Origin of the sequence: Achromobacter veterisilvae, assembly GCF_037619525.1 — a bacterium.
Classification (GTDB): domain Bacteria; phylum Pseudomonadota; class Gammaproteobacteria; order Burkholderiales; family Burkholderiaceae_B; genus Achromobacter; species Achromobacter veterisilvae.
Map to the genome: position 1 here is coordinate 6,265,904 of NZ_CP148753.1, position 227,814 is coordinate 6,493,717.

The following is a 227,814-nucleotide window of genomic DNA, read 5'->3' on the forward strand; positions in this document are numbered from 1 at the left end:
CGTCGCGTTCTGCAACTGGTAGGCGGGCATGACCCCGCCCGCGCCGAGCTTGTTCTCGACGATGATGGGCTGCCCGAACACGGTCGAGGCGCTCTCGGCCAGGGCGCGCACGACGATGTCCGTCACGCCCCCGGCGGAGAATCCGACCAGCACGCGGATGGGTTTTTCGGGAAAGGCGCCCGCCGCGCGCACGCCGAACGGCAGCCCCATCGCGGCCACCGACGCGGCGCCGCCCAGTTTCATGAAAGAACGTCTATGCACAATCTGTCTCCAAGTGCCCTGCTCCACGCCCCGCGGATTGACATGCAACGTTGGGGTCCTTTAGTGTGTGGACAGTGTAAATAGAGGCATGCTTATTAATCTGTCGGAATTAGCCGATTGTCCTGTCATCGTTTTCTTACGCCGCGCCTCTCCATGCAAGAATTCCACTGGCCCCTGAGCCAGGAAGACGCCAACTACCGCCTGCTGTTCGAAGGCCTGATCGAACAGTCCGTGGCGGGCATTTACCTGCTCCAGCACGAACACCTGGTCTACGTGAACGAGGCCTTCGCCAAGCTTTGCGGCGTGCCTCGCGAAAAACTGATCGGCCGGCCGCTGGCCAAGGTCGCGCCGCCGCAGCAGCGCGACTCGCTGATGCGGCAATACGAGCGGCGCCTCGCGGGCGGCGACAAGGAATCCACCTTCACGGTGCACCTGCGCCTGCCCGACGGGCAGCAGCGGGCCATCGAGATCCACGGCAGGCTGATCGACTTCCGCGGCCAGCCCGCCGTGATCGGCGTGGGCATCGACGCCACGCTGCGGCTGCAGCGGCAAGAGGAACTGCAGCAATCGAAAGCGGCGCTGGCGGAGCTGGTCAGCCACATCGAATCCGTGCGCGAGGCCGAGCGCCAGCGCATCGCGATGGAACTGCACGACGCGGTCGGCGGCATGCTGTCCGCCTTGAAGTTCGACATTTCCCGCCTGGCGCGCAACATCGGCAAGACACTGGCGGGCGACGTCCATCGCGACCCGCGCGTCCAGTTGGAACGGCAGGTGGCCGAATGCCTGGGCCTGGTGCAGGACACCATCGCCACGGTCAGGCAGATTTCCGAGGACCTGCATCCCAGCGCCCTGCCGCACCTGGGCCTGCCGGCGGCCATCGCCAATCATCTGAAGCAGTTCGAAACGCGCTATGGCGTGGCCTGCCGCCATGAGCCCGAGGCGGGCGAACTGGGGCTGGACATGGACGCCACGGGGCATCTTTACCGCATCTTCCAGGAAAGCCTGACCAACGTGGCCAAGCACGCGCAAGCCAGCGAGGTCTGGGTGCGGCTGGGGCGCGACGGCGGCGAGATCGTGCTGTCGGTGCGCGACAACGGGCAGGGCATGGCCGGCGACGGCCAGCGCCCGGGCGCCTACGGATTGCTGGGCATGCGCGAGCGGGCCCGCCGCATGGGCGGCGCGCTGTCGGTGGAGCCCGCCCCAGGCGGCGGCACCCTGCTCACGGTCAGGATCCCCGCGCCCGGCCGCCAGGGCCCCGGCGCGGTTCCCGAAGAGAACCCGCTCTAGCGGCCCTGGAAGCGGGCTTCGCGACGCTCGACGAAGGACTGGATGCCTTCCTTGAAGTCCTCGGACGCGAAGACCTTTTCCCGGATCTGCGGAATGCAGGCGATGGCGGCCTGTTCGCCGGATTCGATGTACTTCAGCGCGGCCTCCTTGGTCGCGCGGATGCCCAGCGGCGCATTGCGGCAGATGCGCCGCGCCAGGTCCAGCGCCCGCTCGATGTGCTGCCCGTAGGGCACGACTTCCTGCACGAAACCCAGCTCCAGCGCGCGCTGCGCGCCGAATTCCTCGCACAGGAAGAGGTGGTACATGGCGTTGCCCCAGCCCGTGCGCGACAGGTAGCGGAAATGCGCTCCGCCCAGCGGCGCGATGCCGCGGCGCGATTCCAGTTGGCCGAAGCGCGCGGTGTCCGCGGCCACGACGATGTCGCAGGCCAGCATGATCTCGATGCCGATGGTGTAGGTAATCCCCTGCACCACGGCGATCACCGGCTTGGTGGCGCGCCGCTTCAGGCCGAAGGGATCCACCCAGGCGTCCGGGCGCGGCCGGGCGGTGGCCGTAGGCCCGAAGAACTTCGGCATGTCCAGGCCGGCCGTGGTGTGTTCGCCCTCGGCGCACAGCACCGCCACCCACAGGCTGTCGTCTTCTTCGAACCGCGTCAGGTGCTGGGCCAGTTGCTCCATCATCTCGGGCGAGAAGGCGTTCTTCTTCGCGACGTTGTCCACCTTGATGATGCAGACCGCGCCGTCGCGCTCCATGCGCACTTCGCCGGTTTTCTTCGCGTCTTCCATTTCTGTCTCCTTGTGCTCGCGGCGGGTTCAGGCCAGGCCCTTGGCCCGCTTGATGGTCGAATCCAGCCCGCGCTTCAGGTGCTCCTGGAACTCCTCGGTAACGTGGGAGAGCTGGTGCAGGTCGAAGTGGGCGCTGATGGCCGCGCGGAACCCCTGCGCGTCCCAGGTCCGGTTCAGCGACCGCTTCGTGAAGCGCAGCCCGTAAGGCGGCGCGGCGGCGACGGTGTTGGCCAGTTCCAGGGTGGCCTGCTCCAGTTCGGCCACGGGCACCACGCGGTTGACCATGCCGATCTGAAGCGCCTCGGCCGCCGGCAGGCGCGCGCCCGTGAAGATCAGCTCCTTGGCCTTGCGCATGCCCATCACCCAGGGATGGATCAGCACCTCCAGGCTGGCCGTGCCCATCGAGTGCGCGACCGGATCCGAGAAGAAGGCATTGTCGGCGCAGACGATCAGGTCGCACATATTGGCGACCATGTATCCGCCTGCGATGCAGGCGCCCTGCACCTGGGCGATGGTCGGCTTCTTCAGGTCGTGCAGCCGCAGGCAGTATTCGAGGAAGTGTTCCTCTTCATAGTTCCAGCGTTGTTCCACGGTCGGATTGGGGCGCTCCACGCGCGCCGACTTCAGGTCGTGCCCGGCCGAGAAATGGTCGCCCACGGCGCCCAGGACGACCACGCGGACGTCGTCGTCGGCCTCGGCCTCGCGCAAGGCGCCGTCCAGTTCGCGCAGCAGGCTGCGGTCCTGGGCGTTGCGCACCTCGGGGCGGTTCAGGTAAATGCGGCAGACCGGGCCGATGCGCTCGACGCGGATGAGTTCATAAGACATGACGATCTCCTACACAGAGGCCGGGTCGGCCGTTACGATCAGATAGGCGGTGGTGAAGCTGGCCAGCGCGTCGCGCACTTGCTGCGGGTCGGGGCCCGCGCCGCTCAGGCGGATGCGCACCTCGTGGCCGGACTCCAGCGCCAGTTCATAGCCGGATTCGATGCCCGCGGCGCGCAGGGCCTTGTCGAAGCCTCGCAGCGTGGCGTCCTCGCGCAGGCGGTTCTTCAGGATCTTGCCGACCGGCGACTTGGGCAGGCCGGCCATGATGTAGCAGTCCTTGGGCACGGCCGCGCGCTCGGAAATGCCGGGCCGCACCTCCGCCAGCAACTGCGCCGCGTCGATGCGCGCGCCTTCGACCAGTTGGACGTAGGCCACCGGGACTTCCCCCGCATAGCTGTCCGGCCGCGCCACCACCGCCGCTTCCAGCACCTGGGGATGGCGGTAGAACGCTTCCTCGACCGCCTTGGGGTCGATGTTGTGCCCGCTGCGGATGATGAGATCCTTCGTGCGGCCGGTGATCCAGATGTAGCCGTCCTCGTCTATCCGCGCCAGGTCGCCCGTGTCCAGCCAGCCGGGCTCCAGGAACCCGGCCTGTCCGCCCGACGCGTAGCTGCTGAACACCGTGGGGCCCGACAGGGCCAGCACCCCGGCCTCGCCAGGCGCGCAATCGCGCAGGCCTTCGCGGCGGTCCAGCGCGACCACGCGGGCCCGGTGGTACGGAAAGAGCAGGCCGACCGAGCCGGTCTTCACTTCGCCGTCCTTCGGATTCATCATGCAGACCGAGGTCGTCTCGGTCAGGCCGTAGCCTTCGCGCACCGCCAGGCCGGTCATCGCCAGGAACCGGCGCGCCACGTTTTCCGACAGCGGCGCCGAGCCGGACAGCACGCCCTTGACGCACGAAATGTCGTGCGCGCCGATGGGCATCTGCACCAGTTGGTTCATGATCGTGGGCACGATGGTCAGATAGTTCACCCGGCAGGCCTCGACGACCTGCCAGATCTGCGGCAGCAGCTTCGGATGCTTCCAGCCCACCGAGGTCGCCAGCACCAGCGTGCCGCCCCGCGCCAGCGTCGCCAGCGAGCCCGCGAACGCGCCGACCACGTGATAGAGCGGCGTCGCCGACAGCCGGCTTTCCCCTTCGACGATTCCCGCCACCGCCGCGCTCAGCCAAGCGCTGGCCACTTCGTTCCAATGGCTGTGCCGCACCAGCTTGGGCGCCCCCGTGGTGCCGCCGGTGGGAAACAGCGACGCCAGGTCGTCCGGAAGGATGGCGCGCTCGAAATCCAGCGCATCGCCCCGGTAGCCGTCGATGACGGCGTCATAGTCCAGGAAGCGCCGGCCGGCCGGCGCGGCGCCCGAGCGGTCGCCGCCCAGCCGCACGATGGTCCGCAGTTGCGGACAGAGTTCGGCCACGCGCAGGACCTTGTCCCAGATCTCGATCTCCGGGTCGCCGCCATAGGCCATGAGCATGCGGGCGCCCGCCGCGCGCACGATGGCGGCGATGGCCTCGGCCTCGAGCATCCAGTTGATGGGGTTGACGACGGCCGCCGCCTGCCCGCCCCACAGGGCGTATTGCGCCTGCGGCGTGTTGGGCAGCAGCAGACTGACCACGTCGCCCGCGCCCAGTCCTTCGCCGCGGACGAGGTTGGCGGTCTGGTGGATGCGTTCCAGCAAGCGGCCGAAGCTGATGTCTTCCGGCGCGCCGCAACTGGACGGTTCGCGCAGGTATCGGATGGCCGTCGCCTGCGGCGCCTGGCGGCAACTGCGCGCCAGGAACGCGTAGGTGCTGTCCGGCAGGCCGCGTTCCCGCAGCGGCGTCGCCTCGAATTCGCGGATGCGTTCGGCGGTGGACAGGTCGGCGCGGACCCAGTATTGAGGTGTCTCCATGTTTTCTTCTTGCGCGGTGCGCGCCAGCCTCAGGCGGCGAGCGCGCGGGGATTGGTGAAGCGCTCGGCGGGCACGAACAGCCGCCGCAGGCGCATTTCGGTTTCGGGAAACAGGTGTTCGAAGTAGAAGCGCGCCGTGGCCAGCTTTTCGGCACGCAGGGGATCCGCCGCCGGCAGCCGGGTCAAGGCGGCCAGCGCGGCGCGGCTCCAGAAGTAGCCGTATACCAGATGTCCCACGATACGCAGGAAATCGCTGGCCGACGCCCCGACCTGCGCCGGATCGGCGGCGGCCAGGGTTGCCAGGCGCGGCACCGCTTCCTCGATGCGGTCGGCCAATTCGCGCAGCGGCCGCCCGAACTCCGCCCCGCCCTCGGCCGCTTCCGCGGAATCGGCCTGCCCGCGCGCCAGCGCCAGTAGCTGCGCCAGCCTGCCGCCCTGGTCCGCCAGCACCTTGCGGGCCAGCAGGTCGTGCGCCTGGACGCCATTGGTGCCTTCGTAGATGGGCAGGATGCGCACGTCGCGCAGCGTCTGCTCGATGCCCGATTCGACGATGTAGCCGCTGCCTCCATGGACCTGCACCGCCAGGTTCACCGCTTCCACGGCGTTGTCGGACACGAAGGCCTTGGCCACCGGGGTCAGCAGGCTCAGCAGGCCGCCCGCCCGGTCGCGCTCGGCCGCAAGCCCGGCATGCTGTTCGGCGTCGATCTGCAGGGCCAGCCAGTACAGGAACATGCGCGCGCCCTGCGCCCACGCCTGCTGCGTCAGCAGCATGCGCCGCACGTCCGGCTGCAGGAGGATGGGATCGGCGCGCGTAACCGCTTTTTCCTGGCCCGGCGCGCGCGACTGCAGGCGTTCGGCGGCATAGGCCAGCGACTTCTGCAAGGCCGTCTCGGTCAGGCCCAGCGCCTGCGCGCCCGTGCCCAGCCGCGCGGAATTCATCATGACGAACATCGCGGCCAGGCCCTTGTTCGCCTCGCCCACCAGGTAGCCCTTGGCGTTCTCGAAGCGCAGGACGCAGGTCGCGTTGGCGTGCAGCCCCAGCTTGTGCTCGATGGCGTCGCAGTAGACCCCGTTGCGCTCGCCGGGCCGGCCGCCCGCGTCGGGCAGGAACTTGGGCACCAGGAACAGCGAGATGCCGCGCGTGCCGGCCGGCGCGTCGGGCAGGCGCGCCAGCACCATGTGCACGATGTTCGGCGCCAGGTCGTGCTCGCCCGAGGAAATGAAAACCTTGCCGCCGCTGATCCGGTAGGCGCCGTCCCCGTCGGGGACGGCCTTGGTGCGCAGCAGGCCCAGGTCGGTGCCGGCCTGCGCTTCCGTCAGGCACATGGTGCCCGTCCACTCGCCGCTGGCCAGCTTGGGGCCGTATACGGCCTGCAACTCGGCAGTGGCGTTGGCGCGTATGCAGCGATAGGCGCCTTCGGACAATCGCGGGTAGAGCGCGAACGAAATATTGGATCCGCCCAGCATCTCGCCCACGATGGCCGACGCCACGGTGGGCAGCGCCTGGCCGCCGTGCTCTTCGCTGGCGCACAGCCCCGGCCAGCCGCCCTCGGCATAGGCGCGGTAGGCCTGGCCGAATCCGGCGGGCGTGCGCACCTCGTGCCCTTCCAGGCGGCAGCCTTCGCGGTCGCCGCTGGCGTTCAGCGGCGCCAGCACGCCATGGCACAGGCGGTCCGCGCCTTCCAGGATCTGGTCCAGGGTCTCGCGGTCCATGGCGGCCCCGCCCGCGCGCCGGCCGAGTTCCCCTTCGACGTCGAGAACCTCGTAAAGCGCAAATTGCATGTCGCGCTGAGGCGCCGTGTATAGCCCGTCTTTCATGTCGTCCTGCCGCTCCTGACTAGATATGCGCCAGTGTGCAACGGACGTCCGGCCGGCGTAATGTCAGCGTTAGCCGATATACCTGTCAGCGAATTCCGATAGACGCGCTGACATCCCCTAGGCCGCGGAACCCGCGGACGCCGGCGCCACGGCGGCCTCGCCGGCGGACGGAGCGCGCGAGGCGAGCGATTCGAGCAGGTCGGCCGACGGCACGAAGAACAGGCCGCCCGTGATGGCGCGGCTGTAGTCCAGCAGGCGGTCGTAGTTGCCGGGAGGCCGCCCGACGAACATGTTCTCCAGCATCTGCTCGATGGGCGCGGGCGAACGCGCATAGCCGATGAAGTAGGTGCCGAATTCGCCCGCGCCGGGCCGGCCGAAGGGCATGTTGTCGCGCAGGATCTTCACTTCCTGCCCGTTTTCCTCGAGGGTGGTCAAGGCGCTGTGGGACGAGGACGGCTTGATGTCGTCGTCGAGTTCGACGTTGGACAATTTGTGGCGCCCGATGATGCCTTCCTGGCTTTCCACGGTAAGCGAATTCCAGGCCGTCATGTCGTGCAGGTACTTCTGCACCAGCACGTAGCTTCCGCCGGCGAACTCGGCGTCTTCGTCGCCGATCACCGTGAAGTCGACGGCTTCGCGCCCTTCGGGATTCTCGGTTCCGTCGACGAAGCCGATGATGGCGCGCCGGTCGAAGTAGCGAAAGCCCTGGACCTCGTCGACGACCGTCACGGCGTCGCCCAGCCGGTTGCGCAACAGCGTGGCAAGCTCGAAACAGAGATCCATCGAGTCCGCGCGGATGTGCAGCAGGAGGTCTCCCGGCGTGGCGGCGGCGGTGCGTTCGCCCGACCCGAATTCACGGAAGGGATGCAGCGCCGCCGGGCGCGGCGAGCCGAAGAGCGTATCCCAGGCGCGCGAGCCGAACGCACAGACACAGGAGAGGTTTTCCTGGGGAGAGCGCGTGCCCACCGTCCGCACGAGGGCGGCGACGTCCTCGCACCAGCCTCGCACCGTCTCGGCGGCGCCCGCGCCCGCGTTCAGGGTCGCGACGATGAAGATGGCGTGGCGGGTGGTGGGGTTGTGCACGGCTTGGGAGAGGGGCGCTGGAGTATCGGACATCGGATCGTGGACCTTGGAAACGGGCGCGGAGCGCGAAAGAAAAAAGCCAGTCCGATTCTAAGCGCGGATGTCGGCGGTGTGAACTCCGGCCAGGCGCGGCAAGGCCGCGTTTCAGCGCACCGCCTTCAGCCACTGGCCGGCCAGGTCCAGGACGATGCGGGTCTGTTCGCGGTGCGGAACGTGGCCGCAGTTCTCCAGCAGCACGGGACGTCCGCCGGTCAGCCGGGCGATGCGTTCGGGATGCAGGGACGAACCGTATTCGTCCGCTTCGCCGTGCAGGGCCAGCACCGGACAGCGCACCTGGCGCAGCGGCTCGTCGAGGTTCCAGTCGGCGAAGCCGGGCGACAGCCACGTGTCGACCCAGGCTCCCAGCACCCAGGCGGCCTTTTCGCCGTGGTACTTCTTCAGGCGATCCAGTTGGCCGGGCTCGTCGAAGTTCCGCTTCGCCACGCGGATGCCCTCCAGCGTGCGGTCTTCGACGAACGCCTGCGCCGATTCGGTGATCAGGGCCTGGCAATCGTCCCCGTAGGCCCCCGCGCAGCAGACGGCCATCCCGCCTCCCACGCTGTGGCCGAAGGCGACGAACGGCCCGATGCCGAGCGCTTCGCGCAACTGGCGGAACCCCGCAAGCGCCTCGTCCTCGACGAAGCCGGATCCGAAGGTGGCGCCGTTCGGATCGGAGCGGCCGAAGCCGAGCCGGTCGTAGGCGATCACGCCGCGACCGGTTTCGCGCGCCAGGAGTTCCGGAAAGTCGCGCCACAGTTCCACGCAGCCCAGGGAGTCGTGCAGCAGCACGATGGGCGCGCCGGCCGCCACCCCGCCCGCGGGGTCCCAACGCCGCGCATACAGGCGGCCCTGGCTGGTGGGTACGTAGACTTCCTGGCTGGTGATGGAATGCATGAAGGAATCCTGGAATATGAGGCCGCGCGCCATCGCGGCGCACCCGGATTATAGGAAACCCCCACGCCGCGCCCCCGCGGGACCGGCCGCCGCCGGCTCAGCGCAGGCCGGACAGCACGCCCGCCGCGATGATGAGCAGGACGAGCGCGGAAATTGCGGTGTAGGCGTAATCGCGTTCGCGCAGGAAGATGGCCAGCATCAGCGCCACCCGCGCGACCGGAAGCAGGATGAAAAGGGCCACTCCCGCCTGCACCAGCCGATAGCCGGCCAGGCCCGCCTGCGGCAGCAGGAAATCCACGGCCATCCCGAGGGCGATGCAGGCCGAGGCGGCCCAGGTGCCATACCAGAGCAGCGCCGCGATGCCGCGGTCGCGCCGGGCCTGCCCGTCCGCCGGACGGCCCGGCGAGCTCATTTCAGGCCTCCCGGCAAGGACACGCCCAGGGCGCTCAGGAGCATCTGCACGGCGAGCAGCGCCAGGACGATCACGAAGAAGACGCGCAGCTTGTCCGCGGGCAGCCCCAGCAGCAGGCGGGCGCCGAGCAGCGCGCCGGCGACGGAGCCCAGCGCGACCGGCCCCGCGATGCCGATGTCGATGTCGCCGCGCACGAAATAGGCGCCCGCGCTGGCCGCGGCGGTCACGCCTATCATGAAGTTCGACGTGGCCGAGGACACTTTGATGGGCAGCCGCAAGGCGGCGTCCATCGCGGGGATCTTGAGCACGCCCGAGCCGATGCCGAGCAGCGCCGAGATCAGGCCCGCGCCGTACATCAGGGACAGACCCAGCGGCACGCGGCCGACCTGGTAGTGCACTTCCCGGCCCAGGGCGCGGTCGGGAAAGCTTGAATGCAGGCGCAGCGCCGTAGCCCATGCGGTGGCCGGCGCGCCGGCATCGGGCGCCTCGCGGCGGCGCGCCAGCATCTGCTGCGCCGACAGGGCCAGGATGGCGGCGAACAGGCCGTAGAGGAATTCAGTGGAGACGATGCCGATGAGAAACACGCCGGTCAGCGCGCCCAGCGTGGTGGCCGTTTCCAGAACGATGGCCAGCCGCACGTTGGTCAGGCGCCCCTTGAGGAACGGCGCCGCGCTGCCGCAGGAACAGGCGATCACCGAAATGATGCTGGCGCCGATCGCCACGTGGATGTCCACGCCGAACAGCAGCGTCAGGATCGGCACGATGAAAATGCCGCTGGCCATCCCCAGCACGCCGCCCAGCGCGCTGGCCCCGAAGGCCGCCGCGAACAGCCAGAGGATCTCGGACGTGTCCATCATCCGATGCGCGGAAGCCGCGACAGGCGGGTGGAAAACCGGATCAGGTCGCCGCGGTAGTAGAGCTTTTCGTAGTCGACCGGCCGCTGCCCCGCGGTGTAGGACGTGCGCTCGATCAGGAAGATCGGGCTGCCGGGCTCGACGCCCAGGGCCCGGGCGACGCGCTCGTCCGCCGTGACGGCTTCGAGCTGGTACTGCGCCTCGACCAGCGGCAGGTCGTAGCGCAGTTCCAGCAGGTCGAAAATGGGCTCCGCTTCCAGGTCGTTGCTGGCGACCTTTTCGCCGATGTCGAGCGGCAGGTAGGTTTCGTCGAACGACATGGCCACGCCGTCCGCCAGCCGCACGCGCTCGATGCGGTACACCTGCGTGCCCTGCGGCACGCCGAGTTGGCGCGCGACGGTTTCCCCCGCCGGCACGGGCCGCTTGTCCAGCAGCCGGGCCGTGGGATGGCGGCCCAGCGCCACCATGTCTTCCACGAAGCCGCTCAGCCCGGTCAGCGCCTGGGTCAGCTTCGGCTCGGTGACGAACGTGCCCTTGCCCCGCCGGATCTCGACCAGGCCGCGGGCCACCAGGTGTTCGACCGCCTTGCGCACCGTCGTGCGGCTGACGGCGAAGCGCTCCACTAGGCGGTCTTCGGGCGGAAGCTGGCTGCCGGGCGGCAGGCTGCCGGCCGCGATCTCGGCGGCCAGCGCGGTCTCGACCCGGGCGTACAGGGGGGCATAGTCGGATTCGTTCAGCATACGCGGCAGCATAACATCACGACATCATGATGTCATGATGTTTATAGCTCCCCCAAAACGAGGGACGCGCTGATAAGCTAGGCGCCTGTTTCCGGCAAGCCGAAGCAGGAGACAAACGATGACGCTCTATGAAAAGCTGGCCGACGAAATCGAAGGCCTGATCCGCAAGAATGTGTACCGGGAGGGCGACAAGCTCCAATCCGTGCGGCAGGCCAGCCAGCAACGCGGCATCAGCATCACGACCGTCACCCGCGCCTACCTGCTGCTCGAAAGCCGCGGCCTGGTGGCCAGCAAGCCGCAATCGGGCTATTTCGTCAGCGCGCGGGCCGGCGGCGGCGCGCCGCGGGCCTCGGAACTCGGCCTGTCCCATCCGGCCGCCACGTCCTCGCCGGTCGACGTCAGCCGCCTGGTGCTGTCCACGCTGCGCTCGATCTGCGCCAACGACGCCGTTCCCCTGGGCTCGCCCTATCCGGATCCCGGCCTCTTCCCCTTCCAGAAGCTCAACCGCTACGCCTATGCCGCCGGGCGCGACGAAACGCTGCTGGGCCTGAAAGACGCCCTGCCTCCCGGCCATCCGAAGCTGCTGCGCCAGATCGCGCGGCGCTACCTGGAAAAAGGCATGCGGGTGGATCCGGACGAGATCATCATTACCGTGGGCGCGACGGAAGCCATGAACATCTGCCTCCAGGCCGTCGCCCGGCCGGGGGACGTGATCGCGGTCGAATCGCCCACGTTCTACGCCATGCTCCACGCCATCGAGCGCATGGGCATGAAGGCGATCGAGGTGCCGACCCATCCCGAACACGGCATCGACATCGCCGCGCTGGCGGCCATCATCGCGTCGCAGCCCGTCGCCGCCTGCATGGTCATGCCCAACTTCCAGAATCCGCTGGGATTCCTGATGCCCGACGAGCGCAAGCGGGCGCTGGTCGAGCTGGCGGCGAAGCACGGCATCCCCATCATCGAGAACGGCGTCTACAACGAACTGCACTTCGGAAACTCGCATCCGAGCACGCTGAAGTCCTTCGACCGCAAGGGACTGGTCCTGCACTGCTCGTCGTTCTCGAAGAGCCTGACCTCGGCCTACCGGATCGGCTGGGCGCTGCCCGGCCGCTATCGCGACGAAGTCGAGAAGCTCAAGTTCCTGAACACCTTGACCACGCCCTCGCTGCCGCAGTTGGCCATCGCCGAATTCCTCGAACGCGACGGCTACGACTACCATCTGCGCAAGATCCGCAAGACGTACGCCCAGCAGGCCAGGCTGATGAAGGCCATGGTCGAGCGCTTCTTCCCGCCAGGGACGAAGACTTCCACCCCGGCGGGCGGCTACCTGCTGTGGGTGGAGCTTCCGCCCCGCGTCGACGCGATGCGCCTGTACCGGCTGGCGCTGGAACGCGGCATCACCGTCGGCCCGGGGCAGATGTTCTCCGTGTCGGACGGCTACCGCAATTTCATCCGGCTCAACTACAGCACGCCGTGGTCCGGCGAGATCGAGCGGGCCGTGATCGCCGTGGGCAAGATCGCCGCGGCCTGCGCCCGGCGGCCCTAGGTCAACTGGTAGGGATAGCGCGGCGCCACCTCCTCCGGGAGGTCGCGGCCGCACAATTCCAGGATCGACCGTTCGATGCCGCGCGTCATGGAGTCCAGCGCCAGCGCATTGGGCGCGAGCCCGAAGGGTTCGGCGACTTCGTTGGCGATCGCCTCCAGCGCGATGAGCGTGTAGGAGATGAACACGCAAAGCAGCGGCGTAAAGATATCCGCGGAATCGACCAGCCCGAACGGCAGCATGATGCAGTAGGTGTAGATCGTGCGATGCAGCAGCACGCCGTACGCGAAGGGGATGGGCGTGGAGGCGATGCGCTCGCATCCCCCCACCACCTTGCCCAGTTCATTGAGCTGCGCATCCAGCATCCAGAGCGCCGTATCCGATATCTGGCCGCGTTCGCGCATTCCGGCGAAGCCGTTGCGGAGGTCGTCCAGCAGCGCCACCGGCCTGTAGCACTTGTCGCGCAAGGCCTGCGCCGGCCCCTCGCCCAAAAGGCGCCGGAAGTCCGGACAGGGGTCGCTGCCGCGCAACTGGTGCTTCAAGGCATAGACGCACGCGATCAGCGCATGGATGAAGCGCGTGCGGTCCGTTCCGCTGGGCAGGTAGCGCAAGGTCTGCGACATCAGCGCGCGGGACGCGATCAGCAGGTTGCCCCACAGATGCCGCGCTTCGTTGAAGCGTTCATAGCTGGCGTTGTTGCGGAACGCCAGGAAGATCGCGAGCGTCAGCCCGAACAGCGTCAGCAGCGTGGTGTTCAGCGGTATCTTCTCGCCGAGTATCCGGCCGTGCGTCACCACCGCCAGGCTGCTGACGGCGGCCATGAAAAGTAGTTGGGGAATGATGGATTGCAGTACCGATCCGTTCCAGATGAACAGCAGCCTGAACCAGCTTTGCCCGGGCCTGACGATCATGCCGCCTCCCGCTCCGGCCGGTCCGCGCGGGACCGCAGGACCCGCACGGGTATCGACTTGTACGACGGCGTGCCGCTGTCTTCGTCGATGTAGTCCAGGGGAACCAGCACATTGGCTTCGGGGTAATAGGCGGCCGCCGAACCGCGCGCGATGTCGTATTCGACGACGGTGATGCCCGGCAGGCGCAGCGCCCGGTCCGCCGAAATCGTCTCGATGTCGACCAGGTCGCCGTGTTCCAGGCCGCGCGCGGCAAGGTCCGCCGCGTTCATGAACAGAATGTCGCGCCGGCCGAACACGCCGCGGTAGCGGTCGTCCATCGCGTAGATCGTGGTGTTGTACTGGTCGTGGCTGCGGATGGTGACCAGGCGCAGGACATCGTCGTCCCAGGCGTCGTAGCTTTCCCGCAACCCGCGGAACACGGAAAAGACGGCCTTGCCCGAGGGCGTTTCCCACTTGCGTTCGGTGGGCGGCAGCGGCAGGCGGAAGCCGCCCGGCACCCGGATGCGCGCGTTGTAGCCGTCGAATCCGGGCACCGTGCGTTCGATCAGGCCGCGGATCCTGTCGTAGTCGGCCACCAGGTCCAGCCACGCCACCTTGCTGTCCGGCAGCGTCGCGCTCGCCATGCCCGCCACGATGGCGGGTTCCGAGCGCAAGTGCTCGGAGGCCGGCTTGAGCTTGCCGGCCGAGGCGTGCACCATGGACATCGAATCTTCCACCGTGACGGACTGCGCGCCGCTCTCCTGCATATCGAGTTCCGTCCGCCCCAGGCACGGAAGCAGGAACGTCTCCTTGGCCACCAGCAGGTGCGAGCGATTGAGCTTGGTGCCCACGTGCACGCTCAGATCCAGCATGCCCATGGCCGGAAAGCTGAGTTCAGGGTCGGGCAGCGCGACGGCGAAGTTTCCGCCCAGGCAGATCAGGGCCTTCGCCGAGCCGTCTATCATGGCCTGCATCGCCTTCACGGCGTCGTGGCCGTGCGCATGCGGCGGCGAAAAGCCGAATACGTCCTCGATGCGGGCCAGGAATTCCCCGGACGGCTTCTCGGTGATGCCCACCGTGCGGTTGCCCTGCACGTTGGAATGGCCGCGCAACGGACAGATGCCCGCGCCGGGCTTGCCGAAGTTCCCCCGCATCAGCAACAGGTCCGCGATCAGGCGCACGTTCGCCGTGCCCGTGTTGTGCTGCGTGATGCCCATGCCGTAGGTGACGATGGTGGCCTTCGACCTGGCGTAGGCATGCGCGACGCCTTCCAGGTCCGCGCGGGCCAGCCCGCTTTCCTTTTCGATGTCCGGCCATTGCGTCGCCAGCAGATCCGCCGCCAGCGCGTCGAACCCTTCGGTGTGCGCCGCGATGAAATCGCGGTCCAGCACGCCGCCCGTCTCCGCCTCCATGTCCAGGAGCGCCTTCATGATGCCCTTGAGCGCGGCCGCGTCGCCGCCCGCCCTGACCTGTAGGTAGGACGATGCGATCGGCGTGGAGCCGTAGGTGGCCATTTCGATGAGGTTCTGCGGATCGGCGAACCGTTCCAGCGCGCGCTCGCGCAGCGGGTTGAACACAATGATGGGGACTTTGCGCCGCGCGGCCTCGTGCAGCGTGCCCATCATCCGGGGATGATTCGTCCCGGGGTTGTGGCCGATGGAAATGATGAGTTCGGTCTCCTCGAAATCCGCCAGCGACACGGTGCCCTTGCCGATCCCGATGGAGCGCGGCAGGCCCACGCTGGTCGGCTCGTGGCACATGTTCGAGCAATCGGGGAAATTGTTCGTCCCGAATTCCCGGGCGTATAGCTGGAACAGGTAGGCGGCCTCGTTCGACGCGCGGCCCGAAGTATAGAACTCGACCTGGTCCGGCGAAGACAGCCCGCGCAGCACCGCGCCGATGCGTTCGAAGGCCTGGTCCCAGGAAACCGCGCGGAACGTGTCGGTGGCGCGGTCGTAGGCCATGGGATGGGTCAGCCGCCCCATGCCCTCCAGTTCGAAATCGGAAAGCCGCAGCAGCGACGACACGGTGTTCTTTTCGAAGAACTCCGGCGTCACGCGCTTGGTCGTCGCCTCCCAGGTGACGGCCTTGGCGCCGTTCTCGCAGAACTGGAAGGTGGAGCGGTGCTCCTTGTCCGGCCAGGCGCAGCCGGGACAGTCGAAACCCGTGGGCTGGTTGGTCCGCAGCAGGACGATGGGCGCCTCGATGCGGTCCATCTGCTGCCGGACGGCCTGCGCGGTCGCCTTGAGCGCTCCCCAGCCGCCAGCGGGCCCGCCGTAAGGCCTGATGCCCGGCACGTCGCGTCGCTTGCTCATGTGAATCTCCTTGGTCGATCCCGGAGGGCGGGAAAAAAGCGCCGGCCCTGGGGCCGGCGCGAGCCAGGAGTCCAATATAGAGAAGCCGCCGCCCTCGCGAAGAGTGCAGTTCGGACGGCGGCGAAAGAGTACAGTCGCGCGCCGCCGCGCTCGCTAGTCCGCGTAGCCGGGGTTGCGGCGGTCCAGCCGGCGCAGCAGTCCTGGCCAGGCCAGCGCGGCCTTGTGCGCGCGGTCGGCGGGCGATTCCACCGCCGCGCGCGCCAATACCTCGGGCGGGATGAAGGTCAGTTCCCCGCCCGCCTGGGCCCGCACCTGCACCATGCAGGCGGCCTCCAGCCGGTGCATGGCCTGGAACGCCTCGGCCATGCTCTGCCCCACGGTCAGCAGGCCGTGGTTGCGCAGGATGAGGTAGTTGTTGGCGCCCAGGTCGCGCACCAGGCGCGGCTGCTCCTCGGGATTGAGCGCCAGGCCTTCGTAATCGTGATAGCTGAGCGAACGCAGCACGATGAACGCGAACTGCGACAGGGGCAGCAGCCCTTCCTTCTGCGCCGATACCGCCACGCCATTGATCGAATGCGTATGCAGCACGCACATCGCGTCCTTGCGGGCCGCGTGGATACAGCTATGGATCGTGAAACCGGCCGGGTTGATGTCGTACTCGGACTCCATCACCTTGCGGCCGTCGAGGTCGATCTTGACCAGGCTGGACGCCGTGATTTCGTCGAACATCATTCCGTAGGGATTGATCAGGAAGTGTTCCGTGCCCGGCACCTTGGCCGTGATGTGCGTGAAGATCAGGTCATCCCAGCCGAACAGCGCCACCAGCCGGTACAGCGCCGCCAGGTCCTTGCGCACCTGCCATTCCGTCTCGCCCACGCGTTCGCGCACGCCGCCGCCCGTCTTGCCTGCCGTATCCATGCCGTCTCCTTGTATGTGGAATCCGCCCCGGGGCGACCGCGCCCCGGGCCTTGCCCAGCACTTTATTCGCTTTGGCCCGGAACCGGCGCGCCCGGCGTCCGCCGGCCGGCCACCCTGGCGGCCCGCCCTCCCCCGCCCGGGCACGCCGCGGCCTGACGGGGCGCGCGGATAATTCACATATGTGATGGAAATGGCCCATCATCATTCCTATGATTCGGCTCATCCGCAGTCCCGCACAGACACCTTGCCGCTCCTATGTCCGCCGATCTTCCCGATACCGATTTCCGTATCCACCAACTGGTCGCCCGGCACCTGCCGCACCAGGCCGACCATGTGGCCCTGGTTTCCGATGAAGGCGCCTGGACCTACGCGCAGCTCGATGCCGCCGTCCTCGCGCTGGCGGACGCGCTGACGGCCCGCGGGCTGCGCGCCGGCGACCGCCTGCTGGTGGTCGGCGAAAGCGGCTGCGCCCAACTGGCCGCCGTGCTGGCCTGCAGCCGGCTGGACGCCTGGGCGGTCGTCGTCAACGCCCGCATGACCGGCATCGAGGTCGATGCCATCAAGGCGCACTGCGAACCCCGGCTGCTGCTGGCCGCCAGCGGCCTGTCCGCCGACGCCCGTGCCCACGGCCTGCGCCACGGCGCAAGCGAATTCGAGGTGGCGGGGCTTGCCTACTCCTGCACCGCGGCCGATCCCGCCGCGCGCGCCGAACCCGTGCAGGCCGACGCGCGCGAACAGGTCGCCGTCATGATCTACACCAGCGGCACCACCGGCGCCCCCAAGGGCGTGATGCTCACGCACGCCAACCTGGGCCATTCCTCGGCGGTCGCGCGCCACGCCCGCGGGACCGGCCCGGACGACCGCGTGTATTCGGCGCTGCCCATCTCCCACGTTTACGGCCTGAGCACCGTGGCGCTTGCCGCGCTGGGCGCCGGGGCCACGCTGCAACTGGCCGGCCGCTTCGACATCGCGCACGCGGTTGCCGCCCTGGCCGAGGGCGTGACGATGCTGCACGGCGTGCCCGCCATGTACGTGCGCCTGTTGCAAGCCCACGAACAGGGAACCGCCATCGCCGCGCCGAAGATCCGCCTGCTGCATTGCGGCGGGGCGCCGCTGGACCCGTCCCTGAAGGCCCGGATCGAAGCCATCTTCGGCGAACCGATAAACAATGGCTACGGACTGACCGAAGCTTCGCCGACGATCAGCATGGTCCCCTACCGCCAGCGGCGCACGGACCTGAGCGTGGGCTACCTGATTCCCGGCATGCGGGCGCGCATCGTGGATGAGCAAGCGCGGGAGGTCGCGCCGGGCGAAGTCGGCGAACTGCAGGTGCGCGGGCCCAACGTCATGAAGGGTTATTACAAGGCGCCCGAACAGACGGCCCAGGCCCTCGGCCAGGACGGCTGGCTGCGCACCGGCGACCTGCTGCGCGAGGACCCGGACGGCGCGCTTTTCGTCATGGGCCGCATCAAGGATCTCATCATCCGTTCCGGCTTCAACGTCTATCCCAGCGAAGTCGAGGCGGCGCTGAACGCGTATGCCGGCGTGCGCCAGTCCTGTGTGGTCGGCGTCCCCAAGGATGGCGACGAGCAGATCGTCGCGTTCGTCGAAGCCGAGGAAGGCCGCTGCGTCCAGGCGGACGCCCTCCAGACATTCGCTCGCGAGCGGCTGGCGCCCTACAAACGGCCCCAGAAGATCGTCCTGCTGGCCCGCCTGCCGGCGGCGGACAACGGAAAAATCCTCCGCAAGGCCATGGTCGACATGGCGCGCGGAATCTGATTCGGCACACCCATAGAAAATACCCAACAACAGGAGACAAGCATGAAACTGGCAGCCAGAAGGCATTTCCTCGCGGCGGCGGCCGCGATCGTCGCGGCATGCAGCCTGCCCGCCCACGCGGCGGACGGCTGGCCCGCGCGGCCGATCCGCTTCATCGTGCCCAGCGCCGCCGGCGGCGGGGCCGACACCGTCGCCCGCCTGCTGGCCCAGCATATCGGCGGCGCCCTCAAGCAGCCCATCGTGGTCGAGAACCGCGCCGGCGGCTCGGGCGTCATCGCGGGCAACGCGGTGCTGGGCGCGCCGGCCGACGGCTACACCTTCATGCTGGGATTCACCACCATGTCGCAACTGCCGGCCACCTCCACGATCAAGCTGCCGTACCAGGTCGACCGCGATTTCATCCCGGTATCGCTGGTCGCCAGGTCGTCCAACGTGCTCGTGGTCAACCGCGGCGGCGTCGAGGCGGACTCGGTCAAGGCCCTTGTGGAAGCGCTGCGCGCCTCGCCCCAGAAATACAGCTACGGCTCGTACGGCAACGGTTCGACCGGCCATTTCCTGGGCGCGCAATTCCTGCAGGAAACGAAAACCAACGCCCAGCACGTGCCGTACAAGGGCGCCGCGCCCATGATGTCCGATCTGCTGGCCGGCGTGGTCTCGTTCGCCTTTCCCGACATCGGCTCGGCGTTGCCGCACCTGAACTCGGACAGGGTCCGAGTGCTGGCCGTGACCGGCGACAAGCGCATGGCGACGCTGCCGCAGATCCCCACCATGGCGGAACTCGGCTATCAGGGCTTCAACCTGGGCGCCTGGTTCGGGCTGTTCGCGGCCAAGGGCACGCCCGACGCCATCGTCCAGGACATGGCGGCGCAGATCGCCGACGCCGTCAAGGCGCCGGAAGTCCAGTCCAAGCTCGTCGGCATGAACCTGGATCCGGTCGGCAGCGACCCCAAGTCCTTCGCCGCCTTCTTCCAGACCGACCTGCAGCGCTGGGCCGACCTGGCGAACAAGGCCAACATCCGCACCGACTGACCGGCCACCCGCCATGTCCCGATCCTCCCGCCGGCTCGAACTCCCCGACGCTTCCGTCAAGGACAGCACGCGCGACCTGGGCCAGCGCTCGGTCAAATCGGCCCAGCGCGTGCTCGAACTGATCGAATTGCTCGAACAACTGGGGCGTCCGGTCAGCCTGGCGGAGATCGTGCGCGCCAGCGGCTATCCGCAGTCCAGCACCTGGATGCTGGTCCAGACGCTGATGCGCATGGGCTACCTGTGCCACAACCCGGACGACGGCACCTACATGCCCAGCCTGCGGCTCAACCTGCTGGGCGGCTGGGTGCACGACCTGGCCCTGCCCCGCAGCAATCTGCGCCTGGCCATGCGCGCGCTGGGCGAACGGCTGGGCCTGAGCATCATCCTCGGCCAGCGCAGCGGCCGCTACGTCCAGTACGCCCACGTGCTCTACGGCGCCAAGGACCGCAAGACTCAGGTTCCGATCGGCGTCGTGCGCCCGCTGATCGACACTGGCATGGGCTACGCGCTGCTGGCGCAACTGCCCGACGACGAGGTGTGCGCCATCGCCAGCGTCTGCCTGGCGCGCGCCGAACACAAATCGCCGGTCTCGTCCTTGCGGCAGGTGCTGGCCATCGTCGACAAGGCCCGCCAGGCCGGTTTCGTGTATTCGCACCGCCTGCAAAGCGCCAACCGCGCGTCCTTTTCCTTCGCGCTGGTCAGCGACCCCGGCGCCGGCGACCGCGCCGGCCTGCTGGCCCTGGCCATCGCCGGCACCCGGCAGGACGTCGCGGCGCGCCTGCGCGACATCCCGGGCACGGTCAATGACGTCGCCGCCGAGTTCCTGCCGGATGTGCCCATCCACATCAAGGCGCCCTCTTCCATCCCGCCGATCTGAAGGCACCCACAAAGCGATCACCACCATGGATATTGAAGTCACGCCCGAAGAGCGGGAATTCCGGCTGGAAGTCCGCCGCTTCGCGCAGGCCCACCTGCCCGAGAACGTCCGCCGCAAAGTCCTGTACGGCGAGAAACTGGAGAAGCAGGAATACGTGGACTGGCAGAAGCACTTGCACCGCCAGGGCTGGATCGCGCCGGCCTGGCCCACGCAATACGGCGGCACGGGCTGGAGCCTGAGCAAGCAGCGCGTGTTCCTCCACGAGCTGGCGCTGCAATGCGCGCCCGAGACCATCCCGTTCGGGATCTCCATGGTGGGGCCGGTGATCTACACCTTCGGTTCGGAAGAACAGAAGGCCCAATACCTGCCCGCCATCCTGAACTCCGACACGTGGTGGTGCCAGGGCTTCTCCGAGCCGAACGCCGGTTCCGACCTGGCCTCGCTGCGCACCCGCGCCGTCGACCGCGGCGACCACTACCTGCTCAACGGCCAGAAAGCCTGGACGACGCACGGGCGCTTCGCGGACATGATGTTCTGCCTGGCGCGCACGGCCGACACGGGCAAGCCGCAGCAGGGCATTTCCTTCCTGCTGCTCGACATGAAGACGCCCGGCGTCGAAGTCCGGCCGGTGCGCACCATCGACGAAGGCGCCAGTATCTGCGAAGTGTTCTTCAACGACGTCCGCGTCCCCAAGTCGGGGCTGGTGGGCAAGGAAGGCGAAGGCTGGACTTACGCCAAGTTCCTGCTCGGCCATGAACGCGCCATGATCGCCCGCGTGGGCCGCTCGCGCATGCAGTTGGCGCGCGCGCAGCGCCTGGCCTCGCATCCGCTGGCCGACGGCAGCCGCCCGATCGACAACCCGCTCTACCGCCAGCGCCTGTGCGAGATCGAGGCCCGCCTGCGCGCGCTCGAACTGACCGAGCTGCGCGCCCTCTCGGCCTACCGCCCGGGAGCGGGCTTCGACGTCGCGGATTCCTCCATGCTGAAGATCGAAGGCTCGGAAATCTGCCAGGCCCTGACCGAACTGCTGCTGGACCTCGCCGGCCGCTACGGCATGGTCTACACCGGCCGCTATACGCAGTCGCCGATCGGCGACGCCACGGCCCATGGCCTGCTGGGCGACCACCTCTTCAACCGCGTGGCCACCATCTATGGCGGCAGCTCCGAAATCCAGAAGACCGTGATCGCCAAGAGCCGGTTCCAGAAATAAGCAAGGACACGCCATGAACCTGAACCTCTCCGAAGAACAAGAGATGATCCGCGCAAGCGTGTTCGATTACTTTTCGACCGCCTACGGATTCGATCGCCATCTCGAACGGCTGGGCCGGCCCGCGGGCGCCCCTTCCGAGGCCTGGCAAGCCATGGGCGAACTGGGCTGGCTGGGACTGACGGTGCCGCAGGACGACGGCGGCCTGGGCCTGGGGCCGGAAGAAACCATGCTGCTGATGGAGGGCGCCGGCGCCGCGCTCTGCACCGAACCGCTCCTGGCCAGCGCCATCCTGGCGGCGCCGCTGCTGGCCGGCGCCGCCGCCGGCTCGGCGGCGGCGCGCGCCCTGCGGGCCGCGATTTCCGGCCGGGCCAGCCTGGCGCTCGCCTGGACCGAAAGCGACCGCGGCTTCGCGCCGCTCCCGGCCGACACACGCGCCGAGCGCCGGGGCGAGACCTGGCTGCTGTCCGGCCGCAAGGTGCTGGTCGACAACGGCGCGGAAGCCGACTGGCTCGTGGTCGCGGCGCGCGGCGAGGACGGCGTGGCGCTGCTCCTGGTGGACGGCGCCGCCGACGGCCTGACCCGCGGCGGCGCCCCGCTGGCCGACGGCACGCGCAGCGCCGACCTGGTCTTCCGGGACACGCCCGCCACGGCCTGCCTGGCCAGCGGCCCGGCGGCCGAAACCCTGCTGCTGCGGGCTGTCTACCGCGGCCTGGCGGCCACCTGCGCCCTCGCCCTGGGCGCCATGGAGCGTTCGCTGGAAATCTGCCGCGACTATCTGCACGAACGCAGTCAGTTCGGCAAGCCGCTGGCGGCGCTGCAAGTGCTGCAGCACCGCTACGTGGACATGCTGATCGCCGCCGAACGCGCCCGCTCCATGACCTTGCTGGCGGCCCTGCGCGCCGATGCCGCCGCCGCGGGCGACGCCGAGGCGCGCCGCGACCTCGGCCTGGCCAAGCTCACGGTGGGCCGAAGCGCGCGCCACGTCGGCGGCCAGGCCATCCAGTTGCATGGCGGCATGGGCATGGCCTACGAATATCCCATCGGGCACTACTACCGCAAGCTGCTGTGCTGCGACGCGGCCTTCGGTTCGCAGGACGACCATCTCGCCCTGCTGGCCGAGGGCCTTGCCGCGCCCGCCAGCGCCTGAAATCCGCTTTTTTCCCATTCCCGCATCGCCATGCCCATGCCTGAACAAACCCGCATCCACGCCACGCGCCAGGACGGCGTCCTGCTGCTCGGCCTGAACCATCCGCCCCTCAACACGCTGGACCACGCGCTGCGCCAACAGTTGCACGACGCCCTGCACGCCGCCGCCCTGGACGCCTCGGTGCAGGCCATCGTGCTGCACGGCGCCGGCGGCAACTTCAGCGCCGGCGCCGACATCCGGGAGTTCGACCAGCCCCGGCAGCCGCCCTGGGCCGGCGACGTCGCCCTGCTCATCTCGGCCAGCGCCAAGCCGGTGGTCGCCGCCCTGCAAGGCGTGGCGCTGGGCGGGGGCCTGGAACTGGCGCTGGCCGCGCACGCCCGCGTCGGCACCGCCGACGCCAGGCTGGGCCTGCCCGAGGTCAAGCTCGGACTGGTGCCCGGCGGCGGCGGCACGCAACGCCTGCCGCGCCTGATCGGCGCCGCGGCAGCCCTGCCGCTGATGCTGGAGGGCCGCAACGTCGACGGCAATGCCGCGCTGGCGCTGGGCCTGCTGGACGAAGTCTGCGACGGGCCCGTCCTGCTGGACGCGGCCGTGCGCAAGGCGCGGGCCCTGCGCGAAGGCGCGCTGGCGCGCCCGGACAGGATCGATGACGCGGCCAGGCAGGCGGGGCTGGCGGCCGTGGCGGCGCAACGCCAACGCCTGGCCGCGAAACCCCATGCGCTGCCCGCCCAGCGCCTGTTGCTGGACTGCGTAGCGGCCGCGCTGGAACAGCCCCTGGAAGCGGGCCTGCGGTTCGAGCGCGAGGCCTTTCTGCAATGCGTGGCCAGCCCCGAGCACCGCGGCCTGGCCCACGCGTTCTTCGCCGAGAGGCTGGCCGGGAAGTCGCCGGCCGGCGCCGCGCGGCCGCGCCCCGTCCAGAAGGTCGGCGTCGTGGGCGGCGGCACCATGGGCGCCGGCATCGCCGTGGCCATGCTCGACGCCGGCCTGGACGTGGTGCTGATCGAACGCGACGCGGCCTCGCTGCAGGCGGGCCAGGACCGGATCGGCGGCGTCTACCAGCGGCAGTTGGATGCCGGCAGGATAGATGCGGCGGCGCGCGCGCGGCGCCTGGCCCGGCTGAGCGCGGCGACCGACTACGCCGCGCTGGCCGAGGCCGACCTGGTCGTCGAGGCGGTGTTCGAGGAGATGGAAGTCAAGGCCCGGGTCTACGCCGAACTGGACCGGGTCTGCCGGCCCGGCGCCATCCTGGCCACCAATACCTCCTATCTGGACATCGACCAGCTCGCGCGGCGGATCTCGCGCCCGCAGGACGTCATCGGGCTGCATTTCTTCTCGCCCGCCAACGTCATGAAACTGCTGGAAATCGTGGTGCCCGGGCAGGTCGCCGACGACGTCGTGGCGACCGGCTTCGCGCTCGCGCGACGGCTGGGCAAGGTGCCGGTGCGCGCCGGAGTATGCGACGGCTTCATCGGCAACCGCATTCTCTACGTCTACCGCGAAGCGGCCAACTTCATGATGGAGGACGGCGCTTCGCCCTATCAGATCGACCAGGCGCTGGAGCGCTTCGGCTACGCCATGGGCCCCTTCCGCACGGCCGATCTCACCGGCGGCGACATCGGCTGGGCGACCCGCAAGCGCAAGGCCGCGACGCGCCCGCCCGAAGCCCGCTACGTGCGCGTGGCCGACCGGCTGTGCGAACGGGGCTGGTTCGGCCAGAAGACCGGACGGGGCTACTACCGCTATCCCGAACGCGGCCAGCGCGGCCAGCACGATCCCGAGGTGCTGGCCCTGATCGACGACGAACGCGCCGCGCGCGGCATCGCGGCCCGCCCGTTCAGCGACGAGGAAATCGTGCGGCGCTATATGGCCGCCTTCGTCAACGAGGCCGCCAAGGTCCTGGAAGACGGCATCGCGCTGCGGCCGGCGGACATCGACGCCGCCCTGGTCAATGGCTACGGCTTTCCGCGCTGGCGCGGCGGCCCCATGAAATACGCCGACGATGCCGGCCTGCCGGCCATCCTGGCCGATCTGGAATCCTATGCCAAGGAAGACCCCGGGTTCTGGGCCCCCTCGGAACTGCTGCGGCGCCTGGCCCGCGAAGGCTCGACCTTCGGCAAGCTGAATCGACAACCCTGAGGAATCGCCCCATCATGCGAGAAGCCGTCATCGTCTCCACCGCGCGCACCCCGCTCACCAAGGCCGGGCGCGGCGAATTCAACATCACCCAGGGCCCCACCCTGGCCGCCCACGCCGTCCGGGCCGCCGTCGAGCGCGCCGGCGTGGATCCGGACAGCATCGAGGACGTGGTCCTGGGCTGCGGTTATCCGGAAGGCACCACCGGCCGCAACGTGGCCCGCCAGGCGGCGCTGCGCGCCGGACTGCCCCAAAGCGTCGCGGGCGCCACCGTCAACCGCTTCTGCGCCTCCGGCCTGCAGGCCGTGGCCGACGCCGCCGCCCGCGTAGTCATGGGCCATTCGGGCCCCGTCATCGCCGGCGGCGTGGAAAGCTGCTCGCTGCTGCGCACGCGCGACGACGGCGTGAGCGGCATCGACGGCTGGCTCCAGGCGCAGTTGCCCGAACTCTACCTGCCCATGATCGCCACCGCCGACATCGTCGCGCAGCGCTACGGCATCAGCCGCGAAGACCAGGACGAGTTCGCCCTGCGCAGCCAGCAGTTGACGGCGGCGGCCCAGCGCGAAGGCCGCTTCGACGCCGAAATCATCGCCGTGCGCGCCGCCATGCAGATCACGGACAAGGCAACCGGCGCCACGCGCCAGGAAGAAGTCACCGTCAGCGCCGACAACTGCAACCGCCCCTCGACCACCGCCGACGGCCTGGCGGGCCTGGCGCCCATCATGGGTCCGGACAAGTTCGTCACCGCGGGCAACGCCTCGCAACTGGCCGACGGCGCCGCCGCCTGCGTGCTGATGGAAGCCCGCGACGCCGAGCGCGCCAATCTCGAACCGCTGGGCGCGTTCCGCGGCATGGCCGTGGCGGGCTGCGCCCCCGACGAAATGGGAATAGGCCCGGTCTACGCCGTGCCCCGCCTGCTGGAACGCCATGGCCTCAAGGTCGAGGACATCGACCTCTGGGAACTCAACGAGGCCTTCGCTTCCCAGGCCCTCTATTGCCAGCGCCGTCTTGGCATCCCGATGGACCGGCTCAACGTGAACGGCGGCTCGATTTCTGTGGGCCATCCCTTCGGCGTGACCGGCGCCCGCCTGACGGGGCACGTGCTCCTGGAAGGCAAGCGGCGCGGCGCCCGGTACGCCGTGGTCACCATGTGCGTGGGCGGCGGCATGGGCGCGGCGGGATTGTTCGAGATATTCTGAACGCCCAAGCAAAACGGAGCGGCCGGGGCCGCTCCGTTTTTTTTCCGCGTGCGGTTCTTTATTGCGGCTCGATCTTCGCGTCGATCGCGCGCTGCGTCCAGACCTTGCGCTGCGACTGCGCGAAAGCCTGGTGTTCGGCGACGGTGTTGGGCGACACCTGCATGCCCAGCGATTCGAAGCGCTGAAGAACGTCGGGTTCGCGCAGGATGGCGGCGACTTCCTGGTTCAACTTCTGCACGATCGCGTCGGGCGTCCTGGCCGGCGCGGCGACCCCGACCCAGACGACCAGGTCGAAGTTCTTGTAGCCCAGTTCGGCCAGCGTCGGAACGTCCGGGAACGCCTTGGCGCGTTCGTGGCCGGTGTAGGCCAGCCCGCGCAGCTTTCCGGCCTGCATGAACGACGTGACGACGGACAGGTCGGCGAACAGGTAATCGACGTGGCCGCCCAGCAGGTCGGTCACGGCGGGCGGCTGGCTCTTGTACGGCACGCCATTGGCGGCCGCGCCGGCCACGGTATTGAACGTGGCGCCGGCGATCTGGCTGGTGGGCGAGCCGTAGGCGTAGTTCAGGGGCTTGGCCTGCGTGGCCTTGACCAGTTCCTGCAGCGACTTGTACGGCGCGTCCTCGCGCACCACCAGCATCATCGGGATGGTGGCGATGCGGATGACGTGGATGAAGTCGCCGGTGGGGTCGAACGGCAGCTTGCGGAACAGCGCCGGGGTCGCCGAATGCGTCGAGCTGCTGGTCAGGATCAGCGTGTAGCCGTCGGGCAGGGCGCGCGCGGTGAACGACGAGCCGATGGTGCCGGACGCGCCGGGCTTGTTCTCGATCACGACCGGGACGTTCAGGCGCGGGCCGAGCTTTTCGGCGATGATGCGCGCGCTGGTGTCGGTGGCGCTGCCCGGCGAGAACGGCACGACGATGGTGATGGGCTTGTCCGGATAGGCCGGCTGGGCCTGCGCCGCGCCGGCGGGCAATGCGCCAGCGAGCGCGGTCAGGACGGTGAGGCTGCCGGCAGCCAGCAGGCGGCGGCGCGCGCCGAACGGTTGAGTCATGCTTGTCTCCTGTCAGGGGCCGCGGGTCGGCCTCTTCAATTCAACCCGTATGATGCTTGCGCCCCGCTTATCCCAACAAGGGACTAATTTTCATAGACTTATTCCAAACCGGGATCAATCGCCCTCAGCCTGGCGCAGGCGCAGGTAGTCCTCGGTGGCCTGCAGGAAAGCCGACGCCGCCAGCGACAGGCGCGCGTTGCGGCGCTGGATCAGCCACAGCTCGTGCCCGTGCCTGCGGGCGCCGTCGATGGGCAGGATGCGCAGGCCGAGCTGGCGCGCCAGATCGCAGGCGTAGCCGGGCACGACGGTAATGCCCAGGCCCGCGCCCACGAGTTTCAGCGCGGATATCAGCATGCCCGCCTCGATGCGGTAGCGGAATTCCAGGTTCAGGTCGGCCGCGACCCGGTCCAGGCTGCGGCGCACGCTGTACACGTTGCGCAGCATGATGTGGTCGTGGGCGGCGACGTCGGCCCACGACACCGAGCGCTTGCGCGTCAACGCGTGGCGCGGCGCGCACACGGCAAACATGGTGTCGCGGTAGATGACGCGCGTGGCCAGTTCGTCCGACGGCGTCTCGACCGAGACGATGCCGAAGTCGGCGCGCCCGTTGCGCACGTGTTCGAAGGTGTCGTCGGTCGACAATTCGAAGAGGTCCAGCTTCACGCTCGGATGCGCGCGGTGATAATCCGCCACCACGTCCCCCAGCAGGCCGACCATCATGAGGGGGGACGTGGCCACCCCCACCGTGCCTCGCTCCAGCGTCCGCAGGCCCGACATGCTGCGCTCGGCGGCGCGCACGGTGCCGAGGATTTCCTGCGCGTAGGCGTAGAAATCCGCCGCGCCGTCGCACGGCGTGACGCTGCGCGTGGAACGCTCGAACAGCGGCTGGCCGACCTCGGCCTCCAGTTCGGCGCAGAGCTTGCTGACGGCCGACTGGGTCACGAAGGCCGCCCGGGCGGCCGCCGTGAAACTGCGCAGTTCGTAGAGCGCGCAGAAAACGCGCAATTGCTTGAGAGTGATGTTCATGGTCGAAGTCGCCGCCTGGCGCTCTCCGGCCATGCCTGCCTCAGCGCCCAACCGGGAGCATATCGCGATCGGCGTCCTGGCGCGGCGCCGGACGGGCGATTTCCCCCGGCGTGCGCGAAAAGCGCACCGGGATGCCTGCGGCCATCAGAGGCCCCTCGGTCGGATGTTCCACTTGCTGGAAGAAGCCGGTCGCCTTCAGGTGGGGGTCGTCGAACAGGGCTTCCGGCGTATTCACCGGCGAATGCGGAATGTCCGCCTCCGCCAGCAGCGCCAGCCACTCCCGCGTGCCGCGCAGCGCGACGATGTCGGCCAGGTCCTGGTACAGCTCGTCGAAATGCCGGGCGCGCGCCGCGGCATCGACGTAGCGCGCGTCCGCCGCCAGGTCTGGACGCTCGGCCAGGGCGAAGAAACGCCGCCATTGCGCGTCGGTGTAGGGCAGCAGGGCCAGGTAGCCGTCGCGCGTGCGGTAGGGGCGCCGCTGCGGCGACAGCACGCGGCTGTAGCCCATGGGCCCCAGCGGCGGGATGAAGCTGTGGCCGCTCATGTGCTCGACCAGCGTGAACGAAACCAGCGTTTCGAACATGGGGACCTCGATGGCCTGCCCCTGCCCCGAGCGCTCGCGCTCGTACAGCGCCATGGGGATGGCGTAGGCCAGCGTCAGGCCCGCCACCTTGTCGGCGAGGATGGTGTTCACGTAGGCGGGCGCCCCGCTGTTGCGGCCTTGCAGATCGGCCAGCCCGCTCATCGCCTGGATGATGTCGTCGAATGCCGGGCGCGCCGCGTAGGGGCCGTCCTGGCCGAAGCCCACCGCCGAGCAGTAAATGAGGCGCGGGTTGCGCGCGCACAGCGAGGCCGCGTCCAGCCCCAGCCGCGCCAGGGCCGCCGGACGGACGTTCGAGACGAAAACGTCGGCGCCGTCGATCAGCGCCAACAGGCTTTCGCGGTCGGCCGGCGCCTTGGCGTCCAGCGTCACGCTGTACTTGTTGCGGTTGAGGTTGAGATAGGCCGGCCCCATGCCCGCATGCGCGGCCGGCGCCGACGTGCGGAACACATCGCCTTCGGGCGCCTCCACCTTGACGACCTCCGCCCCCATGTCGGCCAGGATCTGCGTGGCGTAGGGGCCCATGGCCACCGAGGTCATGTCGATGACGCGCACGCCCGCGAGCGGGCCGGCCATTACTTGGCCTCCTGGTGCTTTTTGCGGTTGACGAAGGGCGCCATGTAGCGGCGCGGCTCGTCGGTGGTGAACGCCTCGCCGAAGGCCGCCACGCTGCGGTCCAGCCCGGCCTCCACCGTGGACTCGCTCCAGTAGCGCAGCAGGGCCTTCTGCGAGCGCACGGCGAGCGGGCCGCTTTCCGCGATGGGCGCCACCGTGCGTTCGACCAGCGCGTCCAGTTCACCCGTGGCGCTCACGAACTCCAGGAATCCCCATTGCGAGGCCTGCGCCGCGTTCACGGTTTCGCCGGTCAGGAGCAGCCAGTTGGTCGGGCCGGGGCCGATGATCGCCGGAAGCAGCACGGCATGGATCACCGACGGAATGCCCACGCGCACCTCCGGCATGCCGAAGACCGCATCCGCCGATCCCAGGCGGATGTCGCAGGCCGCGGCCAGTTCCATGCCGGCGCCCAGGCAGAAGCCCGGAATGCGGGCGACGGTGGGAACCGGGATCGCGGCCACCGCGTCGCAGAGGTCGCGCAGGCGCGTGATGAACTCGCGCGCGCCCTGCGGGTCCAGCTCGGCCATTTCATAGATGTTGGCGCCGCCCACGAAGGCCCTGTCGCCGGTGCCGCGGATGACGACCGCGCGGGCGTCGTCCTGGGCCGCGATCCAGCGCGCGGCTTCGATCACGCTGAGCGTCACAGGCGAGGCCAGGATGTTCAGGCTCTTGGCGTCATGGATCTGCAGTGTGTAGACGCCCCGGTCGTCGCGGGTCACGAGGGCGTGGGCAAAGGAAGGAATAGGCGCGGTCATGGAAGCTCCAGCTAGGGTGATGCCACCGATGCTACGGGCGTCGTTTGATCACAACAAACGAGTAATTTTCATAGAATAAGTCCGTAACGGAATAAGTAATAAAACCGTGGACGACTTGGGTACGATAGCCGCCTCTTGCGGGAGTCGTACCATGGGCATCACGCTGCGCCAGCTCCGGGCCTTCTGCGCCGTCTGCGAACTGAAGAATTTCACCCGCGCCGCCGAGGCGCTGAACCTGACGCAGTCCACCGTCAGCAAACTGTGCTCCGAACTGGAAAGGGCCGTCGGGCTGGCGCTGTTCGAACGCTCCGCCCGCGGCGTGGAGCTATTGGAGGGCACCGCGGAACTGTACGCCTATGCGCAGGAAGCCTTCGGATCGCTGCGCGCGGCCGAACGCAGCCTGAGCAGCCTGGCGGGGCTGGAGCGCGGCGAGGTGTCCATCGCCGCCTCGCCCATCATGATGCATACGCTGGTGGCGCCGGTGGTGGCGCGGTTCCACGGAAGGCATCCCAACATCGTCTTCGACCTGCACGAGCTTACCGGCGACGAAGCCACCGAACACGTGCTGCACGGCAAGGCCGACCTGGGCCTGGTGGCGGTCGAAAGCCAGGACCCCCGGCTGGATTGCCGCGTCGCCTACCGCGGCCCCATGTACGCCGTGGTGCCGTCCGGCCACCCCCTGGCCGCCGCCGGGCAGGCGCGCTGGCGCGATCTGGCCCGCTATCCCCACATCCTGCTGCGCGGCACCTACGCCGTGCGCCGCAAGATGGACCAGATCCTGCTGGACCGGGGCCTGGCGGTGCGCAGCGTGGCGCAGACCGGCAGCCTGACCACCGCCTTCGCCATGATCCGCGGCGGCATGGGCATCACGGTCATGCCCGGCTATGTGCGCAGCGTCTGCGAGGAAATGGGCCTGCGCGCCCTGTGCATCGCCGACGAGCCCCAGGCCCTGCACGAACTGTCCATCCTGCGCCGCGCCGGCCACCTTCTGCCGCGCGCCGCCGCGGCATTCCTGGCCGAGTTCGAAGCGCATCTGGACGGACTGGGCCAGCCCGCGTCCGCCGGCGATTCATCGCTTTCATGAATGCCTTCATGACAATTAATCAATTGTTGGAATGATGAGCCGATTCCATCATTGACGCGTCGAGGCCCGCCAGGCAGGCGGCCCGCCACGCGCCCCAAGACGGTTCCTCGACACCATAACCAAGCCGGGCAGACATGCCCGCAGGACGAGGAGACCCCGCATGAAAATGAAGTCCCGCCTGAAGCAGCTATTGACGCTGCTCGCAGCCGTTCCCGCCATCGCCGCCGCCGAAGGCTATCCCGCCAAGCCCGTGACGCTGGTGGTGGCCTATGCCCCCGGCGGCATGACCGACATCCTGACCCGCCGCATCGCCGCCGACCTGCAAACCCGCCTGGGCAAGCCCTTCGTGGTGGAAAACAAGCCGGGGGCCACGGGCCAGATCGCCACCGAATACGTATCGCGGCAAAAGCCGGACGGCTACACCGTGCTGGTGGGCGCGACCAGCCATGTGATCAACCCCGTCATCAAGAAGCTGCCCTACGACGCGCGCAAGGACTTCGAGCCCATCGCCCTGCTGGCGGTCAGTCCCAACTTCCTGCTGGTCAACGCCAACCAGGGCATCAAGACCTTCGCCGACTTCAAGAGCTACGCGCAGAAGCAGCCCTCGGTGCCCTACGGCACGGCCGGCGCCGGCGGCGCGCCCCATATCGTCGGCGAACTGCTGCGCGCCCAGAGCGGCCTGCCGCTGATGCACGTGTCCTACCGAGGCGCGGGCCCGGCCATGACGGACCTGGTCTCCGGCCAGGTTCCCTTCGGCATGGCGGAGTCGGTGACGGCCAACGCCTATCTGCAATCGGGCAAGATCATCCCGCTGGCCATCGCGTCGGCCCAGCGTCAGTCCCGCTATCCCGACGTGCCCACGCTCAACGAACTGGGCTACAAGGGCTTCGACCTGAACACCTGGGTGGGCGTCTACGCCCCGGCCGGCACGCCCGCCGACATCGTCCAGGCCCTGAACACCGAAATCCGCAAGGCGGCGATGCAGCAGGCGACCCAGGACTACATCCGCTCGACCGGCTCCGAGCCCGGCGACATGGATCTGGCCCAATACCGGAAGTTCGTCAGCGACGAGATGGACAAGTGGCAAGCCGTCATTACGCAGGCCGGGGTCAAGGATGAGTGAAGCCCGCAACGGCTCCCCGTCGCCGGAAGCCTACTTCGCCGAAACGCTGCGCGCGGGGCGGCTGGAAGTCCAGGTCTGCCGCAGTTGCGGACGTGCCTTCTTTTTCCCGCGCACGCACTGCGCGCATTGCCGTTCCCAGGAATATGCCTGGCGCCCCATGCGCGCCGGCGCCACGCTCTATTCCTATTCGGAGATCCCCGCCACGCCGCAGGCGCCCGCGCGCAACGTCATCCTGGCCGACATGGACGAAGGATTTCGCATGATGTCCACGCTGCTCGGGCCCGAAGCGCCGCGCATCGGCATGCGGCTGACGGCCCGGCCCGACCCGCAGCGCGCCCGCGTCGTGTTCGAACCGGAGGCCTCATGACGGACTGGAACAAAAGCCTGCGCGGCGCGATCGCCATCACCGGCTGCGCCACGGCCGGCATCGGCGACGCCGGCGGCCTGAACGACCTGGAGATCTCCTCGCTGGCGGTACACGCGGCGGTGCGGGACGCGGGGCTGCGCATGGAGGATATCGACGGCCTGATGAGCGCCAGCCTGTCCTCTTCGATGTGGCTGAACAAGCTGGCCGAATACCTGGGCGTGTTTCCGCGCTTCATGGACAGCACCCAGATCGGCGGCGCTTCTTTCGTCGGCCACCTGTTGATGGCCGCGTCGGCCATCCAGGCCGGCCTGTGCCGCAATATCGTGATCGCCTACGGCGCCGCGCCGCGCGGCGGCAACGGCGTCTCGGCGACCTCCGGCGCCCGCGCGCGGCTGGATCCGTTTCCGTACGAAGAGCCGTTCCAGCCCTTCAATCCGCCGACCAGCTACGCGCTGGCGACGCGCCGCCACATGCATGAATACGGCACCACCCGCGAACAACTGGCCGAAGTGGCCGTGGCCGCGCGCGCCTGGGCGCGGCTGAATCCGGAAGCCTACAAGCGCGACCCGCTCTCCATCGACGAAGTGCTGTCGGCGCGCATGATTTCCTCGCCGCTGACCGCGCGCGACTGCTGCCTGGTGACCGATGGCGCGGGCGCCATCGTCGTGACCGCGGCCGAGCGCGCCGAGACGGCCCGCCCTGTCTACGTGCTGGGAACGGCCATGGCGCATTCGCACCGGCAGATCGCCTGCATGGCCGACCTGACGCGCACCGTCGCCGGAGAAAGCGCCGGCCAGGCGCGCGAGCGGGCCGGGGTGTCGCTGGCCGACATCGACCTGGTGCAGCTCTATGACGCCTTCACCATCAACCCCATCCTGTTCCTGGAAGACATGGGGTTCTGCCGCAAGGGCGAAGGCGGCGCCTTCGTGTCCGGCGGCCGCATCGCCCCCGGCGGCGAACTGCCGGTGAACACCAACGGCGGCGGGCTGTCCTGCGTGCACCCCGGCATGTACAGCATGTTCGGCCTGGTGGAAGCCGTGCGGCAACTGCGCGGCGAATGCGGCGAACGGCAGGTGAAGCGGGCCCGCACGGCGCTCGTGCACGGCAACGGCGGGGTGCTGAGCGCCCAGGCCACGACCGTGCTGACCAATTGGATGGACTGAAGGAGACTCGAAATGCTGGAAGGAAAAGTGGTCGTCGTCACCGGCGCGGCCAATGGCATCGGCCGCGCCGCCGCGCTGGCCCTGGCCGCGCAGGGCGCCCGCGTGGTCGTCAACGACCTGAACGTGTCGCTGGACGGCACGAGCGCGTCGCAGAGCACCGCTACGCAGGTGGTGGAGGAAATCCGCGCCGCCGGCGGCGAGGCCATCGCCAACGGCGATTCGGTGGCCGAGTACGCCAGCGCGCAGCGCATTATCGAGGCCGCGGCCGACACCTACGGCCGGGTCGACGCCGTGGTGAACAACGCCGGCATCGTGCGCGACAAGATGTTCCACCGCCTCACCCCCGAGGACTTCGACGCCGTGGTCAAGGTGCACTTGTACGGCTGCTTCAACCTCAGCCACGCGGCCGCCCGCCACTTCCGCGAACAGGGCGGCGGCAGCCTGATCAACATGACGTCCAATTCGGCCGTCATCGGCAACCGCGGCCAGGCCAACTACTGCGCCGCCAAGCTCGGCATCGTGGGCCTGTCCAAGGCCATGGCGCTGGACATGGCCGCGTTCGGCGTGCGTTCGAACTGCATCGCCCCGCTGGCCTGGAGCCGCATGACGGAGACCATTCCGGCCAAGACCGAAGAACAGGCGCGCCACGTCGAGAAGATCCGGCGGATGGGGCCGGAAACCATCGCGCCGCTCATCTGCTATCTGGCCTCCGACGCTTCGGCCGAGGTATCGGGGCAGGTATTCGCCATCCGCCTGAACGAGATCTTCCTCATGAGCCAGTCGCGTCCGGTGCGTTCGGTGCACCGCTCCGACGGCTGGACCGCCGAGAGCATCGCCGAGCACGGCATGGCGGCGCTGCGCGCCTCGTTCATGCCGCTGGACACCTCGGCCCAGGTGTTCGCCTGGGATCCCGTCTGAGGCGGCCATGGCGCTGGACTATCACCGCTTGAAGTCCCACGTCTTCGAGGCCGAACGCCAAGCCTATGGCGAGGATGACTGCATCCTCTATGCCCTGGGCGTGGGCGCGGGCCTGGCGGAAGACGGACCCGTGGGCGAGGAAACGCAGTTCATCTACGAGCAGGGCCTGCGCGCCCTGCCCGCCATGGCCGCCGTGCTGGCCTATCCCGGCTTCTGGATGCGCGATCCGCGCCATGGCCTGGACTGGCGCCGGGTCGTGCACGGCGAACAGCGCATGCGATTCGTCAGGCCTCTGCCCGCGCGCGGCGAGGCCGTCTGCCGGATGGAAGTCAGCCACGTCGCCGACAAGCGCCCCGGCGCCTTCGTCGTGACCCGGCGCACGCTGAGCGACGCCGCCACGGGCCAGGACCTCGCCGTCATCGAACAGTTGAACATCTGCCGCGGCGACGGCGGCTACTCGGACGGCGAGCCCGCCTTGAGCGACGCCCTGCCCGCGGCCATCCCCGCGCCGCCCGACGCGCCCGCCGACAGCGTCGTCGTCCTGCCCACCAGCCGCAACCAGGCCGCGCTGTACCGGCTGAACGCCGACCGCAATCCCTTGCACGTGGATCCGGCCAGCGCGCGCCAGGCCGGCTACCCGCGGCCCATCCTGCACGGCGCGGCCCTGCTGGGCATGGTGAACCGCGCGCTCGAACCGGGCTTGCGGCAACAGCCGGGGCTGCGGCTGGGCGAACTGGATCTGCGCTTCCTGGCGCCGGTCTATCCCGGCCGGCCCGTGGCGGTCTCGCTGTGGCGCCGCCCGCAAGCGCTGGCGCTGGCCTGCCACCAGGACGGCATCCTGTGCGCCCAGGGCCGCGCGGCGTGGGCGGCGGAGGACGGACAATGAAAGACAAGACCTGCATCGACGCGCAAGACGCCCTGCGCGACGTGGAATCCGGCGCCGCCATTTTCGTGGGCGGCTTCGGCGGTTCGGGCATTCCCGCGCGCCTGCTGGCCGGCCTGCTGGCCAAGCCGGGAGTGCGGAACCTGACCCTCATCAACAACAACGCGGGCGCCGGCGAAACTAGCTTCCTGGCGCTGGTCGCCGCCGGCCGGGTCAGCCGCATTATCTGTTCCTACCCGCGCATGCCGGGCAATGACGTGATCCGTGAACGGGCGCAGGCGGGCAGCCTGGCCGTGGAGGTGATGCCCCAGGGCACGCTGGTCGAGCGCATCCGCGCCGGCGGCGCGGGCATGGGCCCGTTCTTCTCGCCCACGGGCTACGGCACGCCGCTGGCCGAGGGCAAGGAAACCCGCATCGTCGGCGGCCGCGGCTATGTGCTGGAAGAACCGCTGCGCGCGGACTTCGCCTTCGTGCGCGCCCACCGCGCCGACCGGCTGGGCAACCTGGTGTACCGGCGCGCCCAGCGCAACTTCGGGCCGGTGATGTGCACGGCGGCAAGGACCACGATCGTGGAGGTCGACGAGATCCTGCCTTGCGGCGCCCTGGACCCGGACGCCATCGTCACGCCCAGCCTGTTCGTCCACCGGCTATTGGGGAACCCGCAATGAAACGACTGACACGCGGCCACCTGGCCGCCCTGGTGGCCGCCGACCTGCCGGCCGGCGCCGTGGTCAACCTGGGCATCGGCATGCCCACCCTGGTCACCGACCGCCTGGACCCGGCGCGCGGCGTCCAACTGCACAGCGAGAACGGCATCCTGGGCATGCGCCTGCTGCAAGCCCACGAGACCGCCGACGGCGACCTCATCAACGCCAGCAAGCAGTCCATCGCGCTCACCGAAGGCGCGGCCATTTTCGACCACGTGTATTCCTTTTCCATCATGCGCGGCGGCCACATCGACATCACCGTGCTGGGCGCCTTCGAGGTTTCCTGCCGCGGCGACCTGGCGAACTGGTCGCTGGGCGCGGACGACCCCATGCCCTCGGTGGGCGGCGCCATGGACCTGGCGGTGGGCGCGCGCAACGTCTGGGTCATGATGGAAGCGCTGACCCGCGAGGGCCGCCCGCGCCTGCGCGGCCGCTGCACGCTGCCGCTGACCGGCGCCGGCGTGGTCGGCCGCGTCTATGCCGACATCGGCATCTTCGAAGTGCGCGAATCGGCCTTCGTGCCGACCGCCCTGGTCGAGGGCCTGCCGCCGTCGGAACTGGGCCGCTGGATCGACGCGCCCCTGCGCTTCGAAGGCGAGCCCCGCGTCCTGCACGTTCCCACTCCCTGAGCCCGCCATCGCCATGATACGCACCGAACATTTTCTCGAAGACGCCGAAGCCTGGCTGCGGACCGCGCTCGCGCAACTGCGCGCCGAACACCCGGACACCGCGTCGCACACGCCGGAATGCCGCCAGGCCTGGAACCGCATGCTGTGCGAGGCCGGCCTCGTCGCCCTTACCTGGCCGCGCGAATACGGCGGGCGCGAACTGCCCACGGCCACGCTGATCGCCTTCCATGAACTCTGCGCCCGCCTGCGCGCGCCGCAGCCCATCAACAGCATCGCGCACGCGATCCTGGCGCCCACCCTGCTGCGCTTCGGCACCGCCGAACAGAAGGCGCTGTTCCTGCCCGGCATCCGGGACGGCAGCGAAATCTGGTGCCAGGGCTATTCCGAACCCCAGACCGGTTCCGACCTGTCTTCCGTGCGCACCCGGGCCCGGCCCGAGGCCGCCGGCTGGCGGGTCGACGGCCGCAAGATCTGGACCACCCAGGCCCATCTGGCCACATGGTGCTTCGCGCTGGTGCGCACCGATCCCGCCAGCCGCGCCCACCGCGGCCTGAGCTTCATGCTCATCGACATGCGCGCCGATGGCGTGCGCGTCGAACCGATACGCCAGATGACGGGCGAAGCGGACTACAACGAAGTGCTGTTCGAAGCGGTGGCGGTGCCCGAAGGCCGCATCCTCGGCGAACCCGGCGAAGGCTGGCGCATCGCGATGGCGGCTGCCGAATACGAGCGGGGCATCTACTTCATGCCCCGCGTCGTCCAACTGGAAGACGAACTCGACGAGCTTGAGGCGGCGCTCGCGCAGGCGCCGCTGGCGCCGGCCGAGCGCGCCGTGCACGCCCGGCGCGTCCAGGACCTGGCGGACGCCTGCCAGGTCATCCGCTGGCGCGTGGACCGCGTGCTGCGCCAGGTCGCCGCCGGAGACACGCCCGGCATCGACGGCGCCATGCTCAAGCTGATGTGGAGCGAAACCCGCCAGCAGGTCTGGGAACAGCGCGTGGAACTCCTGGGCGAAGCGGCCGTCCTGGGCCCCCAGGCCGGCGCCCCGTACGCCGGAGCCGCCAGCGTGCAGCGCGAATTCCTGTGGTCGCGGGCCGAGACCATCGTGGCCGGCACCTCGGAAATCCAACGCAATATCGTGGGCGAGCGGCTGCTCGGCCTGCCCAAGGACAGGGGACAACATGCATAGCGAAATCCGGACCTTGCTGTCCTCGACCTTCGGCCGTCTGCTGGAAGACCGGCATCCCGCCGCGCACGCGCGCCGCGCGCTTCCCGCGCACGACGACGCCCAGCGCGCCCTGTGGAAGGAACTGGCCGAAGGCGGCTGGCTGGAAGCGGGATCGGAAGCCTTCCAGGCCGAATACGGCCCCGGCACGCTGCCCATGGGCGAATGGGCCGGGCGCGCCCTGCTCACCCTGCCCTACGGCGCCTCGGCCTTCCTGGCCCGCGTGCTGCTGGAACAGGCCCCCGCCCTGTCCGAAGTCCTGCTCGACCTGGCCGCGCATCCGGCCAGCATCCGCTGCGACCGGGCCGAAGACGAAGCAGGATGGATCGACGATTACGGCCCGTCGGCCCAATACCTGCGCCTGAGCCGGCGGGACGGCGGCTGGGTCCTGGCCCGCCACGACCCGGCGATGCTCGACCCCGCGCAGGGCCTGGACCCGACCGTGGCGCTGGCCCGCCTGCGCGGACCGGCCCTGGCCCAGGCGGCGCTGCCCGGCGAACAGGTCCTGCCCGCGCTGCAAACCCACCTGGCCTTCCTGCTGGCGCAATTGGCCGGCGCGGCCGGGGCCTCCCTGGACCTGGCGATCGCCTATGCCAAGGAACGCGAACAGTTCGGACGGGCCATCGGCCAGTTCCAGGCGATCAAGCATCCGCTGGTCGACGCCTGGATCGGCCTGGACAACGGCCGCTACGCCGTGGAGGCGCTGCTGCGCTCGCGCGCCGCGCTCGATCCCGCGCTGGCGGCCCTGGCCACCCGCGTGACGGCGGCCGCGGCGCGGCGCGCCGTCAAACTGTCCATCCAGGTCCATGGGGGCATCGGCTTTTCCTGGGAGCACGACGCCCAGCTCTACCTGAAGCGCGCCTACCGGCTGGCCGTCGAGGCCGAGCGCACGGCGGCGTTGCTGCAACCGTAGCGGTACCATGTCGGTTTCCGCGGCCAGGCCACGGCCCCCTCTTCGAACCGCGCATGAACCGCAATCCCGAAGCGCCCCGCGCGACCGACCGCCTGACCGCCTACTACTGGAGCGGCGACGCCCTGCGCAGCCGCGGCGTGAGCGGCGCGGTGCTGACGGACACCCTGGACGTGCCCGCACCGCCGGCCCGCGTGCTCGCGGACTGGGAGCGGGAAATCTCGGCGCGCCTGTGCCTGGAACCGGGTGACGTCGAACAGATGCCCCTGGCCCGGACGCAGGCGCGCTGGCCCGGCTACGGCCAGTGCCTGCGGGCGATGCGCGACTGGACGCGCGCGCTCGGGCTGGACGACGCGGTGCTGGCCGGCGCCGACATCGCCCTCATGGCGTGCCGCGGCGCCCGCTACCACCACGACGCCGCGCAATATGGCGGCGCCGCGTTCTGCAACCTGTTCCTGAGCGAAGACAAAGGGCTGGACGTGCTCTTCCCCGGCACGGGCCGGAGGATACCGCTGACCCGAGGCACCGCCATGATCTTCGACACGGGCCAGCCCCACGGTGTCGTGCTCCGCGGCCGCGACCGCTTCCGCGAAGCCGACTTCGCGTCCGGCCAGGACCTCTCGCAGTTGTTCCTGACCTGGGAACTGCCGATCGAAGCGGCCAGCGTCGCACGCGTGCTGGGCATCGCTTTCGACGTCGATGACCCGGCCTCGCTGCGGCTGGACGAAGAGCAGGTCCGCTTGAACGGCGCCCGCGTTGCCATCGACCCGGAATCGGGGCGGTGGCTGGCGGCTGCCTGAAACGGATCCACTCAGCGCTGTGTCACGTACTTGAACTGCGTGAATTCGGACAAGCCCTCCACCCCGCCTTCCTTGCCCAGGCCGCTCTGCTTTACGCCGCCGAACGGCGTTTCTGGCAGCGAGTGCAGGCAGTGGTTCACGCATACCGTGCCGCTTTCGATAGCGTCGGTCGCATCGGTGATCGTGTCGGCATTATGGGAGAACACATAGGCCGCCAATCCGAACGGAAGGCGATTCGCCTCGGCGATCGCCTGGTCGAAAGTAGAGAATGTGCCGACGATCGCCAACGGCCCGAAAGGTTCCACATTCGCCGCGCGCCAGGTGTCGTCATAGGTCCGCATCACGGTCGGCTGGAAGAAATAGCCCTTGTCGCCGATTCGCTGTCCACCGGCCAGGACCTCACCGCCCCGGCCGCAGCCGTCCTCCACCATGGACTGGATGGCTTCGAGCCGGCGCACATTGGCCAGCGGTCCCATCTGTACGCCGTTCTCCAGACCCGGACCGACGCGCCACTGGCGCGCCTGTTCGGCCAGGCTTCGGGTGAAGGCCTCGGCAATGGATTCATGGACCAGCATGCGCGTGGGAGAGGTGCATATCTGACCGGCATTGCGCAGCTTGGCCTGGATCAGCGTAGTGGCGGCGGCTTCGGGATCCACGTCCCCGAACACCAGGACCGGCGCATGCCCCCCCAGTTCCAGCACGCTACGCTTGAGACCGGCGGCGGCCATCTGCGCCACCTTCGTGCCGATCGCGGTGGAGCCGGTGAAGGTTACGGCACGGATCAGCGGCGACTGGATCATCCGTTCCGACACCCGGCCCGGGTCGCCGAACACCATGTTGAGCACGCCGGCCGGCAAGCCGCTGTCCTGCAGCACGCGCGCGAGGAACAGCGCGGTTGCGGGTGTTTCCTCCGCGGGCTTGATCACCACGGTGCAGCCGGCTGCCAGCGCGCTGGCGATCTTGCGGGACGGCGTGATCGCCGGCGCATTCCACCCCGAGAACGCCGCCACCGGGCCGATCGGCTCGGGAATGACCATCTGGCGGGTGCGTGGTTCGCGAGCGGGAATGATGCGGCCATAGATGCGCCGGCTTTCCTCGGCCGACCACTCGAACAGTTCGGCGGCCTTGCTCACTTCGATGCGCGATTCCGCCAGGGGCTTGCCCAGTTCCCGCGTAATGATCCAACTGAGCGCGTCGGACCGCTCGCGCAGCAACTGCGCCGCATTGCGCAGAATCGCCGAACGCTGCAGCGGCGCGGTGCGCCGCCAGGCCGAAAACGCGGCATGGGCCGCCTGCAGGGCAGCGTCGACGTCGGCATCCGTGGCATGCGGCAGCAGGCCCAGGGGCTCGCCGGTGGCGGGGTCGAGAACCTCGCTCGCTTCGCGCCCCCCACCGTCCAGCCATGCGCCGCCGATATGCAGCGTCAGCCGCGGATACTCCATGGCGTCCATAGACATTCTTCTCATCTCCAATGATTGCATCCCGCCCGTCGAGGGGCGGGACCTTGCGGTGTTATTGCGTAATGTTGGCGCGCTTGATCACATCGGACCACAGCGTCGACTGGCTTTTCATGTAGTTTTCAAGGTCCTGGGGGCTGCCGCCCATGGGGTACAGGCCGACGCTGCGCAGGCTGGCCAGCGCCTCCTTGTCCTGAAGGGCGTTGTTCATCGCCTTGTTCAGCTTCTCCCGGATATCGGCCGGCACGCCCTTCGGGGTCAGGAAGGCGTTCCAGGGCTCCGCGACGAAATCGGGCACGCCCTGCGACATCACCGTGGGAACGCCAGGCAGTTCATCCAGAGGCTTGCTCGTCGCCACGCCCAGCAGGCGCAGGCGCTGGCCTTGCAACTGGGGCAGCGCGCTGACGATGCTGAAGAAAGACATGTCGACGCGACCGGCCGTCAGGTCCTGAATGGAGGGCGCATCGCCGCGATAGGGCACGTGGGTGATATCCACGCCGGCAATCAGCTTGAACCATTCGGTGGCGATGTGATTGAGGGAACCGATGCCCTGGGAAGCGTAGGTCAGCTTGCCCGGGTTGGCCTTCGCGTAGGCCAGCATGTCCTGCACGCTCTTGAACGGAGAGTTCGTGGGGACGGCCAGGACCGACGGCAGATTCACCACCAGTCCGATGGGCTCGAGCTGCGTCAGGGGGTCGTAACCCAAGTCCTTGATCAGGTAGGGCAATACCGACATGCTGCCCGAATTGCCCATCAGGATGGTATAGCCGTCCGGCTCGGCGCCGACGGCGCCACGCACCGCGATGGCGCCGCTGGCTCCCGTGCGGTTCTCGACCACGAAAGGCTGCCCCAGTTGCTCGCCCATGTGCTTGGCCAGGATGCGGGCGGCGACGTCCGTAGGGCCGCCGGCGGGAAAACCGATAATGACCTTCACGGGCCGGTTGGGGTAGCCGGCGGCCTGCGCCGCGCAGGCCAGCCCCAGCGCCATGGCTGCGGCTACAACGATACGACGAACAAACATTTGAGTCTCCGGATTGCTTCGTTATTGATAGATGGGTTGCGCCGGCCGTCAGCGCGTGGCGATCTGATTGATCAGCACCGGGTAATAGGCCTGGCCGTCGCCGTTGGCGACGGCGTCTTGCAGCAGCGCGCGCGTGTGCGCCAGGATCCTGGCATCCACGCCGGCGGTGTCCGCCAGCGCCGACGCAAGCGACACGTCCTTCAACGCATAGGCAGTGGAAAACCGGCCTTCCGGAAAATCGCGGGGCGCCAGCGCGCGGATGCCGGCGACGTTCAGCGCCTGGCTGGCCGCGGAACCGGTGGCAAGCACATCGAACAACTGCTTGCCGTCCATCCCCGCGCGCTCGCAGATGAGCAGCGCCTCGGATAGCACGGCCACGTTCATCATCAGCACCATGTTGTTTGCGATCTTGACGATCTGCCCGCAGCCGGAATCGCCGCACAGCACCACGTCGCTGCCCATGCAGGCCAGCAGCGGCCGCAGGGCGTCGAAGTCCTCCTGCGCGCCGCCCACCATGATCAGCAAGGTGCCGTCGCGGGCGGCCTCGGGCATGCGGGCGACAGGCGCATCCAGGAACCGCACTCCCTGCTCCGCCAGTCTCGCCGCCAAGGCGCGCGTGCGCGCCACATCGCTGGTGCCGGTATCGACGATCATGGCGGGCTTGCGTTCCCCGGACAGCAGCCCCTCCGCCCCCAGGCAGACCGCCTCCACGTGGTCGATGCTGGGCAGCGAAAGAAAGACCACGTCGGCATGCGCCGCCACGTCGCGGACGGAACCGCGCGCCTGCGCGCCATCGTCCTTCAAGCGCCGCAGGGCGTCGGGCCGCAGGTCATACGCATGGACGGGCTGGGGAGCCTTCCGGCACAGATTGCGGCACATGTGCTCGCCCATGACGCCCAAACCGATGAAACCGACCTGATGAAACGCTACGCTCACTTTGCCTCCCGCCCTTTCAGGCATTGTTATAAATAGTCCATTTAGTGGACTAAATTTTGAATCAATATTTTTCAAGAATGATAGCCAAGTGAACGCCCGATAGCCATGGTTATGGCTGCCGCAATAGTCCAGCATATGAAATCCTATTGGCGCCATTTCGTCGCGAACAAGGTGGATATTTCGACATTTCCATAGAAAACCCACGTTGCATCGCATCCGGCAGCCAAGCGGAATGTGAGATCGAGGCCTGGAGTGTGCTGGCCTGGCCAACCGCCGCTTCGCCGTGTAACTCGTGCACGGCGGGCCCGAGACTATCACTCTCGCCGGCAATGAATATCACTATATGGACTAATTTCATTCGGCGACATTGGAACCCCTCGGCGTTTGCTGCCTGCGGGGTGGCGCGCGCCATCCTGTTGTTCGGTGGCATGGGGCCGCCACTCGTCTTGCCGGACCCGGCTACGGAAAGGAGTGCGACCGCTTCGTCCCGGCATGATTTGCGGGACTTCTTCCAGGCGTTTCTGCAATGGATCGCGCACGCAGCGGGCGATACCGCCTTATTCGCGGACCGCCCGGCCTTGAGGGAGTTTGCATCCCGATGCTTGACGACGTCCTGCCCCGGGAACGATGTGCGCGCCGGCGCCATGCCGGCATGGTGGTCACGAACCCGGCAGGGCCGCTCCCATGGCGGCGAACAGGCCGCCGCACACCTTGTTGAAGCGCCGGCCGGCGCGTTCGAGCCAGGGGCGCACGCGGTGCGCCAGGCGCGCCAGGACGTATTCGACCAGGAATTCGACGGCCACGAACGTGGCGGCCATGATCGCGAATTGCGTCGTCAGGCTGCGGGCCGGATCGATGAACTGCGGCAGGAAGGCGCCGTAGAACAGCAGCGCCTTGGGATTGGAGATGGCCGACAGGAAGCCCTGGCTGAACATCCGCATGCCGCGCATTCGCGGCATGTCCGGCGCCGGGCGCAGTTGCACGCCGGGCGAACGCCACAACTGGATGCCGAGCCAGATCAGATAGGCGCCGCCCGCCCACTTGAGCACGGTCAGCGCGGGCCCCCAGGCTTTGAGCAGGGCACTGATGCCGAGCATCGACAGCGCAATCAACGCCACGAAGCCGACGGCCCCGCCGGCGATGGTGCACAGCGCCTTGCGATGGCCATGCAGCGCGCCATGCGTGAGCGCCAGCAGGGTATTGGGCCCGGGAGTCACCGACAGGCCGATGACCGCAACCAGATAGATGAGCCAGCTATGCAGCGCCATGGCGAAATGCCGGAGAAGAGAGGAAGCGCCAGTCTAGCGTCCGGCGCGGGAGCGGCGCAAATCCGCCGGCGGGGAACGCCGGAATGCGCAACAGAACGTTAATAGCGCGGGGAAGCCATTGCCGGGTCCGGGCATAGCCTCTATAACACCCTCAACAGGGCGGCTTCTCTCGCCCGCGCCCGCGGCAACCGGCACGTCATCGAAGCGGTGCAAGGAGCAGCCCATGCCTCCCACCCCGTCCTATCCCGGCGTCTACGTCCAGGAAGTTCCGAGCGGCGCGCGCCCCATCGCCGGCGCGCCCACGTCGATCGCGGCCTTCTTGGGGACCGCGCTCCAGGGCCCCATCGACAAGGCGGTGCGGATCTCCCGTTTTTCCGACTACGAACACGTGTTCGGCGGCCTGTCCGGGGATTCGGAACTCGGCTACGCCGTGCGCCAGTTCTTTCTGAACGGCGGCGCCGACGCCTGGGTGCTGCGGACGGAAGACGCGGCGCCGACCGCGCAGCGCAGGGGCCTGCGCGCGTTGCGGGATGCGGACTTCAACCTGCTGTGCCTGCCGGCCGTCGCGCAAGGCGGCGTGCTGGCCGACGCCGCGTCCTGCTGCGAAGAGCGGCGCGCCTTCCTGATCGTGGACGCGCCGGGCGCGGCCACGGATCCGGCCTCGATGGCGCAGGCGGCCGCGGGCGCGGCGCTGCCCGGATCCGACCATGCCGCGGTCTACTACCCATGGGTCCATGTCTCCGATCCGCTCAAGAACGGCGCGCCCCGCCTGGCGCCGCCCTGCGGCACGATCGCCGGCCTGTATGCCCGCACCGATGGCGCCCGCGGCGTCTGGGCCGCGCCCTCGGGCACCGAAGCACGCCTGGCCGGCGTCGTTTCCCTGGCCGCTTCCCTTACCGACAATGAGATCGGGAGCTTGAGTCCGCTAGGCGTGAATTGCCTGCGCACGCTTCCCGGGCATGGCCCGGTGTGCTGGGGCGCCCGGACGCTCCAGGGCGCATCGGAATACAAGTACGTGCCGGTGCGCCGCCTGGCGCTGTTCGTGGAGCAATCGCTGCGCGGCGGCACGCAGTGGGCGGCCTTCGAACCCAACGACGAACCGCTCTGGGCGCAGATACGCCTGAACGCCGGCGCCTTCATGCACGCGCTGTTCCGCCAGGGCGCCTTCCAGGGCGGAACGCCGCGCGACGCCTACTTCGTCAAATGCGACGGGGAAACCACCACCCAGAACGACGTCGATCAGGGCATGCTCAACATCGTGGCCGGATTCGCGCCGCTGAAGCCGGCCGAGTTCGTGGTCATCCGCATCGCGCAACCGGCCGGCCGGATACAGGCTTGAGCCCGGCCGGGCACCAGGAGGCCGCCATGGCGCAATCCACCGTCAATCCGCAGCGTTTGGACCCCTACAAGCACGACAGACTCCGCGCGAAATGGGATGGCCGCCGGGCGTCCCCGCCCAGACAGCGCGGCGGCGCCGACCGGGCCCAGGCTGCCGATGCCCCCGCGCTCAAGGCGGAACCGCGGCCGTACCGCATCGACCTGTCGGGCGTCTTCAGCAAGTACATCGACGAAACCGAGGCGAATCTGCGCCGCCTGCTCGAATCCGCCGAGCGCGGCGGCTCGCCCCTCTTGTTCGACGAAGCGGACGGACTCTTCGGCAAGCGCTCGGGAACCAAGGACGGCCGCAAGCCCTGAGCGTCCGGCGCGCGAAGGTAAGGTCCGATGAATGTCGACATTCCAGCATAAAATGCTGAGAATCCGCGCCCTGGCCTACAATGCGCGGGCGCATGAATTCCCGGATGCCCACTCCCCACAAGATGCCCCAGCCGCTGCAAAACCCCAATCTCCTCAAGACCCTGCCCCTGCAGATCGCCGACCTGCTCGCCGAACAGATAGCCGGCGGCCGATGGGCGCCGGGCGACCGGCTGCGGGAGACGGAACTCGCCTCGACCTACGGCGTCAGCCGCGCCACCGTGCGCGAGGCCCTGCGCCTGCTGGAGATCCGCGGCCTGGCCACCATCCGCCCGCAGCGCGGCGCCTGCGTCACGCTGCTGTCCGCGAAGGAAATCCTCGACCTGTACGCGGTGCGCGCCGCCATGGTGTCCACCGCGTCGCGGCTGGCCGCCGAACGCTGCACCCCCGCCGAGGCCGACATCCTGAAAGGCCGTCTGCGGCTGCTGGCGGACAATATCGGCGACCCCGCCGAATACACGCGGCACAGCCGCGAACTGGTCGAATACATCGCCAGCCTGGCCGACAACGCGATTCTGGCCAGTTACGCGGACGACATCGCCAAGCAGATCGGCCGCTACGTGCGCATCAGCCTGGCCACGCTGGAACGGCGGGAACGGTCGCTGCTCGCCTGGAAGGAAACGATCCAGGCGATCACCGCGCACGAGCCCGAACGCGCCGCCGCCTGCCACTACCGGCTGGCGGTGCAGAACCGCGACGCCGTGCTCGAAGAACTTTCCCGCACCGGCCAGGCCTGACCCCCTTGTCCCCGGCTCACTTATCCATTAAAGTAAAAATGTCGACATTTAGAATGATGACAATCAAGCAAAGGGGACAACCATGCTTTCATTCCATCGCCGCCTGACAACCGGCATCGCCGCCGCACTCTTCCTCGCAGGTTCATTCCAGGCCCAGGCCGCGCCGGCCCCGGTCAAGTTCGATGCGCCCCTGCGCATCATCGTGCCGTTCAGTCCCGGCGCGCTCATCGACATCATTGCCCGGATCTATGCCGAGAAACTCGGTCCGCTGCTCGGCCAGCCCGTCGTCGTCGAAAACAAGCCCGGCGCGGGCGGCCTGGTCGGCGCCCAGCGCACGCTGAACGAGCCGGTCGACAAGAACACCATGCTGTTCGTGTCCTCGTCGTACGTGGTCATCCCCGCGGTCAACGACAAGATGCCGTACGACACGCTCAAGGATTTCTCCGGCATCGCCGCGATCGCCTCGTCGCCCACGCTGGTGGTGCTCAACCGCAAGAGCCCCTACGACAAGCTTGGGGATTTCGTCGACGCGGCGCGGCGCCCGGATGCCCGGTTCACCTATGGCTCGGCCGGCGTGAATTCCGCGACCGACCTGGTCGGCCGCTACTTCAACCAGGAGGCGCGCGTCCATCTGGAACACATTCCCTACAAGGGCGTGCAGGAAGGCGTGGCGGAAGTGGCGGCGGGACGCGTCGACGTGTCCTTTCCGCCCATCGCGCTGGCCCTGCCGTTCATCCAGTCGGGCCAGTTGAAGGCGCTTGCCGTCACCAGCCCCAAGCGCTCCGCCCTCCTGCCCGACACGCCGACGGTCGCGGAAATCGGCCTGGGCGATTTCGACTACAGCATCTGGTACGGGGTGGTGATGAACGCCAAGACCGCTCCCGCCGTGAAACAGGCGCTGGCCGACGCCATCGCGCAGGTCAGCCGGGATCCCGCCGTCCAGGAACAACTGACGCGCCAGGGCCTGGTGCCGGATAACCGCCAGCTCCAGGCCTTCGACGAGTACATCGCGCGCGAGATGGACAAGTTCAACAAGATCCTGAAGGCCAACCAGTAACCGCATCGGAAAGGAGAATCACATGAAGAACATGACGGGCGGCCAGGCGGTCGTCGCGGCGCTCGGCGCCCAAGGCACCGACCACGTATTCGGCCTGATCGGCTCCGCCGGCATGGAGATATTCGACGCTTTGTACGATGCGCGGGACATCCGCTTCATCGGCGTGCGCGACGAACGCACCGGGGTGCACATGGCCGACGGCTACGCCCGCGCGTCGGGCCAGGCGGGCGTATTCCTCGCCGGGCAGAACGGACCGGGCGCGACCAACCTGGTGACCGGGCTGGCGCAGGCCCACGCCGCGTACTCGCCGGTGGTGGCGCTGGGCGGGTCGCTATCCTCCGCCCACATCTACCGGGACGCCTTCCAGGAGGTCGACCAGCAGTCGCTATTCAAGCCCATCACGAAGAAGACGTACACGCTCACGCAGACGGCGCGCATCCCCGAAATGGTGGGCGAGGCCTTCAGGACCGCCCTGTCGCCGCGGCGCGGGCCCGTCATGCTCAACCTGCCCCGCGACCTGCTGGCGGATTCGCTGGACGCCTCGGCCTACGGCGCGTTCGAGCGCGCCCAGGTGTTCGACACGCTGACGGCGCCGCGGGCGGTGCTGGAACAGGCGGCCCAAATGCTGGCGCAGGCGGAGCGGCCGCTGATCATCGCCGGCGGCGGCGTCAAGAACGCCCGCAGCCAGCGCGCCGTGCTGGAACTGGCCGAACGCCTGAACGCGCCCATCGCCATGTCGCCCGGCCACGGCGACGCGATCTCGTGCCACCATCCCCTGTATGCCGGCCAGGTCGGGCCGCGCGGCAATCCGGTGGCCTCCGACCTCGCCAAGCAGGCCGACGTCATCCTGGCGCTGGGCACGCGGCTCGGCTTCAACACCACGTTCTACCAGCGCGACAGCCTCAACCCCACCGCCAAGCTGATCCAGGTGGAAATCGAGCCCACCGCCCTGGGCCGCTTCTTTCCCGTGCACGTCGGCATCCTGGGCGACGCGGACACCGTCGCCCAGGATCTCGTCGCCGCGCTGCAAGGCCTGCCCGCCCATCCCGGGACCGCGGCCTGGGCCGCCCGGTTCGCCGAACAGCGCCGCGCTCTGCTGCAACAACGCGACGAAGCCGCCGGCGCCGCCGCCGATCCGCTACAGCCGGCGTACCTGTTCAAGACGCTGCGGGACGTGGCGCCCGACGACGCCATCTACACCATGGACGCGGGCACGCTCTGCCTCCAGGCCACCGACCAGATGCGCTACGCGCAGACGCCCGCGCTGTTCACGCCGCTGGACTTCGGCCTGGTCGGCTTCTCGTACGCCTGCGGTCTGGGCGCGAAGCTGGCGCAACCGGGGCGCACCGTCATCAGCCTCATGGGCGACGGCGGCTTCGGCATGGCATGCAGCGAGATCGGCACGGCGGTCGCCAACGGCATCAATACCGTCTGCCTCGTCATGAACAACGGCTGCTGGGGCGCGGAAAAAGCCTATCAGCGCGACTTCTTCGACCAGCGCTACCTGGGCGCCGACGTGCCCAATCCGCCCTACGACAAGCTGGCGGAACTGTGGGGCGCGCAAGGATTCCGCGTGGACCGCGCGGCCGACCTGGCGCGCACGGTGGACGCCGCCATACGCTGCGGCCGCCCCGCGGTGGTCGACATCCAGGTCGATCCCAACGCCCTCTACAGCTTCCGTAGGGACTCCTTCAAGAACCGCGCAAAGTAAACATGACAGCAGAACAGTTCGACTACATCGTGGTCGGGGCCGGCTCGGCGGGCTGCGTGGTGGCCAATCGCCTGAGCGCTTCGGGCAAGCACCGCGTGCTGCTGCTCGAAGGCGGCGGCGAAGACCGCAACCTGTGGATCCATATCCCCCTGGGCGTGGGCAGGCTGCTGACCAACGAAAAGGTGGTCTGGCCCTTCAAGACCGAGCCGCAGGCCAACCTGGCGGGCCAGCAGATCTACTGGCCGCGCGGCAAGGTGCTGGGCGGCTCCAGTTCCGTCAACGGCATGGCCTACGTCTGGGGCGACCCGTTGGAATACGATGGATGGGAGAAGGAATTCGGCATCAAGGGCTGGGACTTCCAGACCCTGCTGCCGTACTTCGGCAAGATCGAGAACAACCCCTATTCCCGCCATCCGCTGCGCGGCCGGTCGGGCCCGATCCGGATCACGGACCGGGCAGTCCGGGACCCCGACAGAATCTCCGACGCCTACATCGCCGCCTGCCGCCAGGCCGGCATCGCGCCGACCGAGGACTACAACGCGGTCAGCTACGAGGGCGTGCGCTATCTGGAGCAGAGCGCGCACGCGGGCCGGCGCTGCAGCGCGGCCGTCGGGTATTTGCGGCCGGCGCGGCAACGGGCCAACCTGGTGGTGCGCACGCAGGCCTTCGTGCTCCGCCTGCGCTTCGACGGCACGCGCTGCACGGGCGTGGAGTACGACTGGAACGGCTCCGCGCGGTCGGCCTCCGCCCACCGCGAAACGGTCCTGTGCGCGGGCGCCGTGCAATCGCCGCAACTGCTGGAGCTGTCCGGCGTCGGCGACGCGGCGCGGCTGCGGTCGCTGGGCATCGGCGTGGTGCGCGACCTGCCCGACGTGGGCGAGCACATGAGCGACCACCTGCAAGTGCGATGCACGTACCGCTCGTCCATCCCCGAGACCATCAACGACATCATGCGCAGCCCGTACCACAAGGTGAAGGCCGCGCTGCGCTATCTCGTCGGCCGCAAGGGGCTGCTGGCGGGCACCTCGTCGACCGCCCATGCGATCACGCGCACGTCCGCCGCCCTGCCGCACCCCGACGTCATGATCCGCATCTACCACATCAGCGGCAAGGACCGGTATTCGCGCGACGGCGTGGGCGGCATCGACAAATTCCCCGGGTTTTCGATCGGCGGCTTCATGCTGTATCCGCGCTCGCGCGGCAGCATCCATGCCGTTTCCGCCGATCCGCGGGCCGCGCCGGCCATCAACCCGAACTACCTGCAGGACGCCCATGACCGGACGACGGCCGTGGCCATGCTGCGCCTGATACGCGGAATCGCCGAACAGGCGGCCTTGCAGCCCGTCATCGTGCAGGAAGAACGGCCCGGGGCCGCCGCCGTCTCCGACGCGGACCTGCTCGCCTACGCGCGCCAGACCGGCCAGACGGCCTGGCATACCGTGGGCACCTGCCGCATGGGACGGCCCGGAGAATCCGTGGTGGACGAACGGCTCAAGGTGCACGGCCTGCAAGGGCTGCGCGTGGCGGACATCTCCATCATGCCCACCATCGCCTCTTCCAACACGAACGCGCCCGCCATGATGATCGGCGAGCGCGCGGCGGAATTCATGCTTGCCGACGCCGCCGGCTGACCCGTCCCAGGAGCCTTCACCATGCCAGACAAGACCCGCCCGACTCCGCTGTGCGAAGCCCATATCGCCAAGGGCGACTGGAACCCGCTGTGGGACCAGTTGCGCGAGCTGGACCCCGAATTCATGGAAGCCTATCTCGCCTTTCGCAGCGTGCCGCAGCGCAACGGCCCGCTGCCGCAGAAGTACAAAGAGCTGATCCTCGTGGCCATCAACGCCGCCACGACGCACCTGTACGGCCCGGGCGTGCGGCGCCACATGCGCAATGCCCTGAAGGCCGGCGCGACCCGGGAGGAACTGCTAGAGGCGATCCAGCTCACCACCGTCATGGGCATCCATTCCTGCAACCTGGCCATTCCCATCCTCATGGAAGAAACGGGCGGCCAGCGGCCCGCCTGACGTGGCGGGCGGACGCCGGCGTATCGGCGCTCAGCCCTTGCGCCCGCCCGGCCGCGCCGGCGGCTGGGCATGCAGGTCCCGCGCGGCGCCGCCGCCGAAAGGCGCCAGCGCTCGCGGCGTGGGCGGCGAGGTGGAGATCTGCCGGGCCGTTTCCAGCATCATCGGAATGAAGCGCGACAGCGCGCGCTTGACCGTCCATTTGGCGGCCGACACCGACAACTGCAGGCCGGCCACCACGCGCTGGTTCAGGTCGTAGACCGGCACCGCCAGCGCCAGGTCGCCCCGGTAGTACTCCTCTTTGCAATAGGCGTAGCCCTGCTCGCGCGACTCGCGCACCTGCGCCATCAATTCGTCCAGATCGGTCAGCGTGTTGGACGTGTATTTCACGCGATCGCAGGCCGCCAGCGCCTCATAGGCTTCCTCATCGCTCAGCCCCGCGAGGTACACGCGCCCCGTCGAGGAACAGTACATCGGGATGCGGCGGCCCACCGGCATGTGCACCAGCAGGCGCAAGGGGCTGGGAAAGCGGCCGATGTAGATCATGTCCTGCCCCGCGGGCTCGGCCAGGTTGACCGTTTCGCCGGCGTTGCGGTTGAGCTCGAGCAGGAAGGGATTGGCGCGGTCCAGCAGCGGATGGGATTCGAGGTAGCGGCAGCCGCTGTCCAGCGTGCGCGACGACAGCGAATAGCGCTTCGTGACCGGGTCCTTGTTGAGCAGGCCCAGCGCCTCCAGCGTGAAGGCGAAGCGCTGCGCCGCGCTGCGCGTGATGCCGGCGGCCGCGGCGATTTCCGGCAGGCTCATGGAGGCGCGCTCGGCGGTGAAAGCGTCTAGCACGGCGATGCCGGTCGCCAGCGATTGGACGTACAGCGTGGAAGATTCCGGGTTCATGGATCGGGTCGGGCGGACGGAGCCGCGAATCAATTTTTCTTCGATACGCACAGATTGCATTCCAATGCGGATGAATGCAAGAAAAAGCGCGAAATTCTCTGGGGAATTCTTGCTCTGGCGCAAGAATCCATTTCGGGAAAACCCTTAATTAAAAAGCGCTTAGCGGTGAATCCCGCATGTTGACAGGCTTTCCTTGGCCGGATTATAAAATCTACCTGCGATACATGCATATCGCTATTCGATACGATAATGCGCGCCAAAACGGGACGAAATCGAACGTCCAAGACACCGTCAAGGCGCGCGATTCTGGCCTCCCAGGGGATTCCGATGCTGCACAAAACGTTGAAATCGTTGTTGGCGACGGCGCTGTGCGCCGCCGCGCTGTCGGGCGCGCACGCCCAGACCGTGAAGGTGGGCGCCACGCCCACCGCGGTGCCCTTCAACTTCCTTGACCCGAAGACCAACACCCTGCAGGGCGTGATGATCGACATCGCCAACGCGGTGGGCAAGCAGGCCGGCTTCACGGCGGAAGTCATGCCCATCCCGTTCGCCTCGCTGGTGCCCGCCTTGCAGACCAGCAAGATCGACATCATCGCGTCGGCCTTCGCCAAGACGCCGCAACGCGCCGAGGTGGTCGACTTCACGCAATTGGTGGTCGAGTACGGCGAGGCGCTGATCGTGCCCGAGAAGGACAAGACCGACTACAAGAGCATCGCCGACCTGAAGGGCAAGACCGTGGGCGTGCAGATCGGCACGCTCTATGTCGAGCCGCTGAAATCGGCGCCCGGCCTGAAGGAGGTCAAGATGTACGAGACCATGGCCGACCTGGTGCGCGACGTGGCGCTGGGCCGCCTGGACGCGGCCTTCGGCGATGGCCCCGTGATCTCGTACCAGGTGCGCACCCAGGGCGTGCGCAATGTGCGCTACGTCGAGAGCTACCAGCCGGCCATGCCGACCAACATCGCCCTGGCCGTGCGCAAGGGCGACGCCGAACGCGTCAAGCAGCTCAATGCCGCCATCGACGCACTCAAGCAGGACGGCACCATCGCCGCCATCATGAAGAAGTGGGGCGTCTCGCGCTGATCGCGCCGATCCCGCGCGCCGCGCGGCCGGGTCCGCCGCGGCGCGCCATAACAGGTACTCAAGATGTTCCAGTCTTTTTTCAGTGACGCCACGGAGTTCTTCCCGGTGCTGATGCAGGGGGTGCTGACGACCATCGCCATCACCGCCGCGGCCCTGGTGATCGCCACGGCGCTCGGGCTGTTCTGGGCCCTGCTGCGGGTCAGCGGCATCGCCTCGCTCGCGCACGCCAGCCGCATCCTGACCAACATCATCCGCGGCGTTCCGATCATCGTCGTGCTGTTCTACATGTATTTCGTGCTGCCGGAGATCGGCATCAGCCTGACGGCCTTCCAGGCCGGCGCGCTGGGCCTGGGCGTGGCGTACTCCTCCTATATGTCGGAGGTTTTCCGTTCCGGCATCGACGCGGTCGACCCCGGGCAGTTCGAGGCCGCCCAGTCGCTGGGCATGTCGCGCGCCAAGCTCATGCGGCGCGTGGTGCTGCCGCAGGCCTTCAAGGTCGCCCTGCCGCCCTATGGCAACAACGTGGTGATGATGCTCAAGGACTCGTCGCAGACTGCGGTGATCACCGTGGTCGAACTGTCCATGCAGAGCAAGCTGATCGCCTCGGCCACTTTCAAGAGCGCCACCATCTTCACGCTGGTCGCCCTCATGTACCTGGCCATGAGCCTGCCCATGATGTATTGCATCGGCAAACTTGAACGCCGCCTGGGGCGCCGCCAATGATCAAGATCGAAAACCTCAGCAAATCGTTCGGCGCCCATCGCGTGCTGGAAGGCATCGACGCCGAAATCCGGCAGGGCGAGGTCGTGTGCCTGATCGGCCCTTCCGGCTCCGGGAAGTCCACGCTCCTGCGCTGCATCAACGGCCTGGAACGCTACGACGGCGGACGCATCACGGTCGACGGCGTGACCGTGGACGCGCGCCGCAAGGACGTCCAGAACATCCGTCAGCGCGTGGCCATGGTGTTCCAGCGCTTCAATCTGTTCCCCCACCGCACCGCGCTCGAGAACGTCATCGAAGGGCCCGTGCACGTCAAGGGCGAAAGCCTGGCGGCAGCCACCGCGCGCGGCCGCGAGATCCTTGCCTCGGTGGGGCTGGCGGAAAAGATGAACCACTATCCGCAGCAGCTCTCCGGCGGCCAGCAGCAGCGCGTGGCCATCGCCCGCGCGCTGGCCATGGAGCCCGAGGCCATCCTGTTCGACGAACCCACCTCCGCGCTGGACCCCGAACTCGTGGGCGAGGTGCTGTCCGTCATGCGCACGCTCGCCGAAAAAGGCATGACGATGGTCATCGTCACGCACGAAATGGACTTCGCGCGCAACGTCTCCGACCGCGTGCTGTTCCTGGAAGGCGGCCGCATCGCCGAACAGGGGCCGTCCCGCGAAGTGCTGACCACGCCCCGCAACGAACGCATGCGCGACTTCCTCAAACGCGTCACTCACGCCCAGTAGCTCCGGCACCATGAACAACGATCTGTTTTCGCCCGCGGCCTCGCTGTGGGCCGCGACCACGCCCGCGCGCGCCGCGTCGCCGGCGCTGGCCGCCCCGCTCGAGGTGGACGCCGCCGTCGTCGGCGGCGGCTTCACCGGCCTGTCGGCCGCCCTGCACCTGGCCCAGGCCGGATTCCGGGTCGCCCTGTTCGAGGCCCATGAGATCGCCCACCGGGCCTCCGGCCGCAACGGCGGCCAGGTGGTGCCCGGCTTCAAGCCGGGACCGAAGGCCTTGATCCGCCGCTTCGGCGCCGACGCCGCCGCGCGGATGACGCGTTTCGCCTACGGCAACGCGGACTATCTGTTCGAACTGGTGGACCGGCTGCGCATCGACTGCGCCGCCACGCGCAACGGCTGGATCCAGGGCGCGTTCTCGGCGGCGTCCGGCGAGTATCTGAAGCGCCGCGCCCAGGAACTGAACGCGCACGGCGGCGACGTCGAATACCTCGACGCCGACGCCATGCGGGCAGCCACGGGCTCCACTTTCTGGCCGGCCGGGCTGCGCGAAAAGCGCGCCGGCGCGGTGCACCCGCTGGCGTTCGCGCGCGGACTGGCGCGCGCGGCCGCCGAGGCCGGCGCCGCGATCCACGACCGCTCCCCGGTGTCCGCCATCGTGCCCGGGCCCGATGGCGGTGCCACGCTGACCGTCAACGGCCATGCCGTCAAGGCGCGCCACGTGGTACTGGCGACCGACGCCTATACCGACCGGCTGTGGCCGGCGGTGGCGCAGTCCTACGTCAACGTGTCCAGCGCGCAGATCGCCACCGACCCGCTGCCCCCGGCCCTGCGGGAACGACTGATGCCGCTGCGCGCCGGCATCTCCGAAACCCGCAAGATCACGTATTACTGCCGCATCGATCCCGAAGGCCGCTTCGTCATCGGCGGGCGCGGGCATTCCTCCGAACAGCTCGACGCGTCGACGAGCGAGCAGTTGCGCCGCGCGGCGGTCGCGCGCTTTCCCGAGCTGGCCGACGCATCCTGGCGCCACGGCTGGGCCTGCCGCGTGGGCATGACCATGGACGACCTGCCGCGCGTGCACCGACTGGCGCCCGGCGTCTGGACCGCCTATGGCTATTGCGGGCGCGGCGTGGCCATGGGCACGGCCCTGGGCCGCGTGCTGACCGACGCCATCCGCGGCGTGCCGGCGGGCGAACTCGACTTCCCCGTCACGCCGATCGAACGCATGCCCTTCTACCCGGCCCGCCAGTTCGGCGCCACGCTGGCCATCAACTGGTACCGCCTGCGCGACGCGCTGGGCTTCCCCGCATGAACGCCACCGCCCCCGCGGCGGACACCTCCCTATCGTCATGACGACTCAAACGCAGTTTCCCGCCACCGTGGACGTGGCGATCATCGGCGGCGGCATCATCGGCGCAAGCACCGCGCTCGCCCTGGCGCGCGCCGGCGTGCGCACCGCGCTGTTCGAAAAGGGCACGCTGGCCTGCGAGCAATCCTCGCGCAACTGGGGCTGGGTGCGCACGCTGGGCCGCGACCAGCCCGAAGTGCCCCTGGCCTTGCTCGCCAACCGGCTCTGGAGCGACATCCAGGCCCAGGTCGACGTCGGCTACCGCCGCAACGGGCTGGTCTATCTGCAAGAGACCGAGGCCGACGCCGCCGGGCACGAAACCTGGCTGCGCGAGGCCCGGGCCCATGGCGTGCAGGCCGAAATGCTGGGGCGCGACGCGGCGCTGCGCCTGCTGCCGCGCTCCGGGCGCGCCTGGACGGGCGCCTTGTACAGCGCGTCCGACGGCGTCGCCGAACCGCAGATCGCGACCGAGGGCGTGGCCGCGCTCGCGCGCCAGGCCGGCGCGCTGATATTCGAACGCTGCGCCGTGCGTGGCGTGGAGAAAAGCGCCGGCCGCGTGGACACCATCATCACCGAGCGCGGCACGCTGCGCGCCCAGGCCGTGCTGGTGGCCGCCGGCGGCTGGTCGCGCCTGTTCTGCGGCAACCTGGGCGTGGACTTCCCCCAGCTCAAGGTGCGCGGTTCCGTGCTGCGCACCGAGCCGTTCGACGCCGGCGTGTCGCTCGCCATCAACGGCAAGGACTTCACCTGCCGCAAGCGGGCCGACGGCGGCTACACCGTATCGCAATTCTCGGCCTCGCTGGCCGAGATCGTGCCGGACAGCTTCCGGCTCATGGGCAAATTCCTGCGCACCTGGATCGCCAACAACGCGCTGGTGCGCGTGCGCTTCAGCAAGCGCTTCTTCGAAGAACTGGCCACTCCCCGCCGCTTTCCGGCCGACCGCGAAACGCCCTACGAGCGCTGCCGCGTACTCGACCCGGCGCCTTACGCGAACGGCGTCAACCAGGCCTGGGACCGCCTGCTGCACGCGTTCCCGGTATTCCGCCAGGCGCGCGTCGCGCAGTCCTGGGGCGGCTACATCGACGTGACGCCCGATGCCATGCCGGTCATGGCGCCGGTCGAGCAGGCGCCCGGGCTCTACCTGGCCTCGGGCTTTTCCGGCCACGGCTTCGGCATCGGCCCGGCGGTGGGCGAGACCATGGCCGCGCTCATCCAGGGACGGGAAACGCCGGTGGACGTCCGCCCGTTCCGGTTCGAACGCTACGCCTAGGGCCGCAAGGCGGCCGCCAGCTCGCGCACCGCGTCGAGGGCGCCGTCGACGCCTCGCTCGGCCAGCGTCTGCGCAAGCCAGGAGCCGACGGCGACCAGATCGGCATGGCGGCCGACGAGCCGCGCCTCGTCCGGCGATCTCACGCCGAATCCCGCGGCCACGGGCAGCCGGGTGCGCGCGCGCACGCGGCCCAGGTCGCGGGCGATGCGGCGCTCGTCGGGAAGCTCGGCGCCGGTCGTGCCCGCCAGCATGATGTGATAGACGAATCCGCTCGCGTCCCGCAGCACTTCCGCCAGCCGCTCGTCCGTGGAAGTCGGCGCGGACATGCGGATGAGATGGATGCCGCAAGCGCGCGCCTCCCGCCCGATCTCGCCGGCATGCTCGATCGGCAGGTCGATGACGATCAGCCCGTCCACCCCCGCCGCGGCCGCGTCCGCAAGAAATGCCGCCACGCCGTGCCGCAGGATGGGATTCAGGTAACCCATCAGCACCACGGGCGTCTTGGCGTCCGTCGCCCGGAATTCGCGCATCAGGGCCAGCGTGCGCTTCAGGGTCTGGCCGCCGGCCAGCGCCCGGACGTTGGCCTGCTGCAGGACGGGGCCGTCGGCGACGGGGTCGCTGAACGGCATGCCCAGTTCGATCACGTCGGCGCCGGCTTCGGCCAGGCCGCGCAGCAGCGCCAGGCATGCGCCGGGGTCGGGATCGCCCGCCGCGAAATAGGTCACCAGCCCGCTGCGTCCGGATTGGCGCAGCGCCGATAGGGTGCGGTCCAGCCGTGTCATGAGGTTGCCTCGCCAAATTGCGCCACCGTGTCCAGGTCCTTGTCGCCGCGGCCGCTCAGGCACACGACGAGGATTTCGTCGCTCCGCATCCGCGGCGCCAGTTCACGCACATAGGCAAGCGCGTGCGCGCTTTCCAGCGCCGGCAGAATACCTTCCCTGCGCGTCAGCCAATGAAAGGCGGACACGGCCTGCGCGTCCGTCACGGATACGTAGGCCACGCGCCCGCGGTCATGCAGCAACGCGTGTTCCGGGCCGATGCCCGGATAATCGAGTCCGGCGGACACCGAATGCGCGTTCACGATCTGCCCGTCTTCGTCCTGCAGGTAGTAGCTGCGGCAGCCATGCAGCACACCCGCGCGGCCGGCGCCGATACTTGCCGCGTGCGCCCCGCTGGCCAGACCCAGTCCCCCGGCTTCGACGCCGTACAGGCGCACGTCGTCGAGTTCCAGAAAGGGGTAGAAGAACCCCATGGCGTTCGAGCCTCCGCCCACGCAGGCGACCATCGCATCGGGCATGCGCCCCGTCCTGGCGGCGATCTGCTGGCGCGTCTCTTCGCCGATCACTTTCTGGAACTCCCGCACCAGCCAGGGATAGGGATGCGGCCCGGCGCCGGTGCCCAGCAGGTAGTACGTGTCGGCGGGATGGGCGATCCAGTCCCGCAGGGCCTCGTTCATGGCGTCCTTCAGCGTGGCGGTTCCGGCGTGCACGGCGCGCACCTCGGCCCCCAGCATGCGCATCCGGCGCACGTTGACGGATTGGCGGGCCATGTCTTCCGCCCCCATGTAGACCACGCATTCCAGGCCGTACAGGGCGCAGACCGTGGCGGTCGCCACGCCGTGCTGCCCGGCCCCGGTCTCGGCGACGATGCGCCGCTTGCCCATGCGCCGGGCAAGCAGGATCTGCCCCAGGCAGTTATTGATCTTGTGGGCGCCGGTGTGGTTCAGGTCTTCGCGCTTGAGGTACACCTGCGCGCCGCCCAGTTCCTGCGAAATGCCCCGGGCCAGGAACAGCGGGCTCGGGCGGCCGACATAATCGGCCAGCATGCCGCGGAACGTCCGCCAGAAGTCTTCGTCCGCCAGCAGCGCCTTGAAACTGCGTTCGAGTTCGTCCAGCGCCGGGATGAGCGTTTCGGGCATGTAGCGGCCGCCGTAGGGGCCGAATTGGCCTTGGCTGTCGGGGATGGCCGGATGGATGGCGGATGGCATGTGCGCGGGCTCCGTGGCAAGATGAAGCAAGGATTTTTCCTTATGCTATCTTCATGAAAACTGTATTGGAATCAATGATTTGTTTATCATTCATGTAAGTTCAGCTAACATAAATCCATGAGACGACTGCCCTCCCTGAATGCGCTGCGGTTCTTCGACAGCGCGGCCCGCCAAGCCAGCTTCACCCTCGCGGCCAAGGAGCTTTGCGTCACGCACAGCGCGGTCAGCCAGCAGGTCCGGCAACTGGAGGAATGGCTGGGATGCCCGCTGTTCGAGCGCCGGTCGGGCGGCGTCCACCTGACGGCGGCGGGCCTGGGCCTGCAACGCGCCGCCCAGGAAGCGTTCGACCTGCTCGAGCGCCGTTGCGACGAACTCAAGCGCAGCTCGCAGCCGGCGGAGCTTGCCGTGGGCGCGCCGGCCAGCTTTCTTTCGAACTGGCTCATTCCCCGGCTCGAACATTTCGAAGCCCGGCATCCGGACATCCGGGTCAGGCTGCAAACCGCGGCCGATCCCGCCTTGCTGAACACGCAGCGCGTGGATGCGCTGATCCTGGCCGGCCGCGCCTGGCCCCGCGAATGGGCCGTCACCCCGCTCTTCCCGGAAACCATCGGCCCGGTCTGCGCCCCGGCGCGGGGCGCGCGCATCCGGCGTCCGGCCGACGTGCTGGACGCGCCCTTGCTGCACACCACGTCACGGCCCGACGCCTGGAAGGATTGGGCGGCGCAGCAGGGAATTCCGCTGGCCCCGCAACGGCCCGGCCGCGAATTCGATCATCTGGGCCACATGCTCGAAGCCGCCGCGGCCGGCCTGGGCATCGCCATCGCCCCCGCGGTGCTGGTCGAGGCCGACCTGCACCGGGGCCGGCTGGCCGCGCCGCTGGGCTTCGTCGAAAGCGGCGCGGCCTTCAGCCTCTGCACGCGCAAGGATGCCGCCCGCGCCGATGCCGCGCTGGAGCGTTTGCGCGGCTGGCTGCTGGCGGGCGCGGGCAGCGCCTAGCAGCCAAGAGCATCCGGCCCCATATCCCGGCCACAGCCGCCCGTCCGCCGCCGCTATACTTTTCGGACTTATTAACCCTCTTTCGCGCCGCGCCTTTTCTGCCGCGCCCTGTTATGTCCGTCCTGATGGCCTTGCTGCGCCCCTTTGGCCAGGCGCTATTTCTCGCTCTTGCCGCTCTGCTCTCCAATCAGGCGCTCGCATCTCCTCCCACGCTGGCGCAGTGCCATGGCATCAAGGACCTGGCTTTCGTCGCCCACCTGGATGACGACCTGCTGTTCATGAACCCGGACATCGCCTCCAACATCGAGGCGGGCGGCTGCGTGCGCGTGGTCTACCTGACCGCCAGCGACGCCGGCGAGGGCGAAGGCTATATGCTGGGCCGCGAGCGCGGCGTGCGCGCCGCCTATGCCTACATGGCGCACGAGCCCGACGTCTGGAAAGAAGATGCCGGAACCGCCGGCGGACACCATTTCGCGCGCTTCACCCTGCAAGGCAATCCGCGCGTCCAGCTCTGGCACATGCGGCTGAAAGACCCCTGGCTGGGCAAAGGCTGGGGCAGCCTGACGCCGCTCAGCCGCACCGAATCCGAACCCGGGCAAAGCGTCGAAACGCTGGGGCCTTATGCCGAGGTCTACACGCGCGAACAACTGATCGACACCCTCGCCGACGTGATCCGGCAATACGCCCCCACCACGGTGCGCCACCTGGACGACACGATCGCCGTGCCCTATACCCAGTTGTGCTGGCGCTGCGCCGGCCATGGGCACCCGGACCACATCGCCAGCGCGCGGCTGGTGCGCGAAGCCATGGTGCGCGTGCCCGGCAACTATGCCGAAACGGGCTATATCGACTATCCGAGCCAGGAACGCGCCACCAACCTGACCGCAACCGAGATCGCCACCAAGTCGGTGATCTTCCAGCACTACGCCTGGAACGACTACCACTATTGCGCCGGGCCGACGGGCTGCAAAGAACCCGCCGGGCCGGCCGCCGCCTGGGTGCAGCGCGCCTATTACGTGTCGCGCCAGGATATGGCGCCGCAGTTGTACCCCGACGGACGCGGCGGCCTCGTGGTGTTCGCGGCGGGTGAAACCAATGCGGCCGTCAACCGCTGGGACTCCGGCCAGCGCCGCTGGCAAAGCCTGGGCGGGCGCACCAGCGGCCCGCTGGTCTCGTTCACGCACGCCGACGGCACGGCCGGCCTGATGGCGCGCGATCCGCTGGGCGGCGTGTGGGCGAACAAGCAGCGCCATAACGGCACCTGGCAAGGCTGGCAGGCGCTGGGCGGCGTGCGCGTGACGCAGATCCCGGCCGTGGCGCCGCGCGGCGAGGCCGCCGCCGTGGCCCTGGGCTATGACGGGCGGCTTCACTGGATCGCGCCGTCCGGCATCGACGGCGGCTGGAGCACCTGGCAAGACCTGCCCCTGCTGGAAGGCGCCACCGGCGGCCCCGCCGCGGCGCGCGGCGCCGACGGGCGCTACGTCGTCTTCGCCGTCACGGCCGCGGGCGAACTCTTCTACACGCGCCAGTTGCCGGCCGCCAAGGGCCATCGCCCCGAATGGCAAGGCTGGCGCCACGTGCCCGCGCCCACCGTCGCCGGCGGCCTGGCGGCGATCCGCAACCACGAGAACCGCGTCGAACTCTATTTCCGCCAGCGCAGCGACAACCATCTGACCCGGCTGCTGGAAACCGGCGACACCACCGACCTCGACATGGACTGGAGCGGTCCGGCCGACCTGGGCGTCCCCTACATCGGACGCCCGGCCATCAACGCCGACGCGCAGGGCAACGTAGTGCTTGCGATCCTGGAGCGCGCGGGCGGACACCTCTGGCTCGTCGAGCACGGCAAGCCGGCGCAACTGGACGCCCAGGCCGCGTCGCCGCCCGCGATCAACATCGTCGACGGCACGCTGTACGTCGTCGCGCGCACCGCCGGCGGACCGCAGCGCTACCAGGTGCTGTCGCGCCGCGACGGCGCCTGGGCGGGAAGCCTGACGCTGGATGGCGTGCCGTCCAGCGGCGGCGGCGCGTTCGCGGCCGTGGCCGCGCGCCCCTCGGACCTGCCCAATCTCGGCGCCAACAATGCCAGCAAGGCCGTGGTGGTGCGCCCCGCCACCGACGACCCCGGCACGCTGACCGTGGAACGCATGCCGAACCAGGCTTCGCGCACGGCCACGCCGACCGCCGTGCAGTGACGGGGGACGCCGGGCCGGCGCGAACCCGCCATCTACGGCGGCTTGGACATCCTGCGCCGCCCGGACCGCCCCATCACCGGACGCGTCGCCACGAGGCGATGGCCATGCGCGTCGCGCCCCGTGCCGTTGCGGGTGCGCGGCGTCTTCATGGCCTGGCGCTTGGCCCCGTCAGGCGCCGGCCGCTTCCGCTCGCCCGCCGGGCGCCTGCGCTTGTCGCGCGCGATCCGCTTCGCATGCGCGGTCAACGCAGCGGCCAGCGCGACCAGCCTTTCCTCATCCAGGGTTTCGGCATCGACCAGGTCCTCGTCCGCGCCTTTCAGCGCGATCAGCAGATCGTCGATCTTCAGGTGCACCGCCCGGTCGTTCTTGTTCTGGCTTTGCTGGATCAGGAACACCATGAGGAAGGTCACGATGGTCGTGCCGGTATTGATGAGCAATTGCCAGTCCTCGGAATAACCGGAGATCGGGCCGGTCACCGCCCACAGCAGCACCACGCCAACCGCCAGGCCAAAGGCGATGGACGACCCCGCCCATGCCGTAACCGCCGCGGCGAAATGGTCGAAATAAGTCGCGACGGACCTGCGGGACGATTTCGACCGCCCATTGCGCCCCGCGCTGGAAGCGTCCATGTTCCCTCCCGGCCGTAACCGCACGGAGGGCCTCCAGCAAGCGCCATGCCTGGCCTGCCGCTTTTTCGTTGCCTCGCCACCGACGAGAATGATTCCTGTTAGAATTTTCGCGTCCCATTGCCGCGCTCAGACAAGGCGCGGCTCCGCGATCGGACCGTAGGCGTTAACGTCAGCCAACGCGCACTGCCAACCTCGGCGGGGCGCGTCCTATTCCATTCGCCGCCCTGCGCAACTTCCAGGGTTCCGAATGCCATCCCCCTCCTCTCCGCGTTTCGGTCTTGCGCGCATCCAGTGCGCCGTCGTCATCTGCTTCTTCATCGTCGGTCTTTCGCTGGGCGGCCTGCCGCTGTTCGTCACCGGGACTCTCGGAGCGGGCGATACGGCCGTGGGCATCGTCATCGGCAGCCAGTTCCTGGCGTCGCTGGCCAGCCGCATGTTCGTCGGCAGGCTGCTGGGCGCCGCCGGCGCGCGCCGCTGCACCCTGCTTGGCCTGTATGGCCTGTCCGCTTACGGCCTGCTGCTGCTGGCGGCCAGCGCGATGCCGGGCGCCGCGCTCCCCGTCCTGGTCGCCGCCCGCATCGCGCAAGGCCTGGCGGTCGGCATCCTGACTACCGCCGCCATCATCTGGGCCATCGATCGGCTGGGAGAGGCCAGCACCGCGAGAGTGCTGTCGATGACCGGCATTTCGATATACGGGGCGATCGCCTGCGGCGCGCCCGCGGGCATCCTGTTGTTCCGGCACTTCGGACTGCCCGGCGTGGCCGGCCCGGTGCTCGCGCTTCCGGCCGTCGCCCTCTTCCTGCTCCTGGCCGTCGGCGACGCGAACCGGCACGACCCGAAGCGGTCTTCCGCCGGCTCCGTGTTCGGCAAGGTCCTGCTGCCGGGCGCCGTGCTGTTTCTGCACGCGGTGGGCTTCGTGTCGGTGGAAGCGTTCGTGTCGCTCTATTTTTCGGCATCCGGCTGGCCGCTCGTCACGCTGGCGCTCTTCTTCTTCGGCACGGCGTTCGTCGCCGTGCGCCTGGTCTTCGGCCATTTGCTCCAAGGGCAGCGCCTGGCAGCCCTGGCGGGCGCATCCCTGCTGGCGCAGACGGCCGGCCTGTGCCTGCTCGCGGCCGCCCCGAATGCATACTGGGCGTTGTTCTCGGTGGCCCTGGTCGGCGGCAGTTGCTCGCTGACCTTCCCTGCGCTGGGCGCCCTGGCCGTGGCCCGCTGCGCATCGCACGAACGCGGCACCGCCATGGGCTACTACTCCGCCTTTCAGGACGCCTCCTACGCGCTGACCGGTCCGGTGGCCGGCGCGCTGATCGGCTGCAAAGGCTATGGCGCGGGCTTTCTCGCCGCGGGCGGGTGCTCCTTGCTGGCGCTTCTGCTGCTGCTTCGCGCGCGGCGCTGAAGCCCCCGCGCGAAGCGGCGGCAGTCGAGGTTCAGGTTAACGTAACCAAGCGAGTCCGAGAATGGAGTCCATAAGGTCCATTAAGGAGACATCATCATGTCTCGGAGACTATTGCATGCGCTGCCCGCCCTGGCCCTGATCCTTTCCGCAGGCGCGGCGGCAGCCGCCGAACCGCCCGACGTCGTGCTGGGCGCCTCCATCCAGTTGACCGGCCCCGTCGCCAACACCGGACGCTACTACCGCGACGCCTACCAGATCGCGGTCGACCGGATCAACGCCGCCGGCGGCGTGAAGATCGGCGGGGTGGCCCACAAGCTGGCGCTCAAGATCTACGACAACCAGTCGGACGTGAACCTGAGCGTTCGCCAGTACACGCAGCTCGTCACCCAGGACAAGGTCAACCTGCTGCTGGGGCCCTTCGCCAGCAACTTCGCGCTGGCCGATTCCGCCGTCTCGGAAAAGTACAAGGTGCCCATGGTCCAGGGCGGCGGCGCGTCGGACCAGATCTTCTCGCGCAAGTTCAAGTACATATTCGGCACCCTGGCGCCCGCCAGCAATTACTTCGGCAGCACGGTCGAGATGCTCAAGGCGCTCAAGCCCGCGCCGGCCAGCGTGGCGCTGCTGTACGCGGACGATTCGTTCGACGTGTCGGTCGCCCAGGGCACCCGCCCGCTGCTGAAATCGGCCGGGCTGCGGGTCGCGATGGACGAGCGCTACAGCACCAACGCCACCGACTTCAACTCGCTCCTGTCGCAGATCAAGAGCAAGCAGGTGGACGCGGTGCTGGTGGCCGGCCACGAAACCGAGATCCTGAATTTCGTGCGCCAGGCCAAGAGTCTCGCCGTCGCGCCCAAGATGTATTCGTTCACGGTCGGCGTGCCGTCGGAGGATTTCCGCAAGGCGCTCGGGCCGGACGCGGACTACGCCTTCGGCATGACCGCATGGCTGCCGTCCGCGGTGCTGAAAGACCGCTGGTTCGGCGACGCCGAACAGTTCGCCCAGGCCTACAAGACAAAGTACGGCTATGACCCGGACTATCACGCGGCCTCGGGCGTGGCCGACGTCGAAGCCCTGGCGCAGGCCATGGAAAGCGCCAACAGCCTGGACCCGCAGAAAGTGCGCGACGCCTTGGCCAAGACCCGCTTCGACAGCCTGTACGGCCCCGTCGCCTTCAACGCCCAGGGGCAGATCGATCTGCCGCAGGTGGTGATCCAGGTGCAGGGCGACGAGCTGGCCGAGATCTATGGCGCCAAGGGCTTCATCGCGCAGCCCAAGTACCCGATGCCGGCCTGGAACGCGCGCTAGCGCCGGCCCAGGCCGACCCCGGGGCATGCGATGGACCTGCTCGCGCAAATCCTCGTCAACGGCATCCTGCTCGGCGGGCTGTATGCCGTGATGGCGCAGGGCCTGGCGCTGGTGTGGGGCGTGCTGAACATCGTCAACCTGGCGCACGGCGCGTTCATCATGCTGGGCGCCTATGCCTCCTGGTATCTGTACACGGACCTGGGAGTGGACCCTTTCCTGGGCCTGCCGTTGACGGCCGCCGCCCTGTTCGCGCTGGGCTACGTCCTGCAGCGCGGGCTGCTGAACCTGGTGGTGCGGGCGCCCATGTTCAATACGCTGCTCATCACCTTCGGCCTGGAGGTCGTGCTGACCTACCTGGCGCAACTGGCCTTCTCGGCGGACTTCCGCACGATCAATCCTCCGTACGCGGGCGACAGCTACGCCGCCGGGCCCGTGACGCTGCCCGTGGCGCGGCTGGCCGCCTTCGGCGTGGCGCTGGCGCTGACGCTGGGCATGTGGCTGTTCCTGCTGCACAGCCGGCTGGGCCGCGCCATCCGCGCCACCGCGCAGAACCTGGTGGCGGCGCGGCTCTACGGGGTGGAGCCGCGCCATCTCTATGCCGTCACGTTCGGACTGGGCCTGGCGCTGGCGGGCGCGGCCGGCGGCCTGTATGGAACGGTCTCGCAGATCAACCCCTATATCGGCGCCACGCTGACCGCGAAGTGCTTCGCCATTTCCATCATCGGCGGACTGGACAACCCGCTGGGCGTCATGGTGGGCGGACTGTTCCTGGGCATCGTCGAATCGCTCACCACGCTGTACGTGGGGCCGACGTTCGCCGACGTCGCCAGCTTCGGCATCCTGGTGCTGGTGCTGTTCCTGCGCCCCAGCGGCCTCCTGGGCAGGGCGGCATGAAGTCCTGGCGCGCCATCCTCGCGCTCGCGGCGGTGGCCGCGCTGGCCGGCGTGCCCTGGTACGGCTCGGACGTGCTGGTGCAGTTCGGCATCAACACCCTGCTGCTGGCCGTGCTGGCCCAGGGCTGGAACATCATCGGCGGATACACCGGCTACGCGTCCTTCGGCAATTCGGTCTTCTATGGCCTGGGCAGCTATGGCGTGGCCATCGCCATGGTGCAGTGGGAACTGCCCTTCGCCGCGGGCCTGGCGCTCGGCGTCGCGCTGGCCGTCGCCTTCGCCCTGCTGCTGGGCATGCCGGTGCTGCGGCTGCGCGGCCATTACTTCGCCATCGCCACCCTCGCGCTGGCGCAGGTCATGACGGCCATCGTTTCCAACATCGAACTGGCCGGCCAGAACATCGGCCTGGTCCTGCCCCCGCTCAACAACGATCCGCTGTTCTACGAATTGTCGCTGGGCCTGCTGGTGCTGGCGACGCTGACCGTGGCGTGGCTGACGCGCAGCAAATTCGGTTTCGGCCTGATCGCCATCCGCGAGAACGAGGAAGGCGCGGCCGTCATGGGCGTGAACACCACGCTCTACAAAGTGGCGGCGTTCGCGCTGTCGGGCGTGTTCAGCGCGCTGGCCGGCGGCATCCACGCCTACTGGATCACGTTCCTGGACCCCGAAAGCGCCTTCGATATCGGCCTGAACGTCAAGATGATCATCATGGCCGTATTCGGCGGCGCGGGCACCGTGCTCGGCCCCGTCGTGGGCGCGTTTTCCCTGTCGGCCATTTCCGAGCTGCTGTCCAGCGAGATCACCAGCGCCGCGGGCCTGTTCTTCGGCGCCGTCATCGTCGCGGCGGTGGTGCTGATGCCCCGCGGACTGACCGACCTGCTGCGCCGCTACCGGAAATCGGGATGGCGCTACTTCGTCGAGAACATCCGGGCCCACAAGCTATGAGCGCCATCCTGGAAATCCGCAACGTCACGCGGCGCTTCGCCGGACTGGTGGCCGTGAACCAGGTCAGCTTCACGCTCGCCGAAGGCGAGATCCTGGGCCTGATCGGACCCAACGGCGCCGGCAAGACCACGCTGGTCAGCCTGATCAGCGGCACGCTCGCGCCCACGCAAGGCGAAATCCTCTACCAGGGCAGACAGATAGACGGCCTTCCCGCCTACCGCCGGGCCCGCCTGGGCATCGGCCGGACCTTCCAGATCATGCGGCCCTTCCCCGGCCTGTCGGTCCTGGACAACGTCGCGGTCGGCGCGCTGTTCGGCCGCGGCGGCGGTCAGCCCGACCTGGCGAAGGCCCGCGAACAGGCGCGCGCCTGCCTGGATTTCGTCGGCCTGGGCCGCGCGGCCGGCCAGCGCGCGGAAGAACTGGGCGGCCCGGGACGCAAGCGGCTGGAACTGGCCAAGGCGCTGGCCATGCAGCCCCGGGTGCTGCTGTGCGACGAGGTCATGGCCGGGCTGAACCTGGTCGAGATCGACGAAGTCATCGACGTGATCCGCAAGGTTCGCGCGACCGGCATCAGCGTGCTGGTCATCGAACACGTCATCAAGGCCATCAAGAGCCTGTCGGACCGGCTGCTGGTATTGCATCACGGGGAAAAGATCGCCGACGGCGCGCCCGCCGACGTGCTGGCCGACGCGGAGGTGGTACAGGCCTACCTGGGGAAGCAGCGCGCATGAACGAGCCCGCCGCCCCGCTATTGAAGGTCGAAGGCCTGAGCGCCGGCTACGGCGAACTGCCCGTGCTGCACGACGTATCGATCGAAGTGCGGCGCGCCGAGATCGTGGCGCTGGTCGGCAGCAACGGCGCGGGCAAGACCACGCTGCTGAGGGCCCTGTCGCGCGTGCTGCCCAGCACCGGCAGCATCGTCATGGACGGCCGGCAGCTATCCCGGGCCGCGCCCGACCAGGCTTTCGCCTGCGGCATGGTGCAAGTGCCGGAGGGCCGCCAGCTCTTCGACCGCATGACGGTGCAGGACAATCTGCTGATGGGCGCCTATCGGCGCAGCGCCAAGGCCGACATCGCGCGCGACCTGGACAAGGTCTACGGCTTCTTTCCGCGCCTGTCGGAGCGGCGCAGGCAGCTTGCCGGCAGCATGTCCGGCGGCGAACAGCAGATGTGCGCCATGGCGCGCGCGCTGATGGCCGCCCCCGTGCTCATGATGATCGACGAGATGAGCCTGGGCCTCGCGCCGGTCGTGGTCGAACAGCTCATGGGCGTGCTGGCCGACATCCGGCGCGAAGGCGTGACGGTCCTGCTGGTCGAACAGGACATCCACCTGGCGCTGTCGGGCGCCGACCGCGGCTACGTCATGGAGACCGGCCGCGTCGTGCTCGCCGGCCCCGCCGCGACGCTGTTGAGCGATCCGAAGGTGCGCCAGGCGTATCTGGGGGTGTGAGGGCGTCAGGCGAGCCAACATGGCCCCATGCGCCCGAGCCAGGGCATTAACATGCAAGTCGCCCTGCACCGGAGACCGCCTTGATCGCAAGAAGAACCTTCACCGCCGCCGCCCTGCTGGCCGGAGCAATTCCCGCCGTGGCGCTCGCCCGGACGGATCAGAAACATCGATGGACAGCCGGCCGCCTGGCCTCGCTGAACCAGGCCCTCGCCAAGCTGGAAGCTGCCAGCAAGGGCCGGCTGGGCGTCTCCCTGCTGGACACGGCCAGCGGGCAGGCCGCGGGCTATCGCGGCGACGAACGCTTTTTGATGCTCAGCTCGTTCAAGACGCTGGCGGCGGCCTACATCCTGGCGCGCGCGGACCGCGGCGAGGACCAACTGGACCGGCGCATCCCGATCGCCGAGGCGGATCTCCTGGAATACGCTCCCGTCACGCGGCTGCACGTCGGTCCGCGAGGCATGACGCTGGCCGGACTCTGCGAGGCCACCATCACCACCAGCGACAACACCGCGGCCAACCTCATGCACCGCAGCTATGGCGGGCCGCGGGCCCTGACCCGCTTCATCCGCGGGCTGGGCGACACCGTCACGCGGCACGACCGCTACGAACCAGAATTGAACCGCCCCCACGCGGGCGAGCCGCTGGACACCACCAGCCCGCATGCCATGAGCCGCACGCTCGGCATCCTGCTGTTCGGCCCGGCCCTCCAGCCCGGATCGCGGCGGCTGCTGCAATCCTGGCTATTGGCCAGCACCACGGGCGGCAAGCGCCTGCGCGCGGGCTTTCCGGCGGACTGGAAGGTCGGGGAGAAAACCGGCACCGACTCGCAAGTGGGCGCCAACGACGCGGGTTTCGCGCAGCCGCCCGGCGGCGCCCCCATCGTCGTATCCGCCTATCTGGAAACCACCGCCATTCCCATGGCCGAGCGCGACCGGATCATCGCCGAAGTGGGCAGGCAGGCCGCGGCGCTGGGGTAGCGCCGCCGCGGGCAGGACTGACGGACAAGAAGTACTACTCGTCCATCAGCTAGACCACAACTATTACGGCGCGCGGCCGGTTCAGCCGAGTTGCTTCAGCGCGACCAGGGCATCCACGATCGCGCCGCCTCGGCTGGCGTGCCAGGCGGGCTGGCTCGCCGGCGCCGCGTCCGCCGGCAGCCAGGCCCAGCGCGAGCCGTGGAAACTGCTTTCGGCCGCCACAATGCGCTGGCCCGAGGGCGATTTGCCGGACGTTGCCCGCGCGTCGGCGGCGGCCTGCAGCTTCTGCGCGAACGACAGGGCGGCGTCGTGGCGCTGGCGGTCCTGCTCGGGCCGGTTCATCGGTGTGCCCCAGCGCATCTGGAACAGCACGGCGCAACGGTCGGTGACGGCGTAGTAATGCGCCGCCTGCAAGGCCAGGCCGTGGCCGGACAGGCCGAAAGCCACGTAGGGCTCGACCGCCTTGCCGGACTGCAGTTCATCCAGGAAATGGTCGAAGTCGTATAGCGTCCAGTCGAGATCGCGGCTCGCGTAGGCGGTCGCGCCGACCTGGCGCAGATGCGGCGCCAGCGCGGCCGGCACGGGCGGCAGGGCCAGGCCCTCGCCTTGGTAGAGCGATCGGGCCGCGTCGAGGGCGTCGGCGCCGAATGGCGTGTTGGAAGTGTCCATGATGTGTCCTTGGCGTCTGGCAGGTCAAAGCGAAGCCTGGCGTTCCGGGATCTCCCGTTCCAGGTCTTCTTCCTCGCGCAACTGATTGATGTATTGGCGGTCGCGCGCCACGTAGCTGCTGTTTGTATCCTGCAGCGTGGCCGTGACCAGGTCGCTGCCCCATTCGTCGGCGTCGATGACCATGCCGTTGCGCTCGAGCTGTTCCAGGTGGCTCTTGATGACGTTGAGCCGCTGGACAGCCACCTCGATCTCCGGGTCCGGCAACAGGCCCGCCAGCTCGGCGCGCAACCCCTCCGGGGTGAGGGCGTCGAAGGCGGCCTTCATGTCGCGGTCGACCACGCCAGGCAGCATCACGCCGTTCAGGCCTTGCAGCCCGGTGCGCCTCACGCCGTCCGGCCCTGTGACCACACCCCCGGAAACCCTGCGCAGCAGATCGTTGGGGTTGCCGATTCTGGTGCCGAAGGCCTGGTCGTTGTCGATGGCGACGACGCCGGTGTAGCGGCCTTGCGCATCCTGCGTAACGATGTAGTTGGCCTGGTGCCGGTCGCCCTGCGCGGTGAGCGCGTCCAGCAGTTGCAGCTTCACCAGGCCGCGCCGCACGACCGGATCGTCGAAGTTCAGGTCCCGGTCCCCCCGCTGCAGCATCGCGGTAATGCGCAGTTCCTGGATGACGCGGCCGTCCTCGACCCTGCCGGGCAGGCCTCTAAGCAACGCCTGGGCTTCTTCCTGCTCCTGCGGCGAGCCCTTGGCGAGCTGCAGGATGCGCTGGCCCTGTTCGCTGTCGCTGACGTCGAAATTGCCCAGTTCGTAGCGGCTCTCGTTGACCGACAGCAGGTCCTTGAGGAGACTGATGGTTTCCGGGTCGCCGTCCTTGACGGACTGCAGCACATCGGGATTTTCGTAGCTCAGGACCGCGTTGATCTGCCCCCACTGCCGCGCCGTATCGTCCACGTCGACGGTGTAGCGGGGCGCTATCCCCTCGGCGTAGCCCATGACCAGCCCCAGCTTGCCGTCGAGGACGCCGATCCGGGTGTCGGGCACGAGGTTGAAGCCCAGCAGTTCGTCGACGACCCGGGTGGCGACGTTACGCACCGTCATCTGCGGCTGCTTGGGGTCGATGCCCAATACCCTGGACGAGGGGCCGTAGCCGCTTTCCTCGCCGGTTTCGGGGTTGATCTGCGGCTCTTTGTAGACCATGCGGTCGCGTCCGTAGGTCACGTCGTAAGGCTTGCTGACCTGGCCGCCGCCCAGGGGCCGCGGTTCGCCGACGATCAACTCATCGCGGTAATCGTCCACCAGCGTGCGCTCGTGGATGGGCACGCCCTTGTCCAGGTATTGCAGGCCCAGTTCGATGCCCAGGCCCTGGGTCTTGAGCAGCCGGATCTGTTCCGGCGAGAAGCGCATGACGGTATCGCCCACGTTCATGCCCTGGGCATGCATCCACGCGATGTCCGGACCGTCGAAGCCGTCTTCGCCCAGCCTGGCCAGGATGTCTTGCGCGTCGTGGTCCGAGGCCACCAGGTCGCCGCCGCTCAGGCCCTTCAGCATTGCGCCGGGAAGGTCGCTCGCCAACGAGTGGGCGCGTTCGCCGCGGCCGATGATGGACTGCAGCGCCATCCCGGCCTCCTCGTTGCCGGGCTGGACGCCGCGCAGGATTTCCAGCGAATCGCCGAGCTGCCGTTCCAGGTCCTGCCATTCCTGCCCGATCCGCTGCAGCTTGTTCTCGCCGAGGGCCTCTTCGAGCATGCCGGATTCGCGGTTGACGTCGGTCAGGGCGCGCATCTGATCGGGCGTGAAGCCTTGCAGGCCCAGGCGGTCCTTGATCAGCGCCTGCATGTGGACGGCGTCGTCGCGCATGGCGGCGACATAGGCTTTCTCGGTGTCGTCCATGGCGCTCGTGTCGAGCCCTTGCAGATGTTCGACGCTGCTTTCCAGATATTCGTGCATGCCGACGTAGCTGCCGACTTTCGAGGGCGACATATCCCCGCCCATGCGCAGCGACTCTTTGATGATGCCGCCGAAGTACGCTTCGATCTCCTTGAGCTTGCCTCGCTCGGCGTCGGGCAGGTTGTCGAAACAGTGGTCGACCGTGCTGTCGCCGCTGGCGTCGCGCAGTTCGGTGCTGCGCGGCATCACGCGCGCCGAAACCTCGTGCTCCAGCGCCTGCTTGGCGGTGTCCTTGAAATGGCCGAGGAACTCCTGCGTGGCCTGGCCCTCGCCGTCCTCGCCGAACATGTCCATCACGTGATGCAGCGCGTTCAGGAACGAATGCTGCTGGAAGGCGTCGGATCCTTCGATCGCCTCGCGCAGCACCTGCACGGTTTCCGCGCGGCTCAACACGCCGGGATGGGCATCGCCGCCCGTCTCGCGCACCACCCAGTCGGTCAGCTCGGGCAGACAGTTGTCGAGCAGTTGGCGGTTCTGCGCCTGGATGTTGTTGCTCATCCGCTCGGCCTTGGCTACCACCTGCTCGATGCGGTAGCCGGTCAGCGGCCGCCCCTTGGACAGTTGCGCGTGCAGGTCGCGCGACATGACGTTGGCGATCTCGTCGCCGTACTGTTCGCGCAGAGCGCTGACGAAGCTGCTGGTGGCCGCCTTGTTGGCCGCGACCTGCGCGTCGCTGCGCGTTATGCAATCCCAGGCGCGGGTGAAAATGTTGCCGATGTTGCGCTTGCCGGAAGCTTGCAGATCGCCCTGGTCGCCGAGCGAGAAACGCGTGTCGGTGCCGGTCTGGGCCTGATGAACGAAAGTGCCGAGTTGGATGCCGGGCATGGTGCGCTCCTCAGGCCCAGTTGGCGAGCATGCCGCCAGCGGCCGGGGTGTCGGACGCCGGCGCGGGCGAGGATGCCGGCGCGGGATCGGCCAGGCGGGCGGCCCAGCGCTCGGCGTTCATGACCAGCGCCTGCAACAGCTTCTCCAGCCGGGCCTGGTCCATCTGCGTGGTCGGCTCGCGGAACTGCAGATACACCATGCCTTCCCGCGAGTTGGTCGACAGGGTGCCGCCGCCCGAACCGACCCAGTAGAAATTGGCGTCCGCGATCTGCTGCAGCACGCCGGCGCGGTTGTGGTCGCCGAATGCGCCGCAGCGCGCGGTGAAGACCGCCTGCTCGCCGTCTTCGAGGAATTCGATGGAAATGTCCAATTTGCCGTCCAGGCGAAGCTGGCAGTAGCCGCCGTCGTCCAGCGCCAAATCGGGGATGCCGGCCATCTGGCCGATGCGTTGCAGAAGTGTTTGCAGGTTTTGCTTGGACATCAGGGGGTTCCTCCCGCTTGAAGATTGCGTCTATCGAAGCGAACGCGTGTTTGGATGCACCCTGAGTAACAGGGGCAGGCGGGAAGTTCCCGGACCGGCGCACGACCGCCGGCTCCTCCCTTCTACGGGGAAACCCGGGGAATCCAGGGGTAATCGGCGGCCGCCCGGCCAGGCGCCGCCACGCTCAGAAGGTGCCGCGGGGGGCTGGCGCCCACACGCTGTCCAAGGCGCCCTGGCCGATCCGCCTGGACGCCGCCTTCGCCATCCAGGCGAAGCCCAGGGCGGCCGCCAACGCCGTCGCGTCGACCGCCAGCGCCGCGGCCGAAGTGTGCGCCCACAGGCCCGTCCCGGGAAACAGGCCGCCCGCCAGCGAAGTGGCTGGAATCGCCAGCGTCAGGGCGGCAGCCAGCCACAGCAGATGCACGCCCGCCTTGGCGCCGCCACGCAGGAACGCCCAGGCCACGCATGCGAAGAAGGCCAGGTAGTAAAGCCCGTGCAGCCAGGCATCCAGGTCTCCGACACGCCCGTTCAGCCATTTGGACGCGATCATCATCAATGAAATCCCGCAGACGCAGCCCAGGCACACGCCGACGGTCGCCGAGGCCATCAGCCGGGTGTCCAGCCGCTGCGCCGGCACCTCTCCCGTCTTACGGTCGGCGCGCTTGCGGCGCGTCTCGATCCACAGCAGGTTGCCGCTGTAGAACAGCCACGCGCCCGCCAGTCCGAGCAGGAAATAAAGCCACTGCACCGCCGCGCCGCCAAAAGACGCCATGTGCAGGGCGAAGAAGCTGCTGATCCAGAGATTCGGCGTATCCTGCCCGCCGGGCAGGTAGTCGCGGTTGAGGATTTTTCCCGTATACGGATCGACCGCCACGAAGCCGCCCCGCGCCCTCGGCGACACCGCGCCGGAGTCCTTGCCCCATACGCGCACCACGGCGCGCGGACCGGTGACCTGCTGGTACTGCAGCGTGCTCGGCTCGAAACCGGGCGCCAGTTCCCGCGTTCGCGCCACGAGTTCCAGCGGCGCCAGCATGGCGGCCGGATCCCGGGCGGCCGCGCCCGGCGCGGCGCCGCCGGGCCGCTGGAAGACCGACTCCAGCTTGCCGCCATACATCAGCCTGTCCTGCAGGCCATAGATGCCGTCGTGGTACGCGAACACGACCGAACTGAGCGCCATGACGATGTGGAACGGCAAGGACACGATGCCCACGACGTTGTGCGCGTCCAGCCACATGCGCTTCAGGTTCTTGCCGGTCCGCAAGGCGAAGAAGTCCTTCACCAGCGAAGGCAGCAGCACGATGACGCCGGACACCAGCGCAAGCGCGTACAGCGCCGCGATGACGCCCATGATCCAGCGGTTGGGATCGTTGTCGACGGGCAGGCCCACGACGCGATGAAGCACGTCTATGAACGACGTCAGCCCGCTGGGAGCCGACTGCCCCATCCGGACCTCGCCGTCCGCGTCCAGGTAGGCGGCATAGTGGCGCACCGACGATTCGTCGTGATCGTCGGCCGCGGCATCCCGGACTTCCCAGCCCATCCGCGCCGAGACGTTTTCCGCGTCCTGCAGATGGATGTTGAATCCCTTGGCCACTTCCGGCCGCGCCGCCAGCACTCGGGCGATAAGATCCGGCGCCGCTTCCAGCGGCACGTGCGCGGCCTCCGTGCGCGGCGATGCCCAGCGGGCCAGCGGTTCCTTGAACACCGTCAAGGCGCCGGCATAGAAAGCGATGAACAGCGCCATGCCGGCCAGGATGCCCGTCCAGGTATGGACGGATTTATAAATGCGTATGTAGTCGGCTCTCATGATCGCGGTCCCCGCTCAGAGCGCGCCGGCAAGGAACAGGCCGCCATAGAGCACCAGGCACGCCCCGCCCAGCCATCCCCAGGCGCGCAGCCCGCTGGTGAAGAAGTAGACGCCGCCGAGAACGCCCAGCCAGACGGGCGGCACGAGCCACATGGCCAACTGCGAGCGCGTAGCCAACGGCATGTCCGCCGTCAGCGCCGCGAGCAGCGCGCTGGCTCCCAGCGCAAGCGCGAAACCCAGCACCGCGCCGGCCAGGCTCTTGGATATCCAATCGCGCCGGATGGGAGCGGGCTTATCGCGCTTCATGCGTATCGCTCCTGCGCATCCCGGCGAGCGCGCCGAGGTACGGAATGAGGCAGAAGAACAGCATCAGGGCGGTACAGAACACGAACACGGCGGCGACGGCCGAGTACGCGCGCAAGCAGCCCCAGCCGCCGAACGCCAGCAACACGATGCCGGCGGCGCGGGCGGGCCCTGCCGGCCAGGGAGCGCTTGCCCACCGCTGGTTCGCAGACGCGCGATAGATGCAGAAACAGCCCAGGAATGTGACTGTCAGACTGAGTGCGTGCAGGAATTGCATGGTCACCTGGCGGGAAAATAGAAACCGAAGTCCAGCGCGGCGGCCCTTCCCGGAATCGTGGAGATTCCGGGAAGGGCCGGCCCGCGTCCGCAGCGGATCAGAAGCTCACGTTGACGGATGCGGTAACGGTGCGAGCGGGGCCCAGCGTCGCGATCGGCGTCGTATCGCTGAAGATGCCCGCATAGTAGTGCCGGTCGAATACGTTATTGACGTTCAGGCGCAGCACGACGTCACGCCCGCCGACCTTCGCGGCGTAGCGGGCGCCCAGATCCAATTGCCCCCAGCCCGGAATCTCCAGATTGTTGGCCGCGTCGGCGTATTGCTTCGAGGTCGTCTGCACCCGGCCGCTCAGCGTCAGGCCGGGAACCCACGGGGTGTCCCATTCCAGGCCGAGATTCGCCTGCCAGCGAGGCGCCCCGACGGCCGTGTTGCCGTCGTACCGGCCGAAGGACGTCTTGGTCTGCTTGCCTTGCGTATAAGTCACCCCGCCAAGCACGCGGACTTCGCGGGTCAATTCGCCGAACGTGTTCCACTCGACGCCGCGGATGCGCTTTTCGCCGCCGTCCGCGTACGTCGGGCTGGCTGGCGCGCCCTCGGTGACGAGAGTGGGCTTGGTGACTTCGAACAGGGCCAGGGTATTGGCAAAGGTGCCGGCGTTCCATTTCACGCCCAGTTCCTTCTGTTCGGTCTTGTACGGCGCGAAGACCTGCCCGAAGTTGGCCGCCGTGGTGTCCGTAACGCTGTCGCCCTTGCTCAGGCCCTGCACGTAGTTCGCGTACAGCGAGACATCCGGCCCCCACGGTTTGACGACCACGGCCACCGCCGGCGTCACGGCGTCCTCGTCGTAGCGGGAAGTCACATTGCCCGTCTTGTCGAAGTTCTTGGTCTTCACGCGCTGGTTGCGCAGTCCCGCGGTCAGGCGCAACGCGTCATCGAAGAAGGACATGGTGTCGACCAGCGCCAGGCTGGAAAGCGTGCTCTCGCTCGTCTTGGGCGCATCGCCCGGCACCGGCGGCATGACGGGCGCAATCGGGTCGTAGATATTGGACCGGAACATCGACGCCGGGCCCGTGGCCGAGCCGTCTTCCGTGTCCAGGATGGAGGCTTGCAGAACGAGTTCGTGCCCGACGCTGCCCGTCTTGAAGCGGGTGCGCAAGCCTCCCTCGGCCGTCGTGCTGTCGGAATAAGCGCGCTGGCCGACGATCGATCCCGTGAAATTGCCGTCGGCGTCGATCTGCCGCGCGTGGGTGCCGTTGATGAGCCCGGACTGGTGGCTGTCGCGCCTGCCCAGTCCCGCGAACGCCGACACGTTGTCGTTGAAGCGGTATTCGACGCGTCCGACCACCGCATTGCTCTGGATGCTGCCATATCCGGTGCTGAACTGATTGATGCGGGGATCGGGCGCTTCGGGAACGACGGACCCGCCGAACCAGAACATGGCGGGGGTCCCGCCCTTGAACGATTCCTGGCTGTGGTAGGCGTCCAGCGATGCCGTCAGGGCGCTGCCGCGATAATCCAGGCCGGCGGACAGGAACTCGCGCTTCTTGGATTGGCCGTCCAGCGTCGTGGCGCCGTCGCTGAAAGCGCCATTGATCCGGGCCCCCCACTGGTTGCCGGCGCCGAAGCGCCGGCCGGCGTCGATCGTCGTGCCCAGTTGTCCGTCGGCCTGCCAATTCACGCCGAATGTCGCATTGGGCGTGTCGCCCGCGCGCTTGGGCACCAGGTTCACCGTGCCGCCCACCGCGCCGCTGGGGGCCATGCCGCTGAACAAGGCGTTCGGCCCCTTGAGGATCTCGACCCGCTCGACGAACTCCACCGGGACGTGGCCCATGGGCGCCAGGCCGTACATGCCGTTGATCGCCACATCGTTCTGGTTGACGTCGAAACCGCGGATACGGAAATTCTCGTACGCGTGCCCGCTCGACGTCGTGAACCTGACCGACGGATCGTTGGCCATGACGTCGGCCAGCGTCCGGGCCTGCTGGTTCTGGATCAGCTCGGAGGTATAGCTTGTGACGTTGAACGGCGTATCCATGACGTCCTGGTTGCCCATCAGGCCCAGCCGCGCGCCCTGCGAGACCTGTCCGCCGGCATAGGGCTGCGGAAGCTCGCCATCCGCTATCGAACCCGCGGTGACCGTCACGGGCTGCAGCGTCGTCGTCGATTCCGCATTCTGGGCCCATGCGCCGGACACGGGCAGCATCAGCGGCAGCACAAGACCCGGCGCAAGCCGCCAGGCGCGTGAATCCAGTGAAATTCCTCTTTTCTTTGCCAAGATCCCACCCCAAAAGTACATGTAAATGATAATGATTTTTATGTCTATTACATGATTTTGGGGCCAGTGCCCAAACCGTGTCAATGCGGCACTAATTCAGGAAATTGTCAGAAATAACCGGATTTTGGGAGACGATATGCACAAATGGCCTAAGCACGAACGGACGGCGCAGGGCGGCCAGACTCCACTGCATGGCCTGTTTCCGGGGCGTACACTGCTTTTGCGGGAGATGGCATTTCTCCCCCTGACCGCCAGTCCCGACTGAACGCCATACTCTGCGGGAGTCTTCCATGGACGGATATCAGCTCACCTTCTTCACCCAGCAGGAGCGCCGGCACGGCCATCAGCAACTGTGCCAATGGCTGCTGACCCTGGCGAAATCGATGCAGATCCGCGGCGCCACGCTGATCAGCGCCCAGGAGGGCCTGGGCAGCCATCACCGCCTCCATTCCGCGCATTTTTTCGATCTGGCCGACCAGCCCGTTGAAGTGACCATGGTCGTCTCGGCGGAGGAATGCGATGCGCTGATGGAGCGCCTGCGCAGCGAGCCGGACCTGCACCTCTTCTATGCGAAAAGCCACGTGGAATTCGGGACGATAGGCGATCCCGCCTCCAACTAGGCGCGGTCCGCTGTCAAGCCGATCCGTTGGCCGAGGCCCGGGCATCTGCTTGCGCGGCGTCCGCCACGGCCGCCGCCGTTGGCTCCTTTTCCCGCGGACCGAATATTTCGGCGTAGAGGTCGGCGCCATAGCTCGTCTGCTCCGGTTCTCCCGGCATCATCTTGAAAGTGCGCGTGCCGTCGGACAGCCGCTGGGCGCGCAGAAACAGGTCGCGCGGGTCCCGGCGCGCATAGAGATGATGCGCAAGGGCGTACTGGTGCGTCACGAACGCAATCTTCACGCCGCCCTCCAGCAGCGCGTCGGCGATCATGCGCGCGACCTCCGAGCCTTCCCGCTCGTTCGTCGAGGCGAACGATTCGTTGAACAACACCATCGCGTCCGGCGAGATTTCATCGACGATGGCGCGCATTCTTTTCAATTCCTCGTCGAACTTTCCGCTCTCCATCGTGGTGTCTTCTTCCCGCTTGTAGTGCGTGTACAGTCCCTCGCACAGATTGGCGGAGAAGGACTCCGCGCCCACGAACATGCCGCACTGCATCATCAACTGGGCCAGGCCGATGCTGCGCAGGAACGACGACTTTCCTCCCTGGTTGGCGCCGGTCACGACCATCAGGCGGCTTTCCCCGGCATCCAGCGTGTTGGACACCACTTTCTTCCGCATCTTCAGCGCCAGGCACACGTCGTACAGTTCATTGAAGCGGTGCTCGCGCGCCCCCGATCCGGCGGCCTTGGGAAAGCAGACCGGCCCGCCCAGCGAAGACAGCCTGTCGCGCAAGTCGATGCAACACACGTAGAACGCCAGCTCGGCGCGCAGCAAGGTGAAGAAGCTGGCGATGTGCTCCGCCGATTGCGCCAGCGCGTTGGCCACCAGGTTCAAGCCCCTGTCGGCCAGTTCCGACAAGGCCCTCGCGCCGTTCTCGTCGCGCGGAGGCAGCGTGTACTGGTACATCTCGGGCTTCTTTCCGAACAGGCGCGCCAGCCAATTGCGCTCGTCCCGCAAGGGCGTGCGCAGCACATAGCCGGCGCCGCGGTTGCCCTGGCCCAGATGCGCGCTCATCAGGATGCCGCCGCGGAACTTCAGCGTCTTCAGGTGGCCCTGGACCTCCTCGATATAGCCTTCGTCCAGTTCGTCGCGCAGCATCGCGAACAGCCGTTTCCACCCTTCGGACGAGAATCCGGATTCCACCCGCTGTGCCGTGTCGCGCAATTGGCGCAGCATGGGGATGAGGAGTTCTATCACCTCCATCGAGCCGTGCAGGATGGCCAGGGGGTAATGCAGCCCGATGCCCCAATAGCTCTTCTTCTTCGATTCGAGGGCGTCGATGGAAAGCTGGTACAACTGCTTGACGACGTCGGCATGGGCCAGCGCGTCGCGCAGCACCGCCTGCCGGTGCTCGATCGTCTCCTTGCTGGACCGCACGGCACCCAGGAGCGCCGCGCGCGCGACGGTCGTCAGGAATTCGTCGTCGCCCGCCATGGCCTGCACCAAGGTATGCAGTTCCAGGTCATCCATCAAATCGCGGCCATTGAGCGGCGGCGCCGCGTTCATGTCGAAATCCCGATCCGGGTACATAAGAAAGACTTTCATGATTGCAGTCGCTCCCTGATCCCGTCGGCGGTAAGGCCGTACTTTTCCGCCAAGGACATGGCGTACGAACGCCCGCTGGCGGGCGCCCTGACGACCTTGAAGGTGCGCGTGCCGGCCCGCAGCGGGTCCACGGAACTGACCATGCTCACGACCTTGCCGCTGTACGACGCAAGTTCGTCGATGAACGTGACCCATACGCCGATCACATCCAGGCGGTCGGCGTCCTTCATGATCTTTTCGCTGAGGAAAAGCGCGTCCGCCAGCGAGGTGGACGTGAATATCTCGTTCATGACCAGCACGCTGCGCGAACTGGCCTTCCTCAGGATCTGGTGGATCCTGACCAGGTCGTCCTTGAGCTTGCCGCGCAGGTTGTCGATGTCTTCCTGGCGTTCGAAATGCGTGAAGATCCGGTCGCTCAAGAGCAACCGCGCGCCGGTCCCCGGAACGGGGCACCCCAGTGCCGCCAGGTGGAACAACTGGCCGAACATCCTGGCGAATGTCGTCTTGCCGCCCTGGTTGGGGCCGGAGACGACGATCATTCTCTGGCCGGCTTCCAGTTCGAAATCGTTGCAGACCACCCGCCGCCCCGCCGCCATCAGCTTCTGGCCCAGCGCGATGTCGAAACTCTCGCGCGCGTGGATGCGCTTGTCGGCATCGCTCACCTCCGGAAAGCAGAAATGGCGGTCGATCCGGGCGAACTGCTCGACGTGCTCCAGGTAGGCCAGGTAGAACTGGATCTCCCGGTCGAACGTCGCGACGGTCGCGTCCAGATAGCGCTGATGGGCCGCGTAGAGCTCGTCCATGCGCTGGAAAGGGCCGGGGTTCAGCAGCGCAACGAATTCCAGCACCTTGGCTTCGATGTGGTTCATGTCGGCGGACTCGCGGAACTCGACGCGATGGTCCCGCGCCTCGCCCTGGCGGAACTTCTCGAAGGTTGCCTCGATGACCCGGCTGTAGTCGTCCTCCTGCGCGTAGCGGAGCACGCGCAGCGTCCCGCCGTCCACGATCACGCTGTAGCCGATCGAATCGAGTTCCGCCAGCAGCGCGGTTACGCCGGCGTCCATCGCGCCGAAGGCCGGAGACTCCACATAGCCATTGAGGAACTTGCCGAATGCGACCAGCGCGCGCGACTGGACGGCGGAAACCAGCAAGGACCGGGACAGTGCCGATACCGCCGCGCAGTAGGTCTGCATCGCTTCCAGGTGCCAGCGCTTCTGCTGCAACGCGTAATGCAGCGCCCTCGCCTGGCCGAGCTGCTTGCGCATGGCGCGCATGCCATCGGCGAACAGTCTCACCGCCGCCTGGACCTTGTGGTCCGCCAGATCGCGAAACACCTCGTGGCGGTAGGCGACGGCATCCAGCGACGCCAGCGGCTCGCGGAACAGGCCGACGAGTCCGTATTCGGCGCGGCCCGCCAGGATCGCCTCGACCGCCTGGTCGAGATTGAGGTCGACAAAATAATCGGGTTGAGGCGGTGCCGCTTCCGTCAACGCCATGCTTGGCGGCATCTCGGTGAACAACACGCTCAGTTCCGGGACGGTCCCCGGCAACGGGCCGGCCGGCACGGCATCCTTCGGATCTTTGCCGTTAAAACCGGAAATGGTGGTTGGGCTCGCCATCCCTTCCCTCCGCAAGGTCGATTGGCGGCGGTAAAGGACGCAAAAAAGCCTACGCGCCTCGACTGCCGAGATTCACGTAGGCATCATCAGCCCGGAGCGCCGGGCGGTTAGCGGAGGAATGCCATCTCCGCGTCCAGTGTATCGGCCAAATCGCCCCATGGCTACCCCAATGCGCCGCGCGCGCCTGCTTGCGCCCGCCGATCCCGGCTGCTAAGATTTGCGCGTTCGTCGGAGATGGCATTCCTCCGCTAACCGCCGCAATCTTCTCACCGCGGCTGATGATGCCTACAGATCCCTGGTTCCCGCCGGGGCTGTAGGCATTTTTTGCGTCCTATGGCTGCGCGGATCAGGGGATTTTTCCCTCAGACCCTGAACTCCATGCCGCGCAACACACGCCTAGAACAACTGGACCTCCTGCCGTACATCGGCAAATGGCTGGTCCTTTCCTTCATCGTCGCATGCCTGGCCGGCGCCGCGTCCGCGCTGTTCCTGCATGCGCTCGATTGGGCCACGTCCACCCGCGAAGCGAACCCCGCCCTGATCTGGCTGCTGCCCATCGCCGGTTTTATCGTCGGCTGGTGCTACCTGCGCATGGGCCGGCCCGTCGAGGCGGGCAATAACCTGATCATCGACGAAATCCACGATCCGAAGAAAGTCATACCGCTGCGCATGGTTCCCATGGTCCTCGGCGGCACGGTGATCTCGCACCTGTTCGGCGCCTCCGTCGGGCGCGAAGGAACCGCGGTGCAAATGGGCGGCGCGCTGGCCGACCAGTTGACCCATATCCTGAGAATGCGTCCGGAAGACCGCCGGATCGTTCTCATGGCGGGGATCGCCGCCGGCTTCTCCTCGGTGTTCGGCACGCCGCTGGCCGGCGCCCTCTTCGGGCTGGAGGTCCTGGCCATCGGCCGCATGCGCTACGACGCCCTCTTTCCCTGCGTCGTCGCCGCCATCGCCGCGGACCGGATCGGCGTCCTTCTGGGCATACACCACACCCACTACGCGGTGCTGGAAGTCGCGCCGCTGGGCCTGGTGAGCGTGCTGAGCGTGGTCGCCGCCGGCATTCTTTTCGGCTTGATCGGCATGGTCTTCGCCAACAGCGCGCATGCCGTCGGCGCGTTCATGAAGCGGCGCGTCCCATATGCGCCGCTGCGGCCGTTCATCGGCGGCGCCGTCATCGCCACGGCCGTCTGGGCCCTGGATGGCTACCGCTACATCGGCCTGGGCATTCCCTCGATCGTGCAGGCCTTCCAGCAGCCGGTCGCGCCGTGGGATTTCGCGGGCAAGCTGCTGTTCACGGTGGCTTCGCTGGGAACCGGGTTCAAGGGCGGCGAAGTGACCCCGCTCTTCTACATCGGCGCGACGTTCGGCAATGCGCTGGCCCCGCTATTGCACCTGCCGTTCTCGATGCTCGCGGGCCTGGGATTCGTCGCCGTCTTGGCCGGTGCCGCCAACACGCCCATCGCCACCATCGTCATGGCGATCGAACTGTTCGGCCCGGAGATCGCGCCGTTCGCCGCCATCGCCTGCATCGCGGCCTATCTGTTCTCCGGCCATAGCGGGATCTATCACGCTCAGCGCGTCGGCCACTCCAAGCATCGCGTCGTGCCGGAAGGCATGCGGATATCGGAACTGGGCGCCTATCGCAAGCAGTTGCGCCAGGAATCGATGGCCGCCAACCCCGGGAAACAAGCCTAGGACCCCACACAGAATGACCACCGACACGACCGCATTGCGCCTGTACTTTCCGATTTCGGCCCGCGCCTCGGCGACACGCTTCTGGCATCGCCTGAGCGCGCCCGCGCTGGCCCATCACCTGATCAACGCCGCCCGGCGCTCCGGCATCCAGCAAGCCGTGCTCCACCCCATCCAATCGGGATACCTGAAGGGAGAAAAGCTCACCCACCATCACCCCGAAGTCACCAGCATGAGACACCCGCAATGCGTCGAGCTGATCGACAGCGAGTCCGCCCTGCGCAAGTTTCTCCACGACCACGCGGCCGAACTGCATAAAGTCCGCGCGGTGCTGCTCAAGTGCGAGATCCCGCTGATTCCCAACCGCCAGGCCGGCTGAGAGGAACCCCGATGGTTGCCACATTCATCGCGATTTCGACAGGAGCGGCCCTGGGCGCCCTGCTGCGGTGGTGGCTGGGAAACGCGTTCAATGCGCTGCTCCCATCCATTCCTCCCGGCACCCTGATCGCCAATCTCCTGGGCGGCTACATCATCGGCCTGGCGATCAGCTACTTCGGCGGCCACCCGGGGCTCTCGCCGCAATGGCGGCTCTTCATCGTCACGGGCTTCTGCGGCGGATTGACGACCTTTTCCACCTTTTCCGGAGAACTGGCCTCCTTGCTGCAGCAAGGGCGCCTCGGGTGGCTGGCGGCGGCGATCGCCACGCACGTGGGCGGCTCGCTCGCCATGACCCTGCTTGGCATCGCCACGATTTCCGCGATGCGATCCACGAACTGACCTTCATCCCAGGAATACGCGCCATGAAAGGATACCAACTGACGTTCTACACCCAGCAGGATCGGCGCCACGGCAAGGAATCCCTGGCCGAATGGCTGCTCAAACTCGCGAAGGAGCATGGCGCCCTGGGCGGCACGCTGTTCGGCGCCGGCGAGAGCTTCGGCCATGACGGCCGCTTCCACTCCGCGCATTTCTTCGAACTCGCCGACCAGCCTGTCGGCGTCATGGCGGCCGTGGACGAAGCCACCTGCGCAAGGGTGCTCGACGCCATCCGCAGCGAGGGCATCGACGTCTTTTTCGTGAAGACGCCGGTCGAATACGGACGCACAGGCTCAGCGGACTGAGACGGGACAGCCAATGAACATGCCGAAAACACGACGCCCCCTCGCGCTGCGGGCGCGCAACGCGCAAACCGAGCCGGAACGCCAGGCGGTCCGCGTCGAGGCGCTGAAGCGCCTGCTTCGTTGGACAGCCGCCAACCTGTTGCTGATGCCCATTTGGGGAATGCTGTCGGCGCTTCCGTATGAAGGCAACGAATGGCTCATCGGCGCGTGGGGCCTGCTGACGGGCGCCATCTGGGCATGCATCCTGGCCAACCTCCTGCTCTGGATAAAACTCCGGCCGCGCGGCGCGCCTCGTTGACGGGCGCCTTGCGGCACGCGCCGAAAGCCGCTTTTTGAACCTCTTTTACCTGTGGAGCACGCGAGCCATGACACACATCATCCTGACACGCCACGGCCACGTCGATTGGATCGCCCCGGAGCGATTCCGCGGCCGGGCGGAACTGCCTTTGTCCGATCTGGGGCAGCGGCAGGCCGCGGCCCTGGGCGCGCGGATCGCGCGTAGCTGGACGCCTTCGGCGATCTACGCCAGTCCCCTGTCGCGCTGCCAGCACACGGCGCAGGCCATCGCGAAAGCGGCCGGCGGCGCCGTGCAGACGCTTCCCGACCTGATCGACACCGACTACGGGCAATGGCAAGGGCTTACCCACCAGGAGGTTGAAAAGCGTTGGCTCCAGGCATTCAAGCGCTGGTTCGAGCATCCGGACATGACGGCGATTCCCTCGGGCGAAACCCTCGCCATGGTGCTGGTCCGGTCCACGGCCGTCCTGCGGAAAATGCTCGACGAGCACCCCGACGGCCAGGTCGTCCTGGTCGGGCACGACAGCATCAATCGCGTGATCCTGCTGCATGCGCTGGGCCTGCCGCTGTCGCAGTACTGGCGCATCCGGCAGGACCCGTGCTGCGTCAACGAACTCCACCTCGACGCGCAAGGATGCTCGCTATCGCGCATCAACGAAACCCATCACCTGATCGACATCGGCCCCTAGGCCCGCGGCGGAGCGCGAAAGCCCTATGTTTCCCTCATCGAAGACGCGCCCGCCCGCCGCGACGCAGCGTGGCAGGGCCGTGCGCTTCGTGCTGCTCATCGGGCTGCTGAGTTTCTTTTCGGACATGACGCACGAAGGATCCCGCAGCATTCTGGGGCCGTTCCTGGGTTCGATGCAGGCAAGCGCTTTCGCGATCGGCGCCATTTCCGGGCTCGGAGAATGCGCCGGTTACGGCCTGCGGTTCTTCTCCGGCAGGTTTGCGGACTTCTCGGGAAAGTTCTGGCCGATCGCGATCGCGGGCTATGTCATCCAGATGGCTTCAGTCCCGGCGCTGGCGCTGGCCGACAATTGGCAGGAAGCCGCCGTCCTCATCGTCCTGGAGCGCACCGGCAGGGCAATCCGCAGTCCCCCGCGCGATGCGATGCTCTCGCGCGCGGCGCGCCACATGGGCGGCTATGGCTGGACCTTTGGCGTCCACGAAGCCTGCGACCAGTTGGGCGCGATGCTGGGTCCGCTGGCGATGGCGGGGGTACTGGCGTACCAGGCGGATTACCGGCATGCGTTCGCCGTGCTGGCGATTCCCGCGGCGCTCAACCTGGCCTTCCTGGGCTTGGCTCGCCGCCTGTATCCCCGCCCGGAAGAACTGGAAGACCCCGACGGCCTCCCCTCCCATGCCGGCCGCTATGCCCCCGGGTACTGGCCCTACCTGGCCGGGGCCTGCCTGATCGCGTCGGGGTTCGTGGACTATCCGCTGCTGGCCTACCACTTCACTCGCAGCGGCACCGTTCCCCTCTCCTGGATTCCGGTCTTCTACGCCGTCGCCATGGCCGTGAGCGGCGCCTCTTCGCTTTTGTTCGGCCGGCTCTTCGACCGCTACGGATTCGCCGTCCTGATCGCGTTGACGATATTGAGTTCCCTTTTCGCTCCCCTCGTCTTCCTGGGCAACTTTGAAGCGGCGCTGGCCGGAGCGGCAATCTGGGGAATGGGCATGGGCGTGCATGAATCCATCATTCCCGCCGCCCTGAGCCCGATGGTTCCTTCCAACCGGCGCGCGGGGGCCTTTGGCCTTTTTACGGGCGCCTACGGCATCTTCTGGTTCCTGGGCAGCGCCGCGGTCGGGTTGATCTACGAACAGTCGGTCAACGCCGTTATCGCTTTCTGCGTAATGACCCAGCTCCTGGCCGTTCCGTTCTTTGTCTTCGTAACGGCGGCCGGCGGCCGCTCCCGCGGCGGTACGGGCTAGGCGCTCGACGAGGCGCGGCAATTGCCGCCCGGACAGGAGGCCCTCGCCCCCTGGGCGCGGATCGCGCCTGAACGCAAAACGTTTGCGTTACTTCAAGGTTTGATCCGAGCGAAATCCAGCCAAGCCCGGTCCCTTGCGCCATAATCGGAATGCCGCGGCCCCTCAGTGCCGCGCGGGGCCGCCAGCGGCCTCTTCGGCCTCCCACTCCCGAACAGGACGGACCCGGCATTCATGCAAAGACTGATCCTCCCGCTGCCCGGCAATGAGGGATTCGCGACGCGGCTTGCCGCCTTGTGCGGGGGCGAACCCGGGTCGGTGGAGACCCGCCGCTTCCCGGACGGCGAAAGCTATGTCCGCCTGCATGGCGACCCGCAAGGGCGCGCCGTGGACATCGTTTGCACCCTGGCCCGGCCCGACCCCGGTTTTCTCGGCCTGGTCTTCGCGGCCGACGCGGCGCGCGACCTCGGCGCCACCGAAGTCAACCTGGTGGCGCCGTATCTTGCCTACATGCGCCAGGACCGGCGCTTCCAGGCGGGCGAAAGCGTGAGTTCGCTGTCGTTTGCCCGCCTGGTTTCCTCGACCTTCGACCGGCTGCTGACCGTCGATCCGCATTTGCACCGCCATCCGGCGCTATCGGCGCTCTACTCGATTCCCACGGCCACGCTGCATGCCGCGCCGCTTCTGGCCGGCTGGATAGCCGCCAATGTGCCGGCGCCGCTGATCATCGGCCCGGACGAAGAAAGCGAGCAATGGGCCGGATCCATCGCCGCGCGCATCGGGGCGCCGCATGCCGTGCTGCGCAAGATCCGCCGCGGCGACCGCCAGGTCGACATCGACGTGCCCGACCTGGCCCGGTGGCAAGACCGCACGCCGGTGCTGGTCGACGACATCGCCTCTTCCGGCCGCACGCTGGTGGCGGCGGCCGAAAAGCTCGCCGGAATGGACATGAAGCCGCCGCAATGCGTGGTCGTGCATGCCCTGTTCGCCGACGATGCCTGGGCCCAGGTATCCGCCTGCTTTGAACGCGTCGTGTCCACGGACACGGTGCCCCATCCCAGCAATCGCATCGAACTCGCGCCGCTGCTGGCCGATGCGCTCTTGCGCGGCCTGCGCGATTGCTCCTCCGACCTCAAAGGAACCCCGCGATGACGCTCCGCGAGCATTGGCACTCCGGCCACGGCCCCATCCAGCACCGTGCCGACACGGTTACCCGCGTGGACGCGCTGGTGCACCGCCTGGCGGCCGGCGGCCGCATTTCCAGCGCCGACACCGCCTACGCCATGCTGGCGGCCGCCGACCGCCTGAGTTGCGCGGCCATGAACGTGGTGGCGCACATGACTTACGCCCGCCGCATCGACCTGACCGGCGCGCCGCTGTCGGCCGAGGACTTCAAGCCCAATCCGGAAGGCCATACGGGCGGGTCGCTGAACATGGTTCCCGCCTTCGTCGCCTACTTGCTGGCCAATGCGCTGACGGGCAAGACCCGCGGCTGGCTGATGGGCCAGGGCCACTGCGTGGCCGCCATCGAGGCCGTCAACGCCCTGACCGGGGACGTCTCCGCGGCCCAGCTCGGCCGCTACGACCGCAGCGAGGCCGGGCTGGGACGCCTGATCTCGGACTTCTACTCTTACGCCATCGACGCCCGGGGGCAGCCCGCCGTTCCGCTGGGCAGCCACGCGGGCCCCAACACGGCGGGCGCCGTCTCCGAAGGCGGCTATCTGGGCTTCGCCGGCCTGCAGTACGTGCACATGCCCCTGCCCGGCGAAGGCCTGGTGGCGTTCCTGAGCGACGGCGCCTTCGAAGAACAGCGCGGGTCCGACTGGGCCACGCGCTGGTGGCGGGCCGAGGATTGCGGCCAGGCCGTTCCCGTCATGATTCTCAATGGCCGGCGCATCGAACAGCGCACCCAGATCGTCCAGGAAGGCGGCGCGCACTGGCTGGCCGAGGACCTGCGGCACAATGGCTTCGACCCGCTCGTCGTCGACGGCCGCGACCCCTCGGCCATCGCCTGGGCCATCCTCGAGGCCGAAGAAAGGCTGGCCGCGAGCCTGGCGGCGGCGGACTTCCAGTATCCCGCCCGGCTGCCCTACGTCATCGCCGAGACCGAAAAAGGCTTCGGCTTTCCCGGCGCCGGCACCAATGCCGCGCACAACCTGCCTTTGGGCGGCAATCCGGGCACCGACCGCGAAGCCCGCGATGCCTTCAACGGCAGCGCGCGCAGGCTCTTCGTGCCCGCGCCGGAACTGGACGCGGCCATCGCCACGCTCGCCAACCACGGCGCCCAGGGGCGGCCCCGCGAAAGCGGACATCCCATGGCGCACCGGCACCCGGACGCGCCCGCGCTGCCCACGCCCGCCTGGGAAGCCCCCGGCAGCCAGGGCAGCGCCATGGCCGCGCTGGACCGCTGGTTCGTGGAACTGGTGCGGGCCAATCCCCGGCTGCGCGTGCGCATCGGCAATCCGGACGAACTGGCCAGCAACAAAATGGGCGGCACGCTGGCCCTGCTCGAGCATCGCGTCAACCATCCGGAAGCCGGCGTTCCGGAGGCGCTGCATGGCTCCGTCATCACGGCCCTGAACGAAGAGGCCGTGGCCGCCGCCGCGCTTGCGAACAAGGCCGGCCTGAATCTCATCGTCAGCTATGAGGCCTTCGCGGTGAAGATGCTGGGCCTGTTGCGCCAGGAGATCATCTTCGCGCGCCGCCAGAAGGAACTCGGGCAATCGCCGGGCTGGCTGTCGGTGCCCCTGGTGGTCACCTCCCACACCTGGGAGAACGCCAAGAACGAACAATCGCACCAGGATCCCACCATCGGCGAGGCCTTGCTGGGCGAGATGTCCGATACGTCTCGCGTGCTCTTCCCGGTGGACGGCAATAGCGCCGCGGCCGCGCTGCGGGCCGTCTATGCGCAGCGCGCGCAGGTGGCTTGCGTGGTCGTTTCCAAGCGCGACGGCGCGCAACGCTTCGACGCGGACGCCGCCCAGGCGCTCGTCGAACGCGGCGCGGCGCACATCGCGGGAGCCCCGTCGGCCAGCGCGCTGCAATTCGTCGCCATCGGCGCCTATCAACTCGAAGAGGCCCTGAAGGCGCGCGCGCATCTGGCCCGCCTCGGCCACGAATGCTGCGTGACCGCGGTGCTGGAACCCGGGCGCCTGCGCATCCCGCGCGACGAACTCGAATCCGCGTTCGTCCTGCCCGACGACGCCGTGCACGCGCTCTTCCCGCCAGGCCTGCCGCGCGTGCTGCTTTGCCACACGCGCCCCGAACCCATGCTGGGCGTCCTGCGCCGGCTGGACGACGGCCCCGCCCGCACCCGGGCGCTGGGCTATATCAGCCGGGGCGGCACCCTGGACGTGCCCGGCATGCTGTTTGCCAACCGCTGCACCTGGGCGCACGCGGTCGCTACCGCCGCCGCCGTGGCGGGCTGGCGCCGCGAGGAGGTGCTGGACCCGGCCCGGCTTCGCGCCGTCGACGGCCAGGGCGACCCCGCCGACCTGCTCGTTTCTCAATCTTGACGCTCCACAAGGAAACCATGCTCTCACTGACCTGCCTTGGCGGCGCCGGCACCGTTACCGGATCCAAACACCTCCTGACCCACGGAGACACGCGCCTGCTGATCGACTGCGGCCTGTTCCAGGGCCTGAAGAACCTGCGTGAACTCAATTGGCAGCGCCTCCCCCTGTCGCCGGCCGACATCGACGCGGTGGTGCTCACCCACGCCCATCTCGATCATTGCGGCTATCTTCCGCGGCTGGTCATCGACGGATTCAAGGGCAAGATCCACGCCACGCCCGCCACCCGCGATGTCGCCGAACTGATCCTGCTGGACAGCGCCAGCCTTCAGGAAAAAGACGCGGACTTCGCCAACCGCAAGGGCTACTCCAAACACAAGCCGGCGCTGCCGCTCTACCGCGTCGTCGACGCCGAACGCGCGATGGCGCGCTTTTCCGACGTCGCGCTGCACCAGGAAACCGCCTTGCCCGGCGGCGCGAAGCTGACGCTGCGCCGCGCCGGCCACATCCTGGGCGCGACCACCGCGCAGATCGATATCGCGGGCATGCGCGTGGTCTTCTCCGGCGATCTGGGCCGCTACAACGACCCGGTGCTGCACGACCCCGAAGCCATCCGGCAAGCCGATTACATCGTCATCGAATCCACCTACGGCAACCGGCGCCACGACCCCGCCGATCCCGTTGAAGCCCTGGGCGCGGTCATCGACCGCACCGTGCAGCGCGGCGGCACCGTCGTCATTCCCGCCTTTGCCGTGGGCCGGGCGCAGACCTTGATCTACGCGCTCTGGAAGCTGCGCCAGGCGGGCCGGCTGCAGAACGTCCCCGTCTATCTCGACAGCCCCATGGCGACCAGCGCCACCGAACTGCTGCATCGGCACGCCGACGAACACAAGCTCTCTTCGCGCGACTGCGAGGCCGCCTGCTCCGCCGTGACCTACGTGCGCGACGTCGAGGAATCCAAGGCGCTGTCGGCCAACCGCTACCCCAAGGTCATCATCTCGGCCAGCGGCATGGCGACCGGCGGCCGGGTGCTGCACCACATCGCCGCCTTCGGCACCGACCACCGCAATACGCTGCTGTTCTCGGGCTTCCAGGCCGCCGGCACGCGCGGGCGCAAGCTGCTCGACGGCGCCACCGAAACCAAGATCTACGGACAGTGGACGCCGATCAACGCCGAAGTCACCGAACTGCCCATGCTGTCGGCCCACGCCGACAGCGACGAACTCATGCGCTGGCTTTCGGGCTTTCAGGAGGCGCCCCGGCGGGTCTTCATCGTCCATGGCGAGCCGGAGGCCTCCGAGGCCCTGCGCGAACGCATCGGGCGCGAACTCAACTGGCATGCCACCGTGCCGCTGCAAGGCCAGGAGCACGAGCTTTGAGCAGCATTCCGGAACTCAAGCCGCCCGCCCTGCGCGCCACGCGCATGCGCCTGCACGCGCAGCATCAGCCCATCGCGCTGATGCGCGCCGACTGCCACGTCTGCCGCTCCGAAGGCCTGTCCTCCCGTTCTCAGGTCCTTATCGTTTCGGACGGCCACGAAGTCCAGGCCCAGCTCTACCAAATCGACAGCGATCTGCTCGCGCCCGACGAAGTGGCGCTATCGGAAGAAGCCTGGGACGCGCTGGGCATACACGACGGCGACAGCGTGAACGTCAGGCACCCTCCGGTGCTCGAATCCCTGGCCGGGGTGCGCCAGCGCATCTACGGCCGCCGCCTGGGCGAGGAGGATCTTGCGGCGATCGTGCGGGACGTGGTGCACGGCCGTTATACGGACGTGCACCTGTCGGCCTTCCTGACCGCCACGGCCACGCTACCGCTGAGCCTCGACGAAACCATCTTCCTGACGCGCGCCATGGTCGACGTCGGCGACCGCCTGCGCTGGAACGCCCCCGTCGTCGTGGACAAGCACTGCGTGGGCGGGCTTCCCGGCAACCGCACCACCCCGCTCGCGGTCGCCATCGCCGCGGCCAACGGCCTGGTCATGCCCAAGACCTCGTCGCGCGCGATCACCTCGCCGGCCGGCACCGCCGACACCATGGAGATGCTGGCCCCGGTGGAACTGGGCATGGAACAACTGCAGAAAGTCGTCGAGACCGAAGGCGGCTGCGTCGCCTGGGGCGGCGCCATGCGCCTGAGTCCGGCCGACGACATTTTCGTGCGCGTGGAGCGCGAACTCGACATCGACACCGAAGGCCAGTTGATCGCCTCGGTGCTGTCCAAGAAGATCGCCGCGGGCGCCACGCACGTGGTGATCGACATCCCGGTGGGCCCCACCGCCAAGATCCGCAGCCACGAGGCCGCCGAGCGCCTCGCCGGCCATCTAACCGAGACCGCCTCCCGCTTCGGCCTGACCTTGCGCTGCCTGTTCACCGACGGCAGCCAGCCGGTCGGCCGGGGCATCGGCCCGGCGCTGGAAGCCCTCGACGTGCTGGCCGTCCTGCGCAACGACGCCGACCAGCCGCAAGACCTGCGCGAGCGCGCCGCGCTGGTGGCCGGCGCCGTGCTGGAAGTGGGCGGCGCGGCAGCGCCGGGGCTGGGCGTCGAACTGGCCCTGAAAACGCTGGAAAGCGGCCGGGCCTGGGAGAAATTCCAGCGCATCTGCGCGGCCCAGGGCGGGCTGCGCGAGCCGCCAAAGGCCGCGCACGTCGAACCCCTGTACACGCGGCATGCCGGCCGCGTGACCCACATCGACAACCGCAAGCTATCGCGGCTTGCCAAGCTGGCCGGCGCGCCGGAACGGCCCGCCGCCGGCGTGTCGCTGCATGCGCGGCTGGGCGATGAAGTCGCGCGCGGACAGCCCTGGCTCTTCCTGCATGCCCAGACCCGCAGCGAAATGGCCTATGCGCTGGAATATGCGCGCCACGCGGGCGACATCATGACCATCGAAGCCTGAGGGCGCGCGGTTTTTAGGGGCCACATCGACCGCGGTAGCATGTATTGTCGACAGGAGGCACCATGGAACAGGCAAAGTGGGATTTCCAGATTGAGCATCCGGTCCATGAGAACGGCGCTTGGCGCATCGGCTACACGCTCGTTCCCCCGGCCGGCGCGGCCGAAGAGCGGATCGCCGTGGATGAGCGTTTCCCTTCGGCGCAGATCGCGATCGAAGAGGCGACGCGCCTCGCGCAGATCCACGTCGCCGACCTGAACGGCGATACCGCCGCGTTCGAAAAGCCGACGGAGGACGAAGTGCCCTTCGGCAAGAATCCGCGCTTCTAGCGCGGCTCGCGCCCTCCCGCGACGCACCGCGCGGACTTGCCCGCGCCGCGCGCGTCGCGCAGAATGGCGGCTGGCCTGTCGTTCCGTCTTCGGATCCCTGCATGGCACCGTCCACCGCCCCCGCCCCATCCGCGCGCCACGCGCGCGATCTGCCGCTGAGCAATTACAAGATGTCCGAGCGTTCGCTGCACGGCGACTTCGGCATCCGCGACGAACGCACCGCCCTGCCCAACCCCGCGGCGCACCGCCACGAGTACCTGCAGATCCACGTGCAACTGGCCGGCGAAACGCAGCACGCCATCGGCGACGCGCGGCGCGCGGTGACCCCGGGCACCGTGTGCTTCATCCTGCCCTACAAAACGCACTTCATCCCGACCGTGCCGGGCAGCCGCTACTACATTCTCAACGCCAGCCTCGGCTATCTGCTGCCGTCCCTGGACGTGGATGCGCTCGATCTCCAGGATCTGCCCATCGAGCGCGCGCCGGAGCTAGCGCCCTTCCGCTTCCAGGAGCAACTGGACTTCCGGCTCGACGGAGCGACGCTGGCGCAGGTCGAAAGCCTGTGCCGCGAAATCGCCGCCGAGGACGCGCGCCGGGCCAGCGGCTCGGCCATCCTGATCCGCGCCTACCTGCTGCAACTGATCGGCCTGGTGTGGCGCGAGTACGGCGAGGCGCTGGCGGCGCTGGCGGCGATGCCCGCCTCGGGCCAGGCCCGCAACCCGGCTCTGGCGCGGCTGCGCGCCTTTCTGAAAGACCGCCTGGACCAGCCCGTGTCGCTGACCGACGCGGCGGCCGCCATCCACCTCTCGCCCACCTACCTGGCCCACCTGCTGAAGCGCGAAACGGGCCAGACCTTCGTGGAATACCTCACGGCCCGGCGCATGTCGCTGGCGCGCGAACTGCTGCTGCACACCAGCCTGTCGGTCAAGGAGATCGCATTTCGCTGCGGGTTTTCCGACGAGGCGTATTTCGGGCGCCGGTTCCGGCTGCTCGAGCAGGCCAGCCCCACCGCCTTCCGCCGCCAGTTGCGCCAGCACGGGCCGTGCTGAGCATGCGGCGGCGACTGCGCAAGTTTGTCCGGTTTTAGGACAGTCCGCCGTCTAACGGCCCCGCTCTCCTTTCGCGCAACATTCGTGCATCGCCCGCGCCGCCATGGCGCGGGGCAAGCCGAAAGGAGCTTCATGAACCACCCCGCCACAGCCAGGGACGCCGTTGCGCTGCCCCTGCCCGTCGTCTCGCCCGTCACCGTGCCCGTGGCCGGACGCGGCCAGCCCTTCACGGTGCGGCGCATATACTGCGTCGGCCGCAACTACATCGAGCACATCCGCGAAATGAAGGAAGGCGACGAGCGCGACCCTCCCTTCTTTTTCCAGAAGCCCGCCGACGCGATCGTCACGGACGGCAAGGTTCCCTATCCCGTCCTGACCGAGGACTTCCAGTTCGAACTCGAACTGGTCATCGCCATCGGGCGCACGCCCGATCCCGATCCCGCCCAGGCGCTGTCCGCCGTGCTCGGCTACGCCGTGGGCCTGGACATGACGCGGCGCGACCGCCAGCGCGAGGCCTTCCGCGAAGGGCGTCCGTGGGAAGTCGGCAAATCCTTCGACGCCTCCGCGCCCTGCGGCACGATCCTGCCGGTGGAAACCGGCGGACACGTGCTGAGCGGGTCGTTGACGCTGGAACTCAACGGCCGGATCGCGCAGCAGTCCGAACTGGAAAAGATGATCTGGAACGTGCCGGAGATCATCGTGCAGCTCTCGCGCCAATACCGCCTGATGCCGGGCGACCTGATCTACACCGGCACGCCGGCGGGCGTGGGCGCGGTGCGGGTCGGCGACCGCCTGCTCGGGCGCGTCGCCGGGCTGCCGGAGCTGGATGTGTCCATCGTGGCGGCGCGCTAGCCGCGAACCGCGGGCCAGGGGCAATTCCCCGCGCCGGACCGCCGCCGGAAGGACCGTCCCGGCCCCCGGCCGATCCGGCGGCAACAATAATGGAGAGAGACAAATGAAGACGACTCGAGTATTGCATCACCTGGCCGCGTCCGTGGCGCTGGCTGCCGGCATGGCCGGCGGCGCGCAGGCGCAGGACTATCCGTCGCGGGCGGTCACCACCATCGTGCCTTTTGCCGCGGGCGGGGCGAGCGACCTGCTGGCCCGCCAGCTCGGCAAGCAGTTGTCGGGCAAACTGGGACAGGCCTTCGTCATCGAGAACCGCGCGGGCGCGGGAGGCACCGTGGGCGCGAGGCTGGTGGCGCGCGCCGCGCCCGACGGCTACACGCTGGTCATGGGCACGAACGCCTCGCACGCCATCGCGGCGACCACGCACCGCAACCTGAACTACGACCCGCTGAAGGACTTCGAGGCCATCTCGCTGGTGGCGCGGGTGCCGCAGGTCGTGATGGTGCATCCCTCGGTGCCGGTCAAGGACATCCCCGAGCTGATCGCATACGCCAAGCGCAATCCCGGGAAGCTGAACTTCAGCTCGGCCGGCAACGGCACGCCCGGCCACCTGGGCATGGAGCTGTTCAAGATGAGGACGGGCGTGGACATGATGCACGTGCCTTTCCAGGGCGGCAATCCGGCGCTGGTGGCGCTGACGGGCGGACAGGTGCAACTGCTGGCCGACAACATCAGTTCGGCGCTGCCGCAGATCAAGGCGGGCAAGGCCAGGGCGATCGCGGTGACGTCCGCGCACCGCTCCCAGGCCCTGCCCGACGTGCCCACCATCGCCGAACAGGGCGTGCCCGGCTTCGAGTCGGGATCGTGGTTCGCGCTGTTCGCGCCGGCCGGCACGCCTTCGGCCGTCATCGAGAAGCTCAATCTGGAAGTCGGCCTGGCGCTCAAGGATCCGGCGGCGCATGAAACGCTGTCGGCCCAGGGCGCCGAGCCCGATCCCGGCACCCCCGAGGCCTTGCGCCAACTGATTCGCGAGGACGTGGCCAAGTGGGGCGACGTCGTCAAGCGTATCGGCCTGCAGGTCGATTGAGGAGGACGGCGCGGGAACGGCATGATGGAAACCCTGTTGCTGTGCGCCGCCGCCTTCGTCGGCGGCGGGCTCAATACGATCGCGGGCGGGGGCAGCTTCCTGACCCTGCCCGCGCTGATGTTCGCCGGCGTGCCGGCCGTCGCGGCCAATGCCACGGGAGCGGTCGCGCTGCTGCCGGGCTATCTGGCGGGCGCCTTGTCGCTGGGCCGCGGCCGCGCCGGCGGGCAGGGGCTGATGCCGCTGGGCGAACTGGCGGTCCTGTCCTGCGCGGGGGGAGCGCTGGGCGCTTACCTGCTGACGCGCACCGGCGACGCAGCCCTGCGCGGCATCGTGCCCTGGATGATGCTGCTGGCGACCCTGCTGTTCATGGGCGGGCCTGCCTGGATCGCGCGCCGGGCCCGCGGGGCTGCGCCCGAAGCCACGGCGTCGGCCGCCGGATTGCGGGCCGGGCTGTTCGCCGCCAGCGTGTACGGCGGCTATTTCAACGGCGGCATGGGCATCCTGCTGCTGGCGCTGTTCGCGCTGGCCGGGCACCGCGATCTGCATGCCATGAACCAGGCCAAGAACTGGGCCTCGGCCGTGCTCACGCTGATGGCCGCCTGCGTGTACGCGGCCGGCGGCGCCATAGACTGGCCTCGCGCCATGCCCATGATGGTCGCCGGCGCGCTGGGCGGCTGGGCGGGCGGCCGCCTGGCCCATCGCCTGCCGGTGGCGGCGGTACGGCGCGGCGTGATCGCGGTCGGCCTGGCCATGACGGCGGCGCTGTTCTGGTAGGCCCCCGCCCCTTACGCCAGCATCAGCCTGCCCCGCCCTTGCAGCGTGGCGTCGCCCGGATCCCGGCGCTGAACGTCTTCCGCCAGCCGGAAAACGCCCACTGCGAGGACCAGCTCGCGCGCCTGGTCCTGCAGGGAGCCCGCCGCGGCGGCGGCTTCCTCGACCAGGGCGGCGTTCTGCTGCGTCACCTCGTCCATCTGCGATACGGCGCGGTTCACTTGGTCGATTCCGCCGGCCTGTTCCTGCGAAGCGGCCGCGATCTCGCCCATGATGTCGGTCACGCGCTTCACGGCACCCACCACTTCCCGCATCGTGGCGCCGGCTTCTTCCACCTGGCGCGATCCATCGGCGACCTTGCCGGCGGAGTCCTCGATCAGGGCCTTGACCTCCCTGGCGGCCTGCGCGCTGCGCTGCGCCAACGACCGCACTTCGCCCGCGACGACCGCGAAACCCTTGCCCTGTTCGCCCGCGCGCGCCGCCTCGACCGCCGCGTTGAGCGCCAGGATGTTGGTCTGGAACGCGATGGCGTCGATGACCGACACGATCTCGGATATCTTGCGCGAACTGGCGGAGATGTCTTCCATGGTGCCGACCACGGCGGATACGGCGGCGCCGCCGCGTTGGGCAATGGTGGAAGCGCTGGCCGCGAGCTGATCGGCCCGGGCGGCGTTGTCGGCGTTCTGCTTCACGGTCGATGCAAGTTCCTCCATCGACGCGGCGGTCTCTTCCAATGATGCCGCCTGCTCTTCGGTGCGGCTGGACAGGTCGGCGTTGCCCGCGGCGATCTGGCCCGAGGCGCTGGAGATCGTCTCCGATCCATGCCGGATGGCGCGCACGGCGCTGGCCAGCTTTTCCTGCATGTCGTGCAGGGCATGCAGCAGGCGCCCGGTTTCATCCTTGGAGTCCGCTGCGATGCGCTGGCCCAGGTCGCCGGCCGCCACGCTTTCAGCCGCCTTGACGGCCCGCGCGAGCGGCACGGTAATGGACCGGGTGACCCGCCAGGCGAAGAGCGCGCCCAGGATCAGGGCGATGCCCGACAGGGCCAGATTCAGCCGCTCGGCCTTGCGCGCGACCTCCTCGCTGGCGATGCCGGCTTCGTTCATTTCGGCGGACAGCAGCCTGGAAAACTCGACGATGCGGCCCTGCAGGCTGTCGAGGAAAGGCAGCGTCTCCTTCAGTAGACGCTGGCGCGCCGCCTCCCGGTCGCCGCTTTTCACCAGCGCGCCCACGGACTGGAAGGATTTGACGTAGCGGCCGCGCATCTCTTCCAGCGTCCGCAGCTTCGCGCTCTCGTCTTCCGCCGTGAACAACGGCCGCAGCGTCGCCAGCGCCTGGTCGATCACCTTGCGGTTCGCGTCGATCTGAAGAAAGAGCTTATCGGCCGCAGCCGGGTCGGCATTGACGATCAATTCCAGATTGGCGCGCGCATTGGCGCGCGTCGTGACGTCGATGACCGATATGGCGCTGGCCTTGGTCCAGGTTTGCTGGGTGATCGCCTGATTGATGCCGCCGATGTGCGCAAGCTCGTACTGCGCCAGGCCGGCCAGGACCAGCAACAGGACGAGCACGGCGCCAAAGCCCGACGCCAGCCGGGCGCCGATGGAAAAATTGCGGAAATTGATGCGGAGGGTTGTCATGGGTTTCCAGGGTCAGAGGTGTCGATCTCCAGCCGTCGCCATGCAATCGGGCTACTACCACACGCGCACTTCACAGAACATCACACCACGGGAAAACCCTAGTCTAGGTCCAATGAAATATTTAGCAAGAATTTTGTGACCATTCTTTGCGAATCCGCAAAGAAGCGGCACCGCCGATGGTCCGGCATGCCCGGATCCGGCACCGGCCCGGGTCCGCGGTCCGGCAGTATCGGCGGGCGATCAGGCGGCCGCGCTAACGGCCGCCGCCCGTCAGCCAGCGTTCTGCTTCCCGCTGGCCACGTCCCAGAGCGCCTGGGAAATCGGCTGCTCGCGTTCCTCGATGACGTGGGCGATCAGTCCCGCCACCCGGCCGATCAGCGTCATGCCCTTGCCGAATTCGGGGCTGAGATGCATGTCGAGCAACACGGCCGCCTTGGCGCCCGTGGCGTTCAGCGGCACCGGTTTGCCGAACACGCGGCTGGCGGCGCCGGCCAGGGCCAGCACATAGCGGCAGTGCCTGCCGTAGTAGCCGCAGTCCGTGGCCACCGCCAGTATTTTTTTGGAGCGGGGGTCGGCATCTACATGGATGGGATGCCCTATGCCGGGGATGCGCCTGCGCGCCTCGCGCTCGCGCGCCACCACGCGCTCGGCGTGCGCGGCCATCGCCTCGGCGTCCTCGTCCGAACCGTCGAAATCCGCGGCGGCCTGCTGCAGGAACCGCGCCGCGTATTCCACCACGCCCAGGTAGCGGCTGCCCGCGCCCAGCAGCCCGGCCGCCACCGCCCCCTGCATCGACTCGGGAGCGCCATGCAGGGTCAGGCGCGTCGCCAGGGCGCTGGGCGTCAGGCCGTGGTCCGCCGCGGTCACCAGGAACATATTGATCATGCGGCGTTGATTGGCGTCCGGAAAACTGCCCAGCACGGTCAGGCACAGAACGTCGATGAAGTCGCGCTTGTCGATCAGGTCCTCGACAAGGTCATAGCCTCTGATGCTGATGTGGTCGGCATCGCCGCCGCCGATATCGCTCTTGAACATATTCCTTCCTTTTTCGAATGTGGATCGGGCGGTCATTCCAGGCGCGCGCCAGATTGGCGCACGACGGCTTTCCAACGCGGCACCTCTTCTTCCGCGAAGCGCTGGAATTCGCGGTCGGAAAGGCCCATGGGGAAGCTGCTGATGGCCGCCATCGCGGCCACGACGTCCTGCGCCCGGGTGACTTGTCCGATCGCGTCCGCCAGCCTGGCCACCACGGCATCCGGCGTGCCCGCCGGCACGAATACCCCCGACCAACCTTCCAGCGCGGCGTCCGGATAGCCGGCCTCGGCCATGGTGGGCACCGCCGGCATGGCGTCCAGGCGGCTCGTGCCCGCCACCGCCAGCGCCCGCAGCTTGCCCGCGGCGATGTGCTGGCTTACCGACTCGGGATAACTGAACATGATCTCCACATTGCCCGCCAACACGTCGGACAGCGCCGGCCCCGCGCCCTTGTAGGGCACGTGCGTCATGGAAATGCCGGCCGCCGATTGCAGCTTGGCCGCCGCCAGATGGGTCTGCGTGCCGGAGCCGGCCGATGCATAGTTCACCGAACCCGGCCGTTGCCTGGCCGCCTGGACCAGGTCATCCAGGCTGCGGTACGGCGTGGCGGCATTGGCCACCAGCACGGTCGACTGGCGAAACAGCGAATGCACCGCGCGCAGGTCCTTGGGCGGATCGATGCGCACATTGTCGAACAGCGCCAGGTTGGCCGCCTGGGTGCCGTGGGTTCCGTACAGCATCGTGTAGCCGTCCGGCTTGGCGTGCGCCACTGCCTCGGCGCCGATCATGCCGCTGGCGCCGGGCCGGTTCTCCACCACCACCGGCTGGCCCAGGATATCGGCCAGCTTGCGCGCCAACAGGCGCGACTGGTTGTCGGAGATGCCGGCGGCCGCGAACGGCACGACCAGCGTGAGGCTGCGGCTGGGGTAGTCTTGCGCGCGGGCCTGCGGCGCGACAAGGAAGGCGGCCGCGGCCACGGCCAGAAGTGTTTTGCTCCAGTGTTTCATTTTTTTCTCCTGCGCGATTCCGCGCGGACTTATTGATAGGAATGGCGTCCCGCGGTGGTGCCCGCGTCCACCGGCAGGATCGCGCCCGTCACCCAGCGCGCTTCGTCGCTGGCGAGATAGCGGATGGCGTGCCCGACGTCCCAGCCGTTTCCCTCGGTGCACAGCAGCGAGCGCTTGCGGCGGATTTCGCGCTTTTCGTCCGACATGCCCCGCGCGTACACCATGGGCGTGTGCACCATGCCGGGCGCCACGCAGTTGACGCGGATGCCCTCTTCCCCATGATGCGCCGCCATGGCGCGGGTCATGTTGACCACCGCTCCCTTCGAAGTCGGATACAGCAGGCTGGGATGCCCGCCCATCAGGCCCGCCACCGACGCCACGTTCACGATGGCGCCGCGTCCCTGCTCGCGCATTGCCGGAATGCAATGGCGCGCCATCAGCATCATCGACGTGATGTTCGTGCGCAGGGCCCGGTCCCACTCCTGCAGATCCAGATCGACCGCATTGCCGGCCGGACCGCCCACGCCCACGTTGTTGACCAGGATGTCCACGCGCCCCCAGCGCTGCCGGACCTGCTGCGCGGCCTGGGCGCACTGCGCGTCGATGCTCACGTCGCAGGGCAGGACCAGCGCCTCCCCGCCCTCGTCCTCGATCATGCGCCGCGTGACGTCAGCCCATTCCTCGACCGCGTCGATCAACGCCACGCGGGCGCCGTCGCGCGCCAGCAGGACCGCGGCGGCCCTGCCATTGCCTATGCCGTCGGCGCGCGAACCGGCGCCCGTCACGATGGCCACGCGACCTTCAAGCGACCGCTCGGCGGCCTGGATGTCCCTGCTCATTGTCTTCCCCTGGTGTGCATTTGCATTAGTTGATCCTGCGCGCGCGATCGCCCCAATAGCGGGCGCGCAATTGATTCTTGTCGTGCTTGCCCAGCGTAGTCAGCGGCAGCGCCTGCACGAAGTCGATCGACTTGGGCGTGTTGACGGGCCCCTTTGCGCTGCGCACGGCCGCCTTCAGTTCCTCTTCGGTGGCGGTGCCCTCGGCGCGCAGCACCACCACCGCCTTGACCGCTTCGCCCCATTTCTCGTCGGGCACGCCGATCACGGCCGCCGCGGCCACGGCGGGGTGCGCCGCCAGCACGTTTTCGATTTCCTTCGGATAGACATTGAAGCCGCCCGAGATGATCATGTCCTTCTTGCGGTCGACGAGGAAGTAGTAGCCATGCGGATCGCGATAAGCCATGTCGCCCGTGTGCAGCCAGCCATTGCGCAGGACCTCGGCCGTCAGTTCCGGCTGCTTCCAGTAGCCCTCCATGACCAGCGGACTGCGCACGCACAGTTCGCCTATCGCGCCCGCCTCCACGGGCTGGTCCCGGTCGTCCAGCAATTCCACCGTCACGCCCGGATAGGGCATGCCCGCGGAGCCCAGCGTGTCGACGTCGGTGCGGACATGGTCTTCCTGGGACAGGAACAGGATGTTGCTGGGGCTTTCAGTCTGGCCGTAGCTCTGCACCAGCACCGGACCGAACACGCGCAGGGCTTCCTCGATGCGCGCGGGGGCCATGGGCGACGCGCCGTACGACAGGAGGCGCAGCGACGAAAAATCGGCCGTCCTGCTGCGCGGATGATCCAGGATGGCGTAGACCATGGTCGGCACCAGGAAGCTGAATGAAGCCCGGTGCTCCTGCAGCGCCGCGATGTATTTCTCGGGATCGAAGCCCCGCTGCAGGATGACGGTTCCCCCGCGCCAGAGCGTGGGAACCAGCATCGCGCCGGCGCCATGCGAAATCGGCGTGGGGCACAGCAGGCGCAGTTCCGCCGGCAACTGGCGAGCCGCCAGCAGAAGCACGGCCTGCATCCACATCGAGCGGTTGGTCAGCATGACGCCTTTCGGCTTGCCCGTGGTGCCGCCGGTATAGGCAAGGCGGATAACGTCGTCGGCCTCGGCCGTCACGCGCAGCGGCGCGGGCTCCAGTTCCTGCGCGTACTCCCAGAAGGAGGCCTGGCCCGCCATGCCGCCGTCGTGCGAATACCAATGGCGCACGGCGGGGCAGTGCTCGCGCAGCGCGTCCAGCCGCTCCCGGTAGCCGCTGTCGGCGATGAAGAAACATGCCTCGGCGTCCCGGACGATGTACGCGTGGTCGTCCAGGCCGCCCATGCCATGCAGCGTGACCGAGCGCAGCCCCATCAGATAGGCGGCCGCCATCACCACGAACACGTCGCTGCGGTTTCCCGACAGTTGGGCGACGCCGTCGCCGCGCTTGAGCCCCAGCGCCGAGAACGCCGCCATGGCCTGGCCGATGCGCCGGCCAAGCTGGCGATAGCTGAGCTGCGACTGCTCATCGATGAACGCCACGCGGTCCGGATAGCGCGCGATCGCCTGGATGATCAGGTCGCCGATGGTGCCGCCGATGTGGGCACGATGTGTAGTCATTGCTGTCCTTGTCTGAGGGCGGTGAGGCGACCCTACGCAAGTCGTTGGCATCGTTTCACCGAATTCTTTATTTGATCAACGAACCCGGAGTATATTCTTAAATGAATCGTTTCATCAACAGCATCAAAAAGGCGCCGGGAGCGGGTCCCGGCGAGGCGTCCCCGTAAACGGGCCTGGGTTATACTTCGGCGCTGCAAAAGGGATCTACATGCCGCCAAAAAAAATCAGCATCCGGGACGTCGCGGCCCTGGCTGGCACCTCGGTAGGCAGTGCCTCGCGCGTCATCAACGGCGCCGCCAACGTCACGCCCGAAGTCCGCGCCAAAGTCGAACGCGCCATCGCCGCGCTGCGTTATCGCCCCAACCACGCGGCGCAGGCATTGCGTTCGCGCAGCAGCAAGACCATCGGCTGCATGTTCTCCGACGTCACCAATCCGCTCTATGCGCGCGCGTTCCGGGCGCTTGAAGCCCGTTTCTTCAACGCGGGCTACATGCTGCTGCTGGCGAACGGGCTCAACGATCCGAAGCGCGAAGTCAGCATCCTGAACACGTTTCAATTGCGCGGCATGGACGGCGTGATCATCGCGCCGGGCAACGAACGCGATGCCGACGTGCTGAACGCGGTGCGGAACCTGACCATGCCCATCGTGATCTACGACCGGGATATGGACGTCAAGGCGGACGCGGTCCTGTATGACCACGCCAAAGGCATCGCCGACACGGTCGATCATCTGGTTTCCCTTGGGCATACCCGAATCGCGCTCGTGCTGTGGCAGGCCCGAAGCCGCCCGGTGCGCAGGCGCATCGAAGGCTACAAGGCCGCCTTCAAGGCCGCGCGACTGCCCGTTCCCGATCTGCTGATCCAGGGCCCCTCTCCCACCAGCTCGGCCTACGACGCCATCACCGAAATGCTGGGCCGGCCCGATGCCCCCACCGCCATCATCGCGCAGGGCACCCAAACCCTCAGCAGCACGTTGCGCGCCATCGCGACGATGGGCAAGCGCGTGCCCGAGGACATCTCCGTGGTCGGCGTCGGGGACTCCGACTTCGCCGAGGATTACGCCCCGCCGCTGACCGTGCTGCGCACCCCGGTGGAATCCGTGGCCGACTGCGCATCCGCGATGCTGCTGGAACGCATCCAGGCCCGCAGCGGCGAAGAGCAGCCCGAGCCCCGCACCAACGTCTTTCCCTATTCGCTGATCGAACGCCAGTCATGCGGCCCCGTCAAACGACGCGCAGGATGATCTTGCCGAAATGGCCGTTGGCCCGCATGTAGGCCAGGGCCTGCGCGCATTGCTCCAGCGCAAAGCCGCGGTCCACCGGCAAGCGCAACTTCCCCTCGTCCAAAGGCTCGCGCAGGTCGTGCAGCATGCGCGCGGTGATCCACCTGACTTCCTCGGGGGTACGAGTGCGGAACGTTACGCCGCTGTAGCGCACGCGCCGCAGGGCATGCAGGTCGAAGTCGAAGCTGCCCGTGCGCCCCGCCAGCCGGCCCACGTTCACGATATGCCCTTCGATGGCGGTGGCCGCCAGGGTTTCGTTGATCATCGGCCCCGACAGCATGTCCACGACCACGTCCGCCCCCTTGCCGGCCGTCGCGGCCAGCACCTGCCGCGACCAGCCGGCGGCGGAAGGATCGACCGCCAGGTCCATGCCCAGTTCAAGCAGGCGCTGGCGCTTGGCCGCGCTGGTCGAACTGCCGCCCACCCAGCCGGCGTTCAGGCAGCGCGCGATCTGCAGGCCCATCAAGCCCACGGCTGTCGATGCGCCATGGATCAGCAAGGACATGCCCGCCCGCAGCCCGCCGTGGGTCGCCAGCGCGTCATGCATGGTCTGCAAGGCGATGGGCAGGGCCGCGGCCTGCGCGGTCTCGATGCCGTCCGGCATGGGCAGCACGCGCCCCCAGTCCGCCACGGCATAGTCGGCGAACGCCCCGCGCCCCGACCCCATGACGCGCTGTCCGGCACGGACGTGGCCCGGCACCTCGGATCCCACGGCGTCCACCACCCCCGCCCATTCCAGGCCCAGCACCGTGCCGGGCCCGCCGGCCTCGCCGTGGCGGCGGCCTTCGGCCATGTACAGGTCGGCGCGGTTGAGGGCGCAGGCATGCACCCGAACCCGGACCTCGGCCGGCCCTGGCCGGGGCACCGGCGCCTCGGCCAGGACTGGCCCGTCCGCGCCCAGGACGATCGCTCGCATCATGGAAGCCATTTATTGCGCCTTCGCACCCGATTTCTTGACGATGTCGCCCCAACGGTCGATCTCGCTGTCGACGAAGGCCTTGAACTGGTCGACGCCCATCAGATCGATCTGGATGCCCGCTTCGTCAAAGCGCGCGCGCACCGATTCGCTGCCCAGCGCCTGATTGATCACGGCATTGAGCTTTTCCACGACCGCCCGGGGCGTGCCGGCCGGCGCGAAGATGCCGCTCCAACTGGTGACTTCATAGCCCGGCACGCCGGCCTCCATCAGCGTGGGCACGTCCGGCAGGGCCGCGGCGCGGTTGCGGCTGGTCACGCCCAGCGCGCGCAGCTTGCCCGCCTGGATGTGCGGCAAAGAGACATTCAGGTTGTCGAACATGAGCTGGATATGGCCTGCCAGCAGGTCGTTCATGGCCGGACCGCCGCCGCGGTACGGCACGTGCGTGAACCGGGTGCCCGTCAGGACCTGGAAGAGTTCGCCGGACATATGAATGCTGCTGCCCGCGCCGGAGGATCCCATCATCAGCTTGCCCGGATTCGCCTTCGCCCAATCGATCAGTTCCTGCACCGTCTTCGCGGGCACGGCGGGGTTGACCACCAGCACGTTGGTGCCCGCCGTCATGCGCGCGATCGGCTCGAAATCCTTCCGCGCATCGAAGGCCGGATTCTCATAGAGCGTCGGATTGATTCCATGCGTGCCGATCGTTCCCTGCAGCAGGGTGTAGCCGTCTGGCGCTGAACTCGCCACGTGCGCCGCGCCGATGTTGCCCCCCGCGCCGCCACGGTTCTCCACGACCACGGGCTGCCCGAGGATCTTCGACATCGCTTCCGCCAGGATCCGGCCCGTCGTATCCGTGGAGCCTCCCGGCGGAAACGGAATCACGTAGCGGATGGGCCGGTCCGGATAGGCCGCCGCCAGGCCAGGCACGGCGGCCACGACGGTTGCGGCCATGGCCAATGCCAGCGCGCGCTTCATGCCCTGGAATGCCAGGCGCGCGGAAATGCGAGGGTTCATCGTTGTCTCCTTGTGTTGTTATATGCGGGCGCGGCGCGCGCCGCCCCTACCTGCGCAAGACAATGCCCGCGGACATGCCGCCATCCACCGGCAGTTCAACGGCATTGATGTAGCTGGCTTCGTCGGACAGCAGGAACCGGATCGCGGCCGCCACTTCCTCGGCGGTCCCCTGCCGCCCGAACGGCATGGGCTGCGTCAGCCGGTCGGGCCTGGCCTGCGTCGCGGCCCGGCCCATGGGGGTGTCGATCAGGCCCAGCATCACGATGTTGACCCGGATGCCAGCGGGCTGGCCTTCCAGCGCCACGGCGCGGCATACGGCCGACAGCGCCGCCTTCGACGTTTCGTAGGCGGGGTTGCGCCCGCCGGGGCGGCGCGACGCGGTGGACGACACGAATACGATGGAGCCCCCCCGCGCCATCCTGGGCAAGGCGTACTTGGCGCAGAACACATGCGCGCGGGTGTTGACGTTCATGACCGCATCCCAGTTCTCCGGGGTCAGCCCGGCCAGCGGCGTGCGGTGGCTGACGCCCACGTTCAAGACCAGGCCGTCCAGCCCGCCGAGCCCGGCGACAGCCTGCTCGACCATGCCCTCGATCTGCGCGACGTCCGCGGCATCGGCCTGCAAGGCCAGGGCCTGGCCGCCCGCCTCCGCGATATCGTCCACGGTGCGCTGCGCGGCGTCGGGATCGCGATCGGCGCAGGCCACGCGGGCGCCGGCGCGCGCCAGCGCCAGGCACGCGGCATTGCCGTTGGCCGCGGGCTGGCGCGGGCCGGATGCGCGTCCCGCGCCCACCACCAGGATGCGGCGTCCCGCCAGGCTGGCCGCGGCGGCTTCGGAGTTTTGCAGGGGATTCATGATGGGTTCTCGATAGATAAATCGCCGCGGCTCAAAGCGTGGCCACGGGCGTGACGGGGGACCCCACCGCGCCAGGCAGGCGCAGGGGCGGCGCGGTCAAGAGGAATTTCGAGCGCCCCTGCGCGTCCAGCGCGCGCGCCAGCTCGGCCAGATACCACAGCTCGCCCAGCGGAATCCCGTACTGGAACAGGCACAACTGGTGCAGGGGCAGGCGCGCGCAGGGCTCGGCGGCGGGCCGGCCCGGTATGCCTTCGACCGCGTAGTTGTCGGCGCAAAGGGCGGCGATGCCGCTGTCGACGATCCAGCGCCGCAGGCGCTCGTCGCGGCCGTCCAGCACGGCGCAGCTTCGATCCAGCACCGCCATGTCGGGCTGGCCGCCCATCGCCAGGACCTTGTCGGCGAATCCCGTGTGCAGGCACAGCATGTCGCCGGCCTGGATGTCGCCGCCGGCGGCATCCACGGCGCGCATCAGCAGGTCATAGCCCACGTACTGGCGCGCATCGCCGCACAGCGCATGCAGGTTCAGCAGCACGCCGCGCGACTGGATGGCCTTTTCGGCCATGGTCTGGATGCCCAGCCGGCGCGCGCCTGTCGGCGCCCCGCCTTCCGGGCCGACCACGTCGACACCGGCGCGAAAGCCGTTGTAATACACGGCCACCGGCGAGCCGTTGCCCTCCACGTCGAACAGATGCCCCACGTGCGCGAAGCTGTCCCATTGCGTGGAGTACTGCGTGTGCAGGGTCACGGCGTCATCGCAAACGACGTCGGTATGCGCGTGGCCGTCAGGGTCCACCGGCAGGTTGTAGACCGGCCGGCCATCCCGCCGCGTCGGCGCCAGCACCGGCGGATGGCGCCGCGGGTTCAGCACATTGCCGCCGGGCAGGTCCAGCGGCAGGCTCAGGCAAATGCTGCGCCCTTCCCGCACCTCGCGCACTCCCCGCAGCACCGCCGCGGGCGTGATCAGGTTCAAGCTGCCCAGTTCATCGTCCGGGCCGAAGTCTCCCCAGTTCGATTCCGGGGGCCGTACTTTCCAGCGTGGATTCATTTTCTGTCGTCCCTAGGCGCTGCGTCACAATTGGACGTGCGCGGATTGCACAATGCCCTGCCAGCGTCCGGCCTCGGCCACGACGAAGGCGGGAAACGCCCGCGCGTCCAGGTCCCGCAGCAGTTCGGTGCCGTTCTGGCTGGCGCGCGCCTGCAAGGCCGGGTCCGCCAGCACGCGGCCGCAGGCTTCGGACAACACCGCCACCGCCTCGGCCGGCGTGCCGCGTGGCGCGAACAACCCCGACCACACCGACGACTGCGCCCCCGGGTATCCGGCCGCCGCGATGGTGGGCACGCCCGGCAGGCTGGGCAATGGCTGCGGCCCGGTCGTAACGAGCGGGCGCAGCTTCCCGGCGCCGATCAGGGGCAAGCTGGTGATGGGGTAATCGAACATCACATCCACCGTGCCGGCCATCAGATCGTTCATCGCCAGGCCCGCGCCCTTGTACGGCACGTGCAGCAGCCGTATGCCCGCGACCTGTTGCAGCAACTCCGCCACCAGGTGCTGCGCGGTGCCCACGCCCGCCGAGGCATACGTCAATTGGCCCGGCCGCTTGCGGGCCTGGGCCAGGAATTCGTCGAACGTGGCGAAGGGAGCCGCCGCGCCGGTCACCAGCACGTTGAAATCGGCGAACAGGCCGTGCACGGGCACGAAATCCCGCACCGGGTCATAGGGAAAATCCTTGTACAGATAGCGATTGGCCGCGTGGGTGCCGTTGGTGCCGAACATCAGGCTGTAGCCGTCGGGCGCCGCGCGCGTCGCGATGCCGAGCGCGATATTGCCGCCCGCGCCGGGACGGTTGTCCACGACGAAGGGCTGCCTGAGCCGGCCGGCGAGCTTTTCGGCTACCAGGCGGGCATTGCTGTCGGCAATGCCGCCGGCGGCGAAAGGCACATACAGCGTCAGCGGCCGCGCGGGATAGCCCGCCGCGCGGCCGGGCCGGGACAGGCCCATGGCAGCCATGCCCGCCATGGCCATGAAAAATCTTCGTCGGCCTGGACCGGCCCGATCCTGCCAGCCACCACTCAATTGAACCGATTCATCATTTATGCGTTTCTGCACTATGTCTCCCCATACTTCCGCTTGATTCTCGCTTGATTAGCGATTCGCATCCAGAATTTTGGGCAACTCTAACACACAATGAAACGGTTCATCAATAATCGAAAAGACCGATCTTGTCGATGCGGCGAGGCAGCGGCCGACGGCGATGGACCTGTTGGAGAAGGAAGGAAATAGGAGCGTCGCGCCGGCGGCCGCGCCGGAATCGGCAAGCCGGGCGGCGCCAGCTAGCGCGCAGGCTGGCGCGCGGCGGCACGGGCCGGCAGACCGCCGGGCATTCAGAAGGATCCGGCGATCACTTCGTGCTTATAGCCATAGGCAAGCAGGATCGAACCGGCTTTTGAGCCCTTCAGATAGAACTGGAACGAGCGTGCCGTTGGGTTGTTCCGCCCGTCGTCGAGGATGACGGCCTGCTGCCGGATCGGATCGTAGAGCGACTGCGGAATCAGCCACGCCGATCCGCGGGCGAGCTTTCCGTTGGCGTATACCTGCGACAGCGTCACGATACCCAGGTCCGGCCCCCCGGCGGCCACGAACTGCCGGGACTGGGCGATGTCATGGCGCTCGACGAGCTTGGCGGCGACCTCGCTGGCGATGCCCAGGTTGTCCAGCACCTGCTTTGCCGGCCGGCCATACACGAGCGCCGGGCTCACGATTGAAAGCCGGTCGAATTTCTTGCGGGTCAGGACCTGGCCCTGGGGATCGACGTACCCCTCCTGCGGAGACCACAGCACCAGCGAATTCGTGGCATAGGTATAGCGCGTGCCCGCCACGACCAGATTGCGGTCTTCCAGTTCTTTCAATACAACAGTGTTGTTGGGCAGCAAGAGATCGTACTTGGCGCCGCCGATGATCTGCCGCAGCAGCTCACTCGTATTGCCGACCGTAAGGACCACCTTGTTGCCCGTGTCTTTTTCGAAGCTCTCGGCGATGGCGCGCAGCGGCTCGGCAAGCAGAGTGGCGACGGCGACACGCACCTCTCCGGCCATGGCGCTGGGACCGAGAGCCGTCCCGATCAGGGGCAAGGCGGTAAGTAAGACGTGCAGAAATTTCATGGAAACGCTTGGGGAAACCGCGGGCGCGGTCTGACGTCGGGCATAAATACTACACCGTGAAACACGCCGTGCGTACCCGGCAAGACACTATGATTCCATATGTTTCAAGATTCAATAAAACGTTGAATCATGCGGCCGAGGCGGGCTCGCCGGCATGAGCCGGCGCAGTTCGTGAACCTCGCCCTCGCGGGCGGAACAGGCGGTTTCCGCGGCCCGCGGAACACCGGCGAACCGGCGCATCCGCGCCACACGGCGCAAGTTCGCGTTGCGCGCCCCCACGCTTTTGTATTAAATTTGCAAACCATTCTCATTTAGATTGAATGCCGCGGGAGGGCGTGGTGGGCACTGATTCGGGCGTACAGCAGCAATTTCACTTGCTGTACCGTGACCATCATTCCTGGCTGTTTGGCTGGCTGCGCAGGCGCATGGGCTGCACCCATCATGCCGCCGACCTCGCGCACGACACGTTCGAGCGCCTGCTGGCCTCGCGCGACGCGCTGCTGGGGCAGCCGCTGGCGCTGCAAGAGCCGCGCGCCTACCTGACCACCACCGCCAAACGCCTGCTCATCGACCGCGCCCGCCGCGAGGTGCTCGAACGGACGTACCTGGCGGAACTCGAGCGGCTGTCCCTGGATCTGCCGCAGCACCCCTCGCCTGAACAGTTGCTCATCGCGGTGCAGGCGCTGGAGCAGATCTGCCAGGCGCTGGAAGGGGTGTCGGCCAAGGCCCGGACGGCCTTCCTGCTGCATTACCTCGAAGGCCGCACCCACGCCGACGTCGCCGGGCAATTGGGCGTATCGACCAAAATGGTGCAGAAGTACCTGGTCCAGGTGCTGCTGCACTGCCACCAGCGGCTGGCCTGAGCCATGGCCGCGCCCTCCCCGTCTCCGATTGCCGCGCAGGCGGCGCAATGGATCGTCCAGCTTTCCTGTGACGACGCGGCCGAACGGCAGGCGGCGCGGCGCGCCTTTGACGCCTGGAAGGCCGCCGATCCGCGGCACGCGGCCGCCGCCGCCGGCATGGAGCGGCTGCTGGGCCAGGCCGAAGCGGTCCGCGCCAACGGAACGGGCGAGCCGGGCCGCGCCGCGCTGGCCGCCGCGCTCAATGCGCGAAGCACGCGCAGCCGCGTCAAGAAGTACGCGGCCGCCGCGCTGCTGGGCTTCGTCCTGGCGGCGCCCGCGTGGGTGGCGCTACAGGCGTATCCGCCCGCCTGGCTGATGGCCGACCTGCGGACCGGCGCGGGCCAATGGAAGACGCAGGTGCTGGATGACGGCTCGCGCATCAGCATCAACAGCGGCACCGCCGTCAATCTGCGCTACGACGCCCGGCTCCGCGCCCTGGAACTCGTCCAGGGCGAAATCCTGGTCGAGGTCGCCAAGGACGCCGCGCGGCCCTTCCTGGTCGAAACCCGCGACGGCAGCATGCGCGCCCTGGGCACGAAGTTCCTCGTCAGCCGCGAAGAAGGCGCGACGCGCCTGAGCGTGCTGGAGTCGCGCGTGTCGGTCCAGACCGACGCGCAGCGCCGCAGCGGATCGCGGGAAGCCATCGTGGTAGAGGCGGGCCAGGCGGTGCGGATCCGTCCGGATGGCACCGATCCCATCGCGGCGGTCGACGCCAGCCAGATCGAGGACGGCTGGAAGCAGCACCGGCTGTTCGTCCACGACCGCCCGCTGGCCGACGTGCTCGACACGCTGGCGCGCCATCGCAGCGGCCTGGTCCAGTACGACGCCCAGGCGATCGCCGGGATCCGCATCTCGGCGGTGCTGCCGCTCGATGACACCGACCGCGCCCTGCAACTGCTGGCCGCCAATCTGCCCAGCCTGCGAGTGCGCCGTTTCACGCCGTATTTCCTGCGGGTGGACGTCGCCCCCGGCCGCTAACGCCGGCGCCGGGCTTTCTCCTTGGGAGCGCGTTTTTTTTCCGGCTCAGGTTCCAGTTCGGGATTCTCGTTCGTCAAACAAGAAGACACTACGAACAGGAACTCCTGACATGGCCTTGCCACGCACCGCCGCGCAGCCGGCTCCCGCCCGCCTGCCCTTCCTCGTCCGCCACCTGCCGCTGGCCGTCGCCATCGCGCTCGCGGCCCTGCATCCGCACGCCGTCCGCGCCCAGGCCGGGGCCGGCCAAACCGTGGCCCAATACAACATTCCCGCCGGTCCGCTGGCCCCCGCGCTGAGCCGTTACGCGCAGTTGTCCGGCGCCGACATCGTGGTGGACACGCGCAGCCTGCAAGGCCTGACGACGCAGGGCCTGCAAGGCAGCCACTCCGTGGCCGAGGGCTTCGGCATCCTGCTGCGCGGCACCGGATACCGCGCCAGCCGGACCGCCGCCGGTTACGTCATCGAGCCCGAACCGCGCGCCAGCGCGGTTACGCTGGAACCGGTGCGCGTGGACGGCGATGCCTGGCGCAATGCCTCGACCGAAGGGACGGGCTCCTACGCCGCGCGCGCGGTCACGATCACCAAGGACGCGCAGAGCCTGCGCGAAATCCCGCAGTCGGTATCGGTCATGACGCGCCAGCAGATGGACGACCAGGGCCTGACCACGGTCGCCGACGCCCTGGGCTACGTGACGGGCCTGACGCCTTCCGACTACGAAAACACCGAGAAATTCAACGCCCGCGGCTTCTCCACCAGCGCGCAGTACGATGGCCTGCCCCAGCAAGACACCATGGCCCACATGGATCTTGCGATCTACGACCGCATCGAAGTCCTGCGCGGCCCCACCGGCCTGCTGACCGGAACCGGCGAGCCGGGCGGCGCGATCAACTATGTGCGCAAACGCCCGCGCGCGGAAGGACACTTTTCCGCGTCAGCCTCGGGCGGATCCTGGGATCATTACCGGCTGGAAGCCGACGGCGGCGGCCCGCTCAATGAATCGGGCACGCTGCGCGGCCGCCTGGTCGGCGCCTATGAAGACGAGAACAAGTTCTATGGCTGGGGCCGGTCCGAGCCGCGCACCTTCTATGGCGTGCTCGAATACGACCTCGCGCCGCGCACCACGATCGGCCTGACCGCCACCTACAACGACCGGCGCTTCCGCAACTTCAACGGCCTTCCGCTGTATTCCGACGGCAGCGTGCCGGACCGCGACGCCTACGTCGGGCCGTCCAAGATGTCGCAGATGAGCACCTACGACGTCGGCGCCGACCTGACGCATCGCTGGGACAACGGCTGGGAGTTCAAGGCCGCCTATCTGCATCGCGACACGCGCTATCGCGGCTACTCCGCGTTTACCGGCAGCCGCATCGATATCGACACCGGCCTGGCCTCCGGCATGTCGGTGGGGCGCATCGCCAATGACTTCGAATGGGACCAGGGCGACGTCCACGTGTCGGGACCCGTCCGCTTCCTTGGGCAGGACCACACGCTCACGCTCGGCTACAACTATGCGCGCTCGGACCAGACGACCGGCAGCCGCTTCAGCTATATCGAGAATGTCGCGCCGCTGACCGAACACGATTTCAACGACGCGTACGCGCTCCCGGTACTCAATCGGAACAACTCCATCACCACGCAATCGGGCATCTACGCCTCGGGCCGCTTCAAGCTGGCCGATCCGCTGAGCCTGATCCTGGGCGGCCGCTGGACCGACTACCGGCAGAAAAGCCGCGCGGTGTCTCCGGAAGTCGGCGCCTGGAAGCGCAGCGCAGCCAATACCAATGATGAATTCACGCCATTCGGCGGCATCGTTCTGGATGTGAGCCGGCAGGTATCCGTCTATGCCAGCTATACGGATATCTTCGTGCCGCAAAGCGACCAGGACTACACGGGCCAGACGCTCAAGCCGCGCAAGGGCTGGCAGACCGAGGCCGGCGTCAAGGGCGAGTTCTTCGACGGCCGCCTCAATGCGTCGCTGGCGGTGTTCCGCATCCGCGACCAGAACCGCGCCATCGTCGACCCGGACCACATCGGTTGCGGCGGCACGCCGACCGGCTCGTGCTCGCGCGCGGCCGGCCTGGTGCAGAGCCAGGGCTGGGAAACGGAAATCAGCGGCAGTCCGCTGCCGGGCTGGGACATCACGGCCGGGTACACGTACACCCACTCGAAATTCCTGCGCGACTCCGACCCGGCCAACGTGGGCCAGCGCTTCGCCGCCGACATCCTGCCCAGGCATCTCTTCAAGCTCTGGACGCAATACCGGTTCCAGCAGGACGATTTCGACGGCGCGCTGAACGGCTGGCGCGTCGGGATGGGCGTGCAGGCGCAAAGCGATGTCTACACCTCGTCCATGCGCCAAGGGGGCTATGCGGTCGTCTCCGCCCGCCTGGGGTATCAGATCAACAAGCAGTGGGACGCCGCGCTGTCGATCAACAACCTCTTCGACCGGGAATACCTGCGCACCCCTGGCTACGACATCTTCTACAACATCTATGGCGCGCCGCGCAGCGCCATCCTGACCCTGCGCTACACGATGTAGGGCGGACGCATATCGGGCGGCCTCTTGCCGTTCAGCCGGGCAGGAAAACCTCGACTTCGAGTCCTGCGCCGGCATTGGAGCGGGCGGTCAAGGTGCCGCCGTGGGCTTCCACGATGCGCCGGGTGAAGTGATAGCCCAGCCCGCTGCCTTTCTTTCCCAAGGCGGTCGTGCCCCGGAAGTACAGCGTGCCCAGTCGATCCAGCTCGTCTGCGTCCAGGCCCGGGCCATGATCGGCGACGCGGATGCGCAATCCCGCGGCATCCCGCGTGGCCTCGACTTCCACCGCGCTTTCGGGCGGAGAATAGCGCAAGGCGTTGGTCAGCAGATTGCCTATCGCCACGCCGGTCAAGGTGCCGTCCATCGCGAACGCGCCGTCGGGACATTTCCCCAACTGGATGCGCGCGCGGGCCGCGGGGTCCTGCTGGCCGATAGTGTCTTCCAGCATCCGCCGAATGCCGCAAGGCGCGCGCGCCAGCGTCAGCGCCCCGTTATCCAGCGCCTCCGTCATCAGGAAGCGGTCGACGAACCCGGACAGGGTCGCGGCATTGCCGCGAATCAGCGTCAGCCGCCGCGCGTCTTTCGGCGGCATGTCCGGCGCGCTCAACTGGATCATTTGCGCGGCGCGGTCGATCGCCGCCAGAGGATTGCCGAATTCGTGCGAGAGCATGGCGACGAAATGCCGCTGCTGCTCGGCGCGCCGGGTCACGATGGCGGTCTCCTGTTCCGCCGCCGCCTTGTCGTGCTGCAACTGGCGCAAGCGCAGCGCCAGGCCATAGCTCATCACCAGCACATGCACCAGCGCGGCGACCTGGTAGAAGTTCGCCGTCACCGCGTTCCAGGGCAGGAGGCCCTGATTGGCTGTCGTATTGACCAGCGCGCCTAGCGTGGGGATGACGAAGGCGATCAGGTAGATCATCCATTCCACGCGCCGGCTGCGGCGCCAGGCCCGGACCAGCAGGAACATGGCGATGACGAAGTTCAGCACGTTGAGATAATTGGCCAGCTTCACGACCAGCAGCGTCGCGCCCGTCACCAGGGACGGCAGCAGCGCGAAGACCAGCAAGGCCAAATTCAAAACGACCGTGAAGAGGTACAGGCGGTGAATGTTCGGGTGGGTGAGCCTGAGGCCCAGCAGCCGGTCCCACATCAGTACGATGGACACCGCGCCTCCCAGCCAGCCGATGCGAGGCAAGGCGTCCATGAGCCAGGCGGAGTGGCCGGCCAGCACCGGCAGGTAGCCTGTGGCGCCCAGATGGAACAGGAGCTGCGACGCCACGTAACCCGCATAGGCCGCCATCACCGCGTCGCGCAGGCGCGCGCCGAGAATGGCATATAGCGCGATCGCGATCAGCAATATGCCAAAGTACAGGCCGTGGAGAAAATTGCCGCGCGTCTCGTCGCTGGTAAAAGCGTCGGCTTGAAAAAGCTCGGCATGCACATTGATGGCATTGTTCGTGCGCACGCGGAAATAGACGTGCATACCGGGAAAGGTTTCGAGTGGCAGCACGAACAGGCGCGCCAGCGGACGCTGGTCGCGGGAACGATGGTAGCCCATCACATGAGCCTCGAAACTGCCGTCCTTGCGCTCCAGCCAGACATCCAGTTCTTCCAGCTCGGGCGAGCCGATGGTCAGGACGCGATGCGACGGTCCGCCGTCGGCCTGAGTCAACTGGGTATGGAACCAATGCGTGTATGTGTCGTAGCTCAGGCTGCGGAACTCCGGCAGGCGGACGAAATTCGAACGGACGAAATCGGATTGGGCGATCGTCTCGAACGGCAGCGCATTGCTCTTATCGACGAAATGCTCCAGCCGGCCTTCCAGCGAAATTCGGGGGGCGCCCGATGGCGCCGGCGCCGATGCGCCTGCCGGCATCGCCAGCAGGCAAAGCGCGGACACCAGGAAGAGCCACAGCGCGGCGGTGGAAGCGAACCGGTTGCGCCCGCGGCTCACGGTTCCATCTCGCAACGCGCGGTAAAGGTGTAGCCCTTGCCGTAGCTGGGCCGCAGCGGGAGTTCCAGGCCGCAGGCGGCCTGTACTTTGCGCCTCAGGCGGCTCGCCGTATTGTCCAGGTTGCGCAGGTTGAATAGCGTTTCCTGTTTATCCAGATGCAGGAGCAAAGCCTCGCGCGCGACCGCCTGCCCCGGCGTTTCGCACAGCGCGCACAGCAGCCGCACTTCGGCATGCGTCAGGTCCAGCGCGATGCCATTGGGCGCGTGCAGCCGCCAGTCCCTGGCACACAGGCGCCAGGATTCCGGGGCCTGGGAGACGGGACTGCCGGCAGGCTGTCGCCCCAGGCGGCGCAGCACCCCATGACAGGCTGCCTCGATGACTTCCAGCGAACAGCGCTTGGACAGATACACGTCGGCCCCGGCATTGAAACCCAGCACCTGATCGTCGTTGGCCTCCAGCGCAGTCAGCATCACGATGCCCGGCGCGCTGCGCGCGTCGCGCGCCCGCACCCGTTGCGCGGCCTCCAATCCGCTGGCGCCCGGCAAGGCCACGTCCAGCAGCAGAAGATCGAAATGCGTGGACGGCCAGACCGAGAAAAATGCCTCGGCGTTATCGAAGCCGCTTACGGCGAAGCCGCGCAGTTCAAGGAATTCCACCAGGTCGGCCAGCAATCCGGAATCGTCTTCAACGACCGCGACGCGAGGAAAGGGGCGATTTTGCAAAGTGGAACCGACACTGGGAGGGATTGGGCCTGCGGAATTATGCCGCGCAATTTCCGGATGTTGGTAGATTTTGACAGCATTTGGTAGAAATGAATCGGCCCCTTCATCCACGACGATTTCTATACTTGCGCGGCCATTCTCCCGTGTCAAAAAATTCCAATCAACCATACCCATCTTTGACCGTGCCGCGCCGGGCCTGACGGGGGCTTCCCCGCAGGCCTCAAGCGCCAGTCGCAGTTCCGGGGTGGGGGCGAGCGACGACGCATGAATCACATCTACCGACTTGTCTGGAACCACGCCTTGCGGGCCTGGGCAGTGGCTTCGGAAATCGCCCGCGGCCATGGCAGACGCGGTTCCAGCGCGGCGCTCGTCGTCAGCCTGATCTCGGCGCCGGCGTTCGCCCTCGACGGCAACGCCCTGCCCAGCGGCGGCGCGGTCAGCAGCGGCAAAGCCAGCATCGGCCGGAACGGATCGACGCTGACGGTCAACCAGCAATCGCAGAACGTGGCGATCAACTGGCAGGATTTCAACGTCGGCGCCAAGGCCACGGTCAACTTCGCCCAGCCCAACGGCAGCGCCATCGCGCTCAATCGCGTGCTCGGCAGCAATGGCACGGAAATTCTCGGGCGGCTCAACGCCAACGGCCAGGTCTGGGTGCTCAACCCCAACGGCGTCCTCTTCGGGAGCGGCGCCCAGGTCAACGTGGGCGGGCTGGTCGCCTCCACGCTTGGCATCTCCGACGCCGATTTCATGGCCGGCAAGCGCGGGTTCGCGGGTAATGGCGGCAGCGTCGTCAACCAGGGCGCGATCAGCGCCGACTATGTGGCGCTGCTGGGCGAGCAAGTGCGCAACGAAGGCGCCATCGTCGCCCGGCTCGGCACCGTGGCCATGGGCGCGGGCAGCCAGGTCACCCTGGACTTCGCCGGCGACAGGCTGCTCGGCATGCAGATCGACCAGGGCGCGTTCAAGGCGCTGGCCGACAACAAGGGGCTGATCCAGGCCGACGGCGGCGCGGTGCTCATGAGCGCCAAGGCCAGGGACGCGCTGATCGACACGGTGGTCAACAATACCGGCGTCATCCAGGCGCGCACACTGGAGAACCGCGACGGCAGGATCCTCCTGATCGGCGACATGGCCAGCGGCACCGTCAATGTGAGCGGCACGCTGGACGCCAGCGCGCCCGATGGCGGCAACGGCGGCTTCATCGAAACCAGCGCCGCGCACGTCAAGGTGGCCGACAGCGCCAAGGTCACCACCAAGGCTAGCGGCGGCGGCAATGGCACCTGGCTGATCGATCCGGTGGACTTCACCATCGCCGCCAGCGGCGGGGACATGACGGGCGCGGCGGTCGGCAATGCGCTGGCCAACGGCAACTTCACCATCCAGAGCGGCACCGGCGCCAGCGGCACGAATGGCGATATCAATGTCAGGGATACGGTGAGCTGGACCGAGAACCTGCTCACGCTCAACGCGCAGCGGAACATCAACATCAATGCGCAGATGAACGCCAGCGGCAGCGCCGGCCTGGCGCTGGAATATGGGCAAGGCGCGGTGGCCGCGGGCAACACCGCGCTCTATAACATCAGCGCGCCGGTGAACCTGGCCAGCACCGGCAGCTTCAGCACCAAACTGGGGAGCGACGGCGGCACCGTCCACTACACCATCATCACCAGCCTGGGCGCCGAAGGCAGCATGACAGGCACCGATTTGCAGGGCATGTGGGGCGATCTGGGCGGCAACTACGTGCTGGGCGCGGATATCGACGCCAGCGCCACGGCGGGCTGGAACGGCGGCGCGGGCTTCAACCCCATCGCCCAGCGGGATTTGCAGTATGACGGCTTCACCGGCCGCTTCGACGGCTTGGGCCATATCATCGACAGGCTCACCATCGACCGTCCTTCGCAACACAAGATCGGTCTGTTCGGCAACGCCAGCGGCCCCATCGCCAACCTCGGCCTGACCCGCGTATCCATCAACGGCGGCACCTCGGTGGGCGCCCTGGTCGGCCACGGCGACGGCGGGCTGAGCGTTCGCAACGTCTGGGTGGATGGCAGCGTGACGGGCACCAACGCCGTCGGCGGCCTGGTCGGCGATACCTATTATTCCGGCCTCATCAGCCATGTGTATTCCAGCGCCGACGTCACCGCCACGGCGGCCGCATCGGGAGGCTTTGCCGGCGGACTGGTGGGCGCCCTGCGCTACGGCACGCTCGAATACGGCTACGCCACCGGCGCCGTGCGCGGCCGCATCGTCGGGGGACTGGTGGGGACAGCCGATTACCAGTCCGGGTCCCCCGCCAAGGTGCTCAACAGCTACTTCGCCGGCACCGTGGGCGGCTCCGATGCCAGCCCCACGCCCGCGGAAATGGGCGCGCTGGTCGGCTCGGGCGTCCTGGGCCAGTTCGAAAACCTGGTCTGGAACGTCGACACCGTGGGCGCCTCCGTGCCCGCCGTCAGCGTGTCCACCGGCGCAACGCTCACCAATGTCAATGGGCTGACCACCGCGCAGATGCGCGACGCCGCCAACTGGGCGGGCTTCGACTTCGCCACCGCGCCGGGCAGTTCAGGCTGGGCGATGGTGGACGGCGTGTTGCCGATGCTGGCCTCGGAATGGTCGACCGCTATCCGCAATGCCCACCAGTTGCAGCTCATGGCGCTGGACAAGCGCGCCAGCTACACCCTGCTCAACGATATCGACGCCAGCGCCACCGACGGCAAGGATGTATGGCTGGGCGGCAGTTTCGCGTCGGTCGGCACGTGGGGAACCGGCACGGAGTTCAGAGGCAGCCTCGATGGGCTGGGCCATACTATCGACGACCTGCGCATCGACGCCGGGTATAGCAATAACGCCGGCCTGTTCGGCGTGATTTCCGACAGCACGATCCGCAATGTCGGCCTGCAGAATGCCAGCGTGAGCGGCTACGACTATGTCGGCGGCGTGGCGGGCTACGCCAGCGATTCTTCAATCAGCAATGCCTATGTCACCGGCAGCGTGGCGGGGAACGATCAGACGGGCGGACTGATCGGATACGGCGCGCGCATTACCGTCGACAACGCCTATTCCGCCGCCAGCGTAACCGGCAACGACGGGGTCGGCGGACTGGCCGGCGTCGCCGACATGTCTTCGATCAGCAACACCTATGCCACAGGCAGCGTGACGGGGAACAGCAATGCAGGCGGCCTGCTTGGATCCGGCGTGGCGACCGCGGTCGCCAACAGCTACTACGCCAGCACCGCCGCCGGCGGCGGCGCGATCAACAACGGCGGCATGGCGGGCGGCGCCTTCGGCGGCAATGCCTACGGCTCCGCCCGCACCTACGCGGCGCTGACCGACGCCGATACCTTCGCGGGCTGGAACCTGGATACCGCGGGCGGCGGCGCCAATGTCTGGCGCATTTACGATGGCGCGACGACGCCGCTGCTGAAGGCCTTTCTCAAGCGGCTGGATGCCACCGTCAATAATGACTCCACCGTCTATAACGGCTCGGCGCAAGGCAGCGCGGCCGGCTATACCGTCGGCGCGCACGACGACAGCCTGCTGCTGGGCACGGGGAACGTGACGGGCGGCGGCACCAACGCGGGCGGCTATGCCCTGACCCTGTCCGGCCTCTATTCGACTCAGCGGGGCTACGACATCGTCGCCGCCAATGGTGTGCTCACCATCGACAAAGCCCCCTTGTCGGTGACTGTCGGCGACATTACCAAGACCTACGACGGCACTACCAGCGCCAACGGCACGGCGGCGATAAGCAGCGGCACACTCTACGGCGGCGACACGCTGTCGGGCGGCAGCTTTGCCTACGCCGACAAAAATGCCGGCATGGGCAAAGTGGTCACCGTGAGCGGCGTCGTGGTGAGCGACGGCAACGGCGGCGGCAACTACGACATCAGCTACGTTGACAACACCAACAGCACCATCGACAAGGCGAACGCCACGGTCACGGCCAACAGCGGCACGGTGACCTATAACGGCCAGACCCAGAGGGTGGCGGGCTTCACCGTCACGGGCCTGATGAACAACGAAACCGCCAGCGTGCTGGCGGGCCTGACCGAGAGCGGCGGCGTCGGCATTGACGCTGGCCGCTATGTCCATGCCATCAGCGGCGCGGATGGCAACTATGCGCTGACCTTTGTCGATGGCGCGCTGACCATCGATCCCGCCGAAAGCGGCGGCGGCGGCACCGGTGGCGCCCCCATCCCCCGCATGCCCGCGCTGCCCCGTTACGTCGCCGCCAACGTCTCCGCCACCGCCGCTGACGACAAGCCCAGGATCGCATCGACCGCGACCGCCGCGCTGCGCGTCGACCGCCCGGAGTGCCAGATGAATCTGCCCGTCTACCTGTTGACGGATAACTGCAAATAAATGCGCATCGATCGGAAATTTCCAAGCCGCCTGTCAATGCGTATGCGTAAAGAAGCCTCTTTCCTGCTTGCGGTCCTCTGCCTGGCCACAACGGCCTCCCTGGCCCAGCGGGCGCCCACGGCGGGCCAACTATTGCAGCAGGCCGAGCCGCCGAAACGCCTGCCGTCCACCGACGCGCCGCCCACCGCCATCGAAGAGCGCGTGGGCATGCCGGCAGGCAATGGCTCGCGCTTCCAACTCAAGCGCGTCCGCTTGACGGGCAACCAGGCGTTCACCGAGCAGCAGTTGCTTCCCCTCATCCAGGACGGGATCGGCAAGACCTTGAGCCTGGGCGAACTCGATGCGCTGACCCGGCGCATCACCGACTACTACCGCAGCCATGGCTATCTCGTTGCGCGCGCCTATCTGCCCCCGCAGGAGATCCAGGACGGCATAGTCACCATCGCCGTGCTGGAAGGCCGGATCGGCGAAGTCGTCCTGAACAACCCGGCGGGCGTCGCGAATAGCGCGCTTGCTCCCGCGCAGCGGATCCAGGCGGGGGACCCGATACACAACGAGGAACTGGAAGGCGCGCTCTTGCGCCTGGCCGACCTTCCCGGCGTCGCGGTGACGTCCACCTTGCGCCCGGGCGCGACCGTGGGGACGTCCGACTTTCTGGTGGACGTGGCGCCGGGGCAAGTATTGACCGGCTCTGTCGACCTCAGCAACTTCGGCAACCGCTACACCGCTGCCACCCTGCTGGGCAGCAGCCTCTACTGGAACAACCCGGCCGGTATCGGCGACCAGTTGAGCCTGCGCGCGCAGACCGGCGGCAGCAAGTTCAACTATGGCCGCATCGGCTACCAGCTTCCGGTGGGCCAGTCCGCCACGCGCATCGGCGTTGCCTTGTCGCGGATGCATTACAAGCTGGGCAAGGAATTCGCGCCCCTGGACGCGGGCGGCGACGCGACCGTCGCCAGCCTGTACCTGTTGCATCCCCTGCTCCGCAGCCGCGACAGCAACTGGTACGCCACGCTGCAATACGACGACAAGCGCCTGGAGGACCGGGTGGACGCGGCATCGATCGAATCCGACAAGCGCGTACACGAGTTGAGTGTCGGCATCGCCGGCAATTTCATCGATGGCCTGGGCGGCGGCGGGGCCAATAACGCCAGCCTGACCTATACCGCCGGCAAACTGGACCTGGATTCCGTCAGCGCCGGGATCGACGCACTGAGCGCGCGCAGCGAAGGATCGTTCGGCAAATGGGCGGGCGCTTTCCAGCGCCTGCAACGCTTGCCGGCCAACCTGACGCTGTTCCTGAACGCCAACGGCCAATGGTCCGACCGGAATCTGGATTCATCCGAAAAGATGTTCCTGGGCGGCGCGGCCGGCGTGCGCGCTTATCCGCAGGGCGAGGCCAGCGGCGACAGCGGGTATCTGCTCAACGTCGAATTGCGTCACCCCTTGGGGTACGGCTGGGAAGCAGTGGGCTTTTACGACCGGGGCCAGGTGCGCATCAATCATTCGCCGTGGATCGGCGCGGCCGACAACCAGCGCACGCTGGCCGGCTACGGCATCGGCGCGAACTATGTCTCCGCGTCGTTCAGCTTGAGCGTCTATGCGGCCTGGAAGGCCGGCACCGGGCAGCCGACGTCGGACGTAGACCGCAAGCCGCGCATTTGGGCGCAGGCGGGCTATCAATTCTGAGGATGGGCATGGGAGTCCGCGCGGCCCGCCGCCATGGCGAACTTGATCAAACCGAAGCGCTCATCCCCCCAGCATCCCGAGGAAAGCCAGACTGGCGGGCGACAGCGACCGGCCGATGCGCGTGACGAGCCCCACGGACCGGAACACCGACGGCGCGACGAGGGGAATACAAACCAGCCCCTCCATGTCGGTCAGGCCCAGCCCCATCCGCGGCAGGGCCGAAACACCCAGGCCAGCCCTGACCAGCGCGCAGCAGGTGGTCAAACTGGGCGCCTCGAACGCGGGCCGTACCGAGAGTTTCCTTCGCAGGAATACACCGTCAGCGATCTGGCGGATGCTGCTGCTGGCCTGCACGGTCACGTAAGGGCGTTCGGCAAACACGGACCAGGGGACGCTCGAGCGAGTGGCGAGCGGGTCGTCCTCGCGGCATAGCAGCACCATCGGATCGTCGTGCAGATGCTGGTACTTCAGGCGTTGGTCCGGCGTTGGACGCACGCACAGGCCGAAATCAGCCAGGCCTTCCTCGACAGCGCTCAGCAGGGCCGGAGCGGGCAGCTCCAGCAACGTGAACTCGACCTGGGGATGCTGGCGCCGGTATGCGGCCAGGGCCGTCGGCAACAGCGCCACGCTGGCGGACGGCAGCGCCGCCACCGTGACCAGCCCGAGGTGGCCCTGCATAAAGTGGCCCAGTTCGCTGAAGGCGCTGTCGAAGTCGTTCAGCACACGCCGCGCGATGCGCAATAGCTCCCGTCCCGCCGGCGTGATCGTGACGTGGCGCGTGTCCCGATCAAACAGGCGCGTGCCCAGGGTCTGCTCGGCCAGGCGCAGCGTGCGGCTCAGCGCAGGCTGCGAAATGTCCAGTTGCCGCGCCGCCGCGCGGAAGCTGCCCGCGTCGGCCACTTGCACGATCACTTCCAACTGGCGAAGGCTCAGATCGATGCGCATGGCATGGCTCCCCATTGATCCAATTAAGTTATCACAGAAAGAGAATTGCATGGATTCTCATATCAAACGGAGTCACCTAGACTGCCTGCATAACAAGGAGACAACGATGGAACAGGCAATGGCCGGGCCGCTCGCGGGCGTGCGGGTGGTCGAACTCGGACAGGTGCTGGCGGGCCCCTTCGCAGGCGCCATCCTGGCCGACCTGGGCGCGGAGGTCACCAAGGTCGAGCGCGTCGAAGGGGGAGACGACGCGCGCCGCATGGGCATGGCGTTTCGCCACGGCGACGCGCTGAACTTCCACATCTTCAACCGCGGCAAGCGGTCGGTCGCGCTGGACCTGCGATCGCCGGCCGGGCGCAGCGCGCTCGAACAGTTGGCCGGGCAGGCCGACGTATTCATCCACAATCTGCGGCCTGACGTTCCGAAGGCGCTGGGTATCGACGGCCCCGCGCTTTGCGAGCGTCATCCGCGGCTGATCTATGGCGAGATATCCGCCTTCGGCCACCAGGGCCCGATGGCCCTGCGGCCGGGCTACGAGCCGCTGATACAAGCCTTCAGCGGCCTGTCGAGCACCAACGGCGGCCCGGACGATCCGCCACTGCGCTCCGGCGCATCGGTGTGCGACCAGGGTAGCGGCATGTGGCTCGTGATAGGTGTGCTGGCCATGCTGCACAGGCGCCAGCACACCGGCCTCGGCGGCCTGCTGCAGACTTCGCTGCTGGAAACCGCGCTGGTCTGGAACGGCCAGAAGAGCGATGCCTACCTGAACGAGGGGCGCCTGCCGGAGCGGCACCGCTCCGGCCATCCCGGATTCGCGCCCTACGAGGCATTCGACACCGCCGACCGTCCCCTTCTGATCTGCTGCGGTAACGACCGGCTGTTCGCCAAGCTGGCGGTCGAACTGGGCCGCGAGGACTGGTTGGCCGATGCGCGCTTTGCCACGAACCGGGACCGCCTGGCGCACAAAGCGCCGCTGCTGGACATGCTGCGGCCCATCCTGCGCATGCGCAGCCGCGCCGACTGGGCCAGCCGCTTCGAGCGCGCCGGCGTGCCCTGCGCGCCGGTGCATTCCGTGCCCGAGGCCTTGGCGCATCCGCAAGTGCAGGCGCTGGCCATGCAGGCTTCGGTGCCTGGCGCGGACTTCCGGCTGACGGCGCTGCCGCTGCGCATCGACGGCAGGCGCCCCGCGCCGCGCAGCGCTGCCCCGCGCCTGGGCGAGCACAACGCATCGCACGGCGCCGCGCCCCTTCCCCCTTCCCGCGGCGATACTCAGGAGACGACATGACATCGCGCACTTTCCGCCGGCTCGTGGCCTTGGGCCTGGCCGCCCTGGGCCTGGTTTCCACTACCGCCCGAGCCCAGGACTACCCCGTTAAACCGATCACCATCGTCGTGCCCTTCGGCCCCGGCAGCGGCACCGACCAGCAGGCGCGGGTGCAAGCCCATGCCCTGGGAGAGCAACTCAAGGTACCGGTCGTCGTCGAGAACAAGGCCGGCGCCAGCGGACTGATCGCCGCGCAGTACGTCGCCAAGTCCGCCAGCGACGGCTACACGCTGCTGATGACGACCAACACCACTCATGCGGCCAACGAACACCTGTTCAAGAAGCTGCCCTACGACCCGGTCAAGGACTTCACGCCGGTCTCGCTGCTGTCCAAGGGGCAGATGCTGCTGTTGGTGCGGCCCGAATCGCCCTACCGGTCTCTGCAGGATCTGCTGGCCGCGGCGCGCAAGGCGCCAGGCAAGCTCAACTTTGGCAGCGGCTCCTCGTCGAGCCAGGTGGCGGGCGAACTGCTCAAGCAGTTGGCCGGATTGGACATGACCAACGTGCCCTACAAGAGCAACCCGCTGGTAATCACCGACCTGATCGGCGGCCAGATCGATTTCGCGTTCGCCGATGCGCCGACAGCGCTGCCGCAGACGCAGAGCGGCAAGCTGCGCGCACTGGCGACGAGCGGCAGCAAGCGGCTGGCCACCGCGCCCGAGGTGCCCACGGTAGACGAGGCCGGAGTCAAGGGCTACGACATGACGTACTGGATTGCCGTGTACCTGCCCGCCGCGGCGCCTCCCGCCGTCGTCAAGCGGCTGAACGAAGCCTTCGCTCGTTCATCCGAAGCGCCCGAGGTGAGAGTCTTCCTGGCCAAGACCAGCGGCGAGATCGCGCTGGGATCCCCGCAGGACCTGGCCCGGTTCCAGGCTGCCGAGTCGAGGAAATGGGGCGAGGCGATCCGCGCGGCGGGCATCGAACCGCAGTGATCGGCGTCCGGAAGCCAAAGGAGCCGCGGATGAACGAAACGAAGAAAAGAACAGTCCGCATCGGCGGCGCATCGGGTTTCTGGGGAGACTCCAGCGTGGGCGCGCCGCAACTGGTCGCCGGCGGGCGGATCGACTATCTGGTATTCGACTATCTGGCCGAACTCACTATGTCGATCCTGGGGGCCGCGCGGCTGAAGAAACCCGAGCTGGGCTACGCCACGGATTTCGTCACGGTGGCCATGAAAAGCGTGCTCGGCGACGTAGTGGCAAAGGGCATCCGCGTGGTCAGCAATGCCGGCGGCGTCAATCCGCAGGGCTGCGCGGATGCGCTGCGCGCGCTGGCGGCCGAACAGGGCATCGAGGTGAAGATTGCGGTGGTGACCGGCGACGACGTCATGCCGCTGCTGCCCCGGTTGCGCGCGACCGCCCCGCCTATCCGGGAACTGCAAAGTGGCATGCCGCTGCCCGCCAAGGTGGTTACGGCAAACGCCTACCTCGGCGCCATGCCCATCAAGGCGGCGCTGGACGCCGGCGCGCAGATCGTGATCACCGGCCGCTGCGTGGATTCGGCGGTAACGCTGGGGATCCTGATGCACGAGTTCGGTTGGAAGGCGGACGACTATGACCGCCTGGCTGGCGGCAGCCTGGCGGGGCACATCATCGAATGCGGCTGCCAGGCCACGGGCGGCCTGCACACCGACTGGCAGGACGTGCCCGACTGGGCGCACATCGGCTACCCCATTGTCGAGTGCGAGGCGGATGGCGGCTTCATCGTCACCAAGCCCGAGGGAACCGGCGGGCTGGTGGCGCCGCAGGTGGTGGCCGAACAGATGCTCTACGAAATCGGCGACCCGGAAACCTACCTGCTGCCGGATGTCGTGTGCGACTTCACCCAGGTCGAAATCACGCAGGCCGGGTCCCAGCGCGTGCGCGTGCAGCGCGCGCGCGGGCGGGCGCCGACAGATAGCTACAAGGTCTGCGCCACGTACGCCGACGGCTTCAAGACCTCGGCCCAGTTGACGCTGGTCGGCTTCGACGCCGCGGCCAAGGCGCGGCGCACTGGCGAGGCCATCCTGGAGCGTGTCGGCGAACTGCTGCGGGCACGGGGCCTGGCGGGGTTCAGCCGTATCAACCTGGAGATCCTGGGGGCCGAAAGCGGGTATGGTCCGCACGCGCAGGCCATGGCCCTGGCCACGCGCGAGGCCATCCTCCGCCTGACCGCATGCCATACCCACAAGGCGGCGCTGGAACTGCTGGCGCGCGAGATCGCGTCGGCAGGCACTTCCTTTGCCCCCGGAACCACCGGGGCAGGCGGACGGGCCGGCGCTTCGCCACTGATCCGCCAGTACGCCTTCCTGCTCGGCAAGTCTCAAGTCAGGCCAAAGGTCTATCTGGATGGCCGCGCCTTGGACCTGGTGGACGCGGATTCACCCCCGCCGCCGCCCCGCCCGGCCCCGGACGCCACGGTGGCCGAAGCTGCGCCCAGCACCTGGCGGGAACCCGCGAACGCCGTTACCGTGCCGCTGATTCGGCTGGCCTGGGCGCGCTCGGGCGACAAGGGAAACACCTCCAACATCGGCGTCATCGCGCGCAAGCCCGAATGGCTGGAACTGCTGCGCTCTCAATTGACGCCGGATCGAGTGGCGCAGTACCTCGCCCACCTGGTGCGGGGGCCGGTTGCGCGCTACGAACTACCAGGCATCCATGCCTTCAACTTCGTGTGCGAAAACGCCCTGGACGGGGGCGGCATGGCCTCGCTGCGCAACGATGCGCTGGGCAAGGAGATGGCCCAGATCCTCCTGTCCATGCCGGTCAGTGTGCCCGCCGGAACGACCGGCATGTCCCTGGCCCTCGGGGCGAGTTTCCCGGAGAGAACGGAAGGTCGGCCATGACACGCGGCGCGGCGCGCGGGCGGCCTTGATGCAGTCAACTTTGAAATGAGAGTTGTTATCATTTATGATGCAGCCTCTTTCGACAGCCCGACAGCTCTTGCCGCCAGTGCCGATCCCTCCTCAACCCAGTAGCTGGCTCGCCAAGTACGCGATGATGTTCCGCGACTGGACGCGCCGCAGCGAGCATCCGCAGGAAGCGGAAGATGCGCTGCAGGATGCCGCGCTGGGCATGCTGAAGCGGCAAGGCGCCACGCTGGCCGATCCCTGCGCCTACCTCTACCAATCCAGCCGCAACAACCTGGCGAGCGGCCTGCGCAAGCTCGGCCAACGCGCGGGCGTGCCGCTGCACGACCTGCCCGAATACGAACACCCGCGCTCGGCCGACGCCATCCTGGAACTCGATGGGATCCAACTGGCGCATTCGATCGACGCCGCATTGCGGCAACTGCCCGAGAAATGCCGCCAGGCCTACATCTGGCACCGGCTCGACGGCCTGACCCAAGTCGAGGTTGCCGCCCGGCTGGGGCTGTCTCTCAATACCGTCGAACGCTATATCATGCGTGCCATGCGCCACCTGCGCGATGCACTGCAAAACGACGCCGCAGGCTGAACCCGGCCCTCGCCCCCATGAACCATCCTCTGGATCCCCGCCAATATTCCGACCCGCGCGACGCCGCGGCGGCGTGGTTTGCCCGCGCGCGGTCGGGACGCATGAACGGCGCGGATCGCCAGGCCTTCGACGCCTGGCTGGAAGCGGACCCGGCGCACCGCAAGGAATACGCGCTGCTGGAACGCGTCTGGGAAAGCACCGGCCAGGCGGGACACGAACGCCTGCGCGCATTGGCCGGCGTGCCGCCCGCCGTGCCCGCGAGCCGCGGGCGCCGGGCGGCGCTGGGCTGGGCGTTGGCCGGCGCGGGCGCGCTGGCGGCCGGCGGTCTCGCCGTCGGCCTGCGCTGGCAAGGCCCGGCCAGCTTCGAACAGGCGGTGGCCACCGCGCACGGCCAGCGCAGGACAGTGGCCCTGCCCGACCGGACGTCGATCGACCTGAACACCGACAGCCGGGCCGTGGTGCGCTATTACGCCGACCGCCGCGAGGTCGATCTCGAGGCGGGCGAGGCCAGTTTCTCCGTGTCCGCCGACGCGTCGCGCCCCTTCGTCGTACGCGCCGGACTGGCGGCCGTGCGCGTGACCGGCACGCGCTTCAATGTCCGCAGGCGGGAGGACGCCACCGAAGTCTCGGTCAGCGCGGGCTCGGTCGAGGTCCGGGCCGCCGGCTGGGCGTTCTGGCGCCGCGAAACGCTGGGGCCGGGCCAGGGCCTGCTCGCCACCCGCGACGGGCTGACGCCGGCGGCCGCCGTCGACGTGGCCGCCGCCACGGCGTGGCGCGAAGGCCGGATCGTTTTCAACAACACGCCCCTGCCCCAGGCCGTGGCCGAACTCAACCGCTACGCGCCCTTCGTCATCCGGCTGGATGGCGCCCGCCTGGCGCGGGTGAGGGTCGCGGGGACCTTGAACGTGGACTCTCCGAGCACCCTGCTGGAGCTGCTGCCCCGTATCGCACCCGTGCGCGTCCAGGCCGAAGGGCAAGGACGCTATGTGCTGACGCCCACCCCGTAGTTTCAATTTGTTTCAATTTTTCCCGGCGGGATCTTCAGGGTTTCCGGCCGTTCCGCACTCGTTACCCATGAGTGCCGGCTTGAACCGCAAGCCGCGGCAAACCCGTTGGAACAACCTCCCATGACCTTCCTGCCTTCCCGCAACCGCCGCCAGCCGGCGCGCGCACGCTTCCTGCTGGGACGCCTGTCCCTCGCCCTGCTTTCCTTGACGGCGGCCCCCGCCGCCACGCTGGCTGCCGACGCCGCCATGGTGATCAATTCCGCCCGCCAGCCGCTGCACGAAGCCCTGGTCGAATTGGGACGGCAAACGTCCATGGAACTGCTCTACGACCCCGCGCTCGTCGCCGGCAAGACCGCGCCGCCCGTGGCCGGGCGGCTCACCCCGCAGCAGGCGCTGGACCGCCTGCTGGCCGGCAGCGGCCTGATCGCCGTCGTGGAGAACGGCAAGGCCGTGATCGAGCGCGAACCGGACAATCTGGACGCGGCCACGCTCTCGGCCATCACCGTGACCGCCCGCCGCGCCGAAGACGGCACCACCGAAGGCACCGGCTCCTACACCAGCCGCGTCACCAGCACCGCGTCCAAGACCGACCTGGCCTTCCGCGAGGTGCCGCAGTCCGTGTCGGTGGTGACGCGGCAGCAGATCGACGACGAGCACCTCACCAGCGTCAGCGACGCGCTGGCCCATGCGGCCGGCATCACGGTGCAGCGCGCGGCCTACAACTCCTACAATTTCTTTTCGCGCGGCTTCCAGATCACCAGCATGCAGATCGACGGCGGCGCCCCCCTGGCGCTGGGCGCGTACACCTACGATGGCGCGCAGGACCTGGCGTTCTACGATCGCGTCGAAGTCATGCGCGGCGCGTCGGGCCTGCTGGGCGGCATGGGCGACCCCGGCGGCATCATCAACCTGGTGCGCAAGCGCCCCTTGGCCGAGTACCAGTTGACCATGGAAGCGTCGGCGGGAAGCTGGGACAATTACCGCAGCATGATCGACGCCACCGGCCCGCTCGGCTTCGACGGCCGCCTTCGCGGCCGCGCCGTGGCGGTGTACGGCAACAGCGATTCCTACCTGGACGACCGGCACAGCGAATCCCCGATGCTCTACGGCGTGCTGGAAGCGGATCTGACGCGCGACACGCTGCTGACGGTCGGCGGCAGCTACACCAAGACGCGCGAACGCGGCTACGGCAGCGGCCTGCCGCGCTATGCCGACGGCAGCGACATCGGCCTGTCGCGTTCGGCCAGCCTGACCCAGCCCTGGGCACTGGCGACCGGCGAAAACAAGCAGATCTTCGCGCAACTGGAGCAACGCTTCCTCGACCGCTGGAAGCTCAAGCTCAACTACACGCAAGAGCGCCGCAACATGCGCTCGACCACGGCCTTCGGCTATGGCGCCATCGATCCCGCCGACGGTTCGGGCTCGAGCTGGGGCGGCGGCCGCTACGTCATGGACAACGAGCAAACCGTGTTCGACGCCAATCTCAGCGGCAGCTTCGACCTGTTCGGGCAAAGCCACGAGGTCCTGCTCGGCGCCGACTGGCAACGCGCCGAAGGCAGATGGAACACCGGCAAGCCGGCGGACAACTGGCAGGTTCCGGTCAACGTGTTCGACCGCAACGCCTGGAATCCGGACCTGAACGTGCCGCTCACCCTGCGCTATGACCCCTGGGGCCAGGAGCAGAAAGGCATCTATGGCGTGCTGCGCATCAACCCGACTTCGCGCCTGCACCTGATCGCCGGCGCGCGCATGAGCCGCTACAAGTTCTTCCAGAGCGTGTCCGACCGGCCCGATGGCGCGTCCGCCTGGGAAGTGTCGTCGCGCACCGATTATGAAGAACCCACCAAGACCACGCCGTACGGCGGAATCATCTACGACCTCAACGACAGTTGGTCCGTCTATGCCAGCTATTCCACCATCCATAAACCCCAGGGCCTGCTGAAGTCCGGCCCCCCGCCCGGCTCTTCCCTGACCGCCATCAAGGGCAAGAGCTACGAGGCGGGGCTCAAGGGCGAGCTGATGGATGGCCGCCTGAACGCCACGCTGAGCCTGTTCAACGTCGAACGCACCGGCACCGGCGTGGTCGACCCGCGCTACCCGGAATCCAGCGACCCCTGGGCCGGCAACTGCTGCTACCAGGCGCAGGGCAAGGTCGTGAGCCGCGGCGTGGACCTGGAAATCGGCGGCGAAGTCACGCCGGGCTGGGAGGTCGCCCTGGGCTATACCTTCAACAATTCCAAGGACAAGAGCGAAGGCACCGTCTTCAGCACGGTCACTCCGCGCCACCTGTTCAAGCTCTCCACCGCCTACACGCTGCCCGGTTCGCTGTCGCGCTGGCGCGTCGGCGGCAATGCCGTCGTGCAGAGTTCCACCTTCGTGTCCGGGGCGGTCTATGCGCCGAACGGCGACGCCACCCCGTACAAGTTCGCCCAATCCGGCTACGCCGTGGTCGGCCTGATGGCGCAATACCGTTTCGATCCAAGCTGGTCCCTGACGCTCAATGCCAACAACCTATTCGACAAGGTCTACTACGAGCGCGTGGGCGACGCGGCCGGCGGCAACTGGTATGGCGCGCCGCGCAACTGGATGCTGACGCTGCGCGGCACTTATTGAAGAGCCGAAGGCCGGCGGCGACGCAATCCGGTCTTCAGTCGCCCAACAACCGCACGGTCTGCGGGTTGTAGCCGGCATAGGCCCCGCAGGACACATGGGGCCGCGCGGAAGGCGGCAGCCCCGTGGCGCGGATCGCGAGTTCGTCCCTGCGTGAACGGATCTCCTGGTAGCGCTCGGCAGCCACCGTTCCATCGGGCAGGAAGTACAGGCGCACACGCACCAAGCCCGCGCCGGAGCCGGCCTTGCCGGCCTTGCCGAAGGCGGGCACGGCCATCGCCGCTTCGCGCCAGGCTCCCGGCTCTTCCACGGCCTGCCAGCGTATGCGCACCGGCTGGTCCAGGTCGAGCAGCACCGGACTGCCGCCATGGGACAGATGGCAGGGATGCCCCAACAGGCTGCCCGCGGCATCCCCGCCCATATCGTATGCCTGGCCGTTGATCTCCACCCTGGCCATCGTCTCGGGCGTGTAGTTGGCCATGCCGAAAATCGCCAGCCCGGGAATGCGGGCCGATTCCATCGCCTGCTCGGTCATCAGCGAAAAGCGGGCGATGCCCGGCGCCACTTCGACGCGGTCGGCGTAATGGAAATACTGGTACACCAGCAGCCCGGCCTCGCCGTAGGCATACGCGGAGGGCAGTTTCCCCAGATCGGGATACGGCAGGCGGCGCAGCGGCAGGGAAGCGCCGGGCGCGCCCGCCTGGTCCAGGTAGACATAGCGCGCGGCCGCTTCCTTCAGGCGCGCGCCGTCATAGGGAAACACGCCCTTGGCCAAGGCGTCCGGCCCCGGATAGCGGCGGAACCTGGAGAAATTGCGATTGTCGGCCGACGCGGGCTCCATGTAGGGAGACGCGCCGGAAGCCGCGGAAGCCTCGCGGGTATCCAGCCAGATCGTGCGGCCGCTCAGGTTGACGTGCGTCTCGGCGATCGCGGGGTGCGACTCGCGAAAACTGTCCCACTGGCTCTTCCGGATGGATTCGCTGACCGGAACGATCAGCGCGGCCAGGAGCGTGGGGACGAACATCAGCGCATGGACGTGCCCCGGCACGTTCCTGCGGTCCCGCGCCAGGTACACGATCCAGGTCACCGCCAGCAAGATGGCCAGCGGTCCGCCGAACATGACCGCGTAGGCCGCCAGCGCCGCCGCGCCCCAGCCCAGGCCCTTGCTGGTCACGGCCGCGACGCCCAGGAAGGCCAGCAGGCCCGCCAACAGGAAGGAAATGGCTATGCCAAACCAATAATCCCTGGTCTTCTTCACTCTACGTTTCCTTGCGCAGCGGCACTCGCGCTCGCGCACCGCGCGACGAGCTTCCGCGAAAACGCCATTGAAGCATGCCGCCGCGCGCGCAGCCCCGCTACGCTGAATGCGCCGCCGCCAGGCGCAGCGGCGGTGCCTTTTGCGCAGGCATGACGGCCCGTTCCTTGCCTGCCTGCGTATGGAACACGCCGATAGTGTCGACCATGGAGCTAGACTCGGCGCCAAGATGCTGGGCAACGCCGGCCAGTTCCTCCACCAGCGAGGCGTTCTTGTGCACCAGGTTCTCCATTTTGGCGACCGCCGTGCTGATGGTGTCGACCCCGGCCGCCTGCTCGCCCGAAGCATGGGCGATCTCGGCCATGAACTGGCTGACCCGATCGACGGACTGGATGATTTCTTGCATGGCGGTCCCCGCGGTGCTGGCCTGGCTCGACCCCACGGACATCTGGGTCACCGACGTGTCGATCAGCGTCTTGATCTCCTTGGCGGCCTGCGTCGTGCGCTGGGCCAGGCTGCGCACTTCCCCCGCGACGACGGCAAATCCCTTGCCCTGATCGCCGGCCCTCGCGGCCTCGACCGCGGCGTTGAGCGCAAGGATATTGGTCTGAAAGGCGATGCCTTCGATGACGGAGACGATCTCCGCTATCTTCCTGGACCCTTCATTGATCGCCTGCATCGTCGAGACCATCTGGCCGACCGTCTCGCCGCCCTGCGTCGCGGCAGTCTGGCTTTCCTTGGCCAGCGCCGAGGCGGACGCCGCGCTCTCCGTATTGCGCGCGACGGTAGCGGCCAGTTGCGCCACGCTGGCGGCGGTGTCCTGCAGCGAATCGCGTTGGTCGCTGGTGTGGCTTGCCAAGTCGCTGCTGTCCGCGTGCAGTTTGGCGATGGTGCCGGCATGGCGGGTCGTTTGGGAGGCGACCTCGGTGGAAATGCCTGTCAGGCTCTTGCGCATGATATCCAGGTAGAAATACAGATTGCGCGCTTCCCCTTTGATATCCGTATCGATTTCATTGACGAGATTCCCCGCGGCGATCTGCCTCGCCACTTCCTCGGCTGTTTTCAATTGCTTGACGAAACGCCCGGCCCGCATCGCCGAGGCCAGCATGGCCGCCAGCGCACAGCCCCCGTACACGGCCCACCAGGCCGGACGCGAAACGTCTTCGCGGGCGGAAAGCAGGAGATGGGTGGGTATCGCCGCCAGCGCGCACAGCAGCGCGGTGCCGCGCAGCGTGGCGGGCACGATGCCGCTGCGCAGCGGATAGGCCGCGGCGCGCAGCCACTTCCTCCAGCCGACAGCGGTTCGCTGGCCGGCCTGCAGCGCATAGCCGCCGAGCTGCCCGGCGGCCACCTGGGCGTAAAAATGCTCCGCATCTTCTATTTGCTGGCGCGAAGCCTTGATGCGCACCGAGGCGTAGCCCGTGACCTCGCCGGCCTCTATGACCGGCATCGCGTTCGCCAGCACCCAATAGAAACCGCCGGACTTGTGCCTGTTCTTCACCACCGCCAGCCACGGCCTGCCCGCTTTCAGGGTGTCCCACATATCCTCGAACACCGCGGGCGGCATATCCGGATGGCGGACGATATTGTGGGCTTTCCCCAGCAACTCCTCCCGCGTGAAACCGCTGATTTCCACGAATGCGGGGTTGCAGTACGTGATACGTCCCTTTAAATCTGTCTTCGAGATCAGATATTGATCGTCATGCAGTACGAACTCATGGTCGGTAATCGGGAGATTCACTCGCATGGCGCATGCCTCTCTTCAGTGGGGAGCCGGATGCAATTCGAAGATTGCATTTTGTCTGCATATGAAATATCTGATAACGCCGCATTGTCCATAGGGTTTCCACGGATGTGGCGTCTTTGTCACGAAATGGCCGCGGTCCTTTCTCTTTTCGATAACCCAGCTTCTCCACTGACGGCTTTTGGCCCGGGCGGGTCGGTACGTAAGATGCCCGTACGGTTGGCGCAAGGGGCGCCGCCAGGAATTCGGCGCGGTTCTCGGGACCGGCCGGCAGATGGAACGTGTGATGAATCATTGGGAGCTTGGCGCCACGGAGATCGCCGCGGGCGTGCGATCGGGAGATTTCAGCGCCGAAGAGGTCGCTCGCAGCGCCCTGGCGCGATTGGAATCGGTGAACCCGGCGCTGAATGCGATCGTGGATTTTCAAGCCGAGCGGGTATTGGCCGCGGCGCGCGCGGTGGACACCGCGCGGGCCGCGGGACGCGGCGCGGGTGTGCTGGCCGGCGTGCCGGTGACGATCAAGGTCGTGGCGGACGAGGCCGGCTTCGCGACCACGAACGGATTGCGCTTGCAGCGCGATCAGATAGCCACGGAAGACAACCCGCTGGTGTCGCATTTCAAGGCGGCGGGGGCCGTGCCCCTGGGCCGGACGAACACGCCGTCGTTTTCACTGCGCTGGTTCACGAGCAATCGCCTGTACGGTTCAACGCGCAATCCGCATCGCGCGGGCTTGACGCCTGGCGGCTCCTCGGGCGGCGCCAGCGCCGCGGTCGCGGCGGGCCTGGGCGCCATCGGCCACGGGACCGACATCGCCGGCTCGGTGCGCTATCCGGCCTATGCCTGTGGCGTGCACGGCCTGCGCCCGACCCCGGGCCGGATCAGCTATTTCAATGCGAGTTCACCGGTGCGCGGCATCGGACAGCAGTTCATGTCGGTGTCCGGCCCCATCGCCCGCAGCGTGGCCGATCTTCGGCTGGCGCTGGAGGTGATGGCTCAGGGCGACGCGCGCGATCCGGTGTGGGTGCCGGCGCCTTTGCGCGGACCGGCGACGCCTCGCCTTGCGGCCTTGTGCACGCATCCGGCGGGAATGGATACGGACCCGTGCGTGGTGCGCGCACTGGAAGAAGCCGCGCAGCGTCTGCGCGATCGCGGCTGGCGGGTAAGCCGCGTGGACGACGTGCCGCCGTTGCGCGAGGCCGCTATCGAGCATGTGTATCTATGGATGGGCGACGGCTTCGACAGCCGTTGGGCCAAGGCGCTGAAAGAAGAGGATCCGGGCGCGCTGGCGGCCTTGGCGGGGCAGCGCAAGCAAGTCGCCGGCATGGACGCCGCCACGTTCTCGGACGCGCGGACGCGCCGCATGACGATGTTACGCGAGTGGCAGCTTTTCTTCGAGGACTACCCGGTGCTGCTGATGCCCGTGTCCGGCGAACTGCCTTTTCCCGATGAACTGGACATGGGGGACGAGGCGGCGTACCGGCGCGTCTGGGAAGCGCAAGTCCCGCTGATGGGAACGGCGTTCGTGGGAGTGCCCGGGGTGTCCGTGGCCACGGGCGTGGAGGACGGCGTGCCAGTGGGCGTACAGGTGGTCGCGGGGCGATTCCGGGAGGACCTGTGCCTGGACGCGGCCGCCGATATCGAGGCCGACGGTTTCAAGCCACGCGTGGTGGATCCGGCGTTCTAGCCATTGTTGGTTTTTCTGTAAACACAATATCAGGGGAAAGAAATGTCTCAAGCCTTGGGCCGCTGGGCCCTGGCGTTCGCCGTCGCGAGCGCGAGTTTCTGTGCGATGGCCGCCGACGCGACGCCATGGCCGACCAAGCCGGTCCGCATCCTGGTGGGCTTTCCTCCGGGGAATTCGACCGACATCAGCGCGCGCCTGATGGCCAGCGACCTGGAGAAGGCGACGGGCCAGCCCTTCGTGGTGGAAAACCGTCCCGGCGCGGGCGGCACGATCGCCATCGATCTGGCCGCGCGCTCGGGCAAGGAGGGCGAGACGGTGCTCTTTACCTCGACCGGCCCTTTCGCGATCGGGCCGCATATCTACAAAGAACTGAAATCCAAGCCCCTGAGCGATTTCGCGCCGGTGGCCATGGTGGGCCGCGCGCCGCTCTTGCTGGTGGTGGCGGCCGACTCTCCGTACAAGACCCTGGCCGACGTCGTCGAAGCGGGGCGGGATCCGAAAACGCCGCTGAATTACGCCTCCATCGGCAACGGGACGACGAATCATCTGGCGATGGAGTTGTTCAAGAGCCGCACGGACACGCACTATTCGCATGTGCCCTACAAGGGTTCCGGTCCGGCGCTGACGGACTTGATCGGCGGACGCGTGCAACTGATGTTCGACAGCCCCGCGCCGCTCCTGCCGCTGATTCGCGACGGAAAACTGCGCGTGCTGGCGACCGGCGGCGCCGAGTCGTACAAGGAAACGCCCGAGGCGCCGACGATCGCCGCGACCTATCCGGGTTTCGAGGTGGGCACCTGGACGATGTTCGCTTTCCCCGCGGGCACGCCGGATGCCATCGTGCAGAAGATGAATGCCGCGGTCATGCCTTTGCTCAACAACCCGGCACTGGCCGAGAAATCCAGGACCGCCGGCATCGAACTCTTCGAGCCGCAGACCGCGGCGCAGGCCGAAGAACGCTACGCGCAGGACTTCAAGCGCTGGGGCGAGGCCGTGAAGAGCGCCAACCTGGACATCAACTGATCGACTTTCCATGGCGGCGCGCGCCGCCCGGTGGAGCGGCTGTTCCGCTCCTGCTTGTCTGTTTTCACTCATTCATCATGGCACAACACACATCGAGCGGATCTTCGGGCGCCGCGCTGGATACGCATCTGATTCCGGGCTCCAGCCTGGTCGAGCCGGTCATCGTGAGCGGCGCCGCTTGCGAGGTCGTGGACGAGGCTGGCAACACCTACCTCGATCTGGAAGCCGGCCCTGGCGTGAATTCCGTGGGCCATTGCCATCCCAAGGTGGTCAAGGCCATCCAGGACCAGGCCACGCGGCTGCTGCAAGGCCCCGGGCGCAATCACAGCCGCGTGACCTCGGAACTGGCCGCGCGCATCACCCGCGAAAGCGATGGCCGCCTGTCGCGGGTGTTCTTCACCAATAGCGGCGCGGAGTCGAACGACGGCGCGATCAAGCTGGCTTTCAAGCACGCGACCAACACCGGCAAGAAAGGCTACGGCGTGCTCGCCATGGAGCATAGCTTCCATGGCCGCACCTCGCTGGCATTGAGCCTGACGGGCAACGCGGCGCGCAAGAAGGGCTTTGGCCCCTATGCCGCCCTGCCGGGGGTCGTGCATGTGAGCGCGCCCTATTGCTATCGCTGCCCTTATTCTTCGCACAACAAGAACAACGACGGCGGTTGCGGCCTGAAGTGCGCCGACGCGATCGAGGATGCGATCAAGGTCCGCATGCAGTCCGCGCCGGCCGTGCTGATCTCGGAGTCCATTCTTTGCGTCGGCGGCGTTCTCACGCCGCCCAAACACTACTGGCCGCGCGTGCAGGACATCTGCCGCAAGCACGGCATCACGCTCGTCATCGACGAGGTGTTCGCCGGCTGGGGCCGCACGGGCAAGACCTTTGGCTATCAACACTGGGACGTGCAGCCCGATATCGTGACTTTCGCCAAGGCCATTGGCGGGGGGGTGCCCATCGGCGGCTTCATGGCGACCGAGACCCTGGGCACGGCGTTCGAGGAAGGCGATCATTTCACGACCTTCGGCTCGAACAACCAGATCGGGATGGCGGCCGGGCACGCGGTGCTGGACATCCTCGAAGAGGAAAGGCTGGCGGACAACGCGCGCGTCTGCGGCGAATACTTCCTCGAGGGATTCAAGCGCCTGGCCGGCAAGTACGAAGTCATCGGCGACGTGCGCGGAATCGGCCTGATGATAGGCGTGGAACTGGTGAAGAACCGTGAAACCCGCGAGCCCTATCCTGAACTCGTCAAGGCCATGCATGCGGCCTTGCGCGAACGGAAACTGCTGATCTCGACCACGGGCACCTACGCTTCAACGCTGCGTATCACGCCGCCCCTGGTGATCACCCGTGAACAGATAGACCACGCGCTGCGTATTTTTGACGAAACCTTTGCGGCTCTGGGCCGCGTGTGAGGGCACGATGTCGAAGCTGTTGATAGCCGGCCGATGGGTGGCCGGCGACCATTCCGAAGTCCTGACCGATTGCTATAGCGGCCAGCCCTATGGCGAGATGGGGGTCGCCTCGGCGCGGCAAGTGGACGAAGCCGTGGGCGCGGCGGCGCAGGCCGCCCGCCGCATCCGCCTGTCGCCCGACGAACGCTACCGCATCCTGATGCGCGCGGCCGACCTGATGCAGGCGCGCAAGGAAAAACTGCTGGACACCCTGGTGTCCGAGACAGGTTTCCCGCGCGGCGACGGCGAGAACGAGGTGCGCCGCTGCGTGCAGACCTTGCAGCTCTCGGCCGAGGAAGCGCGCCGCCTGGTGGGCGACATCGTGCCGATGGAAGCCACGCCGGGGCTGAAGAACCGCATGGGCTATACCGTGCTCGTGCCGCGCGGGGTGGTCTGCGCGATCACACCCTACAACTCCCCCTTGAACGTGGTGGCCCACAAGGTGGCGCCGGCTCTGGCCGGCGGCAACGTGGTGGTGCTCAAGCCCTCGGAGCTGACGCCGCTGAGCGCAGTGGCCTTGTGCCAGATCCTGATCGACGCGGGCTTGCCGCCGGAGTGCATCAGCCTGCTGCACGGCCCGGGCGCGGCCATCGGGCGCGCTCTTCTGGACGACAACCGCATCCAGTTCTATACCTTCACGGGCAGCACGCGGGTGGGCCGCGAGATCCAGCAGGCCGCCGGCTTGCGCGGGACGCAACTTGAGCTGGGCAGTATCGCCAGCACCATCGTGCTGGCCGACGCGGATCAAGCGCTGGCGGTGGGCAAGATCGTGGCCGCGGGCTTTCGCAAGGCCGGCCAGGTCTGCACCTCGGTGCAGCGCGTGCTGATCCAGCGGCCCATCTACGAAGCCTTCCTGGAAAAGCTCGTCGAGGCCACGCGCAAGGTACCCTACGGAGATCCGCGCCAGCCGGAGACAGTGGTGGGCCCCATGATCACCGTGCAGCAGGCGGAACGCGCCGAGCAATGGCTGGCCGAGGCCGTGCGGGGAGGCGCCCGCGTGCTGGTGGGCGGCAAGCGCGAGCGCGCGGTGTTCGCCCCGACCATCCTGGCCGATGCGCCGCCGGACGCGCGGGTGGTGTGCGAAGAAGTGTTCGCGCCGATTATCGTGGCCATTCCCGTCGATACCGTCGAGCAGGCCTATGAGCGGGCCAACGATACGCCGTACGGCCTGGCCGCCGGCCTGTTCACGCGGGATCTCTCGGTGGCGATGCAGGCCGGGGTGAATCTGCAGTTCGGTGGTGTCCATATCAACGAAACTTCCAGTTCGCGCGTGGACGTCATGCCGTTTGGCGGCGTGAAGGACAGCGGCTTTGGCCGCGAAGGCCCGCGGTACGCGGTGCGCGAGATGATGGAAGAGCGCCTGGTGACGATCGCTTTCTGATCGCGGCGCGGTGTGGGCGGGCGTCCGGGCGGCGCCCGCCTTCTTTGCAAGGAGCACACATGTTGTCCGAAGCAGCGCGCGGCGTCAGCCATGTTGAATTTCGCGGCGTGTCCAAGACCTACGATGGCCGGAGCTATTCGGTCAGGGACCTGGACCTGGCCGTAAGAAAAAATGAGTTCCTCACTTTCCTGGGGCCTTCGGGATCGGGCAAGACCACCTCCCTGATGATGCTGGCCGGCTTCGAGACGCCCACCTCGGGCGACATCCTGATAGCCGACAAGCCGGTCACGCACGCGGCGCCCCACAAGCGCAATATCGGCGTCGTATTCCAGAACTATGCCTTGTTCCCCCACATGAACGTGGCCGAGAACCTGGCTTTCCCGCTGACCGTGCGCAAGTACCCCCGAAGCGATATCAAGAACAAGGTGGATCGCGCCCTGGACATGGTGCGCCTGGGCGCCTTCGCCGAACGCCGGCCGGCGCAGTTGTCCGGCGGCCAGCAACAGCGCGTGGCGCTGGCGCGGGCCCTGATCTTCGACCCGGTCCTGGTGCTCATGGACGAGCCTCTGGGAGCCCTGGACAAGTATCTGCGCGAGAAATTGCAGTACGAGATCAAGCGGATCCACGCGGAACTGGGGGTGACCATCATCTACGTCACCCACGACCAGTCCGAGGCCTTGACCATGTCGGACCGGATCGCCGTGTTCGACGAGGGCCGTATCCAGCAGTTGGCCTCGCCCGCCGATCTCTATGAGCGGCCCGCCAGCGCCTTCGTAGCCAGCTTCATCGGCGAGAACAACCTGATAGAAGGCACGGTGCTGGAGGCCGCCGCCGGCCTCTCGGCGCACCGCAGCGCCTGCGGCGCCACATTGCGCGCGCGCCATGCCGGAGAGTTCCCGGCGGGCAGGCCCAGCATCCTGTCGGTGCGGCCGGAGAAGGTCAGCCTCATGCCGCAGCCCGGCGCCTGCGACAACGTGCTGGACGTGAAACTCGAGCAGTACATGTACCACGGCGACCATCTGCGCGCCGTGTTCCGGCTGGCCGGCGGCGGCACGATGATGTGCAAGGTGCCCGACGCCAGGCCGCTGGGCCAGGCGCGCCCCGGCGACGTGCTGCGGGTGGGCTGGAAATCCGACGATTGTTTTGCCTTTCCCGCGACGCGGGCATCCTGACGTATCACACCAACACAAAAGGGGAAAAAAATGAAAGCAGGAAAGTACATCGCAATACTGGCGGCCTCGCTGGCACTGGGCGCGCAGGCCCAGGCGCAGGAGCTGAACATCACGGCCTGGGGCGGAAGCTCGCAGGCCGCGCAGAAAAAGGTCTTCTACGAACCCTTCTCGGCCAAGACCGGCATCAAGATCACCGAGGACTCCTGGTCGGGCGGACTGGGCATCCTGCGCACCAAGGTGCAGGGCGGCAACGCCAACTGGGACGTGGTCCAGGTCGAGGCCGACGAAATGGTGCTTGGCTGCGACGAAGGCCTGTTCGAACCGCTGGACTGGGCCCGGATCGGCAAGCGCGAGGACTACATCGCGGGCGCGGCCACCGATTGCGGCGTGGGAGCGGTTGTGTGGACCACCGGCCTGGCCTATGACGGCAACCGCCTGAAGGAAGGCCCGCGCAGTTGGACGGACTTCTGGGACCTGAAGAAATTCCCGGGCAAGCGCGCCATGCGCAAAGGGCCGAAGTACACGCTGGAGTTCGCCCTGCTGGCCGACGGCGTGGCGCGCGACGAGGTCTACAAGGTGCTCGCGACCCCCCAGGGCGTGGACCGCGCCTTCCGCAAGCTGGATGAAATCAAGTCCAGCATCGTCTGGTGGAGCGCCGGGGCGCAAGGGCCGCAACTGATCGCGGCGGGCGATGTCTCCATGGGCGCCATCTACGTCAGCCGCGCCATTTCCGCCAATCGCGCGGAACACACCAATTTCAAGGTCGTCTGGCCGGGCAGCATCTACGCCATCGACTACTACGTCGTGCTCAAGGGCAGCAAGCACCAGGAAGAGGCGACCCGCTACCTCGCCTACGCCACGTCGGCCGATATCCAGAAAGCCTATCCCGCGCTGGGCAACCAGGGCATCACCAATATCCGCGCCAACACCCTGGTCGATGCCGAAGTCCTGAAGGACCTGCCCACCAATCCCGCGAACCAGTCGCAGGCCGTCGCGCTGGAGGCGGAGTTCTGGGTGGAGAACATCGAAAAGCTGACGCAGCGCTTCAATGCCTGGGCCTCGCAGTAAGACGGAGCCCGAGGGGAACATCATGCAAACCGCCGCCGTCTTGCGGGCCGCGCCGGGCGACGAGGAGCGGGCCCTGCGCCAGGGCCTGCGCCGCGCCGAACGCCGCCGCCACTGGCTGGCCTTCGGGCTGGCCGCGCCGCTCCTGTTGTTCTTGTTGGTGAACTTCGTGCTGCCCATCTTCCTGATCCTGAAGATGAGCGTCGACGACCGCGAGTTCGCCCGCGCCGCGCCCGGCGTGGTGGCGGCGCTGGCGCATTGGGAGGCGGACACGCCCGTGCCCGAGGCGGCCGCCCGCGCGTGGATAGACGATTTGCGGGCAGCCCGGGGCACGCCGGCCCTGAACGCGATCGCCAACCGCCTGAACCAGGATACCAGCGGTTATCGCAGCCTGGTCATGACCACCGCCCGGCGCCTCGCCCAGGCCCCGCCGGGGAACGCCACGCAGGCCTTGGCCGGCATTTCGGAACAGTGGCGCGGTCCGGAGGTATGGCAGGCCATCCAGCGCGCCAGCGGGCCGCTGTCGGCGATGTACCTGCTGGGCGCCATGGACCTGCATCGCGCGGGAGACGGCGCCATCGAGCGGGTGCCGAAGGACGAGGCGGTTTTCCTGACGGTGTTCCAGCGGACCTTCGGCATCAGCCTGGTGGTCACACTGTGTTGCCTGGTGCTGGGCTATCCGGTGGCCTACCTGCTGGCCACCGCCAGGCCGCGCGTGGCCAGCGTGATGATGCTGGCGGTGCTGATTCCCTTCTGGACCGCGCTGCTGGTGCGCACCTCCGCCTGGGTGGTGCTTCTGCAGCGCGACGGCGTGGTGAACCAGCTATTGCAATGGCTGGGCCTCATCGACCATCCGCTGACGCTGGTCTTTAACCGTACCGGTACTTACATCGCCCTGGTGCACGTCTTGCTGCCCTTCATGATTCTGCCCATCTATAGCCTGATGACGGGGATACGCAAGCACACCGTGCGCGCCGCCATTTCTCTGGGCGCGAGCCCGCTGACGGCATTCTGGCGGGTGTACTTCCCGCAGACCCTGCCGGGCGTGGCCAGCGGCTGTCTGCTGGTCTTCGTGACGGCGATCGGCTTTTACATCACACCGGCACTGATCGGCGGAGCGGGCGACCAGATGATCGGCTACTTTATCGCGCACTTCATTACCGAGACGGCCAATTGGTCCATGGGTGCGGCGTTGGGCGGCCTGTTGCTGCTCATCACCTGCGTCGTGCTGGCCGCGCTGGCCTGGACGAAAACCCGCCAGCGCGCCGCGCGCTGACGCGGCGCGCGTATTGGAGATTTCACATGGATACGTTCCAGAGCGCCAGCCCCCTGGATAGAAGCTGCCGGCTGGGTTTGCGGGCGGCCTGCGCCGCCATCCTGCTGTTTCTCATCCTGCCGGTGCTGGTCATCATTCCGCTTTCCTTCAATGGCGGGTCTTTCCTGACTTTCCCGCTGGAGGGGATATCCCTGCGTTGGTACCGGCAGTTGTTCGCCTCGGAAAACTGGATGACGGCGATACGCAACAGCTTCCTGATCGCGGTCGCCACCACGGCGCTGGCCACGGCCCTGGGGACGATGGCGGCCATCGGCATGCAGCGCCTGCCCGGCAAGCTCAAGATGGCCATGCAGATGTTCATCACCTCGCCCGTGATCGTGCCGGTGATCATCAGCGCGACCGGGTTGTATTTCCTCTATGCGCCCATCGGGCTGAACAACAGCCTGCCGGGGCTGGTGCTGTCGCACACGGTGTTGGCCGTCCCCTTCGTGGTAATAACCGTAGCCGCCACGCTCGAAGGCTTCGACATGAACCTGATGCGGGCGGCGGCCAGCTCCGGCGCTCCGCCCGTGCTGGCCTTTCGGCGCATCATGTTGCCGCTCATCGCGCCTGGCGTGATATCGGGCGGCCTGTTCGCTTTCGCCGTGTCTTTCGACGATATCGTCATGGCGATTTTCCTCGCCGGCCCCAGGCAACGCACCATCCCGCTGCAAATGTTCAACGGGGTGCGCGAGGAGATCAACCCGACCATCGCGGCGGCGGCCACGATACTGGTGATCCTGTCCATCCTATTGCTTTCGGCGGTAGAGTATCTCAAGCACCGCGCCAGGCGCATGAACGCCAGCGGCCTGGAGGGCCACCAGGCCTGAGGCCCGGCGTCAGGCGCGCGGCTCGCCGCGCGCCAGGTAGGACACCAGCAGCTCGACCGCCTTGGGCTGCTGGTCTTTCTGCTTGATGCAGACCTTGTACTCGCGGTGCGCCCAGGGTTCATCCAGTTCCACGATGGACAGGGGCTGGCGCGCGGCCATGCGCCGCGCGAAGCCCAGCGGCACCACGCCCACGCCCAGGCCTTCGGCGGCCATGTTGCAGACGGCCTCGAAGCCGGCCACGCGGATGCGGGCCTGCAACGGCACGCCGATCTTGGCGGCCTCGGTGCGCAGCAATTGCTGCACGAAGCTATTGGGTTCCTGTTCGATCACGGCGTGCCCGGCCAGTTGCGACAGGCGCACGCTGCCGGCTTCGGTCAGCGGATGCTGGGGGTTGACCACCAGCACCAGCAGATCGCGGTAGCGGCAAGGGAAGACCTGCAGGCCGGGTTCGGTCACCGTCCCCAGCAGTACGCCGATGTCGGCAGATTCTTCGAACACGGCGCGCTGGATGCTGGGGCTGAGTCCCCCGACCAGATCGATGAAGATCTTGGGGTGCTGTTCCGAGAAGTCCTTGACGATGCCGGGAAAAAAATCGGTCAGCGTCGATTCGCTGACCATGAGCCGGACCTGGCCGCGTTCGCCCTCGGCATAGCTGCCCAGTTCGTCTTCCATCTCGGCCATGGCCCGCAGCAGGCGGCGCGCATGCCGCAGCAGCGCCTGTCCGGCCTCGGTGGGCACCACGCCTTGGCGCTGGCGCACCAGCAGGGGCGTGCGCAGCATGGCTTCGAGATCGTGGATGCGTTTGCTGACGGCCGAAGTGGCGATGAACTCGGCCTGGGCCGCGCGAGCGATACCGCCGTGCTCGACCACGCCCACGAAGAGACGCAAGGTCATCAGGTCCAGACGCGCAGCCAGGCTGCGCGAAGGCGCCGAGACGGGCGGATCGGCGGGACGATCATTCATAGGGTTTCGACAGGTTGCGACGCAATGGTCCGGGGCAGGACCTGATTGTATGAAGGATTGCGTCGTAGCCGCGCGGCCGATGCCGAGCGTTTTCCCTAGTATTCCCGCGATACCGTGCTCAAGCGCGCCGATTGCAACCAAGCCGCTGGAACGCACGGAGGCAGCGTAATACTGAACCTGCCTGCGCAGCATCGACCCGCGGGTCACCGCAGGGGCGAGTAGTCCGTCGGGCTGAGGAAGAAATTCTCGATCCGCTCCACGATGGGCCGCTCCGCCTCGCTGGCGGCGCGCTTGGCGATCCACTCGGCATCGGCCTGGAAGGCATTCCATTTGCGCTCGCGCTCCGCCAGGCTTTCCCATTGCAGCATATAGGTCAGGGCGTGATTGCTCGGGCCGGCCAGCGTGGTCCAGAACCCCAGGGGCTGGATACCGTGCTTATCGAAAAAGCCCAGCGTCGTCGCGCGGAATCGCTCGTGAAGCGCCGGCAGGCGCCCGGGCAGGCAGTGGTAGATGCGTGTTTCGATGATCATTGCGCCTCCGTTGCGCAGTTTCCCGCGCGAGCGTAATCGGTCTCGGGCAGCGCTTCCTGCCAATCGGCCTTGCCCAGCGAGATGGCCAGGTGCGCCATGAAGGTGTCGGCGGCGGCGCCATGCCAATGGCGCTCATGAGGCCGTATCCACACCACATCGCCCTGGCGGATTTCCTGGGGCGCTTCGCCTTCGACACAGACCCAGCCTCGGCCCGAGGTCACGTGCAGGACCTGCCCGTGCTCATGCGTGTGCCAGAAAGTGCGCGCCCCCGGGGAAAAGAAAACATGGTTGATGCCGACATTGTCCGCCGGGGGCATGACCGGATCGGCCCAGACCACCCCGGTGAATGTCGCGCCGCGCCGCTCGGAAGGCTTGCCCTGGTCCCGCCCATGAAAGACTTGCATGAAAGCTCCTTGGTTCAAACGGTTTTCAGGCGGACGCCGCCCGACACGTCGCCGATGGCGTCCACCACGCGATTGCTGATCTGGTCGCCGTAGCCCAGCGTCGCGGCCAGGCCGAAGCAGGCCGCCGGGCCGGCCGCGTTCAGCGAGGCCACGCCCAGCTCGCGCACCATGTCCACATACAACATCACATCCTTGCTCATCAGCTTGCTGGTCAACCCGCCTTCGAGGTAGTTGCCATCGACGATGAAGGGAAAGCGGTTGAGCGTGGCGAAGTTCACCCCGCTGCTGCTGTTGATCACGTCAAGCAGGCGATGCAGGTCCAGGCCGGCCTTTTTGCCCGCCACCATGACCTCGGCGGTGGCCGCCAGGCTGACCGCGTTCAGAAAGTTGTTGAGCAGCTTGGTGGCATGCCCCGCGCCGCTGCCGCCCATGGCCACGACCTTGGCGCTGATGGGCGCGAACACCCAGCCTACGGCCTCGATGGCCTCGGGCGCCCCTCCCACCATCAGCGTCAGCGCGCCCTTCTCCGCCGCGGCCGCGCCGCCCGATATGCCGGCGTCGACATACTGCACGCCCTGCCCGGCGAAGCGCGCGTTCAGGCGCACCGTGGAACTGGCCGCGGCCGTGCTCAGGTCGACCACGATCTGGCCGTCCCGGCAGTGCTCCAGAATGCCGCCCGCGCCCTCCACCACGGACTCCACCACTTTGCTGTCGGGCAGCGACAGCAGGACCACGTCGGCGTATTCCATGACCTCGCGGATCGTCGCGGCCGCCTGGGCGCCGGCCGCGGCCGCGCGCGCCGGATCGCTGTCGTACCCGAGCACCGCGATGCCCGCGCCGACGAGCCGCCGCGCCATCCTGCCGCCCATATTGCCCAGGCCGATAAAACCGGCACGTTTCCTGTCCATCTGCGTTCTCCTTCGCCCCCGGCCGCCCGGGCGCTAGTAACCCAGGACGGTCATCGCCCCGTCCACCTTGAGCGTGATGCCGGCCACCGTCGCGCTGGACGCCGATGCCAGGAACACCGCCGCCTCGGCCACATCGGCGCCGGTGGCCAGGCGGTTCAACGGCGTGCGGCGGCGGCGCGCGGCCCAACCTTCCTCGGAAATCACGGAACTCGCGCCCGGCGTGACGACGGGCCCCGGCGCCAGCGCATTGACGCGAATGCCGTGGCCGCCAAGCTCCGCGGCCTGTTGCCGGGTCAGGGCATCGAGCGCTCCCTTGATAGCGCTATAGACCCCCGCCCGGGAAATCGACACCGACACCGCCACCGACGACAGGTTGATGATCGCGCCGCCACCGCGCGCGATCAGATGCGGAGTGGCCGCCTGTAGCGCCCATATCGCCCCCTTCAGGCCCACGTCCATCATCTTGCAGACTTCGTCTTCCGGCATGTCGACCAGGGGGGCATAGAAAAAATAGGCCGCGTTGTTGACCAGGATATCCAGGCCGCCCGACTCGCCCGCATAGGCGTCGACCGCACGCAGGACCTGCTTGCGGTCGCGCACATCGCAGGGCAGCGGCACCGCGCCCGGCACGTCGCGCGCGGCCTCGGCCAGCAATGCCTCGTCGATATCCAGCAGCCCTACCCTGGCGCCCTCCCGCGCATAGGCCCGCGCTATCTCGCGGCCGATGCCGCCCGCGCCGCCGGTGACGATCGCCGCCTTGCCTTCCAGCACTCCCATGACGCCTCCTTTATCGCGATGGCCGTTACTTTCTGGCGCGGACCTTCACGCCCGCCCAGTCTTCGACCACGCGCGCCACGTCCGCATAGTCGGCGTCCCGGCCATGGATGGCGGTGGTCATCACCAGCATCTCGCGCACCGATGAACCCACCACCATGGGCACGCCGTGGCGCTCGGCCTCTTCCAGGCACAGACGCACGTCCTTGTGCGCCAGGCGCGCCGCGAAGCCCACGTTGAAGGTGCCGGTCAGCACGGCCTTGGGGAACTTCTCCATCGTCGCCGAGTTGCGCCCGGATCCGGCGTTGATGACGTCGATCATGACGCTGGGATCCAGACCGGCCTTCACCCCCAGCGCCATGGCCTCGGAAGTGATCGCCACGGCCGTGGCCGACAGCAGGTTGTTGGCCAGCTTCATCACCTGGGCCTGCCCGGCTTCGGCGCCCAGATAGAAGAGTTTGCCGAAATGGCCCAGCACCTGAGCCAGCGCCTCGTAGCGCGCCGGCGGGCAGGCAACCATGATCGCCAGGGTGCCGCGCTCGGCGCCGGTCGGCCCGCCGCTGATCGGGGCATCCACATACTCGATGCCCTGGGCGGCCAGCGTATCGAACGCGCGCCGCGCCGCCGCCGGCCCGATGGTCGACAGGTCCACCACGCACTTGGCCCGGCCCGCCCGCGCCAGCCCCTGTTCGCCCCCCAACACCTGCTCCACCGCCTTGCCATCGGGCAGGCTCAGGAAGACCACGTCGGCCGCGTCGCCCACGGCCCGCGCGCTGTCGTGGGCCACGGCGCCGCGAGCCGCCAGTTGCTGGCGCACGGCGGGATTGCTGTCGGCGACGTGCAGCGCGTAGCCGGCGTCGAGCAGGCGTCCCGCCATGGGGCCGCCCATATTGCCCAATCCGATGAAACCGTAAATCGTCTCGCTCATCTTTTGTCCTCGAAATATGCCGCTTGCGGCTGGGTCAGCGGGCCTGCAGGCCGATCTGCCTGGCCAGTTCGGCGAACTGCTTCTGATCGCGCTGCAGGACGCGGGCGAAGGTCTCGGGGCTGCGCTCCTCGGCCGAGGGAATCTGCGCGGCCAGGCTGTCGATGCGCGCGCGGAAGTCAGGCGACTGGACCGCCTCGGTCAAGGCCTGGGCCAGCTTGTCGACCACGGCCTTGGGCGTGCCCTGGGGCGCCACCAGGCCGTTCCAGATCTGTAGATCGAACTGGGGCACGCCGCCCTCGGCGAAGGTCGGCACGTCGGGCATCTGCGGCAAGCGCTCTTTGGACGCCACGGCAATGGCCTTGATCTGCTTGCCCCGGTGCAAGGGCAGCATGGTGACCGTCTGGTCCAGCACCGACTGTATGGTGCCTCCCATCAGGTCGGTAATGGCCGGCCCCGATCCACGGTACTGCACCAGTTCGGCCTGCACGCCCGCCATCTGCAGGAACATCGCCTCGGCCAGATGAGCGGTGGTGCCGGGGCCGCCGGAGCCGAAGTTCAATTTGAGCGCGCCGCTGCGCATGCCCGCCAGCATGGAGGGCAGATCCTGGATACCGCTCTGATTGCTCACGCTGAGCACCATGGGCACATTGGCGATGGTGCCCACGGCCGTCGTGTCCTTGACGATGTCCAGGCCGGCCTTGGGATACAGCAGGGGAATCAGCACCATGGACTGATTGCTGAACATCAAGGTGTAGCCGTCCGGCGCCGAACGGGTCAGCCGCTGAAATGCCAGCAGGCCGCCCGCGCCGGTGACGTTCTCCACCACGAAAGTGGTCTTGGTGGCCTTGCCCAGTTCGCTGGCGATCAAGCGGGCCAGCGCGTCCAGGCTGCCGCCGGGCGCGACCCCCACCATGATGGTGACGGACTTCGACGGGAAGCTCTCCTGGGCCATGGCCGCGTGGCCCGCTCCCAGGCAAAAGGCTATTCCGGCAAGCGCGGATGCGATGCGTCGTTTCATGTTGTCTCCTCTGTGGGGCGGCCTTTGCGGCTTTGTGCCTCGGTTGAAAAAGCGGTTCAGCGCCGGCTCAGCAATCCCGCCAGCGCGCGGACGGAGCCGGCCTTGTCCAAATGCGCGATGGCCTCCAGGCAGGCCTCGGTCGTCCCCGCGGACAAACCGGCCAGCGGGAAAAGCCGCAGGAACTTGGCCTCCACGTCACGCCAATCGATGCCGCGCGCGCCGGAGCCGCGCGGCGCCCGGCAAGTGGCGCGATGCACCGTGCCGTCCTGCGTGTGTATCGTGACCGTGCCGCCATGCCGGTGCGGAAAGCGATCCGGCAGGGGCGGCGGGTCGGGATCGAATTCGACCTTGTCCTGCAGCGCGGCGATTACCGGGTCGGCCATCGTGGCCACGTCCATATGCCGCCAGCCGAAGCCATCGTCGGCAATCGACGCCGCCACGAAATAAGGCAGGCTGTGCGCCGCGTCGACCAGGTTGCGCGGATGCGGTTCGCCCTTGAAATTGGTCCACTGCACAGCCGCCGACACGACGATGCGCGCAACGTCGCCGGGGCGAATGGCGCCGGCGCGCGCGGCCTCGGCCGCGGCTTCGGCGCTTGCATGAAAGGGGTGCGCGCCCGGCATGAGCTTGATGGCCAGGTCGGTCACGATGTCCCAGGAAGCGCCCCAATCGCGCGCGATGTCCTCCCGCGACTGCCCGCCCAAGGCATCTAGCAGGCCGCGCGGCTGCTCCAGCACGCCCAGCTCGCCTTCGAATCCCCGCTGCGCCGCGAGCGCGGCGCGTATGCCGGCGCTTGCCGCCTGGCCGGCGTGATATTCCCGCGCGCAACTGGTGTCGGCCGCGATGGCCATGCCGCTGGCCGAGGTGGCCGAGAGCGCGATGGCATGGGCCAGGCGCGGCGCGTCCAGGCGCAAGAGCAGGCCCGCCGCCACGCAGGCGCCGAACACCGTGGACCACGACCCGTGAAACCCTCGCTGCATGCGGCCCGGCGTCAAGGACTCGTCGATGCGACCGGCGACTTCATAGCCCAGCACCATGGCCGCCAGCACATCCCTGCCGCTTGCGCCCTCGCGCTCGCCCACGGCCAGCGCCACGCTGGAGACAATGGTGCCGATGTGCGCGATGCTGCGCATATCGCTGTCGTCGGACGCTGCCGCATCGCTGGCCGCCGCATTGGCGCGCGCGGCGCTGGCCAGCGGCAGGCGGGCGCCGTCAAACCACAGGCCTGCCGCCGGCGCGCCGCCGTCGGCCAGCTCGATCTCGCGGATGATGCGGGCCGATTCGATGCCATAGCCCATGGCGGCGCTGGCCAGGGTGCTGGCCAGGCTCATCTTGGCGTGCTCGATGGCGAGCGCCGGCAGGGCATCGGCGGACGTGGACAAGACGAAGTCAGCCAGTTGACGCGCCAAGGGGCGCGCCACGGAGGGGGATTGCACAATAGCTTCCTTGATGAGTGCGTTGCGCCGGCATCACTGCGCGGCCGTTCCCAGTTCCTTGAGGACGGGGATCCATTTGGCGAGGTCCTGGCGCACCAGGGCCTCGAAATCCGCGGGCTTGGGAATGGGCATATCGGGCAAGGTAAAGCCCTGGCCGATCAACTTCTCGCGCAGCGCGGCCTGGCCCATGACCTTGTCCAGGGCCGCATACAGGCGCGTCGAAACGTCGGCCGGCAATCCCGCCGGACCGACCAGGCCCCACCAGAGCGTGACCGAATAGTCCTTCAGGCCGCTCTCCTGCAGCGTGGGAACCTCCGGCAGCAACGTGGAACGCCTGGGCCCGGTGACGGCGAGCGCCTTGAGCTTGCCCGCCCTCACCAGGCCGATGGCCGCCGGCAGGTTGTACAAGCCCATGTCCACGTCGCCGCTGATGATGGCGCTCAGGCCCTGGGGCGCGCCGGTATAGGGCACGTGCATGAGCGGCTTGTCCAGGTATTGCGACACCGTGGCGCCGGCGATGTGGTGGCTGGTTCCCACACCGCTGGAGGAATACCGGAAAGTCTCCGGCGGCTTGGCCTTGATATCGGCCAGCAAGGCGGGGGCGTCTCGATAAGGCGCCTTCTCGGCCACGACCAGCAGATTCTGCACATCGGCAATTTCGCTGATGAAGCTGAAATCCTTGATCGAGTCGTAGCCGGGCGCCTTATAGAGCACCTGGTTGTTGACGAAAGTCCCCTGCGCGGCGATGCCCAGGGTATAGCCGTCCGGCTTGGCGCGCGCGATATCCATCGTGCCGATGGTGCCGCCCGCGCCGGCCTTGTTGTCCACCACCAGCGGCTGGCCCAGCTCATCGGCCAGGGCCGAAGCCACTACGCGCGACAGCGTGTCGGCCGCGCTGCCCGCCGCGAAAGGCACGATAAGCCGGATGGAACGTTCGGGATAGGCCGCCTCGGCGCCCGCACTCCAGAACGCCGCACAAAAAAAGGGCAGCAATGCGCAGACGCCTGCCTTGCGCCGGTAAAACCCGCTCATTTCGTCTCCTCCTTGCCGGGATACGACACGACATCGCAGCCCAACACTTGATTTAGTTTTGTCAGACAAGGCAGACTGTAGGCGCCTTCTCCTTCTGCGTCTGTCGAAACTTATTCTTTGACCATTGAGTTGATTTCAACAATGCACAAACTCAGAAACCGCCTTGGCCCGCTCCGGGTGCTGGATGCCGTATACCGGGGCGGCGGCGTCGGCCGGGCCGCCGAACTCCTGCATGTCACCCCCGGTGCCGTGAGCCACCAACTGCGCCGGCTGGAAAGCGAACTGGGTGTGCAACTGGTGCAGAAAGACGGCCGCGACATCGCCTTCACCGCGGTCGGCACCGAACTGGCGCTACAGGCCGCCGAACTCTTCGATCAGTTGGAGGGAGTGCTGGCCAAGGCGGCCGAAGCGGGCGCCAATCGCCGCATCCGCGTCAAGGTCATCCCCAGCTTCGCCATCAAATGGCTCATGCCCCGGCTGGGCTCGCTATACGTGCGGCATGGCGACATCGACATCGAAGTCGCCACCGTCGCGCGAGCCGATGACACCGACCTGCACAATGCCGACTTCGTCGTGCGTTGCGGCGCCGGCGACTGGCCGGGCCTGCGCGCCGACCTGCTGTTTCCCGATGAACTCGTGCTGGCCTGCTCGCCCGCGCTGGCCGAGCGCCTGCACCGCCCCGAAGACGTGCTGGGCGAAACCTTGCTCAAATCCATGATCGCCCCCGATTGCTGGGACCGCTGGCTACTATCCGCGGGCCTGGCCGCAAGCGGCGACACCCGTTTCATTCCGCTGGCCAACGCCGTCCTGTGCCTGCAGGCCGCGGCCGAAGGCCTGGGGATCGCGGTCACCCAGCGCGCCTACATCACCCAGGACTTCGCCACCGGCCAACTGGTCCAGCCCCTGGCCCATACCGCGCGCAGCAGCAATGGCTATTACCTGGTCAGCAACCCCGCGCGCGCCAGCGGCGCGCCCTTCAGCATTTTTTCCGATTGGCTGATCAGCGTGAAGTAGCGGCGAAAGACCGCGCGAATGCACTCGATAATGAGAATTATTGTTAATATTCGCGCTTTCCCCGATCACTACGATTTGCCCGCATGTCTGTTCCGCTCAAGCGCAAACACGGCTGGCTCGCCCATTACCGCGAGCTGCTTGGCGCATGGCGCAACAGGAATTCGCCGGATGGCGAGGACGCCATTCAGGACGTGGCGGTGGAACTGCTCGAACGCGGCATCGTGGATCTCGATGAACCCCGCTCCTATCTGGCGCGCGGCGTCTCCAACGGCGTGATCGACCGGCACCGGCGCCGCGGGATCATCCCGTTTCGCCCGCTCGACGATTTGCCCGAGCATGAGCACCCCACGGTGGCGGATGGACAGTCGGCGTTCTATACCAGCGAATTGCTCACGGCGCTGATGGCGGCGTTGCAGGAACTGCCGCCCGCCTGTCAGCGCGTCTATCTCCAGCATCGCCTGGAGGGTTGGACCCATGCCGAAATCGCGGCCGATATGGGCATTTCGCGCAGTATGGTCGAGAAACACATGGCCCGGGCGCTACTGCACATCGGCGAAAGACTGAAACACCATGCCCCTACAGATTGAGGCGATTGCCCTGCCCGTTCGTCTCTAGAGACGAGACGATGCGAAAATCCGTGACTGCCCATACCTATCCCCATGAACCATCAAGACAACACCCCTGCCGATGATCCGCGCACCCGCGCGGCGCAGTGGTTTGCGCGCGTTCAGTCGGGGCAGGCCACGCACGAGGAAATCGACGCCTGTGCGGCATGGCGCCGCGCAGACCCGGCGCACGACGCGGCCTATCGCAAGGTCGAGTTTCTCTGGCAGGCATCCGGGCAATTGCCGCAGCAGGAGTTGCGCGCGATGCTGGCCGCCAGCCGTGCCGCCACCGGAGGGACAGCGGCGCCGGCGCGCCGCCGGTTCGGCTGGGCGGCCGCGGCGGCGTGCGCGGCCATTGCCGCCGTGGCGGTGGCGTTGCCCCTGCTGAACAGCGAGGTGCCGGCCTATCGCGCAGCCTTCGAAACCCAGCCGGGCGAACGGCGCGAGGTGACGTTGCCGGATGGATCGGTGCTCAGCCTGAACATGAATACACGCCTCGAGGTGGCTTTCTTCGAGAAGCGGCGCGATATCGCGCTGACCCGGGGCCAGGCGTTCTTCGCGGTTCAGCACGAGGCCGAGCGCGAGTTCGTGGTCCGCACCGACGCCGTCACGGTGACCGTCACGGGTACGCGCTTCGACGTGCGCCAGGACGATTCCCGGGTGGCGGTGGAGTCCGGATCGGTGCAGGTCAGCGCGGGCGCCTGGTGGAACAAGACGGAGCGGCGGCTCACCGCCGGCCACGCAGTCGCGCGCGATGCCGCGGGGAATCTGAGCGCCGTGGCGCCGGTCCAGATCGAAAACGTGCTCGCGTGGCGCCAGGGCAAGATCGTGTTCCGCAATGCGCCGCTGGCGCAGGTGGTAGCCGAAATGAATCGCTATCTCGCGCGGCCGGCCAGGCTCGATGCGCCCTCGCTTCGCGACTACCGGGTGGCGGGCGTCTTCAACATCGACGAGCCGGAAGCGATCCTGGCGGCGTTGCCGGCCGTGGCGCCGGTCCAGGTGCGCGTTCAACCGGATGGCAGCGCGGTGATCCTGCCCCGCTGAGCGCCGACGCCCTCCTGTCGGGGCCTATCCCCGCCGCTGTTACAAAATAGTTTTCATTTTCATTGAGGTGTTTGCCTCGCCCGCTCGTTTGTTCCTACGAGGGGGCATGCATTGCCATGCAGCGTGCTCCGGGAAAACCTTGGCCAAGGGTTGTGGCGCATAGACGCCGGCTTTATTGATCTGGAACGGAACACTGTGAGAACCAAAGTTGAACACCGAGCGAGCGCGTCCCGCGCGCCCTTCGTGCTAGGAACCCTGTCCTTGTCGCTGGCCCTGGCCATGGGCTTCGCGCCGGCGCGGGCGCAAGCCCAGGCGGCCGCTGCGCACATCAGCATCGCGGCCCAGCCGCTGGAGCAATCGCTGCTGCAATTGGGGCGCCAGACCTCGTTGCAGATTTTCTACCCGCAGGATCTGGTCGCGGGCATTCAGGCGCCGGCCGTGTCCGGCGACCTCGCGCCCGAAGAGGCGCTGCGCCGCCTGCTGGCCGGCAGCGGCCTCGAATACGCCCGTCAGGGCAACACGATCACGCTGTCGCGCCCCTTGGGCAATCAGGCCGCGCAGCTCGATCCGGTCACGGTCGAGGGCCGCAATACGATGACGACGGAGGGCTCGGGTTCGTATACCGTGCGAGCCACCGCGGCCGCCACCGGCCTGCGGCTGTCGCCCCGCGAAACACCGCAGTCCGTCAGTGTGGTCACTCGCCAGCAGATCGAGGATCTCAACCTCACCTCGCTGGGTGAAACGTTGAAGACCGTCACCGGCCTGGCCACCACGTCGTCCGACATCGACCGCACCGACATCCATTCGCGCGGTTTCTATGTCGACACCTATTCGTACGATGGCGTGCCGATCGCCACGCAGAACGATTTCTTCGGCACCTCGAACTTCGATCCGATCCTGTACGACCGCGTGGAGGTCGTGCGCGGCGCGACCGGCCTGATGACAGGCACCGGCAACCCGGGGGCATCGGTGAACGTGGTGCGCAAGCGCGCCAGCAGCAAGGAACTGACGGGCGCGGCGACCCTGGGCCTGGGTTCCTGGGACCATCACCGCGCCACGGTGGACCTCTCCACGCCGGTGAACAGCGAGGGCACGGTGCGCGCGCGCGTGGCGGGCATGATGGAAGAACGCGACTCCTACCTCGACCGCTACCACTCGCGCAATCAGGCCTTCCTGGCCACGGTCGAGGCCGACATTACGCCCGACACCACGGTGCGCGTAGGCTTCGAGCACCAGGCCAAGCGTCCCACCGACGTGACCTGGGGCGGCCTGCCTATGCTGTACAGCGACGGCTCGGCGGCAAGCTGGCGGCGCAGTTTCAGCATCGGCGCCGACTGGACCCTCTGGGACACCACCAACAACACGGTCTACGCCTCGGTGGAGCATCAGTTCGACAACGGCTGGAACGTCATTGCCAATGTCAGCCGGCTCGACAGCAAATACGATTCGAGGCTGCTCTATCTGATGGGCCAGCCGGACCGCGACACCGGGCTGGGATTGAATGTCTGGCTCAATCGCTCGCACCAGGAGTTCGATCAGAACAGCGGTTCGATCCAGGCATCGGGCCCGTTCGAGCTGTTCGGCCGCCAGCATGAGGCCGTGTTCGGCTTCGTCGGCAGCAAATCGACCCTGCGCTACGGCAACCACCCCGCGCTCAATACCAGCCCGGTGGGCAATATCTACGATTGGGATGGCTCCTATCCCGATCCGGGCTGGGGCGAGTACAGCGAGCTGGGCAAGCAGAAAACGCACCAGACCGCGGTGTACGGCGCCCTGCGCTTCGCGGTCACGGATTCGCTCAAGCTGATTCTCGGCGGGCGCCAGAACCGCTGGGTGCGCGACAGTGGCGACGACACGATGCGCAGCAACGAGTTCACGCCCTATGCCGGCCTGGTCTACGACTTCAACCAGACCTACAGCGGCTACGTCAGCTACACCGATATTTTCCAGCCCCAGTCATACCGGGACGCCAGCGGCAAGTATCTCGATCCCGTGCAGGGCAAGAGCTACGAAACGGGCCTGAAGGCAGACTATCTGGACGGCAGGCTCACCACCTCGGTGTCGGTGTTCCGCATCGAGCAGGACAACGTGGCCGAGCGCGATGGCTCCCGCTTCGTCGAAGGAACCTCGGAGTTCGCCTATCGCGGCGCGAAGGGGCTGACCAGCGAAGGATTCGAACTGCAGGCCGCGGGCGAAGTGAACCCGGGCTGGCAGATCTCGGCCGGCTTTTCGCGCGCGCTGGTGCGCAATGCCGACGGCAAGCGTTTCGATAGCTATCGCCCGCAGAATCTGGCCCATCTTTTCACTACCTGGCGGGTGCCGGGCACCGAAGGCAAACTGACGGTCGGCGGCGGTGTCCAGTGGCGCAGCGGCGTCTACATCGACCAGACCACGTCGGCGGGCGTCAAGGCCAGGCGCGACCAGGGTTCCGTACTGCTGACGAGCGTGATGGCGAACTACCGGTTCACGCCAAGCCTGTCGGCCCAGCTTAATATCAACAATCTGTTCGACAAGAAGTATTTCGACCTGACCGGCGACGGCCAGGGCTTCTATGGTTCACCGCAGAAGTTCATGCTGACCATGAAGTACGCATTCTAAGCAGTATGATCTGCGCGGCATGAGGCGTTGCGAGCCCTGGATTGGGCTCGCAACGCTTTGTGCCCCTGGCCGTTTCCCGCGTGGGGCGGGAGCCGGCCACATAACAAAACAATTCTACGGAGACGACGGATGGCCAAGCCTTCCCGATCAAAACTCTGGTTTCTGGTGCACAGTTGGCTCGCGATGCCGATCTGGGTGCTGGTGTTCTTTGTCTGTGCCACCGGCACGATCGCCGTCATCAGCCAGGAGATCGTCTGGCTGATCAACCCGGCCGTGCGGGCCGAGGCGCCCGGGCCCGACAGCATGCGCCTGGGCTATCAGGCGCTGGTGGATGCGATCGGCGCGCAGGATCCGCACGCCGTCGTGCAGGGCCTGTCGTGGCCGGAGGAATCGCATTTCGCGCTCACGGCCAGCGTGTCGTATCCCGGCGCCACGACCACGCAACTCTATGTCAATCCCTACACCGGCGCGATCCAGGGGCCGGCGCTCGATTTCGATCTGCGCCAGTTCATGCGCGCGCTGCACGGCTGGCTGCTGATGCCGTTCGGCCATGGATTCAGTTGGGGCTGGTATCTGGTCTCGGCGCTGGCCATTCCGATGCTGGCTTCGCTCATCACCGGGCTGGTCGTCTACAAGCGCTTCTGGCGCGCCTATTTCCAGAAGCCGCGCCTGCGCACCGGGCAGGGGCCGCGTATTTTCTGGGGCGATTTCCACCGGCTTTCCGGCCTGTGGTCGATCTGGTTCGTGCTGTTGATCTCGGTGAGCGCGCTGTGGTTCCTGGTCCAGGCGATCCTGGCCGATACGCACACCACCGTCTCCACCGAAGGCGTGCCCACCATCATCGCGCGCGCCGATGTGCCGGCGGCGGTGAATGGCGTGGTGCCGCGCGTGCCGCTCAACCGGATCGTCGACAGCGCGCAGCAGGCATTGCCAGGGCTGGATGCGCAGCACATCTTCCTTGGCGGCAATGCCTTCGATCCCGTCACCGTGATGGGCCGCGGCGCTTACCCGCTGATGTTCGAGTTCGCGCAGGTCAGCCCCTATGACGGCGCGGTGCTGCGCACCCGCACGCTGGGCGATCGCAGCGCATTGGAGTTCTTCACCGAATCGATGCGGCCCTTGCACACCGGCGACTTCGGCGGGTTCTGGCTCAAGATGGTGTGGTTCGTCTTCGGCCTGCTCCTGACCATGATGTCGCTGTCCGGCATGCTGATCTGGTCCAGGCGCACCGCCCAGGAAACCGCCAAGGCCATCAAGCTGGCCATGGCCAAGAAGCCGGCCCCGGCACAATGACGCCACCGGATATCGACACCATGACGACATCGACTGCCACCAAGCTGCCGCTCGCCCGGCGCTGGAAGTTTCACCTGAGCGCGCTCGTGCTGCTCCTGCCGCTGTTCTACCTCCCCAGTTACTTCAAGGATATCGCCATGAACCGCGGCCTGAGCGGCCTCGGCCAGCGCGAGATCGGTCCGGTACAGGTGGGGTCCTGGACGCTGAAATTCGCCGAATGGGAAGACGAGGGCCCCGAGGCCGATCCGGCCGGGATGTTCAAGCTCTTCACGATGGCCCTGTGCGAGGGCTGCGAACGTGAGATCCGCGCCGTGTTCATCCGCACCGGCCAGCCGCGCAGCCTGCGGGCTGCCGGCGCGCTGTTCTCCGGCAGCCCGCACCGATCCTTCGCCGAAGTGCTGATTCCGCCCGGCACGCGGCCGGAAGACCGGTTCTGGATCACCGTGGAAGCCTGGGACGGCACCACCCATGAGGCGACGCTGCCCATCGCGCAAGCCTCGCCCGCCACCGCGCAGTGGCTCGCCAAGACCAACGGGAAGACGCAATGAACACCATCAATACGCTACGCGCGGGCCTGTCCGGCCTGCTTCTCAGCCAATGCGGCCTGGTCTTGGCGCACCACCCCGTGGCGCAATGCAAGGCGCTGGCCGATGACCGGATTCAATGCACCGGCGGTTTCTCCGACGGCGGCAAGGCGCCGGGAGTGACGATGGACGTGATCGCCTATGGCGGACAGGTGCTGGTGCCCGGCAAACTCGACGCCAACTCGACGCTGGTGTTCACGCGGCCGAAGGAAGACTTCTACGTGTTGCTGGAGGTGGGGCCGGGGCATACGGTGGAGATCGACCACACCGCGATCAAGGGTATCGGCGCGGCGCCCCGCGACTCAGTTCCGTATCGTGATACGGCGGCTGTCGAAGTCCATTGAATATGGAAACTGGACGCCATTTAAATCAAAAGCTTAGCAAGATTTGGTTCATTCACTTTGATCGGCGTGGCTCATTGAACTTGGGCGGCGCATTATTTCCCACTGCACACGGGTCCTCAGTCTCAGCTCGTCGCTTACCTCCGGATGGCAATGCGCCAGCATGCGCTGGCGAGATTTGAGGGATCAACGTCTTTTACGCAGAGCTCCTGTAGGGCGAAACTTCAGCATTGCCTATGCAAACGCTGGCGCCTATATCATCAAAAGGGGAGGCGGAATAAACGCTTGTCGAGTTCAATCTTCATCTCTCATTCCGGGATAACGCACATGGCGTCCTGGCATTCTCAGCAAATTGCGCGGCCCACTCTCCTGCTAACCGGCGCGAGCCGTGGTATAGGGCATGCGACAGTGAAGTTGTTTCACCAAAGCGGGTGGCGTGTCTTGACGGTATCGCGGGCGAGCTTTTCAAGTGAATGCCCGTGGGCGGGCGGCGTGGACGATCACATTACCGCCGATCTGGCGGACCCGAACTCGTATGAGCGGATCGCGGCCGAAGTCCGCCGGCGCCTGGGCGGCGCGAAACTGGCTGCGATTATCAACAATGCCGCGATTTCACCGAAGCTGGCGAACGGCGGGCGCAAGGGCGTCAGCATGACGGCATATGAAGATTGGCTTTCGCTTTTCAACGTCAATCTTTTCTCCGCAGCGACGATCGTCCGTCTGCTTCTGCCGGAACTCCGCTTGGCTGGAGGCACGATCGTCAACGTGACGTCGATCGCGGGTGCTCGCGTTCATCCCTTCGCCGGGGCGGCTTATGCCTGCTCCAAGGCGGCCCTCGCAGCGCTCACGCGCGAACAAGCTTTCGAGTTCGGTCCGATGGGAATTCGGGCCAATGCGATCGCGCCTGGCGAGATCGACACCTCCATCTTGTCTCCTGGCACCGAGGCCCTGGTCAAGGCGAGCGTGCCGATGAGCCGGCTTGGCGACCCTGCGGAAATCGCAGGAGTCATGTTCTTCCTGTGTTCGAACCGAGCCTCGTATGTCAACGGCGCGGAAATCGACGTGAATGGAGGCCAGCACGTTTAATCGGCTGGATGACCGGCCGCCCGCGGCAGCAATCACTGGAAGCCTGCGGGGAATGCCGGTCCAGAAGGCCGCCGAATGAAAAGACTGGCCCACGGCCGAGCCGGAACCAGAATCAGGCAAGCAATGACGTCTCCCGCGATGCCATGCGCCGGATGCTTTGCGGCGGGTGACCAAGCACGCGAATGAATGCCCGGCGCATTCTTTCGGGATCGGTGAAGCCGATTTTGTGGGCGATGATTTCGATTGGCTCCGCCCCGCGCTCGACGCGTTGCCTTGCCACCTCGACTCTCAGGCGCTCGACGGCCTTGGCCGGCGTCTCCCCCGTTTCGGCAAGGAATGCCCGTCCGAACTGCCGCGGACTCAAGCAGGCGACGGAAGCCAGAAGCTCGGTCGACAATGATTCGTGCAAGTGTTCGCGTATATAAGTCAGCACATTGCGAATTCTGTCCGACTCGGGCTCCATATCGGCGATGGCCGAAAATTGGGATTGCCCGCCGGGCCGGCGATGGTAGACGACCAGCATCTGGGCAACGGCGTGAGACAAGTCGGCGCCGTGATCCTCTTCGATCATTGCCAACGCCATGTCGATGCCGGTTGTGACGCCGGCCGACGTCCAGATGCCGCCTTCTCGGGTGAAGATCCGATCGCCATCCACCTTCACCCGGGGGTACTCCCGTTGCAGACGGGCGGCGTATTTCCAATGCGTCGTCGCGCACCGGCCGTCCAAAAGGCCGCTCGCAGCCAGGATGAAAGCGCCGGTGCACACGCTTGCAATGCGGCGAGCGCCTTTGCCGACGACGTGGTTCAGGTAGTCGCAGGTTTCCGACAATGCGTCATCGGGGTAGGCGCCGAGACCGGCGCCCGCCACGATCACGGTGTCGTAGGCGGAAAATCCGGCTTTCTGCGTGGTGATTTCCAGACCAGCCGAACTTTGAACGGGCCCTCCGGCCAGCGATATGACCTGGCATCGGTAAGAGTCGTCGCCCAGGAGCCTGCCGGCCACCTCGAACGCCGCCAAGGGCCCCGTCAAGTCCTGGATCTGGAAGTCGCGGAATACGAGGAAAGCCACGTCCCGCGGAGCGCGACTCGCGCTTGATGATGTTGGGTTCATAACACTCTTGCACAACACTCGAAAGCAGGCCCCACGCATCCTGGCCCTCGGCCGGCGCGTGGCCTGGAGCTGATGTTACACAACCTGCACTGTGGCCACCAAGACATATATACCTCAAAAACGGACAACCGATTTGGCAGCGCATGGCTTGGCTGAGGCAAGGCCGGATTAGGGGCTCCTCCCTGAGCACAGGGCAGGATTCCCGCCCTTGCGGCCTGCCTTGAACGGCCCGAATCCTTCGGCTTCGCATCGACACTGCCCAGTTTTTTTACCGATATGGAATGGCGGCAAAGGAGGGAACTACGTCCTTTTGCCGTCGGCTCGCAAGCCGGAGAATCTCCGCACGTTGAAGGCCCGGGAAAACCGGGTGCCCATCGCCCGCCGGGCGGACAGTCCCGGGCCAACGACAAGGCCTATGCCAGTGACGGGCCGCGTGACGGCGGCCGGCGCAAGCACGCATGGCGCATTCGAGTCCTCTTACAAAGCGATATCCAACATGAACCATAGAGAGTCCAACCCTGCGCGGAGAGCGGCCGCATGACCCATCCACGCCCTCCCTCCCGCCCGGGAACAAAACCGGTCTTCCTGCGCGCGGCTCTGCTGGCCGCGGGGCTCGCCACGGCAACGGCATGCGCCTTGTTTCTGCTGCCCGGCAAGAAGTCGTTGGCGGTCAGCGCCGCGGCGCTTCCCATGGTATCCGTCGCATTGCCGGTGCAGCGCACCGTCATCGAGTGGGACGACTATGTCGGCCGTTTCGAGGCGAGCCGCCGGGTCGAAGTCCGGCCCAGGGTGTCCGGCCAAATCGTAGGAGTGCATTTCAAGGACGGCGAAATCGTCCAGCAGGGCCAACTGCTTTTCTCCATTGACCCGCGCCCCTACCAGGCCGCCTACGCGGAGGCGCAGGCCGGCCTCGCGAGCGCGACCAGCGAACTCGCGCTGGCACGCGCCGACCTCGCGCGAGCGCAACGGCTGGTGGGCGACAGCGCGATTTCAAAGAGCGACATCGATCAACTGCAGGCGCGTGTGCGGACGGGAACGGCAAACGTCGCCGGCGCGCAAGCCCGCGTCGCGCTGAAGTCGCTTGAGCTGGAATTCACGGAGGTACGCTCGCCCATCACGGGCAGGGTCTCCGACCGGCGCGTCGACCCGGGGAACCTGGTCATGAGCGGAGAGGCCGGCAACGGCACCCGCCTGACCACCATCAATGCGCTGGATCCGATCTACTTCACATTCGACGCATCCGAAGCCTTGTACCTGAAAGCCATCCGCGCCCAGGAGCCGAACGCGGCGCAAACCCAGGTCGAAGTACGGCTTCAGGATGAGCCTGACTACTCCTGGCGCGGAAAGCTCGACTTCACGGATAACGGGATCGATCCCCGTTCGGGGACCATACGGATGCGTGCCGTGATCGAGAACCCGAAACTGTTCCTGACACCGGGATTGTTCGGAAACATGCGGCTGGCGAGCGGAGCCGGGGCGCCGGCCTTGCTGATCCCCGATTCCGCGGTCCAGATCGACCAGACGCGCAAGACGGTTCTCACCGTTTCCGCCGAAGGCACTGTGCTCGTCAGGGCTATCGAACTCGGCCCGCTGGTCGATGGGCTCCGGATCGTGCGTGCCGGGCTGGCCGCCGACGACCGAGTGATCGTCGGCGGCCAACAACACGCCATTGCGGGCACGAAAGTGCAAACGAAGCCGGAACCTGCGGCCTCCCAAAGCGGGATGGGGAACTCGAACCCTCTAATTTCCGGCGGCGAGCCCGCGTTCGCGTCGTAGCGATGCGCCGGCGGCTGCCCTAAAGGAAAAAATCTCATGCGCCTGTCGCGCTTCTTCATTACGCGCCCGATATTCGCCGCGGTGCTGGCGATCGCCATCACGATTGTGGGTGCGATCTCCTACTTCGCACTTCCCGTTGCCCAATACCCGGACATCATTCCTCCCACCGTCGTGGTTTCCGCGACCTACCCCGGCGCGTCGGCGGAAACCGTCGCGGAAACCGTGGCCGCTCCCATCGAGCAGGAAATCAATGGCGTGGAGAACATGCTTTACCAGTCCAGCCAGTCCACGGCGGACGGAAAGGTGTCCATATCGATTACGTTCAAGGTCGGGACCGATCTCGATGCGGCCCAGATGCTGGTGCAGAATCGGGTGGCGGCGGCCGTGCCTCGCCTGCCGCAAGAGGTGCAGCGGCTGGGCGTCACCACCCGCAAGACGTCGCCCAGCGCCCTGATGGCGATCAACCTGGTTTCTCCGGATGGCTCGCTGGATCAGGCCTATCTTTCGAACTATGCCCTCACCCAGGTGCGCGACAAGCTGAGCCGTATCGACGGTGTCGGGGAGGCCCGGATTTTCGGCAGCCGCGAAGTGGCCATGCGCATCTGGATCGATCCCCGGCGCACCGCCGCGCTTGAGCTGACGGCCGGGGAGATCGTCGCCGCCATGCGCGCCCAGAACGTGCAGGTTGCCTCCGGGGCGCTGGGCCAGCCGCCCAACCCGAGCGCCGACGCCTTCCAACTGAATGTCCGGACGCAGGGGCGGTTGAGCGAGCCGGAGCAGTTCGCCGACATCGTCATCCGCACGGATTCCGACGGCCGCCAGACTCGCGTTCGCGACGTCGCTCGCGTCGAGCTGGGCGCCGACGACTACGGAACGAATGCCTATCTGTCGGGCAAGCCCTCGATCATGATCGCCATTTTCCAGCGGCCCGGCACCAACGCGCTCGAAACGGGCATCACCCTCGAACGCGAGATGCAGGCGGCGGCAAAGGCGTTTCCGCCCGGGCTTGAATACCGGATCATGTGGAACTCGACGCGCTTCATCGCGCAGTCCACCGAAGCGGTCCGGGATACGCTTTTCGAAGCCGCGGCGCTCGTCGTGCTCGTCATCTTCATCTTCCTGCAGAATTGGCGCGCCGCCGTCATCCCCGTCGTGGCGATTCCCATCTCGCTGGTGGGCACCTTCGCCTTGCTGGCCATGTTTGGCTACAGCCTGAACAGCCTGTCGCTGTTCGGACTGGTCCTCGCCATCGGCATCGTGGTGGACGACGCCATCGTCGTGGTTGAAAACGTGGAAAGAAACCTCGCGCGGGGCCTGGGCCCGCTGGAAGCGGCTCGCGTCTCGATGGACGAGGTTTCGGCGGCCCTGGTGGCCATCGTGCTCGTGCTTTGCGCGGTGTTCATTCCCACGTTCTTTCTGACCGGCCTTTCCGGGGCGTTCTACAAGCAGTTTGCGCTCACCATTTCCGGCGCCACTATCATTTCGCTCGTCTTGTCGTTGACGCTCTCGCCGGCCTTGGCCGCGGTGCTGCTGCGGACGCACACGAAGGAGAAGAGCCGGCATCGGATCATCCGGCGCATGCAGCTTGCCGGCGACGGGTTCAACGAACGATTCGACCGGTTCAGCGCCCGCTATGGCCGATTGACGCAGTGGCTCGTGGCGCGCCCGAAGCGTGTCTTGATCAGCTACGGCGGGCTTGTGCTGGCGACCATAGGCATTTTCTGGGTAACGCCCACCGGCTTCATTCCCTCGCAAGACCAGAGCTATCTGATATCGATCACTCAACTTCCGCCGGGGGCCTCGCTGGCGCGTACCGATGCAGTGGTGCAAGAGGTGTCCAAGCGCTTGCTGAAGATCGATGGGGTCCGTGGCACGATCATGCTGCCCGGCTACGACGCCGCGTCGAACACGAATTCGCCGAACACCGCCACCGCCTTCATCCCGCTCAAGCCATTTGAAGAGCGGTCCCGCCCCGCCAGCGACATCCTCGATGAAGCACGCAAAGCCGTCGCGGACATCGATCAAGCGCGGGTTCTCATCATTCCCCCTCCGCTGATCGACGGCATCGGCTCGGCGGGCGGCTACCGGATGATGGTGCAGGATCGCGGCGGCCACGGGTACAAGCCGCTGGGGACGATTTCCGATCAGCTCATGGCCAAGGCGAACGGCACCGATGGGTTATCGCAGGTCTACTCCTTCTTCAACACCTCCACCCCTCGCATCTTCGCCGACATCGACCGGCGCAAAGCCGAAATGCTGGGGGTTCCGCCGGATCGCGTCTTTGAAGCGCTGCAGGTCTATCTGGGCTCGGCCTATGTGAACGACTTCAATCTTCTGGGACGCACGTTCCGGGTGATCGCGCAGGCCGAACAAGGCCAGCGCAACAGCGAATCCGACATCGCCAATCTGAAGACGCGGTCCGACAGCGGCGCGATGGTTCCCATCGGCTCGGTCGCCACGTTCAAGAACGAAACCGGCCCGTTCCGGGTCGTGCGCTACAACCTGTTCCCTGCGGTCGAGGTGGATGGAGACACGGCGCCGGGCTCTTCCACGGGCAGGTCCCTGGCCACGATGGAGAGGCTCGCCGACCAGATGTTGCCCTCGGGATACGGCTACGAATGGACCGGCATCGCGTTCCAGCAAAAGATCGCGGGCAACACTGCCGGCCTCGTCTTCGCGCTTGCTGTGGTGTTCGTGTTCCTGGTGTTGGCGGCGCAATATGAAAGCCTCACCTTGCCCCTGGCAATCATCCTCATCGTCCCCATGTGCCTGCTCGCGGCAATGGTCGGCGTCAATCTCCGCGGGATGGACAACAACGTCCTGACACAGATCGGGCTCGTGGTGCTGATCGCCCTTGCCGCCAAGAACGCGATCCTGGTGGTCGAGTTCGCGAAACAGGCGGAAGAGGAAGACGGCCTGAGCCCGGCCGCCGCGGCGGTGCGCGCCGCCCAGACCCGCCTGCGCCCGATCCTGATGACGAGTTTCGCCTTCATTCTTGGCGCCGTGCCGATGCTTCTGGCCTCGGGCGCGGGCGCCGAGCTGAGGCAGGCCTTGGGCACCTCCGTTTTCTTCGGCATGGTCGGCGTCACCGTCTTCGGCCTGCTCTATACCCCCACGTTCTACGTCGTTTGCCGCAAGCTCGGAGATCGGCTGTCCGCCCGCTCGCTGCAACCGCGGCACGAACAACCAGGAAGCATCAAGTGATTCGATTTCAGACCCTATCGATGTGGGTTGCGCCTCTGCTCTTGAGCGCCTGCGCGGTCGGCCCGGACTACAAGGCGCCGCCGGTCCCGGTTTCCGCGGCGGGGCCGTTCCTGTCCCGAAGCGATGCGACCGCGCCCGACGCCGTTCCCGTTTCCGCCGACTGGTGGAAGCTCTACCAGGACCCGGTGCTGGACAGGCTGGTCCAAGAGGCGCTCGCTTCGAACACCGACGTGCGCGTGGCGATCGCCCGGCTCGCCCGCGCGCGCGCCCAACTTCGTCTAACGTCCGCCGATCGGCTGCCCGGCACCGAGATCGGCGCAAGCGTGAACCGCCAGCGGCAATCCTCCATCCAGTCCTCGCCCGGCGTCGATCGCGAGAATACCGTTGTCGATGCGGGCCTGTCCGTAGCGTACGAGGTCGACCTCTTCGGCCGCGTGCGGCGGAACATCGAAGCCTCGCGGGGCGACTACCAGGCGGCGCAGGCCGAGCTGGACGCCGTGCGGGTATCGACCGTGGCGGCGACGACCCGCGCCTATCTGGGCGCCGCCAGCGCCGCGCATCGGCTGGCCGTGGCGCGACAGATCGTCGATTTGCTGAATCGCTCAGTCAGCGTGACGCGCAGCAGGCAGGACGCGGGCCTGACGACTTCCCTGGACACTGCGCGTATCGCGGCACTCCGGGATCAGCGGCAATCGGACATTCCCAGGATCGTCGCCGAACGCCAGGCCGAGCTGTTCCGACTCTCCCTGCTCACCGGCCGTGCGCCCAAAGACCTTCCGCCCGAAGCCGGCGCCCTCACGACGCCGCCCAGGATCCTGCAGCCCATCCCTGTCGGAGACGGGATGGCGCTCCTCGCCCGACGTCCGGATGTGCGCGCCGCGCAGCAAAGGCTGGCGGCGGAAACGGCCCGGATTGGCGTGGCGACAGCAGAACTGTATCCGCGTGTCTCGATTGGCGCGTCGGTCGGCTCTACCGGGTTCGGCCTTGACGACTTCTTCGGCAGCGGACCGCTACGCTGGTTGGCCGGGTCGCTCCTCTCCTGGTCGTTCCCGAATCAGGAATCGATCCGCGCCCGTATCGATGGCGCTACGGCCGACGCCCAGGCCGCTTTGGCAGCGTTTGACGGGACGGTGATACAGGCCTTGGGCGAAACCGAAACCGCGCTCTCAAACTACGCCCAGAGCCTGGACCGGCGCGGGACCCTGGCCGCGGCCAGGACCCAGGCCGAGAACGTGGCGCGCATCGTCCGGGCGCAAGCGCGAGAGGGGCGCGCCGACAGTCTGGCCTTGCTCGACGCCGAGCGCACCTATGCCGACGCGCAGGCGCAGCTTGCCGAGAGCGAAGCGCGGGTCGTGAATGCTCAGGTGGATCTGTTCAAGGCGCTCGGTGGCGGCTGGGAGTCGGCCCACGCCGACCGCGTGGTTGCCAAGTAGTTCCCCGTCTTCCGGATGGGTTCGAGGCGGATCATTTCTGGATGGAGGGCGTGACGCATGAAGGCAGATATCCCGGCGGCGATTCCCGGCATGGCTCGCCCGTCATCCAGCGCGCCCCGCGCGAACATACAGCTCAACGACATTGCCATGTTTGTCGAGGTCGCGAGGCGGGGCAACTTCGGCCTGTCCGCTGCCGCGCTGGGCGTTCCTCCGTCGACGCTCTCGCGGCGGGTGCGCGGACTGGAACGCGACCTGGGGATGCAGTTGCTCAAGCGCAGCACTCGGAAAATCGGCTTGACCGAGGCAGGCGCGCTCTACTTCGAGCGCTGCCGGGACCTCATCGATGAGGCGCGCGTCGCGCACGAGCAGTTGCAGACGAGCATCGCCTGCGCCGGAGGGCGGTTGAGCGTATCGCTGCCCGCCTCGCTGGCCCAAGTCTTCGTGCCTACGGTGATCGACGCCTTCCACCGCCAGTATCCGGACATTCATTGCCATTTCGAACTAAGCAATCAGCGGGTCGACCCGATCAGCAACACCTGCGACGTCGCCCTGCGCTTCGGCCAGCAACCCAGCTCCAGCCTGATTGCCCACGTCATCAGCGCGATGACGCCGCGCCTGTACGCATCCGCGGACTATCTCGATAAGCACGGAGTGCCCTGTTCACCGGCCGACTTGGCCAGGCATCAATGCCTGATCGGCACGCCCAGAGGAGAGTTCGAATGGGTGTTGCGGTCCGGGGCTCGGGTGGAGCGGATCCGGGTATCGGGCAAAGTGGCGGCCAATGATTCCGGCATGATTCGGTCCTTGGTCCGCGCGGGAATCGGAATCGGGCCACTCATGAAGTTCGAGGCCGCGAAAGCCGGCGGCGGCGACAAGATCGCCCAGGTCCTGGGGCAATGGTCATTGCCGCCGGTTCCCCTGGTCGCCCTGCTACCCACGCGCAAGGTGCCGGCGAGAGTCAGGGCGTTCCTGGATTTCATTCATCCCAATCTGCAGGACTGCTGAAATCCTCAAGCCGCATCTATGGCCATCGCAACGCTGATCAGCACCACCGCGGCGATGGAAACCGCGAACACCCGCCGCGCCCAGCGCGCATCGTCGCCAGCCGAAAACCCGTCCACGGCAGTTTTCAGCCAGTAGATTCCGCTTAACAAAACCATTGAGATGTAGAGATTTCCCACATATCCCAGCGCCGCGAGGGAAAGCGCGGCCACGAAAAATGCGGCAATGTACAAAACGATGCGCTTCTTCGCTTGATGCCTCCCCTTCACCAGGGGCAGGACGGGGATACACGCCGCTTCATAGTCCTTCCATCTGAACATGGCGATGGCGTAAGAGTGAGGCATTTGCCATATCCCGAAGATCACGAAGAGCGCGACAGCGGCCGTGTCGATGGTTCCGCGCACCGAGCAATAGCCCACGACAGGCGGGATCGCGCCCGATATGCTGCCGACCAACGTGGCGTGGACCGATCTGCGTTTCAGGAAAAGCGAGTACACCCCTACATAGACAACGTATCCGATGAACATCAGGACCAGCGGCTCAATTCGACGCGTCGCGGCATACAAAAGCAAGAATCCGGCGAAAGCCAGAATACAGGCAAAGGTCAGAGCCGACGTTATCGAAATGCTCCCGGCCGCCATCGGACGCGCAGAGGTGCGTTCCATGAGCCGGTCGATGTCACGGTCAATCACGTTGTTGGCGGCGCATCCGGATCCGATCACGAGCGCGGCGCCAGATATCACCAGTGCGCTATGACCTACATCCACGACGCCTCGCGATGCGAGCAGGTAGCCGCCGGCGAGAGATATGAGATTACCGGCCACAATGCCTGGCTTGACCAACTCGAGATAGGTTCGATACATAAAATATCGCCGGGTCGAACTGACCGCGGACAAGAAACAGCCGAACAGGCTTGATGACAGGAATAACCGTGATCGCGTCGTTGGTGGGCCAACGCCTGGGCCTGCCGGATCTACCGGCGGCCGCTGCGATCGTGCGGCGCGCAGGGTCAACCCGGCCCGGCCACAGCGCCCCTCTGGACCGGCCCACGCACCCACAACCATGTCATCAGGCCGGCCGCCAGCACCACCGGCAGCATGGCCGCGTTCAGCGCTTCCCATCCGAAGGCGTCCAGCGCCGGTCCGGCCGCCAGCGTGGCCAGCGCAGTAGCGGCATAACGCAGCATCTCGGCCGCGCCTTGCGCGCGGGCGCGCTCCGACGGGCGGTAGGACTGCGCCAGCAGCGTGGTGCCGCCGACGAACATGAAATTCCATCCCACCCCCAAGCAGAACAGCGCCGCATAGAACGCGGGCAGTGACGGCGAGGCCATCGCGATCAGCGAGCAAGCGACGTTCAGCAGCATGCCGGCGCCCAGCACCCGCGGCAGGCCGAAGCGCTGGATCAGCGTGCCGGCAAAGAAAGCCGGCGCGTACATGCCGACCAGGTGCCATTGCATGATGTTGGCGCCGTCCCCGATGCTGTGGCTGCATGCCACCGCGGCCAGCGGCGCCGCGGTCATGATGAACATCATCGAAACCGACCCGACCACGTTGTTGGCAAGCGCGGCGACGAACACCGGCTGGCGCGCCACCTCCCGCAGCGGCCGCGCGGGCAGGCCGGCCTGGATCTCGCCGGCCGCGGCGGGCGCTTCGGCGTCGCGGTAGCCGCCCCACAGCAGCGCGGCCGACAGCAGTGCCAGCAAGGTCACCATCAGATAGGCGCCGGCGAAAGTGACCGGCGCGAACAGATCCCGACTCCAGGCGGCCAGTGCGGGGCCGGCAATCGCGGCGATGACGCCGCCGGCCATCACCACCGAGATCGCGCGGCTCTTGGCGGCGGGCTCGACTGCGTCCGCCGCCGCTAGCCGGTAATACTGGGCAAAGGCCTGGAACACGCCGACCAGCGCGGTGCCGGCGCAGAACGCCCAGAAATCGGCATGAAACACGGCCCATACCGATAGGCCGCCGCCCGCCGCGCCGGCCAGTGCGCCCAGTGCGAATCCCCTGCGCCGGCCGATGCGCTGCATCAGCAACGAGGCGAACCAGGTGACCAGTGCGCCCGCTACCGTTATCAACGCGAATGGCAGGGTCGACAACGCCCTGTTGGGCGCGAGCATGTGGCCGGTCAGCGCCGTCAGCGTCAGGTCGATGGAAATGGCTGCGACGAATAGGCCCTGACAGACGGCCAGGATACGGGCGTTGCGACGGCCGTTAGTGGGGGAGACGGAGAGGGGCATAGCGGGATCGATGGGAATGAACGGAATGGGGAGGGCGGTGCGGTAAGCGCGGCCGGGTGGGGCTGACGGGTTTGACAGGCCTCACTTTATCGGCGCACGCTTTGGCGTAAATGACATAATTCCCTCAAAAAAAGCCATTCCCCACGCCGTCATATCCATGCGGGTGCCGGGCTTCCAATTGCTGGACATGTCCGGCCCTGCTGCGGTGTTCCAGACCGTCGGCAAGCAGGCTCGGACCGCCGCCGGTCCGGCCTATGCGGTTCACGTCGTGTCCGAGCACCCAGCCGGCTTCGATAGTCGATTTCCGTCAAAACTGGGGGCAGCTCCAAACTCCGCGAGCTTCGACGCCCGTGACACCCCCAATATGTAACAACCCTCCTTCCCCCCTTGAAGCCTAGAACATCATCCCTATAATTAGCACTCGACACCGGTGAGTGCTAACAACGTTCCCGGGCTCAACTGATCATCCTTTCTTCTTCTTTTTTGTAACAGGAGTTCCTCATGGCCTTGCGTCCCCTGGGCGATCGCGTGATCGTCAAACGCCTCGAAAACGAGCGCAAGACTGCCTCGGGCATCGTCATTCCCGACAGCGCCGCCGAAAAGCCTGACCAAGGTGAAGTCGTGGCCGTCGGCCCCGGCAAGAAGACCGAAGACGGCAAGATCCTGCCCGTCGACCTGAAGGCTGGCGACAAGGTTCTGTTCGGCAAGTACGCCGGCCAGTCCGTGAAGGTCGATGGCGAAGAACTGCTCGTCATCCGCGAGGACGAAATCCTCGCCGTGGTCCTGTAATCCCTGCCTCAAACGAATTTTCGAAGGAAGCTAAGAAATGGCTGCCAAGCAAGTATTGTTCGGTGACGACGCCCGCGTGCGCATCGTCCGCGGCGTGAATGTCCTCGCCAACGCTGTCAAAACCACCCTCGGCCCCAAGGGTCGCAACGTCGTGCTGGAGCGCTCGTTCGGCGCCCCGACCGTGACCAAGGACGGCGTGTCCGTCGCCAAGGAAATCGAACTGAAGGACAAGTTCGAGAACATCGGCGCCCAACTGGTCAAGGACGTCGCCTCGAAGACCTCCGACAACGCCGGTGACGGCACCACCACCGCCACCGTGCTGGCCCAGGCCATCGTCATGGAAGGCCTGAAGTACGTTGCCGCCGGTTTCAACCCGATCGACCTGAAGCGCGGCATCGACAAGGCCGTCGCCGCCGCCGTCGCCGAACTGAAGAAGCAATCCAAGCCGGTCACGACCAGCAAGGAAATCGCCCAGGTCGGCTCGATCTCGGCCAACAGCGACAGCTCCATCGGCCAGATCATCGCTGACGCGATGGACAAGGTCGGCAAGGAAGGCGTCATCACCGTCGAAGACGGCAAGTCGCTGGAAAACGAGCTGGACGTCGTCGAAGGCATGCAATTCGACCGCGGCTACCTGTCGCCCTACTTCATCAACAACCCGGACAAGCAAGTCGCCGCCCTGGAAGATCCGTATGTCCTGATTTTCGACAAGAAGATCAGCAACATCCGCGACCTGCTGCCCGTGCTGGAACAAGTCGCCAAGTCGAGCCGTCCGCTGCTGATCATCGCTGAAGACGTCGAAGGCGAAGCGCTGGCCACCCTGGTTGTGAACAACATCCGCGGCATCCTGAAGACCACCGCCGTCAAGGCTCCTGGCTTCGGCGACCGCCGCAAGGCCATGCTGGAAGACATCGCCATCCTGACGGGCGGCACGGTGATCTCCGAAGAAACCGGCATGTCCCTGGAAAAGGCCTCGCTGGCCGAACTGGGCCAAGCCAAGCGCATCGAAGTGGGCAAGGAAAACACGACGATCATCGACGGCGCTGGCGACAGCAAGTCGATCGAAGCCCGCGTGAAGCAAATCCGCGTCCAGATCGAAGAAGCCACGTCCGACTACGACCGTGAAAAGCTGCAAGAACGCGTGGCCAAGCTGGCCGGCGGCGTTGCCGTGATTCGCGTTGGCGCTGCCACCGAAGTCGAAATGAAGGAAAAGAAGGCTCGCGTCGAAGACGCCCTGCACGCTACCCGCGCTGCTGTGGAAGAAGGCGTTGTGGCCGGCGGCGGCGTTGCTCTGCTGCGCGCCAAGCAATCCATCTCCGACCTGAAGGGCGACACCCCTGACCAGAACGCCGGCATCAAGCTGATCCTGCGCGCTGTCGAAGAGCCGCTGCGCACCATCGTCACCAACGCCGGCGAAGAAGCCAGCGTGGTGGTGAACAACGTGCTGAACGGCAAGGGCAACTTCGGCTACAACGCCGCGACCGGCGAGTACACCGACCTGGTCGAGCAAGGCGTGCTGGATCCCACCAAGGTGACCCGCACCGCCCTGCAGAACGCTGCCTCCGTCGCCAGCCTGCTGCTGACCGCCGAAGCTGCCGTGGTCGAACTGGCCGAAGACAAGCCCGCTGCTCCGGCCATGCCCGGCGGCATGGGCGGCATGGGCGGCATGGACTTCTAAGTCCCGCTTCCCTTGCAAGGCCTCCCCGGCTCCGGCCGGGGAATGCAGTATCCTGAAAAACCCCCGGTCCTTCGCCCCGGGGGTTTTTCTTTGCCCGCCGTCCGCGCGGGCGCGGCCGCCTTCGCCCAGGGCCGGAACGTTTGCGCACAATCTGAAGGTTTCGCCGGGACGCATGCGTCCCTACAATGAAGGCTTCATGGACTGAACCCAGAACTATGCGCCTCCCCCAGAGCCTCCGCGTCCTGCGCCCGTCCGAGATCGGCGGGCTGCTGATGGATTCCGCCAATCAATGGTCCGCCCACCGCGCCTCCAGCAAGGGAGCGGCCCTGGCCTTGTACATGGTTTTCTCGCTGGCGCCCATGCTGATCCTCCTCATCGCGGTGGCGGGGGCCTTCTTCGGCGAGGACGCGGTGCGCTCCGAACTGTTCTCGTCCCTGCGGGAACTGACCGGCGAACGCGGGGCCGAGGTGATCCAGACGGTGCTGGCCAGCGCGCACGAGTCCGGCGGGGGCTGGATCGCGGCGCTGATTTCCATTTTCGTGCTGATCTTCAGCGCCACCACGGCGTTCGCCGAGCTCAAGGCCAGCCTGGACGACCTCTGGGAAGTGTCCGGCAACCAGAAAGGCGGGCTGCACGGCATGGTGCGCAGCCGGATGCTGTCGTTCGGCCTGGTGCTGGTGCTGGCGCTGTTCCTGCTGGTTTCCCTGACCGTAAACGCCGGGCTGGGCGCCGCGCGCAAGTACTACGGAGACCTGTGGATGGCCTCCACGGTCGCGACGGTGGCCGAATGGATCTCCAGCCTGTTTTCCTTCTCGGTGGTGGTGGCGCTGTTCGCGGTGATCTTCAAGCTGCTGCCCAGCGCGAAGATCTCCTGGCGCGACGTGATTCCCGGCGCCATCGTGACGGCGGCGCTGTTCCTGATCGGCAAGTGGGGCATCGGCCTGTACCTGAGCCGGGGCGCGGCGGTGTCGGCCTACGGCGCCGCCGGATCGCTGATCGCGCTGCTGCTGTGGATCTACTATTCGGCGCAGATCTTCTTTTTCGGCGCGGTGTTCACGCGGCAATTCGCGCTGCGCTTCGGCACGGCGGAACGGCAGGCATCCGGGCCGCAAGTGCCGCCGGCCTGAACACGGCGCGGGCGTCAGCCTTTCGCGCCGTCCTCCAGGCCGGCCATCAGCCTCAGGCACCGCAGGAACACGGGCCGCAATTCGGGCGGCAGCGGCGCCAGCACCTCGGTCTCGACCTCGGCGTCGCGCGGCAGTACGCGGGCCAGCAGGGCCGCGCCCTCTTCCGTGATTTCCAGCGCATAGGCGCGGCCGTCCTCGGCGGACCGCGTGCGGCGCACGTACCCCTTCTTCGTCATGCGGGCAATCATTTCGGCGAAGGAATTGCGGTCCAGCGCGATCAGTTCGGCGATGCGGTTCTGCGTAGCGCCGGGGTTCTGGTAGACGGTGACCAGCAGGGCTTTCTGGCGGGGAGTCAGGTCTTCTTCGGCGAACGCCTGGGCGAACAGCGCTTCGGCGCGGAAGTGGGCGCGGCGCAGCAAATGGGATGCCACCTGGGTCAGATCGAATTCCTTCAGGGCCCGGGCGGCGGCCGGGCGGGCGGTTCGGGAAGGGCTGGTCATCGGGCGTCCATGGAATATGCCCGACGATTGTAGGCGTTCACACGCAGGGGCTGGCGCCGCGGCCGAAGGCGCGTAAAATCCGCCGAATCGGTAACGATTCTCAATTCTAGCGTTCCACCCCATGTCCGGACCGAACACTCTGCCGGCCTTCCAGAGCCTGTACGCGCAGCATCACGGCTGGCTGCGCGCATGGCTGCTGCGCAGGCTGAAATGCCGCTTCCGCGCCGAGGACATCGCGCACGACGCGTTCCTGCGCCTGCTGCGCCGCGGCGGCCTGGAGACGGCGGACCAGCCCCGCGCCCTGCTGGCCACCACCGCCAGCAGGCTGGTGATCGACGAACACCGCCGCCAGGAGATCGAGCAGACCTATCTGTCGCTGCAGGCGGAATGCTGCGCCGCGCATACCGCGCCTTCGGCCGAACAGGTCGCCATGGCGGTCGAGGCGCTGGCCGCGGTGACGGGCGCGATCGAACGCCTGCCCGCCAAGGCGGGCCAGGCTTTTCTCATGAGCCTGTACGACGGGATGTCTCACCGCGACATCGGCCTGGCGCTGCGGGTGTCGGAGCGCTCGGTCAAGCTGTACCTCGCACAGGCCTTGCTCGCCTGCCACGACGTGCTGGCCGACCTGGCGCCGGCGCACGGCGATGCGTGAGGCCCAGGGCAATCCGGCGGGCGGTCCGCCGCTGCCGCGCGCCGCGCTGGAGGAAGCCGCCCATTGGCACAGCGTCATGGACGGCCATCCCAGCGCCGAGGAAACCCGGGATTTCGAGCGATGGCGCACCGCCAGTCCGGACCACGAACGCGCCTGGCAGCGCATGCGGGAACTGTGGAGCCTGTTGTCCGCGCCCGCGGCGCAGGCGCCCCCGGACCGGCTGGGCGGGCTGGTCCGCGACACCGCGGCCAGGCGGCGCAAGCGCCGGCGGAGAACGGCCTCGGGGCTGGCGCTGGGCGCGGCGCTCCTGGTGTCGGCCTGGTGGGCGGGCCAGGCCCAGATGCCCTGGCTGGCCGCCGATCTGCGCAGCGGCGTGGGCGAGCGCCGCACGGTCGAATTGAGCGACGGCAGCCGCGTCACGCTGAATACCGACAGCGCCATCGATATCCTCTATACGCCGACGGAACGCCGCATCGTGCTGCGCCAGGGCGAGATCCTGGCCGAAGTCGCCCACGGCGCCCCCGGACGGCCGTTCGTGGTGGATACCCGCGACGGCACCGCCACGGCGCTGGGCACCCGCTACGTGGTCCGCCTGATGCCGGACGCCACGCGCGTGACGGTGACGGAGTCGCGGGTGCGAGGCTGCCCCGCCGCTCCCGGCGCCGCCTGCCGCGACGCGTCCGCCGGACAGGCGCTCGAGATCCGCGCCGCGTCGGTCGAGCCCGTCCAGCCCGCCAACCGCGATGCGGAAGCCTGGACCCAGGGCCGCTACGCGGTGATAGACACGCCGCTGCCCGAGGTGCTGGCCGAGCTGGCGCGCTACCGGCGCGGGCTGCTGATCTACGACGCGCGGGCGCTGGCGGACCTGCGCGTTTCCGCGGTGCTGCCGCTGCAGGGCGATGAAGCGTACGCCTCGCTCCAGGAAAGCCTGCCCATCCGGGTGCGCAGCTACGGCCCGTGGATATTGCGGGTGGAACGGCGCTAGCGAATTTGTAACGGGCCTTTCCCTTTTGCGCGTCCGGCGCGTCATCCCTTCCATGCACAACCCAGCATGGAGCATTGCGGTGTACCCGAAACCCTTCAGCAAATTCCTCGCCGGCCTGGCGCTCGTCCTGCAGGCGCTGGCCACCTCGGCGCTTGCCGCCGAGGGTCCGCCGATACCGCCCGGTCCGCTGGACGAGGCGTTGAACGCCTATGCCCAGCGGCGCGGCCTGGTGATTTCCTATGACGCCTCGCTCACGCGGGGCCTGCGCAGCCCCGGCCTGCCCGCGCCCACCGGAACGGACGAAGACCTGTCCGCCCTGCTCGCCGGCACGGGCCTGTCGGCCCGGCGCAATGCCGAAGGCCGCATCCAGTTGCGGAAAGCGCCCTCTTCTCCCGCCGTGGAACTCGCGCCGATCACCGTGAGCGGCGTCCAGGAATCGGCTTTCGGTCCGGTGGACGGCGTCGTGGCGACACGCAGCGCCTCGGGGTCCAAGACCGATGCCGCCCTTCTGGAAACGCCGCAGACCATCAACGTGATCAGCCGTTCGGAAATGGACCGCCGGCCGGTGCGCAGCACGGCGGAAGCGCTGGCCTACACGCCGGGGGTCAATGCCGCCTGGGCGGGTTACGACGTGCGCTTCGATGTGATTCAGTTGCGCGGTTTCAACGCCAACTACGCCACCTACCAGGACGGGCTGCGCAGCGCCACGGGCGAATACGTGATTCCGCGGCTGAACCCTTATGGCGCCGAACGCATCGAGGTGCTGAAGGGGCCGGCCTCGGTGCTCTACGGCCAGAACACGCCGGGCGGCCTGGTGAACTTCGTCACCAAGGCGCCTACGGAAACGCGCCAGGGCGAGATCCAGCTCGAAGGCGGCAGCAACGACCACAAGCAGGGCGCGTTCGACCTGGGCGGCCCGCTGAACGAAGGCGCCACGCTGCGCTACCGCCTGACCGGGCTGTACCGCGACGCGGGCGCTTCGCTGGACCGCGTGGACGAAACCAACCGGTATTTCGCGCCGGCCTTTACCTGGGCGCCGAACGCGGACACCAGTTTCACGCTGCGCGTGCAGTACCAACGCGACCTCGTCGACGGCTGGACGGGTTACTTCTGGCCCGCCGAAGGCACGCTCTACGGCAATCCGAACGGCCGCCTGAAGCGCTCGCGCTTTCCCGGCGAGCCGGGCGTGGACCGCTGGGACGTGGAGCAGCGCTCGGTCGGCTACCGCCTGGACCACCGCCTGAATTCCATCTGGAAGGTCAGCCAGAACCTGCGCTATGCCGAAATCGACTTCGACGCGCGGAACAGCTTCCTGAACGGCTTCCTCGACGACGAAAAGCGACTCATCGACCGCAGCTATGTCGGGTGGAAGGAGCAGGTGTATGCCTTCACAGTGGACAATCAGGTGCAGGCCGAGTTCGACACCGGCCCCCTGTCGCACACCGTGCTGGCCGGCCTGGACCTGCGCCGCGTGAACAACAGCTACCGCTTCTACATGGGCACGCTGGGGCCGCTGGACCTGTACCGCCCGGTCTATGGCCAGCGGCCGCGGGATATCGCCGAATACACCGACACCCGCACGCACACAACGCAGATCGGCTATTACCTGCAGGACCAGATCCGCGCGGGCCAATGGGTCTTCACCGGCGGCGCGCGCTATGACCGCGCCTGGGCCGACAAGCAGGGAGTGAACTTCGGCTCGGACGCCGCGGGCAGCCAGAGCGACACCGCGTGGACCGGACGCGCCGGCATCGTCTACCTGGCGCGCAACGGCCTGGCTCCCTATGTCAGCTACTCGACGTCGTTCGACCCCGCCACGGGCGCCACCCGGTCCGGTTCGCCGTTCAAGCCCACCGAAGGAGAGCAGTACGAGGCCGGCATCAAGTACGAGCCGCCCGGCCAGAAGGCCTTCGTCACGCTGTCGGCGTTCCAGCTTACGCAAAAGAATGTGATCGCCGCGGATCCATCCGACCCCGCGTTCAACGCGCAGACCGGCGAAGTGCGCGTGCGCGGCGTCGAACTGGAAGGCAAGGCGGAACTGGGCCTGGGGTGGACGCTGATCGCTTCCTATGCTTACAGCCACGGCGAAGTGACCCGCAACACGCCCGATTACACCGGCGTCAATACCGAAGGCAAGGCCGTGCCCAACCTGCCTCGCCACCAGGCCGCCCTGTGGGCCGACCACAGCTTCGGCGGCGCGGCGCGCGGCCTGACCGCCGGCATGGGCGTGCGCTACCGGAGCAGCACCTATGGCGACGCCTACAACGAACTGGGCATGAAGCCGGTCACGCTGGTCGACGCGCGCGTCTCCTACGACCTGGGCGCCCTGGATCCCTCGCTCAAGGGACTCGCCTTCGCGCTGTCGGCGACCAACCTGTTCGACCGCCGCTACGTGGCTAGCTGCGGCAGCACGACATCGTGCTACTGGGGGCAGGAGCGCCAGGTGTACGGTACGCTCAGCTACCGCTGGTAGGCGGCAAACGCTCTCCCCGTCCGCGCCGCGCGGGCGGGGAAGGCGCGCCGCCCTGGAATTCCATCATTGACTTGCCGGCCCGCGCTGCCTATTATTTGCCGATATAGTACGTATACGTACTTAATATCCATTGGAAGCCGGGCAATGACGCCACGCCAGCTACGCAATTACATCGATGGCCGCTTCGAAGACGGCGCGTCCACCTTCGACAAGCACAGCCCGGTGGATGGGCGCCTCATCGCCCAGGTCCACGAAGCCGATCGCGGCCAGGTGAACCGCGCCGTGGAAGCCGCGCGCCGCGCCCTGCCCGCCTGGGCCGCGCTGCCGGTCGCCGCGCGTACCGACTACCTGCTGGCGCTGGCCGACGGCATCGACCGGCGGTTCGACGACTTCCTGCAGGCCGAAATCGGCGACACCGGCAAGCCCGTCGGCTGGGCCGGCAAGATCGACATCCCCCGGGGCGCGGCCAATTTCCGGGCCTTCGCCGAACTGGCCCGCACGCTGGACATGGAAAGCTACATGACCGACACGCCGGACGGCAGGCAGGCGCTGAACTACGCCTACCGCAAGCCGCTGGGCGTGGTGGGCGTGATCTCGCCCTGGAACCTGCCGCTCCTGCTGCTGACCTGGAAGGTGGCGCCGGCGCTGGCGTTCGGCAACACAGTGATCATGAAGCCGTCCGAGGTCACGCCCTCGACGGCCACCCTGCTGGCCGAAGTCGCCGACGAAGCGGGGCTGCCGCCCGGCGTGCTGAATCTGACGCACGGGTTCGGCCCGAACTCGGCGGGCGAATTCATGACCGCGCACCCGGGCATCGACGGGATCACCTTTACCGGCGAATCCGCCACGGGCGCCGCCATCATGCGCGCCGTCGCGCCCGGCGTGAAGCCGGTGTCGTTCGAGCTGGGCGGCAAGAACGCGGCCCTGGTGTTCGCCGACGCGGACTTCGACGCGGCGGTGGACGGCGTCACGCGCTCGGCCTTCGCCAACTGCGGCCAGGTCTGCCTGTGCACCGAACGGGTGTATGTCGAGCGCCCCATCTACGAGCGCTTCGTCGAGGCGCTGGCGGCGCGGGCCAAAGCCATGCGCATCGGCTGGCCGATGGAGCCCGATACCGAGATGGGGCCGCTGGTGTCGCGCGAACACCGCGAAAAAGTGCTGTCGTACTTCGCCTTGGCGCGCCAGGAAGGCGCGGCCGTGGCGGCGGGCGGCGGCATTCCGGAATTCGGCGACGCCCGCGACGCGGGCGCGTACGTGCAGCCCACGGTCTGGACCGGCCTGTCCGAACAGGCCCGCTGCATCAAGGAGGAGGTCTTCGGCCCCGTGTGCCACGTGGCGCCCTTCGATACCGAGGACGAGGCCATCCGCCTGGCCAACGACACCCGCTACGGCCTGGCCGCGGCGGTCTGGACGCAGAACCTCAGCCGCGGACACCGCGTGGCGCAGGCCATGAAGGTCGGCCTGGCCTGGGTCAACTGCTGGTTCCTGCGCGATCTGCGCACGCCCTTCGGCGGCAGCGGCCTGTCGGGTATCGGCCGCGAAGGTGGACGCCATTCGCTGCATTTCTATACTGAGCCCACCAACGTCTGCATCAAGCTCTGACGTCCCCCCGTCCCAAAGGAAAGCGGAATGAACCCAGCCACCACCAGCGCCACCGTCGTCGCCGGAAAAGCCACGCCCCGGGGCAAGTACCCGCACATCAAGCGCGCCGGCGACTTCCTGTTCGTCTCCGGCACCAGCTCGCGCCTGCCCGACAACCGCATCGCGGGCGCCGAAGTCGACGCCATGGGCACGGCGACCCTGGATATCCGGGCGCAGACGCGCGCCGTCATCGAGAACATCCGCGACATCCTGGGCACCGCCGGCGCCACCCTGGCCGACGTGGTGGAAATCAGCACGTACCTGGTCAACATGAACGATTTCGGTGGATACAATCAGGTCTACGGCGAGTATTTCGACGCCGATGGTCCAGCACGCACCACCGTCGCGGTGCACCAGTTGCCGCATCCGCAGTTGCTGATCGAAATCAAGGCGGTCGCCTACAAGCCGCTTGCACGCTAGCGGCGCGCCAGCACGCATGTCGAACTTCCGGATTACGCCCAACGCCCTCAGCCACAAACTGAAGCTGCACCAGTTGCAGATCTTCGAACGCGTGCTGGCGCGCCGCTCGCTGTCGCGCGCCGCCAGTGAACTGCACCTGACCCAGCCCACCGTCACCAAGGCCATCCACGACCTGGAATCCTTCTTCGGCGCCACGCTGTTCGAACGTTCCAACCGCGGCGTCACGCCGACCGAACTGGCCCTGGTGCTGGGCCGCCGGGTCCACGCCATGATGGCCGAGATCCGCTACATGGCCGACGACATCGACGCCGTGCTGGGCGGAGCCCGCGGCCACGTGGTGGTGGGCACCCTGATCGCCGCGTCCGCCAAGCTGTTGCCCGAGGCCATCGCGCGCTTGATGACGGACCACCCCGGCATCCAGGTCACGGTGCGCGAAGGGCCCACCGCGCAATTGCTGCCGGCCCTGGCCACGGGCGATCTGGACATCGTCGTGGGCCGCTTGCCGGGCGCCGACATGGCGTCGATCTCCGGCGTCGCCGTGGACCACCACAAGCTGTACCGGGAAGATCTGTGCCTGGTGGCCGGCGCGCGCCATCCCCTGGCCGGCGCGCGGGAAGTGGCGCTGGCCGACCTGGCCGACTGCATCTGGATCCTGCCCGCGCCCACCTCGCCGCTGCGCGCCTCGATCGAACGCACCTTCTTCGACGCCGGCCTGCGCCTGCCCGCCAGGCACGTCGAATCGCTTTCGCTGCTGACCAACATCGGCGTGCTCATGCACAGCGACGCGCTCGCTCTCATCCCCTACGACGCGGCGGCGCAGTTCCTGTCCATGGGCATCCTGGCCAGGCTGCCCACCGATGTCTTCGGCGCCTTCGGCGACGTGGGCTATTCGGTCCGCGCGGACCGCCCCCTGACCCCGGCCTGCCAGCGGCTGGTGGACTACCTGAAGCAGATCGCCGCGCAGCGCGCGCCGCAGCCCGGGACCGGCGGCTGAAGCCGGCCTCTCAGGGTTACCCCGCGATAGACGGACAGCATAGCCACCCGCGCAATTTCTATTGTGCAGTCCCTCGCTGCGCCGCCTAGACTCCAAGGGAGAGCGCAGTTCCCCCATCCCTGGAGTTCCCCATGCTCGCCTACGGTTCCCCGTTCAATTTCCAGCGCTGGATCGACGACAACGCGCATCTGCTCAAGCCGCCGGTCGGCAACAAGCAGATCTGGCAGGACGCCGACTTCATCGTCACCGTGGTCGGCGGCCCGAACCTGCGCACCGACTACCACGACGATCCGCTGGAAGAGTTCTTCCACCAGTTGCGCGGCAACGCCTGGCTGTCGCTCTGGATAGACGGCAGGCCGGAACGCGTGGACCTGAAGGAAGGCGACATTTTCCTGTTGCCGCCGCACGTGCGCCATTCGCCGCAGCGGCCCGAAGCCGGCAGCGTCTGCCTGGTCATCGAACGCCAGCGCCCCGCGGGCCTGCTGGACGGCTTCGAATGGTATTGCCCCGAATGCCATCACCTGGTTCACCGCGCGGAGGTGCAGCTCCAGAGCATCGTGACCGACCTGCCGCCGCTGTTCCAGGCTTTCTACTCCAGCACCGAAAAACGCACCTGTCCCGGCTGCGGCGCGATCCACCCGGGCAAGGGGGAAGCTCCCCCGTCTCCGTCCGCGCCCCGCTAGCACCACGCCGCAAACCTTCCCCCCCACGCCAACCCGTCCACCGATGATCCAGAAAATCGATATGCACGCGCATTTTTTCCCGCCGATCACGCGGGAAGAAGCGGCCGCGCTCGACCCCGTCAACGCGCCCTGGCTGCGCCCGGAAGGCGACGGCGCCGCCGGCCAGATCATGGCGGGCGACCGGCCGTTCCGCCCCGTGGACGCCACGCTCTGGGACCCGGCCTTGCGGGTGCGGCAAATGGACCTCCACGGCGTGGACGTGCAGATCCTGTGCGCCACGCCCATCATGTTCGGCTACACCTACCCGGCGCAGGCCGCGGCCGACTGGGCGGCGCGCATGAATGACCTGGCGCTGGAACACTGCGCCCATGCGCCGTCGCGCCTGAAGGCGCTGGCGCAGGTGCCGCTGCAGGACCTGGACCTGGCGTGCCGCGAAGCCTCGCGTTCGCGCGCCGCCGGCCACCTGGGCGTGCAGATCGGCAACCACGTCGGCCCGCGCGACCTGGACGACGAGACCCTGGTCCAGTTCCTGATCCATTGCGCCGGCAACGACATTCCCGTTCTGGTGCATCCCTGGGACATGATGACCGACGGCCGCATGAAGAAATGGATGCTGCCCTGGCTGGTGGCCATGCCGGCCGAAACCCAGCTCGGCATCCTGTCGCTGATTCTGTCCGGCGCCTTCGAGCGCATACCGCGCAGCCTGAAGCTGTGCTTCGCGCATGGCGGCGGCAGCTTCGCCTTCCTGCTGGGACGCGTGGACAACGCCTGGCGGCATCGCGACATCATCCGCCAGGACTGTCCGCAACTGCCTTCGTCCTATACCGACCGCTTCTATACCGACAGCGCGGTCTTCGATCCGCGCTCGCTGCGGCTGCTGATCGACGTGATGGGCGAAGACCGCGTACTGCTCGGCTCCGACTATCCGTATCCGCTGGGCGAGCAGGAGGTGGGCCGGCTGGTGACCCACGCCGGCCTGCTTCCCGAGGTGCAACACAAGATCCTGTTCCGCAACACGATGGCGTTTTTCGGCCTGGACCATTGAAGCGCCCACGCCAGGCCCACATGACCGTGACACACGGCAAGACAAGGGGAATCACGATGCGATGCACTTACAAGCTGGCCGCCGCCGCGGCCCTGGGGCTGGCGCTGTCGGCCACCGCGACGGCCGACGTGAAGATCGGCCTCTTGACGACCTTGACCGGCCCCGGCTCGGTGCTGGGCCAGGACCAACTGGACGGCTTCATGCTCGCCGTGGAACAGGGCGGCGGCAAGCTGGGCGGCGTGCCCGTGCAGATCATCAAGGAAGACGACCAGTTCAAGCCCGAGGTCGGCGTGCAGGCCGCGCGCAAGCTCGTGCAGAGCGACAAGGTGCCGATCATCACCGGCGTGGTCTATTCCAATGTCATGCTTGCCGTGGTGCGGCCGGTGACGAGCGCCGGCGTGTTCCTGGTGGGTTCGAACGCCGGCCCGACCAACCTGGCGGGCAAGGACTGTACGCCCTACTTCTTCTCCACGTCCTGGAACAACACGCAGCGCCACGAGGGCAGCGGCGAAATGGCCAACCAGATGGGATTCGGGAAGGTCTACCTGCTCGCCCCCAACTACCAGGCGGGCAAGGACGCCATGGCCGGCTTCAAGCGCTTCTTCAAGGGCGAGGTGGTCAACGAAGTCTTCACGCAGGTGAACCAGCCCGACTACTCGGTGGAGCTGGCCGCGCTGGCGGAAGCCAGGCCCGACGCCGCCTACGTTTTCTTCCCCGGCGGCATGGGGGTGAACTTCATCAAGCAGTACCGCCAGGCGGGCCTGTTCGGCAAGATCCCGCTGCTGTCGGTGGACACCATCGACGGCGCCACCCTGCCCGCCCTGCAAAAGGATGCCCTGGGCGCGGTCACCAACGTGCCCTATTCGCCCGATCTCGACAATGCGGCCAACCGGGCGTTCGCCGCGGCGTTCCGGCAGAAGTACGGACGCGAACCCTCCAGCTACGCCGCGCAGTCGTGGGACGCCGCCCAGTTGATCGGCTCGGCGCTGAAGAAGACCGGCGGCAAGGTCGACGACAAGGACGCCCTGCGCCGCGCGCTCGAAGCGGCCGATTTCCAGTCCGTGCGCGGCGAATTCCGCTACCAGCCCAATCACTTCCCGGTCGCCGGATTCTTCCGCGCGGACGTGGAGGCCGGCGCGGACGGCAAGGTGGCCTTCGTGAACAAGGGCCCCATCTTTCCGGACCTGTCCAAGGTGGCGGACCAGTACGCCGCCCAGTGCGCCATGAAGTAATCCCCGGCCCGCCCGGCCAGGAGGCGAACGCTATGTCCACGACGCTGCTGCTGGTGCAGGCCTTGAACGGCCTGCAACTCGGAATCCTGCTGTTCCTGCTGGCCGCCGGCCTGACGCTGGTGTTCGGCATCATGAACTTCATCAACCTGGCGCACGGGTCGCTCTACATGATGGGCGCCTTCATCGCCGCCACCGTATTCCGCCACACGGGATCGTTCCTGCTGGCCGCGGGCGCCGTGGTCGCCGGCATGGCCGCGCTGGGGCTGCTGCTGGACCGCATCGCGCTGGCGCGGCTGTACCCGCGGGAACACCTGGACCAGGTGCTGGCCACGTTCGGCTTCATCCTGTTCTTCAACGAACTCACGCGCATCCTATGGGGCCCGGCGCCGATCAGCATGGGGCTGCCGTCCTGGCTGTCCGGCACCATAGCCGTCCTGGGCGTCACGTATCCGCTGTACCGGTTCCTCATCATCGTCGTCGGCCTGGCGGTGGCGGCGGGCTGCTACGTGCTGATCCACCGCACGCGGCTCGGCATGCTGATACGGGCGGGCTCGACCGACCGCATGATGGTGGGCGCGCTGGGCGTGAACATCGCGCGGCTCAATACCCTGCTGTTCGTCCTGGGCGCCGTGCTGGCGGGCGTGGCGGGCCTGATGGCCGGCCCTATCCTGTCGGCGCAGACGGGCATGGGCGAACCCATTCTGATCCTGACGCTGGTGGTCATCGTGATCGGCGGCATCGGCTCGGTGCGCGGCGCCTTCCTGGCCGCGCTGATGGTGGGCCTGGTCGACACGCTGGGCCGCGCGCTCCTGCCCACCCTGCTGCGCGCCGCGCTGCCGCCGTCCGCCGCCAACGCGGCCGGGCCGGCCATCGCATCGATGCTGATCTACATCGTCATGGCGCTGGTGCTGGCCTTGCGCCCGCAGGGCCTGTTCCCGGTCAGGCACGGATAGGGGCGGGCCATGTTCAGACTCTCTCCCCGCAGCCTGGCCGCCGGCGCCCTGCTGTTGCTGCTTGCCCTGGTGCCCGCGTATGCGCAATGGCAGGGCGAACCCTTCCTCCTGGCGCTGTTCGGACGCGTGCTGGTGTACGGCGTGGCCGCCACGGCCTTGAACCTGCTGCTGGGCTATGGCGGCATGGTCAGCTTCGGGCATGCCCTGTACCTGGGACTGGGCGCCTATTCCGTGGGCGTGCTGTCGCACTACGGCATCGAGAACGGGTGGCTGCACCTGGGCGCGGCCATCGGCGCGTGCGCGGCGGTCGGCCTGGTCAGCGGCTGCGTGGCGATGCGCACCTCGGGCATCGCGTTCATCATGATCACGCTGGCGTTCGCGCAGATGTTCTATTTCCTGGCCACGGGGCTGGAAGGCTTCGGCGGCGACGACGGCATGTCCCTGTTCGCCGGCAGCGACTTCGGCGCGTTCCGGCTGGATACGCCGCTGGCCCTGTACTGGGCCGCGTTCGGCGTCCTGCTGCTGGCGCTGTGGCTGATGCACCGCCTGGTGCACGCGCCCTTCGGCATGGCGCTGCGCGGCTGTCAGGCCAACGAACGCCGCATGCGGGCCCTGGGCTTTCCCACGCTGCGCTATCGCCTGGCCGCCTATGCGATCTCCGCGGTGGTCTGCGGCGTGGCCGGCGTGCTGCTGGCCAATCTGACGATGTACGTATCGCCCTCCTATCTGGCCTGGACCGCGTCCGGCGAACTGATCGTGATGGTGGTACTGGGCGGCATCGGCACGCTGTTCGGCCCGCTGGCCGGCGCCCTCGCGTTCCTGCTGCTGGAGGAAGGATTGAAGCTGCTGACCGAACACTGGATGCTGGCCATGGGACTCTTGATCGTCGGCGTGGTGCTGGCGTCCCGGCGCGGCCTGTATGGCAGCCTGTCCGACGCGCCCCTGCGCGCGCCGCCGCGCCCGGCCCGCCGCCCCTCGGGAGAACCGCAATGAGCGCGCTGCGCGTCGAACACCTGGAGAAGAAATACGGCGGGTTGACGGTCACCGACGACCTGTCGCTGGACGTCCGGCGCGGCGAACTGCATGCGGTGATCGGCCCGAACGGCGCGGGCAAGACCACGCTGATCGGCCAGTTGAGCGGCGAGCTTCGGCCCGACGGCGGCCGCGTGCTGCTCGACGGCCGCGACGTCACCCGGATGCCCGTGGAAAAACGGGTGCGCCACGGCCTGGCCCGTTCCTACCAGATCACCTCCGTCTTCAAACCGTTTACCGCCCTGGAGAACGTGGCGATGGCCGTGCAGGCGCGGCGCGGCCACAGCTTCCGCTTCTGGCGCCCCGTGCGTTCGACCCCGGCGCTGACGGAACCGGCCCGCGACGCCCTGGAAATGGCGGGGCTGTCGGCCCGCGCCGACCGGCCCGCGGGCGAACTGGCGCACGGCGAACTCCGGCAACTGGAACTGGCCATGGTGCTGGCGTGCCAGCCGTCGCTGCTGCTGCTGGACGAACCCATGGCGGGCATGAGCCAGCACGAATCCGAGGCCATGACGCGCCTGCTGCTGGAATTGCGCGGCCGCTACACGATCCTGCTGGTGGAGCACGACATGCAGGCCGTCTTCGCGCTGTCCGACCGCATCACGGTGCTGGTCTACGGCCGCGCGCTGGCCTGCGGCACGGCCGACGAAATCCGCGGCGATCCCCAGGTGCGCGAATGCTACCTGGGCAGCGAACGCGCCAGCGCCCGCCGTCCCAGGGAGGCTCGCGCATGAGCCCGCCGGGCCGAACCCAGAGCGAATACCGGCGTGCGCAGCACGAAGGCGGTCCAGTGAGCGCCCTGCTTTCCTTGCGCGGCGTCACCGCGCACTATGGCGCCAGCCAGGCGCTGTTCGGCATCGATCTGGAGATCGGGCCGGGGGAATTCGTGACCTTGCTGGGGCGCAACGGGATGGGCAAGTCCACCACCGTGAAAACGGTGATGGGCCTGACCCGCGCGAGCCAGGGCGCCATCGTTTTCGACGGCCGCGACATCGGCGGGCTGCCCGCCTACAAGGTGGCGCAGCGCGGCATCGGGCTGGTGCCCGAAGGCCGGCACATCTTTCCCAATCTGTCGGTGCGGGAGAACCTGGTCGCCACCGCGCACAACCGGCAGGGCGCCGCGCGGCCGTGGACGCTGGAACGAGTGTACGCCCTGTTCCCGCGGCTGTCGGAGCGCGCCCGGCACCTGGGCAGCCACCTGTCGGGCGGCGAACAGCAGATGCTGGCGATCGGCCGGGCGCTGCTGACCAACCCGCGCCTGCTGATCCTGGACGAAGCCACGGAAGGGCTGGCGCCGGTCGTGCGCGAAGAGATCTGGACGGCGCTGGAAGCCCTGAAGCGGACCGGGCTGGCGGTGCTGTGCATCGACAAGAACCTGGAACCGCTGCTGGCCACCGCCGACCGCCACGCCATCGTCGAGAAAGGCCGCGTGGCCTGGACCGGAACGTCGCGGGACTTCCTGGACGACGAACCCCGGCTGCTGCGCTACCTGGGCGTCTAGGGCGCGTCCTATGCGCCCCGCGCCAGGGCCTGCGCCGCGTGCGCCGCGCCGTGCCGGCGCAGGGCTTCCAGATGCGCAGCAAGGTGGGAGACGAATTCGGCCGCTTCGCCCAGTTCGCCGAACACCGGCTTGAAACCGGCCAGCACCATCGCGCGCCGCTGCGCCGCCTGCGACGGCGCGGCCGCCTGGGCCGCGACTTCGGCGCGCGCCGTCAGCCTGGCCAGCGCCGCCGCCATCGGATCCTGTATGGGATAGCGCCCGCCCAGTTCGTCCTCGCCGCGCAGGTAATGCAGCCACGCCGCCACGGCCAGGCACAGGCGGCCGACGTCGTCGCCGCCGCGCATGCGGTCGCGGATCGTGTCCAGCAGCCGCTGCGGCAGCTTCTGCGAACCGTCCATGGCGACCTGCTGCGCGCGCAGCCGCAGCGCGGGATTGGCCGCCCGGGCCAGAAAGCGCAGGCGGTATTCCTCCAGGCCGGCGCCGGGAATGCCCTTGAGGGTGGGCGCGATCTCCAGGCGCATCATGTCTTCCACGAAACGGCGCAAGGCCGGCACTTCCAGCGCCTCGGCGACGGTGGCCTTGCCCATCGACACGCCCAGGTAGGCCAAGGCCGAATGCGGCCCGTCGGCCATGCGCAGCTTCAGGCGTTCGTAGGGCGCCGCGCTGCGCACGAAGGTCGCCCCGCCGGGGCTTTCCCACGCGGGACGGCCCGCCGCGAACTTGTCTTCGATGACCCAGTTCAGATAGGGTTCGCCGACCACCGGCCAGGCGTCCTCCATGCCCAGGCGGCGGGCGATCCGCTCGCGGTCGTGGTCCTCGGTGCGCGGCACGATCCGGTCCACCATGGAATTCGGAAAGGTGCAGTTCGCGTCGATCCATTGCGTCAACGCCACGTCCACGCGCAGGGCGAACGCCAGCACCAGGTTGCGCAGGATGTCGCCGTTGCCCCGGAAGTTGTCGCAGGACATCAGCGTCACCGGCGGCAAGCCGCGCTCGCGGCGCAGCGCCAGGCCGTAGACCAGCATGCCGATGGCGCTGCGCGGGCGCTGCGGATTGTCCAGGTCGTGCTCGATGTCCGGATGGTCCCAGCGCAGGTAGCCGGTGGCCGGCTCGCGGCAGTAGCCTTTCTCCGTGACCGTCAGGCTGACGATGCGCGTTTGCGGATAGGCGATGCGTTCCAGGACGGCGTTGGGGTCCTCTTCGGCCACCATCACGCGCAGCACCGATCCGGCCACGCGCAGTTGTTCCCTCGGCTGGCCGTCGGGGCCGACGTCCCGCAGGGCCACCGCGTACAGGCCGTGCTGCGGCGTCAGCGCGTCGCGCGTGGCGGGGCTGCGCAGGGACACGCCCAGGATGCCCCAGCTCAGGTCGCCGCTGGCCTGCATCGCCAGGTCCGTGACCACCGCCTGGTGCGCGCGGTGAAACGCGCCCAGCCCCAGGTGCACGATGCCGGGCGTGAGGCGGCTGCGATCGTAGGCGGGCTTCTCAACGTCTGCCGGCAGACGCGGCAAGGACTCCGTATTCAAACGTTCAAGCATGGATGAGCGGTGCCATAGTGCGCCAGCGGCTCGCCTGTCGGCCGGGCCCGCGGACGCGTGGAGGGAAATCTCGGGCGGCGAGCGTTCCGTCGGCATCGACACCCTGGCCCGGCGCAACGCCAGGGTATAGCATGCCTCGGACGGTATCGCCACATCGCCATGTCAACCGCCGACCAAGGGGATAGGTAGAATATTCGGTCCCCGGCTTTCTTTCCCGATCCATGTCCTCGAATCCGCACCATTCGCCCTACAAGAGCACAGGCGGCCTGCGCCGCATCCTGAATGCGCTGCGCTATTCTCTGCAGGGCCTGAAAGCCGCGATCAAGTACGAGGCCGCCTTCCGCCAGGAACTGGCGCTGGCCGTCCTGATGATCCCGGCCGCGTTCTTCCTGGGCCGGACCACGGTCGAGGTATTCTTCCTGATAGGCACGGTGATCATGGTGCTGGCGGCGGAACTCCTGAATTCCGCCATCGAAGCGCTGGCCGACGCTCTGTCCGTGGAATCGCATCCGCTCCTGGGGCGGGCCAAGGATCTCGGCAGCGCCGCCGTGATGCTGCTCCTGATCTTCGCCGGGACGGTCTGGGTGGGCGTCGCCATCAGCCGTTTCGTCATGCATTGACACGGCTTGGCATCCCCCGGGGGCCGCGCCGCTATTTATACTGAGAGCCATGATGCCTAGATCGACGTCGGACACCTCGGAACGCATTGTCATCGCGGGCGGAGGCGCGGGCGGCCTGGAACTGGCTTCCAAGCTGGGCCGCGCCCACGGACGGCAGCACGTCACGCTGGTCGACAGCCGCCCCTTCCACATCTGGAAACCCTCGCTGCATGAAGCGGCGGCCGGCACGCTGGACATCCACCAAGAGGGCCTGTCGTACCTGATGCTGGCGCACATGAACGGGTTTTCGTTCGCCCAGGGCCGCCTCGAGCATGTGGACCGCGACCGCCGCCTGATCACGCTGGACGCCGTGGACGACGCGCACGGCCAGGAGGTCCTGCCCCGCCGCGAACTGGCCTACGATACGCTGGTGCTGGCGCTGGGCAGCACGTCCAATTTCTTCAATACGCCCGGCGCGGCCGAACACGCCGTCACGCTGGACACCACGGAAAACGCCGAACAGTTCCGCCTGACCATGCTCAAGGCGATGGCGCAGGTGGACCTGGCGAAGGTGCGCAACCCCTCGGCCCGGCTGGACCTGGTCATCGTGGGCGGCGGCGCCACCGGCGTCGAACTCGCCGTGGAACTGGTAGAGGCCAGCCACGTGGTCAGCGCCTACGGCCTGCCCAATTTCCGCGCCGAACGCGACCTGGCCATCACCCTGGTCGAAGGGGCGCCGCGCATTCTGTCGGCGCTGCCCGAGAAGATTTCGGTGGCCGCCACCAACCGGCTCACCGAACTGGGCATCCGCGTGGAGACCTCCTGCCGGGTATCGGAAGTCACCGCCAGCACCGTCCGGACCGCCGACGGCCGCGAGATCCCCGCCCAGCTCTGCATGTGGGCGGCCGGCATCCAGGGCCCGGCGCTGCTGGCCGACCTGGGGCTGCCGCTGAACAAGCTGGGCCAGCTTGAGGTCAACGAGCGGCTGGAAACCCCGGACCCGCACGTGCTGGCGCTGGGCGACTGCTGCGCCGCGCCGTGGCGCGAAGGCCGCACCGTGCCCGCCCGCGCCCAGGCGGCGCACCAGGAGGCCGACTACCTGGCGAAGAAACTCACCGCCCGCCTGCGCCATACCGCCGAACCCGCCGGGCCTTATGTCTACCAGGACCACGGCTCGCTGGTCTCGCTGGGGCAGGACGCGGGCGTGGGCAGCCTGATGGGCAAGCTGGCCGGACGGGGACTGTTCGTAAGCGGTACACTGGCGCGCCTGATGTACATGAGCCTGCACCTGATGCACCACAAAGCCGTGCTGGGCATCTCGCGCACCGCCTCCCTGGCCCTCGCCCGCCTGCTCATGCGGCGCACGCGCCCCCGGGTCAAACTGCACTGAATCCCATGAACTTCATCCAAAAACTCGAACACGCCTGGTCCGCCAGCAACTCGCTCCTGCAAGTCGGGCTGGACCCGGACCCGCAGCGCTTCCCGCGCGAGCTGCAAGGCAAGCCGGACGCCATCTTCCAGTTCTGCCGCGACATCGTCGACGCCACCGCGCCGTACGCGTGCAGCTTCAAGCCGCAGATCGCCTACTTCGCCGCCCACCGCGCCGAAGACCAACTGGAAGCGCTGTGCCAGCACATCCGCGACCGGCACCCCGACCTGCCCATCGTGCTCGACGCCAAGCGCGGCGACATCGGCTCCACCGCCGAGAACTACGCCCGCGAAGCCTACGAGCGCTACCAGGCGCATGCGCTGACCGTCAGCCCCTACATGGGCCTGGATTCGGTCGAGCCCTACCTGGCCTGGCGCGACCGCGGCGTGATCGTGCTGTGCCGCACGTCCAATCCCGGCGGCTCCGACCTGCAATTCCTGAAGATGGATAACGGCGAACCGCTGTACCTGCACGTCGCGGGCCTGGTGGCCGACAAGTGGAACGCCAACGGCCAATGCGGCCTGGTGGTGGGCGCCACGTTCCCGAATGAGCTGGCCTCCGTGCGCCAGCGCATCGGCGACACCCTGCCCCTGCTGGTCCCGGGCATCGGCGCCCAGGGCGGCGACATCACGGCGACCGTGAACGCGGGCGCCAACGCCGCCCGCAACGGCATGATGATCAACTCCTCGCGCGCCATCATCTACGCCAGCGGCGGCGACGATTGGCGCGAGGCCGCCAGCAACGCGGCCAAGGGCCTGCGCGACGCGATCAACGCGGTGCGCTGACAGGGAAACGGGTTGCGGCGGCGCAACCCGTTTTCGCTCCGGGACGGAAAACCGTTCCGGACGCGGTTTCCAGGCGCTTGATCCGGCCGTTAATCTAGATATAATTTATCCAGATTAACGAAAGCAGGAAGGCGCGCCATGAAAATGAGCGAAGGCGTTGAATGGGCACTGCATTGCTGCCTGACGTTGGCGTGGCTCGAAGGCGAAGGGCCGGTGCCGACGTCGAAGCTCGCCGCCGCCTTCGATCTGCCCGCGCATTATCTGAACAAGTTTCTTCAAAACCTGGCGCGCGCCGGGATCCTGTCGTCCACCGCCGGTTCCCGGGGCGGATTCCGCCTGGCGAAAAGGCCCGAATCCATCACGCTGCTGGAGATCGTGAACGCGGTCGAAGGAGATGAATGGGGATTCCGGTGCACTGAAATCAGGCAGCGGGGCGCGGGCTGCCATGCCGCCAAGAGCGATTTTTCCCGGCCTTGCGGCATCGCCGCCGCGATGCGGCGCGCGGAGGACGCATGGCGGCGCGAACTGGCCGCGCAGACGGTCGCGGATCTGGTGAGGACGGCGCCGCCGTCCGGCACGCAGCGGATGCGCCGCTGGTACGCGGACCAGGCGCGCTGACCGCCGCGGCACGAGGGCCCCGCCCTCTTTTTTTGAAGGCTTAATCTAGATGAAAAATATCCAGATAAAAGAACCGGCGGCGGCGGAGATCCCCGCGCCGCGCGGCGAAGGCGCCCGCGCGGCATGGATCCTGGCGATGGGCACGTTCGCGGTCGGCACCGACGCATTCATCGTGTCCGCCTTCCTTCCCCGGATGGCCGAGGGACTGTCGGTGACGGAAGCGATGGCGGGGCAGTCGGTCAGCGCGTTCGCCCTGGCCTACGCGCTGCTTGCGCCCGTCATCGCGACCGCCACGTCCACCGTCGCCCGCAGGAAGCTGCTGGTCTGGTCGCTGGCGCTGCTGGGCGCGTTCAACCTCGCCTCGGCCCTGTGCACCAGCCTTTCCGCGCTGATCCTGACCCGGATCGCGGCGGCCGCGGCCGCGGCGGCATACACGCCCAACGCCGGGGCCGTGGCCGCCGCCCTGGCGCACCCGGCCAGGCGCGCCCGCGCGCTGTCGGTGGTGATCGGCGGGCTGACCGTGGCCACCGCGCTTGGCGTGCCGCTCGGCCACGTCGTCAGCGCCGTCATGGACTGGCGCGCCTCCCTGGCGCTCGTGGGCATCATTTCGCTGGCCGCGGCGGCGGCCGTGTTCGCCGTGATGCCTGCCATGCCGGGAGGAGCGCGCATCGGCTTGCGGCAAAGGCTATCGGTGCTGAAGCGGCCTGGCGTCATGCGCATCCTGCCCCTCACGGTGCTGGGCATGGCCGCCTGCTATGCGCCCTACGCGTTCACGATCCGGATCCTGGAAACGCTGCGAATACCCGCCGCGTCCTTGACCGTCATGCTGTTCGTGTACGGCCTGGGCGCCTTCGCCGGCAATTACGCCTCGGGGCGGGCCACGGACCGGCGCGGGCCGGTCCCGGTCCTGGTGTTCGCGTATGGCGCGATGGCCATCGCGCTGGGCGGCCTGGCCGGCCTTGCGGCCGCCGGGGAAGGCTCGGGGTTCTATTTCGCGGCCGCGCTGATCGCGTGCTGGGGCGCCAGCAGTTGGGCGCAGACGCCGGCCCAGCAGCACCGGCTGATCGCCGCCGCCCCGCAGGAAGCGCCCCTCGTCATCGCGCTGAATGCTTCCGGAATCTACCTGGGGATCTCCGCCGGCACCGGAATCGGCAGCCTGGCGGTCGGCCAGGGCGTTCCGGCGCTGCTCGGGACAGGATCCGCCCTGGCCCTGGCGTCGCTGGGCTATATCGCGATGACGGGCGCGGCGCGGCGCAAGGCGGCCGCCAGCGGCGCGCCCGAGCCGGGCTAGCGCCGGTTCGCCGGCGCGCCGACGAATTCCAGCAGCCCGCGCAGCGCGTATTCCACCGCCGACTGGCGCACCTGCGTCCGGTCGCCGGGGAAGACGTGCGTGACCGCCCGGCTGCTGATGCCGTCGCCGGCCCGCAAGGCGAAGCCGAAGCACACCATCCCGACCGGCTTGCCGGGCGTGGCGCCGCCCGGCCCCGCGATGCCGGTCGTGGACACCGCCACATGCGCGGCGGGCGACGCCAGCAGGACGCCGTTGGCCATTTCCAGGGCGACCGGCTCGCTGACCGCGCCGAAGTGATGCAGGGCGTCGGGGGAAACGTCCAGCTCGGACACCTTGGCCTCGTTGCTGTAGGTGACGAAGCCGCGCTCGAACCATTCGCTGGACCCCGCCACCGCCGTGACGGCTCCGGCCAGCAGGCCGCCGGTGCAGGATTCGGCCGTGCCCAGCATCCAGCCCTTGCGCCGCAGGGCATCGCCCAGCAGCTCGGCCAGCCCCAGCGCGGTCGCCTGCGCCAGTTCCGCGGGGGATCGGTTGGGCGGGGTGCCCGGTTGTCGTTCGCTCATCCCAAGACTCCTGTGCGCGCGACCAGCGCCATGACCAGCAAGGCGTATCCGGCCGCCACGATATCGTCCCACATTACGCCGAAACCGCCCTTGATGTGGGCGTCGAAGAACTTGATGGGAGGCGGCTTGACGATGTCGAACGTGCGGAACAGCACGAACGCCAGCGCCTGCGGCAACCAGCCCGCCGGCGTCAGCCAGAGCACCAGCCAGAACGCCACCATCTCGTCCCAGACCATTCCGACATGATCCGGCTGCTGGAGTTCACGGCCGACGCGATGGCAGGCCCAGCAACCGTAGAGAAACGCCAGGGCCAGGAATACGCCGATCGCCAGGTCGGACGCGGCCGGCGCGGCGGCGGCCCAGATCGCCCAGGCCAGCAGCGTGCCCCAGGTGCCCGACGCCGGCCGGATCAGGCCGCTGCCCAGCCCGAAGGCGATGAGACGGCCCGGATCGCGGCAGACCCAGCCCAGCGAGGGATAGGCGGCGCGGGCGCGATCGCGCATCGAGGGGGATCGAGTATCGGAGGACGGCATGTCTGAAGGTCGGAAAAAGTCTGCGCGGGAATCAGGCCGCGGGAAAATGATCGAAACCGCGCGGCAGCTCGGCCATCGGCCGGCCCCCGGCATCCAGCACCACGAGCCCGGGCTCGGCGCGGATTTCGCCCACCCGCGTCACGCGCGCACTGGCCGCGCGCGCCGCCGCCAGGACGGCCTCGCGGCGTTCGGCCGGCGCGGTGAAGCACAACTGATACACGTCGCCGCCGCCCAGCACGGCGCGGCGCAGCGGCGCCTCCGCCAGGCCGGCCAGCGCCGCGGCGACGGGCATGTCCGCGTAACGCAGCGTGGCGCCCGCCGAGCTGGCCGCCAGCACGTGGCCCAGGTCTTGCAGCAGGCCGTCCGAAATATCGATCGCCGCGTGGGCAATGCCTCGCAGCGCCAGGCCCAGCGCGACTTGTGGCTCGGGACGTTCCAGCGCGCCCCGGGTGGCGGCGAGCCGCTGGGGATCGGCGGGATACTGGCCGTCGAGCAGGCGGTACGCCAGGTCCGCGGCGCCCAGTTCGCCCGACACCCAGATATCGTCACCCGCCCGCGCGGCGCTGCGCAAGAAGGCTTGGTCCGCCTTCACCGCGCCGAAAACCGTCACGCTGATGGCGAGGTCATGGGCGCTGCGGGTGGTGTCGCCGCCGATAAGAGGGCAGCCGTGGGCGTCCGCCAGGGCATGGAAACCCTGCGCGAACGCGGCCAGCCAGGGTTCGTCCACGCGAGGCAGCGCCAGGCCCAGCACGCAGCCCAGCGGACGCGCGCCCATGGCGGCAAGGTCGGACAGATTCACGGCCAGGGCCTTGTGCCCCAGGGCCGTTGGATCCACGTCGGAAAAGAAATGGCGTCCTTCCAGCAGCAGGTCCGTGCTGGTGGCCACCTGTTCGCCGGGCGGTACGGAAAACAAGGCGCAGTCATCCCCCACGCCCAGGAGCCCGGCAGGCGCGGCGCGGGTGAAATAGCGCGCGATCAGATCAAATTCGGACGCCAAGGCAACTCCGCAGTCCGGCGCGGCTGGCCGGCATTGAATCCCACACGGGACGACAGCCCTAACAAAAATAATGCATCGCCTCCCGCACAAGCGGGAAGGAGGCCCACCCAAGCCGCTCATCGCAAGAAACAGGTGCCCCCCGATCCGGGCCGCGCGGAGCCGGCTCCGCCGGTCCGCAGCGGCGCCCCCCTGGGGGGGAAGCGCGCAGCGCTTCGGGGGGGTTACTTCTTGTTCTGAACCTCGTGCGCGCGCACGTCGGCAGCCAGCTTGTCGAGCACGCCGTTGACGAACTTGAACCCGTCGGTGCCGCCGAAAGACTTGGCGAGTTCGACGGCTTCATTGATGGCGACCTTGTACGGCACTTCGACGTGATGGATCAGTTCGAAGCTGCCGATCAGCAGGATGCCATGCTCGACGGGCGACAACTCGGCCAGCGGGCGGTCGACGTAGGGCGTGAAACGCTCGCGCAGCGTGGGCGCCTCGCGCAGGACGCCATGCAGCAAGGTCTTGAACCACTGCGCGTCGGCCTCGGAGAAATCCTCGGTGTCGCGCAGATGGGCGTCGATCTCGCCGGCATCCTGCGTGCCTTCGCCGCCGCGCAGCAGCCACGCGTACACGCCCTGCAACGCGAATTCGCGTGCACGGCGCCGGGCGCTGCGCGCGTTGGCGCGGGCTTGCGCCGCGCTATCAGCGCTGGTCGTCGTCTTCTTCGTCGTCAAAATCTTCGTCCTCGTCTTCGTCGTCTTCGTCGTCTTCTTCCTCGGGTTCCAGGGCCGCCACCAGGTTGGCCATTTCAACGGCCACCTGGGCGCAATCGCGGCCCTTGCCGGCGGCGCGCGCCTGCGCCTGCTCGTCGGTGTCGACGGTCAGCACGCCATTCGCGACGGGAATGCCGGTTTCCAGGGAAATACGGGTGATTGCCGTGGCCATTTCGTTGCTGACCACTTCAAAGTGATAGGTTTCGCCGCGGATGACGGCGCCCAGCGCGATCAAGGCGTCGAATTCGAACGTTTCGGCCATGTGGGACAGGGCCACGCCCAGTTCCAGGGCGCCGGGAACGGTGGCGACCATCACGTCGCGTTCGTCCACGCCCAGCTCAGCCAGTTCCTTCAGGCACGCTTCGAGTTCGGCCTGGCCGATTTCTTCGTTGAAGCGGGCGCGTACGATGCCGATGTGCAGCCCTTCGCCGTTCAGGTCGGGGGTAAGGATGTAAGGGTTCATGTGTCGGCCTTCAGTGTGTTGCGGGAGTGTTCGGAGGGTCGCAATCGTAACCTGTAATGGTGAGCGAGAAGCCCGTCATGCTGGGCATCTTGCGCGGACGGGCCAGCAGCTTCATCTGGCCCACGTTCAGGTCGCGCAGGATCTGGGCGCCAATCCCGTAGGTGCGCAGGCCGAAGCGATCGGCGTTGGCGGGATTGGCCGTGGCTTTCGGGTCGTTCCAGCCGGCGATCTGGCCAAACAGGTGCTCGGTGGAGGACTGGCAGTTCATCAGCACCAGCACGCCCGCCGGCGCCGCGGCGATGGCGGCGAGCGCCTGCGCCACGCCCCAACTGTGCGGGCTGGCGCCGGTGTCGAGCACGTCCAGCACGGACGCCGGTTCATGCACGCGCACCAGCGTCTCGACGTCGGGAGTCACATTACCATGCACCAGCGCCAAATGGGCGGAGCCGGTGGCGGCGTCTTCGTAGGCCACGGCCTCGAAAGTGCCCCAGGCCGTCTGCATGGACCGCTTGCCGACGCGCTTGACGATGGATTCGTGTTCGCTGCGGTACTGGATCAGGTCCGCGATGGTGCCGATCTTCAGGCTGTGCTGGCGGGCGAATTCCACCAGGTCGGGCAGGCGCGCCATGGTGCCGTCGGGCTTCAGGATCTCGCAGATGACCGCGGCGGGCGTCAGCCCGGCCATGGCGGTCAGGTCGCAGCCGGCCTCGGTGTGGCCCGCGCGCACCAGCACGCCGCCGGGAACGGCCCGGACCGGGAAGATGTGGCCCGGCTGGACCAGGTCGGACGGCTTGGCGTCGCGCGCCACCGCCACCTGGATGGTGCGGGCGCGGTCCGCGGCGGAAATGCCGGTTTCGACGCCTTCCGCGGCCTCGATGGACTGCGTGAAGTTGGTGCCGTAGCGCGTGCCGTTGCGGGCCGCCATCAGGGGCAGGTCCAGTTGGCGGCAGCGGTCTTCGGTCAGGGTCAGGCAGACCAGGCCGCGGCCATGCGTCACCATGAAGTTGATGGCTTCGGGCGTGACGAATTCGGCGGCCATGACGAGGTCGCCTTCATTTTCGCGGTCTTCTTCGTCGACCAGGATGACGATGCGGCCGGCGCGCAGCTCGGCGATGATCTCGGCGACCGAAGCGATACCGAAGGATTCCGGCTCGGAGCCGGGCAAAGAGGACAACTGGACGGACATGGCGGGCACGCAAACCAGGCGGGAAAGCCCGGATTTTACCGCCCCTGGCGGCAGAACCCCTATCCGGGCCTCCCGGCCCCGTCCGCGGGGAGGCATCCGGTTAAACTTCCGGCCGGAGACCCCCCTTGGAAAACTACGCTCCCACGAGGAAAAAACCCATGCAAGCCCTTGCGGCCATGCCCTTGACCGTCGCGGCGGCCGTCCGCGTCGTGCTGACCGACATCGACGACACGCTGACGACCGAAGGCCGCCTGCCGGCGGACGCCTACGCGGCGCTGGAACGCCTGGAACAGGCTGGCATCCAGGTGGTGCCCATCACGGGCCGCCCGGCCGGCTGGTGCGACCACATCGCGCGCATGTGGCCGGTGCGCGCCGTGGTCGGGGAGAACGGCGCGTTCTACTACGCCTATGACCGCCAGGCCCGCCGCATGACGACGCACTACTGGACCGACGCGGCCTCGCGCCAGGCCAGCCGCCGCAAGCTGGACGCGATCCGCGACCGCGTCCTGGCCGAAGTCCCCGGCGCCGCGGTGGCCAGCGACCAGGACTACCGCGTGGCCGACCTGGCCATCGACTTCTGCGAGGACGTGCCCGCCCTGCCCGACTCGGCCGTGAGCCGGATCGTCGAGATCTTCCAGGAGGCCGGCGCCCAGGCCAAGGTCAGCTCCATCCACGTCAACGGCTGGTTCGGCGACTACGACAAGCTCACCATGACTCGCACGATGTTCCAGCGGGAATTCAGCGCCGACGTGGCCGGCGCCCTGGACAGCACGCTGTTCATCGGCGATTCTCCCAACGACGAGCCGATGTTCGCCTACTTCCCGGTCTCGGTCGGCGTGGCCAATATCCAGGCCCAGTTGCACCGCCTGACGCACCGCCCGGCCTACGTCGCCGCCTTCCACGGCGGCGCGGGCTTCGTGGAAATGGCCGACCGGCTGCTGGCCGCGCGCGCCTCCCAAGCACAGCCGGCCTGAGGTCCGCAAAACGTGGCGACATCCAAGACCCCCGCTTCCCCCGCCTCGAACGACGGCCGCCGCAGCATCCAGTCCATCGAGGTGGGCGTGCCGCTGCTGGCCGCGCTGGTCGACGCCGGCAAGCCCCTGACCCTGCGCGACCTGGCCGCCGGCGCCGGCATGACGTCCGCCAAGGCGCACCCCTACCTGGTCAGCTTCATCCGCGTCGGCCTGGTGCAGCAGGACGCCATCACCGGCCAATACGAACTCGGCCCCTTCGCCCTGCAGATGGGGCTGGTCAGCCTGCAGCGCCTGGATCCCGTGCGCATCGCCATGCCCGAGATCGCCAAGCTGCAGTCGGAAATCGGCCACACGCTGGGCATCGCCGTGCTCGGGTCCCACGGCCCCACCATGATCCACATGACCGAAGCCAGCTACCCGGTGCACGTGAACATGAGGAAGGGCACGGTGATGTCCATGCTGCACACGGCCACCGGCCTGGTGTTCGCCGCCTGGCTGCCGCCCAAGGTCAGCGAGCACTACATCGCGCGCGAAGAGGGCGACACGGCCGTCATCGCCAGCGTGCCGCCGCCCCGCAAGGCATCCCGGCCCAACATCGAGGCCCAGTTGGCGGACATCCGCGTGCACGGCATGGCGCGGGCGCTGGGCAATCCGCTGCCCGGGGTCGACGCCCTGTCGGTGCCGGTGTTCGACAATACGGGCAACATCGTGCTGGCCCTGACCAGCCTGGGGCCCACCGGCCTGTTCGACGTGTCCTGGGACGGCACGATCGCGCGTCCGCTGCTGGACTGCGCCCAGGAGATCTCCCGCAAGCTGGGATACCGCGCCTGAGCGCACTTCGCGCAAAAACGAACATAAACCGAACATTTCGAACAAAAGACGAAAAGAAAGGCAGGGACTTTCCCAGGTGTGCCGTCCCCGCTTGTGTGATTGAATTCAGAAAATATTCATCTACAAGAGGAGACACACCATGCACGCCTTGCGTCTACTGCAAGCGGCCGCCGTTGCCGCGCTCGCGTTCGGGGCCCCCGCCGCCCACGCCGCCGACACCTGCTCCAACCGCGGCGACCTGGACCAGATGTACTGCGACGCCAACAAGGACCTGGTGGCGGACACGCCCGCCGACGCGTCCAAGCTGAAGACGCCGTCCACGCTGGTGTTCACCTATACCCCGGTGGAAGATCCGGCGGTCTACGAAGACATCTTCAAGCCCTTCACCAAGCACCTGTCCGAATGCACGGGCAAGCGCGTCGTGTTCTATCAGGTGCAAAGCAACGCGGCCGAAATCGAGGCGATGCGCTCGGGCCGCCTGCACGTGGGCGGCTTCTCGACGGGCCCCACCGCCTTCGCGGTGAACATCGCCGGCGCCGTGCCGTTCGCGGTCAAGGGCTACGCCGACGGCTTCCAGGGCTACAACCTGATCGTCATCGTCAAGAAGGACAGCCCGTACCAGAAGCTGACCGACCTGAAGGGCAAGAAGCTGGCGCACACCGCGCCGTCGTCCAACTCCGGCCACATGGCGCCCGTGGCGCTGTTCCCGAAGGAAGGCCTGACGCCCGACAAGGACTACAAGGTGATCTTCTCGGGCAAGCACGACCAGTCCGTGATGGGCGTGAACTCCGGCGACTACGACGCCGCGGCCGTGGCCTCGGACGTCTTCAAGCGCATGGTCGAACGCGGCCAGGTCAAGGAAGCCGACTTCCGCGTGATCTACCGCAGCGAGAAATTCCCGACCTCCTCGTTCGCCTACGCGCACGACCTGGAGCCGAAGTTCCGCGACCAGATGCTCAAGTGCTTCTACGACTACCGCTTCCCCGCGGAAATGTCGAAGGCCTTCGACGGCGCCGACCGCTTCTATCCGGTGACCTACCAGAAGGACTGGGCCATCGTCCGCCAGGTCGCCGAATCCGGCGGCGAGAGCTTCAACCGCGCCGCCTACGACCGCGAAACCGCCAAGAGCAAGAAGTAATTCCAGTATGACGACGTCGCTACGCATTTCCGGCCTGGTGAAGGAATACCGGGCCGGCCAGCCGGTACTCAACGGCATCGACCTGCAAATCGCGGGACAAGGGCTGACCGCCATCATCGGCCCCTCGGGCACCGGCAAGAGCACGCTCCTGCGCTGCATCAACCGGCTGATCGAGCCCACCCGCGGCGAGATCGTGCTCCAGTCCCGCGATGGCACGGTGGACCTGGCCCGGGTGCGCGGCGCGTCGCTGCGGCGCGCGCGCCGGCGCATCGGCATGGTGTTCCAGGAGTACAACCTGGTCGAACGCCTGACGGTCATGGAAAACCTCCTGACCGGGCGGCTGGGCTACACCTCCGCCGTCAAGGCCTGGATGCGGCGCTTCGAGGCCGAGGACGTCGAGCACGCCTACCGGCTGCTGGACACCGTCGGCCTGGCGGGATTCGCCGACCAGCGGGCGGACGCGCTGTCGGGCGGCCAGCGCCAGCGCGTGGGCATCGCCCGCGCGCTGATGCAGCGCCCCCAACTGCTGCTGGCCGACGAGCCGACCTCGTCGCTGGACCCGAAGACCTCCGTCGAGATCATGGAACTGCTGTCCGAGCAGGGCGACGCCACCGGCATCCCCGTCATCGTCAACATCCATGACGTCGAACTGGCCCGCCGCTACGCCACCCGCATCGTCGGCATGTCCGGCGGGCACGTGGTCTACGACGGCGACGGCCAGGGCCTGGACGCGGCCATGCTCAAGACGATCTACGGAGGCGAGTCTTGGCTGGAATGATCCCTCCCGGGGGCGCCCGCCCCTTCGCCATGTCCGGCCGCGCCAAGGCGGGCCTGCTGTTGCTGCTGGCCTACACGGTGTATGCCGGCGCGCAACTGGACTTCAGTTGGGCGCGCTTCGAAACCGGCATGGGCCATGCGTCCACATTTCTTGCGCGCATGTTCCCGCCCAATTTCGAAAAGCCGGCCACCTTGTGGAAAGGCATCGCGGAAAGCCTGGAGATCGCGGTGCTGGCCTCGGTGCTGGGCATCCTCATCGCCCTGCCCATCGGCCTGCTGGGCGCGCGCAACATGATGCCCGCCTGGGTGTCGTGGCCCGCGCGCGCCATCGTGGCGCTGTGCCGCGCGCTGCACCCGGTCATCGTCGCCATCCTGTTCGTCAAGGCCGTGGGCTTCGGCGCGCTGGCCGGCATCCTGGCGCTGACGGTCGCGTCCGTCGGCTTCATCGGCAAACTCTTCACCGAAGCCATCGAGGAAATCTCGCTCAAGCAGGTCGAGGCCGTGCGGGCCACGGGCGCCTCGTTCGCCAACGTGATCATCTTCGGCGTGCTGCCGCAGGTGTTCGCCCGCTTCATCGGCTTCGCCACCTACCAGTTCGACTCCAACCTGCGCAATTCCACCATGGTCGGGATCGTGGGCGCGGGCGGCGTGGGCGGCACCCTGTTCTCGGCCTTCCAGCGGTTCGACTACGACTTCGTCAGCGCCATCCTGCTGACCCTGATCGCCATCATCATGCTGGGTGAAATCCTGGCGGGCTTCGTGCGGGCGGTCTTCCTGGACAACCTGGGCTTCGACCGCATCCTGCAAAGCCGCTTCACCGGGGCGCGCGGCATCGGCGCCGGCAAGACGCCCGTGGCGCGCAAGGCGGAGGTGGAAGAATGAACGCTCCCGCCTCCACCCTGAACCCCGCGGGCTCGCCGCGCGTCTGGCAGCGCTACAGCATGGGCCAGCGCCTGCTGCGCTTCGCGCTCTACCTGCTGGTCGTCGCGGCCATCGTGCAGGCGATCCGCGGCGTCGAGGTCATACCGGAATTCCTGTATGACGCTCCCGAACAGATGGCCGACCTGTTCCAGCGCATGTGGCCGATCGACTGGGCCTACTACCCGGAGGGCGTGCACGGCGCGCTGATCGAAACGCTGCACATCGCCACGCTGGGCACCATCCTGTCGGTGATCATGGCCGTGCCGGTGGGCCTGCTGGCGGCCAACAACCTCACGCCCAGCAAGACCGTCAACATGCTGGCCCGGCTGATCCTGGTGTCCAGCCGCTCGGTCAACTCGCTGGTGTGGGCGCTGCTGTTCATCGCCATCTTCGGGCCGGGCGCCCTGGCCGGCACGCTGGCCATCGCGTTCCGCTCCATCGGCTTCGTCGGCAAGCTGGTGGGCGAAGCCATCGAGGAAGCGCAGCGCGGCCCCATCGAAGCCGTCACCGCGACCGGCGCCAGCAAGGCCTCGGTAATCTGGTACGCCTACTGGCCGCAGATCCGCCCCGCGTTCTGGTCCATCGTGCTGCTGCGCTGGGACATCAACGTGCGCGAATCGGCCGTGCTGGGCCTGGTCGGCGCCGGCGGCATCGGCATGGCGCTGGACACGGCGCTGAACCTGTTCCAGTGGGACCGGGTGGCCCTGGTCCTGGCCGCCATCTTCGGGGTCGTCGTGCTGGCCGAAATCATCATCACCCAGGCGCGCAAACGCATCCTCTGACGCGCCTGCCTGACACCGCGTTCCTTTGCTCCGCCCGGAAACGGGCGGTTTTTTTTAGAAATAGACGTTGAGGCTGGCCCTGACACCGTGATCCCGGGCCGAACTGGCCAACTGCCCCTGGTACGACAACCCGAACGCGGCCCGGGGAGTGATCTGGACGTCCAGGCCCGCCTCGATCACGGCGCTGTCCTTCGCGATGGGCACGCCCGCCACCGTAAAGCTCTCGCCCGCCGAAAAAGCCTGCGTGGCCAGCGGCAGCACGTCGCCGAAGGCGTGGCGCCAACCCAGCGATCCCCGGGCCGTGGCCTGCGCGCGGCCCAACTCGAAGCTGGACATGGCCCTCGACCCCAGCGTGGCGAACGCGGTCTCGGTGGTCTGGCCCTTTGCGTGCAGCGCGGCCGCGCCGCCGCTCTCGGTGTAGCCGTCCGTCCTGAGGTTGACATAGGCGAGGTTGGCGAAGGGCTCGAAGGCGGCGGCGGGCGTATCGACGCGATAGCTCAGGTCCGCGAAGGCCTGTGCCGTGCGGCCATCGTAGTTGGCCTCGAGGCGGTCGGAGAAGCCGGGCATGGCGGCCGATCGCCGCATCGCGATGCCGTGCCAGCTATAGGCCACGCCGCCGCGCAGGCCCAGCGCGCCCCACTGGCCGCCGCCGTAGGCGCCCAGGTGATAGTTGTCGCTGTCGCCCGAGGACGCGCGGTCCCGCACGTCGAAGTCCGTCCGGCTGTAGCCCGCCATCAGGCCGAGCCGCCAGGCATCGGACACCGGCGCATCGGCCCCCATCAGGAAGCCCCCGCTGGAACTCTTGAGCCGCGCCGCGTTGCCGTCGCCGTCGGTATGGCTCCATGCGCCTATGCCCTGGACCCAGGTGGAAGGCCCGCGGGCGGTCGCCGGGGCCAGCCGGACGCCGTTCCCGGCCGAAGCAAGCACCGGCGCGGCCGAGGCGCCCACGCCTCCCACGGCCGAACGCAGGCGCTCGCCCATGGCATCGCGCACGTAGCGGCTGTCCTGCAGCAGCACGGTCTTGGCGGAAGCGTGGATCTCGCCGGAAAGCTGGTCGAAGCTGGAACGGAGCAAGTCCTTGTCGTCCGGCAGCCTGACCACGGCGTCATAGACGCCGTGCCCGCCGGCCATGCCGATGCTGTCGATGGCGCCGGCGGCGGCGCGCTGATTGCGTGTTTTTCCCGCCAGCGCCATGACGGTTTCGTTGCGGGCCAGACTCAAGGTGACACGGCCCGCGCCGTAGTCGTAGCCGAGGCTGGGCGTGAGAAAGGCGAAATCGGACGAGACGGCATCGAAACGGCCGGACAGGGTGCCGCCCACTTCCATGATCGTGTAGCTGCTGCGCAGCCCGTAGTTGCCGTTGGCGCCGACATGCATCACGGAGCCGCCGTTGAGGGTGGCGTTGCCCGTGACGCGCACCCGATCGGCGTCGGCGCCCCCGGGATTGCTTTCGACCACGAAGCGGGCGCCGTTCTGAATCACCAGATTGCCGTCGATGGTCAGCGTGCCGATGGAATTGCCGGGCGACAGCGTGCCGCCGGAGGCGACCGTCACGGTCGAGCCGGCGCCCGCGCCGATCGTCCCGGAACCGCCGAGCATGCCGCCCGCGCCGACACTGAACGAGCCGCCCAGCCTGCCGTCGACCGCCAGCCTGCCGCCATTGACGACGGTACGCCCGGTGAAACCGGAACTGTCGCCCATCAGGCGCAGGACGCCCGCCCCGGCCTTGAGCAGTTCTCCACTGCCCGACAGCGTGCCGGCCAGCCCCAGCGTGGTTCCGGCGGCCACGTCGATGCCGCCGGAATGCGTCACCGTGACGGGGCGCGACATATCGAAGGACGCCGTGGTCGCCAGCGTGCCGCCGTCGAGCGCCAGCCCGCCGGCCGAGGCCCCCAGATTCGCGTCGCGATCGACCTGCAGCGTGCCGCCCGCGATCGTGGTGCCCCCGGTGTACATGTTGTCGCCGCCCAGCACCAGTGTCCCCGCGCCGGCCTTGACCAGCGTCCTGCCGTCCCAGCCCGTCGCGGCATTGGCGGCCTGGTCGGCCAGCGCGACGCCGACCTCGAAGCGGTCGGTGGGATTCGTCAGCGTGAAGGTGCCGTGCGCCAGGCTGTTGCCCGCCATCCAGCCCAGGCCGTAGCTGGCGAGGTACTGCCGGTTGTCCGCCGATTTGAGCGTGTGGAGGGTCAGGTAATCCACCGCGCCGGCGAAGCCGCCGATGCTTACGCTGGCGAAGTCGCCATTGATGGCGGTGCCGGCGTCGATCAGCACGGTGTCGGACGGGCTGGTGGCGTAGATGCCGCCCAGCCGGAAACTCACGTCGGCGCCCAGCGTGACGGTATCGGCGCGCAGGACCGGGCCGCTCGCGCCGGCCGTGATGTCCAGGACCGTGTGGTCGGCCATGCCGACATCGCCCGCCACCGCCAGCGTCGCCGGCCCGTGCACCGCCAGCGTGCCGCCGGCTCCGGAGACCTTCAGGTCGCCGGCCAGGCTGTGCGCCAAGCCCGACGCGCCATCGCCGTACTGCAAGGTCCCGCCCGTGACTTCGGCCGAGCCGCCCAGCGCGCCCATTACCACCAGCCTGCCGCCCGACACCGTGGTCTTGCCCGCGAACGCGCCGTTGGCGCCGGTCAGAAACGTCGTGCCGGCGACCTGGTTCAAGCGGTGCTCGAAACCCGAGCCGGCGGCGCTCATCAATGCGGTCGAGAATGCGTAGTTCGTGTCGGTATGGTTGAAGTTCAGCGTGGCGACGCCCTTGCCGAATTCGATCGCCGCCGCGTTGAGCGTGCCGGCCCCGGCGGCCGCCCCGGACGCGTCCGCGCCGATATTGATCGTGCCGGTGGTGCCTATCGCCGCCAGCATGCCGCCCAGGCCGTCGGGCGCCAGCGAAACGACTCCCGCACCGAGGGTGCCGACATTGACGACGCCCCCTTCCGCTATCGTCAGCGCCGCCTTTCCGAAACCGCTGGGCCCCAGGCCGAAGCCGAGATTGAGCGCGCCCGCATTGTTCCAGGTGGCGCCGGCTCCGCTGACGACGACAGTGCCGCTGCCGCCTATCCTGCCCACATAGCTGTCGCGGTTCGATACGGCGCCCCCTGGCTCGATATTCAACGCTCCCTGTCCCGAGAGCTGGCCCACCATGAGGTCGCCGGAATTGGCCCAGGTCGATCCCTGTCCGCTCACCGTGACGATCCCGTTGCCGTTCGGCTGGCCGCCGACGTAGCCATCCTTGCTGGTCACATAGCCCCCCGACAGGATCGACACGATGCCCAGCCCGCCTACCGAGCCGACCGACAGCGCCTCGGTATTGACCCAGAGCGACCCGAGATGGGAAACCGTCACTTTCGCCACGCCGTTCTGCTGCGCGTCGACCGTGCCGAACTGGTTCGAGACCGTGCCGCTACTGAAGATGCTCAGTTCGCCGGGCCCGTCGCGGCCGACGAACAGGTTGCCCGTCTGGTGCCAGGTCGCACCGGACGTGAACACGTTGACCCGGGCCGTGGCGCCGGCGGCCGGTCCGGCATCGATCAGGCCATTCGCGGTCCCCAGCGTGTTGAGGATCTGCAGGGTCCCGCCCGTGACCGTGGTATCGCCACGGAACTGCGAACTGTCGCCCTCCAATTGCGTGATGCCGGCGTAGTGATTGAGCTGGTGCAGGCCCGGCCCGCTGCTGACCAGGGCGGGTGCGAAGACCGCGGCACCGGTCGAGTTGAAGTTCAGTGTGCCGGCGCCTGCGCCAAAGTGGACCGCCGACGCATCCAGGACGCCGACGGTGGGGGCGGCCAAGGTGCCGGGCGCGGACCCGATGTTGAGGACGCCGGCGGCGCCGGAATTGCGGCCCAGCTCGACAATCCCGGCGCCGCCCGGGCCCACCGAGATCACGCCGTGATTGGCAAGGGTCAGCGTGCCGCTGCCGCTGGCGCCGATCGTCAGGCCGCCCCCCAGCGTCCAGGAGGCGCCCAGGCCCGAGACCTCCACCGTCCCGCTCGCGCCCGCCGTCAACCCCACCCAGCCGCTGACGCTGCGCAGGCCCGCCACCCCCAAGGGATCGATGAACAGCCCACCGGAGGCTGTATTGCCGACGATCAGGTCATGGGGAGCGTTCCAGTCCGCCGACGAGGAAGGGCTCACATCGCCAGTCGCCAGGATCCCGGCCTGCGCCAGCGAGACAGGCGCCCCACCGGCGGCCGCCAATACGGCCGCCAGCACCGCGGCCCGCGACCGGCTCTTGCCCCGCCCTCTGGCGTGCTCGCTGGCGACCTGCCAGAGGCCGGTGCGGCGATTGAAGACGATGCGGTACGTATGGTTCATTGCGCTCTTCTGTAGTCCAAGACCCGCTGAAGGAATTCAGGCGGACGTGAGTGGGATCGGGCCGGGCATGAACTGCGCCGCCCGCCACTTACAATTAGAAAAGCGCGCCGTAACGTTGCATATCACTGAAACTGGGTAATCGAGCTGGACTCGGTCCGATCCTCGACTGACTGGCGGACCGGCGAGCCGGCGGTTGTTGATGCGCCGCAAACCCGTCTATGCTCCATGTGAATCAAATATGACCGGTCATCAAATCCCCTCCCCTATTTGATTAAGATCTCGGCTTTTGCCGTGGGATGCCCGCCGCCATGTCGGAACAGGAATTGAAACTGCACGTGCCCGCGGCCTCACGCCCGGCCGTGCTGCGAGAGATCAGGCAACGCGAGGCCACGCGCATCCGCCTGCACGCCATGTACTTCGATACGCCCGAACGCGAACTCGCCCGGGCGCGCATCGCCATCCGGCTGCGCCAGGAAGGCCGCGACTGGGTGCAGACCCTGAAGATGCCCGGCATCAACGCCATCACCCGCATCGAACTCAACCATCCGCGGCCCGGCCCGGTGCTGGACCTGTCGGTCTATGCGGGCACGGAGGTCGAAGCCGCGCTGTCCGCCATCAAGGGCGAACTCGGCCTGCGCTACGAAACCGACGTGCAGCGGCTGCTGCGCAAGGTCCGCACGCGCTACGGCACGGTGGAATTGGCCTACGACACCGGCATCCTGCGCGCCGGGGCGCTGGAACTGCCGATCTCCGAACTGGAATTCGAACTGGTGTCGGGGCGCCCGGCGGCCATCTTCGCGGCCGCGCGCGGCTGGCAGCAGCGCCACGCCCTGGTGCTGGACCCGCGCAGCAAGTCCGAGCGCGGCGACGCGCTGGCCCAATTGGCGCAGCGGCTGGCCGATGCGGACGCCATTCCGGGCGAAGACCTGGAAGCCCGGCGCGCGCAGGCCATCGCACAGTTCTGGGCGCCGCGCGGCGCCGCCGCGGTCAAGCTGCGCGAAGACATGACGCCGTCACAGGCCATGGCGCGCATCGCCGCGGAATGCCTGGACCAGATCGCCCGCAACGCCTCGGTCCTGGCCGAAGTGGACACCGAGGACGCCTATCGCGCCGGCAACTCCGAACACGTGCACCAGTTGCGCGTGGGCGTGCGCCGCCTGCGCTCGGCCTGGAAGCTCTTCGAAGGCTGGATCGCGCCGCTTCCCGATTCCTTGCTGCAAGGCGTGCGCACGCACTTCGCGGCGTTCGGCGCCAACCGCGACCAGGACGTGCTGAACGAGACCGTGGCGCCCGCGCTGATGCGCGCGGGCATGCCGGTGATTCCCATGGAGGCCGCGCCGCCTGAACAGGACGCCCGCGCCATCGCGGGCGGCAAGGCCTTCCAGGCCTGGCTGCTGGACCTGCTGGAATGGAGCCTGGACGTGCCGCCGGCCCTGCCCTCGTCGGACGGCCAGGGCATCGCCAACGGCACGCCCAGCGACGCCGCGCCCGAACCCGCCATCCGGCTGGAAGGCGGCGTGGCGGGCCCCAGCGTGCGCCCCACGATCATTCCCATGCTGGCGCCCGAACCCGATCCGCAGCGCCTGCGCAAGCAACTGGCCCGGCGCCTGCATCGCTGGCACAGCAAGGTGGCCGACCAGGGCACGCAGTTCGCGACGCTGGACATCCCCTCGCGGCACGAACTGCGCAAGCGCGGCAAGCGCCTGCGCTACAGCCTCGCCTTCGCCGAATCGCTGCTGCCCGCGGGCAAGCTGCGCGGCTACCGCAAGCTGCTGTCGCGCGTGCAGGACATACTGGGGGAAATCAACGATCTGGCGGTGGCCAAGGACTACTACGAGTCGTGTACCGTCACGCACCCGCAGGCCTGGTTCGCGCTGGGATGGATCAGCGCGCGCCTGGAAGAACTGGCCGACGACGCGCAACGGGCGTTCGACGACCTGGCGGCGAGCAAGCCGTTCTGGAAGTAACCACTTTCCTTCCGTGCCTTCCGCGTGTCTGACACCCGTACGAGAAGCTGTCACGAAGAAGAGATAGTCTTCCCGGGTGTCTGACACCGGCCATATCTGAAACAGCCAGTGTCTGACACCCGTACGAGAAGCTGTCACGAAGAAGAAATTGTCTTCCCGGGTGTCTGACACCCGCCATATCTGAACGGCTGTTCAAAGTCAGCCGGTGTCAGACACCCGGGGAACGCTGCTTGGCGCGCAAGACTATCTCATACGGGTGTCAGACACGCGGAAGGATTGGGATTTACTCCGCCAACAACGCCCCGGCGAACTCATCCGCCACGAACGGCTGCAGGTCTTCCAGGCTTTCGCCCACGCCGATCCAATACACCGGGATCGGACGCACGCCCTGGCTGCCCGCGGCCACCGCGGCCAGCGTGCCGCCCTTGGCGGTGCCGTCCAGCTTGGTCACGACCAGGCCGGTCAGGGTGATGGCCGCGTCGAAGGCGCGGATCTGCGCCAGGGCGTTCTGCCCGGTATTGCCGTCGACCACCAGCAGCACCTCGTGAGGCGCCGCGGCATCCGCCTTGCCGATGACGCGGCGGATTTTCTTCAGTTCTTCCATCAGGTGCAACTGCGTCGGCAGGCGGCCGGCGGTATCCACCATCACCACGCCCACGCCGCGCGCGCGGCCCGCATTGACGGCGTCGAACGCCACCGCCGCCGGATCGCCGCCATCCTGCGAGATGACCGTGACGTTGTTGCGGCTGCCCCATTCGATGAGCTGCTCGCGGGCGGCGGCACGGAAGGTATCGCCCGCCGCCAGCAGCACGCTGGCCCCCTGGCGCTGGAACGTGTGCGCCAGCTTGCCGATGGAGGTGGTCTTGCCCGCGCCGTTGACGCCGGCGATCATGACGACCAGCGGCTGCTTGCGCTGGAGGTCGAACGCGCGCTCCAGCGGACGCAGGTGGTCGGCCAGCAATTGGCGCAGGGCCGTCTTCACCTGGGCCGCGTCCTCGATGCGTTCCTTCTTCACCCTCGCGCGCAGCGCGGTCAGGAGCTTCTCGGTGGCCTCCAGGCCCGCATCGGCCATAATGAGCGCCGATTCGAGCTCCTCGAACAGGTTTTCGTCGACCTTGACGCCGACGAAGATGCCGCCAATGCTTTGTCCAGTGCGCGACAGGCCCTGTTTCAGCCGTGCCAGCCAGGACGCCTTCCTGGGCGCCTCGGCGGGCTCGGGCTCGGGCTCGGGCTCGGGAGCCGGCGGCGCCGCGGGAACGGCGGCCGGCGCGGGAGCCGGAACGGGCGCCGCGGCGGCAGCCGGCGCGGGCTCCGGCTCGCGGACCGGGCCGGGGGCCGGAGCGGGCGCGGAAACAGGCGTTGCCGCCGGGGCCGCGGCCGGCTCGGCGGGCGGTTCGGCCGGGGCCGGGGCCGGCACAAGCGCCTCGGGCTGGGGCGGTGGCGGCGGAGCGGGAATGACCGGAGCGTCGGCGGGTTCCGCCGGCGCGGGGACGGCGTCTACTGCCTCCGGCGGCGGCGCGGGCTGGACCGGCGCGGCGGGCGGAGGGGTTTTTTTCTTGAAGAAGCGGCTGAACATGGGTAACAAGTATATTCGTATCGTCGGGGGCCAATACAGGCGCACCCCCATTGCCGTGCCCGACGTTGAAACGTTGCGCCCCACGCCCGACCGGGTCCGCGAAACGCTGTTCAACTGGCTGACCCACCTGTGGGGCGGCGAATTCGCCGACAAGCAGGTGCTGGACCTGTTCGCCGGCAGCGGCGCGCTGGGCTTCGAAGCGGCGTCGCGCGGGGTGGCGCACGTGCAGATGGTCGAGCGGGACAGGACCGCGGCGTCCGCGCTGCGGACACTGCGCGACAAACTCAAAGCCGACATGATACGCATCCATGTGGGCGACGCCATGCAGGTGACCGAGCGCATGGATGCGTCCCGGTTCGACCTCATCCTGCTGGATCCTCCCTTCGGCCAGGGCTGGCTTCCGCGCCTCTGGCCCCTGCTTCCGGGTATCCTGACCGAGCATGGGCTGGTCTACGTCGAGGCGGAAACCCCCATCGAAGCCCCGGAAGGATTCACGATTTTGCGGCAGGACAAGGCGGGTGCGGTCCACTACCACCTCCTGGAATTTGCTGCATTGCGCAAATAGATCAATAATCCGGGCTTCGGAGGATGGTGTACACCACTAATAACGGTACGGAGCTCGCATGATCACCGCTGTATATCCCGGCACTTTCGACCCGCTGACCAGAGGCCACGAAGACCTGGTCCGCCGTGCGGCCACGCTTTTCGACAAAGTCGTGGTGGGCATCGCCATTAGCCGCAACAAGAAGCCTTTCTTCAGCATCGAAGAGCGCGTGGAAATCGCGCGCGAAGTGCTGGGGCACTATCCCAACGTGGAAGTGCAGAGCTTCGGCGGCCTGCTCAAGGACTTCGTGCGCGACCAGGGCGGCCGCGTCATCGTGCGCGGCCTGCGCGCCGTGTCCGACTTCGAATACGAATTCCAGATGGCCGGCATGAACCGCCATCTGCTGCCGGACGTCGAAACGCTGTTCATGACGCCTTCGGACCAATACCAGTTCATCTCGGGCACCATCGTGCGCGAAATCGCCCAACTGGGCGGCGACGTGAGCAAGTTCGTGTTCCCGTCGGTCGAGCGCTGGCTGCAGGAAAAGGCCAAGGAACGCCGCGAACAGTCCTGGCCGGGCTGAGCGGCCCGCGCCGCCCCCTCCCCGGAAGGGCGCTGCCGGCGCCCTTCCCGCGCTGCGCCGCCCGGGCGTACGGCGGCGGTACAATGGTTATCGCCCCACCCGCCCATACCGCAGTCCGCCATGGCCCTGACCATCACCGAAGAATGCATCAATTGCGACGTTTGCGAGCCCCAGTGCCCGAACGAGGCAATTTCCATGGGCGCGGACTATTACGTGATCGACCCTGACCGGTGCACCGAATGCGTCGGCCACCACGACGAGCCGCAATGCAAGGTGGTCTGCCCGGTGGAGTGCATCGAACTGCACCCGCAGTGGAATGAAGGCCAGGAACAGCTCATGGCCAAGTACCGCCGCCTCACTGGTGCCGCATGAGCGACGCGGCGCAGTCCAGCATCGACCTTCCCCCTTCCCGCCACCACGCCCGCCGCGACATTTCCGCGTCGGCCATCGCCGCGGGCCTGGTCGCCGTCCTGGTCAGCTTCGGCGGCACCGCCGTGCTGATGGTGCAGGCGGGCCACACAGCCGGGCTGGACGCGGCGCGCATCGGTTCCTGGATCGGCTCGCTGAGCCTGGCGTTCGGGTTCGGCGGCGCCGTCTACAGCCTGCGCACCGGCCTGCCCATCGTCATGGCCTGGTCCACCCCTGGAGCGGCGCTGCTCGTCACGGCGCTGGCCGGCGTGCCCTTCAATGAAGCCATCGGGGCCTTCGTGCTGGCGGCCGCCCTGACGCTCGCCTGCGGCCTGTTCGGCTGGATCGACCCCATCCTGCGCCGCATTCCCGGCGAGATCGCGGCGGCCATGCTGGCCGGCGTGCTGCTCAATTTCGGCATGGGCATCTTCGGCAGCATCGACCACCAGCCCGTGCTGGTGCTCGCGATGTGCGCCTCCTATCTGGTCTGCCGGCGCCTGGCGCCGCGCTACGCGGTGCTGGCGGTCATGCTGGTGGCGATCGCCATCGCGTTCGCGCTGGACTTGATGCGGCTGGACCTGCTGGACTGGCGCTTCACCGAATTCGTCTGGACCACGCCCGCCTTCAGCGCGCAGGCCGCGGTCAGCCTGGGCATTCCGTTGTTCGTCGTGGCCATGGCGTCGCAGAACCTCCCCGGCCTGGCCATCCTGCAGGCCGCCGGCTATCGCCCTCCCGCTTCGCGGCTGGTGGCGGCCACCGGCCTGCTGGGCCTGCTGGCCGCGCCCTTCGGCGCGCACAGCGTCACCATGGGCGCGATCAGCGCGGCCATCTGCACCGGCCCGGAGGCCCATCCGGATGCCGGCAAGCGCTATATCGCCGCCGCCACCTACGGCCTGGGCTACGTCGCGCTGAGCGTCGTGGCGGGCGCCGTGGCGGTGTTCTTCCAGGCCCTGCCCCCCGCCCTGCTGGCGGCGCTGGCCGGCCTGGCCCTGCTGGGCACCATCATGGGCGGCATGGCCGCGGCCATGGCCAATCCGCAGCGCCGCGAAGCCGCGCTCATCACGCTGCTGGCCACGGCGTCCGGTTTCAGCTTCTGGGGAATCGGGTCGGCCTTCTGGGGCCTGGTGGCGGGCCTGCTGGCCCACGCGGCATTCGAATACAAGCGCGCCGGCGCGAAGGCCTGACGCTAGGCGGGCCAGGCCGCCACGGGCGTGTCGGGGTGCACCTTCATGATGCGGCAAGGCACCTGCACGAAGTTGGAGATCCAGGCGGCGGCCAGCTCCCCTTCGTCGATCACGTCGATGGCCTGTTCGCCGACCTTCATGCTGTAGCGCACGCTGTCGTCGTCTTCGATGACGTCCAGCGGGATATCCATGCGCAGCATGCCGGGCGCCTTCAGCACCAGGTAGCCCAGCCGCAGTTCGACCGACACCTCGGCCAGCCGGGGACACAGGCCGCGGTTCAGCCACTGCCCGGAATCGTTGGCGATCAGCCACTGGCGATGGTAGCCGGCGGCCTCCGACTGCGGCGTGACGCCGCATTCGGCGATGGGTTGGAAGTGTTCGGCGCTCATTTGCCCAGCAGTCCCTTCAATGCCTTGTCGACGGCGCCGCCGTTCTTGCCCTTGCCGGTGACGGCCTCGCGCAGCTTGTTCTCCAGGCTGCGCTTCAGGATGGAGCCCACTGCGTCTTTCCAGAGCAGCGTGTAGGACGGCTTCTCGAACGGCCCCTTGACGTGCACGGGGATGGTCACGTCCTTCAGGTCGATCAGTTCCTTGCCTTCGGGATCGGCGGCCGGATTGACCACGCGCGCGCGCGCCACCAGGTCCAGTTCGCTCTTGACAAAATCGATCGTGGCCGGCTCGCCCTGCGTCACGCGCAGCAGGGGCGAAACGACGTTCAGGCGCTTCACGGCGGCCACGCCCTTGGTGAACGCCAGGTCCGCGTCCATCTCGGAGAATGCCGTCTGCTTGCTGGTGTCGGCGGCAACGGTCTCGTCCTGCGACTCAGGCTTGAACGCCGCCTTCAGTTCGCGCAGCGTCTGCGTGAGGTTGATGCCCTTGACCGCGCCGTCGCGCAGGCGCAGTTGCAGGGTGCCGCCCAGGCCGCTCTTCAGAGCATAGGCGTTGGCGCCGGCCGTCTTCAGGTCCAGCGCCAGGCTGCCCGTGCCGCTGAGCACGTTCTGGCGCGCCAGGTCCATCAGGAACGGTTCGATCGCAATGCCCGCCAGCGACATCTTGGTGGCCAACTGGTTGCCCTGCGCGGCGTCGACCGTCAGGGCGCCCGCCAGCTTGCCGCCGTACAGGCCCGCCGTCAGGCTGGTGATTTCCAGCTTGCCCTTGTCCAGCTTCACCGAGGCCCCGACGTCGTCGGCCTTCAGGCCGCGCACCACCAGCTTGCCGACCTTCAGCGTGCCGTTGACGCTCGGGCCGATCAGCGCGGACAGGTTGATCGAATCGTCGGCGGGCGCCGGCGCGGGCTGCGCCGGCTTGCTTTCGTCCTTCTTGCCTTCGGCGGGCGGCTTGGCTGCGGGCGCCGCCGCGGGCGGCACCAGTTTGTCCAGGTCCAGCGTATCCACGGCCAGCGCGAAATTCACGCGGGGCGCGTCGCTCAGCTTGGTGATGTCGGCGCTCAGGTCGAACTTGCCGCCCTCCAGCACCGCGTTGATCTTGCTGGTCGCCTGGTCCTTCAGCAGATCGGCCGTCACGCTGCCGATCACGGGGATCTGCAGGCTGCCCTTGGGCAGCCCCGGGTCTGTGATGTTCACATCGCCGCGCAAGGCGGACAGACCGCCGCTGCGCTGCAGGAGATTCAGCGACAGCGGCGAGGCGAAGTTCAGCTTGACCACGCGTTCGCCGTTCTTGGACGTGCTGTCCAGCTTGGCTTCCTTGATGTCGAGCTCGCCGGCGTTGCCGCTGATGCCGTTCAGGCCGAAGCTGGCGTCCAGGCCGGCGAGGCGCACGCGCCCGGTCAGCGCCTCGCCGGTGGCCGAGGCGGGGGAGATATTGAGCGCCGGCGCGTCCACGGCGACTTCGAACGGGCCGTCGGCCACGCCGCCCTTGGCGCGGATGGCCAGCTTCTCGATCTGCAACTGGCTCTTGTGCGGGTCGATCGAGAGCTTGGGCATGGCGACGCTGGCTTCCACATTGGTGGCGCGCGCGGCGGGATCGGTGACGTCGCCCTGGAACACGACTTCCAGGCCGGCCACGTCCAGCGCCGACTTCTGGCCGTTGAACGCCAGGTTGCCGCGCATGGCCAGGCTCTTGGCTTCCGCGCCCGGCAGCTTGCCGTCCATGCGCAGGTCGAGCTTCTGCGCGGCATAGCGCTTGGCGGACGGGTCCAGCGTCAGCAAGGCCTGGCCGGTCAGGTTGGCGTCGACCCGCGGGTTGCCGCCTTCGACGCGCGCGGTCAGGCGCACGTCGAACGGCTGGTTGAACGTGACGCGGCCGGTATTGGCGTTGATCTTGGTGACGGCCACCGCCATGCCGGTGATGGCGTCCTGCAATTGCACTTCGCCGTCCTTCAGGTCCAGGCCGGCGATGTCGATCTGCATGTTGTTGCGCGGCTGCGGCAGGCTGCCGTTGGTGATGGCCTGCGCCGCGGTCTGGGCCGCGCCCACCAGCGCTTCCGCCGGATTGGCCGGCACCGCCGTGATCGGCGAGGTGCCGCCCACGAGGTTGCTGAAATTGAACATGCCCTGCTTGTCCCGGATCACGCGCGCCTTGAGGCCGCTGATGGCCACGTGGTCCACCACGAAGCTGTTGGACAGCAAGGGCCACACCGCGACCGCCAGGCGGGTGCTTTCGATGGAAGCGAAGGTCTCGGCGCTATCCGGCTCGGACAGCGACACGCCCTGCACCGACAGCCCGATGCGCGGGAACAGCGACAGCTCGATCTCGCCGTCGATCGTCAGCGTGCGGTGATAGCGTTGCTGGACAAGCTCTTCCAGCTTGTACTTGTACGCATTGGGGTCGAATGTCAGCAAGAAGATGGCCAGGCCAACGACGGCCACGACAACCAACACCACCAGGCCTATCAAAATGCGCTTGAACCACGTTTTCATTGCCGCCCCGTCGGTACCTCGACTGGAAATCCTTGAATGCCGTCCATCGCGCCGGAACGCGGGGATGGTGCTTTGCCGGAGGAAAAGACCGCCGGGCATGTGACGCCGTCGGCCTTTCAGGCGTGCCCTCGCTCTTGCCGAGCCAGGGCCGCGGCGCCAAAACGGGGAGGGTCTGCCAAGGAAGGCCAGGTGAATGGCGCCGGCCCGGCCGGCGCACAGATAACGCTATCGTAACAAATCGGGCCGGCTTCGCGAGGCCGCCGGGACATTCCCCGGAATATCCTGGGCCGCGGGCCCCCGGCCCCGCGAAAAACCGGGCGGGAAAGCTGACGGTTTTCTGTCCGCCGCATTGTAGGGCTAGAATGATTGACACATCAATCATTGATCTATCCAACAATGCCCGCCCCCGCTTCCGGCACCCCGCACTCACCCGGCCAGGTGCTTCCCTTCCGGCAAACCCTGCTCGCCATGCTCGGCATGTGCTTCGTCATGATGATGGTCGCCATCGACCAGACCGTGGTGGGCACGGCGCTGCCCACGATTGTGGCCGAACTCAAGGGCTTCGAACTGTATGCATGGGTAGCGACGTCTTACCTGCTGACCTCCGTCATCACCGTTCCCATCTTCGGCCGGCTGGGCGACTACTACGGGCGCAAGCCGTTCGTCGTGACGGCCATCGTGCTCTTCACCCTGGCCTCGGCGCTGTGCGGCGCGGCCGACAGCATGCTCACCCTGGTTCTGGCCCGGGCGCTGCAAGGCATCGGCGGCGGCATGCTGGTGGGCACCGCGTTCGCCTCCATTCCCGACCTGTTCCCCGATCCCCACGTGCGGCTGCGCTGGCAGGTCATGCTCAGTTCCGCCTTCGGCATCGCCAACGCGGTGGGCCCGACCCTGGGCGGCGCGCTGACGGAACACTACGGCTGGCGTTCGGTCTTCTACGTGAACCTGCCCATCGGCGCCCTGGGCCTCTGGTTCGTCACGCGCTACCTGCCGCACCTGCGCAACCACACGGCCGGCCCCGTGCGCCTGGACTGGCAGGGCGCGCTGCTGGTCGCGCTGGCCCTGGGTTCCCTCCAGTTGCTGGTCGAATTGCTGCCCCAGGAAGGGCTGAGCGGCGCGATCCTGCTGCTCGGCGCGGGCAGCGCCGCCGCCTTCGCCCTGCTGTACTGGTGGGAAAAACGCTGCCCGCATCCGCTGCTGCCGCTGGACATGTTCCGCAACCGCGGCCTGGCCATGCTGTTCACGCTGGCGCTGCTGGTCGGCGTGACCATGTATTCGCTGCTGTTCTACGCGCCGCTGCTGCTGCAGGGCGGCTTCGGCCTGTCGCCCCAGGAAGCGGGCCTGCTCATCACGCCCATGGTCGTCTTCATCACCGTGGGCAGCATCGTGAACGGCCGGATCATCACCCGGATCCGCCATCCGAACCGCATGCTGTACGCGGGCTTCATCCTGATGGCGCTGTCGTGCCTGGGCATCGTCACCACCCACAGCTATACCTCGCACGCGGTCATCGCCGCGTACATGCTGATGGCCGGGCTGGGCATGGGCTTCATCATGCCCAACCTCACGGTCTTCGCCCAGCAGACCGCGGGCCGCAGCCACCTGGGCATCGCGACCGCGCTGCTGCAATCCCTGCGCATGATCGGCGGCATGCTGGGCACGGCGATCGTCGGCACCATGGTCAGCCACAGCTATTTCAGCGGAGTCGAATCCACCCTGCGCGGGGCGTCCGCCCGCTGGCTGCCGGAACTGAACGATCCCCAGATGCTGGTCAATCCCGAGGCGCAGACGCAGTTCCTGGCACAATTGGCGCACCAGGGCCAGGATGGAACGTCGCTGATCGAGATCGCGCGGGTCGCGCTCGTCGGCGCCATCCATGAAGGGCAGCTCATCGCCCTGGCCGTCGCCGTCTTCGCCCTCTGGTGCGTGCGGCGCGTGCCCCCGGTTCAATTGGTCCGCCCCTCCAAGCCGGAGCCGGCCAGCGTCGGAGAATAGCTTTTGCCGAAACAGCAACAAGGCCTGCAGGTCATCCAGCACATGGGCCTGACCTACCGCGTCATGCAGAGCGCGTTCAGCGGACGGGTCGGCCACGCCCTGCCCCGCTGGCGCATCCTCCTGGCCTTGCATGAATGCGGCCAGTGTTCGCAGAAACACCTGGCGGAACGCTGCCGCCTGGATCCCGCCTCCCTCACGCGCCAACTGCAGGCCATGGAAAAGCTGGGCTGGATTGCGCGCGCCGTGGATCCGCAGGACAACCGCCTGACCAACGCCAGCCTCACGCCGGCGGGGCAGGCGGTCGTGAACGACGCCCTGCCCAGGCGCGCGGCCTTCTTCGAAGAGTCGCTCAAGGGACTGTCGGCGGCCGACATCGACACCCTGAACCGCGTGCTCAGCGTGCTGGAACAGAATTTCCTGCATGCCGCCGCGGACAAGCCTTCGCAGGGCTGACGCGCGGCGCCGGCCTACTCGGGCGGATTGCGGCGCTCGAACTGCGCGATGGCATGCAGCAGGAACGGCGCGAACTTCGCGGCGTAATCCTTTCCGGTCCAGGCATTGGACGAACCCGACAGGTGCAGGGCCCCGTAAGGCGAACCCTGCGCATTCGTCACCGCGGCGGCCAGGCTGACCTCTCCCATGATGAACTCGTCGACGACCAGGGCATAGCCCTGGTCGCGGGCCTTCTTCACCTCGGCCTTGACCGCCTTGGCGGCGATCAGGGTCTTGGGCGTATGGGCCGCCAATTCCGCGGCGGCCAGGCGGGACGACGCCTCGGCCTCGTCCAGGCGTGACAGCACGGCCCGCCCGCCCGCCGTGCAGTAGAGCGGGACGCGCCGGCCGACCAGCGATGCATGGTAGTGCTCGGTGTGGGTCTGGTGCCGCATGACGTGGACCAGTTCGTTGCCATCCAGCAGGGACAGGCTGATCTTCTCGCCCGTGGACTTCGACAGTTCCAGCATGATGGGATTGAGCGCCTCGACCAGCGCATGCATGCGCAGGAAATGGAAGGTCAGGTTGAGCATGCCCGTGCCCAGCCTGTAGCGCCGCGTCTGCGCGTTCTGCTCGAGATAGCCTTCGGCGCACAAGGTGTGCGCGTAGCGCTGGGCCGCGCTCTTGTCCAGGCCGCTCATGGCCATGATCTCCATCAGGCCGAGGTCGCCCGATGCGTTCTTGAAACAGTCCAGGACCCGGAAGGCCTTGCCCACGGACCCTACGTACAGTGCGTTGGTCGTCATCGTTTTACCTAATGTACGGGTTTTCTCAAGTAGCACATAATAATACCAAGTATTAAATAACAATACCCGAGGAACACGCAATGAATCTCGAGGCCGGACTCACCGCGGCGCAATGGCTCGAAAGCCGGCAGCCGGAAATGCTTGCGCTGCTGGAGGATATCGTCAATATCGACTCAGGCAGTTTTGACAAACCCGGCGTGGCGCGCGTATTCCGGCGGCTGGAATCGTTCTTCGCGTCGCACGGGCTGGAAACGGTCTCCCACTACGCAGGCGGCGTCGAAGCCGCGATCTCCGTCACCGTGAACCGCGCGAGCCCCACGGGCAAGCCCGTATTGCTGATGGGGCATTGCGACACCGTCTTCCCGGCGGGCGAGGCGGCCCGCAGGCCCTTCCGCATCGACGGGGCCCGCGCCTACGGCCCGGGCGTGGCCGACATGAAGTCGGGCATCGTCATGAACGCCTTCCTGCTGGCCGCCCTCGCCCGCTACGGCGAAGGCGCTCCGGAAGTCACCGGCCTGTTCACCTGCGACGAGGAAATCGGATCGCCGCTCAGCAAGGACGCGATCGCGCATTTCGGCAAGCTGGCGGGCTTCGTGTTCAACGCCGAACCGGGACGCCCGTCCGGCAACGTCGTGACCGGACGCAAGGGCGGCGTGTTCTTCAACATGGAAATCGAAGGCAAGGCGGCGCACTCCGGCGCGAACTTCGCCGAGGGCATCAGCGCGATCTCCGAACTGGCGCACAAAGTCGTGGCGCTGGACGCCTTGACCGACCTGGACGCGGGCGTCACCGTCAACGTCGGCCTGGTGAACGGCGGCCTGTCCGTCAACACTTCCGCGCCCTCCGCCACCGCCGCGATCGACCTGCGCATCTTCGACCTCGAACAGCGCGAATCCCTGGTCGGCAAGATCCGCTGCATTTGCGACAGATCCTTCATCACCGGCACCTTGTCCAGGCTGGACATCACCGGCGAATTCAAGCCCTTCGTGCCCACCGCCCAGTCCCGCAGGCTGTTCGAGCTGTACCAGGCCGAACTGGGCGCGATCGGCCACAAGGCGGAAGCCGAGTTCAGCGGCGGCTGCGCGGACTCGGGCGTGACGTCCAGCCTGGGCGCCATCACGCTGTGCGGCACGGGCCCCGTCGGCGGGAAGTTCCACACGCAGGATGAATATTGCGAGATCGGCACCATCGTCCCGCGCGGGCAGGCGGTGCTCAACACGATACTGCGGCTTGCCCACACCCAGTGGTAAGCGGCGCAAACGTCGCGGCCTTTCCGCCCGGCATTCTCACCAGGTGCTTTTCATGACTTCACACGCATTGCAGACACGCCGCGCCCTCCTCAAGGCCGGCACGGCGCTGGCGTTGGCCCCCGCCGCATGGATGAAAACCGCGCACGCGCAAGCCTATCCGGCCGGGCCGGTCAGCATGATGGTCCCCTATCCCGCCGGCGGCCCCAGCGACGTCAGCGCCCGCATCCTCAGCGGCCCGATAGGCGACAGCCTGGGCGCGCGCGTCGTGGTCGAGAACCTGGGCGGCGCCACCGGCACGATCGCCGCCTCGAAAGTGCTGAACGCCAAGGCCGACGGCGGCGTGTTCTTCCAGGGCACGCAGAACGAACTGATTCTTCCGCCCCTGACCAATCGCGCCGTGCGCTACCAGCCGGACGCCTTCGAGAGCATCCAGCCCATCACCGTGACGCACCTGGTGCTGCTGGTGCGCGCCGGCCTGCCCGCCAACACCGTGGATGAATTCCTGAAACTGGCCGGCGAGCGCGACGCATCGAACTCCCTGACCTACGGAACGGTGGGCGTCGGCTCGCTCTATCACCTGATCACCGAGTACCTGGGCAAGACCGTGAAGGTGCCCTTCACCCACGTGCCCTACAGCGGCACGGCGCCCGTCATCCAGGACCTGGCGGGCGGCCAGATCGACTTCAGCATCATGCCCTTCCAGGCTTCGATGCTGGAGATGATCCAGGGCGGCCGCTTCAAGGCGCTTGCGGTCCTGTCGCGGAACAGGCCCGCGGTGCTGGCGAAAGTGCCCAGCATCACCGAAACGCCGGCCCTGGCCAACTTCGAGTACGCCAGCTACGCCGGCTACTACGTGAAGAAGGGAACCCCGGTCGCGATCAAGGAAGCGCTGAACAAGGCCATCGGGCAAGCCCTGGAGAACCGGGACGTCGTCGCCAAGCTGGAGGCGGACGGCCGCAACGTCTCGCCGCGCATGAGCCTGGACGAGGCGGCGGCCGCCTACGCGGCCGAAATCGCGAAGCACAGGGAAATGATCCGCGCCACGGGATACGTCCAGGCGGGCTGAGGCGTGCGCCAGGGGCCGGCCGCGCGCAAAGCCCGATCCCGGCGCGTGGCTGGCCGACGTGCTGCCGACGGGACGCTATTGAACGGCGGGAGGCTCCGCCTGACCAGCCTGTGCACGCTGCCAATCGCCGCGATGGCGTTCGATGTGCTCGCGCAAGTGGTCCACGAGGGTGCGCGTCGCCACTGACGGAAAACGATTGGGCGCGGTCAGCAGGTAGATCGCATCGCCCACGCCTTCGGGCTCCAGCTCGGGCAGCACTTCGACCAGCGCGCCCTCGCGCAACTGGCTCCACACCGCATAGCGCGGAAGCAGCGCCACGCCCAGGCTCGCGAGCACCGCGTCACGCAGGAACGGATAGTCCCCGGATTGCAGGCGCGG

General features: G+C 67.8%; 202 protein-coding genes and 2 riboswitches (2 of these 204 only partly in view). Of the genes, 126 read left to right on the forward strand and 76 right to left on the reverse strand.

Annotation, left to right across the window (positions count from 1 at the left end):
* Window positions 1-261 carry the start of a Bug family tripartite tricarboxylate transporter substrate binding protein gene (locus WHX56_RS29230; protein WP_129243012.1) on the reverse strand. The gene continues 717 nt to the left of window position 1, outside the view, so only the first 261 of its 978 coding nucleotides appear in the window; its start codon is at window positions 259-261; its stop codon lies beyond the left edge, outside the window.
* A 153-nt stretch (window positions 262-414) separates the two neighbouring features.
* On the opposite strand from WHX56_RS29230, the gene WHX56_RS29235 reads away from it, so the two are divergent.
* A complete protein-coding gene (locus WHX56_RS29235) occupies window positions 415-1,548 on the forward strand; it encodes a PAS domain-containing sensor histidine kinase (protein ID WP_129243010.1) in 1,134 nt (377 codons plus the stop codon).
* Here the strand turns inward: WHX56_RS29235 and WHX56_RS29240 are convergent.
* The 9 genes from WHX56_RS29240 to WHX56_RS29280 all read right to left on the reverse strand — a co-directional run bounded on the left by WHX56_RS29240 (window position 1,545) and on the right by WHX56_RS29280 (window position 10,884).
* Window positions 1,545-2,333, reverse strand: a complete 789-nt coding sequence (locus tag WHX56_RS29240; protein WP_129243008.1) for a crotonase/enoyl-CoA hydratase family protein — start codon at window positions 2,331-2,333, stop codon at window positions 1,545-1,547. The two genes, WHX56_RS29235 and WHX56_RS29240, sit on opposite strands and share 4 nt — an antisense overlap.
* 27 nt (window positions 2,334-2,360) lie before the next feature.
* The gene (locus WHX56_RS29245) at window positions 2,361-3,158 is read right to left on the reverse strand and encodes an enoyl-CoA hydratase (protein ID WP_287756456.1); all 798 of its coding nucleotides are present in this window, start codon (window positions 3,156-3,158) and stop codon (window positions 2,361-2,363) included.
* 9 nt (window positions 3,159-3,167) lie between these two features.
* Window positions 3,168-5,045 carry an acyl-CoA synthetase gene (locus tag WHX56_RS29250; protein ID WP_338879699.1) on the reverse strand — a complete coding sequence of 626 codons (1,878 nt, stop codon included), beginning with the start codon at window positions 5,043-5,045 and terminating at the stop codon, window positions 3,168-3,170.
* Window positions 5,046-5,074: 29 nt separating this feature from the next.
* A complete protein-coding gene (locus tag WHX56_RS29255) occupies window positions 5,075-6,862 on the reverse strand; it encodes an acyl-CoA dehydrogenase family protein (RefSeq protein ID WP_338879701.1) in 1,788 nt (595 codons plus the stop codon).
* Between the two features lie 117 nt (window positions 6,863-6,979).
* Window positions 6,980-7,978, reverse strand: coding sequence for a Dyp-type peroxidase (locus tag WHX56_RS29260; protein WP_338879702.1), 999 nt, complete (start codon window positions 7,976-7,978; stop codon window positions 6,980-6,982).
* Between the two features lie 111 nt (window positions 7,979-8,089).
* Complete coding sequence (locus WHX56_RS29265; RefSeq protein WP_129242999.1) at window positions 8,090-8,878, reverse strand: alpha/beta fold hydrolase; 789 nt, start codon at window positions 8,876-8,878, stop codon at window positions 8,090-8,092.
* A 97-nt stretch (window positions 8,879-8,975) separates the two neighbouring features.
* Window positions 8,976-9,290, reverse strand: coding sequence for a DUF1634 domain-containing protein (locus WHX56_RS29270; RefSeq protein ID WP_129242997.1), 315 nt, complete (start codon window positions 9,288-9,290; stop codon window positions 8,976-8,978).
* Entirely contained in the window at window positions 9,287-10,144 is an 858-nt protein-coding gene (locus tag WHX56_RS29275; RefSeq protein ID WP_338881852.1) for a sulfite exporter TauE/SafE family protein, read from the reverse strand. Before WHX56_RS29275 ends, WHX56_RS29270 begins: the two co-directional genes overlap by 4 nt.
* On the reverse strand, window positions 10,144-10,884 hold the full coding sequence (locus tag WHX56_RS29280; protein WP_338879703.1) for a GntR family transcriptional regulator: 741 nt from the start codon (window positions 10,882-10,884) through the stop codon (window positions 10,144-10,146). Before WHX56_RS29280 ends, WHX56_RS29275 begins: the two co-directional genes overlap by 1 nt.
* Before the next feature lie 118 nt (window positions 10,885-11,002).
* Between WHX56_RS29280 and WHX56_RS29285 the strand changes: the two genes are divergently transcribed.
* Window positions 11,003-12,433, forward strand: a complete 1,431-nt coding sequence (locus WHX56_RS29285) for a PLP-dependent aminotransferase family protein (protein ID WP_338879704.1) — start codon at window positions 11,003-11,005, stop codon at window positions 12,431-12,433.
* On the opposite strand, the gene WHX56_RS29290 is transcribed toward WHX56_RS29285, so the two are convergent.
* The 3 genes from WHX56_RS29290 to WHX56_RS29300 form a co-directional block, all read right to left on the reverse strand.
* Window positions 12,430-13,341: a bestrophin family protein gene (locus WHX56_RS29290; RefSeq protein ID WP_338879705.1), complete on the reverse strand. Its 912-nt coding sequence runs from the start codon at window positions 13,339-13,341 to the stop codon at window positions 12,430-12,432. The genes WHX56_RS29285 and WHX56_RS29290 overlap by 4 nt on opposite strands.
* The gene (locus WHX56_RS29295; RefSeq protein ID WP_338879706.1) at window positions 13,338-15,635 is read right to left on the reverse strand and encodes an FdhF/YdeP family oxidoreductase; all 2,298 of its coding nucleotides are present in this window, start codon (window positions 15,633-15,635) and stop codon (window positions 13,338-13,340) included. Before WHX56_RS29295 ends, WHX56_RS29290 begins: the two co-directional genes overlap by 4 nt.
* 153 nt (window positions 15,636-15,788) lie before the next feature.
* The gene (locus tag WHX56_RS29300; protein WP_338879707.1) at window positions 15,789-16,553 is read right to left on the reverse strand and encodes a class II aldolase/adducin family protein; all 765 of its coding nucleotides are present in this window, start codon (window positions 16,551-16,553) and stop codon (window positions 15,789-15,791) included.
* A 255-nt stretch (window positions 16,554-16,808) separates the two neighbouring features.
* On the opposite strand from WHX56_RS29300, the gene WHX56_RS29305 reads away from it, so the two are divergent.
* The 7 genes from WHX56_RS29305 to WHX56_RS29335 are packed head-to-tail and all read left to right on the forward strand — an operon-like array spanning window position 16,809 to window position 25,927.
* On the forward strand, window positions 16,809-18,332 hold the full coding sequence (locus tag WHX56_RS29305) for a class I adenylate-forming enzyme family protein (RefSeq protein ID WP_338879708.1): 1,524 nt from the start codon (window positions 16,809-16,811) through the stop codon (window positions 18,330-18,332).
* A gap of 42 nt (window positions 18,333-18,374) precedes the next feature.
* Entirely contained in the window at window positions 18,375-19,361 is a 987-nt protein-coding gene (locus WHX56_RS29310; RefSeq protein WP_287756466.1) for a Bug family tripartite tricarboxylate transporter substrate binding protein, read from the forward strand.
* Window positions 19,362-19,374: 13 nt separating this feature from the next.
* Entirely contained in the window at window positions 19,375-20,238 is an 864-nt protein-coding gene (locus tag WHX56_RS29315) for an IclR family transcriptional regulator (RefSeq protein WP_129242982.1), read from the forward strand.
* A gap of 25 nt (window positions 20,239-20,263) precedes the next feature.
* Complete coding sequence (locus WHX56_RS29320) at window positions 20,264-21,448, forward strand: acyl-CoA dehydrogenase family protein (protein ID WP_338879709.1); 1,185 nt, start codon at window positions 20,264-20,266, stop codon at window positions 21,446-21,448.
* Window positions 21,449-21,461: 13 nt separating this feature from the next.
* Window positions 21,462-22,595, forward strand: a complete 1,134-nt coding sequence (locus tag WHX56_RS29325; RefSeq protein WP_338879710.1) for an acyl-CoA dehydrogenase family protein — start codon at window positions 21,462-21,464, stop codon at window positions 22,593-22,595.
* Between the two features lie 36 nt (window positions 22,596-22,631).
* Window positions 22,632-24,731 (forward strand): 3-hydroxyacyl-CoA dehydrogenase NAD-binding domain-containing protein, encoded by a 2,100-nt coding sequence (locus WHX56_RS29330; RefSeq protein ID WP_338879712.1) that lies wholly within the window; start codon window positions 22,632-22,634, stop codon window positions 24,729-24,731.
* Between the two features lie 14 nt (window positions 24,732-24,745).
* On the forward strand, window positions 24,746-25,927 hold the full coding sequence (locus WHX56_RS29335; RefSeq protein WP_338879713.1) for an acetyl-CoA C-acyltransferase: 1,182 nt from the start codon (window positions 24,746-24,748) through the stop codon (window positions 25,925-25,927).
* 58 nt (window positions 25,928-25,985) lie between these two features.
* On the opposite strand, the gene WHX56_RS29340 is transcribed toward WHX56_RS29335, so the two are convergent.
* The 4 genes from WHX56_RS29340 to WHX56_RS29355 all read right to left on the reverse strand — a co-directional run bounded on the left by WHX56_RS29340 (window position 25,986) and on the right by WHX56_RS29355 (window position 29,978).
* Window positions 25,986-26,981 carry a tripartite tricarboxylate transporter substrate binding protein gene (locus tag WHX56_RS29340; protein WP_338879714.1) on the reverse strand — a complete coding sequence of 332 codons (996 nt, stop codon included), beginning with the start codon at window positions 26,979-26,981 and terminating at the stop codon, window positions 25,986-25,988.
* A gap of 114 nt (window positions 26,982-27,095) precedes the next feature.
* Window positions 27,096-28,007 (reverse strand): LysR family transcriptional regulator, encoded by a 912-nt coding sequence (locus WHX56_RS29345; RefSeq protein ID WP_129242551.1) that lies wholly within the window; start codon window positions 28,005-28,007, stop codon window positions 27,096-27,098.
* A 40-nt stretch (window positions 28,008-28,047) separates the two neighbouring features.
* Window positions 28,048-29,184, reverse strand: a complete 1,137-nt coding sequence (locus WHX56_RS29350) for a CoA transferase (protein WP_338879715.1) — start codon at window positions 29,182-29,184, stop codon at window positions 28,048-28,050.
* On the reverse strand, window positions 29,184-29,978 hold the full coding sequence (locus tag WHX56_RS29355) for an enoyl-CoA hydratase (protein WP_129242553.1): 795 nt from the start codon (window positions 29,976-29,978) through the stop codon (window positions 29,184-29,186). The genes WHX56_RS29350 and WHX56_RS29355 overlap by 1 nt, the downstream gene beginning before the upstream one ends.
* Before the next feature lie 151 nt (window positions 29,979-30,129).
* Here WHX56_RS29355 and WHX56_RS29360 point away from each other — a divergent pair, with 151 nt between their 5' ends.
* The 11 genes from WHX56_RS29360 to WHX56_RS29410 all read left to right on the forward strand — a co-directional run bounded on the left by WHX56_RS29360 (window position 30,130) and on the right by WHX56_RS29410 (window position 39,787).
* Entirely contained in the window at window positions 30,130-31,062 is a 933-nt protein-coding gene (locus tag WHX56_RS29360; protein WP_338879716.1) for a LysR family transcriptional regulator, read from the forward strand.
* Window positions 31,063-31,222: 160 nt separating this feature from the next.
* The gene (locus WHX56_RS29365; protein ID WP_338879717.1) at window positions 31,223-32,185 is read left to right on the forward strand and encodes a tripartite tricarboxylate transporter substrate binding protein; all 963 of its coding nucleotides are present in this window, start codon (window positions 31,223-31,225) and stop codon (window positions 32,183-32,185) included.
* A complete protein-coding gene (locus WHX56_RS29370) occupies window positions 32,178-32,552 on the forward strand; it encodes a Zn-ribbon domain-containing OB-fold protein (protein ID WP_129242556.1) in 375 nt (124 codons plus the stop codon). The genes WHX56_RS29365 and WHX56_RS29370 overlap by 8 nt, the downstream gene beginning before the upstream one ends.
* Complete coding sequence (locus WHX56_RS29375; RefSeq protein WP_338879718.1) at window positions 32,549-33,715, forward strand: acetyl-CoA acetyltransferase; 1,167 nt, start codon at window positions 32,549-32,551, stop codon at window positions 33,713-33,715. The genes WHX56_RS29370 and WHX56_RS29375 overlap by 4 nt, the downstream gene beginning before the upstream one ends.
* A 12-nt stretch (window positions 33,716-33,727) precedes the next feature.
* Entirely contained in the window at window positions 33,728-34,633 is a 906-nt protein-coding gene (locus WHX56_RS29380; protein WP_129242558.1) for an SDR family NAD(P)-dependent oxidoreductase, read from the forward strand.
* A gap of 7 nt (window positions 34,634-34,640) precedes the next feature.
* Complete coding sequence (locus WHX56_RS29385; protein WP_338879719.1) at window positions 34,641-35,519, forward strand: MaoC/PaaZ C-terminal domain-containing protein; 879 nt, start codon at window positions 34,641-34,643, stop codon at window positions 35,517-35,519.
* Window positions 35,516-36,184 (forward strand): 3-oxoacid CoA-transferase subunit A, encoded by a 669-nt coding sequence (locus tag WHX56_RS29390; protein WP_338879720.1) that lies wholly within the window; start codon window positions 35,516-35,518, stop codon window positions 36,182-36,184. The genes WHX56_RS29385 and WHX56_RS29390 overlap by 4 nt, the downstream gene beginning before the upstream one ends.
* Complete coding sequence (locus WHX56_RS29395) at window positions 36,181-36,852, forward strand: CoA-transferase (protein ID WP_129242561.1); 672 nt, start codon at window positions 36,181-36,183, stop codon at window positions 36,850-36,852. The genes WHX56_RS29390 and WHX56_RS29395 overlap by 4 nt, the downstream gene beginning before the upstream one ends.
* A gap of 13 nt (window positions 36,853-36,865) precedes the next feature.
* Window positions 36,866-38,041, forward strand: a complete 1,176-nt coding sequence (locus WHX56_RS29400) for an acyl-CoA dehydrogenase family protein (RefSeq protein WP_338879721.1) — start codon at window positions 36,866-36,868, stop codon at window positions 38,039-38,041.
* Window positions 38,034-38,990, forward strand: a complete 957-nt coding sequence (locus tag WHX56_RS29405; RefSeq protein WP_338879722.1) for an acyl-CoA dehydrogenase family protein — start codon at window positions 38,034-38,036, stop codon at window positions 38,988-38,990. Before WHX56_RS29400 ends, WHX56_RS29405 begins: the two co-directional genes overlap by 8 nt.
* 53 nt (window positions 38,991-39,043) lie before the next feature.
* A complete protein-coding gene (locus WHX56_RS29410) occupies window positions 39,044-39,787 on the forward strand; it encodes a hypothetical protein (protein WP_338879723.1) in 744 nt (247 codons plus the stop codon).
* Between the two features lie 11 nt (window positions 39,788-39,798).
* Here WHX56_RS29410 and WHX56_RS29415 read toward each other — a convergent pair whose 3' ends face one another.
* The 4 genes from WHX56_RS29415 to WHX56_RS29430 all read right to left on the reverse strand — a co-directional run bounded on the left by WHX56_RS29415 (window position 39,799) and on the right by WHX56_RS29430 (window position 44,469).
* Window positions 39,799-41,244: an NAD-dependent succinate-semialdehyde dehydrogenase gene (locus tag WHX56_RS29415; RefSeq protein ID WP_422393630.1), complete on the reverse strand. Its 1,446-nt coding sequence runs from the start codon at window positions 41,242-41,244 to the stop codon at window positions 39,799-39,801.
* Window positions 41,245-41,299: 55 nt separating this feature from the next.
* Window positions 41,300-42,265 (reverse strand): tripartite tricarboxylate transporter substrate binding protein, encoded by a 966-nt coding sequence (locus tag WHX56_RS29420; protein WP_338879725.1) that lies wholly within the window; start codon window positions 42,263-42,265, stop codon window positions 41,300-41,302.
* A 48-nt stretch (window positions 42,266-42,313) separates the two neighbouring features.
* Window positions 42,314-43,201 carry an NAD(P)-dependent oxidoreductase gene (locus tag WHX56_RS29425; protein WP_338879726.1) on the reverse strand — a complete coding sequence of 296 codons (888 nt, stop codon included), beginning with the start codon at window positions 43,199-43,201 and terminating at the stop codon, window positions 42,314-42,316.
* Between the two features lie 659 nt (window positions 43,202-43,860).
* Window positions 43,861-44,469, reverse strand: a complete 609-nt coding sequence (locus WHX56_RS29430; protein WP_129242565.1) for a LysE family translocator — start codon at window positions 44,467-44,469, stop codon at window positions 43,861-43,863.
* A gap of 223 nt (window positions 44,470-44,692) precedes the next feature.
* Between WHX56_RS29430 and WHX56_RS29435 the strand changes: the two genes are divergently transcribed.
* From WHX56_RS29435 to WHX56_RS29465, 7 genes are all read left to right on the forward strand, one after another.
* Complete coding sequence (locus tag WHX56_RS29435) at window positions 44,693-45,808, forward strand: phage tail sheath family protein (protein WP_338879727.1); 1,116 nt, start codon at window positions 44,693-44,695, stop codon at window positions 45,806-45,808.
* A gap of 26 nt (window positions 45,809-45,834) precedes the next feature.
* Entirely contained in the window at window positions 45,835-46,164 is a 330-nt protein-coding gene (locus WHX56_RS29440; protein WP_338879728.1) for an AAA family ATPase, read from the forward strand.
* Window positions 46,165-46,268: 104 nt separating this feature from the next.
* Window positions 46,269-46,958, forward strand: a complete 690-nt coding sequence (locus WHX56_RS29445) for a GntR family transcriptional regulator (RefSeq protein WP_165360248.1) — start codon at window positions 46,269-46,271, stop codon at window positions 46,956-46,958.
* Between the two features lie 82 nt (window positions 46,959-47,040).
* Entirely contained in the window at window positions 47,041-48,015 is a 975-nt protein-coding gene (locus WHX56_RS29450) for a tripartite tricarboxylate transporter substrate-binding protein (protein WP_129242569.1), read from the forward strand.
* A 22-nt stretch (window positions 48,016-48,037) separates the two neighbouring features.
* The gene (locus WHX56_RS29455; RefSeq protein WP_338879729.1) at window positions 48,038-49,726 is read left to right on the forward strand and encodes a thiamine pyrophosphate-binding protein; all 1,689 of its coding nucleotides are present in this window, start codon (window positions 48,038-48,040) and stop codon (window positions 49,724-49,726) included.
* A 2-nt stretch (window positions 49,727-49,728) separates the two neighbouring features.
* Entirely contained in the window at window positions 49,729-51,357 is a 1,629-nt protein-coding gene (locus WHX56_RS29460) for a GMC family oxidoreductase (protein ID WP_338879730.1), read from the forward strand.
* A 21-nt stretch (window positions 51,358-51,378) separates the two neighbouring features.
* Window positions 51,379-51,753, forward strand: coding sequence for a carboxymuconolactone decarboxylase family protein (locus WHX56_RS29465; RefSeq protein ID WP_052097367.1), 375 nt, complete (start codon window positions 51,379-51,381; stop codon window positions 51,751-51,753).
* A 30-nt stretch (window positions 51,754-51,783) separates the two neighbouring features.
* Here WHX56_RS29465 and WHX56_RS29470 read toward each other — a convergent pair whose 3' ends face one another.
* Entirely contained in the window at window positions 51,784-52,641 is an 858-nt protein-coding gene (locus tag WHX56_RS29470; RefSeq protein ID WP_129242573.1) for an IclR family transcriptional regulator, read from the reverse strand.
* Window positions 52,642-52,968: 327 nt separating this feature from the next.
* On the opposite strand from WHX56_RS29470, the gene WHX56_RS29475 reads away from it, so the two are divergent.
* The 5 genes from WHX56_RS29475 to WHX56_RS29495 all read left to right on the forward strand — a co-directional run bounded on the left by WHX56_RS29475 (window position 52,969) and on the right by WHX56_RS29495 (window position 57,790).
* Complete coding sequence (locus WHX56_RS29475) at window positions 52,969-53,724, forward strand: transporter substrate-binding domain-containing protein (RefSeq protein ID WP_338879731.1); 756 nt, start codon at window positions 52,969-52,971, stop codon at window positions 53,722-53,724.
* Window positions 53,725-53,787: 63 nt separating this feature from the next.
* On the forward strand, window positions 53,788-54,447 hold the full coding sequence (locus WHX56_RS29480; protein WP_129242575.1) for an amino acid ABC transporter permease: 660 nt from the start codon (window positions 53,788-53,790) through the stop codon (window positions 54,445-54,447).
* On the forward strand, window positions 54,444-55,175 hold the full coding sequence (locus WHX56_RS29485; RefSeq protein WP_129242576.1) for an amino acid ABC transporter ATP-binding protein: 732 nt from the start codon (window positions 54,444-54,446) through the stop codon (window positions 55,173-55,175). Before WHX56_RS29480 ends, WHX56_RS29485 begins: the two co-directional genes overlap by 4 nt.
* A 10-nt stretch (window positions 55,176-55,185) precedes the next feature.
* Window positions 55,186-56,484 carry an NAD(P)/FAD-dependent oxidoreductase gene (locus tag WHX56_RS29490; RefSeq protein ID WP_129242577.1) on the forward strand — a complete coding sequence of 433 codons (1,299 nt, stop codon included), beginning with the start codon at window positions 55,186-55,188 and terminating at the stop codon, window positions 56,482-56,484.
* Window positions 56,485-56,521: 37 nt separating this feature from the next.
* Window positions 56,522-57,790 carry an FAD-binding oxidoreductase gene (locus WHX56_RS29495; protein ID WP_338879732.1) on the forward strand — a complete coding sequence of 423 codons (1,269 nt, stop codon included), beginning with the start codon at window positions 56,522-56,524 and terminating at the stop codon, window positions 57,788-57,790.
* On the opposite strand, the gene trpA is transcribed toward WHX56_RS29495, so the two are convergent.
* On the reverse strand, window positions 57,787-58,572 hold the full coding sequence (gene trpA / locus WHX56_RS29500) for a tryptophan synthase subunit alpha (RefSeq protein WP_338879733.1): 786 nt from the start codon (window positions 58,570-58,572) through the stop codon (window positions 57,787-57,789). The genes WHX56_RS29495 and trpA overlap by 4 nt on opposite strands.
* Entirely contained in the window at window positions 58,569-59,777 is a 1,209-nt protein-coding gene (trpB, locus tag WHX56_RS29505; protein ID WP_338879734.1) for a tryptophan synthase subunit beta, read from the reverse strand. The genes trpA and trpB overlap by 4 nt, the downstream gene beginning before the upstream one ends.
* A gap of 117 nt (window positions 59,778-59,894) precedes the next feature.
* Between trpB and WHX56_RS29510 the strand changes: the two genes are divergently transcribed.
* Both WHX56_RS29510 and WHX56_RS29515 read left to right on the forward strand, forming a co-directional pair.
* Window positions 59,895-60,773 carry a LysR substrate-binding domain-containing protein gene (locus WHX56_RS29510; protein ID WP_338879735.1) on the forward strand — a complete coding sequence of 293 codons (879 nt, stop codon included), beginning with the start codon at window positions 59,895-59,897 and terminating at the stop codon, window positions 60,771-60,773.
* 113 nt (window positions 60,774-60,886) lie between these two features.
* Window positions 60,887-62,968, forward strand: coding sequence for a PIG-L family deacetylase (locus WHX56_RS29515; RefSeq protein WP_338879736.1), 2,082 nt, complete (start codon window positions 60,887-60,889; stop codon window positions 62,966-62,968).
* A gap of 32 nt (window positions 62,969-63,000) precedes the next feature.
* Here WHX56_RS29515 and WHX56_RS29520 read toward each other — a convergent pair whose 3' ends face one another.
* Entirely contained in the window at window positions 63,001-63,597 is a 597-nt protein-coding gene (locus tag WHX56_RS29520; protein WP_338879737.1) for a low affinity iron permease family protein, read from the reverse strand.
* 247 nt (window positions 63,598-63,844) lie between these two features.
* On the opposite strand from WHX56_RS29520, the gene WHX56_RS29525 reads away from it, so the two are divergent.
* The 7 genes from WHX56_RS29525 (at window position 63,845) to bla (ending at window position 70,560) form a co-directional block, all read left to right on the forward strand.
* Window positions 63,845-64,990 carry an MFS transporter gene (locus WHX56_RS29525; protein WP_338879738.1) on the forward strand — a complete coding sequence of 382 codons (1,146 nt, stop codon included), beginning with the start codon at window positions 63,845-63,847 and terminating at the stop codon, window positions 64,988-64,990.
* 96 nt (window positions 64,991-65,086) lie between these two features.
* Window positions 65,087-66,295, forward strand: a complete 1,209-nt coding sequence (locus WHX56_RS29530) for an amino acid ABC transporter substrate-binding protein (RefSeq protein ID WP_129242585.1) — start codon at window positions 65,087-65,089, stop codon at window positions 66,293-66,295.
* 30 nt (window positions 66,296-66,325) lie between these two features.
* Entirely contained in the window at window positions 66,326-67,189 is an 864-nt protein-coding gene (locus WHX56_RS29535) for a branched-chain amino acid ABC transporter permease (protein ID WP_129242586.1), read from the forward strand.
* Window positions 67,186-68,133, forward strand: a complete 948-nt coding sequence (locus tag WHX56_RS29540; protein WP_129242587.1) for a branched-chain amino acid ABC transporter permease — start codon at window positions 67,186-67,188, stop codon at window positions 68,131-68,133. The genes WHX56_RS29535 and WHX56_RS29540 overlap by 4 nt, the downstream gene beginning before the upstream one ends.
* Window positions 68,130-68,864, forward strand: a complete 735-nt coding sequence (locus WHX56_RS29545; protein ID WP_338879739.1) for an ABC transporter ATP-binding protein — start codon at window positions 68,130-68,132, stop codon at window positions 68,862-68,864. The genes WHX56_RS29540 and WHX56_RS29545 overlap by 4 nt, the downstream gene beginning before the upstream one ends.
* The gene (locus WHX56_RS29550) at window positions 68,861-69,583 is read left to right on the forward strand and encodes an ABC transporter ATP-binding protein (RefSeq protein ID WP_287756172.1); all 723 of its coding nucleotides are present in this window, start codon (window positions 68,861-68,863) and stop codon (window positions 69,581-69,583) included. The genes WHX56_RS29545 and WHX56_RS29550 overlap by 4 nt, the downstream gene beginning before the upstream one ends.
* Before the next feature lie 80 nt (window positions 69,584-69,663).
* Window positions 69,664-70,560: a class A beta-lactamase gene (gene bla, locus WHX56_RS29555; protein ID WP_338879740.1), complete on the forward strand. Its 897-nt coding sequence runs from the start codon at window positions 69,664-69,666 to the stop codon at window positions 70,558-70,560.
* An 81-nt stretch (window positions 70,561-70,641) separates the two neighbouring features.
* Here the strand turns inward: bla and WHX56_RS29560 are convergent, their stop codons facing one another.
* The 7 genes from WHX56_RS29560 to WHX56_RS29590 form a co-directional block, all read right to left on the reverse strand.
* The gene (locus WHX56_RS29560; protein ID WP_338879741.1) at window positions 70,642-71,229 is read right to left on the reverse strand and encodes a hypothetical protein; all 588 of its coding nucleotides are present in this window, start codon (window positions 71,227-71,229) and stop codon (window positions 70,642-70,644) included.
* Window positions 71,230-71,253: 24 nt separating this feature from the next.
* Window positions 71,254-74,001, reverse strand: a complete 2,748-nt coding sequence (locus WHX56_RS29565; protein WP_338879742.1) for a hypothetical protein — start codon at window positions 73,999-74,001, stop codon at window positions 71,254-71,256.
* Window positions 74,002-74,011: 10 nt separating this feature from the next.
* A complete protein-coding gene (locus WHX56_RS29570; RefSeq protein WP_129242593.1) occupies window positions 74,012-74,482 on the reverse strand; it encodes a type III secretion system chaperone in 471 nt (156 codons plus the stop codon).
* A 184-nt stretch (window positions 74,483-74,666) separates the two neighbouring features.
* A complete protein-coding gene (locus WHX56_RS29575) occupies window positions 74,667-76,289 on the reverse strand; it encodes a PepSY-associated TM helix domain-containing protein (protein WP_338879743.1) in 1,623 nt (540 codons plus the stop codon).
* A 15-nt stretch (window positions 76,290-76,304) separates the two neighbouring features.
* Window positions 76,305-76,595: a hypothetical protein gene (locus tag WHX56_RS29580; protein ID WP_338879744.1), complete on the reverse strand. Its 291-nt coding sequence runs from the start codon at window positions 76,593-76,595 to the stop codon at window positions 76,305-76,307.
* Complete coding sequence (locus WHX56_RS29585) at window positions 76,582-76,869, reverse strand: hypothetical protein (RefSeq protein ID WP_338879745.1); 288 nt, start codon at window positions 76,867-76,869, stop codon at window positions 76,582-76,584. Before WHX56_RS29585 ends, WHX56_RS29580 begins: the two co-directional genes overlap by 14 nt.
* A gap of 97 nt (window positions 76,870-76,966) precedes the next feature.
* On the reverse strand, window positions 76,967-79,144 hold the full coding sequence (locus tag WHX56_RS29590; RefSeq protein ID WP_338879746.1) for a TonB-dependent receptor: 2,178 nt from the start codon (window positions 79,142-79,144) through the stop codon (window positions 76,967-76,969).
* 290 nt (window positions 79,145-79,434) lie between these two features.
* Between WHX56_RS29590 and WHX56_RS29595 the strand changes: the two genes are divergently transcribed.
* Window positions 79,435-79,764: a DUF190 domain-containing protein gene (locus tag WHX56_RS29595; RefSeq protein WP_338879747.1), complete on the forward strand. Its 330-nt coding sequence runs from the start codon at window positions 79,435-79,437 to the stop codon at window positions 79,762-79,764.
* Between the two features lie 13 nt (window positions 79,765-79,777).
* Here the strand turns inward: WHX56_RS29595 and WHX56_RS29600 are convergent, their stop codons facing one another.
* Together WHX56_RS29600 and WHX56_RS29605 are read right to left on the reverse strand one after the other, a co-directional pair.
* Complete coding sequence (locus WHX56_RS29600) at window positions 79,778-81,352, reverse strand: MutS-related protein (protein ID WP_338879748.1); 1,575 nt, start codon at window positions 81,350-81,352, stop codon at window positions 79,778-79,780.
* Window positions 81,349-82,971 carry a MutS-related protein gene (locus WHX56_RS29605; RefSeq protein WP_338879749.1) on the reverse strand — a complete coding sequence of 541 codons (1,623 nt, stop codon included), beginning with the start codon at window positions 82,969-82,971 and terminating at the stop codon, window positions 81,349-81,351. Before WHX56_RS29605 ends, WHX56_RS29600 begins: the two co-directional genes overlap by 4 nt.
* A 70-nt stretch (window positions 82,972-83,041) precedes the next feature.
* Window positions 83,042-83,109: riboswitch (Fluoride riboswitch) on the reverse strand.
* A gap of 83 nt (window positions 83,110-83,192) precedes the next feature.
* A riboswitch (Fluoride riboswitch) is annotated at window positions 83,193-83,266 on the forward strand.
* Window positions 83,267-83,349: 83 nt separating this feature from the next.
* Between WHX56_RS29605 and WHX56_RS29610 the strand changes: the two genes are divergently transcribed.
* From WHX56_RS29610 to WHX56_RS29685, 16 genes are all read left to right on the forward strand, one after another.
* Window positions 83,350-84,669 carry a voltage-gated chloride channel family protein gene (locus WHX56_RS29610; RefSeq protein ID WP_338879750.1) on the forward strand — a complete coding sequence of 440 codons (1,320 nt, stop codon included), beginning with the start codon at window positions 83,350-83,352 and terminating at the stop codon, window positions 84,667-84,669.
* Window positions 84,670-84,682: 13 nt separating this feature from the next.
* Complete coding sequence (locus tag WHX56_RS29615) at window positions 84,683-85,045, forward strand: DUF190 domain-containing protein (RefSeq protein WP_129242602.1); 363 nt, start codon at window positions 84,683-84,685, stop codon at window positions 85,043-85,045.
* Window positions 85,046-85,056: 11 nt separating this feature from the next.
* Entirely contained in the window at window positions 85,057-85,443 is a 387-nt protein-coding gene (gene crcB, locus WHX56_RS29620) for a fluoride efflux transporter CrcB (protein WP_129242603.1), read from the forward strand.
* A 23-nt stretch (window positions 85,444-85,466) separates the two neighbouring features.
* Window positions 85,467-85,787: a DUF190 domain-containing protein gene (locus tag WHX56_RS29625; protein WP_129242604.1), complete on the forward strand. Its 321-nt coding sequence runs from the start codon at window positions 85,467-85,469 to the stop codon at window positions 85,785-85,787.
* Between the two features lie 13 nt (window positions 85,788-85,800).
* Window positions 85,801-86,085 carry a hypothetical protein gene (locus WHX56_RS29630; RefSeq protein WP_338879752.1) on the forward strand — a complete coding sequence of 95 codons (285 nt, stop codon included), beginning with the start codon at window positions 85,801-85,803 and terminating at the stop codon, window positions 86,083-86,085.
* Window positions 86,086-86,152: 67 nt separating this feature from the next.
* On the forward strand, window positions 86,153-86,773 hold the full coding sequence (locus WHX56_RS29635; RefSeq protein ID WP_338879753.1) for a histidine phosphatase family protein: 621 nt from the start codon (window positions 86,153-86,155) through the stop codon (window positions 86,771-86,773).
* Window positions 86,774-86,798: 25 nt separating this feature from the next.
* Window positions 86,799-88,016, forward strand: a complete 1,218-nt coding sequence (locus tag WHX56_RS29640) for an MFS transporter (RefSeq protein WP_338879754.1) — start codon at window positions 86,799-86,801, stop codon at window positions 88,014-88,016.
* Window positions 88,017-88,247: 231 nt separating this feature from the next.
* Window positions 88,248-89,165, forward strand: a complete 918-nt coding sequence (locus WHX56_RS29645; protein ID WP_287755552.1) for a ribose-phosphate pyrophosphokinase — start codon at window positions 88,248-88,250, stop codon at window positions 89,163-89,165.
* Window positions 89,162-91,528 (forward strand): xylulose 5-phosphate 3-epimerase, encoded by a 2,367-nt coding sequence (locus WHX56_RS29650; RefSeq protein ID WP_338879755.1) that lies wholly within the window; start codon window positions 89,162-89,164, stop codon window positions 91,526-91,528. Before WHX56_RS29645 ends, WHX56_RS29650 begins: the two co-directional genes overlap by 4 nt.
* Before the next feature lie 17 nt (window positions 91,529-91,545).
* Window positions 91,546-92,904 carry an MBL fold metallo-hydrolase gene (locus WHX56_RS29655; protein WP_338879756.1) on the forward strand — a complete coding sequence of 453 codons (1,359 nt, stop codon included), beginning with the start codon at window positions 91,546-91,548 and terminating at the stop codon, window positions 92,902-92,904.
* On the forward strand, window positions 92,901-94,418 hold the full coding sequence (locus WHX56_RS29660) for a thymidine phosphorylase family protein (protein WP_244235107.1): 1,518 nt from the start codon (window positions 92,901-92,903) through the stop codon (window positions 94,416-94,418). Before WHX56_RS29655 ends, WHX56_RS29660 begins: the two co-directional genes overlap by 4 nt.
* Before the next feature lie 62 nt (window positions 94,419-94,480).
* Window positions 94,481-94,744 carry a hypothetical protein gene (locus WHX56_RS29665; RefSeq protein ID WP_129242611.1) on the forward strand — a complete coding sequence of 88 codons (264 nt, stop codon included), beginning with the start codon at window positions 94,481-94,483 and terminating at the stop codon, window positions 94,742-94,744.
* A 101-nt stretch (window positions 94,745-94,845) separates the two neighbouring features.
* Window positions 94,846-95,793, forward strand: coding sequence for a helix-turn-helix transcriptional regulator (locus WHX56_RS29670; protein ID WP_129242612.1), 948 nt, complete (start codon window positions 94,846-94,848; stop codon window positions 95,791-95,793).
* Between the two features lie 132 nt (window positions 95,794-95,925).
* A complete protein-coding gene (locus tag WHX56_RS29675; protein ID WP_338879757.1) occupies window positions 95,926-96,645 on the forward strand; it encodes a fumarylacetoacetate hydrolase family protein in 720 nt (239 codons plus the stop codon).
* Window positions 96,646-96,748: 103 nt separating this feature from the next.
* A complete protein-coding gene (locus WHX56_RS29680) occupies window positions 96,749-97,729 on the forward strand; it encodes a tripartite tricarboxylate transporter substrate binding protein (RefSeq protein ID WP_338879758.1) in 981 nt (326 codons plus the stop codon).
* 21 nt (window positions 97,730-97,750) lie between these two features.
* Window positions 97,751-98,503: a sulfite exporter TauE/SafE family protein gene (locus tag WHX56_RS29685; protein WP_287755547.1), complete on the forward strand. Its 753-nt coding sequence runs from the start codon at window positions 97,751-97,753 to the stop codon at window positions 98,501-98,503.
* Between the two features lie 11 nt (window positions 98,504-98,514).
* On the opposite strand, the gene WHX56_RS29690 is transcribed toward WHX56_RS29685, so the two are convergent.
* From WHX56_RS29690 to WHX56_RS29710, 5 genes are all read right to left on the reverse strand, one after another.
* A complete protein-coding gene (locus WHX56_RS29690; protein WP_338879759.1) occupies window positions 98,515-100,140 on the reverse strand; it encodes a methyl-accepting chemotaxis protein in 1,626 nt (541 codons plus the stop codon).
* A gap of 270 nt (window positions 100,141-100,410) precedes the next feature.
* On the reverse strand, window positions 100,411-101,175 hold the full coding sequence (locus WHX56_RS29695) for a citryl-CoA lyase (RefSeq protein ID WP_338879760.1): 765 nt from the start codon (window positions 101,173-101,175) through the stop codon (window positions 100,411-100,413).
* Between the two features lie 32 nt (window positions 101,176-101,207).
* The gene (locus tag WHX56_RS29700) at window positions 101,208-102,182 is read right to left on the reverse strand and encodes a tripartite tricarboxylate transporter substrate binding protein (RefSeq protein ID WP_338879761.1); all 975 of its coding nucleotides are present in this window, start codon (window positions 102,180-102,182) and stop codon (window positions 101,208-101,210) included.
* A 29-nt stretch (window positions 102,183-102,211) separates the two neighbouring features.
* Window positions 102,212-103,021: an SDR family NAD(P)-dependent oxidoreductase gene (locus tag WHX56_RS29705; protein WP_129242618.1), complete on the reverse strand. Its 810-nt coding sequence runs from the start codon at window positions 103,019-103,021 to the stop codon at window positions 102,212-102,214.
* A 25-nt stretch (window positions 103,022-103,046) separates the two neighbouring features.
* Complete coding sequence (locus WHX56_RS29710) at window positions 103,047-104,615, reverse strand: AMP-binding protein (protein ID WP_338879762.1); 1,569 nt, start codon at window positions 104,613-104,615, stop codon at window positions 103,047-103,049.
* A gap of 208 nt (window positions 104,616-104,823) precedes the next feature.
* Between WHX56_RS29710 and WHX56_RS29715 the strand changes: the two genes are divergently transcribed.
* Complete coding sequence (locus WHX56_RS29715) at window positions 104,824-105,858, forward strand: substrate-binding domain-containing protein (protein ID WP_129242620.1); 1,035 nt, start codon at window positions 104,824-104,826, stop codon at window positions 105,856-105,858.
* On the opposite strand, the gene WHX56_RS29720 is transcribed toward WHX56_RS29715, so the two are convergent.
* From WHX56_RS29720 to modA, 6 genes are all read right to left on the reverse strand, one after another.
* The gene (locus WHX56_RS29720; RefSeq protein ID WP_338879763.1) at window positions 105,839-106,825 is read right to left on the reverse strand and encodes a quinone oxidoreductase family protein; all 987 of its coding nucleotides are present in this window, start codon (window positions 106,823-106,825) and stop codon (window positions 105,839-105,841) included. The genes WHX56_RS29715 and WHX56_RS29720 overlap by 20 nt on opposite strands.
* Window positions 106,826-107,830: a tripartite tricarboxylate transporter substrate binding protein gene (locus tag WHX56_RS29725; RefSeq protein ID WP_338879764.1), complete on the reverse strand. Its 1,005-nt coding sequence runs from the start codon at window positions 107,828-107,830 to the stop codon at window positions 106,826-106,828.
* Window positions 107,831-107,876: 46 nt separating this feature from the next.
* Window positions 107,877-108,686 carry an SDR family NAD(P)-dependent oxidoreductase gene (locus WHX56_RS29730; protein ID WP_338879765.1) on the reverse strand — a complete coding sequence of 270 codons (810 nt, stop codon included), beginning with the start codon at window positions 108,684-108,686 and terminating at the stop codon, window positions 107,877-107,879.
* Between the two features lie 31 nt (window positions 108,687-108,717).
* The gene (locus tag WHX56_RS29735; RefSeq protein ID WP_338879766.1) at window positions 108,718-109,731 is read right to left on the reverse strand and encodes a cyclase family protein; all 1,014 of its coding nucleotides are present in this window, start codon (window positions 109,729-109,731) and stop codon (window positions 108,718-108,720) included.
* A gap of 24 nt (window positions 109,732-109,755) precedes the next feature.
* Entirely contained in the window at window positions 109,756-110,709 is a 954-nt protein-coding gene (locus WHX56_RS29740) for a tripartite tricarboxylate transporter substrate binding protein (protein ID WP_338879767.1), read from the reverse strand.
* A 359-nt stretch (window positions 110,710-111,068) separates the two neighbouring features.
* Window positions 111,069-111,845: a molybdate ABC transporter substrate-binding protein gene (gene modA, locus WHX56_RS29745; RefSeq protein ID WP_338879768.1), complete on the reverse strand. Its 777-nt coding sequence runs from the start codon at window positions 111,843-111,845 to the stop codon at window positions 111,069-111,071.
* Window positions 111,846-112,165: 320 nt separating this feature from the next.
* Between modA and WHX56_RS29750 the strand changes: the two genes are divergently transcribed.
* From WHX56_RS29750 to WHX56_RS29760, 3 genes are all read left to right on the forward strand, one after another.
* Window positions 112,166-112,708: a sigma-70 family RNA polymerase sigma factor gene (locus tag WHX56_RS29750; RefSeq protein ID WP_129242625.1), complete on the forward strand. Its 543-nt coding sequence runs from the start codon at window positions 112,166-112,168 to the stop codon at window positions 112,706-112,708.
* Window positions 112,709-112,711: 3 nt separating this feature from the next.
* Entirely contained in the window at window positions 112,712-113,725 is a 1,014-nt protein-coding gene (locus WHX56_RS29755) for a FecR family protein (RefSeq protein WP_338879770.1), read from the forward strand.
* Between the two features lie 109 nt (window positions 113,726-113,834).
* A complete protein-coding gene (locus tag WHX56_RS29760; RefSeq protein WP_338879771.1) occupies window positions 113,835-116,264 on the forward strand; it encodes a TonB-dependent siderophore receptor in 2,430 nt (809 codons plus the stop codon).
* Window positions 116,265-116,295: 31 nt separating this feature from the next.
* On the opposite strand, the gene WHX56_RS29765 is transcribed toward WHX56_RS29760, so the two are convergent.
* Entirely contained in the window at window positions 116,296-118,215 is a 1,920-nt protein-coding gene (locus WHX56_RS29765; protein WP_338879772.1) for a sensor histidine kinase, read from the reverse strand.
* Window positions 118,212-119,279 carry a response regulator transcription factor gene (locus tag WHX56_RS29770; RefSeq protein WP_338879773.1) on the reverse strand — a complete coding sequence of 356 codons (1,068 nt, stop codon included), beginning with the start codon at window positions 119,277-119,279 and terminating at the stop codon, window positions 118,212-118,214. Before WHX56_RS29770 ends, WHX56_RS29765 begins: the two co-directional genes overlap by 4 nt.
* Between WHX56_RS29770 and WHX56_RS29775 the strand changes: the two genes are divergently transcribed.
* Window positions 119,202-123,299, forward strand: coding sequence for a filamentous hemagglutinin N-terminal domain-containing protein (locus WHX56_RS29775; protein ID WP_338879774.1), 4,098 nt, complete (start codon window positions 119,202-119,204; stop codon window positions 123,297-123,299). The two genes, WHX56_RS29770 and WHX56_RS29775, sit on opposite strands and share 78 nt — an antisense overlap.
* Before the next feature lie 36 nt (window positions 123,300-123,335).
* The gene (locus tag WHX56_RS29780) at window positions 123,336-124,988 is read left to right on the forward strand and encodes a ShlB/FhaC/HecB family hemolysin secretion/activation protein (protein WP_338879775.1); all 1,653 of its coding nucleotides are present in this window, start codon (window positions 123,336-123,338) and stop codon (window positions 124,986-124,988) included.
* 60 nt (window positions 124,989-125,048) lie between these two features.
* Here the strand turns inward: WHX56_RS29780 and WHX56_RS29785 are convergent, their stop codons facing one another.
* Window positions 125,049-125,948 (reverse strand): LysR family transcriptional regulator, encoded by a 900-nt coding sequence (locus tag WHX56_RS29785; protein WP_338879776.1) that lies wholly within the window; start codon window positions 125,946-125,948, stop codon window positions 125,049-125,051.
* Window positions 125,949-126,039: 91 nt separating this feature from the next.
* Between WHX56_RS29785 and WHX56_RS29790 the strand changes: the two genes are divergently transcribed.
* The 6 genes from WHX56_RS29790 (at window position 126,040) to WHX56_RS29815 (ending at window position 134,311) form a co-directional block, all read left to right on the forward strand.
* Entirely contained in the window at window positions 126,040-127,218 is a 1,179-nt protein-coding gene (locus WHX56_RS29790; protein WP_338879777.1) for a CoA transferase, read from the forward strand.
* Entirely contained in the window at window positions 127,215-128,189 is a 975-nt protein-coding gene (locus WHX56_RS29795; RefSeq protein WP_338879778.1) for a tripartite tricarboxylate transporter substrate binding protein, read from the forward strand. Before WHX56_RS29790 ends, WHX56_RS29795 begins: the two co-directional genes overlap by 4 nt.
* Before the next feature lie 29 nt (window positions 128,190-128,218).
* Window positions 128,219-130,081, forward strand: coding sequence for an acyclic terpene utilization AtuA family protein (locus WHX56_RS29800; RefSeq protein ID WP_338879779.1), 1,863 nt, complete (start codon window positions 128,219-128,221; stop codon window positions 130,079-130,081).
* A 106-nt stretch (window positions 130,082-130,187) separates the two neighbouring features.
* Window positions 130,188-130,691: an RNA polymerase sigma factor gene (locus tag WHX56_RS29805; RefSeq protein WP_165360253.1), complete on the forward strand. Its 504-nt coding sequence runs from the start codon at window positions 130,188-130,190 to the stop codon at window positions 130,689-130,691.
* 17 nt (window positions 130,692-130,708) lie between these two features.
* Entirely contained in the window at window positions 130,709-131,698 is a 990-nt protein-coding gene (locus tag WHX56_RS29810) for a FecR family protein (protein ID WP_338879780.1), read from the forward strand.
* Window positions 131,699-131,818: 120 nt separating this feature from the next.
* Entirely contained in the window at window positions 131,819-134,311 is a 2,493-nt protein-coding gene (locus tag WHX56_RS29815; RefSeq protein WP_338879781.1) for a TonB-dependent siderophore receptor, read from the forward strand.
* A 34-nt stretch (window positions 134,312-134,345) separates the two neighbouring features.
* Here WHX56_RS29815 and WHX56_RS29820 read toward each other — a convergent pair whose 3' ends face one another.
* On the reverse strand, window positions 134,346-135,566 hold the full coding sequence (locus tag WHX56_RS29820) for a hypothetical protein (RefSeq protein WP_338879782.1): 1,221 nt from the start codon (window positions 135,564-135,566) through the stop codon (window positions 134,346-134,348).
* A 97-nt stretch (window positions 135,567-135,663) separates the two neighbouring features.
* Entirely contained in the window at window positions 135,664-137,310 is a 1,647-nt protein-coding gene (locus WHX56_RS29825; protein ID WP_338879783.1) for a methyl-accepting chemotaxis protein, read from the reverse strand.
* 283 nt (window positions 137,311-137,593) lie between these two features.
* On the opposite strand from WHX56_RS29825, the gene WHX56_RS29830 reads away from it, so the two are divergent.
* The 8 genes from WHX56_RS29830 to WHX56_RS29865 all read left to right on the forward strand — a co-directional run bounded on the left by WHX56_RS29830 (window position 137,594) and on the right by WHX56_RS29865 (window position 147,228).
* Window positions 137,594-138,991 carry an amidase family protein gene (locus tag WHX56_RS29830; RefSeq protein WP_338879784.1) on the forward strand — a complete coding sequence of 466 codons (1,398 nt, stop codon included), beginning with the start codon at window positions 137,594-137,596 and terminating at the stop codon, window positions 138,989-138,991.
* Between the two features lie 42 nt (window positions 138,992-139,033).
* A complete protein-coding gene (locus tag WHX56_RS29835; protein WP_338879785.1) occupies window positions 139,034-140,014 on the forward strand; it encodes a tripartite tricarboxylate transporter substrate binding protein in 981 nt (326 codons plus the stop codon).
* Between the two features lie 77 nt (window positions 140,015-140,091).
* On the forward strand, window positions 140,092-141,426 hold the full coding sequence (locus WHX56_RS29840; protein ID WP_338879786.1) for an aspartate aminotransferase family protein: 1,335 nt from the start codon (window positions 140,092-140,094) through the stop codon (window positions 141,424-141,426).
* A gap of 7 nt (window positions 141,427-141,433) precedes the next feature.
* Window positions 141,434-142,846 (forward strand): aldehyde dehydrogenase family protein, encoded by a 1,413-nt coding sequence (locus WHX56_RS29845; protein WP_338879787.1) that lies wholly within the window; start codon window positions 141,434-141,436, stop codon window positions 142,844-142,846.
* Between the two features lie 59 nt (window positions 142,847-142,905).
* On the forward strand, window positions 142,906-144,018 hold the full coding sequence (locus tag WHX56_RS29850; protein WP_338879788.1) for an ABC transporter ATP-binding protein: 1,113 nt from the start codon (window positions 142,906-142,908) through the stop codon (window positions 144,016-144,018).
* 30 nt (window positions 144,019-144,048) lie between these two features.
* Entirely contained in the window at window positions 144,049-145,086 is a 1,038-nt protein-coding gene (locus WHX56_RS29855; protein WP_338879789.1) for an ABC transporter substrate-binding protein, read from the forward strand.
* A gap of 22 nt (window positions 145,087-145,108) precedes the next feature.
* Window positions 145,109-146,359, forward strand: coding sequence for an ABC transporter permease (locus tag WHX56_RS29860; protein WP_129243443.1), 1,251 nt, complete (start codon window positions 145,109-145,111; stop codon window positions 146,357-146,359).
* 26 nt (window positions 146,360-146,385) lie between these two features.
* Complete coding sequence (locus WHX56_RS29865) at window positions 146,386-147,228, forward strand: ABC transporter permease (RefSeq protein WP_338879790.1); 843 nt, start codon at window positions 146,386-146,388, stop codon at window positions 147,226-147,228.
* A gap of 9 nt (window positions 147,229-147,237) precedes the next feature.
* Here WHX56_RS29865 and WHX56_RS29870 read toward each other — a convergent pair whose 3' ends face one another.
* The 9 genes from WHX56_RS29870 to WHX56_RS29910 all read right to left on the reverse strand — a co-directional run bounded on the left by WHX56_RS29870 (window position 147,238) and on the right by WHX56_RS29910 (window position 155,221).
* Window positions 147,238-148,191 (reverse strand): LysR family transcriptional regulator, encoded by a 954-nt coding sequence (locus WHX56_RS29870; RefSeq protein ID WP_287751873.1) that lies wholly within the window; start codon window positions 148,189-148,191, stop codon window positions 147,238-147,240.
* Between the two features lie 203 nt (window positions 148,192-148,394).
* Window positions 148,395-148,721, reverse strand: a complete 327-nt coding sequence (locus tag WHX56_RS29875) for an NIPSNAP family protein (RefSeq protein ID WP_129243434.1) — start codon at window positions 148,719-148,721, stop codon at window positions 148,395-148,397.
* Entirely contained in the window at window positions 148,718-149,125 is a 408-nt protein-coding gene (locus tag WHX56_RS29880; RefSeq protein ID WP_287751869.1) for a cupin domain-containing protein, read from the reverse strand. Before WHX56_RS29880 ends, WHX56_RS29875 begins: the two co-directional genes overlap by 4 nt.
* A 14-nt stretch (window positions 149,126-149,139) precedes the next feature.
* Window positions 149,140-150,033: an NAD(P)-dependent oxidoreductase gene (locus tag WHX56_RS29885; RefSeq protein ID WP_338879791.1), complete on the reverse strand. Its 894-nt coding sequence runs from the start codon at window positions 150,031-150,033 to the stop codon at window positions 149,140-149,142.
* Between the two features lie 33 nt (window positions 150,034-150,066).
* The gene (locus tag WHX56_RS29890; protein ID WP_338879792.1) at window positions 150,067-150,810 is read right to left on the reverse strand and encodes an SDR family oxidoreductase; all 744 of its coding nucleotides are present in this window, start codon (window positions 150,808-150,810) and stop codon (window positions 150,067-150,069) included.
* A 25-nt stretch (window positions 150,811-150,835) separates the two neighbouring features.
* Entirely contained in the window at window positions 150,836-151,735 is a 900-nt protein-coding gene (locus WHX56_RS29895; RefSeq protein WP_129243422.1) for an NAD(P)-dependent oxidoreductase, read from the reverse strand.
* Window positions 151,736-151,769: 34 nt separating this feature from the next.
* Window positions 151,770-152,753 carry a Bug family tripartite tricarboxylate transporter substrate binding protein gene (locus WHX56_RS29900; protein ID WP_129243420.1) on the reverse strand — a complete coding sequence of 328 codons (984 nt, stop codon included), beginning with the start codon at window positions 152,751-152,753 and terminating at the stop codon, window positions 151,770-151,772.
* A gap of 56 nt (window positions 152,754-152,809) precedes the next feature.
* A complete protein-coding gene (locus WHX56_RS29905) occupies window positions 152,810-154,189 on the reverse strand; it encodes an MmgE/PrpD family protein (RefSeq protein WP_338879793.1) in 1,380 nt (459 codons plus the stop codon).
* Window positions 154,190-154,222: 33 nt separating this feature from the next.
* Window positions 154,223-155,221 (reverse strand): tripartite tricarboxylate transporter substrate binding protein, encoded by a 999-nt coding sequence (locus WHX56_RS29910; protein ID WP_338879794.1) that lies wholly within the window; start codon window positions 155,219-155,221, stop codon window positions 154,223-154,225.
* Between the two features lie 141 nt (window positions 155,222-155,362).
* Here WHX56_RS29910 and WHX56_RS29915 point away from each other — a divergent pair, with 141 nt between their 5' ends.
* The 8 genes from WHX56_RS29915 (at window position 155,363) to WHX56_RS29950 (ending at window position 163,786) form a co-directional block, all read left to right on the forward strand.
* Complete coding sequence (locus WHX56_RS29915; RefSeq protein ID WP_129243411.1) at window positions 155,363-156,235, forward strand: LysR substrate-binding domain-containing protein; 873 nt, start codon at window positions 155,363-155,365, stop codon at window positions 156,233-156,235.
* Between the two features lie 83 nt (window positions 156,236-156,318).
* Window positions 156,319-156,822 (forward strand): sigma-70 family RNA polymerase sigma factor, encoded by a 504-nt coding sequence (locus WHX56_RS29920; RefSeq protein ID WP_287751861.1) that lies wholly within the window; start codon window positions 156,319-156,321, stop codon window positions 156,820-156,822.
* A 72-nt stretch (window positions 156,823-156,894) separates the two neighbouring features.
* Entirely contained in the window at window positions 156,895-157,884 is a 990-nt protein-coding gene (locus WHX56_RS29925; protein ID WP_338879795.1) for a FecR family protein, read from the forward strand.
* 261 nt (window positions 157,885-158,145) lie between these two features.
* A complete protein-coding gene (locus tag WHX56_RS29930; RefSeq protein ID WP_338879796.1) occupies window positions 158,146-160,482 on the forward strand; it encodes a TonB-dependent siderophore receptor in 2,337 nt (778 codons plus the stop codon).
* 129 nt (window positions 160,483-160,611) lie between these two features.
* Complete coding sequence (locus WHX56_RS29935; RefSeq protein ID WP_338879797.1) at window positions 160,612-161,775, forward strand: PepSY domain-containing protein; 1,164 nt, start codon at window positions 160,612-160,614, stop codon at window positions 161,773-161,775.
* A 20-nt stretch (window positions 161,776-161,795) separates the two neighbouring features.
* Window positions 161,796-162,323 carry a thiamine pyrophosphate-binding protein gene (locus WHX56_RS29940; RefSeq protein WP_338879798.1) on the forward strand — a complete coding sequence of 176 codons (528 nt, stop codon included), beginning with the start codon at window positions 161,796-161,798 and terminating at the stop codon, window positions 162,321-162,323.
* Window positions 162,320-162,703, forward strand: a complete 384-nt coding sequence (locus WHX56_RS29945; protein WP_338879799.1) for a hypothetical protein — start codon at window positions 162,320-162,322, stop codon at window positions 162,701-162,703. The genes WHX56_RS29940 and WHX56_RS29945 overlap by 4 nt, the downstream gene beginning before the upstream one ends.
* A 324-nt stretch (window positions 162,704-163,027) precedes the next feature.
* Window positions 163,028-163,786, forward strand: a complete 759-nt coding sequence (locus WHX56_RS29950) for an SDR family oxidoreductase (protein ID WP_338879800.1) — start codon at window positions 163,028-163,030, stop codon at window positions 163,784-163,786.
* A gap of 112 nt (window positions 163,787-163,898) precedes the next feature.
* On the opposite strand, the gene WHX56_RS29955 is transcribed toward WHX56_RS29950, so the two are convergent.
* Complete coding sequence (locus WHX56_RS29955; protein WP_129243392.1) at window positions 163,899-164,897, reverse strand: GlxA family transcriptional regulator; 999 nt, start codon at window positions 164,895-164,897, stop codon at window positions 163,899-163,901.
* Window positions 164,898-165,434: 537 nt separating this feature from the next.
* On the opposite strand from WHX56_RS29955, the gene WHX56_RS29960 reads away from it, so the two are divergent.
* The 4 genes from WHX56_RS29960 to WHX56_RS29975 all read left to right on the forward strand — a co-directional run bounded on the left by WHX56_RS29960 (window position 165,435) and on the right by WHX56_RS29975 (window position 172,315).
* Complete coding sequence (locus WHX56_RS29960; RefSeq protein WP_338879801.1) at window positions 165,435-166,673, forward strand: efflux RND transporter periplasmic adaptor subunit; 1,239 nt, start codon at window positions 165,435-165,437, stop codon at window positions 166,671-166,673.
* A gap of 36 nt (window positions 166,674-166,709) precedes the next feature.
* Complete coding sequence (locus WHX56_RS29965; RefSeq protein WP_338879802.1) at window positions 166,710-169,877, forward strand: multidrug efflux RND transporter permease subunit; 3,168 nt, start codon at window positions 166,710-166,712, stop codon at window positions 169,875-169,877.
* Entirely contained in the window at window positions 169,874-171,310 is a 1,437-nt protein-coding gene (locus WHX56_RS29970) for a TolC family protein (protein WP_338879803.1), read from the forward strand. The genes WHX56_RS29965 and WHX56_RS29970 overlap by 4 nt, the downstream gene beginning before the upstream one ends.
* 90 nt (window positions 171,311-171,400) lie before the next feature.
* Window positions 171,401-172,315 (forward strand): LysR family transcriptional regulator, encoded by a 915-nt coding sequence (locus tag WHX56_RS29975; RefSeq protein WP_338881853.1) that lies wholly within the window; start codon window positions 171,401-171,403, stop codon window positions 172,313-172,315.
* Between the two features lie 5 nt (window positions 172,316-172,320).
* On the opposite strand, the gene cyoE is transcribed toward WHX56_RS29975, so the two are convergent.
* Complete coding sequence (gene cyoE / locus WHX56_RS29980; protein ID WP_129243380.1) at window positions 172,321-173,175, reverse strand: heme o synthase; 855 nt, start codon at window positions 173,173-173,175, stop codon at window positions 172,321-172,323.
* A gap of 146 nt (window positions 173,176-173,321) precedes the next feature.
* Window positions 173,322-174,548 (reverse strand): MFS transporter, encoded by a 1,227-nt coding sequence (locus WHX56_RS29985; RefSeq protein WP_338879804.1) that lies wholly within the window; start codon window positions 174,546-174,548, stop codon window positions 173,322-173,324.
* A 501-nt stretch (window positions 174,549-175,049) separates the two neighbouring features.
* Between WHX56_RS29985 and groES the strand changes: the two genes are divergently transcribed.
* From groES to WHX56_RS30000, 3 genes are all read left to right on the forward strand, one after another.
* Entirely contained in the window at window positions 175,050-175,337 is a 288-nt protein-coding gene (groES, locus tag WHX56_RS29990) for a co-chaperone GroES (protein ID WP_057283173.1), read from the forward strand.
* Between the two features lie 37 nt (window positions 175,338-175,374).
* Entirely contained in the window at window positions 175,375-177,015 is a 1,641-nt protein-coding gene (gene groL / locus WHX56_RS29995) for a chaperonin GroEL (protein WP_338879805.1), read from the forward strand.
* Between the two features lie 215 nt (window positions 177,016-177,230).
* Window positions 177,231-178,142, forward strand: coding sequence for a YihY/virulence factor BrkB family protein (locus tag WHX56_RS30000; protein ID WP_338879806.1), 912 nt, complete (start codon window positions 177,231-177,233; stop codon window positions 178,140-178,142).
* Window positions 178,143-178,156: 14 nt separating this feature from the next.
* Here the strand turns inward: WHX56_RS30000 and WHX56_RS30005 are convergent, their stop codons facing one another.
* Complete coding sequence (locus WHX56_RS30005) at window positions 178,157-178,642, reverse strand: MarR family transcriptional regulator (protein ID WP_338879807.1); 486 nt, start codon at window positions 178,640-178,642, stop codon at window positions 178,157-178,159.
* A 121-nt stretch (window positions 178,643-178,763) separates the two neighbouring features.
* Between WHX56_RS30005 and WHX56_RS30010 the strand changes: the two genes are divergently transcribed.
* The 13 genes from WHX56_RS30010 to WHX56_RS30070 all read left to right on the forward strand — a co-directional run bounded on the left by WHX56_RS30010 (window position 178,764) and on the right by WHX56_RS30070 (window position 192,253).
* A complete protein-coding gene (locus WHX56_RS30010) occupies window positions 178,764-179,294 on the forward strand; it encodes a sigma-70 family RNA polymerase sigma factor (RefSeq protein ID WP_338879808.1) in 531 nt (176 codons plus the stop codon).
* On the forward strand, window positions 179,287-180,279 hold the full coding sequence (locus tag WHX56_RS30015; RefSeq protein ID WP_338879809.1) for a FecR family protein: 993 nt from the start codon (window positions 179,287-179,289) through the stop codon (window positions 180,277-180,279). The genes WHX56_RS30010 and WHX56_RS30015 overlap by 8 nt, the downstream gene beginning before the upstream one ends.
* A 79-nt stretch (window positions 180,280-180,358) precedes the next feature.
* Window positions 180,359-182,752, forward strand: a complete 2,394-nt coding sequence (locus WHX56_RS30020; protein WP_338879810.1) for a TonB-dependent siderophore receptor — start codon at window positions 180,359-180,361, stop codon at window positions 182,750-182,752.
* Between the two features lie 144 nt (window positions 182,753-182,896).
* Window positions 182,897-184,354 (forward strand): 2-hydroxymuconic semialdehyde dehydrogenase, encoded by a 1,458-nt coding sequence (locus WHX56_RS30025; protein WP_338879811.1) that lies wholly within the window; start codon window positions 182,897-182,899, stop codon window positions 184,352-184,354.
* Window positions 184,355-184,381: 27 nt separating this feature from the next.
* The gene (locus tag WHX56_RS30030; RefSeq protein ID WP_287753998.1) at window positions 184,382-184,813 is read left to right on the forward strand and encodes a RidA family protein; all 432 of its coding nucleotides are present in this window, start codon (window positions 184,382-184,384) and stop codon (window positions 184,811-184,813) included.
* 16 nt (window positions 184,814-184,829) lie between these two features.
* Window positions 184,830-185,807, forward strand: a complete 978-nt coding sequence (locus WHX56_RS30035) for a LysR substrate-binding domain-containing protein (protein ID WP_338879812.1) — start codon at window positions 184,830-184,832, stop codon at window positions 185,805-185,807.
* Window positions 185,808-185,938: 131 nt separating this feature from the next.
* Window positions 185,939-186,490, forward strand: coding sequence for a 3-hydroxyanthranilate 3,4-dioxygenase (locus WHX56_RS30040; RefSeq protein ID WP_338879813.1), 552 nt, complete (start codon window positions 185,939-185,941; stop codon window positions 186,488-186,490).
* A gap of 43 nt (window positions 186,491-186,533) precedes the next feature.
* A complete protein-coding gene (locus tag WHX56_RS30045) occupies window positions 186,534-187,535 on the forward strand; it encodes an amidohydrolase family protein (protein WP_338879814.1) in 1,002 nt (333 codons plus the stop codon).
* A 56-nt stretch (window positions 187,536-187,591) separates the two neighbouring features.
* Window positions 187,592-188,767, forward strand: coding sequence for an ABC transporter substrate-binding protein (locus tag WHX56_RS30050; protein WP_287755254.1), 1,176 nt, complete (start codon window positions 187,592-187,594; stop codon window positions 188,765-188,767).
* A 32-nt stretch (window positions 188,768-188,799) separates the two neighbouring features.
* The gene (locus WHX56_RS30055) at window positions 188,800-189,720 is read left to right on the forward strand and encodes a branched-chain amino acid ABC transporter permease (protein ID WP_287755255.1); all 921 of its coding nucleotides are present in this window, start codon (window positions 188,800-188,802) and stop codon (window positions 189,718-189,720) included.
* Between the two features lie 9 nt (window positions 189,721-189,729).
* Window positions 189,730-190,713, forward strand: a complete 984-nt coding sequence (locus WHX56_RS30060) for a branched-chain amino acid ABC transporter permease (RefSeq protein ID WP_338879815.1) — start codon at window positions 189,730-189,732, stop codon at window positions 190,711-190,713.
* Window positions 190,710-191,486, forward strand: a complete 777-nt coding sequence (locus tag WHX56_RS30065; RefSeq protein ID WP_338879816.1) for an ABC transporter ATP-binding protein — start codon at window positions 190,710-190,712, stop codon at window positions 191,484-191,486. Before WHX56_RS30060 ends, WHX56_RS30065 begins: the two co-directional genes overlap by 4 nt.
* Window positions 191,487-191,542: 56 nt before the next feature.
* Window positions 191,543-192,253 (forward strand): ABC transporter ATP-binding protein, encoded by a 711-nt coding sequence (locus tag WHX56_RS30070; protein WP_129243477.1) that lies wholly within the window; start codon window positions 191,543-191,545, stop codon window positions 192,251-192,253.
* 8 nt (window positions 192,254-192,261) lie between these two features.
* Here the strand turns inward: WHX56_RS30070 and WHX56_RS30075 are convergent, their stop codons facing one another.
* Complete coding sequence (locus tag WHX56_RS30075; protein WP_338879817.1) at window positions 192,262-193,791, reverse strand: mannitol dehydrogenase family protein; 1,530 nt, start codon at window positions 193,789-193,791, stop codon at window positions 192,262-192,264.
* Window positions 193,792-194,012: 221 nt separating this feature from the next.
* Here WHX56_RS30075 and WHX56_RS30080 point away from each other — a divergent pair, with 221 nt between their 5' ends.
* The 5 genes from WHX56_RS30080 to WHX56_RS30100 all read left to right on the forward strand — a co-directional run bounded on the left by WHX56_RS30080 (window position 194,013) and on the right by WHX56_RS30100 (window position 198,513).
* Window positions 194,013-194,411: a diacylglycerol kinase gene (locus WHX56_RS30080; protein WP_129243324.1), complete on the forward strand. Its 399-nt coding sequence runs from the start codon at window positions 194,013-194,015 to the stop codon at window positions 194,409-194,411.
* Window positions 194,412-194,460: 49 nt separating this feature from the next.
* On the forward strand, window positions 194,461-195,780 hold the full coding sequence (locus WHX56_RS30085; protein WP_129243321.1) for an NAD(P)/FAD-dependent oxidoreductase: 1,320 nt from the start codon (window positions 194,461-194,463) through the stop codon (window positions 195,778-195,780).
* Window positions 195,781-195,785: 5 nt separating this feature from the next.
* Entirely contained in the window at window positions 195,786-196,604 is an 819-nt protein-coding gene (pyrF, locus tag WHX56_RS30090) for an orotidine-5'-phosphate decarboxylase (RefSeq protein ID WP_338879818.1), read from the forward strand.
* 138 nt (window positions 196,605-196,742) lie between these two features.
* On the forward strand, window positions 196,743-197,222 hold the full coding sequence (locus WHX56_RS30095; protein ID WP_129243316.1) for an RrF2 family transcriptional regulator: 480 nt from the start codon (window positions 196,743-196,745) through the stop codon (window positions 197,220-197,222).
* Between the two features lie 49 nt (window positions 197,223-197,271).
* Window positions 197,272-198,513 (forward strand): MFS transporter, encoded by a 1,242-nt coding sequence (locus WHX56_RS30100; RefSeq protein WP_338879819.1) that lies wholly within the window; start codon window positions 197,272-197,274, stop codon window positions 198,511-198,513.
* Here the strand turns inward: WHX56_RS30100 and WHX56_RS30105 are convergent.
* The 6 genes from WHX56_RS30105 to ribBA form a co-directional block, all read right to left on the reverse strand.
* Complete coding sequence (locus WHX56_RS30105) at window positions 198,510-199,076, reverse strand: CinA family protein (RefSeq protein WP_338879820.1); 567 nt, start codon at window positions 199,074-199,076, stop codon at window positions 198,510-198,512. The genes WHX56_RS30100 and WHX56_RS30105 overlap by 4 nt on opposite strands.
* A complete protein-coding gene (locus WHX56_RS30110; RefSeq protein ID WP_129243307.1) occupies window positions 199,073-199,579 on the reverse strand; it encodes a phosphatidylglycerophosphatase A family protein in 507 nt (168 codons plus the stop codon). Before WHX56_RS30110 ends, WHX56_RS30105 begins: the two co-directional genes overlap by 4 nt.
* A gap of 61 nt (window positions 199,580-199,640) precedes the next feature.
* The gene (gene thiL / locus WHX56_RS30115; protein ID WP_338879821.1) at window positions 199,641-200,606 is read right to left on the reverse strand and encodes a thiamine-phosphate kinase; all 966 of its coding nucleotides are present in this window, start codon (window positions 200,604-200,606) and stop codon (window positions 199,641-199,643) included.
* A gap of 221 nt (window positions 200,607-200,827) precedes the next feature.
* Window positions 200,828-201,325 (reverse strand): transcription antitermination factor NusB, encoded by a 498-nt coding sequence (gene nusB, locus WHX56_RS30120; RefSeq protein WP_129243302.1) that lies wholly within the window; start codon window positions 201,323-201,325, stop codon window positions 200,828-200,830.
* Entirely contained in the window at window positions 201,294-201,827 is a 534-nt protein-coding gene (ribH, locus tag WHX56_RS30125; protein WP_129243300.1) for a 6,7-dimethyl-8-ribityllumazine synthase, read from the reverse strand. Before ribH ends, nusB begins: the two co-directional genes overlap by 32 nt.
* Before the next feature lie 10 nt (window positions 201,828-201,837).
* Window positions 201,838-203,013, reverse strand: a complete 1,176-nt coding sequence (gene ribBA, locus WHX56_RS30130; RefSeq protein ID WP_129243298.1) for a bifunctional 3,4-dihydroxy-2-butanone-4-phosphate synthase/GTP cyclohydrolase II — start codon at window positions 203,011-203,013, stop codon at window positions 201,838-201,840.
* 158 nt (window positions 203,014-203,171) lie between these two features.
* Between ribBA and WHX56_RS30135 the strand changes: the two genes are divergently transcribed.
* From WHX56_RS30135 to phnE (WHX56_RS30160), 6 genes are all read left to right on the forward strand, one after another.
* On the forward strand, window positions 203,172-203,987 hold the full coding sequence (locus WHX56_RS30135; protein WP_338879822.1) for an HAD-IIB family hydrolase: 816 nt from the start codon (window positions 203,172-203,174) through the stop codon (window positions 203,985-203,987).
* Window positions 203,988-203,999: 12 nt separating this feature from the next.
* Window positions 204,000-204,818, forward strand: coding sequence for an IclR family transcriptional regulator (locus WHX56_RS30140; protein ID WP_338879823.1), 819 nt, complete (start codon window positions 204,000-204,002; stop codon window positions 204,816-204,818).
* 139 nt (window positions 204,819-204,957) lie between these two features.
* The gene (phnD, locus tag WHX56_RS30145) at window positions 204,958-205,956 is read left to right on the forward strand and encodes a phosphate/phosphite/phosphonate ABC transporter substrate-binding protein (protein ID WP_129243292.1); all 999 of its coding nucleotides are present in this window, start codon (window positions 204,958-204,960) and stop codon (window positions 205,954-205,956) included.
* Window positions 205,957-205,963: 7 nt separating this feature from the next.
* The gene (gene phnC / locus WHX56_RS30150) at window positions 205,964-206,734 is read left to right on the forward strand and encodes a phosphonate ABC transporter ATP-binding protein (RefSeq protein ID WP_338879824.1); all 771 of its coding nucleotides are present in this window, start codon (window positions 205,964-205,966) and stop codon (window positions 206,732-206,734) included.
* A complete protein-coding gene (gene phnE / locus WHX56_RS30155; protein ID WP_129243474.1) occupies window positions 206,731-207,615 on the forward strand; it encodes a phosphonate ABC transporter, permease protein PhnE in 885 nt (294 codons plus the stop codon). Before phnC ends, phnE (WHX56_RS30155) begins: the two co-directional genes overlap by 4 nt.
* Window positions 207,612-208,436: a phosphonate ABC transporter, permease protein PhnE gene (gene phnE / locus WHX56_RS30160; protein ID WP_287754090.1), complete on the forward strand. Its 825-nt coding sequence runs from the start codon at window positions 207,612-207,614 to the stop codon at window positions 208,434-208,436. Before phnE (WHX56_RS30155) ends, phnE (WHX56_RS30160) begins: the two co-directional genes overlap by 4 nt.
* Before the next feature lie 54 nt (window positions 208,437-208,490).
* Here phnE (WHX56_RS30160) and WHX56_RS30165 read toward each other — a convergent pair whose 3' ends face one another.
* Window positions 208,491-212,747 carry an autotransporter domain-containing protein gene (locus WHX56_RS30165; RefSeq protein ID WP_338879825.1) on the reverse strand — a complete coding sequence of 1,419 codons (4,257 nt, stop codon included), beginning with the start codon at window positions 212,745-212,747 and terminating at the stop codon, window positions 208,491-208,493.
* A gap of 308 nt (window positions 212,748-213,055) precedes the next feature.
* Between WHX56_RS30165 and WHX56_RS30170 the strand changes: the two genes are divergently transcribed.
* Window positions 213,056-214,714, forward strand: coding sequence for a CYTH and CHAD domain-containing protein (locus WHX56_RS30170; protein ID WP_129243281.1), 1,659 nt, complete (start codon window positions 213,056-213,058; stop codon window positions 214,712-214,714).
* A 283-nt stretch (window positions 214,715-214,997) separates the two neighbouring features.
* On the opposite strand, the gene ftsY is transcribed toward WHX56_RS30170, so the two are convergent.
* Window positions 214,998-216,290 (reverse strand): signal recognition particle-docking protein FtsY, encoded by a 1,293-nt coding sequence (gene ftsY, locus WHX56_RS30175; protein WP_338879826.1) that lies wholly within the window; start codon window positions 216,288-216,290, stop codon window positions 214,998-215,000.
* Here ftsY and rsmD point away from each other — a divergent pair.
* The 4 genes from rsmD to WHX56_RS30195 all read left to right on the forward strand — a co-directional run bounded on the left by rsmD (window position 216,289) and on the right by WHX56_RS30195 (window position 219,009).
* Complete coding sequence (rsmD, locus tag WHX56_RS30180) at window positions 216,289-216,855, forward strand: 16S rRNA (guanine(966)-N(2))-methyltransferase RsmD (protein ID WP_129245414.1); 567 nt, start codon at window positions 216,289-216,291, stop codon at window positions 216,853-216,855. The genes ftsY and rsmD overlap by 2 nt on opposite strands.
* Before the next feature lie 58 nt (window positions 216,856-216,913).
* Window positions 216,914-217,417 (forward strand): pantetheine-phosphate adenylyltransferase, encoded by a 504-nt coding sequence (gene coaD / locus WHX56_RS30185; protein WP_043546238.1) that lies wholly within the window; start codon window positions 216,914-216,916, stop codon window positions 217,415-217,417.
* 120 nt (window positions 217,418-217,537) lie between these two features.
* On the forward strand, window positions 217,538-217,789 hold the full coding sequence (locus WHX56_RS30190) for a YfhL family 4Fe-4S dicluster ferredoxin (protein ID WP_129245412.1): 252 nt from the start codon (window positions 217,538-217,540) through the stop codon (window positions 217,787-217,789).
* Window positions 217,786-219,009: a benzoate/H(+) symporter BenE family transporter gene (locus WHX56_RS30195; protein ID WP_165360314.1), complete on the forward strand. Its 1,224-nt coding sequence runs from the start codon at window positions 217,786-217,788 to the stop codon at window positions 219,007-219,009. The genes WHX56_RS30190 and WHX56_RS30195 overlap by 4 nt, the downstream gene beginning before the upstream one ends.
* Before the next feature lie 2 nt (window positions 219,010-219,011).
* On the opposite strand, the gene WHX56_RS30200 is transcribed toward WHX56_RS30195, so the two are convergent.
* A complete protein-coding gene (locus WHX56_RS30200) occupies window positions 219,012-219,398 on the reverse strand; it encodes an MOSC N-terminal beta barrel domain-containing protein (protein WP_338879827.1) in 387 nt (128 codons plus the stop codon).
* Complete coding sequence (locus WHX56_RS30205) at window positions 219,395-221,887, reverse strand: AsmA family protein (protein WP_129245408.1); 2,493 nt, start codon at window positions 221,885-221,887, stop codon at window positions 219,395-219,397. Before WHX56_RS30205 ends, WHX56_RS30200 begins: the two co-directional genes overlap by 4 nt.
* A gap of 396 nt (window positions 221,888-222,283) precedes the next feature.
* Here WHX56_RS30205 and WHX56_RS30210 point away from each other — a divergent pair, with 396 nt between their 5' ends.
* The gene (locus WHX56_RS30210) at window positions 222,284-223,882 is read left to right on the forward strand and encodes an MDR family MFS transporter (RefSeq protein WP_287753001.1); all 1,599 of its coding nucleotides are present in this window, start codon (window positions 222,284-222,286) and stop codon (window positions 223,880-223,882) included.
* A gap of 3 nt (window positions 223,883-223,885) precedes the next feature.
* Window positions 223,886-224,335, forward strand: coding sequence for a MarR family winged helix-turn-helix transcriptional regulator (locus WHX56_RS30215; protein ID WP_129245404.1), 450 nt, complete (start codon window positions 223,886-223,888; stop codon window positions 224,333-224,335).
* Between the two features lie 14 nt (window positions 224,336-224,349).
* Here the strand turns inward: WHX56_RS30215 and WHX56_RS30220 are convergent, their stop codons facing one another.
* Window positions 224,350-225,120, reverse strand: a complete 771-nt coding sequence (locus tag WHX56_RS30220) for an IclR family transcriptional regulator (RefSeq protein ID WP_338879828.1) — start codon at window positions 225,118-225,120, stop codon at window positions 224,350-224,352.
* Window positions 225,121-225,200: 80 nt separating this feature from the next.
* Between WHX56_RS30220 and WHX56_RS30225 the strand changes: the two genes are divergently transcribed.
* Window positions 225,201-226,370 (forward strand): M20 family metallopeptidase, encoded by a 1,170-nt coding sequence (locus WHX56_RS30225; protein ID WP_338879829.1) that lies wholly within the window; start codon window positions 225,201-225,203, stop codon window positions 226,368-226,370.
* A 52-nt stretch (window positions 226,371-226,422) separates the two neighbouring features.
* Entirely contained in the window at window positions 226,423-227,436 is a 1,014-nt protein-coding gene (locus WHX56_RS30230) for a tripartite tricarboxylate transporter substrate binding protein (RefSeq protein ID WP_338879830.1), read from the forward strand.
* 75 nt (window positions 227,437-227,511) lie between these two features.
* Here the strand turns inward: WHX56_RS30230 and WHX56_RS30235 are convergent, their stop codons facing one another.
* Window positions 227,512-227,814: the 3' portion of a LysR family transcriptional regulator gene (locus WHX56_RS30235; RefSeq protein ID WP_287752995.1), read on the reverse strand. The gene runs 660 nt beyond the window's last position; the window shows 303 of its 963 coding nt (coding positions 661-963); the start codon falls outside the window, past its right edge — the gene reads right to left on this strand; it ends in the stop codon at window positions 227,512-227,514.

What these genes read in the sequence shown, in the direction of transcription:
- WHX56_RS30025 (WP_338879811.1), top strand. Translation starts at nt 182,897, where the DNA reads ATGACGCCACGCCAGCTACGCAATTACATCGATGGCCGCTTCGAAGAC.
- WHX56_RS29390 (WP_338879720.1), top strand. Translation starts at nt 35,516, where the DNA reads ATGAAAGACAAGACCTGCATCGACGCGCAAGACGCCCTGCGCGACGTG.
- WHX56_RS30110 (WP_129243307.1), bottom strand. Translation starts at nt 199,579, where the DNA reads ATGCGCGATCGCGCCCGCGCCGCCTATCCCTCGCTGGGCTGGGTCTGC.
- phnE (WP_129243474.1), top strand. Translation starts at nt 206,731, where the DNA reads ATGATCCCTCCCGGGGGCGCCCGCCCCTTCGCCATGTCCGGCCGCGCC.
- groES (WP_057283173.1), top strand. Translation starts at nt 175,050, where the DNA reads ATGGCCTTGCGTCCCCTGGGCGATCGCGTGATCGTCAAACGCCTCGAA.
- WHX56_RS29880 (WP_287751869.1), bottom strand. Translation starts at nt 149,125, where the DNA reads ATGCAAGTCTTTCATGGGCGGGACCAGGGCAAGCCTTCCGAGCGGCGC.
- WHX56_RS29580 (WP_338879744.1), bottom strand. Translation starts at nt 76,595, where the DNA reads ATGAAGCGCGATAAGCCCGCTCCCATCCGGCGCGATTGGATATCCAAG.
- WHX56_RS29585 (WP_338879745.1), bottom strand. Translation starts at nt 76,869, where the DNA reads ATGCAATTCCTGCACGCACTCAGTCTGACAGTCACATTCCTGGGCTGT.
- WHX56_RS29330 (WP_338879712.1), top strand. Translation starts at nt 22,632, where the DNA reads ATGCCTGAACAAACCCGCATCCACGCCACGCGCCAGGACGGCGTCCTG.
- WHX56_RS29865 (WP_338879790.1), top strand. Translation starts at nt 146,386, where the DNA reads ATGGATACGTTCCAGAGCGCCAGCCCCCTGGATAGAAGCTGCCGGCTG.
- WHX56_RS29300 (WP_338879707.1), bottom strand. Translation starts at nt 16,553, where the DNA reads ATGGATACGGCAGGCAAGACGGGCGGCGGCGTGCGCGAACGCGTGGGC.
- WHX56_RS29750 (WP_129242625.1), top strand. Translation starts at nt 112,166, where the DNA reads ATGCCGCGGGAGGGCGTGGTGGGCACTGATTCGGGCGTACAGCAGCAA.
- WHX56_RS29415 (WP_422393630.1), bottom strand. Translation starts at nt 41,244, where the DNA reads ATGTCTATGGACGCCATGGAGTATCCGCGGCTGACGCTGCATATCGGC.
- WHX56_RS29875 (WP_129243434.1), bottom strand. Translation starts at nt 148,721, where the DNA reads ATGATCATCGAAACACGCATCTACCACTGCCTGCCCGGGCGCCTGCCG.
- WHX56_RS29470 (WP_129242573.1), bottom strand. Translation starts at nt 52,641, where the DNA reads ATGAACCCGGAATCTTCCACGCTGTACGTCCAATCGCTGGCGACCGGC.
- ribBA (WP_129243298.1), bottom strand. Translation starts at nt 203,013, where the DNA reads ATGTCCGTCCAGTTGTCCTCTTTGCCCGGCTCCGAGCCGGAATCCTTC.
- crcB (WP_129242603.1), top strand. Translation starts at nt 85,057, where the DNA reads ATGGTTGCCACATTCATCGCGATTTCGACAGGAGCGGCCCTGGGCGCC.
- WHX56_RS29790 (WP_338879777.1), top strand. Translation starts at nt 126,040, where the DNA reads ATGGAACAGGCAATGGCCGGGCCGCTCGCGGGCGTGCGGGTGGTCGAA.
- WHX56_RS29255 (WP_338879701.1), bottom strand. Translation starts at nt 6,862, where the DNA reads ATGAAAGACGGGCTATACACGGCGCCTCAGCGCGACATGCAATTTGCG.
- WHX56_RS29370 (WP_129242556.1), top strand. Translation starts at nt 32,178, where the DNA reads ATGAGTGAAGCCCGCAACGGCTCCCCGTCGCCGGAAGCCTACTTCGCC.
- trpA (WP_338879733.1), bottom strand. Translation starts at nt 58,572, where the DNA reads ATGACACGGCTGGACCGCACCCTATCGGCGCTGCGCCAATCCGGACGC.
- WHX56_RS29450 (WP_129242569.1), top strand. Translation starts at nt 47,041, where the DNA reads ATGCTTTCATTCCATCGCCGCCTGACAACCGGCATCGCCGCCGCACTC.
- WHX56_RS29960 (WP_338879801.1), top strand. Translation starts at nt 165,435, where the DNA reads ATGACCCATCCACGCCCTCCCTCCCGCCCGGGAACAAAACCGGTCTTC.
- WHX56_RS29520 (WP_338879737.1), bottom strand. Translation starts at nt 63,597, where the DNA reads ATGGACGCTTCCAGCGCGGGGCGCAATGGGCGGTCGAAATCGTCCCGC.
- WHX56_RS29305 (WP_338879708.1), top strand. Translation starts at nt 16,809, where the DNA reads ATGTCCGCCGATCTTCCCGATACCGATTTCCGTATCCACCAACTGGTC.
- WHX56_RS29465 (WP_052097367.1), top strand. Translation starts at nt 51,379, where the DNA reads ATGCCAGACAAGACCCGCCCGACTCCGCTGTGCGAAGCCCATATCGCC.
- WHX56_RS29575 (WP_338879743.1), bottom strand. Translation starts at nt 76,289, where the DNA reads ATGAGAGCCGACTACATACGCATTTATAAATCCGTCCATACCTGGACG.
- WHX56_RS29445 (WP_165360248.1), top strand. Translation starts at nt 46,269, where the DNA reads ATGCCCACTCCCCACAAGATGCCCCAGCCGCTGCAAAACCCCAATCTC.
- WHX56_RS30080 (WP_129243324.1), top strand. Translation starts at nt 194,013, where the DNA reads ATGTCCTCGAATCCGCACCATTCGCCCTACAAGAGCACAGGCGGCCTG.
- WHX56_RS29600 (WP_338879748.1), bottom strand. Translation starts at nt 81,352, where the DNA reads ATGAAAGTCTTTCTTATGTACCCGGATCGGGATTTCGACATGAACGCG.
- WHX56_RS30165 (WP_338879825.1), bottom strand. Translation starts at nt 212,747, where the DNA reads ATGAACCATACGTACCGCATCGTCTTCAATCGCCGCACCGGCCTCTGG.
- WHX56_RS29560 (WP_338879741.1), bottom strand. Translation starts at nt 71,229, where the DNA reads ATGGACACTTCCAACACGCCATTCGGCGCCGACGCCCTCGACGCGGCC.
- WHX56_RS29735 (WP_338879766.1), bottom strand. Translation starts at nt 109,731, where the DNA reads ATGAATCCACGCTGGAAAGTACGGCCCCCGGAATCGAACTGGGGAGAC.
- phnD (WP_129243292.1), top strand. Translation starts at nt 204,958, where the DNA reads ATGCACGCCTTGCGTCTACTGCAAGCGGCCGCCGTTGCCGCGCTCGCG.
- WHX56_RS29550 (WP_287756172.1), top strand. Translation starts at nt 68,861, where the DNA reads ATGAACGAGCCCGCCGCCCCGCTATTGAAGGTCGAAGGCCTGAGCGCC.
- WHX56_RS29850 (WP_338879788.1), top strand. Translation starts at nt 142,906, where the DNA reads ATGTTGTCCGAAGCAGCGCGCGGCGTCAGCCATGTTGAATTTCGCGGC.
- WHX56_RS29810 (WP_338879780.1), top strand. Translation starts at nt 130,709, where the DNA reads ATGAACCATCCTCTGGATCCCCGCCAATATTCCGACCCGCGCGACGCC.
- WHX56_RS29270 (WP_129242997.1), bottom strand. Translation starts at nt 9,290, where the DNA reads ATGAGCTCGCCGGGCCGTCCGGCGGACGGGCAGGCCCGGCGCGACCGC.
- WHX56_RS29545 (WP_338879739.1), top strand. Translation starts at nt 68,130, where the DNA reads ATGAGCGCCATCCTGGAAATCCGCAACGTCACGCGGCGCTTCGCCGGA.
- WHX56_RS29725 (WP_338879764.1), bottom strand. Translation starts at nt 107,830, where the DNA reads ATGAACCCTCGCATTTCCGCGCGCCTGGCATTCCAGGGCATGAAGCGC.
- WHX56_RS29395 (WP_129242561.1), top strand. Translation starts at nt 36,181, where the DNA reads ATGAAACGACTGACACGCGGCCACCTGGCCGCCCTGGTGGCCGCCGAC.
- WHX56_RS29950 (WP_338879800.1), top strand. Translation starts at nt 163,028, where the DNA reads ATGGCGTCCTGGCATTCTCAGCAAATTGCGCGGCCCACTCTCCTGCTA.
- WHX56_RS29375 (WP_338879718.1), top strand. Translation starts at nt 32,549, where the DNA reads ATGACGGACTGGAACAAAAGCCTGCGCGGCGCGATCGCCATCACCGGC.
- WHX56_RS29840 (WP_338879786.1), top strand. Translation starts at nt 140,092, where the DNA reads ATGGCACAACACACATCGAGCGGATCTTCGGGCGCCGCGCTGGATACG.
- WHX56_RS29870 (WP_287751873.1), bottom strand. Translation starts at nt 148,191, where the DNA reads ATGAATGATCGTCCCGCCGATCCGCCCGTCTCGGCGCCTTCGCGCAGC.
- WHX56_RS29480 (WP_129242575.1), top strand. Translation starts at nt 53,788, where the DNA reads ATGTTCCAGTCTTTTTTCAGTGACGCCACGGAGTTCTTCCCGGTGCTG.
- groL (WP_338879805.1), top strand. Translation starts at nt 175,375, where the DNA reads ATGGCTGCCAAGCAAGTATTGTTCGGTGACGACGCCCGCGTGCGCATC.
- WHX56_RS29815 (WP_338879781.1), top strand. Translation starts at nt 131,819, where the DNA reads ATGACCTTCCTGCCTTCCCGCAACCGCCGCCAGCCGGCGCGCGCACGC.
- WHX56_RS29665 (WP_129242611.1), top strand. Translation starts at nt 94,481, where the DNA reads ATGGAACAGGCAAAGTGGGATTTCCAGATTGAGCATCCGGTCCATGAG.
- WHX56_RS30135 (WP_338879822.1), top strand. Translation starts at nt 203,172, where the DNA reads ATGCAAGCCCTTGCGGCCATGCCCTTGACCGTCGCGGCGGCCGTCCGC.
- WHX56_RS29830 (WP_338879784.1), top strand. Translation starts at nt 137,594, where the DNA reads ATGAATCATTGGGAGCTTGGCGCCACGGAGATCGCCGCGGGCGTGCGA.
- WHX56_RS29915 (WP_129243411.1), top strand. Translation starts at nt 155,363, where the DNA reads ATGCACAAACTCAGAAACCGCCTTGGCCCGCTCCGGGTGCTGGATGCC.
- WHX56_RS29955 (WP_129243392.1), bottom strand. Translation starts at nt 164,897, where the DNA reads ATGAACCCAACATCATCAAGCGCGAGTCGCGCTCCGCGGGACGTGGCT.
- WHX56_RS30200 (WP_338879827.1), bottom strand. Translation starts at nt 219,398, where the DNA reads ATGAGCGCCGAACACTTCCAACCCATCGCCGAATGCGGCGTCACGCCG.
- WHX56_RS29770 (WP_338879773.1), bottom strand. Translation starts at nt 119,279, where the DNA reads ATGGCCGCGGGCGATTTCCGAAGCCACTGCCCAGGCCCGCAAGGCGTG.
- WHX56_RS30005 (WP_338879807.1), bottom strand. Translation starts at nt 178,642, where the DNA reads ATGACCAGCCCTTCCCGAACCGCCCGCCCGGCCGCCGCCCGGGCCCTG.
- WHX56_RS29400 (WP_338879721.1), top strand. Translation starts at nt 36,866, where the DNA reads ATGATACGCACCGAACATTTTCTCGAAGACGCCGAAGCCTGGCTGCGG.
- WHX56_RS29675 (WP_338879757.1), top strand. Translation starts at nt 95,926, where the DNA reads ATGAACCACCCCGCCACAGCCAGGGACGCCGTTGCGCTGCCCCTGCCC.
- WHX56_RS30030 (WP_287753998.1), top strand. Translation starts at nt 184,382, where the DNA reads ATGAACCCAGCCACCACCAGCGCCACCGTCGTCGCCGGAAAAGCCACG.
- WHX56_RS30010 (WP_338879808.1), top strand. Translation starts at nt 178,764, where the DNA reads ATGTCCGGACCGAACACTCTGCCGGCCTTCCAGAGCCTGTACGCGCAG.
- WHX56_RS29925 (WP_338879795.1), top strand. Translation starts at nt 156,895, where the DNA reads ATGAACCATCAAGACAACACCCCTGCCGATGATCCGCGCACCCGCGCG.
- WHX56_RS29310 (WP_287756466.1), top strand. Translation starts at nt 18,375, where the DNA reads ATGAAACTGGCAGCCAGAAGGCATTTCCTCGCGGCGGCGGCCGCGATC.
- WHX56_RS29855 (WP_338879789.1), top strand. Translation starts at nt 144,049, where the DNA reads ATGAAAGCAGGAAAGTACATCGCAATACTGGCGGCCTCGCTGGCACTG.
- WHX56_RS29540 (WP_129242587.1), top strand. Translation starts at nt 67,186, where the DNA reads ATGAAGTCCTGGCGCGCCATCCTCGCGCTCGCGGCGGTGGCCGCGCTG.
- WHX56_RS29570 (WP_129242593.1), bottom strand. Translation starts at nt 74,482, where the DNA reads ATGTCCAAGCAAAACCTGCAAACACTTCTGCAACGCATCGGCCAGATG.
- WHX56_RS29700 (WP_338879761.1), bottom strand. Translation starts at nt 102,182, where the DNA reads ATGAAACACTGGAGCAAAACACTTCTGGCCGTGGCCGCGGCCGCCTTC.
- WHX56_RS29650 (WP_338879755.1), top strand. Translation starts at nt 89,162, where the DNA reads ATGACGCTCCGCGAGCATTGGCACTCCGGCCACGGCCCCATCCAGCAC.
- phnC (WP_338879824.1), top strand. Translation starts at nt 205,964, where the DNA reads ATGACGACGTCGCTACGCATTTCCGGCCTGGTGAAGGAATACCGGGCC.
- WHX56_RS30065 (WP_338879816.1), top strand. Translation starts at nt 190,710, where the DNA reads ATGAGCGCGCTGCGCGTCGAACACCTGGAGAAGAAATACGGCGGGTTG.
- WHX56_RS29640 (WP_338879754.1), top strand. Translation starts at nt 86,799, where the DNA reads ATGTTTCCCTCATCGAAGACGCGCCCGCCCGCCGCGACGCAGCGTGGC.
- WHX56_RS29280 (WP_338879703.1), bottom strand. Translation starts at nt 10,884, where the DNA reads ATGCTGAACGAATCCGACTATGCCCCCCTGTACGCCCGGGTCGAGACC.
- WHX56_RS29645 (WP_287755552.1), top strand. Translation starts at nt 88,248, where the DNA reads ATGCAAAGACTGATCCTCCCGCTGCCCGGCAATGAGGGATTCGCGACG.
- WHX56_RS29385 (WP_338879719.1), top strand. Translation starts at nt 34,641, where the DNA reads ATGGCGCTGGACTATCACCGCTTGAAGTCCCACGTCTTCGAGGCCGAA.
- WHX56_RS29325 (WP_338879710.1), top strand. Translation starts at nt 21,462, where the DNA reads ATGAACCTGAACCTCTCCGAAGAACAAGAGATGATCCGCGCAAGCGTG.
- WHX56_RS29260 (WP_338879702.1), bottom strand. Translation starts at nt 7,978, where the DNA reads ATGTCCGATACTCCAGCGCCCCTCTCCCAAGCCGTGCACAACCCCACC.
- WHX56_RS29635 (WP_338879753.1), top strand. Translation starts at nt 86,153, where the DNA reads ATGACACACATCATCCTGACACGCCACGGCCACGTCGATTGGATCGCC.
- WHX56_RS29365 (WP_338879717.1), top strand. Translation starts at nt 31,223, where the DNA reads ATGAAAATGAAGTCCCGCCTGAAGCAGCTATTGACGCTGCTCGCAGCC.
- WHX56_RS29475 (WP_338879731.1), top strand. Translation starts at nt 52,969, where the DNA reads ATGCTGCACAAAACGTTGAAATCGTTGTTGGCGACGGCGCTGTGCGCC.
- WHX56_RS29240 (WP_129243008.1), bottom strand. Translation starts at nt 2,333, where the DNA reads ATGGAAGACGCGAAGAAAACCGGCGAAGTGCGCATGGAGCGCGACGGC.
- WHX56_RS29435 (WP_338879727.1), top strand. Translation starts at nt 44,693, where the DNA reads ATGCCTCCCACCCCGTCCTATCCCGGCGTCTACGTCCAGGAAGTTCCG.
- WHX56_RS30170 (WP_129243281.1), top strand. Translation starts at nt 213,056, where the DNA reads ATGTCGGAACAGGAATTGAAACTGCACGTGCCCGCGGCCTCACGCCCG.
- WHX56_RS29685 (WP_287755547.1), top strand. Translation starts at nt 97,751, where the DNA reads ATGATGGAAACCCTGTTGCTGTGCGCCGCCGCCTTCGTCGGCGGCGGG.
- WHX56_RS29670 (WP_129242612.1), top strand. Translation starts at nt 94,846, where the DNA reads ATGGCACCGTCCACCGCCCCCGCCCCATCCGCGCGCCACGCGCGCGAT.
- WHX56_RS29295 (WP_338879706.1), bottom strand. Translation starts at nt 15,635, where the DNA reads ATGAGCAAGCGACGCGACGTGCCGGGCATCAGGCCTTACGGCGGGCCC.
- WHX56_RS29795 (WP_338879778.1), top strand. Translation starts at nt 127,215, where the DNA reads ATGACATCGCGCACTTTCCGCCGGCTCGTGGCCTTGGGCCTGGCCGCC.
- WHX56_RS30055 (WP_287755255.1), top strand. Translation starts at nt 188,800, where the DNA reads ATGTCCACGACGCTGCTGCTGGTGCAGGCCTTGAACGGCCTGCAACTC.
- WHX56_RS29340 (WP_338879714.1), bottom strand. Translation starts at nt 26,981, where the DNA reads ATGACTCAACCGTTCGGCGCGCGCCGCCGCCTGCTGGCTGCCGGCAGC.
- WHX56_RS30100 (WP_338879819.1), top strand. Translation starts at nt 197,272, where the DNA reads ATGAAAAATATCCAGATAAAAGAACCGGCGGCGGCGGAGATCCCCGCG.
- WHX56_RS29285 (WP_338879704.1), top strand. Translation starts at nt 11,003, where the DNA reads ATGACGCTCTATGAAAAGCTGGCCGACGAAATCGAAGGCCTGATCCGC.
- WHX56_RS29780 (WP_338879775.1), top strand. Translation starts at nt 123,336, where the DNA reads ATGCGTATGCGTAAAGAAGCCTCTTTCCTGCTTGCGGTCCTCTGCCTG.
- WHX56_RS29440 (WP_338879728.1), top strand. Translation starts at nt 45,835, where the DNA reads ATGGCGCAATCCACCGTCAATCCGCAGCGTTTGGACCCCTACAAGCAC.
- WHX56_RS30205 (WP_129245408.1), bottom strand. Translation starts at nt 221,887, where the DNA reads ATGAAAACGTGGTTCAAGCGCATTTTGATAGGCCTGGTGGTGTTGGTT.
- ftsY (WP_338879826.1), bottom strand. Translation starts at nt 216,290, where the DNA reads ATGTTCAGCCGCTTCTTCAAGAAAAAAACCCCTCCGCCCGCCGCGCCG.
- WHX56_RS29565 (WP_338879742.1), bottom strand. Translation starts at nt 74,001, where the DNA reads ATGCCCGGCATCCAACTCGGCACTTTCGTTCATCAGGCCCAGACCGGC.
- WHX56_RS30075 (WP_338879817.1), bottom strand. Translation starts at nt 193,791, where the DNA reads ATGCTTGAACGTTTGAATACGGAGTCCTTGCCGCGTCTGCCGGCAGAC.
- WHX56_RS30095 (WP_129243316.1), top strand. Translation starts at nt 196,743, where the DNA reads ATGAAAATGAGCGAAGGCGTTGAATGGGCACTGCATTGCTGCCTGACG.
- WHX56_RS29705 (WP_129242618.1), bottom strand. Translation starts at nt 103,021, where the DNA reads ATGAGCAGGGACATCCAGGCCGCCGAGCGGTCGCTTGAAGGTCGCGTG.
- WHX56_RS29430 (WP_129242565.1), bottom strand. Translation starts at nt 44,469, where the DNA reads ATGGCGCTGCATAGCTGGCTCATCTATCTGGTTGCGGTCATCGGCCTG.
- WHX56_RS29655 (WP_338879756.1), top strand. Translation starts at nt 91,546, where the DNA reads ATGCTCTCACTGACCTGCCTTGGCGGCGCCGGCACCGTTACCGGATCC.
- WHX56_RS29710 (WP_338879762.1), bottom strand. Translation starts at nt 104,615, where the DNA reads ATGACTACACATCGTGCCCACATCGGCGGCACCATCGGCGACCTGATC.
- WHX56_RS29940 (WP_338879798.1), top strand. Translation starts at nt 161,796, where the DNA reads ATGACGACATCGACTGCCACCAAGCTGCCGCTCGCCCGGCGCTGGAAG.
- WHX56_RS29315 (WP_129242982.1), top strand. Translation starts at nt 19,375, where the DNA reads ATGTCCCGATCCTCCCGCCGGCTCGAACTCCCCGACGCTTCCGTCAAG.
- WHX56_RS30105 (WP_338879820.1), bottom strand. Translation starts at nt 199,076, where the DNA reads ATGAGCGAACGACAACCGGGCACCCCGCCCAACCGATCCCCCGCGGAA.
- WHX56_RS29835 (WP_338879785.1), top strand. Translation starts at nt 139,034, where the DNA reads ATGTCTCAAGCCTTGGGCCGCTGGGCCCTGGCGTTCGCCGTCGCGAGC.
- WHX56_RS29900 (WP_129243420.1), bottom strand. Translation starts at nt 152,753, where the DNA reads ATGAAACGACGCATCGCATCCGCGCTTGCCGGAATAGCCTTTTGCCTG.
- WHX56_RS29935 (WP_338879797.1), top strand. Translation starts at nt 160,612, where the DNA reads ATGGCCAAGCCTTCCCGATCAAAACTCTGGTTTCTGGTGCACAGTTGG.
- WHX56_RS30195 (WP_165360314.1), top strand. Translation starts at nt 217,786, where the DNA reads ATGAGCGACGCGGCGCAGTCCAGCATCGACCTTCCCCCTTCCCGCCAC.
- WHX56_RS29405 (WP_338879722.1), top strand. Translation starts at nt 38,034, where the DNA reads ATGCATAGCGAAATCCGGACCTTGCTGTCCTCGACCTTCGGCCGTCTG.
- WHX56_RS30225 (WP_338879829.1), top strand. Translation starts at nt 225,201, where the DNA reads ATGAATCTCGAGGCCGGACTCACCGCGGCGCAATGGCTCGAAAGCCGG.
- WHX56_RS29290 (WP_338879705.1), bottom strand. Translation starts at nt 13,341, where the DNA reads ATGATCGTCAGGCCCGGGCAAAGCTGGTTCAGGCTGCTGTTCATCTGG.
- WHX56_RS29890 (WP_338879792.1), bottom strand. Translation starts at nt 150,810, where the DNA reads ATGGGAGTGCTGGAAGGCAAGGCGGCGATCGTCACCGGCGGCGCGGGC.
- WHX56_RS29695 (WP_338879760.1), bottom strand. Translation starts at nt 101,175, where the DNA reads ATGTTCAAGAGCGATATCGGCGGCGGCGATGCCGACCACATCAGCATC.
- WHX56_RS29775 (WP_338879774.1), top strand. Translation starts at nt 119,202, where the DNA reads ATGAATCACATCTACCGACTTGTCTGGAACCACGCCTTGCGGGCCTGG.
- WHX56_RS29885 (WP_338879791.1), bottom strand. Translation starts at nt 150,033, where the DNA reads ATGGACAGGAAACGTGCCGGTTTTATCGGCCTGGGCAATATGGGCGGC.
- WHX56_RS29350 (WP_338879715.1), bottom strand. Translation starts at nt 29,184, where the DNA reads ATGGCCGGCCCGCTCGCGGGCGTGCGCGTCATCGACATGACCTCGGTG.
- WHX56_RS29785 (WP_338879776.1), bottom strand. Translation starts at nt 125,948, where the DNA reads ATGGGGAGCCATGCCATGCGCATCGATCTGAGCCTTCGCCAGTTGGAA.
- WHX56_RS29860 (WP_129243443.1), top strand. Translation starts at nt 145,109, where the DNA reads ATGCAAACCGCCGCCGTCTTGCGGGCCGCGCCGGGCGACGAGGAGCGG.
- WHX56_RS29945 (WP_338879799.1), top strand. Translation starts at nt 162,320, where the DNA reads ATGAACACCATCAATACGCTACGCGCGGGCCTGTCCGGCCTGCTTCTC.
- WHX56_RS30190 (WP_129245412.1), top strand. Translation starts at nt 217,538, where the DNA reads ATGGCCCTGACCATCACCGAAGAATGCATCAATTGCGACGTTTGCGAG.
- WHX56_RS29360 (WP_338879716.1), top strand. Translation starts at nt 30,130, where the DNA reads ATGGGCATCACGCTGCGCCAGCTCCGGGCCTTCTGCGCCGTCTGCGAA.
- WHX56_RS29690 (WP_338879759.1), bottom strand. Translation starts at nt 100,140, where the DNA reads ATGACAACCCTCCGCATCAATTTCCGCAATTTTTCCATCGGCGCCCGG.
- trpB (WP_338879734.1), bottom strand. Translation starts at nt 59,777, where the DNA reads ATGCCATCCGCCATCCATCCGGCCATCCCCGACAGCCAAGGCCAATTC.
- WHX56_RS30040 (WP_338879813.1), top strand. Translation starts at nt 185,939, where the DNA reads ATGCTCGCCTACGGTTCCCCGTTCAATTTCCAGCGCTGGATCGACGAC.
- WHX56_RS29250 (WP_338879699.1), bottom strand. Translation starts at nt 5,045, where the DNA reads ATGGAGACACCTCAATACTGGGTCCGCGCCGACCTGTCCACCGCCGAA.
- WHX56_RS30060 (WP_338879815.1), top strand. Translation starts at nt 189,730, where the DNA reads ATGTTCAGACTCTCTCCCCGCAGCCTGGCCGCCGGCGCCCTGCTGTTG.
- WHX56_RS29680 (WP_338879758.1), top strand. Translation starts at nt 96,749, where the DNA reads ATGAAGACGACTCGAGTATTGCATCACCTGGCCGCGTCCGTGGCGCTG.
- WHX56_RS29605 (WP_338879749.1), bottom strand. Translation starts at nt 82,971, where the DNA reads ATGGCGAGCCCAACCACCATTTCCGGTTTTAACGGCAAAGATCCGAAG.
- WHX56_RS29755 (WP_338879770.1), top strand. Translation starts at nt 112,712, where the DNA reads ATGGCCGCGCCCTCCCCGTCTCCGATTGCCGCGCAGGCGGCGCAATGG.
- WHX56_RS29800 (WP_338879779.1), top strand. Translation starts at nt 128,219, where the DNA reads ATGAACGAAACGAAGAAAAGAACAGTCCGCATCGGCGGCGCATCGGGT.
- WHX56_RS29730 (WP_338879765.1), bottom strand. Translation starts at nt 108,686, where the DNA reads ATGAATCCCCTGCAAAACTCCGAAGCCGCCGCGGCCAGCCTGGCGGGA.
- WHX56_RS29245 (WP_287756456.1), bottom strand. Translation starts at nt 3,158, where the DNA reads ATGTCTTATGAACTCATCCGCGTCGAGCGCATCGGCCCGGTCTGCCGC.
- WHX56_RS30085 (WP_129243321.1), top strand. Translation starts at nt 194,461, where the DNA reads ATGATGCCTAGATCGACGTCGGACACCTCGGAACGCATTGTCATCGCG.
- phnE (WP_287754090.1), top strand. Translation starts at nt 207,612, where the DNA reads ATGAACGCTCCCGCCTCCACCCTGAACCCCGCGGGCTCGCCGCGCGTC.
- WHX56_RS29630 (WP_338879752.1), top strand. Translation starts at nt 85,801, where the DNA reads ATGAACATGCCGAAAACACGACGCCCCCTCGCGCTGCGGGCGCGCAAC.
- WHX56_RS29895 (WP_129243422.1), bottom strand. Translation starts at nt 151,735, where the DNA reads ATGAGCGAGACGATTTACGGTTTCATCGGATTGGGCAATATGGGCGGC.
- WHX56_RS29530 (WP_129242585.1), top strand. Translation starts at nt 65,087, where the DNA reads ATGTCTCGGAGACTATTGCATGCGCTGCCCGCCCTGGCCCTGATCCTT.
- WHX56_RS29720 (WP_338879763.1), bottom strand. Translation starts at nt 106,825, where the DNA reads ATGGCTTCCATGATGCGAGCGATCGTCCTGGGCGCGGACGGGCCAGTC.
- cyoE (WP_129243380.1), bottom strand. Translation starts at nt 173,175, where the DNA reads ATGTATCGAACCTATCTCGAGTTGGTCAAGCCAGGCATTGTGGCCGGT.
- WHX56_RS29910 (WP_338879794.1), bottom strand. Translation starts at nt 155,221, where the DNA reads ATGAGCGGGTTTTACCGGCGCAAGGCAGGCGTCTGCGCATTGCTGCCC.
- WHX56_RS30035 (WP_338879812.1), top strand. Translation starts at nt 184,830, where the DNA reads ATGTCGAACTTCCGGATTACGCCCAACGCCCTCAGCCACAAACTGAAG.
- WHX56_RS29420 (WP_338879725.1), bottom strand. Translation starts at nt 42,265, where the DNA reads ATGTTTGTTCGTCGTATCGTTGTAGCCGCAGCCATGGCGCTGGGGCTG.
- coaD (WP_043546238.1), top strand. Translation starts at nt 216,914, where the DNA reads ATGATCACCGCTGTATATCCCGGCACTTTCGACCCGCTGACCAGAGGC.
- WHX56_RS29335 (WP_338879713.1), top strand. Translation starts at nt 24,746, where the DNA reads ATGCGAGAAGCCGTCATCGTCTCCACCGCGCGCACCCCGCTCACCAAG.
- WHX56_RS29265 (WP_129242999.1), bottom strand. Translation starts at nt 8,878, where the DNA reads ATGCATTCCATCACCAGCCAGGAAGTCTACGTACCCACCAGCCAGGGC.
- WHX56_RS29965 (WP_338879802.1), top strand. Translation starts at nt 166,710, where the DNA reads ATGCGCCTGTCGCGCTTCTTCATTACGCGCCCGATATTCGCCGCGGTG.
- WHX56_RS29490 (WP_129242577.1), top strand. Translation starts at nt 55,186, where the DNA reads ATGAACAACGATCTGTTTTCGCCCGCGGCCTCGCTGTGGGCCGCGACC.
- WHX56_RS29595 (WP_338879747.1), top strand. Translation starts at nt 79,435, where the DNA reads ATGGACGGATATCAGCTCACCTTCTTCACCCAGCAGGAGCGCCGGCAC.
- WHX56_RS29320 (WP_338879709.1), top strand. Translation starts at nt 20,264, where the DNA reads ATGGATATTGAAGTCACGCCCGAAGAGCGGGAATTCCGGCTGGAAGTC.
- WHX56_RS30045 (WP_338879814.1), top strand. Translation starts at nt 186,534, where the DNA reads ATGATCCAGAAAATCGATATGCACGCGCATTTTTTCCCGCCGATCACG.
- WHX56_RS29845 (WP_338879787.1), top strand. Translation starts at nt 141,434, where the DNA reads ATGTCGAAGCTGTTGATAGCCGGCCGATGGGTGGCCGGCGACCATTCC.
- WHX56_RS29495 (WP_338879732.1), top strand. Translation starts at nt 56,522, where the DNA reads ATGACGACTCAAACGCAGTTTCCCGCCACCGTGGACGTGGCGATCATC.
- WHX56_RS29485 (WP_129242576.1), top strand. Translation starts at nt 54,444, where the DNA reads ATGATCAAGATCGAAAACCTCAGCAAATCGTTCGGCGCCCATCGCGTG.
- pyrF (WP_338879818.1), top strand. Translation starts at nt 195,786, where the DNA reads ATGAACTTCATCCAAAAACTCGAACACGCCTGGTCCGCCAGCAACTCG.
- WHX56_RS29410 (WP_338879723.1), top strand. Translation starts at nt 39,044, where the DNA reads ATGAACCGCAATCCCGAAGCGCCCCGCGCGACCGACCGCCTGACCGCC.
- WHX56_RS29380 (WP_129242558.1), top strand. Translation starts at nt 33,728, where the DNA reads ATGCTGGAAGGAAAAGTGGTCGTCGTCACCGGCGCGGCCAATGGCATC.
- modA (WP_338879768.1), bottom strand. Translation starts at nt 111,845, where the DNA reads ATGAAATTTCTGCACGTCTTACTTACCGCCTTGCCCCTGATCGGGACG.
- WHX56_RS29610 (WP_338879750.1), top strand. Translation starts at nt 83,350, where the DNA reads ATGCCGCGCAACACACGCCTAGAACAACTGGACCTCCTGCCGTACATC.
- WHX56_RS29235 (WP_129243010.1), top strand. Translation starts at nt 415, where the DNA reads ATGCAAGAATTCCACTGGCCCCTGAGCCAGGAAGACGCCAACTACCGC.
- WHX56_RS30220 (WP_338879828.1), bottom strand. Translation starts at nt 225,120, where the DNA reads ATGACGACCAACGCACTGTACGTAGGGTCCGTGGGCAAGGCCTTCCGG.
- WHX56_RS29535 (WP_129242586.1), top strand. Translation starts at nt 66,326, where the DNA reads ATGGACCTGCTCGCGCAAATCCTCGTCAACGGCATCCTGCTCGGCGGG.
- WHX56_RS29515 (WP_338879736.1), top strand. Translation starts at nt 60,887, where the DNA reads ATGTCCGTCCTGATGGCCTTGCTGCGCCCCTTTGGCCAGGCGCTATTT.
- WHX56_RS29455 (WP_338879729.1), top strand. Translation starts at nt 48,038, where the DNA reads ATGAAGAACATGACGGGCGGCCAGGCGGTCGTCGCGGCGCTCGGCGCC.
- WHX56_RS29740 (WP_338879767.1), bottom strand. Translation starts at nt 110,709, where the DNA reads ATGGCCATGGCGGGCATGGCTGCCATGGGCCTGTCCCGGCCCGGCCGC.
- WHX56_RS29525 (WP_338879738.1), top strand. Translation starts at nt 63,845, where the DNA reads ATGCCATCCCCCTCCTCTCCGCGTTTCGGTCTTGCGCGCATCCAGTGC.
- WHX56_RS30210 (WP_287753001.1), top strand. Translation starts at nt 222,284, where the DNA reads ATGCCCGCCCCCGCTTCCGGCACCCCGCACTCACCCGGCCAGGTGCTT.
- WHX56_RS29760 (WP_338879771.1), top strand. Translation starts at nt 113,835, where the DNA reads ATGGCCTTGCCACGCACCGCCGCGCAGCCGGCTCCCGCCCGCCTGCCC.
- WHX56_RS29715 (WP_129242620.1), top strand. Translation starts at nt 104,824, where the DNA reads ATGCCGCCAAAAAAAATCAGCATCCGGGACGTCGCGGCCCTGGCTGGC.
- WHX56_RS29355 (WP_129242553.1), bottom strand. Translation starts at nt 29,978, where the DNA reads ATGACCGCGCCTATTCCTTCCTTTGCCCACGCCCTCGTGACCCGCGAC.
- WHX56_RS29510 (WP_338879735.1), top strand. Translation starts at nt 59,895, where the DNA reads ATGAGACGACTGCCCTCCCTGAATGCGCTGCGGTTCTTCGACAGCGCG.
- WHX56_RS30000 (WP_338879806.1), top strand. Translation starts at nt 177,231, where the DNA reads ATGCGCCTCCCCCAGAGCCTCCGCGTCCTGCGCCCGTCCGAGATCGGC.
- WHX56_RS29920 (WP_287751861.1), top strand. Translation starts at nt 156,319, where the DNA reads ATGTCTGTTCCGCTCAAGCGCAAACACGGCTGGCTCGCCCATTACCGC.
- WHX56_RS29460 (WP_338879730.1), top strand. Translation starts at nt 49,729, where the DNA reads ATGACAGCAGAACAGTTCGACTACATCGTGGTCGGGGCCGGCTCGGCG.
- ribH (WP_129243300.1), bottom strand. Translation starts at nt 201,827, where the DNA reads ATGAACCCTTACATCCTTACCCCCGACCTGAACGGCGAAGGGCTGCAC.
- WHX56_RS29275 (WP_338881852.1), bottom strand. Translation starts at nt 10,144, where the DNA reads ATGGACACGTCCGAGATCCTCTGGCTGTTCGCGGCGGCCTTCGGGGCC.
- WHX56_RS30230 (WP_338879830.1), top strand. Translation starts at nt 226,423, where the DNA reads ATGACTTCACACGCATTGCAGACACGCCGCGCCCTCCTCAAGGCCGGC.
- WHX56_RS29625 (WP_129242604.1), top strand. Translation starts at nt 85,467, where the DNA reads ATGAAAGGATACCAACTGACGTTCTACACCCAGCAGGATCGGCGCCAC.
- WHX56_RS29975 (WP_338881853.1), top strand. Translation starts at nt 171,401, where the DNA reads ATGGCTCGCCCGTCATCCAGCGCGCCCCGCGCGAACATACAGCTCAAC.
- WHX56_RS29345 (WP_129242551.1), bottom strand. Translation starts at nt 28,007, where the DNA reads ATGAACATCACTCTCAAGCAATTGCGCGTTTTCTGCGCGCTCTACGAA.
- rsmD (WP_129245414.1), top strand. Translation starts at nt 216,289, where the DNA reads ATGGGTAACAAGTATATTCGTATCGTCGGGGGCCAATACAGGCGCACC.
- WHX56_RS29985 (WP_338879804.1), bottom strand. Translation starts at nt 174,548, where the DNA reads ATGCCCCTCTCCGTCTCCCCCACTAACGGCCGTCGCAACGCCCGTATC.
- WHX56_RS30015 (WP_338879809.1), top strand. Translation starts at nt 179,287, where the DNA reads ATGCGTGAGGCCCAGGGCAATCCGGCGGGCGGTCCGCCGCTGCCGCGC.
- WHX56_RS30050 (WP_287755254.1), top strand. Translation starts at nt 187,592, where the DNA reads ATGCGATGCACTTACAAGCTGGCCGCCGCCGCGGCCCTGGGGCTGGCG.
- WHX56_RS29825 (WP_338879783.1), bottom strand. Translation starts at nt 137,310, where the DNA reads ATGCGAGTGAATCTCCCGATTACCGACCATGAGTTCGTACTGCATGAC.
- WHX56_RS29615 (WP_129242602.1), top strand. Translation starts at nt 84,683, where the DNA reads ATGACCACCGACACGACCGCATTGCGCCTGTACTTTCCGATTTCGGCC.